The organism is Ancylobacter aquaticus, assembly GCF_004339465.1.
Classification (GTDB): Bacteria; Pseudomonadota; Alphaproteobacteria; order Rhizobiales; family Xanthobacteraceae; genus Ancylobacter; species Ancylobacter aquaticus.
Window position 1 is genome coordinate 1 of the sequence record NZ_SMFY01000001.1, and the last position, 220,109, is coordinate 220,109.

Sequence of the window (220,109 nt, forward strand, 5' to 3'; positions counted from 1 at the left end):
CACCTATTATGTCGACGCGCTGAACAACACCGACATGCCCGCTCCGGGCCGCACCTTCATGGCGACGCTCACGGGCACCTTCGGGAGCGAAGAGCAGATTGCCCCGCTCCCCTTCCACCTGCGCGCGAATGGCGAACGGTGGACCGGCCTCTATGCCGGCGGGTCGGTCGGCTATGGCTTTGGTTCGGTCGACGGCACTATGACGCTGGCGGATGGCAGCTACGCCCCGCGCGCCTTCGCAGAATCAGCTGATGAAACCTTCAGCGGCGGAATCTGGGGCGGGCAGGTCGGCTATAGCTACCAGTTCGCCAACGGCTTCGTGATCGGCGCCGAAGCGGACTATCTTCATGCCGGCATGGGAAGTTCGAGTGTCCTTGGCGCCACCGAGGGGTCAGCCCTGATCGCCAATCGCATGCAGGAAGCCCAGACCGACTATTCTTTCGACTGGATGACGACCATCCGCGCGAAGGCCGGCTACGCACTTACCGACCAGTGGCTTGTCTACGGCACCGCCGGCGTGGCCTTTCTGCGCGAAACCGAGGAGCGGACACAGTACATCTCCAACTTCGCGGACGCGAACAATCCCGGCGGAACCCGGACGGAGATCAGCTTCTCCGAAACGGCCAGACAGACTCGGACCGGCTTCACCTTCGGCGCCGGTGCGGAATACGCCATCGACGACCGGTGGTCGGTCAAGGCCGAGTATTCCTTCGCCGGCTTCGATGCCGAGAGCTTCATGTTCTGGAAGGCGCGCTCCGGCGTGACTAAGACCTATTCGAAGCAGGTGGGCACCGCCTGGGTGGTGCGCAACCAGACCGCATGCGGCCTCCTCGGGGGTCGGTGGTGCGATCTGGTCGAGCGGCCGGTTTATGAGGACGTGATCGGCACTTCCACCATCGCCGATGGCCGCGACGCCTCGAACTCGGCGGCGTTCCAAGCGGTCAAGATCGGCCTCAACTACCGCTTTTGAGAACGAGGCGCGTCACCCCGCGCGAGGGGTGACGCCGGGCCGGTGCCCTTCAGCGGCGGAGCCGGGTCGCGTGCCAGGCGATGTGGTCCGCCATGAAGGTGGAGATGAAGAAATAGGAATGGTCGTAGCCCTCGCGCAGGGTGAGCGTGAGGGGGATGCCGGCCGCCTTGCAGGCGTCCGCCAGAAGCTGCGGCCGCAGGCCAGTCTCCAGGAAAGAATCGGCCGACCCTTGGTCGACCAGGAATTCCGGGAAGCGGCGTCCGTCCTCGATCAGCGCCACGGCGTCATAGGCCCGCCACTCGCTCTCATCCGCGCCGAGATATTTTTCCAGCGCCGGCCGCGACCAGTCCGCCGTCGAAGGCTGGACGATGGGCGCGAAAGCCGAGCAGCTCCTGAAGCGGTCAGGATGCTTCAGCGCGATGGTGAGCGCGCCGTGCCCGCCCATCGAATGGCCGAAGATTCCTTGCCGGCTCATATCCGCGGGAAACTCCTGCGCGACCAGCGCGGTGAGTTCCTCGACAATGTAGGAATACATCCGGTAATGCGTGGCATAGGGCGCCTGCGTGGCGTCGAGATAGAAGCCGGCGCCGGAGCCGAACTGCCAGTTCTCCGGCTCGTCGGGAACCTCGGCGCCGCGCGGAGAGGTGTCCGGCGCCACGATGATGACGCCATGGGCGGCAGCGGCGGCGCGGTATTCGCCCTTGTCCATCACATTGGCATGGGTGCAGGTGAGTCCCGACAGATACCACAGCACCGGCACGGGGCCCTCGACCGCCTGCGGCGGCACGAAGACGGCGAAGGTCATCGGCGTGCCGGTCACCGTCGAATCATGCCGATAGACGCCCTGCACGCCGCCATGCGATTTCGCGGTGCTGATCGTTTCCATCGTCGCGCCCATCAGTAGATCACCACGGAACGGATCGACTTGCCCTCATGCATGAGGTCGAAGGCGGTGTTGATTTCGTCGAGCGGCATGGTGTGGGTGATCAGGTCGTCGATGTTGATCTTGCCCTCCATGTACCAGTCGACGATCTTCGGCACGTCGGTGCGCCCGCGCGCGCCGCCAAAAGCCGAGCCGCGCCAGTTGCGCCCGGTGACGAGCTGGAACGGGCGAGTGGCGATTTCCGCCCCGGCCGGCGCCACGCCGATGACGATGGACGTGCCCCAGCCGCGATGGCAGGCTTCCAGCGCCTGGCGCATCACATTCACATTGCCGGTGCAGTCGAAGGTGAAGTCGGCGCCGCCATCGGTCAGGTCCTGGATCGCCTGCACCACCTTGTCGTTGCCGACCTCCAGCGGGTTGATGAAATCGGTCATGCCGAATTTCTTGGCCATCTCGACCTTGGCCGGGTTGATGTCGACGCCGATGATCTTGTCGGCGCCGACCATGCGGGCGCCCTGGATCACGTTGAGGCCGATGCCGCCGAGGCCGAACACCACCACGTTAGCGCCCGGCCAGACCTTGCCGGTATAGACCACCGCGCCGATGCCGGTGGTGACGCCGCAGCCGATGTAGCAGATCTTGTCGAAGGGCGCGTCCTCGCGCACCTTGGCGAGCGCGATCTCCGGCAGCACGGTGAAGTTGGAGAAGGTCGAGCAGCCCATATAGTGGAAGATCTCACTGCCCCGGCCGCCCACCGCCTCGCAGGAAAAGCGAGAGGTGCGGTCGGGCATCAGGCCCTGCCCCTGCGTGGCGCGGATCGAGGTGCACAGGTTCGAGCGCTGCGACAGGCAGGTTTTGCAGCTGCGGCATTCCGGCGTGTAGAGCGGGATGACGTGATCACCGACCTTGAGCGACGAAACGCCGGCGCCGAGCTCGCGCACGATGCCCGCGCCCTCGTGGCCGAGAATGGCGGGGAACTTGCCCTCGGAATCCAGCCCGTCCAGCGTGTAGGCATCCGTGTGGCACACGCCGGTCGCCATGATCTCGACCAGCACCTCGCCGGGCCGGGGCCCGCCGATCTCGATGGTCTCGATGGTCAGCGGCTTCTTGGCTTCCCAGGCGACGGCGGCGCGCGATTTCATGGATTTTCCCTCTTGGATCTGGTGCAGCTATTTCAGATAGGTGCGTAGAATTTTCATGGTCGCGTCGAGACCGTCGGTCGCGGGCGGCGCGGCGGCGTCCACGCTCGCATGCTCGAAGGTTTCGCGCAGGTGGATGTCGAGCACCTCGGCCATCAGCCCGCCGGCGGCGCCGCGAAGCGCCGAGATCTGCTGGAGCAGCAGGTTGCAGTCCGACCCCGCCTCGATCGCGCGCTCCAGCGCTTCGGCCTGGCCCTTGATGCGCCGCAGCCGTGTCAGGGCACGCTTCTTGTCATCGGGCGAATGAGGCATCCGGGCACCACGCGTTCCGCGTGCGCACGCGGCTCGGAGTTTCAGTATACTGGAGGGAGTATCCACGCAAGGCCGGCCACTACGTTACCGCCCTCGCGCGACGGCCTGAAACGGCGACGGCAGGCGACGCCAAAAACGCCACCTGCCAGCCTTTCCACACGCCGCTTTCCGGCCGCCTCTTTCCGCTTGCCACGCGGCGCAGCCCGCGCGCCGCGCCTTGCCGGCACCTCACCGGGCGGCGGCGCTGGCACTCCTCGCGGCCTTGTCGATCACGTCGGCGACGGCCTTGGGCTGGGTCATGAATACGGCGTGGCTGGCCGGAACCTGCGTGACCTCGGCACCGATGCGCTTGGCCATGTGCTGAAGCATGCGCTGATCAAAGGCCTTGTCGTCGGTGGCGATCACCGCCCAGCTCGGCTTGCTGCGCCAGGCCGCCTGCGTCAGCCTAGTGCCGAACGACGCCATGGCAATCGGCACCTGCGAATCGCGCATGAAGGCGGCATCGGCGTCGCTGGTGTCGGCAGCGAAGCCCGCCTTGAAGTCCGACGGCTTCACATAGGCGAAGCCATCTTCATGGATGTCGAGAACAAATTCGGGCGGGGTGACGAAGCCCTCATATTGCTGGGCCGTGGTTTCGCCGGCGTCAGGGGAAAGGGCGGAGACATAGACGAGGCCCGCCACCTTGGGGTCGACGCCAGCTTCAGTGATGACCGTGCCGCCCCAGCTGTGGCCGACCAGAATCGTCGGGCCGTCCTGCCGGGCCAGCGCGCGCTTCGTGGCGGCGACATCATCCTCCAGCGAGGTGAGCGGGTTCTGCACGATGGTGACGCGGTAGCCGCGTTGCGTCAGCTGGTCATACACGCCGCGCCAGCCGGAACCGTCGGCGAAGGCGCCGTGCACAAGCACCACATTGCGGACCGGCTGCGACGCCGGAATCCCCTCGGCGGCGAGCGAAACGGCGGCGGAGGACAGGCTGGCGGCGGCGGCCACTGTGGCCAGGAGGCTGCGGGTCTTGGTGTTCATCGTCTTGCTCCGTGTCTGATACGCGATAACTGTTATCGCAATATCGGTTAGGTAGTTGATCCCCGCACGCCTGTCCAGCATATTCGTTATCGCGATATTCTTTTTTGCGCCCGTGCGGCTATATGAGGTGGCAAAGGAGCCCATGATGACCGTGAAAGCCAACCCGCCCGTGCCGCTGGACGACCAGCTCTGCTACACCATCTATTCCGCTGCTATGGCGATCCAGCGCGTCTACAAGCCCCTGCTCGACCAACTCGGCCTGACCTATCCGCAATATCTCGTGCTCAACGTGCTCTGGCGGGAGGACGGGCTGACGGTGGGCGGCATCGCCGAGAAGCTGGCGCTGGAATCGAGCACGCTGACGCCCTTGCTCAAGCGGCTCGAAGCGGCCGGGCACCTGCACCGGACGCGCAACCCCGACAATGAACGCCAGGTCGTCGTCGCCCTCACCGATAAGGGGCGCGCGCTGAAGGCGCAGGCGGGCTGCCTTGGCGATGCGCTGCTCGGCGCCTCCGGGCAGAGCCCGGCCCATCTCGGCGCCATGAACCGAGACATAAGAGAGCTGCGCGATGCGCTCTATACCCGGCTCGGCGGCTGGACCGCACCGAGCTGACGCGCTGCCGCAGAGAACACATTGGCTCTCCCTGTGGACGGGCGCCGGGCGAATAGGGCAAAGGCATTCTGGGAAAAATATTTCATCACGACATTTTTCTGGGATTTTTTGGCCTTACCAGTTGTTGCCTGTGAGATATTGACCCTGCCCCTCCGCCGGTCTAGGAACGGTCGCGTGAGATTTGTCTCGGCACGATCATCCGGCACGTGTTCTGCGCCTTGCTGCGAGATGCAGCGCAGGCAACGTTCCCGTCGCCGGAGGGGCGCGACCCCGCCGGCGCGCCGTGAGGGAAGAATCGTCATCCAAACACCGCACCGGGCAGCGGAAGTCTCAAGAGATAGGCGGGTTTGATGTCGTCAGAACGGATGACGCACCTGAGGCGTCTGGAAGCGGAATCCATCTTCATCATGCGGGAGGTGGCTGCGGAGTTCCGCAACCCGGTGATGCTGTATTCGATCGGCAAGGACTCCGCCGTCATGCTGCATCTCGCGGCCAAGGCGTTCTATCCCGCGCCCCCGCCCTTTCCGCTGATGCACATAGATACCACGTGGAAATTCCGCGAGATGATCGCCTTTCGCGACGCCATGGCGGCACGGCTCGGTTTCAAGCTTCTCGTTCATACGAACCAGGACGGCCTCGCAAAAGGCATCAACCCGTTCGACCACGGCTCGTCGCTCTACACTCATGTAATGAAAACCGAGGCCCTCAAGGAAGCGCTGACGCTGCACGGGTTCGATGCCGCCTTTGGCGGTGCGCGGCGCGATGAAGAGAAGAGCCGGGCCAAGGAGCGCGTGTTTTCCTTCCGCACCGCCAATCATGGCTGGGACCCGAAGAGCCAGCGGCCCGAGCTTTGGAACCTCTACAATGCCCGCGTCCGGCCGGGCGAATCGATCCGGGTGTTTCCGCTCTCCAACTGGACCGAGCTCGACATCTGGCAATATATCCTCGCCGAGAACATCCCGATCGTGCCGCTCTACCTCGCCGCCGATCGGCCGGTGGTGGAGCGCGACGGCCAGCTGATCATGGTGGACGATGCCCGCCTGCCGCTGGCGCCCGGCGAGGTCCCTCAGATGAAGCGGGTGCGCTTCCGCACGCTGGGCTGCTATCCGCTCACCGCCGCCATCGAGAGCGACGCCGACACGCTGGAAGCCATTGTCGGCGAAATGCTTCTGGCACGCACGTCGGAGCGCGCAGGCCGCCTCATCGACCATGACGAGGCCGCCTCGATGGAAAAGAAGAAGCGCGAGGGGTATTTCTGATGAACGAGGCGATCGCCCCCGTCAGCACCGCCGATTATCTCGCCCGCCACGAGGCCAAGGGCCTGCTGCGCTTCCTGACCTGCGGCAGCGTGGATGACGGAAAATCCACGCTTATCGGCCGGCTGCTCTACGACACCAAGCTACTGTTCGAGGACCAGCTGGCGACACTGGCCGCCGATTCGCGCAAGCACGGCACCGCCGGCGACGACCTCGACTTTGCGCTGCTGGTCGACGGGCTGGCCGCCGAGCGCGAACAGGGCATCACCATCGACGTCGCCTATCGCTTCTTCGCCACCGAGCGGCGCAAATTCATCGTGGCCGACACGCCCGGCCATGAGCAGTACACCCGCAACATGGCGACCGGCGCCTCCAATTCCGACGTGGCGGTGATCCTGGTCGATGCCCGCAAGGGCATTCTCACCCAGACCCGGCGCCATTCCTTCATCGTCTCGCTGCTGGGGCTGAAGGACGTGGTGCTGGCGGTGAACAAGATCGACCTGATGGACTATTCCCAGTCCGTGTTCGACCAGATCGTTGCCGACTATCGCGCCTTCGCCGCGGAGTTTGGTTTCCGGACCCTCGTGCCGATTCCAATCTCCGCCCGCCACGGCGACAATGTCATTGGCCGCAGCGCCAACACGCCCTGGTATGACGGCCCTTCCCTGCTGGACCATCTCGACACGCTGGAGGTGGAAAGCGGGGCAATGACGCGCCCGTTCCGCCTGCCGGTGCAATGGGTCAACCGTCCCAACCTGAATTTCCGTGGCTTCTCCGGCACGGTGGCCTCCGGCACGGTGCGGGTCGGCGAGACGGTGGTCATCGCGGGCTCGGGGGCGACCTCGCGGGTCGCCTCGATCGTCACCGCCGATGGCGAGCTGCCGCACGCCGGTGCGGGCCAGGCCGTGACCCTTACCCTGGAGGACGAGATCGACGCCTCCCGTGGCGACGTGATCGCGGCGGCGGACGCGCGGCCGGATGTTTCCGACCAGTTCGCCGCGCACCTCATCTGGATGCACGAGGATTCGCTCCTGCCCGGCCGCCCCTATCTGATGAAGATCGGAACGCGCACCGTCGTCATGTCGGTGACGGAGATCAAGCACCGCATCGACGTGAACAGCTTCCAGAAGCTCGCCGCCAAGACGCTGGCGCTGAACGATGTGGCGGTGGTCAACATCGCCACCCACGACCCCATCGCCCTGGATCGCTTTACCGAAATTCCCCAGACCGGCGCCTTCATCGTCATCGACCGCATGACCAACCAGACGGTGGGTGCCGGCATGGTCGATTTCGGCCTGCGGCGGGCGACCAATGTGCATTGGCAGGCGCTCGACGTCTCCAAGGCCAGCCGGTCCGGGCTGAAGCTGCAAAAGCCGGCCGTCCTGTGGTTCACGGGCCTGTCGGGCGCGGGCAAGTCCACCATTGCCAACCTCGTCGAGAAGCGCCTCAACGCGCTGGGCCGGCACACCTACCTGCTCGACGGCGACAATGTCCGCCACGGCCTGAACAAGGATCTCGGCTTCACCGATGCCGACCGCGTGGAGAACATCCGCCGTGTGGCCGAGGTGGCCGGGCTGATGGTGGATGCGGGGCTGATCGTTCTCGTGTCCTTCATCTCGCCGTTCCGGGCCGAGCGACAGATGGCGCGCGAACGGCTGGAAACGGGCGAGTTCGTCGAAATCTTCGTCGACACCCCGCTGGAGGTGGCCGAGGAGCGCGACGTGAAGGGGCTGTACAAGCGGGCCCGCGCCGGGCTGATCCAGAACTTCACCGGGATCGACAGCCCCTACGAGCCCCCGCTCGACCCGGAGATCACGATAGAAAGCGGCGCCCTCGCCGCAGAGGCGGCGGCCGAGCACATCTTCGCGTTTCTGCTGGACAAGGGTTATCTCAGCTGAGCGGCCCCGGCGCCCCGAAGGCGGGGCGTCATCGTCCGGAGGCTTCGTGTTCGGAGATCGGGGCTGGTGCGGGCGGTCGGACTCGAACCGACACTCTGTCACCAGAAACGGATTTTGAGTCCGTCGCGTCTACCATTCCGCCACGCCCGCACGGTGCGGTTCTCTATAACGAAATGAATCGCCCCGCCAAGTGAAAAGCCGGCGCATGAAGCCGGAAGTTTATCCTCGGAACGGACCCGTGGCGATCAACGTCACGGGTGCGCCCGATGGAATGCAGCCGCCCGGTTCACTCGGCCGGCTTGCAGGTGCCGAAGGCGGTCAGCACCTTGCCGCCGGCCAGCGTGGTCAGCGTCGCCTCGGGCTTGGACGGCGAGAGCTCGATCGCCCAGGCGGCCATGTTGTCATTGCCGTCGAGGATCAGCGTGTCGCCATCGCCGATCACGCTCTGGATCGAGCTGATATGCGGCACGTTGTCGTCCGACACGCTGGCGATGATCTGCTCGCCGAAATGGATGAGGAAACGCGCCGGCAGGTCGATCGTGCCAAGTTCCGTCGAGGGCGCGCAGCCAGAGGCTTCGCAGACGAACACCTTCTCGAAGGAACAGGTAATCGGAGCGGGCAGCGTGTCCACCGCCGGGGCGGGCGGCGGCACGGCGGCGGAAGGCCCGGAGGCCGCGCCGGAGGAATCCTGTGCCTGCGCGGCGGCGAGGCCGAGGATCAGGCAAAGCGCGGTAGCGGCCGTCTTCAGCATGGGAGTGCCCTGTGCGTGTCCGGAAGGAACGGAACGATGCGTCTCAATAGACCGGCGTGCGGCACGGCGGATAAGGCGGCGCGCCACAATAGCCCGGGCCGTAGGCAGGACGCGGCGGGGGCGGGTAATAGGCCGGCGGGGGCGGCGGAGGCGGCGCGTAATAATAGGTTTTCGGCTGGTTCGCGGCGGACGTCACCACCGAGCCGATGAGTGCTCCGGCCACCAGACCGCCGATCAGCGCCCCGGTCGAATTGCTTGCCTGGGCGGGCGGGCTCACCGCCAGCAGAGGCAGGGCGATGGCGATGGCCAGCGCCAGCCGCATCGTCCATCCCAGGACATTGGTGCCCAACACCTTCATGTTCAGCACCTGCGTGTCCAAGACTTTCATGCCGAAGACTTTCATGTCCGACCTCTGCGATTCGCTGGCGTGACTATCGCGCGCGCCATGGCGCGCGGCAAGGGAAACGGCAAGGGAAACGATACGGCAAAGCGGGAGGTTCGGGGCCCGTGTTCGCCGGCCTTGCCACCGCGAAGCCTCGATTGTGTCGCACCGTGAAAACGGTTGGCGAACCAATCCACCGTTACCGCGTTGAGTCGAGCCCAGAGCCCGTCTCGGCGTCCGGGTGGAGATAGTGGAGGACGAAATGCACAGACGAGGCTTCCTGCTCGGTCTCGCCAGCGTTTTGGCGGGCGCCAGCGCTGTGGGCGCGCTGCTCTCGCCGGCTCAGGCGACGGTACTGGGCCAGATCAAGGGTGTCGCCCCTGAAGGGCTCCCCGATATCGACGCTGCCGACGCCGAAACCGCCGGCCATACGCCGGACGGGACTGAGGTCGAGACCACCCAATGGGGACCTCCCGGTCCGCGACCGGGACGCCGCCACCGTCGGCGTCGGCGCAGACGGGTGTGCGCCGTGCGTCGTGACCGCTGGGGCCGGCCGGTGCGCCGTTGCTGGTATGTCTACCGCTAGGACCTGATCTAGCCAGATTTGCGCGAAAGGCGGCCGCGACCGGATGTGTTTCCGTCGCGGCCGTTCAGTTCGTGGGCCGATAGCGTCGCGACATCGGGGTCCGAATGTCGCGCTCGGCACACTAGATGATCTCGATGACCGTCGCTTGGTTGAGGCGCGCCAGCAGCCGGCGCAGATCAGCCGGGCGGAAGGCGACGCAGCCCGCCGTCGGCTCGAAGGCGCCCCGGGCGATGTGCATAAAAACGGCGGAACCGCGCCAGGCACGGCGGGGGCAGCTATTGTAGTCAAGCACCACGACCAGATCGTAAAGCCCGTCTTCTCGCCACATCTCCTCGTGCGAGGCACCCACCGGCAGCCTTACCAGGCAATTGTAACGGCCGTCGCGGGGATCGTCGCACCAGCCGTCCCCACGACGGGTACGCAGCGCGGGCAGGCCGGTAATGGGGCGCGGAACGCGATCGGCCCGGTAGCGAACCTCGCGCGCATGCCAGATTCCCCTCGGCGTGGCGCCGTCGCCCTCGCGTTTGTCCGCGCGGATGCCGGCCCGCCCCAGCGCGACGGGAACCGCGCGGCCATCGAGTATGAGCCATCCATGCTGGCGGGCCTGACCGGCCGGGCGCAGGACGACTCGAAGGCGGGAGGCAAAGCGTGATTTCCCGTGCGTTTCTGTACGAAGGGTCTTCTTCTTCACGCCATTTCCGTTCACGATCACGTCACGAAGCGGCAGCACCTTCGTCTCGCAAGGGCGCAACGCTTGCCGAATGCCCTTCGCCTGCCTACTCGGGACATACGGCATTTCACTCCAGCCTTGCGTGAGAGTGGACGCGCGAGGCGCCATGAACAAGGGCTTCGGCCAGCGGCCACTCGGGAACGCAGATATTCGGGAAAGCGATATGGCGAACGCTCTGCGAGTTTTGGTGGTCGACGACGACAAGGATCTGCGCGAGGCGCTGGTCGAGCAGCTCTCGCTCTATGACGAGTTCGAGGTGGTTTCCGTCGACAGCGCGACGGCCGCCATCAGCGAGGTGGAGACGACGCGGGTCGATCTCATGCTGATGGATGTCGGCCTTCCGGACAAGGACGGTCGCGAGGCGGTGCGCGTGATGCGGCAGAACGGCTTCAAGGCGCCGGTCATCATGCTTACCGGCCACGATACCGACAGCGACACGATCATGGGGCTGGAAGCCGGCGCCAATGACTATGTCGCCAAGCCCTTCCGCTTCGCCGTGCTGCTCGCCCGCATCCGGGCACAGATGCGCTCGCATGAGGCGAGCGAGGATGCGGTCTTCACCATCGGCCCCTATACGTTCCGGCCCGGTGCCAAGATGCTGGTGACAGAACGCAACTCCAAGATTCGCCTCACCGAGAAGGAAACGGCCATACTTCGCTACCTCTACCGGGCTGGAAAAAAGCCGGTGGCGCGCGAAATACTGCTGCAGGAAGTCTGGGGCTATAATTCGGGCGTGACGACTCATACCCTTGAGACGCATATATATCGCCTGCGCCAGAAGATTGAGAAGGACCCGTCCCACCCCAGCCTGCTTGCCACCGAGGCTGGGGGGTACAAATTGCTGCCCTGACAGGCCGATTGATTCGTCCTGCCTTGGAGTTTCGCCCGCCGAATGTCCATCGAGGACGACATCGCCTTTCTGGAACGTGTGCCGACGCTCGCATTGATGGGGCGTGAGGCTTTGCGCGTTATCGCCATCAGCGTCGAGCATTTCGCGCTGGCGCGTGGGCAGGTGCTTTTCCACGAGGGGGAGCCGGCCGATTGCGCCTATGTGGTGCAGGACGGCAGCCTGCGGGTCGCGCCGGACGACCCGCACCTGGCGGCGCGGCCGGGCCAGAGCGCCCGCGTCGGCGAAGGGGCGCTGATCGGCGAGATGGCGCTGCTGACCGAGACGCGGCGGCCCGCCACCGCCACCGCGCTGGAGCCGGCGGAGGTCCTGCGCATCCCCCGCAACGTGTTCCTGCGCACGCTGGAAAGCTACCCCGACGCCGCCCGCGAGCTGACGCAGCGGCTGAGCGAGCGGGTGTCGGCGACGCTGGCCGATCTCGACCGGGTGCGCGAGCGGCTGGAGGCGATCGAGGACGCGCGGCGGCCATGATTCCGGTCACGCCACGGATTTGGCTGGACGAGGACGAGATCGAGGAAACCTTCGTCCGGGCCTCCGGTCCCGGCGGCCAGAACGTCAATAAAGTGTCGAGCGCGGTGCAGCTGCGCTTCGACGTGCGCGGCTCCAAGACCCTGGCCGATCACGTCAAGGAGCGCCTGTCCCGGCTCGCGGGGCGGCGCCTTACCAAGGATGGCGTGCTCGTCCTAGTGGCCCAGCGCTACCGGACGCAGGAGCAGAATCGCGCCGATGCGCTGGCCCGGCTGGTGGAGCTGGTGCGCGAGGCGGCGATCGTGCCGATCACCCGGCGCCCGACCCGCCCGACATTGGGCTCGAAGATCCGCCGGCTGGAGGGCAAGGCCAAGCGCGCCGGCGTCAAATCGCTGCGCCGCGACCGGCCCGGCGGGCCTGACGAGTAGGCGCTACGAGATTGACCCCTCAGAAATCGGTCGCGATTCCCTTCACTTCCCAGTCGCCATAGCGCACCGGCTCAGGTCCGTTGCGGCCGTCGATCTCCTTCGGGGAGGCAAGCGGGGCGGCGGCGGCGCGACGGGCGGCGGCCTCGGCCAGCGCCCGCTCGGCGGCTGGAGAGAGCGGCCGGTGCGGGGCCGGTGCATCGCTGGGGCCGGACGGGCCCGCGAGGGAAACGGTCGGATCGGCGGGCACGCGGGGATCGCTCTGGCTCATGCGCCATTGGAACCACCCGCTGCGCGCCCGCGTCAAGCCTCCCGCGCAAGCCACCGCCCTCGCCGCCCCGCCAGCGCGCCGCGAGCGCAATCTTGCGCGGCCGGGCGGCGCTTCCCATTTCCATGCCGGACCTGCCGTAAGGTGCGGCGCGTGACGAGGGACAGATGAACTATTTCCGTACGGCGATCCTGCTCGCGGGCATGACGGCGCTGTTCATGGGCGTCGGCTTCATGATCGGCGGCCAGGGCGGCATGATGATCGCGCTGCTGGTCGCGGCCGGCATGAATGTGTTCAGCTACTGGAATTCCGACCGCATGGTGCTGTCCATGTACGGCGCCCGCGAGGTCGACCGTGCCAGCGCGCCGGATTATTACGGGATGGTGGAAGAGCTCGCCGCCCGGGCGCAGCTGCCCATGCCGCGCGTCTACATCATGGACAACCCGCAGCCCAATGCCTTCGCCACCGGCCGCAACCCGCAAAATGCGGCCGTGGCCGCCACCACGGGACTGCTCAATTCGCTGTCGCGCGAGGAAGTCGCCGGCGTCATGGCGCATGAACTGGCGCATGTGAAGAACTACGACACGCTGACCATGACAATCACCGCCACGCTGGCGGGCGCCATTTCGATGCTGGCGAACTTCGCCATGATCTTCGGCGGAAACCGCAACAACAACAGCGGCTTCGGCATCATCGGCACCATCGCCATGATGATCCTCGCCCCGCTCGCCGCCATGGTGGTGCAGATGGCGGTGTCGCGCTCGCGCGAATATGAGGCCGACAAGCTGGGCGCCCAGATCTGCGGCCAACCGATGTGGCTGGCCTCGGCGCTGGCGAAGATTTCCAATGCCGCGCACCAGGTGCCGAACATGCCGGCCGAGCACAACCCGGCCACCGCCCACATGTTCATCATCAACCCGCTGTCGGGCGAGCGGATGGACAGCCTGTTCTCCACTCACCCCGCCACCGAGAACCGCATCGCCGCGCTCCAGGCGCTGGCGCAGCAGATGGACGCGAGCGGTTATGCTCCGGCTTCGCCCGCCGCCGGCCGGCACGCCCCGGCAGCCGAAGCGCGCCCCTCCGGCAATGTGTGGGGGCGGGCCAAGGGGCCGCGCCGGGGACCCTGGGGCTGAGCGCGACCCGTCTCAGGGCATGAGCGCCCGTCGTGCGGGACGGGCTGACTCATTTTCGCCGGCCCTGCGCGCGCATCCGCTCGCCGCGCCGCTTGAAAAAGCCGCGCTTCGCAGCTATCAGAGCCGCGCGTGCCGCTTTAGCTCAGTTGGTAGAGCATCGCATTCGTAATGCGGAGGTCGTCAGTTCGAGTCTGACAAGCGGCACCATTTCTCCGCCCCGGCATCAACAGCCCGGCCGGCCCTCTCCGCAGAATCTTCATCTGGCCCACGCCCTCATCCCCGCGTTTGATCGGGGGACCCAGCCTCCCTACGTCCTCCTGGCCTGAAGGCTGGGGTGGCCGGGTCGAGCACGGCCCGCCGGGAAAGTCCCACCATCCAATTATATCGAACGATTTATGCGATATAATACGCTGGATCGAACGATCATCCCCTGCGATTACAAGATTTGTCGCGAGGGGAGACGCAACATGGTCGCGCATATCGACACCGCCGAGGCGCCCCGGCCGGCTTGGGTCCGCCATGGCGCGATCCTGCCGGGCCTCGCGCTGACGGCCGGCATTGCCGGGCTCGCCTTCGCCCTGCGCCAGCTGCCCATGGTCGGCGTGCTGAGCCCGATGATCCTCGCCATCATGATCGGCATCGGCTTCCACAACCTCATCGGCACGCCGGTGCGCGCCAAGCCCGGCGTCGCCTTCGCCATGCGGCGCATCCTGCGCGCGGCCATCGTGCTGCTGGGGCTGCAGCTCACCGCCGCGCAGATCGCCGAAGTGGGCGCCGCCGGCCTCGCGGTGATCGCCCTGGCACTGGTATCGACCTTCCTGTTCACCACCTGGCTCGGCCGGCTGATGGGGGTGGAGCGGGGGCTTGCCCAGCTCATCGCCGCCGGCACCTCGATCTGCGGCGCCTCGGCGGTGATAGCCACCAATACGGTAACGCGCGCGCCGGACGAAGATGTCGCCTACGCGGTGGCCTGCGTCACCGTCTTCGGCTCGGTGGCGATGTTCCTCTATCCGCTGCTCCCCGTGGTGCTCGGCCTCTCGCCGCATGCCTATGGGCTATGGGCCGGCGCCTCGATCCACGAAATCGCCCAAGTGGTGGCCGCCGCCTATCAGGGCGGGCCGGCAGCCGGCGAATTCGGCACCATCGCCAAGCTCTCGCGGGTGATGATGCTGGCGCCGATGGTGATCGGGCTTGGCCTGATGGCGGCCCGCCATGCCCGCCGGAACGGCCGCGATTCCGGCCGCGCCCGCCCACCCATGCCCTGGTTCGTGCTCGGCTTCCTCGCCATGGTGGGGTTGAACAGCCTCATCACCCTGCCCACCGAGGTGAAGGCGGCGCTGGTGCTGGCAACGACCTTCATGCTCTCCATGGCGCTGGCGGCGATGGGGCTAGAAACCGACATCGCCAAGCTGCGCGCCAAGGGGCTGCGACCGTTTCTTCTCGGCTTCGCCGCGTTCGTCTTCATCGCCCTGTTCAGCCTCGCTCTGGTAAAGATGTTCGCCTGAGCAAGGCCGAGGACGACGGTGGATGACCCTGGAGCAGCTGCGCATCTTCGTTGCGGTAGCCGAGCGCGAGCACATCACGCAGGCGGCGAGGGATATCCACCTCACCCCCTCGGCGACCAGTGCCGCAGTCGCGGCGCTGGAGGCGCGCCACGCGACACGCCTGTTCGACCGCGTCGGCCGGGGCATCGTGCTCACTGAGGCGGGGCGGCTGTTCCTGCCTGAGGCGCGCGCCGTGCTCGCCCGCGCCAGCGCCGCCGAGAAGGTGCTGGCCGATCTCGCCGGGCTGGTGCATGGAGCGCTGGCACTGGCCGGAAGCCAGACGGTGGCCAATTACTGGCTGCCGCCGCTGATCGAGCGCTATCGCGGACGCTACCCCGGCGTGGCGGTCAGCCTCGTCATCGGCAATACGGACTTCGTCGCCGCTCTTGTGCAGGAAGGCGCCGCTGATCTCGGCTTCATCGAGGGTGATGTCGAGGCGCCCGTTCTGGTGGCGGCGCCGGTCGCCGCCGACGAGATGGTGCTGGTGGCGCCCGTGACGCATCCCTGGCACTGGCGCCCTCCCACCTCCACGGCCGAGCTGGCGGAAGGCCCCTGGGTGCTTCGCGAGCCGGGCTCGGGCACGCGCGCCATTTTTGAATCCTATCTCCAGGCGGCGGGCATCGCGCACGGCGCGCTGCGTGTCGTGCTGGAATACCCTTCCAACGAGGCGGTCCGGGCGGCGGTGGAAGCGGGAAGCGGCGTCACGGTGATCTCCCGCCGGGTGGTCGAGGGCTCCATCAGGGCCGGCACGATGGCGCTGATCGACTACCCCCTGCCGTCGCGCCCTTTTCTGTCGCTGCGCCATCGCGAACGCTACGCCACCAAGGCGGCAGAGGCCTTTCTCGACCTGGCAGCGGCCCCGGCGGTGCGCGAAAACATCGGCTGAAGGCGCAAGGCCCGGGCCGGCAAAATGTCGCCACCCCGCACAGTTCGGCGTGGCGCCGCCTCGCGGGTCGAGGCACAATGAAGGCGCGGCGACCGTCGGTTCGGGAAGCGGATCGCGCGGGGCGGGGGCACGAGGAATTGAGCGCGCAGGAACGCAGTGAAACCGCCGACCGGCGCGAGGTCCGCATCGAAATCGTCGACGTGCTGCGCGGCATCGCGGCAACCGCCGTCGTCGTACAGCACGTGGCGGAATCCTCGGGCCTGCCGGGGCTGTGGTACCTGCTGGAACTGGCGCCCGGCGTGTTCGGCGTCGTGCTGTTCTTCCTGATCAGCGGCTTCGTCATTCCGCTCTCCGTCCGGGGAGCCTCCGACTGGCAGGCCTTCGCGCTGCGGCGGGTGTTCCGTATCTATCCGCTCACCCTGTTCGCCTTTGCCCTGCTGGCGACGCTGATGATGCTCGGCGTCATCCCGTCCGCCGCGTCGAGCTCCTTTTATGTTTGGCTGATGAACCTGCTTCTGTTGCAGGATTTCGCCAGGGTTCCCGCCCTGCTCGGCGTCACCTGGACGCTGCCCATCGAGTTCGCCTGGTATGGCCTGTTCGGGCTCAGCTTCTTCCTGCTGGGGCGCCGGGGCCTGCGGCTTCTGAGCCTTGCCTATCCCCTCGGCATGGTCGTGTTAATTGTGTTCTCGCTGCTGCTGGAGATCCGCCTGCCCTTCGGCAGGATCGGCATGCTCTACGCCGCCGTCATCGGCATGCAGTGCTACCGATTTGCCGGAGGGGAGATCGGGCGCCGCGAGATTCTCCTGTCGGGCGCCGTTTTCATGGCGCTCATGCTGGTGGCGAACTGGGTGGCCTTCGGGCATTTCTCCCACCCGGCCATCCAGCTTCACCACGCCGTCCTGCCCTGGGTGCTGGCCCCGCTTGTGTTCTTCGTCGCGCTGTTTCGCGTCCGTTTGTCGTCGCCGGGCTCCCGGTTCGAGCAGTTTCTGCTGCTGCTCGGCCGGATCAGCTTTTCGGTCTATCTGCTGCATCCCATCGTCATGGGGATCGTTCACCCCTATGTCGACGGCGTGGCCTTCATCCTCGCAGTGTGCGTGCTGACGGTGCCGCTGGCGTGGCTGAGCTTCATCGCGATCGAGAAGCCCGGCATCGAGATGGGACGGGCGCTGGTGCACCGGCGCCGGCGTCGGCTGGCCGCGAGCGGTGCCTAGAGCCCGTTCCGATCAGATCGAATCACCTGATCGAGGAGAAAGTGCTCTTTAATCAATAAGCTGGAGCATTCCTTGTCGCGAAGTCTGTCAACTTTCGCGGAAAATGCTCTAGCGGCCGCCGAAAATGGCGCTGCCGACCCGCACATGGGTCGCCCCCAGCGTGATGGCGGTCTCGAAATCGCCGCTCATGCCCATGGAGAGGGTTTTCAGCCCATGGCGGGCGGCGATCTTGGCCAGCAGGGCGAAATGCGGCGCGGCCGGCTCGTCGGCGGGGGGGATGCACATCAGCCCCTCGATCGCCAGCCCGTGGACCTCGCGGCACGTACCGAGGAAGGCGTCGATCTCGCCTGGCGCAACGCCCGCCTTCTGCGGCTCCTCCCCGGTATTGACCTGGACCAGCAGGCGCGGCGCCGGCGGGGCGCCCTCGCGCCGCAGCTCCTTCGCCAGCGCCGCGGCGAGCGAGGGGCGGTCCAGCGTCTGGATGACATCGAACAAGGCAAGCGCCTCACGCACCTTGTTGGTCTGCAGCGGGCCGATCAGATGGAGTTCAAGATCGGGATGGGAAGCGCGCAGCGCCGGCCATTTCGCCGCCGATTCCTGAACCCGGTTCTCGCCGAACAGCCTCTGGCCGGCGTCGATGACCGGGGCGATGTGCTCCGGCCCGAATGTTTTTGAGACCGCGATCAGCTGGACCGAGGCAGGATCGCGCTCGCTGTCGCGGCAGGCCTGCGCGATGCGTTCGCGCACCTGCGCGAGACGCGCGGTGACGTCGTGCGCAGTGACGTCATCGGTCCGGTCCGGCTCCATCGTTCCCTCCTCGTGATCCCGCCGCCCTCGATACGCCAATCGTGCCCGCGCGGGAATGTGAGCGTGGGGGAAAAGCGCCGCATTGCCGGTCCGGGGCCTGCGCTTCCCCGCAATGCAGCGAAAAGGTTGACCGGGAACCCGAGTTGGTGCCTAGTCCGGCGCCATCCGTGAACCTTTTTCCTGAGGGTTTGCGCCCTTTTTTCCGATGTTTGCCGATCCAAGAAGCCTGTCCATGAGCACCGAGCGCTACAATGCCCGCGAGGCCGAGCCCCGCTGGCAGAAGATCTGGGACGAACGCGGCATCTACCGCACCCGCAACGACGATCCGCGTCCCAAATACTACGTGCTCGAAATGTTTCCCTACCCGTCGGGGCGCATCCATATCGGCCATGGCCGCAACTATGTGATGGGCGACGTGGTGGCGCGCTTCAAGCGCATGAAGGGCTTCAATGTCCTCCACCCCATGGGGTGGGACGCGTTCGGCCTGCCGGCGGAAAACGCCGCGATCGAGCGCAAGACCCATCCGGGCAAGTGGACCTACGAGAACATCGCCACCATGCGCGAGCAGCTCAAGCTGCTCGGCCTCTCGCTCGACTGGTCGCGCGAGATCGCCACCTGCGATCCCTCCTATTATGGCGAGCAGCAGCGCATCTTCCTCGAATTCCTCAAGGGCGGCTTCGCCTATCGGCGCGAGAGCGAGGTCAACTGGGACCCGGTCGACAACACCGTGCTCGCCAATGAGCAGGTGATCGACGGGCGCGGCTGGCGTTCCGGCGCGTTGGTGGAACGGCGCAAGCTGGCGCAGTGGTTCTTCCGCATCTCCGATGCCTCCGAGGAGTTGCTGGCCGGGCTCGACACGCTGGAGCGCTGGCCGGACAAGGTGCGCCTGATGCAGCGCAACTGGATCGGCCGCTCCGAGGGCCTCCATGTGCGTTTCGTGGTCGATCACGCGCCGGAAAGTTTGCCGCAGGAGATCAAGGTCTACACGACCCGCCCGGACACGCTGTTCGGCGCCTCTTTCCTCGCACTCTCGCCCGGCCATCCGCTGACCGAGCAACTTGCGGCGGCACACCCGGCGCTCACCACCTTCGTCGAGGAATGCCGACGCGGCGGCACCTCCACCGCCGAGATCGAGACCCAGGAGAAGATGGGCTTCGACACCGGGCTGAAGGTGCGTCATCCGCTCGGCGGGCCGGACCTGCCGGTCTATGTCGCCAATTTCGTGCTGATGGACTACGGCACCGGCGCCATTTTCGGCTGCCCGGCGCATGACCAGCGCGACCACGATTTCGCCAGCAAATACGGCCTGCCGATCACCCCTGTCGTGCTGCCGGCCGATGTCGACCCGGCCAGTTTCTCGGTGGCCGAGGCGCCCTATGAGGGCGAGGGCACGCTGTTCAACTCCCGCTTCCTCGACGGGCTCACCGTGCCGGCGGCGAAGGAGAAGGTGGCGCTGACGCTGGAGAACCAGATTCTCGGCGACGCTACGGTGGGCGAGCGAGCCGTGAACTACCGGCTGCGCGACTGGGGCATTTCGCGCCAGCGCTATTGGGGCTGCCCGATCCCGATCATCCATTGCGACACGTGTGGCCCGGTCCCCGTCCCGGAGGACCAACTGCCCGTGCGGCTGCCCGAGGACGTGACCTTCGACCAGCCGGGCAACCCGCTGGACCGCCACCCCACATGGAAGCATGTGAACTGCCCGGCTTGCGGGACGCCCGCCCGGCGCGAAACCGACACCATGGACACGTTCGTCGATTCGTCCTGGTACTTCGCGCGCTTTGCCGCCGAACCCGGCACCGCGCCGCTGCAGAAGGGCGCCGCCGACAAATGGCTGCCGGTGGACCAGTATATTGGCGGAATCGAGCACGCGATCCTGCACCTGCTCTATTCGCGCTTCTTCATCCGCACGCTGAAAAAGCTTGGCCGGGTCTCGGTGGCAGAGCCCTTCGCCGGACTGTTCACCCAAGGCATGATCGTCCACGAAACCTATAAGGACGCGGAAGGACGCTGGCTCTTCCCCGAGGAGGTCGAGCGCGACGGCGAGGGCCGGCCGGTGAAAGTGGGCACGGGCGAGCCCGTCACCATCGGTGCGCCGGAGAAGATGTCGAAATCCAAGCGCAACGTGGTGCCGCCGGAAATCGTTGCCGACACCTATGGCGTCGACTGCGCCCGCTGGTTCATGCTCGCCGACACCCCGCCCGAACGCGACAGCGAATGGACCAGCGCCGGCATCGAAGGGGCCTGGCGCTTCGTCCAGCGGATCTGGCGATTGGTCGGCGAAGCGGTGGCACTGGCCCCCGACGCCGTGGCGCGCCCGGCTGATTTCGGAACCGAATCGATGGCGCTGCGCCGCGCCGCCCACAGGCTGGCGGCTCAGGTGGCGGACGATATCGAGCGGCTGCGCTTCAATGTCGCCGTGGCGCGGGTGCATGCCTTCGCCAATGTATTCGCCGACGTGCTCGCCGACGCCCGCAAGGGTGAGGTCGGGACCGACATGGCCTTCGCGCTGCGGGAAGCCGCGACCTTTCTGGCCGCCGTGGTAGCGCCCATGGTGCCGCATCTGGCCGAGGAATGCGGGCAGGTTCTGGCCGGTGACGGGCTGATGGCCGAGGCCGGCTGGCCGGAGGTCGAGGCCGATCTGCTGGTCGAGGACAGTGTTACGCTGCCGATTCAAATCAATGGCAAGCGGCGCGGCGAGATCGTGGTGGGCAGGAATGCCAGCCCCGCCGAGGTCGAGAAGGCGGTGCTCGCCCTCGACCTGATCGCGCAGGCACTCGACGGGCGCGCCCCGAAGCGTATCATCGTCGTGCCGCAAAGGATTGTGAATGTCGTCGCCTGACCGGAGGAACACGATGCCCGCACGCCGCCGTCTGCTCGGTCTCGCCGGGGCGGGACTGCTTGCCCTTTCTGCGGCCGGCTGCTTCCAGCCCATGTATGCCGAGACGACCCCCGGTCAGGGCTCGGTGCTCCAGGAGAGTTTCAGCCAGATCGAGGTGGTGTTCTCCGCCGGCCGGGTCGGCGACGAGGTGCGCAACGACCTGATCTTCGCGCTGACCGGCGGTGCGGGAAATCCGGCTGGCGCGCCCTATCGCCTGATCCTGGATGTCCGCAGCGAAACGGCTGAGGCCTCCGTCGTCAGCCCGCTCACCGGTTTGCCGGAAGTGGAAATCGTCTCGGTCGACGTCAAATGGCAGCTTTATGAGGCCGGCAATACCAAGACGCCGCTGCGCATAGGCCAAGCCAGCGGCAAGGCCTCGCTGGACAGCGGCTATCAGCGCTTCGCCCGCGCCCGCGCGATTCGCGACGCGGAGAACCGTTCCGCGTCGGTGGCCGCCGAGACGATCAAGAGCCAGCTCGCCTCCTATTTCCTGACCCGTGCTCCCAGGAGCTGAGGCCGTCCATGGTCGCTGTCCGGCCGGGCGATGTCGAGGCGACGCTGAGCCGCCTCGACCCGCTGCGCCCCGTCGTCCTGTTGTTCGGTCCTGATAGCGGGCTGGTGCGCGAGCGCGCCCGCGCCTATCTCGCGCGCGCCAGCGCCGGCTCGAACGACCCGTTCGGCATTGTCCGGCTCGACGGCGACGAGATTTCCGGCGACCCCGGCCGGCTGGTCGACGAGGCCGGAACGATGGCGCTGTTCGGCGGCCGGCGGGTAGTCTCGCTCCGGGTCGGCTCGCGCAACGTGATTCCGGCGGTCGAAGCGTTGCTGGCGTCGCCACCGGAACAGGCCATCATCGTCATCGAGGCCGGCGATCTCAAGCGCGGCATGGGCCTGCGGGCGCTGTGCGAGGCCTCGCCGCACGCCCTCGCCATCGCCTGCTACGCCGACACGGAGCGCGACCTCGCCCGTCTCGTCGACACCATGATGGCGGAGGCCGGCATGGCGCTGGACCGCGACGCGCGCGGCGAGCTGCTGGCGCTGCTCGGCGGCGACCGCATGGCCTCGCGCGGCGAAATCGCCAAGCTGCTGATCTACGCCACAGGCGAGCCCCGCATCACCAGCGCCCATGTGCGCGCCATTGTCGGCGACGCCTCCAGCCTGGCGCTGGACGAGATCGCCGACGCCACCTTCGCCGGCCAGCCGGCTGAGATGGCGAGCGCCTTCGCCAAGGCGACCGGCGAGGGCATGCGGGCCGATATCGTGCTGGGCGCGGTGTGTCGCACGGCGCAAGCGCTGCACCAGATGCGGCTCGTCATCGAGGCTGGCGGCAGTGTCGAGCGCACGGTGGAAGGCGCGCGGCCGGCGATCCATTTCCGGCGCAAGCCGTTCATCGAGAAGGCACTGCGCGGCTGGACCGTCGCCCGGCTGGAGACCGCACTGTTCGCGCTCGACGACGCGCTGCTCGCCGCCCGGCGCAACGCGGCGCTGGGCCCGGCGATCGCCGAGCGGGCCCTGCTGCAGGTGGCCGGTCAGGCGAAACGGGGCTGAGCCCTCAGATTCCCGCCAGCCGCCGGCAGACCTCGTCCAGTTGGTCCAGCGAGGAGTAGCGGATGCGGATTTCGCCCGCCTCGCCATCATGCTTCAGCGTCACGGCGAGGCCGAGTTCGTCGGAAAGCCGGCGCTGCAGCGCGGCCGTGTCCGCGTCGAGCGCGGGGTGAAGCTTGGCCTTCTTCGGCGGCTTGCCGGCAGCTTCCGCCTTGGCGACATTGAGCTCCTGCGCCAGCGCCTCGATGGCGCGCACGTTCATGCCCTGGGCGACGATGGCCTGCGCCAGCGCCTCGGGGTCGTCCTGGGTGAGCAGCGCCCGCGCATGGCCGGCCGAGAGGCGGCCATCGGCGAGGAACTGCTTCACCGTCTCCGGCAGGCGCAGCAGCCGCATCGTGTTGGCAACATGGCTGCGGCTCTTGCCGATCACCCGGGCCAGGTCGTTCTGCGAATAGTTGAACTGGTCGGCCAGCGACTGATATCCGGCCGCCTCTTCCAGCGGGTTGAGATCGGCCCGCTGCACGTTCTCGATGATGGCGATTTCGAGCGCCTCGCGGTCGTCGACTTCGACAACGACGATCGGCACCTCATGGATGCCGGCGCGCTGGGCGGCACGCCAGCGGCGCTCACCGGCGACGATCTCATAGGCCTCGCGCTCGCCGGCGACCTGGCGCACGACGATGGGCTGGATGATGCCGCGCTCGCGGATGGAGGCGGCGAGATCGTCGAGATCGCCCTCGGCAAAACTGCGACGCGGATTGCGCGGATTGGGCCGCAGGAAGGCGAGCGGCACTTTGCGGGCACCGCCACCGATACGACCACGGTCATTGGCCGCGCCGCTGTCCTCGCCCATGTCGCCGATCAGCGCCGCAAGGCCGCGCCCGAGCCGCGAGCGTCCGCCGTCTTCCGCCATGGCCATCGCCCCCTCCCTACGCCGCTGCGAGGCGCAAACTGCGCTCACGCTGAATTATTTCGGATGCGAGACGAAGATAGGCCTGCGACCCGACGCATTTGAGATCGTAGAGCAACACCGGCTTCCCATAAGACGGCGCCTCCGACACCCGCACATTGCGCGGGATGATGGTCTCGTAGACTTTGGCGCCCATGAACTGGCGCACATCGTCGACCACCTGGGTCGAGAGATTGTTGCGGGCATCGAACATGGTCAGCACGATGCCGTGGATGGTCAGCTGCGGATTGAGCGTGGTCCGCACCTGCTCCACCGTCTTCAGCAGCTGGGACAGGCCTTCCAGCGCGAAAAACTCGCATTGCAGCGGCACCAGAATGGCGTTCGACGCCGCCATGGCGTTGACGGTGATGAGATTCAGCGAGGGCGGGCAATCAATCAGAACGTAGGTGTAATCAATATCATTTCGGCTACGTTCATACTGCTCCGCCGTTCCGTTGAGACGACGGATCGCGTCGCGCAGGCGATAGGCGCGATCGCGCTGGGTGGCGAGTTCCAGCTCGATGCCGGAGAGGTCCATGGTGGAGGGCGCGATATGCAACCGCGGCACGGCCGTTTCCAGCACCGCCTCGCGAAGCTCGATCTCTCCGGTCAGCACGTCATAGGTCGAGACCCGGCGGCTGCGGCGGTCGATGCCCAAGCCGGTGGACGCGTTGCCTTGCGGGTCGAGATCGATGATCAGAACCGTCTCGCCGATCGCCGCTAGCGCGGTCCCGAGATTGATCGCGGTCGTGGTCTTGCCGACCCCGCCCTTCTGGTTGGCAAGGGCCAGGACGCGGGGAACCGGCCGGGGCGCGGCGGGAGCGAGCGAAGCCTCATCCATGGTGTCCACCCTGCGAAAAACCCTTGCCGCCCGAACTCTTGCCGCCGACCGCTTCGGGCCCCAGAGGAACCGCCTTGCGGACGATCAGGACATGCCCGCCACCATCGGTGAGGCTCGCCCTAATCTCAGCGTCGATTCTCCAAGATTTAGATGCCTGGGTCAATTCGTTATCAACATCTTGTCCCTTGAGGAACAGACCGGTCGCTCCTTGTGCAAGGAAGGGTAATGCCAATTCCAACAGTCTCGGCAATGGCGCAAGCGCGCGGGCCGAGACAACCTCGACGCCGGGGGCGACGACGGCGGCGACCTGCTCGATTCGCGACGGCAGCACGGTGACAGGCAGGTCGGCGAGCCGCGCCGCCTCGCGCAGAAAGGCGGCCTTCCGGCTGTCGCTCTCCACCAATGTCACATCGGCATCGCGCCGCTCCGCCAGAACCGCCGCCACCACGAGGCCGGGAAACCCGCCGCCCGAGCCGAGATCGACCCAACGTGTCGCCTCCCCCGCCAGCGGCATCAGCTGCAGCGAATCCGCGATATGACGGGTCCAGACGACAGGCAGCGTCGCCGGCGCTACGAGATTGATGGTGCGCTGCCACTTTGCCAGCAGAGCGACGATGATTTCGAGCCGCTGTTCTGTTTCACGTGAAACAGGCGTGAGGCTCAGGGCGCGGGAGCGGTCGGCCGAATCGATGTGGGACATGGCGCAATATACCGTATCGCGCCGCCACCATCACGCCGCGCCATCACGAGCGAGAGCCCGCAACGCGCGCCTCAGGAAACCCGGCGGGCATGCGCCGCCAGCAGCGCGAGCGCTGCGGGAGTCATGCCATCGATGCGGCCCGCCTGACCAATGGTACGGGGCCGAATCGATTCCAGCTTCGCCTTGATCTCGTTGGAGAGGCCGGCCAGGCCGCGATAGTCCATCTCCGCCAGCTCGGCCGCCTCGTCGCGGCGGAACGAAGCGATGTCGGCCTCCTGCCGGTGCAGATAGACCGCGTACTTTGCATCCACCTCCACCTGCTCGCCGATGCGCGGTTCCTCCTGCCCGGCCTCTGGCCAAATACGGCAGATATCGGCCCAGCCGACATGCGGGTAGGACAGCAGATCGAATGCTGAGCGCCGCTGGCCGTCGCGGTTCAGGGTGAGTCCATGCGCGTCGCCCTCCCCCGGAGTGATCGACACCGAGCGGGTCCACGCCGACACCCGCGCCAGCGCCTCGCGACGGGCGGTGAACTGCACGCGTCGCGCGGCGCCGACAAGACCGAGTTCGTCCCCCTTGGCCGTCAGGCGCTGATCGGCATTGTCGGCCCGCAGCGAGAGCCGGTATTCCGCCCGGGAGGTGAACATGCGGTAGGGCTCGGTGACGCCGCGCGTCACCAGATCGTCGATCATCACCCCGATATAGGCTTCCGCCCGATCGAAGGTGACGCCGTCCGCGCCTCCCGCCCGGCGGGCCGCGTTGAGCCCGGCGACAAGCCCCTGCGCGGCGGCTTCCTCATAGCCGGTGGTGCCGTTGATCTGACCTGCGAGGAACAGTCCGGGAGCTTTGCGCACTTCCAGCGTCGGCTCAAGCTCGCGCGGGTCGACATGGTCATATTCGATGGCATAGCCCGGGCGGACAAGGCGGACCCTTTCCAGCCCCGGAATGGTCGCCAACAATAGGCGCTGAACCTCCTCTGGCAACGAGGTGGAAATGCCGTTGGGATAGACGGTGGGGTCGTCGAGACCTTCAGGCTCCAGAAAAATCTGGTGGCCCTCACGCTCGCCGAAGCGGACGATCTTGTCCTCGATGGATGGGCAGTAGCGGGGACCTACGCTCTGGATATTGCCGGAGTACATGGCCGAGCGTGCAATGTTGGAACGGATCACCGCATGGGTTTCCGGCGTGGTGCGGGTGATGCCGCACTTCACCTGGGGATTGGTGATTGCCTCGGTCAGCGAGGAAAAAGGTTCCGGGGGCGAATCGCCATCCTGCATCTCCAGCCCGCGCCAGTCGATGGTGCGCCCGTCGAGACGCGGCGGCGTGCCGGTCTTGAGCCGACCGAGCCGCATGCCCAACGCCGCGAGCGAGTTGGACAGGCCGCGCGCCGGCGCCTCGCCCATCCGCCCCGCCGGGATCTGCTGGTCGCCGATATGGATCAACCCGTTGAGAAAAGTGCCCGTGGTGACGACGACGGCACCGGCGGACACCCGCCGTCCATCCGCCAGGACGAGGCCGGTGACGCGGCCCTCCCGGAGCGTGAGACTGTCGGCCTCGCCCTCAACCACGAACAGGTTCGGTTGGGACTCGATCTCACGCTGCATTGCCTGCGCGTAGAGCTTGCGGTCGGCCTGGGCGCGCGGGCCGCGCACGGCCGGGCCCTTGCGGCGGTTGAGCAGGCGGAATTGGATGCCGCCCTGGTCGGCGACGCGCCCCATCAGCCCGTCCAGCGCATCGATCTCGCGCACGAGGTGCCCCTTGCCGAGCCCGCCAATGGCCGGGTTGCACGACATGGTGCCGAGCGTGGCGTGGCTGTGCGTCACCAGCGCCGTGCGGGCACCGAGCCGCGCGGCAGCGGCGGCCGCCTCGGTGCCGGCATGGCCGCCGCCAATAATGACGACGTCGAAAGAAAGATCGGGAGCGATCATGGGACGGGCTCGCAGGCTTCTATCGCGCCACGAAACGGGCGCGCGCGTCTCGGCGGGCGGAGGGATGCGCTGTTCAGCCAGCGATTTGCCCCGCCGTCAAGCCGCCGCCCTCTCGCCGCCCCCTGTGGACAGCCGGGCGACCTGATTCACGTGAAACATTTCGTTTACGAATCGGCCCTAGTGGCCGCTCTGTTTCACGTGAATCCAGCCCGGCCGGGCAGCTACTTGCCGATGCAGAATTCGCGGAACACGACATCGAGAAGATCCTCGACGCCGATCGCCCCGGTCATGCGGCCGAGCGCGCGGGCGGCGAGACGAAGCTCCTCGGCCAGAAGTTCGTCGTCCAGAGTCTCCCACTGCGTGAGCGCGAGCGCGAGATGCGCGTCGGCTTCCGCCGCGCTGGCGCGATGCCGGGCCCGGATCAGCGCCGGGTGCTCGCCTTCCGCGCGGGCAGAGATGAAGCTGCCAATGGCACGGGTCAGTTCAGCCAGCCCCTCCCCACTGGTCGCCGACACAGCGCGAACCTGCGCCGCCCAGCTGGCTGCATAACTGGGTTCGCCCGCCGCCCTGTCGATCTTGTTGGCGACCAGCCAGAGCGGCGCTTGGGCCTCGATGGATGGGCACACCTTAAGCACGGGTCCGGCAGAGAGGTCATGCACCCACAGGATCAGGTCGGCCTGCGCCACCCGGGCGCGCGCCCGGCGGATGCCCTCCGCCTCCACCTTGCTCGTCGCCTCGCGCAGGCCCGCGGTGTCCACAAGCGTGACCTTGTGGCCGCCGAGATCCAGCGCGACTTCCAGCAGATCCCGCGTGGTGCCGGGCTCGTCCGAAACGATGGCGACGTCGCGTTGCGCCAGCGCGTTGATGAGTGACGACTTGCCCGCATTGGGGAGGCCGGCAATGGCGATAAGCGCGCCCTCGCGCACCATCGCGCCGCGCCGGTCGGCCAACGCCGTCTCCAGTTCCAGCGACAAGGCCTCCACCTCCGGCCGCGCCAGCGCCCTCGCCCCGGCCGGCACGTCGTCCTCATCGGCGAAGTCGATGCCGGCCTCGACCAGCGCCATGGCGCGGATGAGCCGGCGGCGCCAGTCCTCTACACGCTGGCCGAGATGGCCGAAAGCATGGGCGAAAGCGAGCCGGCGCTGAGCCTGCGTTTCCGCCCCGATCAGGTCGGCAAGGCCCTCGGCCTGGGTGAGGTCCATCCGGCCGTTGAGAAAGGCGCGGCGGGTGAACTCGCCCGCCTCCGCCGGGCGCAGGCCGGGTACGGCGAGCACCGCGCCGAGCACGGCGGCCACAACGGCACGCCCGCCATGGATCTGCAGTTCGGCCATGTCCTCGCCCGTCGCGCTGCGCGGTCCCGGAAACCAGAGCGCCAGCCCCTGGTCAAGCACTTCGCCGCTGGCGGGATGGCGCAGCCGCGCCAGATGCGCCCGGCGCGGCTCAGGACGCCGGCCCGCCAGCGCCTCCAGCGCTCTTCCCGCTTGTGGCCCCGACAGCCGGATGACCGCGACCGCGCCGCCGCTGCCGGAGGACACCGCCGCGATAGTGTCGCCGCCTGCGACTGAGGCGACGGCGCCCCTGTCGATCTCGCTCTTCGTGATTGCGCTTTTTTCCTGCAGGTCCACCCGCTACGCCCTATCTTTTGAGTCGGTCGCTCTCTTGAAACGAGCGCCTGCCGCCATGCCACGATACTGTGTCCCTAGCCGGAGCGACATCTTGCCCAACCAGCTCGCCGCCGCCGCCAGCCCCTATCTGCTCCAGCACAAGGACAACCCCGTCGACTGGTGGGAGTGGACGCCCGAAGCCTTCGAGGAAGCCCGGCGGACCAACCGGCCGATCCTGCTCTCCATCGGCTACGCCGCCTGCCACTGGTGCCATGTGATGGCGCATGAAAGCTTCGAGGACGACGCGACGGCGGCGGTGATGAACGAGCTGTTCGTCAACATCAAGGTCGATCGCGAGGAGCGGCCGGAGGTGGACCAGATCTATATGGCCGCGCTGCAGCAGCTCGGCGTGCAGGGCGGCTGGCCGATGACCATGTTCCTCGACCCCGAGGCCGCACCGTTCTGGGGCGGCACCTATTTCCCCAAGGAGGCGCGCTACGGCCAGCCCGCCTTCACCGAGGTGCTGAAGACCATGGCCGGCGCCTATGCCTCGGGCGATCCGCGCATCACCCAGAACCGCGCCGCCCTGCTGGAGCGGCTGCGCCAGAAAGCCCGCCCCGCCGGCGAGGTCGTGATCGGCACCAACGAGCTCGACGATATCGCCGGGCGCATCCTGGGCATCATGGACACCGAGCATGGCGGGCTGCAGGGCTCGCCGAAATTCCCCAACACGCCGTTCCTCGAACTGTTGTGGCGCGGCTGGGAGCGCACCGGCCGCACGAAGCTGCGCGACGCGGCGCTGCACGCGCTGGACGGCATGAGCGAGGGCGGCATCTACGACCATATCGGGGGCGGCTATTCCCGCTACTCCGTCGACGAGCGCTGGCTGGTGCCGCATTTCGAGAAGATGCTCTACGACAATGCGCAGATTCTCGACCTGCTCGGCCTCGCCTATAGCGAGACCCTGGCCGAGCTGTTCCGTGCCCGCGCCGATGAGACGGTGGGCTGGCTGCAGCGCGAGATGATGACGGATGGGGGCGCTTTCGCCGCCAGCCTCGACGCCGATTCCGAGGGCCATGAGGGGCGCTATTACGTCTGGACGCTCAAGCAGGTGCTGGACGCGCTGGGGGCGCAGGATGCCGAGTTCTTCGCCCGCCACTACGACATCGTACCCTTCGGCAATTGGGAAGGCGTTTCGATCCCGAATCGACTGAAGGAGATGGAGCGCTCGGGCGCCGACGAAATCCGGCTCGCCATGCTGCGCGACAAGCTGCTGCGCGTGCGCGAGACGCGGGTGCCGCCGGGCCGCGACGACAAGGTGCTGGCGGACTGGAACGGGCTGATGATCAGCGCGCTGGTCGGCGCCGCGCCGCGCCTCGGTCGGCCGGAATGGGTGGAGTTGGCGGAAGGCGCCTTCCGTTTCATTGCCGAATCGATGGTGAAGGATGGGCGGCTCGGCCATAGCTGGCGGGAAGGACGGCTGGTGTTCCCCGGACTCTCCTCCGACTACGCCGCGATGATCGGCGCCGCCCTTGCTCTCAATCAGGCGACCGGCGAGCGTTTCTATCTCAACCACGCGGTCGCCTGGCAGGGAAAACTAGAGACCCACCATGCGACGGAAGATGGCGGCTATTATCTCACTGCCGACGATGCCGAAGGACTGATCCTGCGGCCCGAGGCTACGGCGGACGATGCCGTCACCAACCCGCAGGCGCTGATCGCCCGCAATCTGGTGCGGCTCGCCGCGCTGACCGGCGAAGATGCCTACCGTACCCGCGCCGACCGACTGTTCGATGCCCTGCTGCCGCGCGCGGCCCCGAACCTCTACAGCCATGCCGGGCTGCTCAACGCGCTCGACAGCCGGCTGCGCGCGCCGGAGATCGTCGTCATCGGGGCGGGCGAAGGGGCCGAAGCGCTAGCTGACGCGGCGCGGCGCCTGCCCCGCGTCGACATCACGGTGCAGCGGGTGGAAGACCCGGCCGCCCTTTCGGCCGATCACCCCGCCCGTGCGAAGGCGGAAAGCCTGCGTGCCGACGGCATGCACGCGGCCGCTTTTGTCTGCGCCGGCGGGGTGTGTTCGCTTCCCGTTACGGAATCGAATCGATTGGCGGAAGTGGTGGCTGGCGGCTGAGAGCGAGGCGGAGATTTGCCCGAATCGGGCCGGCATCGCCGGACACAAGCTGCCGGGGACAGGCCTGTGGATAAGTTGGGGACAAAAGCCCCCACAGGCCCGTATTTCAACAGAAATGGCCGCTGGCGGGCGACAAGTTTTTTGCGATGGATGGATCGGACCCGCGGGCGTTTGCCCGCCACGAGTCATTTCTGGAGGCCATCATTTCAGAGGCGAAACGATCCGACATTGGCGATGATGCCGCATTAATGCCCGCAATCGGCACTTTGGATTGCGAATGCGCACATGTCGCCATGCCGACCTTTCGCGACGCTTTCGGCGTGCGCGGGCTCAGTCTTTCCGGCTGAACCGGATATTGGCCAGCATCAGCGGCACGACGAGCATGAGCGCCCCGGCAAGGTCCGCCTGCAGCACATAGGCGAGGCCGAGTTCCTCGCGCACCGCCGGCCCGATGACCGGGTCGGCGAAATCGGCGACGAGACTGGCGACGAACAGGGCGGTGGGCAGCCACACGGCGAGGGGAAGCCACCAGCGCCGGCAGGCCATGACCCAGCTGAGCGCCGCGATGCCGATGACGAAGATCCACAGCTCGGCCGGCGGCGGCTCGCGCTCGGCGACGCCGGCGTGAACCGGCAGCGCCAGAAACAGGGCGGCGGGAAACGACATCAACGAAAGCCGGTAGATCCGCCCTGCCTGCATGCCCCCGCCTCCCAGCGGCCTCACCCCGGCTTTTTGCCGTGGGTGTGCTTGCCTTATGTTTTGGCCTTACGTGTTCATCGAGTCGAAGAAGTCGCCATTGGTCTTGGTCTGGCGCAGCTTGTCGACCAGGAACTCGATGGCGTCGACCGTGCCCATCGGATTGAGAATGCGGCGCAGCACATACATCTTCTTCAAGACGTCCGCCGGCACAAGCAGCTCTTCCTTGCGGGTCCCCGAGCGCGTGATGTCGATGGCCGGGAACACCCGCTTGTCCGAGACCTTGCGGTCGAGAATGACCTCGGAATTGCCGGTGCCCTTGAACTCCTCGAAGATCACCTCGTCCATGCGCGAGCCGGTATCGACCAGCGCGGTGGCGATGATGGTCAGCGAGCCGCCTTCCTCGATGTTACGCGCCGCGCCGAAGAAGCGCTTGGGGCGCTGCAGGGCGTTGGCGTCGACACCGCCGGTCAGCACCTTGCCGGAGGACGGCACCACGGTGTTGTAGGCGCGGCCGAGCCGAGTGATTGAATCGAGCAGGATCACCACGTCACGCTTGTGCTCGACCAGGCGCTTAGCCTTCTCGATCACCATTTCCGCGACCTGCACATGGCGCTGGGCCGGTTCGTCGAAGGTGGACGAGACCACCTCGCCCTTCACCGAGCGCTGCATGTCGGTGACTTCCTCCGGCCGCTCGTCGATGAGCAGCACGATGAGGTAGCACTCGGGATGATTGGTCGTGATGGACTGGGCGATGTTCTGCAGCAGCACGGTCTTGCCGGTGCGCGGCGGGGCGACGATGAGGCCGCGCTGGCCCTTGCCGATCGGCGCCACGACATCGATGACGCGGGCAGAGAAATCCTTGCGCGTCGGGTCTTCGATTTCCAGCTTCAGCCGCTCGTCGGGATAGAGCGGGGTCAGGTTATCGAAATTGATCTTGTGCCGGATCTTGTCCGGGTCCTCAAAATTGATCGTGTTGACCTTGAGGAGGGCGAAATAGCGCTCGCCATCCTTGGGCGAACGGATCTGGCCCTCGACCGTGTCGCCGGTGCGCAGCCCGAAGCGGCGAATCTGGCTCGGCGAGACATAGATGTCATCAGGGCCGGGCAGATAATTGGCGTCCGGCGAGCGCAGGAAGCCGAAACCGTCAGAGAGGATCTCGACCACACCCTCGCCGATGATGTCGGTATCCTTGGCGGCAACCTGCTTGAGAATGGCGAACATCAGCTCCTGCTTGCGCAACGTGCTGGCGTTCTCGACCTCAAGCTCCTCCGCAACCACGAGAAGTTCGGCGGGGTTCTTGGACTTGAGGTCCTGGAGCTTCATTTCCCCCATGGGAAAGGGCCTCGATATTCTGATGTGGACGTACCCGGCCGGGAAAAACACCCGCCGAAACGACAAAAGGTGGGAAGCGCTGGTCTGCGGACCCAGGCCGAGGGGATCGGCTTCTTGTCCGGCACACCGTGCGGCATCGGGGAAGATGCCCGCCTGAACGGAGTGACAGCCAGCTTCGTGGAGTCCGCGCACCATAGGCAAAGCCGCGAACCGGCGCAAGCCTGCCGCATGACGCTTTGAACGGGTTAAAACGGCTTTACGATGACCATGATGACGATGCCGATCATCAGCAGCGTCGGCACCTCGTTCATCAGCCGGAAGAAGCGCGCCGGCCGGCTGTTCCGGTCAGCAGCGAAATCGGCGACCCACCGGGCCTGATATTCCTGCGCCACGCTGAGCCCGATGACCAGCGCCAGTTTCACGTGAAACCAGCCTGAGGCGAACCATCCGCCCTGCCAGGCGAGATACAACCCGGCCAGCCAGCTCACCCCCATCGCGGGACGGGCGATGGCCTTGAGCAGGCGCCGCTCCATCACCTTGAAGGTTTCCGACTGCGGCGATCCCACGGGCGCGTCGCAGTGATAGACCATCAGCCGGGGCATGTAGAGCAGCGCCGCCATCCACGAGATGATGGCCATGACGTGCAGCGCCTTGATCCATTCGTAGAGCATGGACAATCCACCCCCAGGCTGCCGCCCGTCCGCCGCCTACCCGCCACGGATGCGGGAAATCATCCGTTCCACATGGGCGATCGGCGTCTCCGGGCGAATGCCGTGGCCGAGATTGAACACATGCGAGGCACCGTTGAAATCCGCAAGGATGGCGTCGATGGAAGCGTCCAGCGCCCGGCCGCCGGCGATGAGGGTGAGCGGGTCGAGATTGCCCTGCAGCGCGCATTTGCCCCCCAGCGCATAGCGCGTCGCCGGGCGGTCCGCCGTCCAGTCCAGTCCCACTGCGTTGACGCCGGCGGCCTGCACCATCGTGGAGAGGCCGGATAGCGTCGCCCCCTTGGGAAAAGCGATGATCCGCGCCCCCGGCACTTCGGCACGCACCAAGGCAACGATGCGGCGGATCGGCTCGATCGACCAGCGACGGAAACTCTCGGGGTCCAGCACGCCGGCCCAGCTGTCAAAGATCTGCACCGCATCGGCGCCGGCCTTGAGCTGGCCGACGAGATAACGGGCGGAGGTTTCCACCAGCCGATCGATCAGCGCGGTGAAGAAATCCGGATCGGTCAGCGCCGCGAGGCGGGCCGGCGCCTGGTCCGACGTGCCGCGCCCGGCGATCATGTAGGTCGCCACCGTCCACGGCGCGCCGCAAAAGCCGAGCAGTGCCGTCTCGGTAGGAAGCTCGGCCCGGATGCGGCCAACCGCTTCCAGCACCCGGTCGATCTTCGTGGGATCGAGATCCTCGCGGAGAGCGGCAAGCTCGGCGCCGTTAGTGACGGGCACAAGGCGGGGGCCCTCGCCTGTCTCGAAAGTCAGCGGGCAGCCGAGCGCATGGGGCACGACAAGAATGTCGGAGAACAGGATTGCCGCATCGAAGCCGAAGCGACGAATCGGCTGAAGCGTGACCTCGACGGCAAGATCGGGCGTGTAGCAGAGGGTGAGGAAATCGCCGGCTTTCTCGCGCACTGCACGATATTCCGGGAGATAACGCCCCGCCTGGCGCATCATCCAGATCGGCGTGCGCGTTGGCACCTTTCCATCCAGTGCCTGCAGCATGATCGACTGTCCGCTCACGCTGCCACCCGCCCTTCCGTCCCTGCCATGCTGCTCACCGTCCCGTTATCCCCGCGCTCTTCATACTTCTTTAATCACTTAGAATCGAAAGTTGTCTGTGTTTAGAGCAGGGGATTAGACATGTTCCTCGCCGCTCACAATCGACCCCCAGCCTGACGCCGGCTCGGCCGGCCGGAAGCGATCAGAGACGGGTGTTGCTCCAACGGCTTAGGTGGGGCAGGCCGGTTTATCCACGCAGTTCGCATGCCCCACCGCGATGGGACGCACAGGCCGGTGGCTTGTGGAGGAAAACGGCCTCTGTCCCCAGGGCACTCTTGCGAACGTGCGGAGGGCGTGGCTTGTTCCCTCCTTATGCACAGGCCTGTGGATGACCGGGGTGACTGATTCCGCCCGCCCGTCGGAGAGCTACTACCACCTCCATCTCGTGTCGGATTCCACCGGCGAGACGCTGATCAGCGTCGGCCGGGCGGCGGCGGCGCAGTATGACGTGAAGCCGATCGAGCACATCTATCCCCTCGTGCGCTCGCACAAGCAGCTCGACAAGGTGGTGCAGGCGATCGAGGAGTTCCCCGGCATCGTGCTCTACACCCTGACCGATCCGGAACTGCGCAATCGCTTGAAGACCTATTGCCGCGAACATGGCGTGCCGGTGCTCTCCGTGCTGGCGCCTGTCGTGCAACTGTTCCAGGCCTATCTCGGCGGCGTGCCGGAGCCGCGCGTCGGCGGCCAGCACCAGCTCGACGGCGATTATTTCCGCCGCATCGACGCGATGAACTTTACGGTCATGCACGATGACGGCCAGCATGTGGACGGGCTGGAGGCGGCCGACGTGGTGCTGCTCGGCATTTCCCGCTCCTCCAAGACGCCGACCAGCATCTATCTCGCCAATCGCGGCATCAAGACAGCCAACATCCCGCTGGTGCCGAGCCTGCCGGTGCCGTCGGGCCTTGCCGAGCTGAAACGGCCGCTGATCGTCGGCCTGCTGGCCAGCGCCGACCGGGTGGTGGAGATTCGCCGCAATCGGCTGCTCGGGCTGAACGCCGCGCAGGCAGCCGACGCCTATACCGACCATCAGGCGGTGGCCGAGGAAATCGCCTTCTCCCGCCGGCTGTGCGCGCGCCATGGCTGGCCGATGATCGACGTGACCCGGCGCTCCATCGAGGAAACGGCGGCGGCGATCATCGCCCTGCTGCAGGAACGCCGCCGCAGGTTGACCGAGAATCCCAATGGCTGATTTCCTGCCCGACAACGGCCTCTGGCGCGGGGCGGATCCGCTTGTTCTTGCCTCCAAAAGCGCGGCGCGGCGCGCCTTGCTGGAGGCAGCTCGGCTGCCGTTCGAGGTGGCGAGCGTCGAGGTGGACGAGCGCGCCCTTGAGGCAGAGGCGGTGGAAGCGGGCGCAGGGCCGCAGGCCGTCGCGCTCGCCCTTGCCCGGGCCAAGGCGCTGGCGGGCAGCGCCGCGCAGGTCGGCCGTCTGGTCATCGGCGCCGACCAGACGCTGGCGCTGGGGGCGCAGGCCCTGCACAAGCCGGCGGACCGGGCGGCGGCGCAGTCGCAAATCGCCCTTCTGGCGGGGCGCACCCATGCGCTGCACTCGGCCGTGGCGGTGGCGCGCGACGGTGCGGTGCTGTTCACGACGGTGGAGAGCGCCCACCTCACCATGCGCGCGCTCGACGCGGCGGCAATGGACGCCTATCTCGACGCCGCCGGCGAGGCGGTGCTGTCCAGCGTCGGCGGCTACCAGTTGGAAGGGCTCGGCATCCACCTGTTCACCCGTGTCGAGGGCGACCATTCGGTGATACTGGGATTGCCGCTCCTGCCGCTGCTGGCCTTTCTGCGCTCTCAGGGACTTCTGCTGTGACCCGACATGTGGCGATTATCGGCCATCCCGTAAGCCATTCCCGCTCGCCGCTCATCCATGGCTACTGGCTGCGCCAGCATGGCATCGACGGCACCTATGGCGTGCGCGATGTCGCGCCGGAGACGATCGAGGCTTTCTTCAGCGATTTCGCCGCCTCCGGCCTGATCGGCGGCAATGTCACCGTGCCGCATAAGGAAGCGGCCTTCCGTGCCTGCGTGGCGCGCGATTCCGTCGCGCAGGCGCTCGGCGCGGTCAATACGCTGTGGCTGGAGAACGGTGATCTCCACGGCGCCAACACCGATGTGCATGGTTTCCTTGCCAATCTCGACGCCGCTGAGCCGGAATGGGCGCGGGCGCTTGGAGAGGCCGTGGTGCTCGGGGCGGGCGGCGCGGCGCGCGCCATCGTCTACGGGCTGCTGGAGCGGGGGGGGGACCGCGTGGTGGTGGCCAACCGCACGCGGGCACGGGGAGAGGCGCTGCGCGAGACGTTCGGCCCGCGCGTGCAGCCCATAGAGTGGCGCGATCTCGGTGGCCGGCTGATGGGCTGCCGGCTGCTGGTCAATACCACTTCGCTCGGCATGAAGGGCCAGCCGCCGCTCGACATCGACCTCTCAGCCCTGTCGCCGGATGCACTGGTGACGGATATTGTCTATGTGCCGCTGGAAACGCCGCTGCTCAAGGCCGCCAAGGCGCGCGGGCTCGCCACGGTGGACGGGCTCGGCATGCTGCTGCACCAGGCGGTGCCGGGCTTCGAGCGCTGGTTCGGCGTGCGCCCGCAGGTGACGCCGGAACTGCGGGCACTCGCGATCGCCGATCTTAAGACCAAGGGGCAACTCGCGTGAGCCCTCGCCGACCCTTCCGGCTGGGGCTCACGGGCTCCATCGGCATGGGCAAATCGACCACCGCGCAGATTTTTCGCGAGCTCGGCGTGCCGGTGCACGATGCGGACGCCGCCGTGCACGCGCTTTATGGCGCGGAGGGCGTCGGCCCGGTGGAGGCGGCCTTTCCCGGCGTGGCGGTCGACGGGCGGATCGACCGCAGCCGGCTCGGCGCACTTGTGCTGGGCGATGACGCGGCGATGAAGCGGCTGGAGGCCATTGTCCACCCGCTGGTCCGGGCGCGGGAAAAGGCCTTCCTCGAACGGGCGGCGGAAGCGGGCGAGCCTGTCGCCGTGCTCGACATCCCGCTGCTTTATGAGACTGGCGCTCAGGACCGGGTCGACGCCGTCCTGGTCGTCACGGCGCCGGAAGCGGTGCAACGCGCCCGGGTCCTCGCCCGGCCCGGAATGACGGAGCCGACCTTCGCCGCGATTCTCTCCCGGCAGATGCCCGATATAGAGAAGCGCCGGCGCGCCGATTTTGTGGTCGACACCAGTCAGGGGCTCGACCCGGCCCGGGCCGCCGTGGCAGAGCTGCTGGGCCAGCTGCGGGCGACGCGCGGCGCGGATGCGGAACAGGGAGACGGCGATGCGTGAGATCGTGCTCGACACCGAGACCACCGGCCTCAACCCGCTCACCGGCGACCGCCTGGTCGAGATCGGCTGCGTCGAAATCCTCAACCGCATTCCCACTGGGCAGGTCTACCACGTCTATCTCAACCCCCAGCGCGACATGCCCCTGGAGGCGTTCAACGTACATGGCCTGTCCAGCGATTTTCTCGCCGACAAGCCGCTCTTCCCCCATGTGGTGGACGATTTCCTCGCCTTCATCGGCGGCGACCCGCTGGTGATCCACAACGCGGCTTTCGACATCGGCTTCATCAATGCGGAACTGGCGAAAATCGGCCGGCCGGCGCTGACCTTCGACCGGGTGATCGACACGCTGTCCCTCGCCCGCCGCCGGCACCCCGGTGCGTCGAATCGTCTCGACGACCTGATGAACCGCTACGGCATCAACAGTTCCCGCCGCACCAAGCACGGGGCGCTGCTCGATTCAGAGTTGCTGGCGGAAGTCTATGCCGAGCTGTGCGGCGGCAAGCAGACGGCGATGAGCCTGACGGCGACCGAGACGACAACGACGATCGTGATCGAAGGTCAGGTGGCCACGCCCCTGCAGCGCCCGCGCCCGCTGGCACCGCGCCGGAGCGAAGCGGAAGATGCCGCCCATGCCGCCTTTATCGCCACGTTGGGCGAAAACGCTATCTGGAACGAATACACGGCCGGAAGCTGACGCCGCCGGCCGTGCCGTAGATCAGAAAGCCGTGCGCGTCAGGACGCGAGGACGTTGCTCGGCGCCTGCTGCGCCATGCGCTGGCGATAGAGCGTGACGAAATCGACCGGGTCGATCATCAGCGGCGGGAAACCGCCATTGCGCACCGTGTCGGCAACGATCTGCCGGGCGAAGGGGAACAGCATGCGCGGGCATTCGATCAGGATGAAGGGGTGGATGGTCTCCTGCGCCACGTTCTGGGCGCGGAAGATGCCGGCATAGACCAGCTCCAGCGCGAACAGCGTCTTGCCGTTCAGCTCGGCCTTGGCCTCGACCTTCAGCTCGACTTCATATTCCGAGCCTTCGCGCATCGGCTTGGCGTTGACGTTGATCTGGATGCCGATCTGCGGCTGGCCCTTCACGACCAGCGATTCCGGGGCGCCCGGATTCTCGAAGGACAGGTCTTTCGTGTACTGCGTCAGCACCTGCAGCGTCGGCATCTGGGCGTTGTCGGTCTCAGCCATAGGTTTCTCCGTAGGGTTCGCCGGGTTAGGCCGTTAAAGGCGCCGGCGATGGTGCCGCTGGGTCGGTGATCCCGCCTCAGCCGGTCTTTCAAGGGGCGGGTGTCGCTAACACGGTTGGATGCGGCTCACAAGCGCGCTTCGGTGCCCTTTCCGGCTTGCTCTGGCATGCCAGAGCAGTCACGGCACGGAGCACGCTACGAACCACCCGCTTGGCGGAAGCTGCCGGCTTGCTCTACTGTGCGAATGGATGTCCGGCCGCACCGTTTCGCTCGAAGTGATGACCCTGGGGCAGGGATGGGGTGGCGAAATCGGCCAGACGTCGTAAATAGGTCATGCGAAAGGGTCGGTTCTTCCTTGGAAGTCACCGCCTCGGCACCACATGATGTACAGTCCCGCGCCGGAACGGCTCCGGCGGCGGCTAACAGCGGCGAACTGCGACGTGTTCGATATTTATACGATCATCTTCCTGGCCCTCGCCGTATTCATCTTCATACGGCTGCGGAGCGTGCTGGGGCAGCGTACGGGGCGCGAGCGGCCGCCCTACGACCCCTATTCGCGTCGCGATGCCGCCAAGGCGCCGGCCGGCCCCGGCGACAAAGTGGTGAATTTCCCCGGGACGGCCAATGACACGGCTCCGTTGCCCACGCCGGTCGAGCCGGTGGAGGATGCGGAACCCTCGCCGGCACGTTGGGCGGGCGTGGCCGAGGTCGGCTCGGCCGTCGCCAATGGCCTCGACGCGATCGCCGCGCAGGAACGCGACTTCGACGCCAAGCACTTCCTTACCGGCGCCCGCGCTGCCTATGAGATGATCGTCGTCGCCTTCGCCCATGGCGACCGCGCCGCGCTCAAGGATCTGCTGGCGCGCGATGTGTTCGATGGCTTTTCCGCCGCCATCACCGAGCGCGAGCAGCGCGGCGAGACGATGGAGACTCAGTTCGTGGGCATCGAGAAGGCCGATATCGTCGAGGCCGATGCGCGTGGCAACTCCGCGCAGATCACGGTGCGCTTCCTGTCGCAGCTGATTTCCGTCACCCACGACAAGCAAGGCGGCGTCGTTGATGGCGATCCCGAGCAGGTCGCCGATGTGACCGATGTGTGGACCTTCGCCCGCGAACTGGGCGCCCGCGATCCCAACTGGAAGCTTGTCGCCACCGAAGCGGCTTCGTGAGAAGATGGCGCGGTGCGCGCTCTTCGTCTCATCCTCGCTTTATCCGGCATTCTGACCGGCGCCCTTCTGCCAGGGTCCGGTCCGGCGCGCGCCGCAATGGCGCCGCTGTTTCCGCAGGCGGTGATTGAGCCGACCGGGTTCGCGGACCTGCCCGGTTGGGCGCAGGACGACCACGCCAAAGCTTTCGCTGCCTTCCGCCGCAGCTGCGGCTCTATCGCCCGCAAGGGCGATCTCGTCACCCCGTCACGCCCGGTCTTCGCCGCCCTGCGCCCGATCTGTGCCCGGGCGGCGCGGCTGCCGAAAAACATCAGCGACCAGAAGGCGCAGGCCTTTTTCGAGAAAGAGTTTCGTCCCTACACCATCGCCGCGCTGGAGCAGGCGAACGGTTTCCTCACCGGCTATTATGAGTCGGAGGTGGAGGGATCACGGATCCGTTCGGGGGAGTTCGCCACCCCGCTCTATGCCCGCCCCGGCGATCTCGTCATCGAATCACCGCCCGGCGGCGGCCCCCCGACCAACAAGAGCGGCGCTTTCCGCAAGGTGGAAGGCAAGCTGGTGCCCTATCACGACCGCGCCGCCATCGAGGATGGAGCGCTGGGCGATCAGGGACGGGTCGTCGCCTGGATCCGCGACCCCGCCGATGCCTTCTTCGCCCATATACAGGGCTCGGTGCGGGTGCGGCTGCCCGACGGCGAGGTGCTGCGGCTGAACTATGACGGGCATAATGGCCAGCCCTACACGCCGATTGGCCGCCTGCTCATCGAGCGCGGGCTGGTGCCGCGCGAGAAGATGTCGATGGACGCCATCCGCGCCTACATCGCCGCCCACCCTCCGGAGGGGCGCGAACTGATGCGACAGAACCGTTCCTACATCTTCTTCCGTATCGCCCATGAACTGAAGCCGGACGACGGCGCGGTGGGCGCGCAGGGCCTGCCGCTGATGGCGGGGCGCTCCATTGCGGTGGACAAGGCGATCCATGTCTACGGCACGCCGTTCTATCTCGACGCCGCGCTGCCCACCGGGCTGGAGGGGGCGAGCGAACCGTTCGAGCGGCTGATGATCGCGCAGGATACCGGCTCGGCCATTATCGGCCCGGCGCGGGCCGACATCTTCTTCGGTGCGGGCACGCAGGCGGGCACCGTCGCCGGGCGCATCCAGCATCCCGGCCGCTTCACGCTCCTGCTGCCGCGCGCCCTCGATCCCGCCCGTGCCCGCGTGCCGCTGCCCAAGCCGAGACCCGCGCAGGCGCCCCGGGCGCTGCTCCCCGCCGCCGTGTCGGAAACGCCGTGATGGCCGGCCCGCCTGATCAGCGCCCGCGTCCGCGCCGGCGCCGCCCCCTTGATGCCGAAGAGGCGGCGCTGTGGGAGCATGTGACGCGCTCGGTCCGGCCGATCCGCCCCAAGAGGGTGGCGCCCCAGGTGGAGATTGTCCCGGTAGTGGCTGCTGAGACGGCCCCGCAGAAGCCCGCCCGCGCCAAGCGGGCGGTGCCGCTGCCGGTCGTCGCCGCTCCGAAGCCGCCCCCCGGTCCGCCGCCACTCGCCCCGCTGGAGCCGAAACTGCGGCGCCGCCTGTCGCGCGGGGCCGAAGTGGATGCGCGCCTCGATCTGCACGGCCTGACACAGGCCGCCGCCCATGGACGGCTGATCGCCTTTCTGCGCGGCGCTCAGGGGTCCGGCCACGGGCTGGTGCTGGTGATTACCGGCAAGGGCGAGGCGATGAGCGTGCTTGCCGGCGAGGGCGGGCGCGGCGTGTTGCGGCGACTGGTGCCGCAATGGCTCGGTGCGCCAGAACTGCGCACCGTGGTGCTCGGCTTCGAGACCGCCGGGCGCGGACATGGCGGGGAAGGCGCACTCTATGTCCGGGTGCGCCGGCTTCGGGGAGGCGGGACGTGACGCCCTTCGGCCGCCGCCTGCGCGAGCTGAGGGCCGCGCGCGGGGTGACGCTCAGCCAGATGGCGCAAACGATCGGCGTCTCCGCCGCCTATCTCTCGGCGCTGGAGCACGGCAAGCGCGGACAGCCGACCTGGCTGATGCTCCAGCGCATCATGGCCTATTTCAACGTGATCTGGGACGAGGCGGAGGCGCTGCGGGCGCTGGCCGAACTCTCCGACCCGCGCGTGGTGGTCGACACGTCGGGCCTCACGCCCGAGGCAACCGAGCTGGCCAATCTGCTGGCGCGCGAAATTGCCACCCTGCCCCCCGAGGCGGTGGCCGAACTGCTCGGCCGGCTGAAGATTCTGGGGCGGCCAGGGTAGTTGGACGTTTCGGTGAACATCCTTAAGGCTCGCCTCCGGCTCGCACCTCGGGACGGCGTTGGGGGATCGCACTGCGGATAGTCGCCGCCCGTCATGCTGAGGCGCCGGCCGTGCTCGAAGCACGCAGCCGACAGCTGCGCCCTTCCCGCCTGAACGTTTCACGTGAAACCTCCACCGGCTCGATTCTCTCGTTACGGCTCCGAATCAGAGGATATAGCGGCTCAGATCCGTGTTGCCGGCGAGGTCGGCGACGCGGGTGCGGACATACTCGCCATCGACCACCACCTTGTCGCCCGCGCGGTCCGGGGCGGTGAAGGACAGGTCGTCCAGCACCCGCTCGATCACCGTCTGCAGCCGCCGGGCTCCGATATTCTCGACGCTGGCATTCACCTGCACCGCGATGTCTGCGATGGCTGCTACCGCGTCCTCGGTGATGACGAGTTCCACGCCTTCCGTGCCCATCAGCGCCACCGACTGCTTGACCAGGCTGGCCTCGGTCTCGGTGAGAATGCGGGTGAAATCCTCGCGGGTCAGCGCTTCCAGCTCGACCCGGATCGGCAGCCGGCCTTGCAGCTCCGGCAGCAGGTCCGAGGGCTTGGACACGTGGAACGCGCCGGAGGCGATGAACAATATGTGGTCGGTCTTCACCGCGCCGTGCTTGGTCGAGACGGTCGTGCCTTCGATCAGCGGCAGCAGGTCGCGCTGCACGCCCTCGCGCGAGACATCGGCGCCGCCCCGCCGTTCCGAGCCGGCGATCTTGTCGATCTCGTCGAGGAAAACGATGCCGTTTTCCTCCACCGAGCGGATCGCCTCCTGCACGATGGCGTCCTGGTCGATCAGCTTGTCGGCTTCTTCGGAGAGCAACAGGGGGTGGGCGTCCTTCACGGTGACACGGCGCGGCTTGGACTTGCCGCCAAAGGCCTTACCGAGCATGTCGCCGAGCGAGACGGCGCCCATCTGCGCGCCCGGCATGCCGGGAATTTCGAACATCGGCATGCCCTGGCCGCCGGAGGTGAGTTCGATCTCGATCTCCTTGTCATCCATCGTCCCGTCGCGCAGCTTCTTTCGGAAGCTCTCGCGAGTGCCCGATGAGGCGGTGGCGCCGACGAGGGCGTCGAGGACTCGCTCCTCGGCCGCCAGATGCGCCTTGGCCTCGACGCCCTTGCGGCGCACCTCGCGCACCAGGCCGATGCCGATCTCCACAAGATCGCGGATGATCTGCTCGACATCGCGGCCGACATAGCCGACCTCGGTGAACTTGGTGGCCTCGACCTTCAGGAAGGGCGCACCGGCGAGGCGGGCGAGACGGCGGGAGATTTCCGTCTTTCCGACGCCGGTCGGGCCGATCATCAGGATGTTTTTCGGTAGCACCTCCTCGCGCAGCTGGCCCTCCAACTGCTGGCGGCGCCAGCGGTTGCGCAGGGCGATGGCCACCGCGCGCTTGGCCTTGTGCTGGCCGACGATGTAGCGGTCGAGCTCGGAGACGATTTCGCGAGGCGAGAAGCTGGTCATGATGAAGATGCGGTCCGCGTGGTGGGAAGGACATTCGGATTGGGCAGGCGTCGCGCCAATCCGGCCGGCAGCAGCGCGAGAACTGCTCGGCGCAGCGGGTGCCACAGGGCGCTGAGCAGCAGGATGAAGGCGCCGAGCACGAATATGGTCAGCGGCGTCGCGCTGCCGCTAAAGCCGCTGACCTTGATGAGCGAGGCAAAGGCGATGCCGGCATAGGCGAGCCCGGAAACCAGCAACGCGCGGCGGTCGATCAGCACCGCGATGACGCCGAGCCCGGCGAACACCGCAAGCATCGGCAGCGCGTTTCCCTCGCCGGGCGCGCCGTCCGGCCATATGAATCCGCGGATCAGCGGATGCACGATCAGCGGGGCCGCCAGCAGATGCAGCCAGAAGGCGATGTCGGTTCGCCGCGTGAGCCGCTGCGGATCGCTCATGTCGAAGCGCATGGCGAGGGCGAAGACGCTGAGGCCGCACAGCATGAGCACTGGATTGATTGCCGCCGCGAGGCCCCCGGGCACCATCGCCGCCACAAGGCCGACCACGATCGCGACCAGGGCGGCGGCAGCGGCGGCGATGGTGATCGGCACCCGAAAGCGCCAATAATGCGCCATCGCGGCGGCCAGCGTCGCCAGTCCGGCCAGCACCAGCACCAGCGGATCCTCGCTGAGCGACAGGAGGCTCGGGATAAGAGGCTCGATGACGCCGAACCATGCGGACGACGCCATGAACACCGAGGCGCAGAATACCACCAGCAGCACGATGCTGGGCAGGGCCATACGCTGCACGCGGGTGAAGAATTCCGCCAGCAGCCAGCTGGCCGCACCGACCGTCGCCCACATGGCGGCAGCGCCGACCGCCTCGGCGAAATAGCCCAGCGCGCCGAGGAACAATGCCAGCCCGATGGTGACGAAGATGTCGCCGAAGCCGGTAATGAAGCGCAGCCGCTCGTCATCGTCCGGCTGCGGAATGGCGGCGTCGGTGCCGGGCGCCAGCTCTACCTCAAGCGCGCGCAGGCGTTCGGCCTGATGCGGTGTGATGACGCCGCGTTCGGTGGCGATGAGGACGGTGCGTTCCGAGATTGTCACCCGATGGTCTCCACCACCACATTGTGGTTGGTGTAGATGCAGATGTCGGCGGCGATGGCGAGGCTCTTGCGCACGATGGCCTCGGCGTCCGTGCCGCTGTTGGCCAAAGCCCGCGCCGCCGCCAGCGCGAAGCCGCCGCCCGAGCCGATGGCGGCAATGCCGTTTTCCGGCTCAAGCACGTCGCCGGTGCCGGTGAGCACGAGGGTGACGTTGGCATCGGCCACGATCATCATCGCTTCCAGCCGGCGCAGATAGCGGTCGGTGCGCCAGTCCTTGGCGAGTTCGACGCAGGCGCGCTGCAGCTGACCGGGATACTGCTCCAGTTTGGCTTCCAGCCGCTCGAACAGGGTGAAGGCGTCCGCCGTGGCCCCGGCGAAACCTCCGATCACGTCCCCCTTGCCGAGCCGGCGCACCTTGCGGGCGTTGGATTTCATCACCGTGTTGCCGAGTGTCACCTGCCCGTCGCCGCCAATGGCGACGCGCCCGTCAGTGCGGACGGAGACAATGGTGGTGCCGTAGATCGTATCGGGGGAATGGGTCATGAAGGGCTCTGTATCGGGGTCTTGTTACGTCCGCACTTACTTAAGTCTTCGAAGCGTCAGCGCAACTCGGGGTCGGCGGCGGCGGCCGGCGCTTCCGGGAGCCGGAGGCCCGGAAGGAGAGCAATCAGGACGATGACTCCGCCGGCCGCCAGAAACGCATCGGCCGGCAGGACGACCAGCAGGCTGCTCAGCAGTCCGGCGATCAGAACAGAAAGCGCGACCCCCGCATTAGCGATGCCGAGTGCCCAGCCCCGCTCGCTCTCGTCCACCGCCGAGGAAATGGCGGCGAGCAGGGTTATGAAGGCGAGAATGTTGCTGGAGGTCGACAGGAAACCCAGCGCGACCTGCGCCCCGGCCGGCAACGGCAGCGAGCTGGCGATGAGAAAGAAACCGCACAGGGCGAGCCCGACGAGGGCGGTCGCCTTGTCGTTGCCGAGCCGTGCGCGAACCAGCGGAAATCCGATGGCCGACGAGAAAGCGCACCCGATGCCCATCACCATCGAGAACAGGCCGAGCCCGGCCGTCGTGAAGCCGTAGGAGCGCTGCATCTCGATGAGGATGAAGGTGTAGTAGATGAGGAACCCGAGCTGGAATAGGAAGAAGGAAGCCGCCGGCATGACGATCGCGGGCCGGTTCCCGATCCGCGCCAGCAGGCGGAACGGCTGCCTCCAGTCAAGCGCGAGGACGCGGCGGGACTCATCCCTGGCAAAATGTGCCGAGTTGAGGCTGACCAGCGTAACGACGCAAAGCACCAGAGCGACCATCAGCGGAAGGCGGAGCTCGAAGTGGCCGAGCAGTCCTCCGATGGCTGGGCCCGCCACCATGCCAATCGTATTGACCAGCACGACCTGCGCCATGGCGGCGCTGCGTTGGTCCTGCGGCACGGCGTCCACGACTGACGCCTGGGCGATCGGCGCGGTACCGGCCATCAGCCCGGAGAGCAGGCGGCCGATGAAGAAAAGCCAGAGATGCCCGACGGAGAGCGCCACCGCCATCAGCGCGTAACTCCCGGCCAGCCCACCCATGCAGATCATCAGCGTGCGCCGGCGGCCCAGCGCGTCCGACAGGTCGCCCAGCATCGACGAGCCGAAGAACATGCCGATCGGAAACAGGGAGAAGGCCAGCGACAGCAGCGTGTCGCGCGTCGCCGGGCTGTAGGCGCTCGTCAACGATGGGCTCTCGAAGAGCGCAACGATCAGCGGATACATCAGGCCGAAAGAGAAGATGTCGATGAACACGGCGAGGAACAGGGGCGCGCGCGTGCGCAGCGTGGCCAGGTCCATCGAAAGAACTCCCAGGCGCGGGCGATACCGCGATGATGACGGCCTTTCTCCCCGCGCGCCAGCCTTGCACGCAGGGAAAGGCTCGGCATATGGCATCGCAACACTTTAGCTGCTAAGACGCCCGCTCTTTCCGGGAGCTCTTTGCCATGCGCACGGCCAGCATCACCCGCGCCACCAAGGAAACGCAGATCCGCGTCGCCGTCGATCTTGATGGCACGGGGAAGGGCACGATCGCGACCGGCGTCGGCTTCTTCGATCATATGCTCGACCTGCTGGCGCGCCATTCCCGCATCGACATGGAGATCGAGGCCAAGGGCGACCTGCATATCGACTTCCACCACACGGTAGAGGATGTCGGCATTGCGCTCGGCCAGGCGGTGAAGGCCGCACTCGGCGACATGCGCGGCGTCACCCGCTATGCCAGCCTGCATCTGCCGATGGACGAAACGCTGACCCGCGTCGCGCTCGACATTTCCGGCCGGCCGTTCCTGGTGTTCCGCACCGAATTTGCGGTGCCGAAGATCGGCGAGTTCGATACCGAACTGGTGCGCGAATTCTTCCAGGCTTTCGCGATGAATGCCGGGCTGACGCTGCATGTCGAGACTCTCTATGGCGCCAACGCGCACCATATAGCGGAGAGCTGCTTCAAGGGGCTGGCCCGCGCGCTGCGTGTGGCGGTGGCGATCGACCCGGCGGCGACGGGCGAAATTCCTTCCACCAAGGGCAGCCTTGGCGGCTGAACAGCCGGGCGGAGAAAGCTTCATGGCGGTCTGGACAGTCTTCGAGCCCGAGGAGGGGGACGCGGCGCGCACGACCCTGCGCTGGGCTGACGGCTTCGTCTTCGTGCCCGAACGCGTGTCCTGGAGCGCGCTTCTCCTCGCGCCGCTGGTGCTGCTGCGCCACCGCCTCTGGCTGGCATTCATCGTCTATGTGCTGGCGCAGGGCGCGGTGATCGCGGCGATCCTCGTGCTGGACCTGGAGGATCGCGCCTTCGCCCTGCTGCTGGTCGCCAATGTCGCGGTGGCGGTCGGCCTGCCGGGACTGCGCCGCGCCAAGCTCGTCGGCAAGGGCTATGAGGAGGCCGGCTGCGTGGTGGCACAGAAGCTCGAAGCCGCCGAGCAGCGTTATTTCGACGCCCGTCTCGGCGAGGTCGCTGTCGCCCGGCTTCCTCTGCCGCCGGTCGGCGGCGCCCGCATCAACGCTGCGGCGCGGCCGGCGCAGGCCGTCGTGCTGGGCCTGTTCCCGGAGGCCGCCCGATGACCCCCCCCGCGCCCGTCGCTCTCATCGACTATGGCTCCGGTAACCTCCACTCCGCCGGCAAGGCGCTGGAGCGCGCCGCGCGTGAGGGCGGCGGCGGCAAGAGCGTGCTGGTGACGGCGGATCCCGACGTGGTGCGCCGGGCCGATCGCATCGTGCTGCCGGGCGTCGGCGCTTATGCCGACTGCCGGCGCGGGCTGGACGCCGTGCCGGGTATGGTGGAGGCGCTGACCGAGGTGGTGATGGAGCGCGGCCGGCCTTTCCTCGGCATTTGCGTCGGTCTCCAGCTGATGGCCACGCGCGGCCTTGAACATGGCGAGACCGCCGGGCTTGGCTGGATTGAGGGCGATGTGGTCAAGATCGAGCCGGCCGATGCCGCCCTCAAGATCCCGCATATGGGCTGGAATTCGCTGGATGTGGCCCGCCCGCACCCGCTGCTTGACGGTATCCCCACCGGCGAAGACGGGCTCGACGCCTATTTCGTCCATTCCTATAACCTCAACGCCGCACGTCCGGGCGACGTGATCGCGACCACTTCCTATGGCGGTGCCATCACCGCCATGGTGGGTCGCGACAATATCGCCGGAACGCAGTTCCATCCCGAGAAGAGTCAGCGCCTCGGCCTTGCCCTTCTCGCCAATTTCCTGAAGTGGGCGCCGTGATTCTCTTTCCCGCCATCGATCTCAAGGACGGCAAATGCGTGCGCCTGCAGCAGGGCGACATGGCGCGTGCCACCATCTTCAACCATGACCCCGCCCAGCAGGCGGCGCAGTTCGAGGCGCAGGGGTTCCGCTACCTGCACATCGTCGATCTCGACGGCGCCTTTGCCGGCCAGCCGGTGAACGCGGTGGCGGTGGAGCGCATTCTCGAAGCGGTGGGCATGCCGGTACAGCTCGGCGGCGGCATACGCGACATCGCCCGGGTCGAGGACTGGCTGGAAAAGGGCATCACCCGCGTCATCCTCGGCACGGCGGCGGTGCGCGACCCGGCCTTCGTGAAGGAGGCGGCGCGCCGCTTTCCCGGTCGCGTGGCGGTGGGGCTGGACGCCAAGGACGGGCGCGTGGCGGTGGAAGGCTGGGCCGAGACCTCGGACCTCACCGCGCTGGAGCTGGCGCAGCGCTTCGAGGATGCCGGCGTTTCCGCCATTATCTATACCGACATCGACCGCGACGGCCTGCTCAAGGGCCTCAATCTCGACGCCACCATCGCGCTGGCCGACGCCATCTCCATTCCGGTCATCGCCTCGGGCGGGCTTGCTTCGATGGACGATGTGACGGCCCTGCTGGAGCCGCGCGCGGCCAAGCTTGAAGGCGCCATCACCGGCCGCGCGCTCTATGACGGGCGGCTCGATCCCCGCGCGGCGCTGGCGCTGGTCGCCGGGCTGCCGGCATGAGCGGGAAAGACGAGGCGTCCATGCTCAAGGTCCGCGTCATCCCCTGCCTCGACGTGAAGGACGGGCGGGTCGTCAAGGGCGTGAAATTCGTCGATCTGCGCGATGCCGGCGATCCGGTGGAAGCGGCCAAGGCCTATGACGCCGCCGGCGCCGACGAATTGTGCTTCCTCGACATCACCGCCAGCGTAGAGGCGCGCAGCACGCTGATCGACGTGGTGAGCCGCACCGCCGAGCAGTGCTTCATGCCGCTCACCGTGGGCGGCGGGGTCCGCACGGTTGAGGACATCCGCGCCTTGCTCAACGCCGGCGCCGACAAGGTGTCGATCAACACGGCGGCGGTGAACCGGCGGGAGTTTGTGCGCGAGGCGGCGGAAAAATTTGGCGAGCAATGCATCGTCGTCGCCATCGACGCCAAGAAGGTCTCGGCCGAGGGCGAGCCCGACCGCTGGGAGATCTTCACCCATGGCGGGCGCAACCGCACCGGCATCGACGCGGTGGACTACGCGAAGGAGGTCGTCGCACTCGGCGCCGGCGAAATCCTCCTCACCTCGATGGACCGCGACGGCACCGGCGAGGGTTTCGACCTCAAGCTGACCCGCGCCATTTCCGACGCGGTGAAGGTGCCGGTCATCGCCTCGGGCGGCGTCGGCACGCTGGATCATCTGGTGGACGGCATTCGCGAGGGCGGGGCGTCGGCGGTGCTGGCGGCCTCGATCTTCCATTTTGGCACCTTCACCATCGGCGCGGCCAAGGAGGCCCTCGGCGCGGCCGGGCTTCCCGTTCGCCTTGGCGGCGGTGACATTGGCGGTAGCGCCATCAAGGAGGCCGGCCGATGAGCGACAGTCCCGCCCGCGTCACGCTTGAGGACCTTGCCGCCATCGTCGCCCGCCGGGCAGCGGCCGAGGGTGAGGCGTCCTACACACGCGCGCTCATCGCCAAGGGTGTCGCAAAATGCGCCCAGAAGCTGGGCGAGGAAGCGGTGGAGACCGCGCTCGCCGCTGTCGGCACCGATACCAAAGCGGTCATTTCCGAAACCGCCGATCTTCTCTACCATCTGGCCGTGCTGCTTCAGGCGCGCGGCGTGTCGCTGGATGATGTGTATGCGGAGCTCGGCCGCCGGACGAACCAGTCCGGCCTGGAGGAAAAGGCGTCCCGCCCCAAGGGCTGAGGCCGTCGCGACCATCCCGTTCGGCGCCGCCGGCAGGCGCGGGCTGGGCCGTATCACGTCCCCTCCTAAAGTGGTATACGGTCGACCAACGCCTGGCGCTTTGAATGTCCGGGCGAGCCGGGAAACGCTACCATGGACCTGAAGCTCGACGGGGCGGTGCTGTCGCCCTTCCGCAATTTCAGCCGCGCCGAATGGGCGGCTCTGCGTGCCGACACCCCCCAGCCGCTGAAGCCGGACGAGATCCAGCGGCTTCAGGGACTTAACGACCGGCTGTCGATCCCCGAGATCGAGGAGATCTACCTGCCGCTGTCGCGGCTGCTGTCGATCTATGTCGGGGCGACGCAGAAGCTGTTCCGCCAGATGCAGAAGTTTCTCGGCCCCGAGCAGAACGGCAAGATGCCCTATATCATCGGCGTCGCTGGCTCGGTGGCGGTGGGCAAGTCCACCACCGCCCGCGTGCTGCAGGCGCTGCTGGCGCGCTGGCCCAACACGCCGAAGGTTGCACTCGTCACCACCGACGGTTTTCTTCTGCCCAACGCCATTCTGGAACGGGAAGGGCTGATGGGGCGCAAGGGCTTTCCCGAGAGCTACGACCTTCCGGCGCTGCTGCATTTCCTCACCGACATCAAGGCCGGCCGCCGCCCGGTGCGGGCGCCGGTCTACAGCCATTTCGACTATGACGTGACGCCCAACCTCAGGGTGGAGGTCGACCAGCCGGACATCCTCATCGTCGAGGGACTGAACGTGCTGCAGACCAGCCGCCCGCCCAAGGACGGCAAGGGTATTCCTTTCGTCTCCGATTTCTTCGACTTCAAGGTCTATATCGACGCCGACGAGACGATCCTTGAGCGCTGGTATGTCGAGCGCTTCATGCGCCTGCGCGAGACGGCCTTCCGCGACCCCAAGGCCTATTTCCACCGCTATTCCAGCCTGACCGGCGCCGAGGCGGACGCCACCGCCCGCGCCATCTGGCGCTCGATCAATCTGCTGAACCTGCAGGAAAACATCCTGCCCACCCGCCAGCGCGCCGACCTCATCCTGCGCAAGGGCGGCGACCACGAGGTCGAGGTGGTCTCGCTGAGGAAGCTCTAGGATGGCGGCGGCCGTCGAGATCATGCCCGGCTGCCATTACTGGCCGGGCTGGCTGGATCGCGCGGGACAGGAAGCGCTGGCGGATGAACTGCGCGAGGTTCTTGCTGCCGCGCCGCTGTTCACCCCGCGCATGCCGCGCACCGGCACGCCCTTCTCGGTCCGCATCTCCAGCTGCGGGCCGCTCGGCTGGGTGTCGGATGTAACAGGTTACCGTTATCAGCCGACCCATCCCGAAACCGGCGAGGCGTGGCCGCCCATGCCAGCCGTGCTCACGCGGGCCTGGGCGGAGCTGGCCAGCACGCCGCTGGCCCCGGAGGCGTGCCTGATCAACTGGTACGCGCCCGGCGCCCGGATGGGGCTGCATCAGGACCGCGACGAGGAGGAGTTTTCCGCGCCAGTCCTTTCGCTCTCGCTCGGCGACACGGCGCTGTTCCGCATCGGCGGAACGGCGCGAAAGGACCCTACCCGCTCGCTGCGCCTCGCCTCGGGCGACGCGCTGCTGCTCTCCGGCCCGGCGCGGCTGGCCTTTCACGGCATCGACCGCATCTATCCTGGTACCTCGACCCTCTTGAAGCAGCCCGGGCGGATCAATCTGACGTTACGGCGGGTGCATCCGGCGGGGCCGAGCGAAATTCGGCCTTGATGCGCCCGCAGAAAGAGCGAAGTTACAGCTACCTTAAGCTCGAAGGATTGCGAATGCGCCTTGTTGCCCGCTTTGCCGCCGCCGCCTTTGCTCTGGCAGTGCTCGGCCTTCCCGCCTCCGCCCAGACGATTTTCGCCAATGACGGCACGATCGGCATGGTGCCGCCGGAAGGTATGGTGGCCGTGCCCGGCGTGCCAGGCTTCCAGGATCGCGCCGCCAGCGCCTCGATCCTCGTTCTTGAAATGCCCAAGCCCGCCTTTGCCGAGATCACCGCCAATTTCGCACCGGAGGAACTGCAGAAGCAGGGCGTCACGGTGGAGCAGCGGCGCGACGTTACGCTGGCCGACGGCGTGCCCGCCGTGCTGCTGAAGGGCTTTCAGACCGTCGGTACCGGGGCGCTGAAGAAATGGATCCTGATTGCCGGCGCCAAGGAGCAGACCGGCATGGTTACGGTGCAGTTCCCCGAGGCTTCCGCCACCCGCTACCCCGACGCCAAGGTCGAGGAGGCGCTGAAGACCGTGGTTTTCCGTGCCCCGCCGAGCACCGAGGAGATGCTCGCCAAGCTGCCCTTCACCGTCGACGAGACGGAGGGCTACAAGGTGATGAAGGTGATCGGCACCAGTGCCGTCCTGCTCACCAAGCCCGAAACCGGCGAGGCCGGCCAAGCGGGCAAGGGCGGGCCGCAGACCCAGTCCTTCTTCATCGTCGCCGTCGGCCCGGGCGAAATCCGCGAGGAGGAGCGCGAGGCCGCGGCCAAGCGGGCGATCACGAGCGTGCCGGGTATCAAGGAACTGCGCGTCGAACGCGGCGGCCCGCTGCGGATCGGTGGCCAGCCCGGCTTCGAGCTGATCGCCAATGCGGTGGACCAGCAGACCGGCAAGCCGGTGAAGGTGGCGCAATGGCTGAGCTTCGGCCGCACCGGCTATCTGCGTATGGTCGGCGTGGCTCCCACGGAAAATTTCGACGCCGATTACGGCGCCATGCGCGCCCTTCGCGACGGGGTCGCCCTGCGCTGACCTCTCCTGCAGAACAGACAATGAAAAGGGCCCTCGCAAGGGCCCTTTTTTAACGCGACTCCGACCGACAGAAAGGCGCGCCGGGTAAGTGTGCTCGTCTCAGCCCTCGGGCGGAGTTTCGGCCGGCGGCGCCTTGGGGCCGCCCTTGGACACGCCGACAAGGGCGGGGCGCAGCACGCGCTCGCCGAGCTTGTAGCCGGGCTGGATCACCTGAACCACGGTGCCCGACGGCACCTCGGTATTGGGCACCTCGAACATGGCCTGATGCATGTTCGGATCGAACTTGGCGCCTTCCGCCTCGATCCGCGCCACGCCATGCTTGGTCAGCGCCTGCACCAGGGCGCGCCCGGTGAGGTCGATACCCTCCAGCAGGGTCTTCAGCGTGCCCTCGGCCTTGGCCCGGGCGTCGGCGTCGATGGCGCCCAAGGCGCGCTCGAAATCGTCCGCCACGGTGAGAACGTCGCGGGCGAAGCCGGTGATTCCATAGACCTTGGCGTCCGCTACTTCGCGCTCGGCGCGGCGGCGCACATTGTCAGCCTCGGCGAAGGCACGCAGAAACTTGTCCTTGAGCGCGGCGATCTCGGCCTCAAGCCGCTCCTTTTCGGCGGCGAAGGCGGCAGCGAGATCGTCCGGCGCGGCGGCCGCGCCATTTTCGGCGTCGGCAGTCTGGTCTGCCACGTCGGGCTGATCGGCCGGAGTGCGGTTCTCGTCGCTCATGAATACCTCGTCGGGGAATGGTCGTGCCCGGCGGCCGGGCCACGCGGACGCCCGCCATATCGGGTCGGACGGCGCAAAAATCAAGCCGCGTCGGTGCCCGGCCCGCCGAGAACCCGGCTGACCACGCGGGCAGTGAAGTCGACCATTGGCACGATGCGGGCATAGTTCAGCCGTGTTGGACCGATCACCCCGAGCACGCCGACCACCCTTCCCTGCCCGTCGCGATAGGGCGCGACGATGGTGGAGGAGCCTGACAGCGAGAACAATTTGTTCTCCGAGCCGATGAAAATGCGCAGGCCCTGCGCGTCCTCGGCCCGGCCGAGGAGGTCGACCACTTCCTGCTTGGCGTCGAGATCGTCGAACAGCAGGCGCACCCGTTCCAGATCCTCGATGGCACGCAGGTCCTGCAGCAGCCGCGTCTGCCCGCGCACGATCAGCCGCCGGTCGGCCTTCTCGCCGCCCGACCAGCTTGCCATGCCGCTTTCCACCACCCGCGCCGTCACCTCGTCGAGCTCGGCACGGCGGGCGGCCAGCGTGCGCTCCACCTCGGCGCGCAGCTCGGTCAGCGTGCGCCCGCGCGTCAGCGAGGAGAGGAAATTGGTTGCCTCCACCAGCGCCGAGGGAGGCAGGCCCTTGGGCAGCGGAACGAGCCGGTTCTCGACCTCACCATCGTCGGAAACGAGGATCAGCAGCGCGCGGGTGGCGTCGAGCGGGACGAACTCGATATGTTTGAGCCGCACGTCGGTCTTGCCGGTGGTCACGACGCCAGCGCCGCGCGACAGGCCGGAGAGCAGGTTGGAGGCCTCCGCCAGCACCCCGTCCACGGTCTGGGCGCGGGCGGCGGCGCGCACCTGGGTCTCGATCGAATTGCGCTCATCCTCCGAGACGTCGCCGATTTCCAGCAGCGCATCGACGAAGAAGCGGAGACCGCGCTCCGTCGGCAGCCGTCCGGCGCTGGTGTGCGGGGCGAAGATGAGGCCGGCCGCCTCAAGGTCCGCCATCACGTTGCGCACCGAGGCCGGCGACAGCGTCATCGGAATGAGGCGGGAAATGTTGCGCGACCCGGCCGGTTCGCCGGTCGCCAGATAGGTTTCGACAATCTGCCGGAAAATCTCGCGCGAACGCTCGTCAAGCCGCGCCAGCGAGGGCGCGGTGGCCGACAGAAATGGATCGAGGGGCATCGCCGAGTTGGTTCCCTGTCTCGTCTACCCGTTCATGGGTGGCTATTATCTCGGTATTCGCCAGCCATGTACAAGCCGGCCCGGTTCACGCGCCGCCGGCGCGGGCCGTGTCTGGAGTCCGCGCGCGGCGATTGCGCCCGGCCCGCGCCGCCCTTACAAGGTCCGGCCACAGGGCGAGGCTACAGTCCACTGCCTCCCGCCGTTCAGGAGACCGTCCGCATGCGCCCTTCCCGCCGCCTTCCCGACGAGATGCGTGCCGTGAGCTTCGAGCGCGGCGTGCTCCGCCATGCCGAAGGTTCGTGCCTGGTCAAGTTCGGCGAGACCCATGTGCTTGTCGCCGCTACGCTGGAAGAGCGCCTGCCGCCCTGGCTGAAGGGACAGGGCCGCGGCTGGGTGACGGCCGAATACGGCATGCTGCCGCGCGCCACCCACGACCGTACGCGCCGCGAGGCCTCCACCGGCAAGCAGTCCGGCCGCACGCAGGAAATCCAGCGCCTCATCGGCCGCTCGCTGCGCGCCGTGGTCGATCTCGAAAAGCTCGGCGAGCGGCAGATCACCGTGGATTGCGACGTCATCCAGGCCGATGGCGGCACCCGCACCGCCGCCGTCACCGGCGCGTGGATCGCGCTGCATGACTGCCTGAGCTGGATGAAGTCGCGCGGCATGCTGCCCGCCATCCCGCTGCGCGATCATCTCGCCGCCGTTTCCTGCGGCATCGTCGATGGCGAGCCGCGTCTCGACCTCGACTATGCCGAGGATTCGGACGCCCATACCGACGTTAACTTTGTCATGACCGGCGCCGGCGGCTTCGTGGAAATCCAGGGCACCGCCGAGAAGACGCCGTTCTCCCAGGCCGAGTTCGACGCCATGCTCGGCCTTGCCCGCACGGGTGTCGCCAAGCTGGTCGACCTGCAGAAGCTGGCCGTCGCATGAGCACTGCCGCGCACCGTCGGCTCGAAGGCCGCGTCGTCATCGCCACCCATAACCCCGGCAAGCTGGAGGAGATGGCCGGCCTGCTGGCGCCGTATGGCATCGACGCCGTGTCCGCCGGCGAGCTCGACCTGCCGGAGCCGGAGGAAACCGGGCTCACCTTTACGGAGAATGCCCGCATCAAGGCGACCGCCGCCGCGACCGCCGCCGGTCTGCCCGCCTTCGCCGACGATTCCGGGCTGTGCGTCGACGCGCTCGGCGGCGCGCCGGGGCTCTACACTGCCCGCTGGGCGGGGCCGGAGAAGGACTTCATGGCGGCGATGACCCGCGTGGAGGAGGAACTTCGCGACGCGGGTGCAGAACTGCCCGATCTGCGCCGGGCGCATTTCATTTCCGCCCTGTGCCTTGCCTGGCCGGACGGGCATGTCGAGGATTTCGAGGGCGTGGTCAACGGCACGCTGGTATGGCCGCCGCGCGGGCCGGCAGGCTTCGGTTATGACCCGATGTTCCAGCCCGACGGCCAGCCGGAAGACAATCCGCGTACCTTCGGCGAGATGTCCGGGGCCGAAAAGCACGGCCTGCCGCCGCTCGGCCGTGGCCTCTCGCACCGCGCGCGCGCCTTCATGGCGCTGGCGCAGGCTTGTCTCGGGGCGAGCTTTGACTGAGCGCGCCCCGGCGCCGCCGCCGCTCGATCCCGGCTTCGGCGTCTATGTGCACTGGCCGTTCTGCAAGGCCAAGTGCCCCTATTGCGACTTCAACTCGCATGTCCGCCACGCCCCGCCCGATCAGGCGCGGTTCGTCGCGGCGTTCCGGGCCGAGATCGCGCACACACGCGCGCGCGTCGGTCAGCGGCGAACCCACAGCGTGTTCTTCGGCGGCGGCACCCCCTCGCTGATGGAGCCGGCCACGGTTGGGGCGATTCTCGACGCCATCCATGATGCCTGGCCGCTCGACGCGCGGGCCGAGGTGACGCTGGAGGCCAACCCGACCAGCGTCGAGGCGGAGCGTTTTCGCGGCTACCGGGCGGCGGGGGTCAACCGCGTCTCGCTGGGCGTGCAGGCGCTGGACGATGCCGCGCTGAAAGCGCTGGGGCGCATGCACACGGCGCAGGAAGCGCTGGGCGCGGTGGCGGTGGCGCGCGCGGCCTTCGAGCGCGTGTCGTTCGATCTCATCTATGCCCGCCCCGGTCAGAAGCCGGAGGACTGGGGGCGCGAGCTCGGCCGCGCGATCGACGAGGGCTGCGAGCATCTCTCGCTCTACCAGCTCACCATCGAGGAAGGCACGCCCTTTGCCGCGCTGCACCGCGCCGGACGGCTGATCGTGCCCGACAGCGAGGCCGCCCGCGCGCTGTGGGACGTGACGCAGGAGACAACACGCGCTGCCGGGCTGCCGGCCTATGAGGTTTCCAACCATGCCCGCCGGGGGGCGGAGAGCCGGCACAACCTGCTGTACTGGCGCTATGGCGAATATGCCGGGCTCGGCCCCGGTGCGCATGGGCGCCTCGACACGCCGGAGGGGCGGGTCGCCACCTCCACCGAGCGCGGGCCGGAGGAGTGGGTGGCCCGGGTCGAAGCGCAGGGCCATGGCGTCATCGTCGACGAGACGCTCACCCTCGCCGAGCAGGCCGACGAATATCTGCTGATGGGCCTGCGTCTTCTGGAGGGCATCGACGCTCGCCGCTTCGCCCGGCTGGCGGGGCGCGTCCTCGACCCGGCGCGGGTGGCGGCACTGCTGGAGGACGGCATGATCGAGGTGATGCCGGATGAGCGCCTGCGCGCCACCGCTCTCGGCCTGCCGGTGCTCGACGCCATCGTCGCCGACTTGGCGGCGTAGGCGGGTCGGTCCATCCCTTTTCGATGGCCGTCATCCTTCGAGGCCGCTGCGCTCGCACCTCAGGATGACGCCGCCATAGGTAGGAACCAGCAGAAATTCACATTCCCTGCGCGAAGCTGCGCGGGGCCGGGCTGACGATCTGGGTGGTGCCGCCGGAAATCTGCATCACCGCCAGCCCACGCTGGTTGGTGCCGTCGGCGCGGAACCGGAAAATGCCGTCGACACCGGAGAAGCCCGAGGGGTTCTGGATCGCCGCATCGGTGATGCCGGCTTCGCCATAGCTGTTCACCAGCGCCGCCATCAGCGACACCGCATCGTGCGAGAGCGTGGTGGTGCGGACCGGCTCGCGGCCGAAGCGCCCCCGGTAGCGCGTGGCAAAGGCGCGGAAGCCTGCCGTGTCGGGCGCGGCGAAGATGCCGCCATTCATCGCAGGATTGGCGAACAGCTTGGCATCGTCCCACAGGCCGGTACCGATGAGCTGCTTGCCGCCAAGGTTCGCGCCGGCCCCCGACAGCGCTTGAACAATCTGCGGCACGGTGTCGGCGGCGTCCGGCAGGAATACCGCATCGGCCTGCGCCACCGAGCCGGCAAGGCGGCGCGCGGCCTCTGCCGCCTGCCCGGCGCTATAGCGCTCCAGTCCGACGACGCGCCCACCGACAGTCGGTACGGTCTCGCGAAAGGCCGCCTCGACCACCGAGCCATAGGCGTTGTCCGGTACCAGCCCGGTATAGGAGCGCCGGCCCTGCGCGGCGGCGTAACGGATCGCCCGCTCGACATCGGTCTGCGGCAGGAAGCTGAGGAGATAGACCCCCTGCGTCGCGACATTCGTGTCGGTGGAGAAGCCGACGAGCGGCACGCCGCGCTGGCGCGCCACCTGGCCGGCGGCGGCGACGGAATGGGCGAAGAGCGGGCCGATGAGGGCGCGCGCGCCCTCATCCAGCGCCTGCTGGGCCGCCGCCTGGGCGCCCGGGCCGGTGCCGCCATCATCCTTGACGATCAGCCGGATGCGCGCGCCGGCGAACTCCGACAGCGCCATTTCGGCGGCATTGCGCAGCGAGAGAGCGACCGCGCCGGCATTGCCGCTGGCGCCGAGCGGCAGGATGAGTCCGATGGGGGTGCCGGTGCCAAGGCCCGCATTGGGGTCCGGCGGCAGTTCTGGCATCGGCAGCGCTGCCTGCGGCGAACTCATCTCCGGCCCCGAGGAGCAGGCGGCCAATCCTGCCGCGCCGGCCATGAGGAGAAAGCCGCGCCGGCTGGTCCGGGCGAGGCGTGGGCGGATCGCGGCCGTGTCCTTCGCGTTCATGCGGTGCGTTCGGCTCGGCTGTGCGCCCGCCACCCTGGCCGACGTCGCTGTCCCTTTTTAGGACGGCGGGACTCGCCCTGTCACCTTGCTGCCGGCCCGTTGAGCCTGAAACGTCGAAATATCCCCGCGATCGGCCACTTTTCGCGGCGCGCGTTCACCGCGCCGGAGCACGAACGGGCGCATGACGAGACGCATGACGGCGCCGCCGGGGCTCTCTACAATGCGCCGCCATGACGCTTTCCTCCGATACGCTTCCCCCTGAGACCGCCCCCGGCACGGCCGCCGCCCGCAGCTTTCGCATCGGCGCGCACAGTCTTCCCGCCGCGCGCCCGCAGCCCGGCCTCTACATCGTCGCGACGCCGATCGGCAATCTCGGCGACGTGACGCTGCGCGCGCTTGAAACGCTGGCGGGCGCCGACATCATCGCCTGCGAGGACACCCGCATCACACGGCGGCTGCTGGAGCGCTACGGAATCGAAACGAAGCTGGTCGCCTATCACGACCACAATGCCGAACAGGCGCGCCCCCGCCTGCTGGCCCGGCTGGCGCAAGGGGGCGTGGTGGCGCAGGTGTCGGATGCCGGCACGCCGCTGGTCTCCGATCCCGGCTACAAGCTGGTGGCGGCGGCGATCGAGGCCGGGCACCGGGTGGTCCCCCTGCCCGGCGCCTCGGCGAGCCTCGCTGCTCTCGTGGCAGCGGGCCTGCCGACCGACCGTTTCTTCTTCGAGGGCTTCCTGCCGGCCAAGAGCGGCGCCCGCCGCACCCGGATCAGCGAACTCAAGACGTTGCCGGCGACTCTCATCCTCTATGAATCGGGCCCGCGCCTGCCGGAAAGCCTCGCCGACCTCGCTGCCGGGCTTGGCCCACGCCCGGCGGCGGTGTGCCGTGAACTCACCAAGACCTTCGAGGAGGCGCGGCGCGGCACGCTGGACGTGCTCGCCGCCTTCTATGCCGAGGCCGGCCCGCCCCGAGGCGAGATCGTGCTGGTGATCGGCCCGCCGGGGGCGCAGGAATCAAGCGCCGCCGATCTCGACGCGGCCCTCAGGGCGGCGCTCGCCACGCTCTCGGTGAAGGATGCGGCGGCGGCGGTGGCGACCGCGACCGGCCTGCCCCGCCGGGCTGTCTATGCCCGGGCGCTGGCGCTGCAGGGCGGCGATGGCTGACAAGGCGCGGCCGGAGGAGGCCCCGCCCGAGGCGGCGCTGCGGCGGCGGCGGGCCGCCTTCGCCCGTGGCGTCGAGGCGGAGGCTGCCGCAGCGACGTTGTTCGAGGCCAAGGGCTTCGCCATTCTGGAGCGGCGCGCCCGCACCCCGCGTGGCGAGATCGACCTGGTGGCGCGGCGCGACGGGCTGGTGGTCTTCATTGAGGTCAAGGCGCGCGCTTCGCTTCGTTTCGCAGCCGAGTCGATCCTGCTGCGCCAGCGCCGGCGTATCGTTGGCGCGGCGGAAATCTATCTCTCCCGCCACCCCGAGTTGGCAGGGCTCGATATGCGGCTCGATGTGGTGCTGGTGGCCCCCGGGGCACCGCCGCTGCATCTGCCGGGGGCCTTCGAGGCGGAATGAGCGGGGGTAACGAGGCCGTGGCGCCACGCCGCGCGAGCGATTAAACAGGAAGGCGAATGCCGCCGGGCGACTCCGCCTCAGGCCGGCTCCCTCCTGTCGCAGACGGAACTCACATGAGCCTCAACGTCGCCGTCCAGATGGACCCGATCGACCGCATCAATATTGCCGGCGATTCCGCCTTCGCCCTGATGCTGGAAGCGCAGGCCCGCGGCCATTCGCTCTCCTACTACACCACCGACCGCCTCGCGATGCGCGACGGCGAGGTGTTCGCCACCGTGCAGCCGCTGGAAGTGCGCGATGTGAAGGGCGACCATTTCACGCTCGGCGCCGCCCAGCGCGTGCGGCTCGACACGTTCGACGTGATCCTGATGCGGCAGGACCCGCCCTTCGACCTGAACTACATCACCGCGACGCATCTGCTGGAGCGCATCCATCCGCGCACGCTGGTGGTGAACGACCCCGCCCATGTGCGCAACGCGCCGGAGAAGATCTTCGTCACCGACTTTCCCGATCTGATGCCGCCGACGCTGATCACCCGCGACCTCGATGAAATCAAGGCGTTCCGTGACGAGTTCGGCGACATCGTGATGAAGCCGCTCTACGGCCATGGCGGCGCTTCGGTGTTCCGCCTCACCCGTGACGATCTGAATTTTGGCTCGCTCTACGACCTGTTTGCCAGCACGTTTCGTGAGCCCTGGGTGGTGCAGCGCTTCCTTCCCGGGGTGAAGCATGGCGACAAGCGCATCATCTTGGTGGACGGCGTCTTTGCCGGCGCGGTCAATCGCGTGCCGAGCGAGGGCGACCTGCGCTCCAACATGGTGCGCGGCGGGGCGGCGGCCGAAACAGACCTGACGCCGCGCGAGCGCGAAATCTGCGAGCGGCTGGGCCCAGCACTGCGCGCGCGCGGGCTGCTGCTCACCGGCATCGACGTGATCGACGGCCACCTCACCGAGATCAACGTCACCGCGCCGACGGGCATCCGCGCCATCAAAAGGATCGGCGGCCCGGACATCGCGGTGACGGTGTGGGACATGATCGAGGCCAAGCGCGCCTGAACGCGGGGCCGGCGACGGGGGCCATCTACGGCCTTGCCCGTGAGAGATGAGAACGGCACCGCCTCGATCGAGACGGTGCCGTCTTTTCATGAGCCGCGTAGCGCTGGTTCAGTGGACGCTGAGCGTCACCAGCTCGTTCTGCATGGCGTTGGCGATCGCCGCTTCGCGGCTGTCGGTCAGCATGATCGGCGTGCCATCGGCGGCGTGCAGGGTGAACAGCGTCAGGCCCGGCGAGAGATGGGCCTGCGGAAAGAGCTCGGCCGCCTCTTCGGAACGGATGGTACGCAGATAGGCGATGTGCCCGCCGCCGAGATTGGCGAAATCTTCCGCGGTGAGGGCGCCGGCCAGCGCCGAACCGGCGGCGGCGGGGTCGATGTGGAATTCGTTGTTCATGATCGGCTACTCCTCTGCGCACAGTCGAGACCGGCTTGGGGCTGCGTCATTCATCCGTCGCTATGGTGATACGCCGGACGACGCGTTCCGGTTCCGGCCGAACCAATTCGACGCAGAGCAGGCCGTTCTTCAGCTCGGCACTGATCACCCGCATGCCCTCGGCCAGCACGAAGACGCGCTGAAACTGGCGTGCGGCGATGCCACGGTGAAGAAAGACCCGCCCGTGCTCTTCGCTCTGGCGGCCACGGATGACGAGTTCCTTCTCCTCCACCGTCACCTCCAGCTGCTCGCGGGTGAATCCCGCGACGGCAAGGGTGATGCGGAGCTTTTCCGGCTGTTCCGCCGTGGCGACCCGCTCGATATTATAGGGCGGGTACCCGTCGGAACCTTTCATGACCCGGTCGAGCGCCCGCTCGACCTCGTCAAAGCCGAGCAGGAAGGGGCTCGACAGCGAGGGAATACGCGACATGCTCCCAAAGTCCTCGTCTGAAGCGACTTTGTGTGATGGGACCCCGTTCAGGCATCCCGTTGGAAGCGATATGGGAGGGCGCCCGTCTTCACGCAAGACTGAGGCGCGCGCGATGGACGGCGCGAAGGGGATGTGGCGACGCCCCAAAGGGACGGACACGTGGGAGGGCGCGGGATCGACTTCCGGACCGGCTGACAGCCTCGCCGGAATCAGGCGGCGTGGCGCTCGCCATTGGCCCCGAAATGATCGACATAGCGCGGGCTGATCTTTTCCACTGGCAGCACGATCAGCACATCGGTGGTGCCGAACTGGCGATCAATGACGGCGCCGCGCCCGATCTGGGCGCCGATGCGCAGATAGCCCTTGATCAACGGCGGCAACGAGGCGAGCGCCGCCTTGGCATCCAGCGCTTCGACCGGGACGAGATCCATCGGCGCGGCATGGCGGGGCAGCGCCTGCGCCGCCCATTCGGGATCGGTGGGCGCGAAATGATGCAGGAAGGCGAGCGGCCGGGCCAGCGCCTGCGGATCGCAGCCCTCAAGGCTGGCGCAGCCGAACATCACATCGATTCCGTGGCGGCGCACATAGGCCCAGATGCCGTGCCAGAGTAGCTCCACCGTACGCTTGTTGCGATAGGGGGCGAGCACGCAGGAGCGGCCGAGCTCCAGGAAGCGCCGGTGCGGATGACGCGCCAATAGGGGGGCGATGTCGAACTCGCCGGCGGTGTAGAAACCGTCGTGACGTTCGGCGATCTCCTGGCGCAGCAGCCGGTAGGTGCCGACCACGCGCGGCACCCGCCGCCCGCGCACCATTCGGCAGGACTCATGGTCGAGCACAAGAAGGTGGTCGCAAATGCCGTCAAAGGCATCGACATCGCGCCGGGTGAGCCGCATGGCAGCGACCGGAGTCGCCGACATTTCCTCGTAGAACACCTCGTAGCGCAAGCGCTGGGCGCGGCGCACATCCGCCGCCGTCACCGCGAGGCGCACTTCCAGACCGCCGATCCGCCCCAGCGTCGCCGGGCCGGGCTCGCCCCGGCTGCCGCGATGGCGCACGCCGGAATAGGAACGCAGCGCCGGCAGCAGCCGCGAGGGAGTGAAGGCCGCAGGCACCAGCCGCAGCGGCGCGGCGGCCTTCGGCCCCGGCGTGGTGCTCCCGGGGGTGAACAAGCTGCGCCAGGCCGCCAGCCCGGGCATGGCAAGCGCGGCGGTCAGGGCGGAGAGCCGCGATGACGGCGGTGTCTCGACAGTCCCATCGGCGAACAACTGCGTCATGACCGACCCCCACGCTGCCTTCACTATAGCGGTTTGTGACAGGAATCACATTTCTCGGACGCCCATGTGACAGCCCGGCCGCGTCGGCCTCCCCCAGCGGCAGTACAGGCCGCCGGCACGCGCCGGGAACGCGTGTCGCCGGCGCTACTCGCCGGTGGGATGGCTGGCTGCGCGAGGGGAGTGTCCCGTCATCGACCACCTCGCGCCCCACGGGGGACGCAAGGATGACTGGTCGCACGAAGGCGAGTGTCGCGCCCAGGGGCAAACGGGCCAGTGCCGGGAAGGGCGATGCACAACTGGTCAACGTGATGCACAACTGGTCAACATCATGCGTCTGGTCCCGCCCGGGGGCACCCGCGCCAGCGCCGATGGGCGCTCGTCGGGATGGCGGCGCGGCGCGACCCGGCGGTCCCAACCGGCGCCGTGTACGGCGAAATGCGAATGTCCGCTTGGAGACTCTTCCACCCGCATCATCCCGCAACGATCCCGGGTGCCGTCCGGTATCGGCAAGGCATGCCGGCGCCGATCCCGGCCATCCGCCACCCGCTGCGGTCGGCCTGAGGGTGTGCCGAGTTGGTGTCCAAACGGTCTCTCTGGGTGATTGGAGTATCCATACGCCACGCCTCAACCACCGTGCGAAGCCCTCTGCAGGGGCGTTACTGCGCGAGCGAGGCAACGATGCTCCGGCGAGGAATTGGCCGCGCCTCTGCGGATGCGTGACCGCGTGGTGCAACGATGGCCGCCAGCCACCCCCTGCCCTCTGCGACGCGCCGGCGCGCACATGCCAGCGCCGCCACATGTCCGCGTGGCTGAATGCCTCCTCGCAAACCTCGGCACACAGGCCTCGCACGCACTGGTCTGGCCACATGCAAGCGTGTGCACTCACACGTCTTGCCACACGCAGCCCTCGTACACACAGGCCTCGGTACACACGAAAGTCTCGACACCCTCACGGCTCGGCACCCCCGAACGGACGGCGTCGGAGCGGCGGCGCGTGCGAATGGGCAGCCCCAGAACGGCAGCGTCCCCCACCGTGCGGCACCTACATCTTCGCGCCGCCTCCGCCCGGCGTGCCGGGCCTCCTTCACCGTCCCGCGCCTCGGCCGGCGCTCCCGATTTTGCCGGCGCCCTGCGCCAAGCCGGCCGCCTTACCCTGCCGCCTCCTCTTCAGGCGGCGGTGGCGTTGCGGTCGGCGGCGGCGCGGTAAGCGAGCGCCTCGGCGAGATGGGGCCGCCCGACAGCCTCGGCGCCGGCAAGATCGGCCAGGGTGCGCGCCACCCGCAGCACCCGGTGATAGCCGCGCGCCGAAAGGCGCATGAGCTTGGCTGCGTCTGCCAGCAATGCCGAGCCGGCGGCGTCGGGGGTCGCGATCTCTTCCAGTACCGGCCCGCTGGCCTCGGCATTGGTGAACAGGTCAGGCCGGCCGAGTGCGCAGAAGCGCTCGCGCTGCACGGCGCGCGCCTGAGCCACCCGCAGCGCGACGGCGGCGCTGGGCTCGGAAGGGCCGGGCCGCACGAGATCGACCGCCGCCACGGCCGGCACGTCGAGGTGCAGGTCCACCCGGTCGAGAAACGGGCCGGACAGGCGCGCCTGGTACTCTGCCGCGCAGCGGGGACCGCGCCGGCAGGTTTGGCCCGGCTCGCCCGCCCGGCCACAGCGGCAGGGGTTCATCGCGGCGATGAGCTGGAAGCGCGCGGGGTAGGAGATGCGGTGATTGGCACGGGCGATCACCGCCTCCCCGGTTTCCAGAGGCTGGCGCAGGGAATCGAGCACGGCCGGGGCGAATTCCGGAAGTTCGTCGAGGAACAGCACGCCATTATGCGCCAGCGATACCTCGCCGGGTCGGGCCCGCATGCCTCCGCCCACCATCGCCGCCATGCTGGCGGAGTGGTGCGGGGCGCGGAAGGGGCGCCGGCTGGTGAGCGCACCGCCCTGCAGCGTGCCGGCAACCGAGGCGACCATCGACACTTCGAGCAGTTCGGAGGGTGTGAGCGGCGGCAGGATCGAGGGCAGCCGCTGCGCCAGCATCGATTTGCCGGCCCCGGGTGGCCCGCTGAGCAGGAGATTGTGGCGCCCGGCGGCGGCAATTTCCAGCGCCCGCCGGGCGGTTTCCTGCCCCTTCACGTCAGTGAGATCAGGCAGGTGCGCCGTGCCGGCTTCCAGGCGTGGCTCGGGACGGGCGAGCAATTGGCGCCCGGCGAAGTGATTGACCAGCTGGATCAGCGAATGCGGAGCCAGCACGGCCATATCCGGGCTGGCCCAGGCGGCTTCCGGTCCGCAGGCCTCGGGGCAGATGAGGCCATGGCTGCGGGCATTGGCGCCGATCGCGGCCGGCAGCACCCCGGCGACCGCCGCGATGCGCCCGTCGAGCGCCAGTTCGCCGACGACGGTAAACCCGTCCAGCGCATCGGGCGCGATGGCGCCGATCGCCGCCATCAGCCCCAGCGCGATCGGCAGGTCGTAATGGCTGCCTTCCTTCGGCAGGTCGGCGGGCGCAAGATTGACGGTAATGCGCCGGGCGGGCAGGGCGAGGCCGGAAGCGGTGAGGGCGGCACGCACCCGCTCCTTCGCCTCGGTGACCGCCTTGTCGGCCAGGCCGACCAGATTGAACGCGGGCAGGCCCGGGCTCACCTGAACTTGAACGTCGACCGGGCGCGTCTCGACGCCCTCGAACGCCACTGTCGCCACCCGCTGGACCATTCGCCCCTCCGTCCGTACCGCGACGACCGTAAACATCGTCAGGCACGCTGGTGACAGGATAGGGGGTCACGACGCGACGTCAAGAACAATCCATGAACATCGGACAAAAGAGGCTGACGAAAGGTAAGGGCGGCCTCCGCCAGATTGTTGATAGAAAAATTCTATCAAGGCACGGAACACCTGAATTGATTTCGCTTCCGCCACGTACCATCTTCACCTTTGGAAAATTCTAAAAGAAGGCTACGGGAGAAATGCCGCATTACGAACCCTGGAGCGACGAGCGCGCCCGCGCGGTCATCGATGAGTTCGCTCATCTGGAAGGCCCGCTGATGCCGATGCTCCACGCGGTGCAGGAGACGTTTGGCCATGTGCCCGACGCCGTCGTGCCGATGCTGGCCGAGAAGCTCAACGTCTCCCGCGCCGAAGTCCACGGCGTCGTGACCTTTTATCATGATTTCCGCCACGAGCCGGCCGGTCGCCACGTACTGAAGATCTGCCGCGCCGAGGCCTGTCAGGCGGCGGGTGGCGACATTCTGGCCGACCATGCCGAGCACAAGCTGGGCTGCAAGCTGGGCGAGACCACGGCGGATGGGCGCGTCACCGTCGAGCCGATCTATTGCCTCGGCCTGTGTGCCACGGCGCCGGCGGCCATGCTCGACGGCCGGATTGTCGCGCGGCTCAATGAGCGCCGGCTCGACGCTCTGATCGCGGAGGCGCAGTCGTGAGCACCAGTTCCATGACCATTCGCATCTACGTTCCCAAGGACGCCTGCGCTATCGCCTGCGGCGCCGACGAGGTGGCCGAAGCCATCGCCGCCGCTGCGCTGGCGTCCGGCCAGCCGATCGAGATCGTGCGCAACGGCTCGCGCGGCATGCTCTGGCTGGAGCCGATGATCGAGGTCGTCACCGACCAGGGCCGCATCGCCTATGGTCCGGTCGATGCTGGCGACGTCGAAGGCCTGTTTGCGGCTGGCTTCCTGACCGGCGGCGACCATGCGCTGCGCATCGGCAAGCCGGAAGAGCACCCCTTCCTGGCGAAGCAGACCCGCCTCACCTTCGCCCGCTGCGGCATCATCGACCCGGCTTCCTTTGAGGATTACCGCGCCCATGGCGGCTATCGCGGGCTGGAGCGCGCGCTGACGCTGGGCCCGGCGGGCATTATCGAAGAAGTGAAGACGTCCGGCCTGCGCGGGCGCGGTGGCGCCGGCTTTCCCACCGCCATCAAGTGGAAGACGGTCGCGGACGCCAAGGGCGACCAGAAATACATCGTCTGCAACGCGGACGAAGGCGACAGTGGCACGTTTGCCGACCGCATGATCATGGAAGGCGACCCCTTCGAGCTGATCGAGGGCATGACCATCGCCGGCATCGCGGTGGGTGCCACCAAGGGCTATGTCTACACCCGCTCGGAATATCCGCACGCCATCTGGGCGATGGAGAAGGCGGTCGAGGTGGCGCGGGCCAATGGCATGCTTGGCGCCAATATCGCCGGCTCGCCCTACAGCTTCGATATGGAAGTACGCATGGGCGCCGGCGCCTATGTGTGCGGCGAGGAAACCGCCCTGCTCGACAGCCTGGAAGGCAAGCGCGGCACGGTGCGGGCCAAGCCGCCGCTGCCGGCGCATAAGGGCCTGTTCCAGAAGCCGACCGTCATCAACAACGTGCTCTCGCTCACCGCCGTGCCGCATATCCTGGCGGATGGCGGGCAGTTCTACGCCGATTTCGGCATGGGCCGCTCGCGCGGCACGATGCCGATCCAGATCGCCGGCAATGTGAAGTTCGGCGGCCTGTTCGAAACCGCCTTCGGTATCACGCTGGGCGAGTTGATCAACGACATCGGCGGCGGCACCGCCACCGGCAAGCCGGTCAAGGCTGCCCAGGTCGGCGGCCCGCTCGGCGCCTATGTCCCGACCTGGCAGTTCGACCTGCCCTTCGACTACGAGGCCTTCGCGGCCAAGGACGCGCTGATCGGCCATGGCGGCATCGTCGTGTTCGACGAGAGCTCCGACCTCGCCAAGATGGCCCGCTTCGCCATGGAGTTCTGCTCCGTGGAAAGCTGCGGCAAGTGCACGCCCTGCCGCATCGGCTCGACGCGTGGCGTCGAATTGATGGACAGGATCATTGCCGGCGAGCGGGTCGAGGCGAACCTCGTGACGCTCACCGACCTCTGCCAGACGATGAAGCTCGGATCCCTTTGCGCCCTTGGCGGGTTTACCCCGTATCCGGTGCTGAGTGCGCTGAACCATTTCCCCGAGGATTTCGGTGCGCCCCCGCGCGTCGTCCTCGAAGCCGCCGAATAGGAGGACGCCCATGTCACTCATCCATGAGATCGACTACGGAACGCCCGCTCCCAAGACCGACAAGATGGTGACGCTCACCATTGACGGTATGGAAGTGACGGTGCCGGAAGGCACCTCCATCATGCGCGCGGCGATGGAGATGGGGACGCAGATTCCCAAGCTCTGCGCCACCGATTCGCTGGAGGCCTTCGGCTCCTGCCGCCTGTGCCTGATCGAGATCGAGGGCCGCAATGGCACCCCGGCCTCCTGCACCACGCCGGTTGCGCCGGGCCTGAAGGTCCATACCCAGACCCCGCGTCTCGCCCAGCTTCGCAAGGGCGTGATGGAGCTCTACATTTCCGACCATCCGCTGGACTGCCTTACCTGCGCCGCCAATGGCGATTGCGAATTGCAGGACATGGCTGGCGCGGTCGGCCTGCGAGAGGTCCGCTACGGAATGGAGGGCGCCAATCACTTCGCTCCCTCCTCCGAGCTGGTCATCCCGAAGGACGAGTCGAATCCCTATTTCACCTACGACCCCTCCAAGTGCATCGTCTGCAACCGCTGCGTACGCGCCTGCGAGGAAGTGCAGGGCACGTTCGCGCTAACCATTTCCGGCCGTGGCTTCGACAGCCGCGTATCGGCCGGCCAGTCGGAAGCGTTCCTCACCTCGGAATGCGTCTCCTGCGGCGCCTGCGTGCAGGCCTGCCCGACCGCCACCCTCTCCGAAAAGCGCCTGATCGACATCGGCACGCCCGAGCATTCGGTGGTGACGACCTGCGCCTATTGCGGCGTCGGCTGCACCTTCAAGGCGGAAATGCGCGGCCAGGAAGTGGTCCGCATGGTGCCTTGGAAGGACGGCAAGGCCAATCGCGGCCATAGCTGCGTCAAGGGCCGGTTCGCGTGGGGCTATGCCACGCATCAGGATCGCATCCTCAAGCCGATGATCCGCTCCAAGGTCACGGAGCCGTGGCGCGAAGTGTCGTGGGAAGAGGCGATCGCCTACACCGCCTCCGAGCTGAAGCGCATCCAGGACACCTATGGCCGCAAGTCGGTCGGCGGAATTACCTCCTCGCGCTGCACCAATGAGGAAGCCTATCTCGTCCAGAAGATCATCCGCGCCGGCTTCGGCACCAACAATGTCGATACCTGCGCCCGCGTTTGCCATTCGCCGACGGGCTATGGCCTGAACCAGGCCTTCGGCACCTCGGCGGGCACGCAGGACTTCGATTCGGTCGAGGATTCCGACGTCATCCTCGTGATCGGCGCCAACCCGACCGATGGCCACCCGGTGTTCGGCTCGCGGATGAAGAAGCGGCTGCGCGAGGGCGCCAAGCTGATCGTCATCGATCCGCGCCGCATCGACCTCGTGCGCTCGCCCCACGTCACGGCCGACTACCACCTGCCGCTGCAGCCGGGCACCAATGTGGCCGTCGTCACCGCGCTGGCCCATGTCGTCGTCACCGAAGGTCTGGTGGACGAGGAATATGTGCGCCAGTTCTGCGACTGGGAGGAATTCCAGGACTGGGCCGAGTTCGTCGCCGATCCGCGCCACTCGCCTGAGGAAGTCGAGAAGATTTCCGGCGTTCCGGCCGAGCAGATCCGCGCCGCCGCCCGCCTCTTCGCCACCGGCGGCAATGGCGCGATCTACTACGGCCTCGGCGTCACCGAGCACAGCCAGGGCTCGACCACGGTTATGGCGATCGCCAACCTCGCCATGGCGACCGGCAATATCGGCCGCCGCGGCGTCGGCGTGAACCCGCTGCGCGGCCAGAACAACGTGCAGGGTTCGTGCGACATGGGCTCGTTCCCCCATGAACTGCCGGGCTATCGCCACATCTCCGACGATGCCACCCGCGCCACCTTCGAGGCCATGTGGGGCCGCCCGCTTGACCCCGAGCCGGGCCTGCGCATTCCCAACATGCTGGACGCCGCCGTCGACGGCACGTTCAAGGCGATCTACATCCAGGGCGAGGACATTCTCCAGTCCGATCCGGACACGCATCACGTCGCTTCCGGCCTCGCGGCCATGGAGCTGGTGATCGTGCAGGACCTGTTCCTGAACGAGACCGCCGCCTATGCCCATGTCTTCCTGCCGGGCTGCACCTTCCTGGAGAAGGACGGTACCTTCACCAATGCCGAGCGCCGCATCCAGCTCGTGCGCAAGGTGATGGCGCCGAAGAACGGCTATGGCGACTGGGAAGTTACCCAGATGCTGGCTCGTGCCATCGGCATGGACTGGAACTACACCCACCCCTCGCAGATCATGGACGAGATCGCCGCCCTCACCCCGAGCTTCGCCGGCGTGTCGTTCAAGAAGCTCGACGAGATGGGCTCAGTGCAGTGGCCCTGCAACGACGCCAATCCCGAGGGCATGCCGATCATGCACATTGGCGGCTTCGCGCGCGGCAAGGGCAAGTTCGTGCTCACCGAATATGTGGCCACCGACGAGCGTTCGGGCCCGCGCTTCCCGCTGCTGCTGACCACCGGCCGCATTCTCAGCCACTACAATGTCGGCGCGCAGACCCGCCGCACCGAGAACGTGGCCTGGCATCCCGAGGACGTGCTGGAAATTCACCCCCATGATGCCGAGCAGCGCGGCGTGCGCGACGGCGACTGGGTGCGGATCGACAGCCGCGCCGGCTCCACCACCCTGCGCGCGCAGATCACCGACCGCGTGGCGCCGGGCGTCGTCTACACCACCTTCCACCACCCGACGACGCAGGCCAATGTCGTCACCACCGACTTCTCGGACTGGGCCACCAATTGCCCCGAGTTCAAGGTGACGGCGGTGCAGATCGCCCGCTCGAACGGTCCGTCCGAGTGGCAGGAAGACTATGACGAGTTCACCCGCCAGAGCCGCCGTATCGCGGTTGCGGCGGAGTGAGCGGAGCCTCGCGCCGATGATCGCGCCGGTCGCCCGCGTCTCGCGCCTTGCCGTCACTCCTTCGGGAGCGACGGTGGGCGAGCGGGCGATCCCCGAGGAGACAGCGGTCGCCATCGTCCATAACGGCTCGACCTATGCCGTGATGATGGCGACTCCCGCCGATCTCGACGATTTCGGCTATGGCTTCAGCCTGACCGAGGGCGTGATCGACAGCCTCGCCGACGTGCTCTCCATCGAGACGCTGGAATTCGAGGACGAGGCTGGCGTGCTCGGGGTCGAGGTTCGGCTGTGGCTGGACGAGGCGCGCGCCGGCCAGATGGTGGCGCGCCGTCGGCAGATCGCCGGCCCGACTGGCTGCGGCCTGTGCGGGGTCGAAAGCCTCGAACTGGCGGTGAAGCCCGCCCGCACCGTGCCGGACGGGGCGCGGTTCAGCGCCGCCGAGATTTCCCGCGCCGTGGCCTCGCTGCCGCCGGCGCAGCTCTTGAACCACCAGACCCGCGCCGTGCATGCGGCCGCCTTCTGGGAACCCGAAGCCGGGCTGGTGGCGGTGCGCGAGGATGTCGGGCGCCATAACGCGCTCGACAAGCTCGTAGGCCATCTCGTCCGCGACGGCCACGCTGCGGGCGGCGGCGTGGTGCTGCTGACCAGCCGTGTGTCGATCGAGATGGTGCAGAAGACCGCCATGCTCGGAGCCTCGGTGCTGGTGGCGGTGTCCGCCCCTACGGCGCTTGCCCTGCGCACGGCGGAGAAAGCGGGCATCACGCTCGTTGCCATCGCCCGCGATGATGGATTCGAAGTCTTTACCCACCCCCATCGCATCGTGCTGGACGGGGCAGAGAAGGAACGTATCGCCCATGTCGGCTAACACGATGGAACGTCTGGTCTACATGGCGAACCAGATCGGCAAGTTCTTCCAGCCGCAGGGCCATGAGAAGACCGTGAAGGGCGTTGCCAAGCACATCCGGGACTTCTGGGACCCGCGCATGCGCGCCCGCATCGAGGACCATATCGCCGCCGGCGGCGAGGGACTGGCGCCGGACGTGCTGGAAGCGCTGCGCTCGCTGCCCAAGGTCAGCCGCGATACCATTCCCGCCCCGCGCCCGACGCTCGACGTCCCCGGCCCGACCGCGCACCACCACTGAGCCGGGGCGATCCGCCCGCAGGGCCGGCACGCCGAAGGGCGGTGCCGGCCTTTCCATGTCGGGTCCGCGTCGTTCTAGCTGCCGTAAGGTCATGTTCCCTCAAGAGTTTCCAGGACGCATGATTTTGCCCAATCGCCGCCTCCCGGGTGGATTCTTTGCGGTTCCATCATGCTTCCGCCATCGGCGCGCGTCATCCGATCCGCTACTGTGAGGCGAGGCAGCGGGCAAGGGATGGCGGGTCCATGCATGAAGACGGACACGGATTGCTGCTGGGGGCCCTGGTGTTTCTCGCCACTGCCGTCATCGCCGTTCCGGTGGCGCGCCGGCTCGGCCTGTCGCCGATCGTTGGCTACCTCCTGGCCGGGGTTGCGATAGGCCCTTCCGGCATCGGGGCGTTTGACGATCCCGAGCGGATCATCACCGTCGCAGAGATCGGCGTCGTGCTGCTGCTGTTCATCATCGGGCTGGAACTGCAATTCTCGCGGCTGCTGGCGCTGCGGCGGGCGATCTTCGGGCTGGGGACGGCGCAGCTCCTGTTCAGCGGCGCCGCAATTGCCGTGCTGACCCACTACGCAGCCACCGGCTTCGACTGGCGCGGCGCGCTGGTGGCGGGCATGGCCCTGGCGCTGTCGGCGACCTCGATCGCGCTGCAACTGCTGGAGGAAAAGAGCGGACTCGCCCAGCCCTATGGCCAGCGGGCCTTTGGCGTGCTGCTGTTCCAGGACATGGCGATCGTGCCGCTGCTGGCCCTGCTGCCGTTTCTCGGGCAGGGCGTGCATGAGGAGCGCAGCTTCCTCGATTCGGCCGAGCATGTGGCCATCATCCTCGGCGCGATGCTGCTCATCGTCGGCGCCGGGCGCTATCTGCTCACCCCGCTGTTCCGCATCCTCGCCCGTTCCGGGGCCCGCGAGGTGATGACGGCGGCGGCGCTGCTGGTGGTGCTCGGGGCCGGTGCGTTGATGGCCTCGGCCGGCATGTCGATGGCGCTGGGCGCATTCTTGGCCGGCGTCATGCTCTCCGAATCGAGTTTCCGCCACGAGCTGGAAGCCAATATCGACGCCTTCCGTGGCTTGCTGATCGCCCTGTTCTTCATGGGCGTGGGCATGTCGATGAACCTGCAGGTGGTGCTCGCCAACGCGCCGCTGCTTATCATCGGCACGCTGCTGGTGACGCTGGTGAAGGCGGTGTCGGTGTGGGCGGTGTTCCGCTTTTCCGACAGCACGCGGGCCGATGCGGTGCGCTCCGCCTCAGTGCTGACGCCGGCGGGCGAGTTCTCCTTCGTGCTGTTTCCACTCGCACTCGGCCTGGGCCTGATCGATTCGCGCCAGTCCGACATGCTCGTCGCCTGCGCCGCCATGACCATGCTGCTCGGCCCGCCGGTGGCGCTGGTCGGGGAGAAGCTGGCCCGGCGGCTTGAGCGCCGTACCACCGCCCTGCCGAGCGAGGATTTCAGCGACGCGCACGGCTCGGTGCTGGTCGTGGGCTTTGGCCGCTTCGGCCAGATCGTCTCGCAATGCCTGCTGGCGCGCGGGTTGGAGGTGACGATCATCGACAACGACGTCGAGATGATCCAGAACGCCGGCCGCTTCGGCTTCCGTATCTATTACGGCGACGGCACGAGGCTCGACGTGCTGCGCGCCGCCGGTGCCGATCGGGCGCGGGTCGTCGCCGTCTGCGTCGACCGGCGCGAGACCACCGACCGTATTGTCGAGATCATCCGCCAGAACATGCCCGATGTGCGCCTGCACGCGCGGGCCTTCGACCGGACCCATGCGGTGGCGCTGCGCGGGCGCGGGGTGGATTACGAGATCCGCGAGACTTTCGAATCGGCGCTTGCCTTCGGCGAGGCCGCCCTGCGGGCCAACGGCATTGACGCCGCGACCGCGCAGGCCACCGTGGCCGATGTGCGCCAGCGTGACATGGAGCGTCTGCGCCGGCAGCTCGCCGAGGGCGAAGATCGCGGACCGCTGCCGCTCGAACCCGAGCCGCTGGTCGCTCCCGAGCGTCCCGCGCGCCCGCTCAACCCCGAGGCCGAGGACGTGCTGAAGCACGAGACCGAGTTCTCTTCCTGAGTTGTGAACGCGCCGCCGCCGGCAGATGGGGGCGGTTTCACACCCGCGCCCGTTTCAATTGTCGCATGGTCGGCATAGGCTTGGCCTAGACATTCGGCTTGAATGCAACGGGCGCCGGCCCGGACCGCTGGGTTCGTGGGCGCGGGCGTCGTATCGGGGAGAAAAGCAGATGCAGCTCGGAATCGTTGGCCTCGGCCGCATGGGTGGAAATATCGCGCGTCGTCTCACCAAGGCGGGACATGACTGCGTGGTGTGGGACCGCAACGAGGCCGCCGTGACGGAGCTGGGCGGCGAAGGTAACCGGCCCGCTGGCGATCTCGCCGATCTCGTCGCCAAGCTCGACGCGCCGCGCGCCATCTGGGTGATGCTGCCGGCCGGCGCGCCGACAGAGAGCACCATTTCCACCCTGGCCGGCATGCTGGCGCCGGGCGATGTCATCATCGACGGCGGCAACACCTTCTACAAGGACGACATCCGCCGCGCCGCCGAGCTGGAGCCCAAGGGCCTGCACTATATCGACGTCGGCACCTCCGGCGGCGTGTGGGGCCTCGAGCGCGGCTATTGCATGATGATCGGCGGCACCAACGAGGCGGTGGATCGCCTCGACCCGATCTTTGCCGCCCTCGCCCCCGGCCTTGGCGACATTCCCCGCACGCCCGGCCGCGAAGGGCGCGATTCCCGTGTCGAGCACGGCTACATGCATTGCGGCCCGGCCGGCTCCGGCCATTTCGTCAAGATGGTGCATAACGGCATCGAATACGGCCTGATGCAGGCTTATGCCGAAGGCTTCGAGATTCTCCGGCACAAGGATTCCACGGCCCTTCCGGAAAATGAGCGCTTCACGCTCGATCTCGCGGACGTTTCCGAAGTCTGGCGGCGCGGCAGCGTGGTGTCCTCCTGGCTGCTCGATCTCTCGGCCATCGCCCTGACCAAGGACGAGCAGCTGAGCGATTTCCCCGGCGAAGTCGCTGATTCGGGCGAGGGTCGCTGGACCGTGATGGCCGCGATCGAGGAGGCGGTGTCCGCCGAGGTGCTTTCCGCCGCGCTCTACACCCGCTTCCGCTCGCGCCAGGACCATACGTTCGGCGAGAAGCTGCTGTCGGCGATGCGCTTCCAGTTCGGTGGCCACACCGAATTCAAGACCAAGTAAGCGGGCCAGCGATCCATGGGAAGCGAGTCCGTCGTCCTCGGCCAGAAGGTGCTGGCGCCCGATACGGCGCCGGCACCGGCCTCGACCTTTTTCATCTTCGGTGCCTCGGGCGATCTTACCAAGCGCCTGTTGCTGCCTTCGCTCTACAACCTCGCCCATGAGGGCGTGCTGGTCGACGACTTCGCCATTGTCGGCGTCGACCATGTCGCCCAGAGCGAGGAGGACTACCGCGCCTTCCTCACCGACGCGGTGAAGGAACTGCCGGGCTCGCTCGATACCGAGGGCGAGACCTGGTGTTGGCTGATCAGCCGGATCTTCTACGTCTCCGGCGATTTCGAGGACCCCGCCACCTATGGGCGCATCCGCGAGCGGCTGGACCAGCGCAATGCGCAGACCGGCAATGCGGTGTTCTATCTCGCCGTGGCGCCGCGCTTCTTCGCCACCATCTCCGAGCAGCTCGGCGCCGCCGGCCTGCTCAAGGAGACCGAGGATGCCTTCCGCCATATCGTCGTGGAAAAGCCCTTCGGATCGGACATGGCGTCGGCGAAGGCGCTCAACCGGCGCCTACTGGCGGTTGCCGACGAGCGGCAGATTTACCGGATCGACCATTTCCTCGGCAAGGAAACGGTCCAGAACATGATGGCGCTGCGCTTCGGCAACGGCATTTTCGAGCCGATCTGGAGCAAGGAATATATCGACCATGTCCAGATCACCGCCGCCGAGACGGTGACGGTGGAGCAGCGCGGCGGCTTCTACGACGCGACCGGCGCGCTGCGCGACATGGTGCCGAACCACATGTTCCAGCTGCTCGCCATGACCGCGATGGAGCCGCCGAACTCCTTCGATGCCGACGCGGTGCGCTCGGAAAAGACCAAGGTCATCGAAGCCATCCGCCATATGCGCCCGAGTGAGGCGATCGGCGCGGCGGTGCGCGGCCAGTACCGCGCCGGCTTCGTCAATGGCGAGGCGGTGAAGGACTATCGCGACGAGAAGGACGTCGATCCCGACAGCCGCACCGAGACCTATGTGGCGCTGAAGTGCTTCGTCGATTCCTGGCGCTGGAACGGCGTGCCGTTCTATGTCCGCACCGGCAAGGCGCTGGCGGTGCGGCGCACCGAAATCGCCATCCAGTTCAAGCGGGCGCCGGGTGTGCTGTTCCGCCATCTGCCCACGGCGCTGAAGCCGAACCTGATGGTCATCCATGTCCAGCCCGACGAGGGCGTCTCGCTGCGCTTTGCCGCCAAGGTGCCCGGCCGCAAGGTCAAGCTTTCGGATGTCGAGATGAGCTTCAAATATGCCGACTACTTCAAGGCGGCGCCTTCCACCGGCTATGAGACGCTGATCTATGACTGCCTGTGCGGCGACCCCACCCTGTTCCAGCGTGCCGACACCATCGAGGCCGGCTGGGAGGCGGTGGAGCCGATCCTGGAGGCGGTCGGGGGTGGCGAGAACGAGGTGCAGTACTATTCCGCCGGCTCCAGCGGCCCGGCCATGTCGGACGTGATGCTGGCGCAGGACGGCTTCCAATGGCTTCCGCTCGAAAGGGATCGCCCACGATGAGCGTATCGAACCTCGCTGACGCAACCGACGAGCGCGGGGGAGCGACAAGCGCCCCCGCCTCGCGGATCCGCCTCATGGTGTCGGATGTCGACGGCACGCTGGTGAACAAGGCGAAACAGGTGGCCCCGGCCACTGTCGAGGCTGTGCGCCGCCTTCATGAAGCCGGCATCGCCTTTGCCGCCGTCTCGGCCCGCCCGCCGCGCGGTATGAAGCTGATGGTGGAGGCGCTGAATGTCGACCTGTTCGGCGGCTTTAATGGCGGCTCCATCCTGCGCCGCGACTTCTCGGTGGTGGAGGAGCATTTCGTCGCCGCCGAAGCGGCCCGCGCCGGCATCGCGCTGATGACGTCGCGCGGGGCCTCCGTCTGGGTGTTCGCCGACAATGAGTGGTTCGTCACCGACCCGAACAGCACCTATGTCGCCGGCGAGACCCGCACCGTCGCCTTCCCGCCGACCGTGGTGGAGGATTTCGGCGACCACATCACCCGGGCCGGCAAGATCGTGTTTTCCTCGACCGATTTCGACATGCTGGCGGCGAGCGAGCCCGAGCTTCAGGCGCTGGTGGGCGAGGGCGCCACGGCGCGGCGCTCGCAGGCCAAATATCTCGACATGACGCCCCCCGGCACCGACAAGGGCTATGCCGTGCGCGCCTTCGCCCGGCATTACGGGGTGCCGCTCAACGAGGTGGCGGTGATCGGCGACATGTCGAACGACCTGCCGATGTTCGGGGTCGGCGGCCTCGCCATCGCCATGGGCAATGGCGCGCCGGAAGTGAAGGAGCAGGCGCATTTCGTCACCCTCAGCAACGAGGAGGACGGCGTCGCCCACGCCATCGAGCGCTTCGTGCTGCCCCGCGCGACGCGCGGCTAGAGCACGCGCCGATCAGCTTGCAACGCAAGTTGATCGGATAACGCGTTCTCTATCATAGAGTTAGAGGGCGCCCTCCCGCCGTATCGGGAGGCTCCCGCGAACCATCCGGCGCTCGGCACAGGCCGGGCGCCGGTTGTCACAAGCGGTTCAGACCGGGAACCTGCCGCCCGCGCACCCGTCATCCCCACAGGGCGCCCATCGGCGCGCCGGCTATGCCGCATGGAGATGACGATGAAACTGCAGAAATTCGCCCTTGCCGATGTCACGCTGGAGCGCTCGCCCGGGAGCGACGCGGAAATCTACGCCGGCAATCTGGTCGATGAGCGCCATGGCGGACCGGTCACGATCGGCTATGGCCGCTACGCCCCCGACCAGACACTCACCGAAACCATGGCTGTCGACGACATCATGATCCTTCTGGCCGGGCGGCTTTCGGTGTCGACCGGGGCCGAGACGGTGGAAGCCGGCCCCGGTGAAATCGTCTACATGCCCAAGGGCGAGGCCGTCACCATCCGCTCTCATGAAGAGGGCGCGGTGACGGCCTATGTCACCTATCCGCACTGGCGCAGTGCGCGAGGGTAGAGGCGGCGCGCAGAAAGGGGGCTAGATGCCGAGCCGCTGGCCGAGATTTTCGAGCCCGCCCGTGCCAAGCAGGCCCGAAACGCCGATGAAAATCAGATAGATGGCGACGATGTAGGCGAGCAGGCGCGGCATCACGAGGATGAGGATGCCGGCGATCAGCGCGACGATCGGCTGGATGGCGATGATGTTGATGTCCATGAGACGCTCCGCTGAATGGTAACGACATAAGCCGCCGCGCGCCGGATGGTTCCGCTTGTCCGCCGGGGCAAGTGGGGGCCATTGGCGGACGGGGGGCGCGATCCCGGATACGGCCTGGCGGCCGTTCCGGGATGACGATGTTCCGGCAGGGCCGCCCTACCCCTCGATGCGGTCGAAATCGGCGATGGTGCGGGTGGCGGCGCGGATGTCGGCAAGCAGGCGCAGGCGGTTGACCCGCAGCGCCGGGTCGTCCGCGTTCACCGTCACCTTCTCGAAGAAGGCGTCGACCGGGGCGCGAAGCCCGGCCAGCAGCGCCATGGCGGCCTCGAAATCCTCACGCGCCAGCGCCTGCTCGATCTGCGGGCCGAGCGCGGCGATGGATTCCGCCAGCGCGTGCTCCTCCGGCTCGTGCAGCAGCACTACATCGACGCCGCCCTCATAGGCGACGCCGTCCTTCTTCTCCTCGATGCGCAGGATATTCGCCGCGCGCTTGGTGCCGGCGAGCAGGTTCTTGCCGTCCTCGGTCGAGAGGAATCGCCCCAGCGCCTCGACCCGCTTCACCACGAGCAGGAGGTCGTCCTGATCGGGGAGGGCGAAGACGGCATCGACGAGGTCGTGGCGGGCGCCGGCCTCGCGCAGGTGGACCTTCAGGCGGTCGGCGAAGAAGGAGAGCAGGTCGATAACGTCGACATCCGTTGCCCCCCAACCTTCGACAATTCTAGTAGCTCTTCCGCCGCCGACCGACCCGCCCGATGCTTTGGCGACCTCAAGAGTGGCTCTCGAAGACTGCTCCACGGCAACCTTCAAGACTGGCGCCAGTTTAAGGGGAAGAGAATTATCCAAACTGATCCGCACCACTCCGAGCGCCGCACGGCGTAGGGCATACGGATCTTTCGATCCCGTCGGCTTCTCGTCGATGGCCCAAAATCCGGCAAGCGTGTCGAGCTTGTCGGCCAGCGCCACGGCGACGGACACCGGCGCAGTGGGCACGCGGTCGGTCGGGCCCTGCGGCTTGTAGTGTTCTTCCGCGGCGGCGGCGATTTCCTCGGGCAGGCCCTCCAGCCGGGCATAGTACCGGCCCATCAGCCCTTGCACCTCGGGGAACTCGCCCACCACTTCGGTGCGCAGGTCGCTCTTGGCGTAGAGCGCGGCCTGCTCGGCCAGCTCCGGGTCGGCGCCGACGATGGGCGCGAGCGCCTTCGCCAGCGCGGCGATGCGCTTGATGCGCTCCAGCTGCGAGCCGAGCTTTTCGTGGAAGGTGACGTTGCCGAATTTTTCCAGCCGGTCTTCCAGCGGCACGGTGGCGTTGGTCTTCTGGTCGGTCTCCCAGAAGAATTTGGCGTCCGACAGCCGGGCGCGGATGACGCGCTCGTTTCCGGCGATGATCTGCCGGCCGCCATCGCTGGCGGCAAGGTTCGACACCAGCACGAATTTGTTGGCGAGGCGCCCGGTGGCGGGGTCCCTCAAGACGAAGCATTTCTGGTTGATGCGGATGGTGGCGCGCACCACCTCGTCCGGCACGTCGAGAAAGGCCGGGTCGAACGACCCCATCAGCACCACGGGCCATTCCACCAGCCCGGCGATCTCCTCGAGAAGGCCGGCATCCTCCACCAGCTCAAGACCCTGCGCCAAAGCGAGGTCCTTTGCGTCGGCGAGGATGATGTCCTTGCGGCGCTCGCGGTCGACCACGACGAAGGCGGCTTCCAACTTGGCCATCCAGTCTTCCAGCCGGCGCACGCGGATCGTGCCCTCCGAAAGGAAGCGGTGGCCGCGCGTGGTGTCGCCCGAGCGGATGCCGTCGACCTCGAAGGCGACGATCTCCGGCTCCTCGGTCTCCGGGCCGAAGGTGCACAGGATCGACTGCAGCGGCCGCACCCAGCGCAGCGTGGTCGGGCTGGTGGAGCCCTTGCCCCAGCGCATCGACTTCGGCCAGGGGAAGGCGCGGATCACGGCGGGCAGGATCTCCGCGATCACCTCCGGCGTGGCGCGGCCATGCTTGTGCAGCCGCGCGATATAGAACTCGCCCTTCTTCGGGTCGCTCTCGATGCTGGCCTGCTCGATGGAGGTGAGGCCGGCGGCTTTCAGGAAGCCGTCGATTGCGGGCTGCGGCGCGCCGACGCGCGGGCCCTTGCGTTCCTCATGGGTATCCGGCTGCTGGGCGGGCAGGCCGTGCACGGCCAGCGCCAGCCGGCGCGGGGTGACGAATGCCTTTGCCCCCTCATAGACCAGGCCGCGCTCGACCAGCGCATCGGTGACGAGCTTGCGCAGACTCTCCGCCGCGCCGGCCTGCATGCGGGCAGGAATTTCTTCGCAGAACAGTTCGAGCAGAAGATCAGGCATGGCGCTGCGTCACGTCGGCTGGCGGGCGGTGCCTTGCGGCGTGCGCCCTTGCGGGAAGGTCGCTGCAGGCCCTAGCACGTCGGGCCGCAGGAGGGGAGGCGTCCGTTCAGGAAAGCCGCACGCGAGACTTCACTGCGTGCGGCCGGAGGCGCTCCCGGCCGGGAAGGCCGGGTCAGGGAGCAGGCGTGCCGCCCGCCGCGGTCGCCAGCCAGGCGGCGCCGCATGCCTTGGCAAGCTCGCGCACCCGCAGAATATAGCTCTGCCGCTCGGTGACAGAGATCACCCCGCGCGCGTCGAGCAGGTTGAAGACGTGGCTGGCCTTGATGCACTGGTCATAGGCCGGCTGCGCCATCAGATGGCGGGCCTTTGTGCCATCTTCCCAGCCCGCTTCGAGATATTTCGCTGCTGCGCTTTCGGCCATCTTGAACTGCTCGAACAGCATTCTGGTGTCGGCATGCTCGAAATTGTGCCGGGAATATTCCTCTTCCGCCTGCAGGAACACGTCGCCATAGGTGACCTTCTCGTCACCCTCGCGGCCGTTGAAATTGAGGTCGTAGACGTTCTCGACCCCCTGCACATACATGGCAAGGCGTTCCAGCCCATAGGTCAGCTCGCCCGCGACGGGCGCGCATTCAAAGCCGGCTACCTGCTGGAAATAGGTGAATTGCGAGACTTCCATCCCGTCGCACCAGCACTCCCAGCCCAGCCCCCAGGCGCCCAGCGTCGGGCTTTCCCAATCGTCCTCGACAAAGCGCACATCGTGCAGGTTCAGGTCGATGCCGATAGCCGACAGCGAGGCGAGATAGAGGTCCTGCAGATCGGCCGGGGAAGGCTTCAGGATCACCTGGTACTGGTAATAATGCTGCAGCCGATTGGGGTTCTTTCCGTAGCGCCCATCCTTGGGCCGGCGCGAGGGCTGCACATAGGCCGCCTTCCACGGCAACGGACCGAGCGCGCGCAGCGTGGTGGCGGGGTGGAAGGTCCCGGCGCCGACTTCCATGTCATAGGGCTGCAGCACCACGCAGCCCTTGTCCGCCCAGAAGGCGTGGAGCGCGAGAATGAGGCCCTGGAAGGAATTGTCCGGGCGCATGTGCGGGGGCAGGGCAGGATCAATCATCGGGAAAGGCCGGCGGTTGGCTTGAAAAGGCGGCGCAACCTAAGCCGGGCAAGGGCGGGGATCAAGGTGGGGCGCACTTCCCGCGCCGCCAGGGAACACCGTCATCCTGAGGTGTCCGGCCAATGGCCGGGCCCCGAAGGATGTCATGGGGGCGCCGAACGACCATCCTTCGAGGCTCGCTCGCTCGCACCTCAGGATGACGGCGCTCGCAGGGGTGACCGGCCCGCCCCCGTTCCCGCCCGTCCCGAATCCGACTATCACTCGGGCATGCCCGACGCACCGCCCGAATCGCCCGTCTCCAACGCCGCCGACTGGACCGTCTCGGAACTCTCCGGCGCGCTCAAGCGCACGGTGGAAGATTCCTTCGGCCACGTCCGGGTGCGCGGCGAGATCTCCGGCTATCGCGGGCCGCACTCGTCGGGCCACGCCTATTTCAGCCTGAAGGACCAGAACGCCCGGCTCGACGCCGTGGTGTGGAAGGGCGTGTTCGGCCGGCTGAAGCTGCGGCCGGAAGAGGGGCTGGAAGTGGTCGCCATCGGCCGCATCACCACCTTTCCCGGCAAATCCTCCTATCAGATCGTCATCGAGCAGCTGGAATTCGCCGGCGCCGGCGCCATCATGGCGATGCTGGAGGAGCGCAAGAACCGCCTCGCCGCCGAGGGGCTGTTCGCGGCCGAGCGCAAGCGCCGCCCCCCCTTCCTGCCGGCCGTCATCGGCGTCGTCACCTCGCCCACCGGGGCGGTGATCCGCGACATTCTCCACCGGCTGGCCGACCGTTTCCCGCGTCCCGTGCTGGTGTGGCCGGTGCGGGTGCAGGGCGACACGGCGGGGGCTGAGGTGAGCGCGGCCATTCGCGGCTTCAATTCCATCCCTGCTGGGGGCCTGACCCTTGCCACCGGCGGGTCGATCCCCCGCCCGGACGTGCTCATCGTCGCGCGCGGCGGCGGTTCCCTGGAAGACCTACTCGGCTTTTCCGAGGAGAGCGTAGTGCGCGCGGCGGCGGAAAGCGCCATCCCGCTGATCTCCGCCGTCGGCCATGAGACCGACGTGACGCTGATCGACTTCGCCGCCGATCTGCGCGCGCCCACCCCGACGGCGGCGGCCGAAATGGCGGTGCCGGTGCGCGCCGACCTCGTTGCGGAGGTGGCGCAACTGCACGCGCGGCTGCGCGCCTCGTTCGCGCGCGAACTGGACCGGAGGCGCAGCGATTTGCGCGGCCTAGCCCGCCTGCTGCCAAGTGCCGATGCCGTGCTCGCTTTACCGCGCCAGCGCCTCGATATCGCTGGCCAGCGCCTGCCGCGCGCGCTGAAGGCCAATGCGAGCGCGCACCGGCTCGCTCTCACGGGCGTGCGCAGCCGCCTGTCACCGCAGGTTTTGGTCGCCGCTCTCACCCGCCGGCGCGAGCGGGTCGGCGTCGTGGCCGCACGGCTGCCGCGCGAACTGACGGCCAATACCGCCCGCCACCGGCTGCTTCTCACGCGCGCCGAGTCGCGCCTTCGCCTCATCGCCCAGTCGCTGCGGGACCGGCGGGAGCGCGGCCGCGACCGGCTGGAGAACGCGCGGGAACGGCTGCGCCGCTGCCAGCGCCAGCAGGCGATCGAGCGGGCCGGGCGGCTCGACGGCGCCGCCAAGCTGCTCACCGCGCTGTCCTACAAGGGGGTGCTCGCGCGCGGCTACGCTCTTGTCCGCGACAGCGCCGGCGCGCCCGTGCATGCGGCGGCCGGCATCACGGCGGGCGACGCGCTGGAGATCGAATTCCGCGACGGCCGTGTGGCGGTGCAGGCGATGGCCAGCGGTCCGGACGTGCCCCCTTCCCCGTCGCGGCCAACGAAGGCACGTGCAGCCAAGGCACGTGCGGCACCCTTGCCGGACGAGCCTCGCCAACCCACCTTGTTCGACACATGACGGCAGCGTCGCGCGCCATGTCGTGGCAACAGGCTTGCCGGACCCCCTGCCGGGTCTTTATTGTTGCGCCAACCGAACCGACAGGAGGAGCGGGCCATGAACCGCTTCGAACGATTTTCCGCCTCGGGTGAAGCCGAAGTGCGCTACCTCGACGGCGACTTCCGCGTCGTGCGTCCCGGCACGTTCGTGCGCTGTGCCGTCACCGGCGAGGCGATCCCGCTCGACGAACTGCGTTATTGGAGCGTGGACCTGCAGGAAGCCTATGCCACCCCGCAGGCGGTGCTGGCGCGGCTCTATCCCGACAGGCTCAAGCCCGGCTGAGTTTCAATGGTCGCGTGGGCCGGCCTCCAGCCCGCCCAGCATGCGCTCCAGCGCCTTGGCGCTCTGCGGCTCCAGCGCCATTCGCACCGGCAGCACGTCCGACACCTCGATCAGCGGCTGGCCTGTTTCGCTGCCGGCAAGGCGCATGGCGTCCTTCTCGGTGGTGACGAGCAGCAGGTCCATCGCTTGCGCCTGCGCGCGCAGTTCCTCGACCTCGGCGGCGGTATAGACATGGTGGTCGGGAAAGGCCCGCGTCGCCACTGTCAGCACGCCGAGCGTGCGCAGTGTCTCGAAGAACTTGGCGGGCCGGCCGATGCCGGCATAGGCGAGAACGCGCTTGCCGAACAGCCGCGCCACCGCCTGCGCTTCCGGCGCCAGCCTTCCGCGCAGCACCACGATGCCGGCCGCATAGCCTTCGCGCGCGGCACGCTCGCCCGGCGCGCCCTCGCCGATGACGAGCAGTGCCTGCGCCCGTTCCAGCTGGGGGGCGAGCGGCGCGCGCAAGGGCCCCGCCGGCAGGCACAGCCCGTTGCCGATGCCGACCCCCGCATCGATGACGAGGATCGACAGCGACTTGGCCAGCGCCGGGTTCTGGAAGCCGTCATCCATGATGAGCACGTCGGCGCCCGCCTGTGCCGCCGCCTGGGCGCCGGCCAGCCGGTCGCGGGCGATGAAGGTCGGTGTGCTGCGGGCCAGTAGCAAGGGCTCGTCGCCCACCTCGTCGGCGCCGTGCAGCAGCGGGTCGACGCGCTGGGGGCCCTTCAGCCGGCCGCCATAGCCGCGTGTGAGAACCGCCGGCTTATGGCCGCGCAGGGTGAGACGGCGGGCGATTTCGATCACGGTCGGCGTCTTTCCGGCCCCGCCCACCGTGGGATTGCCGACGCAGATGACGGGCACGCCGACGCTCATGCCGGGCCGGCGCATGCGGGCGAGCGTCGCCCCGCCCACCAGCGCGCCGAGCGGTGCCAACAGCTGCGCCAGCCGCCCGCGTTCCCGACGCCACCAGAACTGCGGTGCCTGCATTCCGCTCAGTGCCTCTCCAGCCTGATCTGTACCAGATAGGGATCGATGGCGCCCAGCGTGCGCTCCAGCGCGCCGCCGAAGCTCTCCACCGTGACCTGCGCCGCTGCGATCATTGTCTGCCGCGAGGCCCCGTCCGCCAGCAGCATGTAGACGGCGGCCGCCAGCGAGCGCCCGTCGCTTGCCTGCCCGGCGCCACCGGCCTCGTCGAGCCGGGCATAGAGCGCGCTGAAATTGGTCACGTGCGGCCCGTGCAGGATCGCCGTGTCGAGCTTGATCGGCTCGATGGGGTTCTGCCCGCCCTTGCGCACCAGCGAGCCCCCGAGCAGCGCCACCGGGCCGAGGCGGTAGAACAGGCCGAGCTCGCCGATCGTGTCGGCGACGTAGATGGCGGTGCCCTTGTCGGGCTGGTAGCCGTCGCTGCGCAGCACCGCCGGGCAGCCCGCCGCCGTCGCCAGCTGCACCACCGCCGTGCCGCGCTCGGGATGGCGCGGGGCGATGACGGTGAGCAGGTTCGGCAGTTCCTTGGAGAGGCGCTGATGCGCCTCGATGACGATTTCCTCCTCGCCCGGATGGGTGGAGGCGGCGACGAACACCACGCGCCCGGCCGTCGCCAGCCGCAGCGCGTCGAAGGCGGCGATGTCGACCGGGGGCGGGGGGGCGTCGAATTTGAGGTTGCCGGTCACGGTGACACGCGGCGCGCCGAGCTGGCGCAGGCGCTCGCCATCTTCCGGCCCCTGCGCCAGGCACAGATCGACCCGCGCCAGCAGTGCCGACACGCTGCCGTGGACGCGCCGCCAGCTGGCGAAGGAGGATGGCGACATCCGCGCATTGACCAGAACCAGCGGCGTCGAACGGGCGTTCACCTCCATAATGAGGTTCGGCCACAATTCGGATTCCACCAGGAGCACGAGGTCCGGCCGCCAGTGCTTGAGAAAGCGGCGCAGGAACAGCGGCGAATCCAGCGGCACGAACTGGTGCGGCACATCGGGCGGCAGCCGCGCCTGGGCGAGCCGCGCCGAGGTCAGCGTGCCTGACGTGAACAGCACGCGAAAGCCCCGCCCGCGCAACCGCTCGATCAGCGGCAGCACGGCGATCATCTCGCCGACGCTGGCACCGTGCACCCACACCAGCGGCCCGCGCGGGCGCGGCGCGCTGGGCCGGCCATAGCGTTCCGTCAGCCGCGCGCCGTCTTCCTTGCCGCGCTTCAGCCGGCGCGCAAGCAGAAGGCCGATAAAGGGCGTCGCCAGCCAGGTCGCCGCCCGGTAGAGGCGCACGAGAAAGGGGGAGCGGGCGCGGGCCATGGCGCGTCAGCCGTTGCGGGAAGGAGCGGGCGCGGTATCTCCGGTCCGCGCGGCAGTGGCCGGGGCCTCGACGGCGCCCTTGCGGGCGAGCGCCCTCGCCTCCTCGGGACGGCCGACCAGTTCCTCGGCGCGGGCGGTGGCGACCTCCAGCTGGCGCTGCACTTCGCGCCGCGCGGCCTCAAGTTCTTCCGGGCCGGCATCGGCGGCGACCCGCACGCCATCGCCGGCGACGACCGCCGCACGGCCAAACGGCAGGTGGATGGCCGATTTGTCCCAGCTGCGGGCGATGATGCGCCGCGAGGTGGCGATGGCGACCGGGTAGATCGGCCGGCCCGAATGCTTGGCAATGGTGACGACGCCGAGGCCGGCGATGCGCGAGATCTTCGGCACGTCGGCGGTCATCGCCACATTGGTGCCCTCGCCCAAATGGCGGATCATCTCCAGCGTAGCGTTAAACCCGCCCTTGGTGCGGAAATCGCGCCCCTGCGCGCCCGAGCCGCGCACCGCCCCGATGCCGAGCGCCTCGGCGGCGATGGCGTTCACATCGGCATCCGCGCTGCGCGAGATCATCACCTTGGCGCGGTGGTAGGGGCGCACCAGGAAAGGGGTGAGGAAATGCTGGCCGTGCCAGAAGGTGAGGATCATCGGCAGCTGGGCGTCGGCCAGCTCATACAGATTGGCCGGCTCCATCACCACGCGCTGGGTGCGCCACACAAGGCGAAGATAGGACGCCATACCGCGCCCGAGAACGGTGCGGACCGTCGGTGAGGTGCGCAGTCGACGCCACATGCGAAATGCCGGCGGTCAGCTGGTCTTCGCGCTGGCTTCCGGGTCCAGCAGGCGATGGAGGTGCACGATGAAATAGCGCGTCTGCGCCTGGTCGACCGTCTGCTGCGCCTTCGCCTTCCACGCCACATGCGCGGTGGCGTAGTTCGGGTAGACGCCGACGATGTCGAGCGCGTCGAGATCCTTGAAGGTGAGGCCGTCGATCTTCTCCAGCTCGCCGCCGAAGACGAGGTGCAGAAGCTGGGGACTGGTGGTCTCGGGCATTCCGGTCGCGTCCTGTGCTCGTGGGTCGTCAGCGCGCCACAGCCACGAGGGCCGGATGCAGCAGGCTGCCGGCGGAAACCAGCGCCCCATGCCGCGGCACCGGCGCGTTATAGGCGAGCGGACGACTGTCGAGCGTGGTCAGCCGTCCGCCTGCTTCGTGCACCAAAAGGTCCGCGGCGGCAAGGTCCCAATCATTGCCGTTGGGAGAGGCCAGCGCCGCGTCGAGCTCGCCGGTGGCGACGCGGGCGAGCCGCAGCGCCAGCGAACGGATGCGATCGACCCGCCGCCAGCTGCCCGCCCGGTCGAGATGGGCGAGCCAAGGGGCCGGGCCGTCGATCACCGCGCCGTCCAGCGCACGGGTGGTGGAGACATGGATCGGCTGGCCGTTGCGCGTCGCGCCGCCGCCCAGCACGGCAATAAAAAGCTCGTCGGTGACGGGAGCGAAAAGGGCGCCGGCAATGGGGCGGCCATCCTCCACCAGCGCGGCCTCGACGCACCAGTCGGCGCGCCCGGCCATATAGGCGCGGGTGCCGTCGATGGGATCGACGATCCACACCCGGCGGCGCGACAGGCGCGAGGGCTCGTCCACCGTCTCCTCCGACAGCCAGCCATAGTCCGGCCCGACCAGGCTAAGCCGCTCGCGCAGCATCACATCGACGGCGAGGTCGGCTTCGGTGACGGGAGAATCGTTGTGCTTGGACCAGCTTTTCACGCCGGCACGGAACATCTCCACCGCCACCGCGCCCGCCGCGACCACCGCTTCGGCCAGATGCCGGGCCGCAACCGCAGGGTCGGCGAGAGGATCGGCGGGAGGCAGGTTGGCGGCAACGCTTGGCATGGGTTCCATCGGCGGGGAGTACGCGGGAGAGGCGAGGATTGCAAACGCGATATCGGCATTGCGAGCCATTCCGACAAGCTTTCATCAAGCATAGGAGCCATTCCCCGCTGAGAAGAAACGGTCAACCATGTCCCTTAAGCGGGCCGGCAACCGCCCGCAACTAGGGTGTCCCTACGACCGAGGCCACAGAGCCAGAAGATCGGCGGGGAGATGCGTGATGCGTCAACAGAAGATGGAAGCAGAGAAGCGCGCGGCCTGGCTTTCAGCCGCCTGCGACTACGTGGCGCTTGTGCGCCCCACGGTGCCGGAGGGCTGGCCGCTCCGGTTCGAAACGCCCGATCCGGGCGCCGATGACCGCGTGCGGCAGGTCGAGCTCGGTCGTCACCACGTGGTGCTGCGCCGCCGCGTTGCCGGCGTGCCGATGAGGGCGGCGCGCCCGCTCGCCGCCTATCAGGGCCTCGCCGTGGAACTGCTCGACCCGGACGGGGACAGCGACGGCGTCGCCATCGTGCTGGCGCATGAAGACCCGGCACTGTCGGTGACGCTCTACAGTGCGCCCCATATCAACGATGTGGTGGCGGAATGGCGTGGCTGGAGCGAGGCGCTCGGCCTGCCGATGCTGGTCAGCGAGGCGGACGGTAGCCGCCGGCCGGCCTATGCGATGATCGGCCGTCTCACCATCGGTGAGGTGCGCGGGCGGCGGGCACGCCGGGGCGCGCTCAAGCACCGCCGGCCGAGCGTGTATCGCCGGCGCGGCGCCGGGCGCCCGGGTGAACTCACCGTGCATCGCGGCGAGCGCGAGCTGAGCGCGCGGGACTGAAGCCGGCCGTCAGGAAAGGGGAGGTAGGGCACGAGGGATACGAAAAAGGGCGCAGGAAATGCGCCCTTCCTCGACATTAGGCAGATGCGTCAGAGGCGCGTCAGGGGCAGACATGCACCCAGCCACCACCCCAGCCGCGACGCCAGAAGCAGTTCGGACGCAGCGGCGGGCCCCAGCCGCGGGCATAGGGGGGCACGTACCAATTGTTCCAGTTCGGGCGCCAGCCGCAGCGCCAAGGGCCGCAGACCCACCGCACATTCTCGGTGAGCGACGTCGAGGGGGCGAGGATGTCGGCGGCAACGGCCGACGGCGTGGCAAGGCCGGGCGTGGCGACGCCGGCCTCGGCCGTGCCGGAGGCCAGGCCCACGCCGGTGAAGGCAGCGAAGGCCAGGGCAGCGGCGAACACCGCCCGGCGCAGCAGCGCGAGAACGGACGAGATGTAGGGATTACGCATGAAGCACTCCCAGGGGAAAGATGGCGAAAACGAGGCACGATAGCACGGGCCTTGCCCCGCACCAGCCGTAACCCCATGCAGCAAAGGAAAATTTGTTGCGTGAGCGGCGTGGCGGGCGACAGCGCGCCTCGTGCCGCTTAAACTCGGTGCCATGCCCCCCCGTTGACCGCGCCTCGCCGCGTGGCCGCGCCACCCGGAGACCTTCCATGCGCTCGAAGATCATCGGCACCACCCTGCCCGTTCTCGAACTCCAGCTCGATGCCGGCGACCGGATCGTCGGCGTGCCCGACCAGCTGTCCTGGATGTCCGGCGACATCGCACTGAACACCTCCACCGCCGGCGGCGGGGCGGGCGGCCTGCTCGGGCTGATGAGCCGGGCGGTCTCGGGTGGCGGGCTGTTCATGACCGAGTTTCACGCCCAGCGCGGGCCGGGCAATGTCGCCTTCGCCGCCAAGCTGCCGGGAAGCTTCGTGGAAATCGCGGTGGAGCCTGGGCGCGGCTATCTCGTGCATCGCCACGGCTTCGTGTGCGGCTCGCCGGGCATCGAGGTGACGACCGCCTTCCAGCAGACGCTGGGCGGGGCGGTGTTCGGCGGTGAGGGCTTCATCCTGCAGAAGCTCGCCGGCCACGCCAGCGCCTTTGTCGAGCTGAGCGGCGAGCTCGTCACCTATGAGCTTCAGCCGGGCCAGCAATTGCTCGTCCATCCCGGCCATGTCGGAATGTTCGAGGAGAGCGTGTCCTTCGAGATGACGACGATGCGCGGGGTGCGCAACGCGCTGTTCGGCGGGGACGGGCTGTTTCTCGTGCGGCTCTCCGGCCCCGGCAAGGTGTGGCTGCAGAGCCTGACCGCGCCGGGTCTTGCCCATGCGGTCAGCCCCTATCTGCCCGAACGCCGGGGGTAGGGGCGGGCGGCGACGGGCCGTCAGGGCGGGGGCATGCCCGCCCCCGTGCCGCTGAGCAAAGCGAGGCCCACCAGCCCGCCGCCGAGCACCAGGAGCGCCGGGTTCACCTTCTTCACGCAGTAGACCCCGGCGAACACGGCGAAGGCGATGATGATGGTCAGCGTGCCGTCGATCGCCGTGCGGGCGATGGAGATGGTGCCCGACGCCATCAGCCCGACAACCAGCGGCGCCAACCCTTGCTGCAGCGAGCGGCGCCAGGGCGAGCCCTCGAAATGGTCCCAGACCCGCGACGCCGCCCAGGAGATGGCCCCCGCCGGCAGGAAGAAGCCGACAAACGCCATCAGCGCGCCGAGAAAGCCGGTGACGTGGTAGCCGATGACGATGACCATCAGCATGTTCGGCCCGGGCACCACCTGGCCGAGGCCGTAAATGTCGCGGAACTGGTCGTCGGTCAGCCAGTGATGGGTTTCTACCACCAGCGCCTTGGTTTCCGGCAACACGGCGGCGCCGCCGCCAACCGCCAGGATCGACAGCAGCGAGAAGACGCCGAGGACCGATAGGTTCTCGTTCATGGGGCTTTCCCTTCGCCCTCGTCAGCATCGCCCTCGCCCGTACCGCCCCTGCGCGGGCGGAACAGGAACACCGCCACCGGCCCGACGGTCAGCAGCACCCAGACCAGCGAAATGTGCAGGAAGCTCACCATCAGCACCGTCGCGGCGATGATGGCGACGTTCAGCATCTGGCCGAGCTGCTTGTGGCCGATCTGCAGCGTCACCGCCGAGAGCATGCCGACGGCCGCCGCGCCCACCCCGACCAGCGCAGCGTTGACATAGGGGTTATGGGCGTTGGCGGCATAGGCGACGCCGAGCGCCAGCACCATGCTGCCGCCGGGCAGCGTCATGCCGGCAAAGGCGACGATGGCGCCGGCCACCCCGCGCAGACGGTCGCCGACGATGATGCTCAAATTGGTGGCGTTGAGGCCGGGCAGCGCCTGGGCGATCTCCAGCGCCGAGAGGAAATGCTCCTCGTCGAGCCAGCCTTTCTTCAGCACCAGGCTGGCCCGGAGATAGGCGACCACGCCGCCCCCGAAGCTGATGGCGCCGATATACAGGAAGGTGACGAAGATATCCCACAGCCGCACGCCGCGCGGCACCGCATAGGCGGCGGTCGCCCCGGCATGGAGCCCGGCGTCGGGCGCGGCGCCGGGAGCAGGCGGCACGGAAAAGCTCATGGCGGGGGCGGTTCCCGGATGTGAGGGGGCCGGCGTCAGCCCTCGTGGCTGGCCACGAGCTGCTTGCCGAAATTATAGACCAGCGCGGTCTTGGTGGCGCCCAGCTTCACCCATTCCGGCGCTTGGGTCTGTGCCGCCTTGAAGAAAGCTTCTGAACGCTCGCGGGCCTTGGCGTGAAGCGCGTCGTAGCGGTCGAATTTCGCCTGGAAGGCGAATTCGCCGATGATCGCGCTTTCCGTGGCGCGGTCGCGCCAGACCGAGATGGTCGCCTTGGCGGTGAGCCCGTGGCCGAAATCGAACGAGCCGACATTCACCTGCACTTCCTCGACCGGGAGGTTGTTGACCAGCGAGATTGTCGCCGCCTTGTCGGCCGGGCAGTGGTCGGCCAGTTCCGGAAACACAGTTGTGATGCGCTCCAGCCCCGCGTCCAGCACCAGGCCGGGGCTGAGCAGCACGCAATTATGCGAATAGAGCGAGCGCATGCCCCCTAGGCTGTCCTTCAGCGGCAGCAGTTCTTCCTTGAACTTGATGTCGGCGTGACCGCTGAGATGGGGCACGACATCAACCGCCGCCGCGACAGCCAGCTCCGGATGGCGGAACTTGAGGGTCAGCTCATGCTCCGGCTCGGGCCAGCCATCGGTGTAGAAGGTGCGTTTGCGCAGGATGAAGGCGTTTCGATAAAGATCGTAGTCCGGCGTGTCGTAGAACAGCACCTCGCGCACCTGGCGCTTGAAGCCGTCCTTGTTCGTCGTCGGCTCGACCTTGAACTCGGGCGCGATCAGGCACAGCTTGTGCCAGTAGACCTCGAACTGGTGCGGATCGAAGAAGCGCTCCGGGCGGAGCAGGATTTTGTATTCGCGGTAGTGAATGTCGTCCATGGAAGGTCCCGCTGGCCCAAGCCGCACACCAGATGGAGAATTACGCCTCTCGCGAAGCCGCGACAAGGCCAGTCTGAGAGCGATGTCACATGCGCGTCATCGCTTGCGCACCTTGAAGACAGCGCCCCAAATGTGGTCCAACGAAGCCGATCCGTCGCTCCGTGCCTGCGGACAGGACCACGGGGGTCCTTTCCCGCGAGAAGAGAGATAGCGCCATGCCCTCCAAGCTCGACCAACTGCGTACCATGACGGTCGTCGTTTCCGACACCGGCGACATCGAGACGGTGCGCCGCCTGAAGCCGCAGGACTGCACGACCAATCCCACGCTGCTGCTCAAGGCGGCGGAAATGCAGGCCTATTCCTTCCTCGTCGACGAGGCCCTCGACTGGGGCACCAAGCAGGGCGGCACCTCGGACGCGGTCGTCTCGGCGACCTGCGACCGGCTGGCGCTGAATTTCGGCACGGAGCTGTCGAAAATCGTCCCTGGCCGCGTCTCCACCGAAGTGGATGCCGACCTCTCCTTCGACACGCAGGCCTCGCTCGCCAAGGCGCGTTCCTTCATCAAGCACTATGAAGAGCGCGGCGTCGGGCGCGAGCGCATCCTCATCAAGCTGGCCTCCACCTGGGAAGGCATCCGCGCGGCGGAAATCCTCCAGAAGGAAGGCATCGACTGCAACCTGACCCTGCTGTTCTCGATCGCCCAGGCGGCGGCCGGGGCGGATGCGGGCGCGTTCCTCATCTCGCCCTTCGTCGGCCGCATTCTCGACTGGCATGTGAAGGCCGGCGAAGGCCCGTTCACCGCCGAGACCGACCCCGGCGTCGTCTCGGTGCGGCAGATCTACGCCTACTACAAGAAGCACGGCATCCCGACCGTGGTGATGGGCGCCTCGTTCCGCAACACCGGCGAGATCGAGGCACTGGCGGGCTGCGACCGCCTGACCATCGGCCCTTCGCTGCTCGACCAGCTCGCCGCCGACGAGGGCACGCTGGTGCGCAAGCTTGACCCGGCGAACACCGAGGGCGCGCCGGAGCGGATGCATCTTGACGAGCGCGGCTTCCGCTTTGCGCTCAACGAGGACCAGATGGCGACGGAAAAGCTCTCCGAGGGCATCCGCCAATTCGTCCGCGATCTCAATGCGCTGCGTGCTTTGGTGGCCAAGCGTCTGGACGGCGCCAAGGCGGCCTGATCGCTGTACCGCAGACGGCATGAACTGCTGCTTCGTCAAGCTGCAGGATCGCCGTTTTGTCGCAGTTGCAAGGAGGAGGGCACCGCCCTCCTCCGTCCCCTTCGCCGGTTCCCGCCTTCATGTTCGTGCCCGATCTCGGCTTTGTCCTCGCCGCCGGCGTTGCCGCCTTCTTTGTCGGCATGAGCAAGGGCGGCGTGCCGATGATCGGCTCCCTCGCCGTGCCGACCATGGCGCTGTTCATGTCGCCGGTGGTGGCGGCCGGCCTGCTGCTGCCGGTCTATGTCGTCAGCGACATGTTCGGCGTCTGGGCGTATCGCCGCGAGTTTTCCGGGCGAAATCTCGCCATTCTCATTCCAGCCGCCACGGTCGGCATCGGCATCGGCTGGGCCACCGCCACCATCGTCACCGATGCGATGGTGATGTTGATCGTCGGCGTGATAGGCCTCGCCTTCTGCCTCATCCGCTGGCTCGGCGGGGCGGGGCAGGTGGCGCGGCCGGCCGACCTGCCGCGCGGGCTGTTCTGGGGCGCGGTCTCCGGCTTCACCAGCTTCGTCAGCCATGGCGGGGCGCCGCCCTACCAGATGTATGTGGTGCCGCAGCGCCTGCCGAAGATGGTCTATGCCGGCACCACCACGCTGGCTTTTGCGGCCATCAACGCCATCAAGCTCATCCCCTATGCCGCGCTCGGCCAGCTCAACCCGGCCAATCTGACCGTCACGGCGGCGCTGATGCCGGTGGCGGTGGCGGCAACCTTTGTCGGCGTCTGGCTCACAAGGCGCCTGCCCGAGGCGCTGTTCTTCAAGCTGGTGATGGGCGCGCTGTTCCTCATCTCGCTGAAGCTCACCTATGACGGCGCGATGGGCCTTGCGGGCTAATCCCCCTCCGCGAGCGGCTGCGCCATCGCCGCTGCGCACCAGAAGCCCAGCGCCAGCAGGCCGGCAAGCGCGGCAACCGCCAGCAGCACGGCGTCATAGGAGCCGGTGGCGGTCCACAACATGGCCATGCCCGCCGGGGCCAGCGCGCGGGAGAGGGTGGCGGGCACCGCCAATGCGCCGTTGACCGCGCCATAGGCGCGCCGGGTCAGCAGTTCCGGCACCACCAGCCCACGCACGATGGTGATGATGCCGTTCACGGCGCCATAGGCAAGCGCAAACAGCGCCACGAAGGCGAAATCGGGTGGGATCAGTTCCAGCGCGAGAAAGGCGAGGGGGAACACCGCGACGATGATCGCGCCCACCACCCGCACCGGCGCGCGCGGCGCCAGCAGCGACACCAGAACCCGCCCCCCGACCTGTGCCGGGCCGATGAGGGCGAGGGCGCTGACCACCGTCGCCGTGTCGAAGCCGCGATCCAGCAGCAGCGGGTACATGTGGAAGGTGAAGCCGGAGAACATGGCGGCGTAGGCCGTGAAGGCCACGGCCAGTGCCCAGAACACCGGCTGGCGGATCACCTGCCCGACCACCGAGCGCGGTGCGCCCGGCAGGCGACGGGCTTCGGGGTAGGGCGTGGCCCGGTCGCGCCGGGCATCGACGGCGAGGAAATTCACGGTCGCGCAGACGAGGATATTCACCGCGCCGAGCACCAGCAGCGTGCCGCGCCAGCCGACCGCGCCGAGCAGCAGCTGGATCAGCGGGATGAAGGCGGTGGAGGAAAACCCGCCCCACAAAGTGAGCGCCGTGATGCCGGCGCGGGCGCGCAGCGGGCCGGCACGCCGGGCGACGACGGCAAAGGCCGGCTCGTAAAGCGTCGCCGCCTGCACCGCCCCGATGCCGGCCACCGCGACATAGAACAGCGCCAGGCTCTCCACCTGCGCCCACAGAACCAGAAGTGCGCCGGCCAGCAGCGAGGCCCCCGCCATGATCGCCCGTCCATGGCCACGGTCGATGGCCGCCCCGACGGGATAGGCAGCGAGGCCGGCCAGAGCGAGCCCCAGCGTGGCGGCGCCGTAAAGCTCGGCCTTGGACCATCCGAGATCCGCGCCCATGGCCTGCGCGATCTGCGGGAAGCTGTAATAGAGGCTGCCCCACGAGCAGAGCTGGGCGACGCCGAGCCCGATGATGAAGGGCGTGCGCCCATTGGGTGGGGCGGAGGAAGAACCGGAGGTCACGACACGCCCGCTCTCAAGCCGTCACCCGCGCGTCGCCGGGCCGAGCAGGGTCTGCACGAGATTCACCCAGTAGCTGGCGCCGACGGGCAGCAGCGCGTCGTTGAAATCATAGGCGGCGTTGTGCAGGTTCGGCCCCGGCCCGCTGGCGAGGCAGAGATAGGCGCCGGGCACTTCTTCCAGCATGTAGGCGAAATCCTCCGCCGCCATGATGCGCTCGAAATCGGCATCGACCGCCGCGCCCACGGTGGCATGCGCCGCCGCCAGCGCGTGGCCGAATTCGGCCGGGTGGTTCACCAGCGAAGGGTAGCGCCTGTCATAGTGGATCTCGGCCTTTGCTCCCTGCGCGGCGCAGACGCCCACGACAATGGCGCGGAAGCGCTCCTCCGCGAGATCGCGGATAGCGGGTGCGAAGGTCCGCACCGTGCCGCGCAGCACCACCTCGTCGGGGATGACGTTCCAGGTGTCGCCGCCATGGATCTGGGTGACGGTGACGACCGCCGCTTCCTGCGGGTTCACCGCGCGCGCGACGATGGACTGCAACTGGGCGACGATATGGGACGCCGTGAGCACCGGGTCGATGCCGCGCTGGGGCATGGCGGCGTGGGCGCCGCGCCCGATCACCTTCACCTCGAAAATGTCGAAGGCGGCGAACATGGCGCCGGGGCGCCCGAGAAAGGAGCCGAAGGGCGCGTTCGGCCAGTTGTGCAGGCCGTAGACCGCCTTCATGGGGAAGAGGTCGAACAGGCCCTGATCGACCATCACCTTTGCGCCGCCCTCATTCTCCTCCGCCGGCTGGAAGATGAAATGCACGGTGCCGGCGAAGTCGGGATGTTCGGCCAGATGCCGCGCGGCGGCGAGCAGCATGGTCATGTGGCCGTCATGGCCGCAGGCGTGCATCTTGCCCGGCGTGTCGGAACGGTACGGCAGGTTGGTGGCCTCATGGATGTCGAGCGCGTCCATGTCGGCGCGCAGGCCGATGGCGGGACCTTCGGGATTTCGTCCCTTCAGTGTCGCCACCAGCCCGGTGCCCGCGAGGCCGCGATGGACCGGCAAACCGAAGCTCTCCAGCTTCGCCGCCACATAGGCGCAGGTGCGATGTTCCTCGAAGGCGGTTTCCGGCATCGCATGCAGGGTGCGACGCCACCCGGAGAGTTCCTCCGCCTGCGCCGCGAGGGCCGGGAGGATGCCTTGGGTGGAGCCGTCGCCTGTCGCCTGATGCACCGTTCGTACCTCCTGCTGAGCCGCCGGCCGGTGCCGTCGGTTCGGCCAGTTAGGCCCGGCCCGGCGAACGCGACAAGCGCGATGGCGGCAGGGGGGCTACGAGCTGATTGCATGGGTGCAATGCAGCACGAGGGGGCGGGCGCTTTCGCTGTTGTGAAAAGCGCCGTGCCTGCCGCTACGTTATGCGGGCCGCGACAAAAAATCAGGCGAGGGCGGGATGAAAGACGGCGACGGCTCCGTATACGGAACATGAAGCGCGACGAGACCTCCTTCGACGTGCCGGCCCAGCTCGGCGTGATGCGGCGCTATGCGCGCACCCTGACGCGCGACGACATCGAAGCCGAAGACCTGGTTCATGACGCGCTGGTGCGCGCCTATGAGCGGCGCGGCAGCTTCGACGCCGACCGTGCGGCGCCCGGCAAGGGGGGGCAACAGCATCGAGGCTTGGGGCAGGAAGGCACGGGGCTGCGCGGCTGGCTGCTGTCGGTGCTGCACAATGTCTTCATCGACCGCCGCCGCTCGCGCATCGCCGAAGCCCGCCGCGAGGCCGACAGCCTCGATCTCGCGGACACCACCGCCCCGCCGGTGCAGGAGCATCGCCTGCGCCTCGCGCAGGTGCGCGACGCCTTCATGGCCTTGCCGGAGGAGCAGCGGGCGGTGCTGCATCTCGTCGCCATCGAGGGGCTCGGCTATGCCGAGGCTGCCGCCACGCTCGGCATACCCCAGGGTACGCTGATGTCCCGCCTGTCGCGCGCCCGCGCCACGCTGCGGGCCATGGAGGACGGCACGGCGGCGGGGGACTCCAACCATTTGCGAATCGTAGGAGGTACGGATGAACCGTCCCGTTGATCCCGTCTCCGGCGACGACCTGCAGGCCTATGTCGACGACCAGCTGAGCGTCGCCCGCCGCATCGATGTCGAGGCCTATCTGAGTGCCAACCCTGCGGCGGCCTCGCGGGTGATGGGCGATCTGCGCATCCGCGACGAGCTGCGCCTGGCGCTCGCCGAAACGCCGCGCGCCGCCTCCACGGCGGCGGCGCGGCTCGCCACGGTGGAAGCGGCGCGTCGGCTGCAGGGCGCTCTGTCGCGGGCGCGCTGGACCCGTCGCCTGCGCATTGCCGCCATGGTGGCGATGCTGGTGGGTGCCGGCTGGATGGCGAACGCGCAGTTCGGCCATTTCGGCGTGAGCCGCGTCGTCGCCTCGGGGCTGAGCCCGGCCTATCTGGACGACGCCGTGCGCTCGCACCGCACCGCCCTCGTGCGCGCCGGCATGCCCTCGCAGCCGGGCACGAGCCATTACGACCCGGCGGAAATTCTTTCCGCCACCGCCATCGTCATGCCGGCATTGCCGGAAGGCTGGAAGGTGGAGGATGTGCAGGTGTTTCCCTCCACCTTCGGCCCGAGCGTGGAAATGACCGTGCGGGCCGGAGACATCGGCACCGCCTCGCTCTTCGCGGTGCGGCCCGGCGGCTTCGACGTGGTGCCGGCCACCACCGTGCCGCAGGACGAGCTCACCGCCGCCTACTGGCAGATTGGCGAGGTGGCCTATGCCCTCGTCGCCCAGACGAATCCGGCTACCGATTCCGATGATCTCGACCGGGCGGCCGCGCGCCTTGCCCGGTCGCTCTACTGACCCCAGATGCTTCTCATCAGGAGACTGACATGAACACGCCGAATTCCGGCTTCCAGTGGTCCCGCACCGCGAGCGTCGACCAGGCCGTCTATGACGAAGGCCTGCGCCGCCACATGCTGCGGGTCTACAATTACATGGCGCTCGGCCTCGTGCTGACCGGCGTGGTGGCCTTCGTCGTCGGCACCACCCCGGCGCTCTATGTGCCGATCTTCTCCTCCCCGCTGAAATGGGTGGTGATGCTGGCCCCGCTGGCCTTCGTGCTGATCTTCTCGTTCCGCATGCAGTCGATGTCGGCGTCGAGCGCGCAGACCATGTTCTGGGCGTTCTGCGCGGTGATGGGCCTGTCCATGGCGTCCATCTTCCTGGTGTTCACCGGAACCTCGATCGCGCGCACCTTCTTCATCGCCGCGACCATGTTCGGCGCCACCAGCCTCTATGGCTACACCACCAAGCGCGACCTCTCGAAGTTCGGCTCGTTCCTGATCATGGGCCTGATCGGCGTGGTGATCGCCAGCGTGGTGAACATCTTCCTCGGCTCGACGATGCTTCAGTTCATCGTCTCCGTGGTCGGCATCCTCGTCTTCGTCGGCCTGACCGCCTGGGACACCCAGTCGATCAAGGAGCAGTACGCCGACAATTTCGACGCCGAATCGCAGCAGAAGCTCGCCGTGTTCGGTGCCTTCTCGCTCTACCTGAACTTCATCAACATCTTCCAGCTGCTGCTGAATCTGACCGGCGAGCGGGAGTGAGACGACCATTTAGCGAAGGAACACGTCCATGAATGACCAGGACCGACAGGCCATTGACGGCCTCTTCGCCAAGCTCGCCGAGGCCGAGCGCCAGTCCGGGCCGCGCGACGCGGACGCGGAAGGCTTCATCGCCCAGCGCGTCGGCCAGCAGCCGGCCGCGCCCTATCTGATGGCGCAGACCATCGTCATGCAGGACTACGCGCTGCAGCAGGCGCAGGCCCGCATCGAGGCGCTGGAACAGCAGGCGCAGCAGGCACAGGAAACCGCGCGACCGGCCGGTGGCGGCGGGCTGTTCGGTGGGCTGTTCGGCTCCAGCGAGCCGGCGCGCCGCGGCTCCGTTCCCTCCATGCCGCGCGCCGCTTCTCCGATGGGCGCGGGCAGTGCCATCCCGGCCGGCGCGTCGCCGGCCTGGCGCTCCGGCGCCGCGCAGGACGGCCAGCCCATGGGGGGCCCGATGGGCGCCGCCGGGGCCCAGCAGCCGGGCGGCTTCGGCCGTCCGGGCGGCGGCGGGTTCCTGGCCGGCGCGGCGCAGACCGCAATGGGTGTCGCGGGCGGCGTGCTGCTCGGCAGCGCCATTGGCAGCATGTTCGGCGGCGGCGAGGCCAAAGCGGCCGAAGCACCCGCCGAGGCCCCGGCTGAAGAGCCGGCGGCTGCCGACGAGCCGACGGATGCGGGCGCCGATGATGGCGGCTTCTTCGGTGGCGGCGGTGACGACTGGTTCGGCGGCGGCGGCGACGAGTTCTGACCTCGCCACTTCTGAACGAGCGACGTTTACCGCGTCTGTTTCCCCTGCCTTCGGGCAGGGGCACTTCCCAACTCAAGCAGGCCGGCCCCTCACCGGCCTGTTCTTTTTCGTCGGGCGCAGGCCCTGGAGAACGCGTTCTCACTCTTAGGATTAGAGGGCGATTTACCGATCAGATTGGTTCAACCTGATCGGATCGCACTCTAGACGGCGAGGCCGTTTTCTTCCGCATAGGCCTTCAGCGGCCGCTCCGGGCGGGCGCCGATATGGCTGATGATCTCGGCCGCGCAGAGCGCGCCGAGCGCCAGGCATTCCTCCGCACCGAAACCCCTGGCGAAACCGTGGAGATAGCCGGCGGCGAACAGGTCGCCCGCCCCTGTGGTGTCCACCAGCTTCGGCACCGGGAAGGCCGGCACCTCGACGCGTTCGCCCCCTGAAACGGCCAGCGCGCCCTTCTCGCTGCGGGTGACGACGGCGTGGCGCGCGTCCTGCCGCAGCTGGGCGAGCGCGGCGTCGAAATCGGTCTCGTAGAGCGACATCAGCTCCGCCTCATTGGCGAAGACGAGGTCGACCGTGCCCTCGCGCAGCAGTTTCAGGAACTCCGCCCGGTAGCGCCCGACGCAGAAGGCGTCCGACAGGGTGAGCGACACGGTGCGCCCGGCCGCATGGGCGATGCCGGCGGCCTTGAGGAAGGCTTCCTTGGCCGGCGGCGGGTCCCAGAGATAGCCTTCGAGATAGGTGACCTTTGCGCTCGCCACGAGGGCTTCGTCGACATCGGCGGGGGAAAGGTCCTGCGCCGCACCGAGATAGGTGTTCATGGTGCGCTCCCCATCGGGCGTCACCAGGATGAGGCAGCGGGCGGTGGCGGGGCCGTCGCTGGCGGCGGGCGTGGCGTAGGCGACGCCGGCGGCGCGGATGTCATGGGCGAAGATGCCGCCCAGCTCGTCATTGCGCACCTTGCCGATGAAGCCGGCGCGCCCGCCCAGCGAGGCGATGCCGACCATGGTGTTGGCGGCCGAGCCGCCCGATATCTCCACCCCCGGCCCCATGGCGCCATAGACCGCCTCGGCCCGCGCCTCGTCGATCAGCGTCATGCCGCCCTTGCGCATGCCGTGGCGGTCGAGGAAGGCCTCTTCGGAGCGGGAGATCACGTCGACGATGGCGTTGCCGAAGCCGATCACATCGAGCGGGGGGACGGTCATGGACGGCTTTTCTCCGCAGGGTTTCGCCGGGGACGACGGCGGGTCACGCGGTAGCAGACGGGCGCCCATCCCGCAACGCCGCCGCCGCGCGCTGTGCTCTCGCGGGGCCTGCCGGCACCATGATTCCCTCTCATCCCCGGGCTCGACCCGGAAGCCCGGTCGGCTTGCGGGGAGCGCGGGCTTCCCGTCTGGATGGCGCCCGACCATGAGGGGGCGAACGGTGCGCGGGCAACCGAAGCCCCGGCCCCAAGGCGCCGCTTTGCCTTCCCGCGCCGGCCGACTATTGCTAGCCCATGGCCCTGCTCCGACACGCCTCCACCGTCGCCGCGCTGACGCTCGCCTCGCGCGTGCTCGGCTTTGCGCGCGACGCCGGGGTGGCGGCGCTGTTCGGCACCGGCGTGGTGGCCGACGCTTCCGTTGCCGGCCTCGCCTTGCCGCAGATCGCCCGCCGCCTGCTCGGCGAGGGCGCGCTCAACGCCGCGCTGCTGCCGGGGCTGGCGCAGGCGGAGGAAGCGGCGACGCGCCGACGCCTGGCCGGGGCGACGGTGGTTCTCTTCGCGCTGGCCGGCCTTGCCCTGGCCGCGCTACTCTTTCTGTTCATGCCGGCCGTGGTGAGCGTGCTGGCGCCGGGTTTCGCCGGGGATGGCCCGCGTGCGGAAGGCGCGGTGCTGGCCGGGCGGCTGGCGGTGCTGTGCCTGCCGCTCGCCTTGCTCGCGGGGGTGTTCGCCGCCTTCGCCAATGCGAGCGGGCGCTTCGCCCGGCCCGCCTTTTCCCCGGCCGCCGCCAATGTTGCGGTCATCGCGCTGCTGGTGATGCTGTGGCTGGCGGGCGCCCACACGATGGGGATGGAGACCGCGCTCGCCTGGCTGGCGGCGGGGGCCGTGGCCGGGGCGCTGACGCAGTTCGTGCTGAATCTGGCCGCCGTGCCGCGCGGTTTCGTCCAGCTCTCGGTCGCGTCCGCCGATCTCCGGGCCGCGCTGCCGCTGCTGGCCGGGGCGGCGATGCCGCTGCTGGCCGCCGCCCTGCCGCAGCTGCGCTTTCTCATCGCGGCGGCGGCCGCCTCGGGGATTGGCGGCGGGGTGGCGGCGCTGTTCTATGCCACCCGCCTCGTCGAATTGCCGCTGGGGCTCGTCGGCGCCAGCGCCGGGGCGGTGCTGCTGCCGGCGCTGGCGGCGGCCGGGCGCGACAAGGGCGAAAGCGGGCTGGGCGCCGGAGGATTCGAGGCGGCGCTGGCGCTTTCGCTGCCGGCCGCGCTCGGCCTTGCCGTGCTGGCCCACCCCATCGTCGTGGTGCTGTTCGAGCGCGGCGCCTTCGACCCGCAAGCGAGCGAACTCACTGCGCGCGCGCTCGCTTTGCTGGCGCTCACCCTGCCGGCGCAGGCACTGGAAAAGGTGCTGATCACCATCGCCTTCGCGCGCGGCCTGTCCCGCCTCGTCACCGCCGCCAGCCTCGCGGCGCTGCCGGCGGGGGCGCTGGTCGGGTTCCTCGCGGTGCAGCCGCTCGGCATGGCGGGGCCGGCGCTGGGCGTGCTGGTCTCCAGCCTCGTCGGGCTCGCCGGGCTGTGCGTCGGCCTCGGTCGCCGACGGCTGATCGTGCTGCCGGCACCCGCGCGCCGCCGGCTGGCGCGGCTGGTCGTGGCGGCGCTCGCCATGGCGGGGACGGTGGCGCTGGCGCAGCCCTTCGCGGCGGGCGCCCTCGCTGATGGCGGGCTGACGGCCGCCGCCGCGCTGGCCGGCCTCGTCGCCCTGGGGGCGGCGGTCTATGCCGGGGCGGTGCTGGCGCTGGGCGGCGTCGAGATCGCCGCGCTGCGGGCGGGCTTTCGCAAATAGCGCCTCAACCGCTTGCCCCTGAAGGTCATGCGTGCCATAGCGCCCCCGCGCCGGGGGCTATTTCCACGGCACGGCAGGGCGCAGACCAAGGACGTCCCGACATGGAATTCAAGCCGCTCGTGTTCTCCGGCGTCCAGCCGACCGGAAACCTGCATCTCGGCAATTACCTCGGCGCCATACAGCGCTTCGTGGCGCTGCAGGAGAGCCATGACTGCCTGTATTGCGTCGTGGACATGCACGCCATCACGGTGTGGCAGGACCCGGCCGACCTGAAGCGGCAGATTCGCGAGGTCACGGCCGCCTTCATCGCTTCCGGCATCGACCCCACGCGCCACATCGTGTTCAACCAGAGCCAGGTCTCGGGCCATGCCGAGCTCGCCTGGGTGTTCAACTGCGTGGCGCGCCTCGGCTGGCTCAACCGCATGACCCAGTTCAAGGAGAAGGCCGGCAAGGACCGCGAGGCCGCGTCCGTGGGCCTCTACGCCTACCCGAACCTGATGGCCGCCGACATCCTGCTCTACCGCGCCACCCATGTGCCGGTGGGCGAGGACCAGAAGCAGCATCTGGAACTGACCCGCGACATCGCGCAGAAGTTCAACAACGATTTCGGCCCCTCCATCGCCGCCAACGGGCTGGGCGAGGCGTTCTTCCCGCTGCCCGAGCCGCTGATCGGCGGGCCGGCGGCGCGGGTGATGAGCCTGCGCGACGGGGCGAAGAAGATGTCGAAGTCGGACCCCTCCGACCTCTCGCGCATCAACCTCACCGACGATGCCGACCTCATCGCCTCGAAGATCCGCAAGGCCAAGACCGACCCCGAGCCGCTGCCCTCCGAGGCGGACGGGCTGAAGGGCCGGCCGGAGGCGGAGAATCTCGTGGGCATCTATGCCGCGCTGGGCGCGGTGGCGCGCGACGAGGTGCTGACGCAGTTCGGCGGCGGCCAGTTCTCCACCTTCAAGGCGGCGCTGGTCGACCTCGCGGTCGCCAAGCTCGGGCCGATCGGCGCCGAGATGCAGCGGCTTGTCGCCGAGCCGGAGCATATCGACGCGATCCTGCGCGACGGCGCGGCGCGGGCCCGGGTGCTGGCGGAGGCCACCATGGCCAATGTCCGCGACATTGTCGGCTTCGTGCGCTAGTTTTTCGCGGTCATACCGACCGTCGGGGGAGAGCCCATGCCGCGCCGGCGCCAAAGCCACGAACCCGGCCACCGCCGGAAGTTTCTCGTCCTCGCCGACGACACGCCGGAATGCGACCGCGCGCTCTATTACGCGGCGCGGCGCGCGGCGCGGACCGGCGGCGGCGTGGTGCTGCTCAGCGTGCTGCAGCTGGACGACGCCCCCAGCCAGTGGCTCGGCGTCGCCGACCTGATGCGGGCCGAGGCGACCGACAAGGCCGAGGCCCGGCTCGACCTGCTCTCCGCCCGGGCGCAGGGCGTTTCCGGCATCGACCCCGAACGGGTGCTGCGCGAAGGCGCCATCGCCGAGCAGATCCACAGAATCATCGAGGAAGACGAGGACATCGCCATCCTCGTGCTCGCCGCCGGCACCGGCCATGAGGGACCGGGCCCTCTCATCGCCTCGCTGGCCAAGGGGGGATGGGCGAGCCTGCCGGTGCCGATAACCCTCGTGCCGGGCACGCTCTCCGACACGGAGATCGACGCGCTGGCGTGAGCGGGAACGGCGTCGCCGGCGAGAGGAGGCGCCCGCCTCTTCCCCTCGTACCGGTCAGAGCTTATCTAAAGTGCAGATTCCCCCGTCGCCGCGGCCTTGAACCCCGGTTGGCAAGGAGACCGACATGTTCATCCAGACAGAAGCCACGCCAAATCCTGCCACGCTGAAATTCCTGCCCGGCCGGTCCGTGCTCGGGGACGGCACCTTCGAGGCGCGCGACGCCGACGAGGCCGCCCGCTCGCCGCTGGCGGTGCGGCTGTTCGAGGTGCCGGGCGTTGCCGGCGTGTTCTTCGGCTCCGATTTCGTCACCGTGACCAAGGCGCAGGGCGACTGGGCGCATCTCAAGCCCGCGATTCTCGGCGCCATCATGGAGCATTTCGTCTCCGGCCAGCCGATCCTGCCCGAAGACCATGAGCACACCGCCGACGACGCTTTCTTCGAGGCCAAGGATGCCGGGCTGGTCGATACCATCCGCGAGCTGATCGACACCCGCGTGCGCCCGGCCGTCGCCAATGACGGAGGCGACATCACCTTCCGCGGCTACAAGGACGGGGTGGTGTTCCTGGCCATGAAGGGTTCCTGCGCCGGCTGCCCCTCCTCTACCGCGACGCTGAAGAACGGCATCGAGAACCTGCTGCGCCATTTCGTGCCCGATGTCGTCGAGGTCCGCCCGGTCTGAGGACGGCGGCGCGCAGGCGCCGGCCGTTCCCTTCCCATACGGGCGCGCACATGTGCATGGTGGCGCATGCACCGCGTTCCACCCTGTTGATTCTGGCTCATGCTGATCCTCGCCATCGACACCGCGCTTGAGGCCTGTTCGGCGGCCCTGCACGACATGGGCACCGACCAGACCCGCGCGGTGGAACATGTTGTCATGGCGCGCGGCCATGCCGAATCGCTGATCCCGATGGTGGAGCGGGTGCTGGTGGCGGCGGGCGCGGACTTCACCGAGATCGACCTGTTCGCCGTCACTGTCGGCCCCGGCAGCTTCACCGGACTGCGGGTCGGCATCTCCGCCGCGCGCGGCTTCGGCCTTGCCACCGGCAAGCCGGTTCTCGGCCTGCCGACGCTGACGGTGCTGGCCGCGCCGCTGCTGGCGCGCGACGACGCGGTGCCGGTGGCCGCCGCCATCGACGCCCGCCACGGCAATGTCTATCTGCAGATGATCGGCCCGGCCGGCCGGGTGCTGGTGAGCCCCCGCGTCATGAGCGTGAAGGACGCCGCCCGCTCGGTCGCCAACGGGCCGGTGCGGCTGGTGGGCTCCGGTGCCGGCCTGCTTGCCGATGCCTGGCCGATGGGCGCGCAACCGCCTGTCGAGGTGCGGGCCACCGCGACGCCGGACCCTGTGTGGCTGGCACGCATCGCCAGCGTCGCCGATCCCGCCCGCTCCGAGCCCAAGCCGCTCTATCTGCGCGACGCCGACGCCAAGCCGCAGACCGGCGGGCGGATCGCCCGTCGATGACCGGCCTGCCGGCATGGCTCGGGTGGATGACGCGCCGGCGTGCCCGCGAGGTCTCGCTGCGCGCCCTGCGCGCCGGCGATGCCGAGGCGCTGGCGCGGATTCACGCACAGTCCTTCCGGCTTGGCTGGGACGCGGCCGAGTTCGAGCGCCTCATCGCCAACCGGCTGACCCGCGGCCTTGTGGCCACCGATGGCCCCGGCGGCGCGCCGGTCGGCTTCATCCTGCTGAGCGGGGTGACGCCGGAAATGGAGATTCTCTCGATTGCGGTGGACCGCCGGCGGCGCGGTTCCGGCATCGGATTGAAGCTGGTGCAGGCCGCCTTCGGCTCGCTGGCGGCGGAGGGCTATCGTGCCGTGTTCCTCGAAGTCGAGGACGGCAACGCGCCCGCCTTGCGGCTCTACGCCCGTACCGGCTTCCGCGAAATCGGCCGCCGTCCGGGCTATTATCGCGACAGCGCAGGGATGCCGGTGGCCGCGCTCACCATGCGGCGCGACATCGCCTGAGAGAAACCATTGCCCTTGCGGGCTTTGCTGCGCCATAAGGCGGACGGGCGCGGAAAGACCGGCCGATGCGGGCTGAAGGAAACAGGCCGAGGAATGAACGACAAGCCGACAGCGATCGAGGAAGCCTGCGTCACGCTGGGCCTGCGGATGACCGACCAGAGGCGGGTGATCGCCCGCATCATCGCCGATGCGCAGGACCATCCCGATGTCGAGGAACTACACCGGCGCGCCGTCGCGGTGGATGACCGCATCTCCATCTCCACCGTCTACCGCACGGTGAAGCTGTTCGAGGATGCCGGCATTATCGCCCGCCACGATTTTCGCGATGGCCGCTCGCGCTACGAGCCGGTGCCGGACGAGCACCACGACCACCTCATCGACGTGCGCAGCGGCCATGTGGTGGAGTTCCGCTCCGAGGAGATCGAGCATCTTCAGGAGGAGATCGCCCGCAAGCTCGGCTACCGGCTGATCGGCCACCGGCTGGAGCTCTACGGCGTGCCGCTCGACACGCCGCCGGCCGCCGAGCCCCCCAAGCCTTCCGATCCGTCGCGGAAGGACTGACATTTTGCGGGCCTGGCTGGTGATCGTTCTGGTCGTGCTCGTTACGCTGGTCGGCATCCCGTTGCAGTGGCTGTCGGTGGCGCTGAGGCTACCGACGCGGCGGACCTTGCCCGTGCTGTACCATCGCACCATTCTGGCGCTGGTGGGTGTGCGGGTGCGGGTGATCGGGAAGCCGGCACCGACGCGGCCGCTGCTGATCCTCGCCAATCACGCCTCCTGGCTGGATATTCCCGTGCTCGGCTCGCGCCTGCCGCTGTGTTTCGTCGCCAAGAGCGAGGTGGCGGCCTGGCCGGGCATAGGCCTGCTGGCGAAGCTCCAGCGGACCATTTTCGTCGACCGCTCCTCGCGCACCGCCACCGGCCGCGTGGCGGGGGAGATGGCGGCGCGGATGAATGACGGCGACCCGGTGGTGCTGTTCGCGGAAGGCACCTCCAGCGACGGCAACCGGGTGCTGCCCTTCCGCTCGGCACTGGTCGGCGCCGCCCGCCAGAGCCTGGGCGAGGAGGCCGGGGCGGCGGCGATCCAGCCGCTCGCCATCGCCTATGTCGGGCTTTCCGGCCTGCCGCTCGGCCGTGCCGGGCGCCCGCGCCTCGCCTGGTATGGCGACATGGACCTCGCCCCGCATTTGATGGAGGTGCTGCGGCGCGGCGGCATCGAGGTGGAACTGCGCTTCGGCGAGACGCTGGCGGCGGGCGGGCGCAAGGCGGCGACGCAGGAGGCCGAGCGCGCGGTTCGCACCCTGCTGGCGCAGGCTCTTACCGGGCGGCCCAGATGAGAGACAGCGTGCGGTATTCAAGGCTTTGCGGCGGCAGGAGCGGCGCGAGCGCATTTCCTTTTCGCGGGAATCCCGCTACACAGAAACTCTGGGCGTCACTTCTGGAGAGCTGGACGATCTCGACCTGCGCGATACCGAGTTGGGACCGGGCGGCGATGGATGAGGGCGCCTTGCGAGCGCGCGCCCGCCGCGTCCTCGGGTTGCCAACGCAGACTGCCGCCGCGTCGTCCGACGCCGCGCGGCACGGGTCGATCGACACGCAATGAGTGAAACGCGCAAGCTCTACGTCCGCTCCTTCGGCTGCCAGATGAACGTCTATGACGCCCAGCGCATGACGGACACGCTGGCAAAAGAGGGCTATGTCGAGACCGACAGCGCCGACGACGCCGATCTCGTCATCCTCAACACCTGCCATATTCGCGAGAAGGCCGCCGAGAAGGTCTATTCGGAGCTTGGCCGCCTGAAGAAGGCGCAGGAGGAGGCCGGCCGCCGGCAGATGGTGGCGGTCGCCGGCTGCGTGGCGCAGGCGGAAGGCGCCGAAATCCTCAAGCGCGCCCGCGGCGTCGACCTTGTGGTCGGCCCGCAGAGCTACCACAAGCTGCCCGAGCTGGTCGCCGATGCCCAGCGGCGCGGCGGCAACCGGCGCGCCGGCATCGTCGAAACCGAATTCCCGGTCGAGGACAAGTTCGATTTCCTGCCCCCGCCGACGCGGGCGGCGATCGCCAAGCGCGGCCCGGCGGCGTTCGTCACCGTGCAGGAAGGCTGCGACAAGTTCTGCACCTTCTGCGTGGTGCCCTATACGCGCGGGGCCGAAGTGTCGCGCCCGCTGCCGAAGATTCTCGACGAGGTGATCCGCCTCGCCGAGGCCGGGGTGCGCGAGGTCACGCTGATCGGCCAGAACGTCAACGCCTATCACGGGCTCGACGCCGGCGGCCGCAGCGCCAACCTGCCGGAACTGGTCCGCCGCATCGCCGAGGTGCCCGGCATTGCCCGCGTGCGCTACATGACCAGCCATCCGCGCGACATGGATGACGAGCTGATCGCCGCCCATCGCGAGATGCCGGCGCTGATGCCCTATCTGCACCTCCCCGTTCAATCCGGCTCCAACCGCATCCTCGCCGCGATGAACCGCAAGCATGACCGCGAGCTGTTCTTCGAGATCGTCGCCAAGGTGCGTGCCGCGCGCCCGGACATCGCCTTCTCCTCGGATTTCATCGTCGGCTTTCCCGGCGAGACCGACGCCGATTTCGCCGACACGATGGACCTTGTGGACAAGGTGGGCTTCGCCTCCGCCTATTCGTTCAAATATTCCTCGCGCCCCGGCACCCCGGCGGCGGGCATGGACGGGCAGGTGCCCGAAGAAGTGAAATCGGCCCGCATCCACGCGCTGCAGGCGCGGCTCGACGCGCAGAAAACCGCGTTCGATGTCGCCTGCCGGGGCCGGGTGCTCGACATACTTGTGGAGAAGCCGGGCCGTTTCCCCGGCCAGCTCATCGGGCGCTCCCCCTATCTGCAGTCCATCGTCGTCGACGGCCCGCTGGAGGCCATCGGCACGCTGGCGCAGGTGGAGGTGCGCGAGGTGAGCACACGAAATCTTACGGGCGAGATACGCGGCGGCGAATTCTTCGTCGAACGGCCGTCGCGCGAATCGCGTTTCATCGGGCAGAGCGAGAAGCTGGAGGCGTGAGCGTGCGTCGACCTGGTAGTGGATCTGGTAGCGAGACGGAACGTGCCTTGGCCTCACCGCGCGCGGCGCCGCGCCCCACGCCGGCGCCCCCGCGCTGGATGGAGCCGCCCGATGACGAGGCGCCCGGACAGATCGTCCTCGCCTTCGACGACAACCGGATCGCCAGCCAGCTTTTCGGCCATTACGGACAGAACCTCGCCTTGATCGAGCGGCGGCTGGAAATCGTCGCCGAGCAGCGCGGCAACCATGTCACGCTGGAAGGCCCGCGCGAGGCCTGCGAGCAAGCGCGCCACGTGCTGGAGACGCTGTATGCCCGGCTGAAGAAGGGCGGCGAGCTGCTGCCCGGGGATGTCGAGGGCGTGCTGCGCGAGGCCGCCGCGCAGGGGCAATTGTTTGAATTCGACGCTGCCACCAAGACGCAGAGCTTCGACGAGATCCAGCTCCGTCGCCGCCCGGTGCGCGCCCGCACCGCCGCGCAGGACGCCTATATCCGCGCGCTCAAGCGCCAGACGCTGGTATTCGGCGTCGGCCCGGCCGGCACCGGCAAGACCTGGCTGGCGGTGGCCTATGCCGTCCACCTGCTGGAGCGCCGCGTGGTCGACCGGCTCATCCTCTCCCGCCCGGCGGTGGAGGCGGGCGAGCGGCTCGGCTTCCTGCCCGGCGACATGAAGGAGAAGGTCGATCCCTATCTGCGCCCGATCTACGACGCGCTGCACGATTTGATGGACCGCGCCTTCGTCGAGCGGGCGATGATTTCGGGCGAGATCGAGATCGCCCCGCTGGCCTTCATGCGCGGACGCACGCTCGCCAATGCCTGCGTCATCCTCGACGAGGCGCAGAACACCACCTCGATGCAGATGAAGATGTTCCTCACCCGGCTGGGCGAGAACTCGCACATGATCATCACCGGCGATCCCAGTCAGATCGACCTGCCGCCGGGGCAGACCTCCGGCCTCGCGGAGGCGGTGGGGCTGCTGAAGGACGTCGAGGGCGTCGAGATGTGCCATTTCAGTGCCGCTGACGTGGTGCGCCACGAACTGGTCGGCCGTATCGTCGCCGCCTATGACACCAAGGACGCGGCGGCGCGGGCAGCCGCCCCCGCCGGAATGCCGCGCCGATGAGCGAGGCGCCGCGCATCGAGGTCGACGTGCTGGTCGAGGCCGAACCCTGGTCGTCCCTGGCCGGTGCCGAGGATCTTGTCACGCGCGCGGTGCTCGCGGCCTGCGCCGGGGCGCTGAGCGACTACGAGATCGACATGGACGGCGCCGAGATCGCGGTGAAGCTGACCGACGACGCCACCATCCGGGCGCTCAACCGCGACTGGCGCGGCAAGGACTACGCGACCAACGTGCTGTCCTTTCCCACCCCCGAGGTAGCGCGCGCCGGCGGCGATCCCCATCTGGGCGACATTGCCATCGCCTATGAGACGCTGGCGCGGGAGGCGCAGGCGGAGGGCAAGCCGCTCGCCGACCATCTCGCGCATCTGGCGATCCATGGTACGCTGCATCTGCTCGGCTACGACCACGAGGTCGCGGAAGAGGCCGAGGAGATGGAGGCGATGGAGCGCCGCGTGCTCGCAGAGCTTGCGATTGCCGACCCCTATGCCGACACTGAACCCGTTCTCACTCCCTGACCCGAGCAACTGACCCAAAGAGCGATGTCCGATCCTGTTTCAAGCTCGCCCTCCGCCCCCCGGGGCGGTGAGGGCCCAAGTAGCGGCGCCTCCGGTAACGGCGCTTCCAGTAGCGCCACGGCGAGCGCCGGGCAGCGAAGCAAGGCCGGCGGAGGCTCCAGCGAGCCCCGCGCCGGCTTTTTCGACCGGCTCCGCCACCTCATTGGCGGCAGGCGTTCCACCGGCTCGCTGCGTACCGATCTCGCCGCCATCCTCGCCGCGACCAGCGCCGAGCCCGGCGCCGACCTGACCGCCACCGAGCGGACGATGCTGAAGAGCATCCTCGATCTGCGCGAGCTACGCATTGGCGACCTGATGGTGCCGCGAGCGGACATCGTCGCCGTGCAGAAGGACATTTCGCTGGGCGAACTGCTCGCCGTCTTCGCCGATGCCGGGCATTCGCGCCTCGTCGTCTATGACGACACGCTCGATGACCCCGTCGGCATGGTCCATATCCGCGATCTCGTGACCTATCTGACACAGCGCGCGATGACACCCCGCGCCGGCACGTCGCGCGCCCCGACCCCGCGAAACGGCACGCGCGAGGCCGCCGTCGCCGAGGCGCCCGCCATGGGCGGCAAGGCCCCCCGGCCGGCCTTCAACCTCAAGGCCATCGATCTCAGCAATTCGCTCAGCGGCGCCAAGCTGATCCGCCGGCTGCTGTTCGTGCCGCCTTCCATGCCCTCGATCGAGCTGCTCGCCAGCATGCAGGCGAGCCGTATCCATCTCGCCCTCGTCATCGACGAATATGGCGGGACCGACGGCATCGTCTCGATGGAGGATCTGGTCGAGGAGATCGTCGGCGACATCGAGGACGAGCACGACGAGGACGAGACCCCGACCATCGCCCGCCAGCCCGATGGCAGCTTCATCGCCGACGCTCGCGCCAGCCTCGAGGATGTCGCTGACATGATCGACCCGGCGTTCGCGCTCGGCGAGGAGGCCGAGGAGGTCGATACGCTGGGCGGTCTGATCGTCACTTTGGCCGGCCGCGTGCCGGTGCGCGGCGAGATCGTGCCGGGGCCGGGCAATTTCGAGATCGAGGTGCTCGATGCCGATCCCCGGCGGGTCAAGCGCCTGCGCCTCTCGCCCAGCCGTGGCGAGGGGAGTGCCGACGCCCGGCTGGCCGTCGGCGAAAGCGCCCCGGCCGCGGCGCGGGCCCTGCCGCCGCCGGCCCAGCAGGCCGGCGAGGCTTTCCGCAGCGACCCGCGCCGCGACACCGATGCTGCGTGACATGAGGGTTGGTGCCCGGGCAGGCGCCCGGCTCGGGCTCTGCCGGTGCTGACCCCCGATCGCCTGCAGGCCGCGTCCGGCCGCTGGCGCGCGCTTGCCGCCCTTGCGGCCGGCGGGCTCTCGGCGCTGGCCATGCCGCCCTTCGGGCTGTGGCCGGTGCTGGCGCTGACGTTGCCTGTGCTGGTGTTTCTGATCGACGGTACCGCCGGCCTGCCGCTGCGGCGGGCGCTGCGGGCGAGCTTCTTCGCCGGCTGGCTGTTCGGCATGGGCTATTTCGTCGCCGGCCTGTGGTGGATCGGCCAGGCGTTTCTCGTGCAGGCGGAAATCTTCATGTGGCTGATGCCGTTCGCGGTGATCGGCCTGCCTGCCTGCCTCGCGCTTTATACCGGGCTCGGCTGCGTGCTGGCCCGGCTGCTGTGGACCGCCGGGCCATCGCGCATTCTCACCTTCGCCGCGGCGCTTACCCTGGCGGAGACAGCGCGGGGCACGCTGCTGACGGGCTTCCCCTGGAACGATTTCGGCTATGCGCTGGCCACCGACCTGCGGTTTGCCCAAAGCGCCTCGGTGATCGGGATCATCGGCCTGTGCCTGATCACGCTGGCGACGCTGGCGAGCCCGGCGGCGCTGTTCAGCCCGCTCGGTTCGCGCCGTGCCCGCCACGTGCCGCTCGTCCTTGCGGTCGGGCTGCTCGCGGCCCTGTGGACAGGCGGCCAGTGGCGCCTGGCCACCACCGACGTCGGAACGGTGCCTGACGTGCGGCTGCGGCTGATGCAGCCGGACCTGCCGCAGGACCAGAAATTCCGCTACGACGCCCGCCGCACCGTGATGGACCTCTATCTCGCCACCAGCGAGAGCGCGGGCGGACTTGCCGGCGTGACGCACCTGTTCTGGCCGGAATCGGCCTTCCCGTTCTTCCTCGAACGCGAGCCCGAAGCGCTGGCGCGGATCGTGGCGATGCTGCCGCGCGGCACGACACTCGTCACCGGCGCCGCGCGCTACCAGCCGGTGCCGGGCCGCGAGCGGCCGGACGTGTTCAATTCCGTGCGGGTGATCGATTCGCAGGGGACGATCCGGGGGAATGCCGACAAGGTCCACCTTGTTCCTTTCGGCGAATATCTACCGTTTCAGGAAACGCTGGAGGCGATCGGGCTGGAGGCGCTGACCCGCCTGCGCGGGGGCTTTGCCGCCGCGACCTCGCGCAGCCTGCTCGCCATTCCCGGCCTGCCCGACGCGGTGCCGCTGATTTGCTACGAGGCGATCTTTCCCGACGAGGTGATGCCCGCGTCCAGCGCGGGGCCCGGCGGCCCGGGGACGCGACCGGGTTTTCTGCTCAACCTGTCCAATGATGCCTGGTTCGGGCTCACCCCGGGTCCCTACCAGCATTTCGAGCAGTCCCGCCTGCGGGCGATCGAGCAAGGGTTGCCCCTGGTCAGGGTAACGAACAATGGCATCTCTGCCATTGTCGACCCACTGGGACGAATCAGGGCGATTCTACCCTTGGGTGTGCGAGGCGTACTGGACGACAGCCTGCCGCAAGCTCTGTCCTCCACCCCTTATGCCTCATTCGGCAGGGGGATACCCGGAATGTTGCTTATGGGCTGCCTCGGCGTTGCGCTCGTGCTGCGTCTGCGAGCTATGCACGTCTAGATTGATCGACGCCGGCACGCGCTGCGCCTAAAGTGCGAGCGGGCTCGGGCACTGCTTCTCTCCCTCTGAACCGGGGGGGAGGTATTTTTTGTTTGCAGTCGGGGAAGCCGATGACGAAGAAATCTCCCAATCCCGTCGACAAGTATGTCGGCAGCCGGGTCCGCATGCGCCGCATGATGGTCGGCATGAGCCAGGAAAAACTCGGCGAGAGCCTCGGCATCACCTTCCAGCAGATCCAGAAATACGAGAAGGGCACCAACCGTATCGGCGCCAGCCGCCTGCAGAATATCTCGCAGGTGCTCTCGGTGCCGGTGGCCTTCTTCTTCGACGGCGCGCCCACCATGTTGGGCGACGTCGCCGGCTTCTCCGAGGACGCCTCGCCGGCCTATGTCTCTGATTTCCTGGCATCGTCGGAAGGGCTCGCCCTCACGCGCGCCTTCCTCAAGATCGCCGACAGCAAGGTCCGCCGCCGTATCGTGGACCTGGTGGAGGCTCTGGCCGAGCCGACCCCGGCGGCGTGAGGCGTGACGCCGGAGCGTTCTTTTTTCCGAACGATTCCGCCTTTAAAACCTTGACCGTCCCGACCGCGCTTGCAAAAGATGCGCGGTCGGGCGCGGGCATATGCGCCGGCCGAGAATCGAGGAGCCGACGCGTGTCCCGCCAAGCCTATCTGTTCACCAGCGAATCCGTTTCCGAAGGCCACCCGGACAAGGTGTGCGACCGAATCTCCGACGAGATCGTCGACGCCTTCTTCAAGCATGGCCCGGAATTCGGCTGGGACCCGAGCCATCTGCGCGTGGCCGCCGAGACGCTGGCCACCACGAACCGGGTGGTGATTGCGGGCGAGACGCGCGGCCCGGCACAGTTGACCAAGGATTTCCTGAGCCATATCGCCCGGCTGGCGATCAAGGATATCGGCTACGAGCAGGACGGCTTCCACTGGGAGAAGGCGGCGATCGACGTGCATCTGCACGCGCAGTCCGTCGACATCGCCCAGGGCGTCGATTCCGCCGGCAACAAGGATGAGGGTGCCGGCGACCAGGGCATCATGTTCGGCTATGCCTGCCGCGAGACGCCCGAACTGATGCCGGCGCCGATCTATTACGCCCACAAGATCCTCAAGCTGCTCGCCGATGCCCGCCATTCCGGCGAGAGCACCGTGCTGGGCCCCGACGCCAAGAGCCAGGTGACGGTGCGCTATGAGGGCGGCAAGCCGGTCGAGGTGACGCAGATCGTGCTCTCGACCCAGCACCTCGACGCCGACCTCTCCTCGCATGACGTGCGGAGCATCGTGGAGCCCTATATCCGGCAGGCGTTGCCGGAGGGCTGGATCACGCCGGCCACCGTCTGGCACGTCAACCCGACCGGCAAGTTCGTCATTGGCGGGCCGGATGGCGATTGCGGGCTCACCGGCCGCAAGATCATCGTCGACACCTATGGCGGTGCGGCCCCGCATGGCGGCGGCGCCTTCTCCGGCAAGGACCCGACCAAGGTCGACCGCTCGGCGGCCTATGCGGCGCGCTACCTCGCCAAGAACGTGGTCGCCGCCGAACTCGCGGACCGCTGCACCATCCAGCTCGCCTACGCCATCGGCGTGTCCGATCCGCTGGCGGTTTATGTCGATCTCTACGGCACCGGCAAGGTTGAGGAAGCCAAGCTTGAGAGCGCGCTGCGCGAGGTGATGAACCTGCGCCCGCGCGGCATTCGCGAGCATCTCGGCCTCAACAAGCCGATCTATGCGCGCACCTCCGCCTATGGCCATTTCGGCCGCGCGCCGGAAGCCGATGGCGGCTTCTCCTGGGAGCGGACGGATCTCGTCGCGGCGCTGAAGTCGGCCGTCGGCTGACATCGGCTTCGCCCGCGCCCGATTGCGCGCGAAAAACACTGTGATTATGCGGGGCGGACAATCAATGTCCGCCCCGCCTTCATTTCGAGTGTCCGCATGACAGCCGACGACCCCAACAATGACGAGACGGCCGCCGGCCGCATCGGTGCCCCCCGCGACGCCGCCTTTTATGGCCGACGCAAGGGAAAGAAGCTGCGCACCGCACAGGCCGCCCACCTGGCGCAGGACCTGCCGCGCCTTTCCATCGCGCTGGACGACATCGGCACGGCGCCGCATGACGCGAACGCACTTGCCGCGCTTTTCCCCCACCCCGTGCGCGAGGTGCGGCTGGAAATCGGCTTTGGCGGCGGCGAGCATCTGGTGGCCGAGGCCGAGCGCCACCCCGATATCGGCTATATCGGCGCCGAGGCGTTTCTCAACGGCATCGCCAAGGCGACGACGCGCGTCAGCGAAAAGGGTCTGGCCAATGTCCGGCTCTATGGCGACGACGTGATTCCGCTGCTCGACCGCCTCCCCGCTGCCAGCCTCGCGCGCATCGACCTGCTGTACCCCGACCCGTGGCCGAAGCGCCGGCACTGGAAGCGGCGCTTCGTGCAGGCCGACAACATCGACCGCATCGCCCGCCTGCTGGTGCCCGGCGGGCATTTCCGCTTCGCCACCGATATCGAGCACTACGCGGCGTGGACGCTGCGCCAGCTTCTCGCGGATCCGCGCTTCGACTGGACGGCGGAACGTGCCGATGACTGGCGCCTCGCCTGGGCCGGCTGGCCAGGCACGCGCTACGAGGCGAAAGCGCTGCGGGAAGGCCGCCGGCCGGGATACTACGAGTTCCAGCGCCATTGAATACCGCCTAGAGTGGGAACCATGGCAGGCGCGCCCGCGTTGTCAGGCTGTCCGATTTCAATGTCCCACCTCCGGAGAGACCCATGGCCCAACCCAATGCGCAGGACGATTTCGCCAAGCTGTCCGCCGATCTGTCCACGCTGCGGAGCGATGTCGCGAAGCTGACCGAGACGCTCGCCGCCATCGCCAAGTCCGAGGGCGGGGCTGCGGCCGATGCCATCACCGGCCGGCTCCGCTACGGCGCCGCACGCGCCGAGGCGGCCGCCTCGGGCCTCGCCGAAGAGGGCTACGCTGCGCTGCAGGACGCCAAGGCGCGGGCGCAGGCTCTGGGCGGCGACCTCGGCGCGACCATTGAACGCAACCCCTATGGCTCGGTGCTCGCGGCGCTGGGTGTGGGCTTCTTGTTCGGCCTGCTGTCGCGGGGGCGGTGATGCTCCGCCTGCTGCTGTCCATCTTCGGTTCGGAAATCCGGCTGACGGCGCGCAGGGCCGGCATCACGGCGCTGCTCTTCGCCATTGGCGGCCTGCTGATCGGGCTGGCGGCGCTGTTCTCCATGGTGGCGAGCTTCATCGTGCTTGCCCATCGTTATGATGCGCTCACCGCGTCGCTGGTGCTGGCCGGCTTTACGCTGGTGGTCGGGCTGATTTTCCTGATCGCGGCGCTGCTGCGTACCCGCAGACGGCGGCGGCCGGCGTTTTATGGCGGGTATGGGGCCTATGGTGTCCCGCCCGTGGCGCCGGGCCTTGTGCCTGGCGCGGTGGCGGGTGCCGCCTCCGGCGCGCTGATGCCGGGCGGCGTCAAGACGGTGTTGGCCATTGCGGCCGGTGCGGCGGTGGTCGGCCTTATTCTTGGCCGACGCGTCTGAAAATGTGATGCCGGGCCCTCACGGGCCCGGTCCGCATTAGCCTCCCGTTATTGCAGGGGCCGCTAAAAAGGACCAATCTGCCACAAAGGCCGGAGCCCGGTGTCACCTTGCGTGGCGCGGGGCGCTTCGTTTGCCGCAGGAGGTTCCAACTTGACGTTTCGACGTTCGCTGCGGCCGGGAGCGGCCATTCTCGCCACGCTCACAGCGTTGGGCGTCGCCCTTCCCGCGCGTGCCGACGCCCCTCCTGCAGACTTCATCGCCCGCTCTTCGCCGGCCGGCAATTATCTCGCCGCGCGCCTCGCCATCACCGAACGCGACACGGCGGCGGCTGCCGCCTATTACCGCGAACTGGCCCGGCTGTTCCCCCGCCAGCGCGAATTACTGGAGCGCGCCTTCCTTACTCTTCTGGCGGAAGGCTCTATCGAGGAGGCGGTCGGGCTGGCCCAGCGGCTGGTGCGGATCGATCCCGAGCACACGCTGGCACGGCTGGTTCTCGGCGTGCGGGCGATCAAGGCCAAGCAGTTTGTCACCGCCCGCAGCAATCTGCGCCGCTCCGGCCAGGGTGCCATCGCCGAGCTGAACGCCACCCTGCTCAGCGCCTGGAGCCAGTTCGGCTCGGGCGATGCGCGCGCCGGCGTCAAGGCCATCGACGCGCTGCAGGGGCCGGAATGGTATGCCGGCTTCAAGGACTTCCACTCCGGGCTGCTGCTCGATGCGGCCGGCGTGAAGAAAGAGGCCGGCCAGCGGCTGGAGGCGGCGCTGAAGCTCGATCCGCGCACGCTGCGCGTGGTCGATGCCTATGCGCGCTGGGCCTCGCGCAATGCCGGCAAGGACGAGGCGATCACCACCTATGAGGCGTTCGACAAGCTGGTGCCCGGCGACCCGCTGGTGGCCCGCTCGCTCGAACAGCTGAACGCCGGCAAGACCCTTCCGCCGCTGGTGACGACGCCGACCGCCGGCGCGGCGGAGGTGCTGTACGGCCTTGGCGCGGCGCTCGGCCGGCAGGGCGGCGAGGACCTCGCCCTCGTCTATCTCCAGCTCGGCCGCTGGCTCGATCCCTCGCAGCCGCTGATGGCGATCACCCTTGCCGACCTGTTCGAGACCATGAAGCGGCACGAGGACGCCATCGCCCTCTACGCCGCCGTGCCCGACAGCTCGCCGTTCAAGATGAATGCCGAGGTGCAGCGCGCCCTCAACCTCGACGCCATTGACAAGCATGACGAGGCGCTGGCCGCGCTCAAGCAGGTGGTTGGCGCGAATGTGAAGGACCAGCGCTCGATCATGGCGCTGGGCGACGTGCTGCGCTCCAACGAAAAATTCGCGGAGGCGGCGGAGGTCTACACCAGCGCCATCGACCAGCTCGGCACGCCGCAGGCCAAGGACTGGGTGCTCTATTATTTCCGGGGCACCTGCTTCGAGCGCACCCAGCAGTGGGAAAAGTCCGAAGCCGACCTGAAGAAGGCGCTGGAGCTGAGCCCCAACCAGCCGCATGTGCTGAACTATCTCGGCTATAGCTGGATCGACCAGGGGGTGAACCTGGAGGCCGGCACCGAGATGATCCGCAAGGCGGTGGCGCTGCGTCCCGATGACGGCTTCTTCATCGACAGCCTCGGCTGGGCCTATTACCGCACCGGCCATTATGACGAGGCGGTGCGCGAGCTTGAGCGGGCCGTGGAGCTCAAGCCCAACGAGGCGGTGATCAACGACCATCTCGGCGATGCCTACTGGAAGGTCGATCGCAAGCTGGAAGCCCGCTTCAAGTGGAACCATGCCCGCGACCTGAAGCCCGAGCCGGACGAACTGGCGGATATCGAGCGCAAGATCGCGGTGGGCCTCGACGAGGCCGAGCGCATCAAGGCCGGCACGGCGACGATCCAGAAGACCGAGGCGGCGCCCTCCCCCGCCCCGCAGAAGGCGGCGGCGGACAAGACGCAGGAAGGCGCCAAGCCGGGCAATGGCGGCTGAGGCCGGCCTCGTTGGGTTCTACGGACGCAAAAAAGGGCGGGTCTCGCGGGACCCGCCCTTTTTCGTTGATCGGACGTCGCAATCAGCGGGCCGCGGCACCAAGGAAGAGCAGCGGGCGCGAGCGCAGGGCGAGGGCGCCGTCGCCGATCAGCCAGAGCGCGAAGGACGCGACGATGAGGAAGCCGGGATACTCCCAGCCGCCACCGGCGGCGGAGAACAGCCAGCCATTGGGAATGTGCACGCTCATCGCGCCGGCCATGACCGGGATCAGCAGCAGCGCGACATGGCGGGCATAGACGCCGGCAATGATCAGCAGGCCGCCGATCAGCTCGGCCAGGAACACCGGCCAGGCCAGAGCCTCCGGCAGGCCGAGGCTGCCGAGAAAGCCGGCAAAGCCCGGAATGGTGAAGACCGCGTATTTCAACAGGGCGTGGGTCACCCACATGAGGCCGAGGGCGACGCGAAGGAGAAGGGCGCCATAGGGCGCGGAGCGGGAATCGATCATGGCGGGTCTCACGGGAGCGTTGGAGGAGCGGGGCAGGCGGCGCCTGTCGTCGCTCGGAGGTAATCCAACGCCCGGCGCAACGCGATAGCCGCGTTTACCCGAGCATTCTTGCATTTCCGCAATATTGTAACGATTGACAGCCGCGTGCCGAAAAACACGTCGCCCCCGGCCACAGAAGGCGGCGCGTGGAACATCGCCCCGGGGGCCGTCGCATACCCGGCATGCGGGCGCGCCCGCCGAACACGCGGCGACGTTACTTCTCGGAGACGATCTCGGCGGTCATCTGCGCGGCCGCCGCTTCGGCGCGGGCTGCTGCCGTCTTGGACGACACGGCGCGCTCGGCCAGCCGGGTGCGGCCGCTGCCGCCGCGCTTGAACTCGCACCACAGCCGGTCCGCCCCGGCGAGGTTGCCGCGGAAGCTCACCTTGTCGGTCTTCTCCAGCTCGAAGCAGGGCTGGAACGCCATGCCCTTGAGCTTGGCGCACACCGACTCGCCGCGCACCATAATGGTGCCGGCCGGCAGGGTGACATGGCGCGCATTGCCCTTGCCGCGCATCTGGATGGTGCCGGCGACCGAGCCGTCGGGCATGATGCGGCCGGAACCGACCGTGCCCTCATAGCAGGTGTAGGAGAACGTCTGCCCGATGACGAAGCGCTGGGCAGCCTGCGCCGTCAGCGTTTCGGCCGAAGCCGAAGCCATCGGCACCACGGCGGTGGCGGCGAGAAGGGCGGCGGCCGGCAGGGCAGAACACAGGCGCATGAGGGTTTCCATCGCTTGGGAGTTTTTACGATGCGCTGCGAAGGACCTGCCTTGTCAAGGCCGCGCGGCGAATCAGCCCCTCCTGCAGGGGCATGCGACGCGCCTTGTGTGGCCCCGCCGCAACGCCATCGGTACCACGGTCCCTATGGTGAAGGATGAGGGTTAACACCCGGCAAACGCGCGTCGTTCTTCAGCCTGCCGCCGGCACCGGCGCCCGCACCACCGGCTTTTCGACGATTGGCAGGTTGATGATGGCGGAGGCGAAGCTGAGCGCTACCGACAGCCACCAGACGAAATCATAGGAGCCGAGGCTCTCATAAAGCAGCCCGCCGAGCCACACGCCGAGGAAGCCGCCCACCTGGTGGCTGAAGAAGGCGAAGCCGTAGAGCATGGCGAGATAGCGGGTGCCGAACATCAGCATCACCAGCCCCGAGGTCGGCGGCACGGTGGAGAGCCACAGCAGGCCGAGCACGATGCCGAAGCCGATCGCCGTCACCGGGCTCGCCGGCAGCAGCAGGAAGGCGATGATGGCGAGGCCCCGGGCGAAATAGATCCCCGCCAGCAAATAGCGGCGCGGCATGCGGCTCGACAGCCAGCCCGAGCCGAGCGAGCCGACGATGTTGGCCAGCCCGATCACCGCCAGCGTCCAGCCGCCCACCGTGATGGAGAGGCCCCGATCCATCAGATAGGCCGGCAGATGGGTGGTCACAAAAGCGAGCTGGAAGCCGCAGGTGAAGAAGCCGAGCACCAGCAGCACATAGCTGGGATGGCGGAAGGCCTCGCCCAGCGCGGCGCCGATCGACTGCTGGCGCTCGCCTGCCTTGCTGGCGGGAGGCGCGCCCGACAGCGCCATTGCCAGCGGCATGATGAGAAGCATGGCGAGGCCGAAGACGAGCAGCGTCTGGTGCCAGCCAATGGTGGTGTTGAGCCCCGCCGCCAGAGGCGGAAACAGGAACTGGCCGAAAGAGCCGGCCGCCGTGCCGGCGCCGAAGGAGAGCGGGCGCCATTTTTCCGGCAGCATCTTGCCGAAGGCGGCGAGCACGATGTTGAACGAACAGCCCGACAGCCCGAAGCCGACCAGCACGCCGGCGGACAGATGCAGCAGGCCCGGCGTCGCCGAATAGGCCATCAGCGCCAGGCCGGCGGCATAGAGCGCCGCCCCGATCCACAGCACCCGCGTCACCCCGAAGCGATCGGCGACGGCACCGGCAAAGGGCGTGCCGACGCCCCACAGCAGGTTCTGGATGGCGATGGCAAGGCCGAACGTGTCGCGGCCCCAGCCATATTCCCCGGTCATGGGCAGCATGAACAGGCCCGAGGAGGCGCGCGGGCCGAAGCTGAGCATGGCGATGAGGCAGCCGCACAGCACGATGAGCAGGGGCGCGCGGGTGGCGAGGCTGGGCCGGGGGGCGTCGACGGCGGCGGACATCGGGGGCCTCGAATCGGCGCGGCGCGGCGGACCGCCCAGGGGAACGCCAAGCTAGCGCCGGGCCCCCTCGCGTGGAAAACGAATAATTTTCAGGATGATCATCAGCAAAACTGATGGAAGTGCGCAATGGCTTGCGGGCCGAGGTGTCGCGTTACAGTTCAAGTGAGGCATCAGCGCAACACCCCCGCGCAATAGCGGCCAGTGACACGCCCGTGATCGGCCGTTTCACGAACTTTGCCATGCTTGGCCTGTAGGTGAGACTCATTGCTCTATTTCACCGTCCCCCGTCTCAATTCCCGCGTGCGCCCCCCATGCTCCTCGACCGCCGTCTGTTCCTGATCGCCTCGCCTTTCGCCCTCGCCGGCTGCGCCACCACGCGCGAGCCGCTGACGAGCCGCGTCCTGCCGCCGACGATGGACCCGCATTATCTGCGTATGTATGCGGCGATCACCGACGAGCCCCACCCGGTGCCGGCGGTTGACCTCAGCCAGATCGACCCGCGCTTCCTGCGCCAGGAAGTGGCCTATCCGACGCGCTACCAGCCGGGCACCATCGTGGTCGACCCCAATGAGCGCTTCGCCTATCTCGTCATGGCCAATGGCCGGGCGCTGCGCTACGGCGTCGGTGTCGGCCGCGAGGAAGGATTCAATTTCAGGGGCGAGGGCGTCGTCGCCCGCAAGGCGGCATGGCCGGGCTGGACGCCCACCCCGGCCATGATCGCCCGCGAGCCCGAGCGCTACGGCCCCTATGCCGGCGGCCTGCCCGGCGGGCCGACCAACCCGCTGGGGCCGCGCGCGCTCTATCTCTACAAGAACGGGCGCGACACCTATTACCGGCTGCACGGCACCACCGAGCCGTGGACCATCGGCACGCAGGTGTCGTCGGGCTGCGTGCGCTTCATCAACCAGGACATCATCGACCTGTACCGCCGCGCGCCCACCGGCACCCGCGTCGTCGTGCTGCCTGCCACCGGCGTGCCGGTGGGCTGAGCGGGCGTCCTCGCCTGCCAGACGCCACAAGGCACGTCATGCCCGGGCCAAGCCTTGGGGATGACGGCGGCCTTACCCCAGCCTGATCTCGAACGGTTCGTTCTCCATCGCCTCGCGGCCACGGCCAATGGCGGCGATGGCGGCGCTCATGCGGCCCTGCCGGCCGAGCGCGGCATCGGCGAGCCCCACCAGCATGGCGTTCGGCGTGGCGATGGGGGAGGCCGCGCGCAGCGCCTGCGCGATCTCGGCTTCGTCGCGTTCCGGCGCCAGCGCGCAGGCGGCGATATAGGCCGAGGCGGTGGAGCGGCTGACGCCGAGATAGCAGTGCACCACCAGCGGTGCCCGGCGCGGCCAGCGCCTGACGAAGCCGATAATCGCATCGACATGCTCGGCGGAGGGATGCACCAGCCCTTCCTGGGGGCTGAGAATATCGTTGAAGCCGACAAAGAGGTGGTTTTCGCGCAGCACCGTGGGCGGCAGCGTGACCGGCGTTGCGATGTTGATCACGCTCAACACATGCTCGGCGCCGGTGCGGGTGACGGTCTCCTCCAGACGGGAGAGCGGGCAGACGTGGATCATGGGGTCTCCGCGACCAGTTCCTGAAAACGGGCGAGGAAGCGCGCCTTGGCTTCGTCCGCGCTCCAGGGGCAGAGGTAGTCGCGCTCGTCCGCGCTGTCGAGCGGGCAGGGCGCGCCGAACAGGCGGCGGGCCTCAGCGATCTCGAAGCCGGCGAGCCGGGTCGCCTCCAGGAAGGCGCTGGCGCGGTCGGCGGCCTTGACCCGCGCCACGAGCGCGGCCGGCCAGTGCGGCGGCAGGCCGAAGCGCAGGCTAACCGCCGCGAGCAGCCGCGCTTCCACCGCCTTGTAGTCGCCGCCGATCACCGCCTTGAACGGGCTGATCATGTCGCCGACCACATATTCCGGCGCGTCGTGCAGCAGCATGGCGAGGCGCCAGCGCCGGTCGATGGCGGCCCCGCGCAGGGCGGCCTGCCGGCGGGCGATCAGCTCCACCAGCACGGAATGCTGGGCGACGGAGAAGATGTGCTCGCCGCGGGTCTGGCCGTTCCAGCGAGCGACGCGGGCGAGGCCATGGGCGATGTCCTCGATCTCGATGTCGAGCGGCGAGGGGTTGATCAAATCGAGCCGCCGCCCCGACAGCATGCGCTGCCAGGCGCGCGCCGGCTTGGCCGCAGCTGCGGGCTTTGCGGGCGTCGGCTCTGTTGGGGCAGCCTCGTGGACGTTGCTCATCGTCCCGCCCTAGGCCCGCGCGCCAAAATCCGCCACACCATGGCGGTGGCAGGTGACGGCGTGGTCGTTCACCATGCCGACCGCCTGCATGAAGGCGTAGACGATGGTCGGGCCGACGAAGTTGAAGCCGCGCTTCTTCAAATCCTTCGACATCGTGACCGCCACCGGCGAGGTGACGAGCGGCGGGTCGCCCGGTTCGCGGCGATTGTCCAGCACCGGGCCGTTCATGTCCCACAGCAGCTGCGAGAAGCCCGGCCCGCGCTCCTGTATGTCGAGCCAGACCTGCGCCGAGCGCACGGTCGATTCGATCTTGGAGCGGTTGCGCACGATGCCGGCGTCCTGCATCAGCGCCTCCACCTTGTCCGGCGTGTAGCGGGCGATGATCTCGGGCTGGAATCCGTCGAACGCCGCGCGAAAACCGTCGCGCTTGCGCAGAATGGTGATCCAGGCGAGGCCGGCCTGGAAGCCGTCGAGGATCAGCTTCTCGAACAGAGCGCGATCGTCATACTCCGGCACGCCCCATTCGGTGTCGTGATAGGTGACATAGAGCGGATCGGTGCCGCACCAGGCGCAGCGGGTGACGCCATCCTCATGGGTATGGACCTTCACGGCCGATTCTCCCTCATGATGCGTTCTCGGTGCCCGGAACGGCAAAGCGCGCCCAGCCGGGGCGCTCGGGCACCAGCGCCGCGCCCTCCGCCTCGACGAGGTGGCCGGCGGCGCGCGCCTCCTCCAGCCGGTCGAGCCGGATGAGCGCCAGCGCCCGCCCGTTCACGCCCGAGCCGATGCGGCCGATGCTCTTGCCGCCGGCGGTGATCGGCGTGCCCTCGGCGGGCGGCGGCCCGCACAAAGCGAGCGGGATGATGCGGGTGCGCGCCGTGCCGCGATGCTGCATGCGGCTGACGATTTCCTGGCCGACATAGCAGCCCTTGTCGAAGTCGATGCCGCCGAGCTGGTCCATGTCCGCCTCGTGCGGGAAGGCGTCGCCATAGAGGAAATCCTGCCCGCCTTCGGGAACGCCGAAGCCGATGCGGTGGGCGTGCCACTCGGCCTCCGGCACCATCGCGATCTGCGACGCCTCGGCCGCGGGCAGCAGGAAACGCCGGCCGAGCGCGGGCAGGCGCGGGTCGTCATAGGCAAGCGTGTCCACCAGAGGGCTCGCCCCGCCCCAGGCCACCGCAACGGCGAGGTCATCGAGCAGGCCGATCTCGACCTTCGCGCGCAGCCGGTAGAGCTGCAGCCGCTTGAGCAGATCGGCGGCGACCGAGCGGGGAATGTCGAGGCGGAAGCCGCCTTCGGTTCCCAGGACCATCATGTCGGCGACGATCTTGCCCTGCGGGGCGAGCAGCGCGGCATAACGCGCGGCGCCGGGAGCGGGGGTGCGGGCGGTGAGCAGATTGTCGAGGAAGTGGGTGGCGTCAGCCCCGGCGATGCGGGCGACGGCACGTTCCTTCAGGATCGCGATCGGCATGGAGGCGCGCTCCGGATTTGGGGGGCCCGGCGGTGCGGGCGGGTTGCCCGAGAGGTACGACGCGCCGGGCAACGGGGCAAGCGCAAAGAAACGAAACGGGAACAGGTCTCGTGGACGTGCGCGCTTTTAGCCGTGCATGTTCGAAAGGCGATTTCGCTGGTGCGGTTGCCCGGTGCGCAAGCCGCCCCATCTTAGGAAGGGGCGGCTCCGTTCCGACCGTCCATCATGTTCCAGGGAGATTTTCATGTCCGGCACCGTTCTCTTCACCGGCACCGCCACCGCCATTGGCGGCCGGGGCGGCCATTCCCAGACCAGCGACGGCTCGGTCTCGGTCGATCTCGGCATGCCCAAGAACGGCGTGCTCGATTCCGGCAAGACGACGCCCGAGCACCTGTTCGCCACCGGCTATGCTGCCTGTTTCGGCTCCGCCGTCGAGGCGGTCGGCCACCAGAAGAAGCTGGACGTGACCGGCGCCGCCGTCACCGTTGCGGTGTCGCTGGTGAAGGGCGATGACGGCTTCAGCCTCGCCGCGAAGCTCTCGCTGAAGGCGCCGGCACTGACCCCCGAGCAGACGGAGGAAGTGCTGGAGGCCGCGCACCAGATGTGCCCCTATTCCAAGGCGACGCGCGGCAACATCCCGGTCGAGCTCAGCGTCGGCTGAGGCCGGCCTCGCACGACGTCGCCACCGCGCTAGGTCATCCCCCGCGTAACGTCATCCCGGACGGCCAATGGCCGCTCCGGGATCGCTTTTTACGTGGAAACCGATCCCGGCTCTGCGGCTGCGCCTCGGCAGGGATGACGGCGCTTTGGCGACGCCAAGGCAGCCCCCGCCTCACGCCGAGCGGCGAAGCTCGCCGGTTCCGCCCTGCGCCACCAGATCGCCGAGGCTCGGCAGTTCCACCGGCGTGCCGGTCGGGCTGACCATGCCGCGCGCGCCCTTGAGCGCGCCGGCGGTCAGTTCCAGACCGAGGAAACGGCTGCGGTCGAAAGCGCCGGGCAGCCACAGGCCCTCCGTCAGCCCGACATCGAAGCCGAAGCGGGCGTAATAGGGCGCATCCCCCACCAGCAGGATGGCGCCATGGCCAAGACGCGTCGCCTCGCAGATGGCGGTATTCATCAGCGCGGCGCCCAGGCCCCGGTCGCGGAACCACGGATGCACCGCCAGCGGGCCGAGCAGCAGCGCCGGGCGGCCGGGACCGGCACTCACATGCCACAGGCGCAACGTCGCCGCCACGCGCCCGTCCGGGCCATGCGAGGCGAAGGCGAGGCCTTGCGCCGGCGTGCGGCCTTCGCGCAGGCGCTCGCTGGTCTTGGCGAGACGCGCGGCGCGGCCGAAGGCGAGATCGAGCAGCGCTTCGCGCTGGGCGATATCGGCGGGGGTCTCGAGCGAGATGGCGGGAGCGGAAGTGAGGGACATGATGGCCTCCAACACCCGGGATCGCCGGGCAAAGAGGGACAGGGAATTGTGAATTGGCCGTCGGTCCGGCGATCCCGGACTATCGCCTTGCGGCGTCCGGGAGGGCCGGGGGAGCGGGCGCCGCCCGCTCAGATCACATAGGATCGCAGCGGGTCGAAGCCGTTGAACGCCACCGCCGAATAGGTGGTTGTGTAGGCGCCGGTTGCCTCGATGAGCACCTTGTCGCCGATCGCCAGAGACACTGGCAGCATGACCGGGGTCTTCTCATAGAGCACGTCGGCGGAATCGCAGGTCGGGCCGGCGAGCACGCAGGGCTCCACCGCATCGCCGTCGCGTGCGGTGACGATCGGGTAGCGGATCGCCTCTTCCATCGTCTCGGCGAGACCGCCGAACTTGCCGATGTCGAGATAGACCCAGCGCACCGAATCGGTGGTCGACTTCTTCGAGATCAGCACCACTTCGGCCTCGATCAGGCCGGCGGCGCCGACCATGCCGCGACCCGGCTCGATGATGGTCTGCGGAATGGCGTTGCCGAAATGCCGGGACAAGGCGCGGAAGATCGCCTCGCCATAGGCTTCCGCCGCCGGCACGTCCTGCAGGTACTTAGCCGGGAAACCACCGCCGAGATTGACCAGCGAGAGCGAGATGCCGCGCTCGGCGCAGGCGCGGAAGATGGCGGACGCGGAGGCCAAAGCCGAATCCCACGCCTCGACATTCTTCTGCTGCGAGCCGACATGGAAGGAGACGCCATGCGCCTCCAGCCCGAGCCGGTGGGCGTGCTCCAGAACGTCGACGGCCATGTCGGGCTCGCAGCCGAACTTGCGCGAGAGCGGCCATTCGGCGCCGGCGCCGTCGCACAGGATGCGGCAGAACACCTTGGAGCCGGCGGCGACGCGGGCGATCTTTTCGACTTCCTCGACGCAGTCGACCGCGAACAGGCGCACACCGAGCTGATGGGCGCGCGAGATATCGCGCTCCTTCTTGATGGTGTTGCCGAAGGAGATGCGGTCGGCGGTGGCGCCGGTGGCGAGAACCATCTGGATCTCGGCCACGGAGGCGCAGTCGAAGCAGGAGCCCATCTGGGCTAGCGCGGAAAGCACCGCCGCGTCCGGGTTTGCCTTCACCGCATAGAAGACGCGGGTGTCCGGCAGCGCCCGGGCAAAGGCGGCATAATTGGTGCGGACGACGTCGAGATCGACAACGACGCAGGGACCGTCTTCACGGCGGGTGCGCAGAAATTCACGGATACGGTCAGTCATGGCAGATCCCCACAGACCCGAAGCTTCGAACCAGATGAAGCGAACATCTGGATGCGAACACCCGCCCGCGGCGCCAATGGGCCGCGTTGATGGCGAGAATGCGCATCCGTTCGCCAGCCGCACGGCTTTTGCCGATTGGCCGTATGGAATGGAGCCGTGGCACGAAACCGTCCGCCAGCGCGTGTGGAGAGCGCAGCGTCCGTTCGATGCCTTCGCTTGGTACGGGAGACCCGACCGCACGCCCGGCAAGATGTAGTGCCTCTTCAGTTTCCCGACCTTTGGAGGGCCGACAGAGACTAAAAAAGCCCGCTACGTCGTTGCTTCAAGTCACGTTCCCCGCTGAGAGCGAGGTGCGCCGGTTTCGCCTCCGGCTACCGATCTGACTGGCGACTTTCCGGCCTCTTGTCCGGACTTCCGCCGATCGGCACGCGACCACAGGCACGTGCGAATGTTGGGCAAGGGCGATGTATGGATTCGCACCGTCATATGCAAGCGGGTTGTGCGGGTTTTTTGTCGTTCACGGCCGATTCAGGCAGCGTGGTACCCGTGCGGGGGGCTTTAAAACGAAGAAAGCCGGCAAAGCTTGGCTCTGCCGGCGTTTTGATGGGGGCGCGCGATGCGTCTTTCGGCCGGTGGCGGCGAAGGGATCAGCCCTCGACGAAGGGCTCGATCGACTTCGCCTTCATCACGAAGCGATAAATGCCGTAAATGGCGAGCAGGCCGAAGATGCCCTCAAAGATCAGCTCCCACACCAGCCCGGCCTCGAACAGGGCGGCAAGCGCCCAGCCGGCGGCAAGGCCCGCGCCGATGAGTTCGGCGCCCAGCAGGATGGCGGCGCTGCCTACCGTGCTGACATTGTCCCAGCGAATGCGTCGGCCCGTGCTCATCTCGTCCCAATCCGTCTACTTCGGCGGGGCGCAAACTGCTATGCCCGGCCGCGCGGGTCAAGCTGCCGGTCGCCGGAGCCACCGCTGGAGAGTGCGAAATGGCTCACGATCTGGTTTTTGAGAGCGCGCGCTCCGGCGCCGGCATGGTCGCCACTCCCCATTTGCAGGCGACGGAAGCCGGCCGTGCCGTGCTGGAAGAAGGTGGCAATGCGGTGGAGGCGGCGCTGGCTGCCGCCGCCGCCCTGGCCGTGGTTTGCCCGCACACCAGCCAGCTCGGCGGGGACGGGGTCTGGCTGATCCGCGATCCGGCCGGGCGCGTCACCACGATTGATGCCGCCGGCCCGGCCGGCGAGGGGGCGAGCGCCCTTTTCTTCCGCGAGCGCGGCCATGACGAGATCCCGGCGTACGGCTCGCTCGCCGTGCTCACCGTGCCCGGGCAGGTGGGCGGCTGGCTTCTGGCGCAGGAAGCGGCCAGCGCCTATGGCGGCCGGATGCCGATGCGGCGGCTGCTGGAATCGGCGATCGAGCAGGCCCGCGCCGGCGTCACCGTTTCGCCCTCGCAGCACCGGGCGAGTGTGAACGCGCAGGTCGAGCGCGACGCGGTGCCCGGTTTCCGCGCCGCCTTCCTGGAGCCCGATGGCAAGGTGCCGGCGGTCGGCACGGTGCTGCCCTGCGAGCGGCTGGCCGACACGCTGGCGCAGCTGGCCCGGGCCGGGCTCGACGACTTCTACCGGGGCGAGGTCGCGCGCGAGATCGCCGCCGATCTGAAGCGGGCCGGCAGTCCTCTGACGCGCGCGGACTTGCGCACCTATCGCGCCCTCACCCGCCCGCCGCTCAAGCTGAAACTGCCGGACATGGCGCTGTGGGCCGCGCCCCCGCCCTCGCAAGGGTTGACGACGCTGCTGACCCTCGCCCTCTTCGGCCGGCTCGGCGTTACACGAATGGAGAGCGTCGCCCATCTTCACGGGCTGGTGGAGGCCGGCAAGCGCGCCGTGCGGATGGGCGAGGCGGCGATCACCCACCCAACCCTTCTGAGCCCCGACCCCGCCGACCTCCTCACCCCGGAGGCTCTGGCGCGCGAGGCGGCGGCCATCGACCCGAAGCGCGCTCTGCCCTGGCCACACCGGGACGGGATCGGCGCGGCGGCGGGCGGCGCAGCGTGGATCGGCGCGGCGGACAAGAACGGCGTCATGGTCTCCTATCTCCAGTCGCTGCATTCGTCCTTCGGTGCCGGCCTCGTGCTGCCCTCCACCGGCGTGCTGATGCACAACCGCGGCGCGGCTTTCTCGCTCGACCCGCGCGCCCTCAACCCGCTGCAGCCCGGACGCCGCCCGCCTGTGACGCTCAGTCCGGGCCTCGCCGCGCTGCCGGACGGGCGCGTTATCGCCTTCGGCGCCAGCGGCGGCGAAGGCTCGCCGCAGACCGAGGCGGCGGTGCTCACCCGCTATGCGTTCGGCATGCCGCTCGGCAGGGCGATCGCGGCGCCGCGCTGGCGGCTGGAGGGCGGGCTACGGCTGGAAGAGGGAATCGACGAAGCCCTCGCCGAGCAGCTCGCCTCCGTGGGTCACGATGTCGAGATCGATACCGCGCCGCGCCGCGACCTGATGGGCCATGCGGGGGCGGTGGTCCTGCATCCCGGCAAGGTCGGGCTGGAAGGCGCGCATGATCCGCGCGGCGACGGCGGGGCAGGCGGCATATGAGCGGGAGCATGAGTGGGGGTATCAACGGACCCCTCCGTCTTTCCGCCACTTCATCGAACGGTCACAACAACATGCGAGACGCGCCGCCATGGACGTGATTCTCACCAATGCCCGCCTTGTTCTCGAAGACCGCGTCGTCGACGGCACGCTGGTCCATTCGGACGGGCGCATCCGCGCGATCGACGAAGGCCGCTCGTATCTTCCCGCCGCCGTCGATTGCGAGGGCGCCTATCTCGCGCCAGGCCTGATCGACCTGCACACCGATGCGCTGGAAGGCCACTTTGTGCCGCGCCCACGGGTGATCTGGCCCGATGCCCGCGCCGCCGCGCTGGCGCATGACGCGCAAATGGCCGCCTCGGGCGTCACCACCGTCTATGACGCGATCTGCGCCGGCGGCTTCGATCAGGCCAAGGCCGACCGGCGCGCGCTCTATGAGGTGATGCTCGACGCGGTCGATTCGGGTGTCGAGCGCGGCCTGTTCCGCGTCGACCACCGCATCCATCTGCGCTGCGAATTGACCGACCGCACCCTGCCCGACCTCGTGGACGCGGCGCTGGGCCGCCCGACTCTGGCTTTGGCCTCGCTGATGGACCACACGCCTGGCACCCGCCAGTGGCGCAATGTCGAGCATCTGAAGGTCTATCTCACCGGCATCGGCAAGAGCGGCGGCGATATCGACGCCGAGGTCGCCGACCGGATCGAGCGCGCGCGCGGCGCCGTCGCCGACAATTACAGCCGGATGGTGGCGCTGTTCGCCTCCTCCGGCCTCGTGCTGTCGAGCCATGACGACACCACGCCCGCCCATGTCGACGAGGCGGTGGCGGCGGGGTGCACGATTTCCGAGTTCCCGACCACGATGGAGGCCGCCCGCGCCGCCCGCGACTGCGGCCTCGCCACCATTGGCGGCGCGCCGAACGTGGTGCGCGGCGGCTCGCATGCCGGCGGCGTGTCGATGCGCGACCTTGCGAGCGAGGGGCTGCTCGACGCCCTCGCCTCCGACTACGTGCCGGCGAGCCTGCTGCAGGCCGCGCTGGCGCTGACCCGCACCGCCGGGCTCACCCTCCCCGTCGCGCTGGCCCTCGTCACCGCCGCGCCCGCCCGGCTCGCCCGGCTGGAGGATCGCGGCCGGCTGGAGCCGGGCCTGCGGGCCGACCTGGTGCGCTTCCGCCTCGCCGACGACACGCCACGGATCGACGAGGTCTTTGTCGCCGGCCGGCGCGTCTTCTGAAGGGGCACGCCCATGTCTGCCTTGCCGAACGCTACCGCGCTCCCCGCCGAGGCCGCCGCCACCCGGCCGGCGACGCCGCGCTATGCGCTCTATTTCGCCCCGCCGGCGCAAAGCCCGCTCTGGCGCTTCGGGTCTGCCGCGCTCGGCTATGACGCGGAGGCCGGCACGGAGGCGGCGTCGCTGCCGCTGCGCCGTTTCGATGCCGCGCGCTGGCGCGAGATCACCGCCGAGCCCCGCCGCTACGGCTTCCACGGCACGCTGAAAGCGCCGTTCCGGTTGGCTCCGGGCCGCAGCGAGGCGGAGCTGCGTGCCGCCTGCGCCCGCTTCGCCCAGAACCGCGCCGGCTTCGCTTCCCCCGGGGTGAAGCTGGCGAGCATCGGCCGCTTCCTCGCCCTGCGCCTCGCCGCGCCGAGCGCCGCGCTGGACCGGCTCGCCGCCGGCACGGTGGCCGCGCTTGACGATTTCCGTGCCCCGATGAGCGAAGCCGAACGCGAGAAGCGCCTGCGCGCGCCGCTCACCGCGCGCCAGCAGGAATATCTCGCGCGCTGGGGCTATCCCTATGTGCTGGACGATTTCCGCTTCCACATGACGCTGACCGGCTCGCTGGACGAGGAGGAGCGGGCACTGGCCGAGGCGGAGCTTTCCGAGCATTTCGCCGCAAGCGGCGCCGACGGGCCGCTCATCGTGCGCGAAATCGCGCTCTATCGGCAGGAGGCCGGCCCCTTCCGGCTGGTTGCCCGCTTTCCCTTCGGCAGCTAAGGCGGAGGCGGGGCCATGGCTCTCAAGCTCGGCCCGGCGCCGACAATCGACCCTACCGCCGAGGTCACGCGCTCGACACTGGGGCGCTACACCGAAATCGGCCCGCGCACCCAGCTGCTCGAAGTGGAGCTGGGCGACTATTCTTACGTGGTCAACGATTCCGACATCGCCTATGCGCGCATCGGCAGGTTTACCTCCATCGCCGCCATGACCCGGATCAACCCGGGCAATCACCCGATGCAGCGGGCGAGCCAGTCGCATTTCACCTACCGCGCCTCCGCCTATTTCGACGATGCGCAGGACGAGCCGGAGTTCTTCGCCTGGCGGCGGGCGCAGGGCGTGACCATCGGCCATGATGTGTGGATCGGCCATGGCGCCATCGTGCTGCCGGGCCGCCGCATCGGCGACGGCGCCGTCATCGCGGCCGGCGCGGTGGTGACGAAGGACGTCGCCCCCTACACCATCGTCGCCGGCGTGCCGGCCAGGCCCGTGCGCGAGCGCTTCCCCGCCGCCATCGCCGCCCGCCTGCAGGCGCTGGCCTGGTGGGACTGGGAGCATTCCCGCCTGCGCGCCGCGCTGGAGGATTTCCGTGCGCTGCCGGTCGAGGCGTTTCTCGAAACGCATGGCGGGTAGCGGGCGCGCAACGTCGCGCGCCTCGTCCTGCCCGGGCTTGACCGCATCGGCCCCATCCCGGTGATCGGTCGTCCGGGATGACGCGGCTGCGACGCACCGTCCGCGCGCGCCGCCCGCCCTTGCGTCGCTCCCGCTCGCCCGCTACGCCTTTGCCTAGGAGTGGGAGGACGCGATGGCCGCAAGCGCACTGGACGTCGACGAGGTGCTCGCCCGCCGCCGGCTGCGGCGCAAGCTCGCCTTCTGGCGGGTACTTGCGCTGCTGGTGGTGCTGCTCGGCGGGCTCGGCGCCTTTGCCTGGTGGAGCGATGGCGCGATGCTGCCGCGTGCCTCGGCCCATGTGGCCCGCGTCACCATTGGCGGCATCATCCGCAATGAACGCGAGCGGATCGAGATGCTGGACGCCATCGGCAAATCCGGTGCGACGGCGGTGATTCTTTCGATCGACAGCCCTGGCGGCACGGTGGTCGGCTCGGCTGCGCTCTACGACGCGCTGCGCCGGCTGGCGGAGAAGAAGCCGATTGTCGCGGTGGTCAACGGCATCGCGGCATCGGGCGCCTATATCGCCGCCATGGGGGCCGACCATATCGTCGCGCCGCGCAACGCGCTGGTCGGCTCAATCGGCGTGCTGTTCCAGTTTCCGAACTTCGCCGAGCTGATGAAGACGGTCGGCATCTCCTATGAGGAGATCAAGTCGAGCCCGCTCAAGGCGGCGCCCAACATGTTCGATCCGCCCACCGAGGATGCCCGCGCGGCGGTGCGCTCGCTGGTCGAGGACAGCTATGACTGGTTCAAGGGTCTGGTGGCCGAACGCCGGCTACTGGACGGCGAGAAGCTGGCGCTCGCGGCCGATGGGCGAGTGTTCACCGGCCATCAGGCCCTGCCGCTGCGCCTGATCGACGAGATCGGCGACGAACGCACCGGTCGCGACTGGCTGGAGCGCGAGCGGGGGGTGGATAAGGATCTTCCCGTACGTGACTGGCACACGCGCCGTGCCGGCGATGAATTTGGCTGGTTGCACGGTATTTCCATAAGGCTGATGTCGTTGATCGGGCTTGAAGATCTCGCCCGGATCGTGGCAGATGCGGCCGGTGGGGCCGCAGCGCAGGCCCGCCTTGACGGTCTTCTGGCCCTCTGGCACCCTCGGGGAGGCTAGACGGGGCCAAGAGCTTCCAAAATATAAATTTTTTGGAGTACCGACGAGCCGAACAAAAAAGGGGCCGGGGCGTCGATGATCAAGTCCGAACTGGTGCAGCGGATCGCTGAGGCAAATCCGCATCTCTATCAACGCGATGTCGAAAACATCGTGAATGCGATTCTCGACGAGGTCGTGGCGGCGCTCGCGCGCGGCGACCGGGTCGAGCTGCGCGGCTTCGGCGCCTTCTCCGTGAAGGCGCGTCCCGCGCGTACCGGCCGCAACCCGCGCACCGGCGCGCATGTGGATGTCGACGGCAAGGCCGTGCCCTATTTCAAGACGGGCAAGGAAATGCGCGAGCGCCTGAATGATGGCGTCGATCTGGAATAAGCCGCCGAAGGAGAATTCGTGCTGCGTCGTCTTCTGCTGATCCTCATCGTCCTGCCGGTCTCGGTGGGGCTTGTCATGCTCGCCGTGGCCAACCGCCATCCGGTATCGCTGGTGGTCGACCCGCTGACGGGGGCCGGCGGCTGGTCGATCGAGGCACCGCTGTTCGTCATCGTCTTCGCGGCGATGATCCTCGGCGTCGTGCTGGGCGGGGTCGCGGCGTGGCTGAGCCAGGGCCGCCACCGCCGGGCCGCCCGCACGGCAGCGCGCGAGGCGCGTTCCGCCCATGCCGAGGTGGAGGCCCTGCGCACCGCCAGCCGTGAACCGGCGGCACGCCCGGTGCTCACCCATCGCCGCGACGCGGCCTGACGAGACCTTCCATGAGTGATCTTCGTTTCGTCTCGTCCGGCGAGATCGCCGGGCTGTTGTCCTTTCCCGCGCTGATCGACGCCATCGAGGCGGCCTTTCGCCGCTCCATCACCGTGCCGGTGCGCCATCACCACACCATGGCGCGCCCCGATGGCGACGCGACGGCGCTGCTGATGCCGGCCTGGACCAGCGGCGGCGGCGAGGACGACATGCTCGGCACCAAGCTGGTGACGGTGTTTCCCGGCAATGCCGCCCGCGGCATCGAGAGCATCACCGGGCTCTACATCCTCAATTCCGGCGCCACCGGCCAGCCGCTGGCGGTGATGGACGCCCGCGCCCTCACCGTGTGGCGCACGGCCGCCGCTTCCGCGCTCGCCGCCCGCTATCTCGCCCGCGAGGATGCGAGCACGCTCGCGGTGATCGGCGCCGGGGCGCTGGCGCCCTATCTCGCCCGCGCCCATGCCAGCGTGCGCCCGATCCGTACCATTGCGGTGTGGAACCGCACCCCCGCCAAGGCCGAGGCGCTGGCGGAAAGCCTGCGCGGCGAGGGCTTCGACGCCCGCGCCGAGGCCGACCGGGGTGTCGCCATTGCCGGCGCGGACATCGTCACCTCCGCCACGCTCTCGCCGCAGCCCCTTGTCGAGGGGCGCTACCTCCAGCTGGGGCAGCATGTGGATCTGGTGGGCGGCTTCACCCCGACCATGCGCGAGGCCGATGACGAGGCGATCCGCCGGTCGCGGGTCTACGTCGACACCCGCGCCGGTGCCGGCAAGGAAGCGGGCGACATCGTCATCCCGCTCGCCAGCGGCGTCCTGGCGGCGGACGCCATCCAGGGCGACCTGTTCGAGCTGACCGCCGGCACATCAAAAGGGCGCGGCAGCGCGGATGAGATCACCCTGTTCAAGTCGGTCGGCACCGCGATCGAGGACCTCGCCGCCGCCGAACTGGTGTGGAAGGCGCTGAAGGGCTGACGGCCAAGGATCGGCATGAGCCGCAGGCATCCTGAGGTGCCGCCCGCATGGGCGGCCTCGAAGCACGCAGGCGGCGCAAGCGTCAATGCCCCGGCTTGCCCTGCGCCTTCACCCGGGCGGCGTCGAGCCGCTCGATGATCGCCTTGGCCACCAGCGTGACCAGCGCCACCAGGGTCAGCAGCGTCGCCACCGCGAAGGCGGCCACCGCGTTGTTGTCCTGGTAGAGCAGCTCGATCTGCAGCGGCAGCGTGTTGGTCTGGCCGCGAATATTGCCCGAGACGATCGACACCGCGCCGAATTCGCCCATCACCCGCGCGTTGCACAGCGCCGCCCCATAAAGCAGGGCGAAGCGCACATTGGGGAGGGTGACGAGGCGCAAGATGCGCCAGCCCCCGGCGCCCAGCGTCACCGCCGCCTCTTCCTCCTCCGTGCCCTGCGCGATCATCAGCGGGATCAACTCGCGCGCGACGAAGGGCGCGGTGACGAACAGGCTGGCGAGGATGATCGCCGGCACGGCGAACATGATCTTGATGTCGTGCGCTTCCAGCCATGGCCCCAGCAGGCCCTGCGCGCCATACACGAAGAGATAGGCGACGCCGGCGATGATCGGCGAGATGGAGAAGGGCAGTTCGACCAGCGCCACCAGCAGATTGCGGCCGGGAAAGGTGAACTTGGCGATGCACCAGGCGGCGGCGATGCCGAAGCCGACATTGATCGGCACCGCGATCAGCGCGGTGAAGACGGTGAGGCCGATGGCGCATTGGGTATCGGGCGCGGCGAAGGAGGCGGCGTAGGCGGCCATGCCGTGCCGGAGGGCCTCGGCGAAGATCGCCAGCAGCGGCGCCACCAGCACCAGCACGGTGACGAGCAGCACGCTGCCGATCAGCAGGAAGCGCGCCAATGGCCCGTCGCCGACGCGGATGCGGCGGGGGGGATGTGCGGTCTCGGGAATGAGCGGTTCGCGCGCCATGGCCTCAGTCCCCCGTGCCGATACGGCGCTGCTGCCAGAGCTGGATCATGTTGACCAGGAACAGCAGGACGAAGGCGAAGCCGAGCAGCGTCGCGGCAATGGCCGCGGCCGCCGGGTAGTCATATTCCTCGATGCGGATGAAGGTGAGCAGCGACACCACCTCGGTTTTCAGCGGCAGATTGCCGGCGATGAAGATGATGGCGCCGAACTCGCCCAGCGAGCGGGCGAAGCCGAGCGAGGCGCCGGTGAGGAAGGCCGGCAGGATGGCGGGGAAGATGATGCGGGCGAAAACGCGCAGGTCCGAGGCGCCAAGCGTCGCGGCCGCTTCCTCGACATCGGCGGCGAGATCCTCCAGCACCGGCTGCACGGTTCGCACCACGAAGGGAATGGACGTGAACGCCATGGCCATGGCGATGCCGAGCGGGGTGTAGGCGACCTCGACGCCGATCGCCGCCAGCGGCCCGCCGAACCAGCCGTTCTTGGCGAACAGCGCCGAGAGGGCGAGGCCCGCCACGGCGGTGGGCAGGGCGAAGGGCACGTCGACCAGCGCGTCGAGAAAGCGCTTGCCGGGAAACTCGTAGCGCACCAGCACCCAGGCCAGCGCCAGCCCGTAAATGCAGTTGAACACCGTGGCGAGCGCGGCGGTGGAGAGCGTGATGCGGAAGGCGGCCATGGTGCGCGCCCCGCTCATGATGGCGAGGTAGCGCTCCCAGCCGACATCCAGCGCCTGCCAGACCAGCGCGCCGAGCGGCAGCAGCACGATCAGGCTGAGATAGAGCACGGTGATGCCGAGCGAGAGCGGGAGGCCCGGTATGACGCGGTTCAACGGGCGGCTCCTTCGGTCGGCGGCGCCTTCGGCACGGGCCTTATCGGAAACGGTGATGGCCGGGACAAGCCCGGCCATGCCGCAATTCAACGCGAATGTCCAGCGGGGACGGGGCTCCCGAGCGGGCCGTCATCCCCGGGCCGGGCCCCGGGATGACGGCTGCGGTGTGCTCCCCTCACTGGGCGACGAACAGCTCGTCGAGCTTGCCGCCGGAGGCGAAGTGGGTCTTCTGGGCATTGGCCCAGCCGCCGAACACGTCCTCGACCTTGACGAGGCGAACGGGGGCGAATTTCGCCTTGAACTCCTCGGATACCTTGGGGTCGACCACGCGGTTGTTCAACTCGGCGGCGATCTTCTGCCCCTCGGGCGAATAGAGGTAGGTCAGGTAGTCGGTGGCGACCTGGCGCGAGCCGCGCTTGTCGACCACCTTGTCGACCACCGCGACCGGGAATTCGGCGAGCAGGCTCACTTCCGGCACGACGACCTGGAAATTCCTGTCCTTGTAGGCATCCTTCACGCCGATCACCTCGGCCTCGAAGGTGATGAGCACGTCGCCCTGCTCGCGCTCCACGAAGGTGGTGGTGGAACCACGCCCGCCAGTGTCGAACACCACGACGTTGGAGAGCAGTTTCTTGGCGAAGGCGTCGGCCTGGGCGACGTCGCCGTTGAACTTCTCCAGAGCGAAGGCATAGGCGGCGAGATAGGTGTAGCGGGCGTTGCCCGAGGTCTTCGGGTTGGGGAAGACCAGCTTCACGTCGTCGCGGACGAGATCGTCCCAGTTCTTCACGTTCTTCGGGTTGCCCTCGCGCACGAGGAAAGCTGGGAACGAGTACCAGGGCGAGGAAGCGTTGGGCAGGCGGGTCTGCCAGTCCTTGGCCACATAGCCCTTGTCGACGAGGAAGGTGATGTCGGTGATCTGGTTGAAGGTCACGACGTCGGCTTCGAGGCCCTCGACGATCGAGCGGGCCTGCTTGGAGGTGCCGGCATGGCTCTGGTTGACCTTGATGTCCTTGCCGGTCTTGGCCTTGTAGGCCGGCTCGAACTGCTTGTTCTCGGCGTCGAACAGCTCGCGGGCAATGTCGTAGGAGGCGTTGAGGATCTGGTTCGGCTCGGCAGCGCGGGCCTGCGGGGCGAAGGCGCCAAGCGCGAACGGGCCGAGGGCGGCAGCCAGGGTCGAGGTCAGGATCAGGCGGCGCGAGAGGCGCATGGGCAGTCTCCACGGTCGGGACGGGATGCGACCGGGGTGATGGCCGCTATATCCACTATTTGTGCGTGAATTGAATAATTTCACAGTCAAATGTGAGTAGCATGCTGAATGTCGTCACGGAAGGGCTATTTTCAACCCCGGCGCCCAACATTTCACTGTTCGGGTCGGTGATAATCGCGCGTCCGGCGCCAGATGGGACGAGGCGCCCAATGTCGCGCGCCTTCAACGCAGCCTTCGGCGGCGCCCTCGCCTCACCGGGCGGTTCCGTGCTAGGTGGCTGTCTTCAGGGAGGCGGCCTTGTCGCTTGAGATCAAAATCTGCGGGCTCAGCACAGCCGAGACGCTGGAAGCGTCGCTCGGTGCGGGTGCGGACATGGTGGGCATGGTGTTCTTCGCCCCCTCGCCGCGCCATGTGGACCTCGCCACCGCCGCCGTCCTCGGCGCCCAGGCGCGGGGGCGGGCGCAGATCGTCGCGCTCACCGTCGATGCCGACGACGCGACGCTGGCCGCCATCCTCGACGCGCTGCGTCCCGACATGTTCCAGCTGCATGGCCACGAGACACCGGCGCGCGTCGCCGCGATAAAAGCGCGCTTCGGCCTGCCGGTCATGAAGGCGCTCGGCATCGCCGCGCGCGAGGACCTTGCCGCGCTGCCCGCCTATGAGGCGGCGGCCGATCGCCTGCTGCTCGACGCCAAGCCGCCCAAGGGCGCCACGCTGCCCGGCGGCAATGGCGTGACCTTCGACTGGAACCTTCTCGCCGGCCTTGACCTTGCCCGGCCCTTCATGCTGTCAGGCGGGCTCGATCCCGAAAACGTCGCGAGCGCGGTGCGGCTCATCCATCCGCCGGGTCTCGACGTATCCTCAGGTGTCGAACGTGGACCCGGCATCAAGGACCCGTCCCGCATCGAAGCCTTCCTGCGCGCCGCGCGGGCGGCCGAGGCGGAGGGCGAGCCCCGCCGGCCCACCGGGAACACATTCGCCGACGCCACATCCACCGGCACCCAGCCGACGCCGCCTTCACCTGCCAGAGAGACGAGCCCGTCGTGAACGCTCCCAATTCCTTCCGCACCGGCCCCGACGACAACGGGCATTTCGGCCTCTTCGGCGGCCGTTTCGTTGCCGAAACGCTCATGCCGCTGATCCTCGATCTGGAGACGGCCTATAACGAGGCCAAGGCCGATCCCGCCTACAAGGCGGAGATGGATGCCGGGCTGAAGCACTATGTCGGCCGCCCGAGCCCGCTCTATTACGCCGAGCGGCTGACCGAGCATCTGCGCGCCGGCGCCTCCCCCGGAATGGGTGCCAAGATCTATTTCAAGCGCGAGGAGCTGAACCACACCGGCTCGCACAAGGTGAACAACGTCCTCGGCCAGATCCTGCTCGCCCGCCGCATGGGCAAGAAGCGGATCATCGCCGAGACCGGCGCCGGCCAGCACGGCGTCGCCACCGCCACGCTCTGCGCGCGCTACGGCCTCGAATGCGTGGTCTATATGGGCGCCGTCGACGTCTCCCGGCAGGCGCCGAACGTGTTTCGCATGAAGATGCTGGGCGCCACCGTGGTGCCCGTGCAGTCCGGCTCGAAGACGCTCAAGGACGCGATGAACGAGGCGCTGCGCGACTGGGTGACGAATGTCAGCGACACGTTCTATTGCATTGGCACCGTCGCCGGCCCGCACCCCTACCCGGCCATGGTGCGCGACTTCCAGAGCATCATCGGCACCGAGACGCGCGAACAGATGCTGGAGATGGAAGGCCGCCTGCCGGACAGCCTGATCGCCTGCATCGGCGGGGGCTCCAACGCCATGGGCCTGTTCCATCCCTTCCTGGACGACCCCGGCGTGCAGATCTTCGGCGTCGAGGCTGCCGGCCACGGCATTCCTTCCGGCCAGCATGCCGCTTCGCTCACTGGCGGGCGCCCGGGCGTGCTGCACGGCAACCGCACCTATCTGCTGATGGACGGCGACGGCCAGATCGCCGAGGCGCATTCGATCTCCGCCGGCCTCGACTATCCCGGTATCGGGCCGGAGCATTCCTGGCTGCACGACACCGGCCGCGCCACCTACATCTCCGCCACCGATGACGAGGCGCTCGCCGCCTTCCAGCTGGTGGCCAAGCTCGAAGGCATCATTCCGGCGCTGGAGCCGGCGCACGCGCTGGCCAGGGTCGCTGATCTCGCCCCCACCCTGCCGGAAGATCACCTGATGGTGGTGAACCTCTCCGGCCGTGGCGACAAGGACATCCCGCAGGTGGCGGACATTCTGGGAACGAGCCTATGAGCACCCGCATCGAGACGCGCTTCAAGGCCTGCGCCGCCGAGGGGCGTGCCGCGCTCGTTACCTTCGTCACCGCCGGCGATCCTGATTTCGAGACCTCGCTCGCCCTGCTCAAGGCCCTGCCGGCGGCCGGCGCCGACATCATCGAGTTCGGCGTGCCCTTCACCGACCCGATGGCCGACGGCCCGGCGATCCAGGCGGCCGGGCTGCGCGCGCTGGCGGCCGGGCAGACGCTGGCCAAGACGCTCGCCATGGTGAAAACCTTCCGCGAAGGCGACGACACCACCCCCGTGGTGCTGATGGGCTATTACAACCCGGTCTATGTCTATGGCGTCGAGCGCTTCCTGAACGATGCCAAGGCGGCCGGCGTCGACGGTCTCGTGGTCGTCGACCTGCCGCCGGAAGAGGACAATGAGCTGTGCCTGCCGGCGCTGGCGGCGGGGCTCGACTTCATCCGCCTGGCCACCCCCACCACCGACGACAAGCGCCTGCCGGCCGTGCTCGCCCACACGGCGGGCTTCGTCTACTACGTCTCCATCACCGGCATCACCGGCGCGGCGCAGGCCGATCCCGCCGCCGTAGGCCAGGCGGTGACGCGGATCAAGCGCCACACGGCGCTGCCCGTCGCTGTCGGCTTCGGCGTGAAGACGCCCGAGAGCGCCGCTGCCATCGCCGCCAACGCCGATGGCGTGGTGGTCGGCTCGGCGCTGATCGACGCGCTGCGCGCCACGCTCGATGCCGAGGACCGCGCGACGCCGGCGACCCTGCCCGCCGTCACCGACCTTGTCGGCAGGCTCGCCGACGCGGTGCGCGGGGTGCGCCGCCAGGCGGCGGAATAGACGGCGCACCAGCGAGGCAAACGGCCGAATCGCTGTTGCGCCTTTTCATCGCCCTTCTGCGGCATTAGATGAGGGGCGGCCGGCGGCAGGGAAACCTTGTCGCGGGTCGCCGCGCCACCGTCCGGAGCCTGACCGTTGAACTGGATCTCGAACGTCGTCCCCAAGCTGAGCTCCTTCCTGAACCGCCGGGAAGTGCCGGAAAATCTCTGGGTGAAGTGCCCCGAGACCGGGCAGATGGTGTTCCACAAGGATCTGGAGGCGAACCTCCACGTCGTCCCCGGCTCCGGCTTCCACATGCGGATGGACCCCGCCTCGCGGCTGCGCTCCGTGTTCGACGGCGGCAAATGGTACGACATCGCTTTGCCGCAGGTGCCGGTCGATCCGCTGAAGTTCCGAGACGAGAAGCGCTATCTCGACCGCCTCAAGGACGCGCGCGCCAAGACCGGCGCGCAGGACGCGGTGAAGGTCGGTTATGGCAAGCTGGAAGGCCTGCCCGTCACCGTGGCGGTGCAGGATTTCGGCTTCATGGGCGGCTCGCTCGGCATGGCGGCCGGCGAGGCTATCGTCACCGGGCTGGAGACCGCCGCCTCGCGCGGCACGCCCTTCATCATGTTCGCCTCTTCTGGCGGCGCGCGCATGCAGGAGGGCATCCTTTCGCTGATGCAGATGCCGCGCACCACCTGCGCCATCCAGGAGCTTCGCGAGGCCAAGCGCCCCTATATCGTGGTGCTGACCAACCCGACCACGGGCGGCGTCACCGCCTCTTACGCCATGCTGGGCGACATCCAGATCGCCGAGCCGGGTGCGCTGATCGGCTTCGCCGGCCCGCGCGTCATCGAACAGACGATCCGGGAGAAACTGCCCGAAGGCTTCCAGCGCGCCGAATATCTGCGCGACCATGGCATGATCGACCTTGTCGTCCACCGCCACGAGATGCGCGCCACGCTGGCCCGGCTGTGCCGCCTGCTGATGCGCGCCCCGGCGCCCGCGGCGCTTGCCGACCAGCCCAAGCTACCGGCAGCCAACCCGCCGACTGCCGAGGATACGGCGAGCGAGGCTACGATTCTGCCTGCGACGACGCTGCCGGCCCCCGCCGCCACGAGCGTCGCGCCCAAAAGTGTAGCGCCCACCAGCGCCTGAGGCATCCATGACCGCGCTTCCCGCTGCCGGCCCCGTCCCTGCGCAGGGGCCGCAGCCGCCCGTGAACGACATTTTCGACCGCCTGCTGGCCCTGCACCCGAAGCTGATCGACCTGTCGCTGGACCGCATGTGGCGGCTGCTGGAGCGGCTCGGCCACCCCGAGCACCGCCTGCCGCCGGTCATCCATGTCGCCGGCACCAATGGCAAGGGCTCCACCGTCGCCTTCATGCGGGCGATACTGGAAGCCGCCGGCCAGCGCGTGCACGTGTACACCTCCCCGCATCTGGTGCGCTTCAACGAGCGCATCAGGCTGGCGGGCGCGCTGGTCGACGATGCCCGCCTCACCCAGGCGCTTGCGCGCGCCGAAGAAGCCAATGGCGGCGAGCCGATCACCTTCTTCGAGATCACCACCGCGGCGGCGCTGCTGCTGTTCGCGGAGGTTCCCGCCGACATATTGCTGCTGGAGGTGGGCCTCGGCGGCCGGCTCGACGCCACCAATGTGATTGACCGGCCGCTGGTGAGCGTCATCACCCCGGTCTCGATCGACCATGTCGATTTTCTCGGCGAGACGGTGGCGGAGATCGCCGGCGAGAAGGCCGGCATCCTCAAGCGCGGCGTGCCGGCCGTGCTCGGCCACCAGTCGCGCGAGGCACTGGCCGTCATCGAGCGGCAGGCGGCGCGGCTCGGCGTCCCGCTCTCGGTCATGGGCGAGCACTACCAGGCGCATGAGGAGGGCGGCCGGCTGGTCGTCGCCGACGAGGCTGGGCTGATGGACCTGCCGCGCCCGCGCCTTGTCGGGCCGCACCAGATCGGCAATGCCGGGCTGGCGGTGGAAGCGCTGCGGGTGGCCAATCTCGGCCTGCCGGCCCATGCCTTCGAGGAGGGGATGCGGGCGGCGCAATGGCCGGCGCGGCTGCAGCGCCTCGGTCCCGGTCCGCTGACGCAGCGGGCACCGGAAGGTGTCGATATCTGGCTCGACGGTGGCCACAACGCCGCCGGCGGGCAGGCACTCGCCGCCGCGCTGGCCGATCTGGAGGACCGGGTGTCGCGGCCCCTGGTGCTGATCGTCGGCATGCTCGGAAACAAGGACGCGGACGCCTTCCTCGCGCCCTTCGCCGGCCTCGCCCGTGAACTGGTGGCGGTGCCGGTGCCCGGCGAGCACAAGGGAGCGCCGCCGGAAGCCCTCGCGGCAGCCGCGCGGGCGCACGGAATGGATGCCTCCACCGCCGCCGGCGTCGCCGCCGCGCTGGAGGGGCTGGCGGCCTTTCCGGTCGGCGCGGCGCCACGGGTGCTGATCGCCGGTTCGCTCTATCTCGCCGGTGCGGTGCTGGGCGAGAACGGCGCGTTGCCGGATTAGGCGGCCAGGGTCGCGCGGCCTACGCGGCAAGGCAGCCTGATTGGCACGGGGGATATTGGCACGACATGACGAACCCCGCGTCATGGCCGGGGGGACCCCGGCCATCCGCGATTCGGTTCGTGAAGGACGTTAATCCCCGGGGCGAGGCCCGGGGACGACGCGCATGATCGAAGGGCCGGCGCGCGTCAGCGCGGCGCCAGAACCATGACCATCTGGCGGCCTTCGAGCGAGGGCTCGGCCTCGACCTTGGCGATCGGTGCCAGCTCTTCCTTGACCTTGTTCATCAGCTTGTAGCCCAGCTCCTGATGCGCCATCTCGCGACCGCGGAAGCGCAGGGTGACCTTCACCTTGTCGCCTTCGTCGAAGAAGCGGTGGATGGACTTCATCTTCACATCATAGTCATGGGTGTCGATGCCGGGCCGCAGCTTGATTTCCTTGATCTCGACGACGTGCTGCTTCTTGCGCGCCTCGTTGGCCTTTTTCTGGTTCTGGTATTTGAACCGGCCATAGTCGAGAATTTTGCAGACCGGCGGCGCCGAATTCGGCGCGATCTCGACAAGGTCGAGGCCAGCCTCCTGCGCCATCGCGATCGCGTCGCGCGTAAGTATGACGCCGAGGTTCTGCCCTTCCTGATCGATGAGCTGAACTTCGCGGATGCGGATGTCTTCGTTGACGCGCGGACCGTCCTTTTCCGGCGCGACGGGTCTCATGGGGCGACGAATGGCGTCTTCTCCTCTGCCATTTCAGATAGTCACGTTTTCACCGCGCCTCGAAGGTCGCCGGCCGGCTGATTTCCGCGCGCGTAAAACGGTCGCAGAAGATCGTGACAAACCCGGCAGAAGTCAACGGCGTGACGGCCGCGATCGCATGTAATTACGCATGCCACGGTTCCTGCCAGCAGCGCGTGTGCCCGCTGGAGGCCCCGGCATGCTGTTCGTCCGCGATCCCTGGCTGTAAGCCAAGATGGCGTTGCCGGCCCGAATCGCAAGATGCGGCCGGCCAGCTCCGCTTCGCGGCACCGTCCGACGGTGAGGAAGGACCCGCTATGAACCACCCCGCCGACACCAACGACGCTCCCCGCTTTATCACCGTCGGCGACGACGCAAGGGCGATCGCGGTCCGCGTCACTCCGGGGCTGTCGAGCGCCGACAGGCCGGGCGTCCTGTGGTGCGGCGGCTTCCTCTCGGACATGCGCGGCACCAAGGCGCAGGCGCTGGCCGAGTGGGGCGCGCGCACCGGGCGGCGCATCGTGCGCTTTGACTATTCCGGCCATGGCGAATCCGCCGGTGCCTTCGAGGACGGCACCATCTCCCGCTGGGCGCAGGACGCCCTCGCCGTGTTCGACGCCGAGACCTCCGGCCCGCAGGTCGTGGTCGGCTCCTCCATGGGCGGCTGGATCGCGCTGCTTCTCGCGAGGGCGCTGGCGGCGCGGGGCGAGGCCGGCCGGCTTGCCGCGCTGGTGCTGATCGCCCCGGCGCCCGATTTCACCGAGGAGCTGATGTGGAAGGCGATGCCGGAGGAGGCGCGCGCCGCCGTGATGCGGGACGGCCAATGGGTGCGCCCCTCGCAATACGGCCCCGGCCAGGTCATCACCCGGTCGCTGATCGAGGATGGGCGACGCAACCTCGTGCTCGGCGCGCCGTTCGCCGTCGGCTGCCCGGTGCGTATCCTGCAGGGCGTGGCCGACCCTGATGTGCCCTGGCAGCACGCGCTGCGCCTCGTCACCTGCCTCGCCGAGGACGACGTGGTGCTGAGCCTCATCAAGGACGGCGACCACCGCCTGTCCCGCCCGGAGGACCTTGAGCGCATTCTGGCGGCGGTGGAGGAAATCACTTCCTGAGGGCTTCCGAAGAGGCGCTCGCATAGGTTGCGTTCGGTGCGAATTGGCGCATAGTTTCCCCTGGGGGCGGGGGACGCGCTATGGATCACGTGCGTGAGTGTTTGTGGGTCTTTCTTTTGGCCCCACTGCTGGGTGGCTGCGCCTATGTGACGGCGATCCCGGTGCCGCCTGACTCAACCATAGAGGGTATTCGCTTCTACGAGGTGAAGCCGATCCTGATCGTCAACGATCAGGCCGTCGATATCCAGATGGTGCCCAATTACAACCGCGCCTATGCGCTTCGCTTCGGCTCCTTCCTCTCCAAACACACGATGGATGTCACCTTCGAGCGCGGCTTCATCAAGGCGATGAAGAGCGAGCAGGACGCCACCGCCTTCATCCAGTTGCTGACGACGCTCGCCGACAAGATTCCCCTGACGTCGTTCAGCGGAACGGCAACGACTGGCGGCGCCACCGGACGCTTCGGCGTGTACGAGTTCGTGTTCGACGAGGAGGGCAACCTCGTCCGGCTGCGCCCGCTGCTGCGCCGCGAGGACCTGATGATCCTTCCGGCCGTCGGCCAGCAGAAAGTCGCCAGCCAGACGCCGCAGGTCCCGGGCGGGAAGGAAGGGGGCGGGCCGGCAACCGGGGCCGGGGCAGCCTCTGGCGGCGGCAGCGCCGGCACCGTGAAGCCTCCGGGTGGAGGCAGATGATCCGCAGGGGACGGCCCCCGGGAAAGGTTCTCCCGCCACCGCGGCCGCTGCGCCATCTGGCCCCGCGCGTGCCGCGCCTGGGCGAAGGGGCGCTCCCCGGCCTGCTGCCCGAAGCGCGGGCGCTCATGGCGCTGCCCAATGTCATTGCCACCGGCTTCGGGCGGAAGTTCACCGGCGGAAAGGCGACCGGCGAGCGCTGCCTTGTGGTGCATGTCGAGGCGAAGACCGACGACCTGCCCGCGCAGGGCTGCGTTCCTTCCGAGATCGCCACGCGCGGGGGCGGGGCGCTGCGCACCGATGTGGTCGGCTGCGGCCATATGCGCGCACTCGCTTTGCGCAGTGGTGAGGGCCTGCTCAGCTTCGACAACCAGACGGGTGTCTGCGCCCTCACCTTCCACACCGAGCGCGGCGCCTTCGCGCTCACCTGCGCCCATGTCGTCACCGATCTTTCCGGCGCGCTCCCGCGTCCGGTGCGCTGGCGGCCCGCGTCGGGTGTGGCCGGGGCGGGCCATGCGGTGCTGGCCACCCGGCTTTCCGCACCCGTCATCGCCGCCGACGCGGCGGTGATCGAACTCCTGCCCGGCATTGCGGCCGGCGCCTGGGAGGTCGAGGGCGGCAACGCCTACATCAACGCCCTCGATATCTTTCGCGAAGGCGAGGGCACGGAGTATTTCTACGTGACGCCGCGCGGCACCGTCTATTGCGGCTTCCCCCAGCAGATGGCCGGCGGCAGTGTTGCGATCGACGGCGCGGTCCGCACTGTCGGGCGCTACTGGTCGCTCCGGGTGCCGGCCGGCGGAGGCGGGCTGCCGGCCAGAGAGGGCGATTCCGGCGCGCTGGTCCTTCGTCGTGGGATCGGCGGCTATGTGGCGATGGGGCTGGTCTTCGCCGGCACACCGGCGGGGGCCGAACAGCAGGTCGGGGTGTTTCCGTTCCGCGTCGTCTGGGACAGCCTAGCCCTTGGCGTCCTGCCCCTGTGAGGCGGGCGCGGCGCGCAGAAAAATGATCTCGCTCGTGTCGTAGCGGCGGCGCTCCAGTTCCTCGAAACCTTTGGGGGCGGCGAAGGCGGCTTCGACCGACTCCTCCACCACCAGCAGCGCATCCGGCGCCAGCCAGTGGCCGGCCAAGGCGCCGGCCAGCGCTTTTTCGGCGAGGCCGCTCCCATAGGGCGGATCGCAGAACACAAGGTCGAAGGCGTCGCTGGCGAAGGCATCGCCGAGCGCGGTGGCGTCGCGGCGGAAGATGCGGGTGATGCCGCCGACGCCGAGTGCCTCGACATTGGCACGGATCAACGCCCGGGGTTCCGGTGCATCGTCCACGAACACGGCTATCCGTGCCCCGCGCGACAGCGCCTCCAGCCCCAGCGCGCCGGTGCCGGCGAACAGGTCGAGCACGCGGGCGCCGTCAGCCGCGTCGCCATAGGCATGGGCGAGCACGTTGAACAGCGCCTCGCGCAGCCGGTCGGAGGTCGGGCGCGTGGCCATGGACGAGGGGCCGCGTAACGCCCGCCCCTTGAAGCGCCCGCCGACGATCCGCATGGCCGCGCCTGTCAGCTACGCGGCGAGCGGGGCGGACGGCCGGGCTTGCCGCTGGAGGGCCGTCCACCCGAAGGCTTGCCACCGGAAGGCTTACCGCCAGAAGGCTTACCGCCAGAAGGCTTGCCCCCGAACGGCTTGCCGCCACCCGGACGACCGGCCGGCTTGCCGCCTTCCGGACGGCCGCCCGAGGGCTTCCCGAACGGCTTGCCGCCGGACGGGCGCCCCCCCGGTTTGTCAGCGAAATTCTTGGCACCATAGCTCTTGCCACCGCCGCCCGAGGGCTTGTCGCCAAAGGAACGGCCGCCGGAGGGGCGATCGCCGCGCGGGGGACGATCGTCGCGCGCGCGGAAGGGACGCTCACCCTCGGGACGCCCACCTTCGGGACGCCCAGCTTCGGGACGTTCGCGACGGGCGGGACGCTCATCGCCCTCCGGCCGGGGGCGGAAGGAACGCGCGGGCCGCTCGCCTTCGGGGCGCGACGTGCGCTCGCGGAACGGGCGCTCCCCTTGCGGGCGATCCCCCTCGGGACGCTCGCGACGTGCGGGGCGCTCGTCGCCTTCCGGGCGCGGCCGGAAGCTGCGCGACTGTTCGGATTTCACCCGGCCGCTATAGGGCCGCGCGCTGCCGGCGCCACGGAAGGAGCGCCCGCTTTCGGGACGTTCCGGCCGGGCCGGGCGTTCGCCGCGCTCGGGGCGTTCGCTGTGCGAAGGTGCGGCACTGCGGGCGGGACGTTCGCCGCGCTCGCCCTGAGGGCGCGGGGCGCGCTCGCGGAAGGGGCGCTCGGGACGCTCCCCGCGCTCGGGACGCTCCCCGCGTTCCGGCCGATCCACGCGCGCCGGGCGTTCCGCGCGCGGCGCATCGGCGTCGCCGCGGGGGCGGAGCGGGCGCTCGCCGGCCTCGTCTTCACGCTCGAAGCGCGGGCGCGAGGGGCGCGGGCCGCCGACCTTGCGGTCGCGGCTGGAGGCGCCGGCACGGGCGGGGCGCTCGCTGAAGGGGCGATCCTCGCGGCCGGGGCGGGCGTCGCCGGCCGAGCCATCGGGGCGCTTGCGGAAGGTCCGCTCGCCGCCGCGCTCACCGCGCGCCGGGCCGGGGCGTTCGCCCGTCCGCACGGCGGCACGCTCTTCGTCGCGTCGGGCGCGGGCGGGGCGGGCGGGCGCGTCCTCGGGCGGGGCTTCGGTGGAGCGCACGCGCTGCACCAGCACCTTGCGACCCTTGCGATCGGCCACGATGCCGGCCTTCACGCTCTTGCCCTCGCCCGGCTCGGTGTCGATGGGCAGGCGGCGGTGGCGGTCCTCGGTGCCTTCCGGCTTGGTGTAGCGCGGCTTGGCGGCACCCTTGGCGGCCGCTTTGGACGCGCGGGGCGCATCGTCCTCGGCATGGTTGAACATCGGGCCGTCGAAATCGGCGCCGGCGGCCTTGGCCAGCGTCTCGCCGAGCTGGTCGGCGAGGATGCGGGTACGCACCTCCTCGGCCTCGCCCTGCGGCAGCTCGCCGAGCTGGAACGGGCCATAGGAGAGGCGGATCAGCCGGTTCACGTCGAGCCCGAGCGAGCCGAGCACATTGCGCACTTCGCGGTTCTTGCCCTCGCGCAGCGCCAGAGTGAGCCACACATTGGCGCCCTGCACGCGGTCCAGCACCGCCTCGATCGGCCCATAATGCACGCCGTCGACAGTGACGCCGGCGATCAGCGCGTCGAGCTTGTCCTGGGTGATGTCGCCCTTGGCGCGCACGCGATAGCGGCGCAGCCACCCGGTTTCCGGCAGTTCCAGAACCCGCGACAGCCCGCCATCATTGGTGAGCAGGATCAGCCCTTCGGTGCTGAGGTCGAGCCGCCCCACCGAGACCAGGCGCGGCAGGCCGGCCGGAAGGATCTCGAACAGGGTGGGGCGCCCCTCGGGGTCGAAATTGGTCGTCACCACGCCCTTGGGCTTGTGGTAGAGGAACAGGCGCGTGCGCTCCTTTTCCGGCAGCTTCACCCCATCGACGGTGATCTCGTCCTCGGCCGTGACCGTGCGGGCGGGGCTTTCCAGCACCTCGCCATTCACCGCGACGCGGCCGGCAAGAATCCACTCCTCGATCTCGCGGCGCGAGCCGAGGCCTGCGCGGGCCACCACCTTGGCGATGCGCTCCGCCTCACGCGGGCCCGCCTCCTCTGCCCCGGCCGGGCGGGCGGCGCGGGGAACGCGGTTGATTTCCTTGCGGGGCGGCGTGTTTTTGGGCATGGGGATTGATCCGGTCTCCGGGCCGCGGGTGCTAGCATGTCCTGCGGTATGAAGCGAGCTTTAGACGAGTAGAGCCTTGACGAGCAATGATTCCGACACGGCCAACGCCCGTAGCGGGGGAGCGCGCCGCGATTTCATGCGGCTCGCCCTCATGGAGGCAGCCAGCGCCGCCGCCCGTGGCGAGGTGCCGGTGGGCGCCGTGCTGGTGAAGGACGGCACGGTGCTCGCCACTGACGGCAACCGCACCCGCGAACTGTCCGACCCCACCGCCCATGCGGAAATGCTGGTCATCCGCAGGGCAGCCGTGCGTCTCGGCAATGATCGGCTCACCGACTGCGATCTCTACGTCACTCTGGAGCCGTGTACCATGTGCGCGGCCGCGATTTCCTTCGCCCGCCTGCGCCGAGTCTATTACGGCGCGGCCGACGCCAAGGGTGGGGCGGTGGAAAGCGGCGTGCGCTTCTTCGCGCAGCCGACCTGCCATCACCGGCCGGACCTCTATGGCGGGCTGGGGGAGAGCGAGGCGGCCGACCTGCTGCGGGAGTTTTTCGCGGGGCGGCGGGGGTAGGGCGACCTCACCCCAGAACCGCCTCCAGCCGGCGCTTCACCTCGTCCTTCACCGGCTCGGCTGCCTTGAGGATGGCGGCGGCGCGGAAGAAGTCGAGCACGCGGAAATCATTCACATTGGGCCGGATGAGTATGTCCGGCGCCCCGGATTTCAGCTTCTCGCCGACGATAGACGAGGCCATGATCTGCAGCGTGGCAAACATCGCCTCGAACGGGGCCGGCACGCCGCGCATCTCGGTGCCATGGCCGCCGGTTATGTCGACGGCGATCACTACATCGGCCTTGGCGCGCAGGAGATCGAACGGCAGCGGGTTCACCGCCCCGCCATCGACCAGCGTGTGGCCATCCAGCTGGACGGGGCGGATGAGGCCGGGGATGGCCAGCGAGGCCGCAAGCGCCGGGCGGATGGGGCCACGAGCGAACGTGCGCTCGCAGCGCTCCCAATAGTCGGTCGCCACCACCTGCAGGGGGATCGATAGTTCCTCGAAGGTCTCCGGCACCGCCTCGGGCAGGAACCCGCCGATGAAGCGCTCGGCGTCGATCAGTACCGGGTTGCCGAGCCCCGCGCCGAATAGATCGGCGATGCGCCCCACCCGCGCGGCGAGCAGGCGCTTCATCACGTCGCTGCGCTTGCGCAGCATGTGCGTCACCATGTGGCGGATGTCGCGCGCCGGCATGCCGGCCGCATAGACGCTGGCGAACAGCGCACCGATGGAGGCGCCGGCCATGGCGGTGGGACGCAGGCCGAGATCGTCCAGCGCCTCCAGCACGAGGATATGCGAGAGGCCGCGCGCCCCGCCCGAGCCCAGCGCCACGCCGAGCGTCGGCACGCGGTGCGTCGGGGCGCCCGGCACCGTGCCGCCGCCCGAGGAAATGACGGCGCTGGCCGCGCCCGGTTCCTCGCCCTTTGGCGGCACAAACAGCACGGGCGCCTGCGGCGGGTCGCCGACCGGGGCGTCGCCTGCCGGCGGACGCCGCCGCCCAGAGGTGGAATTATCCATGGTTTCGCCCATGCATTTCTTCTGCCACGGGCCCGCGGCATTTGTTTGAACATGGGCACGGTGACGCGGGGGCGCCAGTGCGAGCGGCCGCATTTGCCGGCAGGCCGGCCCGCATCCCTTTACGCGTCCAGCGCGCGCCAGGCGATGTCGCGGCGGCAGAAGCCTTCCGGCCAGTCGATGCGGGCGATGGCGTCATAGGCGCGTTCGCGCGCCTCGGCGACATTGCCGCCGAGCGCGGTGACGGTGAGCACACGCCCGCCATGGGCGAGGATGTCGTCGCCCTCCCGGCGGGTGCCGGCGTGGAACACCTTGACCCCGGGGATTGTCTCGGCCGCCTCCAGTCCCCCAATCTGCGAGCCCTTGCCATAGGGGCCGGGATAGCCCCTGGTCGCCATGACCACGGAAATCGCCGCGTCCGGCTTCAGCGGCACCGGCTGGTCCTCCAGCCGCCCGGTGGCGACGGCGGCGAGCAGTGGCAGCAGGTCGCCCTCCATCCGCATCATCAGCACCTGGCATTCGGGGTCGCCGAAGCGGACATTGTATTCGATCAGCTTGGGCCCCTCGCGCGTGATCATCAGCCCGGCGAACAGCACGCCGCGAAACGGACTTGCCGCGTCGGCCAGCGCGCGGGCGGTCGGCTTGACGATGTCGTGGAGGGTGCGCCGCTCCATTTCGGCGGTGAAGACCGGGGCGGGCGAATAGGCACCCATGCCGCCGGTGTTCGGCCCTTCGTCATTGTCGAAGGCGCGCTTGTGGTCCTGCGCCGAGCCGAAGGGCAGCACCGTCTCGCCATCGACGAGGCAGAAGAACGAGACTTCCTCGCCTTCGAGGAATTCCTCGATCAGGATCTCGGTGCCGATGCCACCCATGGCGAACACCTCGTCGATGCCCGCCAGCGCCTCCTCCAGCGTCATCGCCACGATCACGCCCTTGCCGGCCATCAGCCCGTCGGCCTTGAGCACGATCGGCGCGCCGTGGTGCTGGACGAAGGCCCGCGCCTCCTCCACCCCGGTGAAGCGGCCGAAGGCGGCGGTGGGAATGGCGTGCGCCTTGCACAATTCCTTGGTGAAGAGCTTGGAGCCCTCCAGCTGCGCCGCCACCCGGCGCGGACCGAACACCGCGATGCCCTCACTCATCAGTCGGTCGGCGATGCCGTCCACCAGCGGCGCCTCGGGGCCGACGACGACGAGGTCGATCTTTTCCGACAGGCACAGGGTGACGATGGCGTCGTGGTCCTCCAGCGGCACGCCAGTGAGGCAGGTGGCGAGCGAGGCGATGCCGGGATTGCCGGGCAAAGCGAAAAAGGCGCCCATCAGCGGGCTCTGCGCCAGCTTCCAGGCGAGCGCATGCTCGCGGCCCCCCGAGCCGAGCAGAAGAACGTTCATGCGGCAAACCTCCAGCGCCCCGACACAGCGTTTCGCCTAAACGGTTGGGCGGCGGGGGGCAAGGGGTGGGCCTGCCCGCACGCGTCATCCGGAACGGCGGCGCCGCCCATTCCGCCCTCATCCCGGCCGCAGGTACAGCCGGAGAGCCGGAAACGTGCCACGGCATGATCTACGATCCCGGCCCGGCCTTCGCCCGTCAGGGATGGCGGGGGTCGAGCCCCTACTCGTAGGCCAGCGCCACCACCGGGTCGAGCCCGGCCGCCTTGCGCGCCGGCAGGTAGCCGAAGACGAGGCCGGTGAGGAAGGCGCAGGCGAAGGCCAGCAGCGGCGGCAGCAGCGAGAGCACGATGGTCACGCCCATCCATTCCAGCCCAAGCGCGGCGGCAAGGCCGAGCCCGACGCCCACCGCCCCGCCGACCGAGCACACCACCAGCGCCTCGGTGTTGAACTGCAGCATGATGTTGCTCATGCGCGCGCCGGTTGCCATGCGGATGCCGATCTCGCGGGTACGCTCGGTCACGCTCACCAGCATGATGTTCATCACCCCGATGCCGGCCACCAGCAGCGAGATGGCGGCGACGCAGCCTAGCACCAGCGTGAGCGTGTTCTGCGTCTCCATCGCCGTTTCCAGGAACTGCGCGGTGTTGCGCACCTGGAAGTCCTCGGCCTGGTGGCGCTCGGTGAGGGTGCGTGTGATCGCCGCCTCCACCGCCGGAATATCGTCGGCATTGGTCACCTTCACCGTGACCGAGTTCAGGAACTGCCGGCCGAATACCCGCACGAAGCCGGTGGAGAGCGGGACCAGCGCCACGTCGTCCTGGTCCTGTCCGAAGGCGTTGGCGCCGCGCGGGGAAAGCACGCCGATCACCTCGTAAGGCACGTTCTTGACCATGACATAGCGCCCGATCGGGTCATCGGCGCCGAACAGGTTCTGCGCCACGGTCTGCCCCAGCACCGTCACCGGCGCATAGGCGCGCACATCGGCCGGCGTGAACATCACCCCGCGTGCCATCGCCCAATCGCGGGCGGCAAGATAGTCGGGCGTCGTGCCCGTCACCGTGGTGAAATAGTCGAGCGAGCCATAGCGCAGCGTGTAGCGGCCGGAACGGTCCGGGGCGATGGCGTCGATGCCCGGAATGACCTTCAGCGCCTCGGCGTCCTCCGCCAGCAGGGTGGCGTTGTCGCCGGCGGTGCGGATGCCCGGTGCGCCGGGCCGCACGATGAGGAGGTTGGTGCCGATCTGCGAGATGCGGTCGAGCACGCTCTGCTTGCCGCCATCGCCCACCGCCAGCATGGTAATGACGGAGGCGACGCCGATGACGATGCCGAGCAGGGTCAGCGCGGTGCGGAACAGGTTCGCCGTCATCGAGGCGAACGCCATCCGTACCGCTTCCGCGAGGTCCGGCACGAAGCGGGCCAGCCCGCCACGCCGCGCCGGGCCGGTGCCGGGCAGGGGCGCGCGGGCGGGCTCTTCCTCGCGCCGTTCGTCCGAGACGATGCGCCCGTCCTGGAAGCGCACCACGCGCCGGGCATGCGCCGCGACATCGGGGTCGTGGGTGATGAGGATGACGGTGTGACCCTCGGCATTCAGCTCGCCGAGCAGCGCCAGCACTTCCTCGCCGGAGCGCGAATCGAGCGCGCCGGTGGGCTCATCGGCGAGGATCACCGGCGCCGCGTTCATCAGCGCCCGGGCAATGGAGACGCGCTGCTGCTGGCCGCCGGAAAGCTGGTTCGGCCGGTGTTCGCTGCGCTCGCCGAGGCCGAGCCGGGCGAGCAGCTCATGCGCCCGCTCCTCGCGCGCCTCGCGGCCCGAGCCGGCATAGATGGCGGGAATGGCGACATTTTCCGCCGCCGTCAGGCTCGGCAGAAGATTGTAGCGCTGGAACACGAAGCCGAAAGCCGAGCAGCGCAGTTCCGCCAACTCGTCCGGGCCGAGGTCTTCGACGTCCACCCCGTCGACCCGGTAAAGGCCGGAGGACACGCGGTCGAGGCAGCCGATGATGTTCATCAGCGTCGACTTGCCCGAACCCGACTGGCCCATGATGGCGATGAACTCGCCGGGCATGATGGCGAGCGACACCCGGTCCAGCGCCCGCACAACGCTCTCGCCATTGGGGTAGATGCGGCTGACGTCGACCAGCTCGACGATCGGCCGCATTTCCTCGGATAGCGGCATTGCCGGCCGGTCTTCCGTGACATGGCGTGCGAGCTCGTTCATCGCCCTCAGCCCAGACGCGGCGGCATGGGGGGGCGCCCGCCCGGGCGCGGGCCGGCGGCGGCATTGGTGCCTGTTATCACCGTCTCGCCCGACCCGAGCCCCTCGGTGATCTGGGTTTGGCTGCGGTTGGACAGGCCGGTCTTCACGGCGCGCTCCTGCGGCCCCTGCGGGGTGAGCACGCGCACGCTCTGGGAGCCGTCGCGGGCGGTGCGGATCGCCGGTGTCGGCACCAGCGGCACGCCCTTGGCCTCGCCGAGGCGGAAGAACACCTGCGCCGTCATGTCGGTCATCAGCATCAGGTCTTCATTGGGCACGTCGATCAGCACATTGTAGAGCACCACGTCGTTGACGATGGTCGGCGTCGGCTCGATCTGGCGCACCGTGCCGCGCCAGCGCCGGTCCGGCAGGCCGAGCGTGGAGAAGGAGGCGGGCGTGCCGACGGTGATGCGCGGAATGTCGCCCTCCGCCACCTGCGCCGTCACGGTCATGGTCTGCAGGTCGGCGATGCGCAGCACGATCGGGGCGGACTGGTTGGCGTTCAGCGTGCCGCCTTCGCGGGCGGTGATGGAGACGATGGTGCCGTCCATCGGCGCGTAGATCTTCGTGTAGCCGAGATTGGCGAGGTCGCCGTCCAGCGTTGCCTGCATCTGGGCGATCTGCGCCTTCAGCGCGTCGATCTTGGCCTCGCTGATCTGCTCGGTCGCCATGGCGGCGTCGGCCGCGTCCTTGCTGCCGGACTGGTTCTTGAGCAATTGCTGCGCGCGCTCGTTGCGCAGCCGGTCCAGCGTCAGCTGCGCTTCCGCCTGCGCCAGCTGGGCGCGCAGATTGTCGAGGCTGGCACGGTCGCCGGCGACGCGGGTCTGGTAGACGGTGGGGTCGATCTCGGCGAGCAGGTCATCCTTCTTCACGACATCCCCGACTGCGGGGTGGATGGTGCGCAGCTGCCCGGAAACCTGCGTGCCGACATCGACATAGGTCTTGGGCTGCATCTTGGCGATGGCGTTGACGCTGGTCTCGATGTCGCCAATCTCGACGGTGGCGGTCTGGAAGGCGGGCGCCGCCTCGGGCGCGGCGCCGCCGGCATAGTGGTAATAGCCGGCCCCGGCGAGCAGCGCGGCGGCGAGGGCCCACGGCCAGCGGCGACGGCGCCGCCGGCGCGTCGTCTTCTCTCCCGTCCAGCTGCTTTCCGCCTTCTGCAACATCGCGCCGTCCCATCCTCGCTATCCCGCAAGGCGTAAGGGTTAAGTCACGGCATATAAAGTGAATTCGCGGTAATGATGGGACCGGGTTGCAACATTGGAGGCGTTCCAGCGCGCCGCCGGCGGCCCGCGCCGCGCCCTATGAATCGCCCGGCCGGTACTCGCCGGAGGCGGGATCGCGGCGCAGCGTGGCGCGGGCGTCGAGCGCGCCGGCTTTTTCGGCGCGCCGCTGGGCGTCCAGCTCGGTGTTCACGCGGCGCGATTCGCGCACCAGCACCTTGACGAGGGCGGCGGTGCCGAGGGCACCCAGAGCGACGAGGAAGACGGGCGGCATGAGGATGTTTCCGGAAGCGTGCGGCAGGGTTACGTCAAAGCCCGAAGCGGCTCCATAGTGCGCGCTCCTCTGCGGCGGAAATGAGGGCCTGTGCCGCGCCGGCGCCGATATCGGCCGCCAGGCCGCCGCCCCGTTCCCCGCCAATCCCCACGCCGGGCGAGCGACGGCCGAACAGGCCGGGCTTTACCTCGATCAGTGGGGTGCGGACCTTGTCGCCATAACGGGCGCGCAGGAAACCCCTGAGATCGCCGATGGAGTCGACGAGGCCGAGCTCCTGCGCCTGCGGCGCCGCCCAAAACTCGCCGGAGAACAGCGTCTCGTCATCGCCCGAAAGCACATCGCCGCGTCGCGACTTCACCAACGCCACGAAGGCGGCGTGGATTTCCTGCTGCAGCGCCTTGAGCCGCTCGATATCTTCCGCCTTCTCTGGCTGGAACGGGTCGAGCATCACTTTTCGGGTGCCGGCGGTGTAGACGCGGCGTTCGATGCCCAGCTTTTCCAGCGCGGCGGGAAAGCCGAAGCCGGCGCTCACCACGCCGATGGAGCCGAGGATGGAAAAATCATCGGCGACGATTTCGTCCGCCGCGCAGGCCAGCATGTAGCCGCCCGAAGCCGCGACATCCTCGACGAAGGCGATGACCGGCAGCTGCTTTTCCACCGCGAGGGAGCGGATGCGCTTGAAGACCAGGTGCGACTGGGTCGGCGCGCCGCCCGGCGAATTGATCACCAGCGCCACCGCCTTGGCGCCCTTCACCGCAAAGGCGCGCTCCAGCGCCCGCGACGTATTGGCGAAGGTGATGCCCGGACGGAACGGGCTGGCCATGCCGATCGCCCCGCTCAGCCGGACCACCGGCACGACGGGCGTGCCGCCGCGCAGCCGGGCGGGCAGGAAGGGATCGAGACGGCGGCGGAAATCGCTGAAGACGGATGAGTTTGCCATGCCCAAGAGATAGGGTGCGTTTGGCGTTCGCTCAATGCGTCGTCGCGCGAAGAGATGACGCTTCGTCACTCCGGCCCGATGGCGCCGCCCGCCCGCAGCACATGCTCGGCCAGCGTGCTCGGGCGCCCGGCGCCGTCCGCCAGCGTGATGGCGGGCAGGAAAGCGGGGGCCGTGCGGCGGCCCTTGAGCGCGCCGATCAGCAGCCGGTGCGCCGGCGCGCCGGGCGAGGGATGCACCGGGCGGATCGTCACGGCGCCGAAACGGCCTTTCAGCCCCGCCAGCAACGCCTCGATGGCTTGCGGCCGGTGGATCAAGGCGAGCCGCCCGCCCGGTGCCAGAAGCCGCTCCGCCGCGCGCAGCCAGATTTCGACATCGGCATCGGCAATCGCATGGGCGAGCGCCCTTCCGGCATGGGGCGAGGCGCGGTGGCGGGCGGGGTCGTTGAAGGGCGGGTTCATCAGCACGAGATCGGCCGCACCGGCCGCCGGCGCCTCAGGGCCGGAGGGGCGGCCGAGCCGGGCCACATCGGCGTTCACCACCTTCACCCGCGCGGCAAGGTTCGGCGCCTGCCGGGCCGCGTTGCGGGCGGCGAGTGCGGCCAGCGCGGGGTCGATCTCCACCAGCGTCAGCGCCGCAGTCGGCACCCGCACGGCGAAGGCGAGGCCGGCCGCACCGACCCCGGCGCCGAGATCGACCGCGCACCCGGCATACGGCGCACTCGCCGCCAGCAGTAGCGCGTCATGGCCGGCGCGGTGGCCGCGCAGCGGCTGCAGCAGGCGCAGGCGACCGCCGAGGAAAGCGTCGTCGCTCAACCCGTCATCGGTCGGGGTCTCGTCATCCCCCGGCGCGCTCACTGCGCCGCTCATGCGTCGCCGAGGGCGGCACCGAAGCCAGCCTCGTCGAGCAGGGCGCGCGCATCGTCGGCGCGCTCGCCCTCCACCAGCAGCCGGCGCGGCAGCAGGCCGATCGAGCCTTCCATCACGCTCATGTGCTGGTCGAGCACGAGATGGCCGATTCCCGCGCTGTCGAGCAGGGCGGTGATGGCGGAGAGGAGGACGACGTCATTGGTCCGGAGAAGTTCGTGCATCCGCCATATGAGGCAGCAAGCCGCCCGCATGGCAAGCCGCTCAGAAAACTCGCCGCCGCACACCCGGGGGCGCCGGGCCGGCCGTCTCAGAGCTGCATTTCGGCGCGCACGGCGGGCTCGAAATCCGCGTCGAGGCCGAGGCGCACGAGTTCGCGGTACTGGATCGACAGCTTGCGCTTCAATGCGGGGAAACCGAGGTCCAGCACGAATTCGGGGTGCATCATCGGAAACGAAGCGAACAGGCGCTTGCGGCGGATCGGGCCGGCGAGCGCGTCGCGGATGCGCAGCGGTGCCCAGCCCTGCTCCAGCATCGGCCGGATCGCTGCCGCGTCCTTGGGGTTGAGCCGGCACTGATAGGCGAGAAGGCGCGACAGCTTGTCCGCGTCGTCCAGCGCCATCAGCCGGTCGATCGCGGTGCGCCAGTGGACGAAGGCGCCCAGCGTGTAGCCGCGCCGCGCGAAATGGCGCGACAGGCCGCGCTCAAGCCGCCGGACCACCATATGCTTGTTGTCGATGAGTGGCATGTCGCGCCAGAAGGCTAGGAAAGCCTCGCTCGCCACCAGACGCTGCGAGAAGCGCAGGAAATAGGACTGCACATACTCGTGGTTCACGCCGAAGCGCGGGGCGCAATTAAGGTGGAAGCCGAAAATGTCTTCCTTCGCCTGCTGGCAGCGCGCCACCGCGTCGCAGTCGGGGCGCAGCGGGAACCACAGGCTGTCATTCATCAGGAAGAGCATGCGGGGCCTCACGCCCCGGTCGAACAGGGTGAGAATGCCCTCGCGAAAGCCGCCGAAATCATAGCCGAGATTTGGCCGCTCGATCACCAGATGCGTGCCTGCGCATAGCCGTTCGCGATCCCCCTCGCGCAGGGTAGCATTGGACACGACGACGCAGGCGATGCCGTTCCGGGCGAAATGGGCCAGCGTGGCAAAAGTGGAATCGGGTATGCCGTCGCGCGGAAAGATCACCAGAATGGCGACCTGCTCGGCAATGGGCTGGTTTCCCGGTGTGATCTTTACACTATGCGGGCGCCTGGAATCGTAGTCACGGCGCCGAACGGCACCCAGGAACATCCAGGGCGCACTGCGCAGCTTGGAGCGCCAGCGCCCCAACTCCTTGCCGATCTTCCTGAAAAAAGCCAATCCGTATCACCGCAACATCATAGTATCGCGATACTAGTCAAAGCACTGTGATCTCCGCAACAGCGGCTTTCGAGGTCTCGCCGCGGCCGATCCTGGTTGCGTCGCCCAAAGGCCTCGGCGCCCCTCCGCACCCCTCGGCGTTCCCGATCCGCAGGCGTCGAGGGCAGACGACAACTTTCGCCTTCCGGCGCGGTAAGCTATGAGAACCCCTCGGGTCACGAGCGCATCGCCGCTCGCCGTCGCCATTGCTGAGGGAGCCCCCTGTGTCCGTCGCCTACTCCTTCACTCCCGCCGTGACGGGGTCCGAAGCCTCGCTGACCGGCATCGTCACGCTGGTGCAGGCCGATATGGGGCGCGTGAACGCGCTGATCCTCTCGCGTACCGGCTCCGACGTGGCGATGATCCCAGAGGTTGCCCAGCACCTCATTTCCTCCGGCGGCAAGCGGCTGCGCCCGATGCTGACTCTCGCGACCGGCGCGCTGGCGGGCTATCAGGGCGATGGCACGGTCAAGCTCGCGGCTTCGGTCGAGTTCATGCACACGGCGACGCTGCTGCATGACGATGTGGTCGACGACAGCGAGATGCGCCGGGGCAAGCTCGCCGCCCGCATGCTGTGGGGCAACGAGGCGAGCGTGTTGGTCGGAGACTTCCTGCTCGGCCAGGCCTTCCGCATGATGATCGAGGTCGGCAACATGCGGGCGCTCGACATTCTGTCCACGGCCGCCGTCGTCATCGCCGAGGGCGAAGTCGCCCAGCTCGCCGCCGCCAAGAACATCGCCACTGACGAGGACGCCTATCTCGCCGTGATTCGCGGCAAGACCGCCGAGCTGTTCGCCGCCGCCTGCGAAGTCGGGCCGGTGCTGTCCGGGCGCACGCCGGCCGAGCAGGCCGCCTGCCGCGCCTATGGCATGAATCTCGGCATCGCCTTTCAGCTGGTCGACGACGCGCTGGACTATGGCGGCTCGCAGGCCGATCTCGGCAAGAATGTCGGCGACGATTTCCGCGAGGGCAAAATCACGCTTCCCGTGGTGCTGGCGGTGCGCAACAGCGACGAGACGGAACGGCAGTTCTGGCGCCGCTGCCTGGAACGGGGCGAGATCGGCGAGGGCGACCTCCAGCAGGCGCTGGCCCTGCTCGTGCGCCATGGCGCCATCGCCGCGACAGTGGAGCGCGCCCGCGCCTATGGCCTGGCGGCCAAGCAGGCGCTCGACGTCTTCCCCTCCAGCCCGGCCAGGGACGCGCTGCTCGACGTCGTCGATTTCTGCATTTCGCGGGTGCGCTAACCCCTCAGCCGCGCGGCGCGAACACGATGAGCGCCGCGCCGGCAAGGCACACCGCTCCGCCCGCGAGGTCCCAGCGGTCGGGCCGCAGGCCTTCCACCGCCCACAGCCACACCAGCGACGCCGCGACATAGACCCCGCCATAGGCGGCGAAGGCACGCCCGGCGGCCGCCGCCTCGACCTGCGTCAGCGCCGCCGCGAAAGCGATGAGGCTCAGCGCTCCCGGCGCCAGCCAGAGCGGGCTCGCCCCGCTGCGGATCACCGCCCAGAAGGCGAAGCAGCCGGCGATTTCCAGCAGGGCGGCGGCGGCGAAGAACAGGGCTGTGTGCATCTTGGACTCCTGCCCTATCCGAGTATGGTCGACTTCACCCACCATTCCGGATGGGCCCCGGCCACGCGCTTGGCCGCTGCCGCAGCGGCGCGGCAGTCGTCATACAGCGCGAACATGGTGGCGCCCGAACCGGACATCCGCACCAGCCGCGCGCCCGTCGTCGCGCCGAGTGCCTCTTCGACCGCGCCGAGCACCGGCGCGAGCGCCCGCGCCGGCGGCTCCAGATCGTTGGGCTCGGTGCGCAGCCAGGCGAGCAACCCCGAGCGCGACGCGCCGGCCGGCTCGGGCGAGGCTGCAGCGCGCTGTGTGCCCGGCGCCAGCGCCAGCATGCGGAAAACATCGGCGGTGGCCACCGCCACGCGCGGGTTCACCAGCACCGCGCCGAAGCGCGGCAGGGCGAGCGGGGTGATCGCCTCGCCGCGCCCGCCCATCAGGCAAGAGCATCCATAGAGGCAGGCCGGCACGTCCGATCCGGTGGCGAGCGCCGCCTCGACCAGCCGCTCATCCCCGAGATCGAGCCCGTTCGCCCGCGCCAGCAGCCGCAGCGCCGCCGCCGCATCCGCCGAGCCGCCGCCAAGGCCGGCCGCCACCGGCAGCCGCTTGGAGAGGGTGAAGTGCCCCGTCACCAGCCCGGGCACACCCGCCGCTAGCGCCCGCGCCGCCCGCAGCACCAGATTGTCGCCCTCGTCCGCAAGCGCCGTCGCGCCCGGACCTTCAAGGGCGAGCGCCAGTTCCGCCCCCGGCAGCAGCGTCAGCCGGTCGCCAACGCCGGCAAAAGCGACGATGCTCGACAAATCGTGATAGCCGTCGGCGCGCCGGCCGAGCACCCGCAAGGTGAGGTTCACCTTGGCGGGCGCGCGCTCGCGCAGTATGGCGTCGTGCGGAGTTCGGACAGACATGAGCCGCTTATGCGACGCGCCTTCGCCGGCCGCAACCGCCGCTGCGGGCCCTCGCAACGGCGCGGACGGAAATGGCGGCCCGGCCCGCGTGATCGCCCGGTTCCATCGCTCCCTTGCACGCGGGATCGGTTTGGCTGTATAAGCGGGTCATTCAACGATCTCACAAACGATCATCTGATCGGTTGAGAGTGGGTTCCGTCGCCGGGGCCCGCTCTTTTTGCATTGCGGATCGTTAGGCGATCCGATGAGGACGATGAGCGAAACCGAAGCCGACGACACGCAAGCCCGCGCCACCGACGTGGACACCCAGCCCGAGGGCCGTCTCGATGAGCCGCGCCTCGTCATCGAGGCCGGCCCCGCCGCCCGTGTGGCCGGCATCGTCGGCCCGGTGCTGCACGGCCTCGGCTTCCGTCTCGTGCGGGCCAAGATCTCCGGTGGCAGTCCGCCGACCCTGCAGATCATGGCCGAGCGCCCCGATGGCTCCTTCGGCATTGACGAGTGCGAGGCGGCAAGCCGCGCCATCTCGCCGGTGCTCGATGTCGAGGACCCGATCACCGGGGTCTATAATCTCGAAATGTCCTCGCCGGGCATCGACCGGCCGCTGGTGCGGATTTCCGATTTCCATCGCTGGGCCGGCCACGACGTCAAGATCGACATGGCCGTACCGGTGGAGGGGCGCAAGCGCTTCCGTGGCATCCTGGTCGGCGCCAAGGGTGAGGAGGCGCTGCTGCGCCTGCCCGACGCGCCCGCCGGCGCGCCCGACACCGTCGCCCTGCCGATTTCCGACATCGGCGACGCCCGCCTGGTGATGACCGACGCGCTGATCCGCGAAGCGCTGCGCCGCGACAAGGCGCTGCGCGAAGGCGCCGGCATCGACGAGGACGACATCGACTTCGCCGATATCGGCGAGGTGCCGCTCGACGGCGACGACGCCGACGACGGCGACGACGATACTGCGGATGAGGACATGTTCGTGGGCGGCGAAGGTGTCGCCCCGCGCGTCGTTCCGCCGAAGAAGATGCCGGTCAAGCAGAAGTCCAAGCCGATGCTGAAGCCCAAGGGCGCCGCGAAGCCCGGCAAGAAATCCAACGCCAAACGCAAATCCCATGCGAAGGAGACGCACTGATGGCCGTCGTCAGCGCCAACCGGCTCGAACTCCTGCAGATCGCCGACGCGGTCGCGCGGGAAAAAACGATTGACCGGGGCATCGTGATCGCCGCGATGGAGGATGCGATCGCCAAGGCGGCGCGCTCGCGCTACGGCGCCGAAACCGACATCCACGCCGAGATCAACCCGCGCACCGGCGAGCTGCGCCTCGCCCGCCACCTTCTGGTGGTCGAGCAGGTCGACAACCCGGCCGTCGAGATCGACCTTGTCGGCGCGCGCCGGCTGAACCCGGCGGCGCAGATCGGCGATTCCATTGCCGACACCCTGCCGCCCTTCGATTTCGGCCGCATTGCTGCGCAGAGCGCAAAACAGGTCATCGTGCAGAAGGTGCGCGAGGCCGAGCGCGACCGGCAGTATGAGGAATTCAAGGACCGCATCGGCGAGATCGTCAATGGCGCGGTCAAGCGCGTGGAATACGGCAACGTTGTCGTCGACCTCGGCCGCGGCGAAGCCTCGCTGCGCCGCGACGAACTGCTGCCACGCGAAGTGTTCAAGACCGGCGACCGCATCCGCGCCTATGTCTATGACGTGCGCCGCGAGCAGCGCGGGCCGCAGATCTTCCTCTCCCGCACCCATCCCCATTTCATGGCCAAGCTGTTCGCGCAGGAAGTGCCTGAGATCTATGACGGCATCGTCGAGATCAAGTCGGTGGCCCGCGATCCCGGCTCGCGCGCCAAGATCGCCGTCACCTCGCGCGATTCCTCGGTCGATCCGGTCGGCGCCTGCGTCGGCATGCGCGGCTCGCGCGTGCAGGCGGTGGTGAACGAACTGCAGGGCGAGAAGATCGACATCATTCCGTGGTCCGACGACGTCGCGACTTTCATCGTCAATGCGCTCGCCCCGGCCGAAGTGGTCAAGGTTGTGCTCGACGAGGACCGCGAGCGTATTGAAGTTGTGGTCCCGGATGCCCAGCTTTCGCTCGCGATCGGCCGCCGTGGTCAGAATGTGCGCCTTGCCTCCCAGCTCACCGGCTGGGACATCGACATCATGACCGAGGCGGAAGAGAGCGAGCGTCGGCAGAAGGACTTTGCCGAGCGGACCACCATGTTCGCCGAGGCGCTCGACCTCGATGAGATGATGGGCCAGCTCCTCGCCTCGGAAGGTTTTGCCTCGGTCGAGGAAATCGCCTATGTGCCGCTGAACGAGTTGGCGAGCATCGAGGGCTTCGACGAGGACACGGCGCAGGAACTGCAGAACCGCGCGCTTGCCCATCTGGCGCAGGTGGAAGCCACCTTCGACGAGCGCCGCAAGGCACTCGGGGTGGAAGACGCGCTGCGCGAGGTGCCGGGCGTCACCTCGCCGATGCTGGTGGCGTTCGGCGAGAACGACATCAAGACGGTCGAGGACCTTGCCGGCTGTGCCACCGATGATCTCGTCGGCTGGACCGAGCGCAAGGATGGCGAGGTGGTGCGTGTCGCCGGCGCGCTGGAAGGCTTCGAGCTTTCCCGCGAGGCCGCCGAAGCTCTCGTCATGCAGGCCCGCGTCATGGCCGGCTGGATTACCGCCGAAGAGCTCGCTGGTCCCGTCGATGACGAGGCCGGGGAGGTCGAGACGGCCGAGGCCGACGAAAGCCAGGCCTGACCGCCCGGACCGGCACGGCTTCGGGACCGAAGGGAATGGACGCGGTGACGGACGAGACGGCCCCCCACGGGGCGGAACCGGCAGACATCGACACCGATGCCGCCGGCGCCGACCAGGCGGATGTGGGGCTGACCGATGCCGGCCTGCCGGATGCGGGCCGCGCGCCGACCCGGCTGTGCATCGCCAGCCGGACTGTGCGGCCGGTTGATGAACTGCTGCGCTTCGTCGTGGCGCCGGATGGCACGGTGGTGCCGGACATCCATGCCCGGCTTCCCGGGCGCGGCGCCTGGGTGACGGCACGGCACGCCGTGCTCGCCGAAGCCCTGAAGCGGAAGGCGTTTTCGCGCGCCTTCAAGGGCAAGGGCCGAGCCGAGCCGGGACTGTCCGACATGGTCGGGCAGCTTCTGGAAAAGGATGCCCTCGCCTCCCTCGCCCTCGCCAAGAAGGCGGGGCAGGTGGTGACAGGCAACGCCAAGGTGATCGAGGCGCTGCAGAGCGGGAAGGTCGCGGTGCTGATGCATGCGAGCGAAGCCGCCCCGGACGGGGCCGGGAAGCTCGATGCTCTGGCGCGGCGGATCGGTGAAGCTGCCGGACGGGAAATCGCCCGAATCGACAGCCTGCCGGGAACACAATTGGACTTGGCGCTAGGGCGGGCAAATGTGGTACATGCTGCGCTGCTCGCGCATCCGACGAGCGCGGGGTTCCTCGCGCGAATGAAAAGGCTCGAAGGCTGGCGCGCGGAGTAAGCAGGCTGGCCGACGATAGTGGGGCCTTTCCGCATGAGGCGGAAAGGTACAGGAACGGATACCGAATGACCGATACGAAGAACCCCGGCGAGAAGACGATGGGCGTCGGACAGGGCGGCAAGACCACCCTCACGCTCAAGCGACCTGTCGAGCAGGGCGTCGTCCGCCAGAGCTTCAGCCATGGGCGGTCCAAGTCCGTCGTGGTGGAGAAGGTGAAGCGCCGCGTGCTCGGCCCGGGCGACAAGCCCGAGGCGCCGGCAGCGGCCGCACCGGCTTCGCCGCCGGCATCCGCCCCGCCCGCCACACAGGCTGCCCGCCCGGCACCGAGCGCTCCCGCGCGTCCGGCACCGGCGAGCGCGCCCGCGCGCCCCGCGCCAAGCCCCGCGAGCGCCCCGAGCGTCGCGGCCGCCCCGGCGGCACCGGTGAGCACGCCGGCCAGCCAGCCTTCGGGCCGGCCGCCGCTGCGCACCCAGCCCTCCCCGGGCGCCAATCTCTCCAGTCCCCGTCTGGCCCCGCAGGGCAGCCGTCCCGGCGGCGTGGTGCTGCGCACCCTGACGGAAGAGGAAGCCCGCGCCCGCACCGCCGCCCTCCAGGACGCCCGTGTCCGTGAGGTCGAGGATCGCAAGCGCGCCGAGATCGAAGCGGTTCGCCGCGCCGAGCGCGAAGCCCGCGAAAAGATCGAGCGCGAGGCCGCCGAGGCCCGCAAGCGCGAGGAAGACGCCCGCCGCGCCTTCGACGAGGAAGCCAAGCGCAAATCCGAGCAGGAAGCGCGCAAGCGTTTCGGCGAGGACCAGCCCGCCGCTGCCTCGGCACCGGCCGGCAATGCGCCGCGTTCGGCTACGCCGTCCGGCCTGTCGCAGGCGCCCGCCGCCCCCGGCGCGCCGCGCGTCGCCACGCCGCGCGGCCCGATGGATGCCGAGGAAGACGATCGTCGTCCGGTCCGCCGCGGTCCCGGTGGGGCCCCCGCGCGCCCCGCCGCCCCGGCCAAGCCGACCCGTCCCGCCGGCCCGGAGAAGAGCCGCGGCCGCCTGACCGTCGTCACCGCCCAGTCGTCCGACGACGAGCGCCAGCGCTCCGTCGCCTCGTTCCGCCGGCGCACCCAGCGCATGAGCGGTCATCGCCATGTCGAGGCGAAGGAAAAGATCGCCCGCGAAGTGATCATCCCGGAGACCATCTCCATCCAGGAGCTGGCCAACCGCATGTCCGAACGCGCGGTCGACGTCATCCGGATGCTGATGAAGCAGGGCCAGATGGTGAAGATCACCGACGTGATCGACGCCGACACCGCCCAGCTCATCGCCGAGGAACTCGGCCACAGCGTGCGCCGCGTCGCTGAATCCGACGTGGAAGAAGGCCTGTTCGACACCACGGACACCGAAGAGCACCTCGAGTCGCGCCCCCCCGTCGTGACCATCATGGGCCATGTCGACCACGGCAAGACCTCGCTGCTCGATGCCATCCGCAAGGCCAATGTCGTGTCCGGCGAGGCCGGCGGAATCACGCAGCATATCGGTGCCTACCAGGTGACCTCGCCGCTCGGCGGCAAGGTGACGTTCATCGACACGCCCGGCCACGCCGCCTTCACGGCGATGCGTGCGCGTGGCGCAAAGGTGACGGATATCGTGGTGCTGGTGGTGGCGGCGGATGACGGCGTGATGCCTCAGACGATCGAGGCCATCAACCACGCCCGCGCCGCTAAGGTGCCGCTCATCGTGGCGATCAACAAGATCGACAAGCCCGACGCCAAGCCCGAGCGCGTGCGTAGCGAATTGCTGCAGTACGAGGTCCAGGTGGAAAGCCTCGGCGGCGACACGCTGGAAGTCGAGGTGTCGGCCAAGGCGCAGACCAATCTCGACAAGCTGCTGGAGCTCATCACCCTGCAGTCGGAAGTGCTCGACCTCAAGGCGAACCCCAACCGCGACGCGGAAGGCACCGTCATCGAGGCCAAGCTCGACCGTGGCCGGGGCCCTGTCGCCACCGTCCTCGTCCAGCGCGGCACGCTGCGTGTCGGCGATATCGTCGTCGCCGGTGCCGAGATGGGCCGCGTGCGCGCCCTGATCGACGACAAGGGCGCCAATGTCGCCAGCGCCGGGCCGTCCTTCCCGGTCGAGGTGCTCGGTTTCAGCGGCACGCCGGAGGCGGGCGACCGTCTCGCCGTGGTCGAGAACGAAGCCCGTGCCCGCGAGATCACCGATTATCGCCAGCGCCAGAAGCGCGAGAAGGCGGCGGCCCGTTCCGCCACCGTCCGCGGTTCGCTGGAGCAGATGATGAGCCAGGCCAAGACGGCCGGCCGGAAGGAATTCCCTCTCATCATCAAGGGCGACGTGTCCGGTTCCATCGAGGCGATCACCTCCTCGCTGGAGAAGCTCGGCACTGACGAGGTGCAGGCCCGCATCATCCACTCCGGCGCCGGTGGCGTGAACGAGAGCGACGTCACGCTGGCGGAGACGGCCGGCGCGGCGATCATCGCCTTCAACGTACGTGCCAACAAGGAAGCCCGCGACGCGGCCGACCGTGCCGGCATCGAGATCCGCTACTACAACATCATCTACGACCTGGTGGATGACGTGAAGGCGGCGATGGGCGGCCTGCTGGCCCCGATCAACCGCGAGACCATGCTCGGCAATGCCCTCATCAAGGAGATCTTCGCGGTCTCCAAGGTGGGCAAGGTCGCCGGTTGCCTCGTCACCGACGGTGTCGTCGAGCGCGGCCAGCATGTTCGCCTTATCCGCGACAACGTGGTCATCCACGAAGGCAAGCTGGCGACGCTCAACCGCTTCAAGGATGCGGTCAACACGGTGCATTCCGGCCAGGAATGCGGCATGTCCTTCGAGAATTACCAGGACATGCGTGCCGGCGACGTCATCGAGTGCTACCGCGTCGAGGTCGTGCAGCGCACGCTCTGAGCGCACAAGGCGCACGCAAGCTTTGGCCGTTCCCGCACGCGGGAGCGGCCTTTTCACGGGAGCGCGCGGTCCAAGCCCGTTCGCTCCGGTCGCGGCCGGCCCCGATGCCCCCAGGTGTGGGCGGGGCCTTGAAGGTTTGATTGCATGAAGAACAAAGCGAGCTCGGGCGGCGGCCCGAGCCAGCGCCAGCTGCGCGTGGGCGAGCTGGTGCGTCATGCCCTCGCCGAGGTACTGGCGCGGGGCGACGTGCAGGATCCGGCGCTGACGCGGGTGGTCATCACTGTGCCGGAAGTGCGCATGAGCCCGGACCTGAAGATCGCCACCTGCTATGTCATGCCGCTCGGCGGCAAGGACCCGAAGGCGGCGATCGCGGCGCTGGCAACCAATGCCAAGCCGCTGCGCGGCGAGATCGGCCGCCGCCTCGCGCTGAAATCCATTCCCGAGCTGCGCTTCCGCATCGACACCTCGTTCGAGGAAGGCTCGCGCATCGACGCCCTGCTGCGCCTGCCGCAGGTGAAGCGCGACCTCGATGGCCCCGAAAACGACCCGAACGACCAAGAGGACGCGGTATGAACGCCCCGCTCGACCCCACCCGCCTTCATGACGATGCCCCCGTTGAAACCCCCGTCGACGCTCCCCCCGTGCCGCCCACCGACGAGGCCCGCGAGGCCCCGCGCAAGCGCCGGCCCAAGCGCGACGTCGATGGCTGGGTGCTGCTCGACAAGCCGGTCGGCATGACCTCGACCCAGGCGGTCGGGGCGGTGAAATGGCTGTTCCAGGCCAAGAAGGCCGGCCATGCCGGCACGCTCGACCCGCTCGCCTCCGGCTGCCTGCCGATCGCGCTCGGCGAGGCGACCAAGACCGTTCCTTTCGTCATGGATGGGCGCAAGGTCTATCGCTTCACCGTGCGCTGGGGCATCGAGACCGACACCGACGACAGCGAGGGCCAGCCGACGGAGACCTCCGAGCTGCGCCCGACGCGCGAGGCGATCCTCGACCTGCTGCCCGGCTTCCGTGGCGAGATCGAACAGGTGCCGCCGAACTATTCTGCCCTCAAGATCAATGGCGAGCGCGCCTATGACCTCGCCCGCGACGGCGTCGAGGTCCAGCTCGCCGCGCGCACCGTGGTCATCCATTCGCTCGACCTGGTCGACCAGCCGGACGCCGATCATGCGGTGTTCGAGGCGGAATGCGGCAAGGGCACCTATGTGCGCTCGCTGGCCCGCGATTTCGGCCGGGCGCTGGGCGCGCGCGGCCATATCTGCGCCCTGCGCCGCACCCGGGTCGGCACCTTCCCCGAGGAGGAACTGATCCCGCTGGCCAAGCTGCGCGAAGTGTCCGAGGCGATGGACGACGCGCCGCCGAGCTACGCCCTGCGCCCGGTGGAGATCGGGCTGGAGAGCCTGCCGTCGCTGCGCGTCTCGTCTTCCGACGCCGCCCGCCTCGCCCATGGCCAGCCGATCATCCTGCGCGGGCGCGACGCGCCGGTGCTGGAGGGCCCGGTCGCCATCACCGCCGGCGGCCGCCTCATCGCGCTGGGCGAGGCCGAGGCCGGCGAGATCCACCCCAAGCGGATCTTCCTTTCCGGCAAGTAAAGGACGGGGTGGGCGCGAGAATTCCCGCTCGGCTGTCGCTCCCAGCTTTCACTAGCGCCCCCAACGTTTTCGTGTATGGTGCGCGCGCGTCGCGGACCCCTCGTCCGCGCGAACCCATTGTTGCATCGACCGTGCTGGACGACATCCCGGCTTGGCCGGCCTCAATGGCCCGAAGCGGCGCGCAGGCGCTTCTTCACCCCCTCCCTTATGGAAAAGGAGATCCCGATGTCGATCACTGCCGAGCGCAAGCAGGCGCTCATCAAGGAATACGCCACCAAGCCGAACGACACCGGCTCGGCCGAAGTGCAGGTTGCGATCCTCACCGAGCGCATCAGCAACCTTACCGGCCACTTCAAAGGCCACGCGAAGGATAATCATTCCCGCCGCGGCCTGCTCAAGATGGTTTCGGCCCGCCGCGGTCTTCTCGATTATCTCAAGAAGACCGAGGAAGCCCGCTACAAGTCGCTGATCCAGCGCCTGGGCATCCGCCGCTGAGCTGACATGCGAGGCTCGCGCCGCTCTGGCGCGGGCCTCGCACGCTGAAAGACGGCGCGGGCGGATGACCCGCCGCGCTGAAGACGCAAGATGTGGCGGGCATGGGGCTCGCCGCGACCGATAGTGAAGCGGCGCGCCATGGCAGGATCGCCGGAGACTCGTGGTCCCCCACTGGGGACCCCGTGGCGGCGCCTTGCCAAAGGCCGCCCCATCGCCGGAGTCTCTCGCCGTCTTGCCCATGGCCCCGCTTCGGAAAGCCAGAGACAGACATGTTCGATATTCACCGCGAGGAACTCGACTGGGGCGGGCGCACGCTCACCCTCGAGACCGGCCGCATGGCGCGCCAGGCCGATGGCGCCGTGCTCGCGACCTATGGCGACACCACCGTGCTCGCCACCGCCGTTTCCGCCAAGAGCGCCAAGCCCGGCCAGGACTTCTTCCCCCTGACCGTGAACTACCAGGAAAAGACCTACGCCGCCGGCCGCATCCCGGGTGGCTACTTCAAGCGCGAAGGCCGCCCAAGCGAGAAGGAGACGCTTGTCTCCCGCCTGATCGATCGCCCGATCCGCCCGCTCTTCGCCGACGGCTACAAGAACGAGACGCAGGTCGTCATCACCGTCCTCTCGCACGACCTTGAGAACGATCCCGACATCGTGGCGCTGGTCGCCGCCTCCGCCGCGCTCACCCTGTCCGGCGTGCCGTTCATGGGCCCGATCGGCGGCGCCCGCGTCGGCTTCATCGACAATGAATACGTGCTGAACCCGACCACCGACGAGGTCAAGGAATCGGCGCTCGACCTCGTGGTTGCCGGCACCGGCGACGCCGTGCTGATGGTCGAGTCCGAGGCCAAGGAGCTCTCCGAGGAAGTGATGCTCGGCGCGGTCATGTTCGGCCACCGCCACTTCCAGCCGGTGATCGACGCCATCATCCGCCTCGCCGAGAAGGCCGCCAAGGAGCCGCGCGACTACACCGCGCCGGACCATTCGGCGCTGGAAGCGGACGTGCGTGGCCTGATCGACGGCGATCTGCGCGCCGCCTACAAGATCGTGCGCAAGCAGGACCGCTACGCGGCGGTCGGCGAGGCCAAGGCGAAGGCCAAGGCGCATTACGCCGCCCTCGCCGCCGAAGGCAAGCCAGTGCCGGACGCCCAGGTTCTGGGCGAGGTGCTCAAGGAGCTTGAGGCCAAGATCGTCCGCTGGAACATCCTCGACGAGGGGATCCGCATCGACGGCCGCGACACCAAGACCGTCCGCCAGATCGTCGCCGAGGCGAGCGTTCTGCCGCGCGCCCACGGCTCGGCGCTGTTCACCCGCGGCGAGACGCAGGCCCTCGTGGTCGCCACGCTCGGCACCGGCGAGGACGAGCAGTTTATCGACAGCCTGGAAGGCACCTATAAGGAGCGCTTCCTGCTGCACTACAACTTCCCTCCCTTCTCGGTCGGCGAGACCGGCCGCATGGGCTCGCCCGGCCGCCGCGAAATCGGCCATGGCAAGCTTGCCTGGCGCGCCATCCGCCCGCTGCTGCCGCCCGCGCACGAGTTCCCCTACACGCTGCGCGCGGTGTCGGAGATCCTCGAGTCGAACGGCTCCTCCTCCATGGCGACCGTCTGCGGCACCTCGCTCGCGTTGATGGACGCCGGCGTGCCGATGCGCCGCCCGGTGGCCGGCATTGCCATGGGCCTCATCCTTGAGGGCGAGAAGTTCGCCGTGCTCTCCGACATCCTCGGCGACGAGGATCACCTCGGCGACATGGACTTCAAGGTGGCCGGTACCGACAAGGGCGTCACCGCCCTGCAGATGGACATCAAGATCGCCGGCATCACCGAGGAGATCATGAAGGTCGCCCTCACCCAGGCGAAGGACGGCCGCATCCACATTCTCGGCGAGATGAACAAGGCGCTCACCGGCGCCCGTTCCGAGCTCGGCGAGCATGCGCCGCGCATCGAGGTGATCCAGATCCCGGTCGACAAGATCCGTGAAGTGATCGGCTCGGGCGGCAAAGTGATCCGCGAGATCGTCGAGAAGACCGGCGCCAAGATCAACATCGAGGACGACGGCACGGTCAAGGTCGCCTCCGCCTCGGGCGAATCGATCAAGGCGGCGCTGAACTGGATCAAGTCCATCGCCTCCGAGCCCGAGATCGGCCAGATCTACGAGGGCACGGTGGTCAAGGTCGTCGATTTCGGCGCCTTCGTGAACTTCTTCGGCGCCAAGGACGGCCTCGTGCACGTCTCGCAGCTCGCCAAGGAGCGCGTGGCCAAGCCTTCCGACGTCGTCAAGGAAGGCGAAAAGGTGAAGGTGAAGCTGCTCGGCTTCGACGAGCGCGGCAAGACCCGACTGTCGATGAAGGTCGTTGACCAGGAGACCGGCGAGGACCTCGAAGCCAAGGCGAAGCCCGCCGAGGATGGCGAGACCGGCACCGCCGAGTGATCGGCCTCTGATTTCCAGAGTTCGAGCGGGGCGCCTTCGGGCGCCCCGTTTGCGTTTGGGCGTTCGGTATCACGGCGCTTGCAGAACGCCGTCAGTCATAGGCTGAGAGCGCCCCCGCTACCGCGTCGCGGTTCCAGCCGGACGCCAGCGCCAGGGTGAGCAGCAGGCGGGCCTTTACCCCGGTCAGCAGCCCGGCGGAGAGCGCGCCGCGCGCGAGGAGGTCGATTTCCGAGCCGGGATAGGCATAGGTGCGCTCGAACACCGGCCCGGCCAGCGTCCGGCTGGCGATCACCACCGGCATCCCCGCGGCGACCTCGCCGACGATGTCGGCCATCGCCGCCGGTACATGGCCCGCCCCTGCCCCCTCGATGACGAGGCCAGCAAAGCCGAGGCCCGGCACCGCCCGCAGCAGCCTTCCATCGTCCCCCATCGCAATCTTGAGAAGCGCTACCGGCGGCAGTGCGCCCATGCCGGCCGCCAGAGCCGGAAGCGACGGGCGCGCCACGCGGGCGAAAATCCGCACCCGCCCTTCCGCCACCAGCCCGAGCGGGCCGGCCGTGTCCGACACGAAGGCGGAGGTGAGCGCGGTGTGCGCCTTGCGCACGAAGCGGGCCGCGTGAATCTCGTCGTTCATCACAACCAGCGTGCCGAGGCCCCGCGCGTCCGCATTGGTGGCGACGAGGGCGGCGGCGAGGAGGTTCGCCGGTCCGTCGGCCCCCGGCTGCTGCGCGCCGCGCATGGCGCCGACCACCACCACCGGGCGCGCGTCCCGCACCAGCAGGTCCAGTGCGAAGGCGGTTTCCTCGATGGTGTCGGTGCCCTGGACGACAACCGCGCCGTCAAAACCCTGCGCGAAGGCGGCGTTGATGTCGGCCGCGACCTCGGCGATGTTTTCCAGCGTCAGCGAGGCGCTGCCGACCTTCAGAGGCGAGCGCGCTTCGATCTCCGCCACCTCGACAAGGCCGGGCACGGCGGCGACCAGTTCAGCGGCGCCCAGCGTCGGCATGATGCCCCCGCCTGCGCTCGCCGTCATCGTGATGGTGCCGCCGAGGGAAAGGACGAGAAGCCGGGGACGGGGCATGGGCAACCTTGTTTCTTGCGACGGATTTTGCCGCCTCGAACGACGACCTCCCGAGGTGCCCGGCCCCCGCCCCCGCCTCGAAGGACGGCGCCAGCGACAGGGACACACTCCGAGGCGCACCGACGCGCACCTACGGGATGACGACCCGACAGCGCGGACCGGGGAAAGACACGAGGCGCCATCATAGCCGCGCGCCGCGTGCCCTGTCAGGCCCTCACGCTGCCGCGCGAATGTCCGCCAGTTCGGCCGGCATCGGCCCGCCGGTCGCCCAGTCGAGCAGTTCCACCGTGTGCACCACCGGCAGGCTTGAGCCGCCGCCGATCTGGGTCATGCAGCCAATATTGCCGGCGGCGACCAGCTGAGGCTCGGTGCGCTCGATATTGGCCACCTTGCGCGCGCGCAGGCGCTCGGCGATCTCCGGCTGGAGGATGTTGTAGGTGCCGGCCGAGCCGCAGCACAGATGCCCCTCGGCCGGCTCCAGCACGGTGAAGCCGACGCTGGCCAGCAGTGCCTTGGGCGGGGTGCGGACCCGCTGGCCATGCTGCAGCGAGCAGGCCGAGTGGTAGGCGACGCGGATGCCGGGGGCGATGACCGGGGCGGGCAGCTCATGCACCGCCAGGAACTCACTCACATCCTGCGCCAGCGCCGAGACCTTGGCCGCGCGTTCGGCATAAGCCGGCTCGGTGCGGAGCATATGGCCGTAATCCTTGATGGTGGTGCCGCAGCCCGACGTGGTCACAATGATCGCGTCGAGCCCCTCGCCCTCGATCTCGCGCCACCAGGCATCGACATTGGCGCGGGCATTGGCCAGCGCCAGATCTTCCTTGCCCATGTGATGGGTGAGCGAGCCGCAGCAGCCCCCGCCGACGGGGCGCACGATCTCCACTCCCATGCGGGTCATCAGCCGGATCGCCGCCGCGTCGATCTCCGGCCGCAACACCGGCTGGGCGCAGCCATCGAGCAGGGCAACGCGGGCGCGGCGTTCGCCCTGCGCCGGGAAGCGGCGCACGCCCTCATCGGCCGAGCGGGTCGCCGGACGGCCGGGGGCAAGGCGCAGCATCGCCGCAATCGGCCGCAGGGCCGGCACCGCCGCGAACAGGCCGGCGAAGGGCCGCGCCAGCATCGCCCCGCCAATGGCGAGGCGGAACAAGGTGCGGTTCGGCAGCACCCGCGCCAGCAGCGCGCGGGTCAGCCGATCCATCAGCGGGCGGTGATAGGTCTTCTCCACATGGTCGCGGGCATGGTCGACAAGGTGCATGTAGTGCACGCCCGAGGGACAGGTGGTCATGCAGGACAGGCAGGAGAGGCAGCGGTCGATATGCTTGGCGACCTCCTGCGTCGCCGGCCGGTCGTTCTCCAGCATGTCCTTGATCAGGTAGATGCGCCCGCGCGGGGAATCGAGTTCGTCGCCCAGCAGCACATAAGTCGGGCAGGTGGCGGTGCAGAAGCCGCAATGGACGCACGCGCGCAGCACCTGCTCGGAGCGGGCGGTCTGCGGATCGGCGAGCTGGGCGAGGGAGAAACTGGTCTGCATGGCTCACACTCCCGCATACATACGGCCCGGGCTCAGCACGCGCCCGGGATCGAAGCCGTCTTTCATCCGTGCGATCAACCCGCCGGTAAGGGCGTCGAGCGGCTGGAACACCTCCTCGCCCGCCCGTGCCGCCGCCGAGGCGCGGATCAGCGTCGCATGGCCGCCGCCAGCGTCCGTGACCGCCGCCCGCACGCGCGCGGTAAGCGGCTCGGTGCCCGGCATCTGCACCCAAACGAGGCCGCCCGCCCAATCGTAAAGGCTCATCGCCCCCATTTCGCGCAGGGCCGCGCCGATGGAAGGCCCGGCCATCGGCGCCACCGAGACGCGCCAGACGGCTTTGAGATTTTCCAGATACGCTCCCTCGTCCCCGGGCTTGCCCCGGGGACCCAGGTTTTCGGGCGCTGCGAACGGTTCCACATCGCGCACCGCTTGCCAGAAGGCGCGCGAGGCGTCGGCGTCGAGGAAGGACAGCGTGCCATGGGCGCGCAGCATTGCCTCCAGCTTGCCGCGCCGGTGGAGGATCGAGGGCTGCACCCCTTCCAGCCGCAGCGCGGTCACAGCCATTCCCGCCCTGGCGACGGCAGGAATATGCGCGGCGACCTCGGCCGGCAGATGCGCCGCGCCGGACACGTCGTAATAGGAGCCGACCGCCGAACTCATCACCCCGGCCGCCGCAGCGTCGTCGAGGCCGAGCACCAGCAGCGTCTCCACCGTTTCCGGGCGCGGCAGCACCTTGATGGTGAGCTCGGTGAAGGCGGCGAGCGTGCCATAGGAGCCCGACAACCCGCGCGGCAGGTCGTAGCCGGTGACGTTTTTCACCACCCGGCCCCCGGCCTTGAACGCCTCGGCCCGGCCGGAAACGGCGCGCAGGCCGAGCGCATGGTCGCGCGCCGCGCCGGCGCTCGGCCGGCGGGGGCCGGCGAGGTTGCAGGCGATGAGCCCGCCCAGCGTGCCGCCGCCCGACGCAACGCCCAGCAGCGGGCCGAAATCCATCGGCTCGAAGGCCAGCATCTGCCGGGAGGCCGCGACCAGCGCCTCGATTTCCGCCACCGATGTGCCGGCCCGGGCGCTCAGCACCAGCTCCTCCGGCTCATAGAGGGTGACGCCCGTCAGGCCCTTCAGCTCCAGTGTCGCATCGGTCTGGATATGCCGGCCGAGGCTCGACTTGGAGCCGCTGCCGGCGACATCGAGCGTGCGCTCATTGGCAACGGCCCAGCGTACGGCCTCCACCACATCGGCCTCGTCGCGCGGACACAGCCTCTCGCTCATCTCAGGCACCTCCGGAAAGCGCGGCGAGCCGCGCGGCATGCGTGTTGTGTTCCGCCACCACCGCTGGCAGGTCGATTGTCACCACTTCGCCATGGGAAACCACCGGGCGGCCATGGACATAGGTGAAGGCGGCGCGGCCGGGGCTGCAGAACAGGGCGGCGGCCACCGGGTCGGAGAGCCCGCCGGCAAAGGCGACATCGTCGAGCCGCAACGCGAAGAAATCCGCGCACATGCCGGGCGCCAGCGCACCGATATCGCTGCGCCCCAGCACGGAGGCGCCGCCGAGTGTGGCGAGCTCCAGCGCCTCGCGCGCGCTCATCCACTCATGATCGCGCGAGGGGTCGGCGGTGGACAGCGTGGTGTCTGGCCCCTCGGGCGGGCGCAGCGCGATCTGCAATCGCGCCAGCAGCATCGCCTGGCGCGCCTCGCCCAGCAGGTTGTTGCCGTCATTGGAGGCCGAGCCGTCGACCCCCAGCCCGACCTTCACGCCTGCGCGCCGATAGGCTTTCACCGGGGCGATGCCGGAGGCGAGGCGCATGTTGGAGGAGGGGCAGTGGCACACGCCGACCCCGGCACCGGCGAAGCAGGAAATCTCGTGCGCGTTCACATGCACGCCATGGGCGAACCACACGTCCTCGCCCAGCCAACCCAGCTCTTCCATATAGGCGACCGGCCGCTTGCCGAAGCGCTCCAGGGTGAAGCGCTCCTCGTCGATGGTCTCGGCAAGATGGGTGTGAAGCCGGACGCCCTTTTCCCGCGCCAGCGCCGCGCTGTCACGCATCAGCTCCGGCGTCACCGAAAAGGGCGAGCAGGGGGCGAGGGCGATCTGCAGCAGCGAACCGGGCGCGGCGTCGTGATAGCGGGCGATGACGCGGGCGCTGTCCTTGAGGATCTCGTCTTCGTCCTCGACGCAGTCGTCCGGCGGCAGGCCGCCCCGGGACTGGCCGAGCGACATCGAGCCGCGCGAGACCATGAAGCGCAGGCCGATCTCGCGGGCGGCGGCGATCTGGTCGTCCACCGCGCAGCCATTGCGGAACACATAGGCGTGGTCGAAGCAGGTGGTGCAGCCCGACAGGGCAAGTTCGGCCAGTCCCACCAGCGTCGCGGTGCGCGAGGCTTCCGGCGTGCGCGCCGCCCAGAGCCGGTAATGCGCCGTGAGCCAGCGGAACAGATTGACGTTCTGCGCCGCCGGAAGGTTGCGGGTCAGGGTCTGGTCGAGATGGTGGTGGGCGTTCACCAGCCCCGGCAGCACGACATGGCCCGAGAGGTCCAGCACTTTGTCGGCGGTGGCCGGCAGGGCCTCGCTGGGGCCGACCTGTTCGATGATGCCATCGCGCGCAAAAAGACCCCCGCCGGCGATCTCGCGGCGGGCACCGTCCATGGTGACGAGCACGGTGGCGTTGCGGACGAGGAGGGTGGTCATCAGAACCGCGGCAAATCGGGGAAGGGCAGCTTGCCGCCCGAGACATGCATGCGCCCCAGCTCGGCACAGCGGCGCAGCACGGGGAAGACCTTGCCGGGGTTGAGCAACGCCTCGGGATCGAAGGCGCATTTCAGCCGCTGCTGATGGTCGAGGTCGATCTCGTTGAACATGGAGGGCATGAGGTCGCGCTTCTCCACCCCCACCCCGTGCTCGCCGGTGAGCACGCCGCCCACCTCGACGCAGAGCAGCAGGATGTCTGCGCCGAAGGCTTCGGCTTTTTCCAGCTCGCCCGGCGTGTTGGCGTCGTAGCAGATCAGCGGGTGGAGGTTGCCGTCGCCGGCATGGAAGACATTGCCGCAGCGCAGCCCGTATTTTTCCGACATCTCCTCCATGCGCCGCAGCACCAGAGGCAGCGCCTTGCGCGGAATGGTGCCGTCCATGCAGAGATAATCCGGCGAGATGCGCCCCACGGCCGGGAAGGCAGCCTTGCGCCCGGCCCAGAAGGCGACGCGCTCCTCCTCGCTGGTGGAGGCGCGCAGCGTCATGCAGCCGAGCCCGTTGCCGATCTCGGCGACGCGGTCGATCAGGTGGTTCACCTCCGCCTCCGGGCCGTCGAGTTCCACGATCAGCAGCGCCTCGACATCGAGGGGATAGCCCGCGCCGAGGAAGGCTTCGGCGGCGTGCACCATCATCTTGTCCATCATCTCCATGCCGCCGGGAATGATGCCGGCGGCGATGATGGCGGCGACGCACGCCCCCGCCGCCTCCGAGGAGGGAAAACCGAGCAGCACGGCGCGCGCCGTCTCCGGCTTCTTCAGGATGCGGACAGTGACCTCCGTCACTACGCCGAGCAGGCCCTCCGAGCCGACGATGAGGCCGAGCAGGTCCAGCCCGCCGGAATCAAGGTGCTTGCCGCCGAGACGGACGATCTCGCCCGATATCAGCACCATCTCGACGCCAAGCACATTGTTGGTCGTCAGGCCGTATTTCAGGCAGTGCACGCCGCCGGAATTCTCGCCGACATTGCCGCCGATGGTGCAGGCGATCTGCGAGGAGGGGTCGGGGGCGTAGTAGAAGCCGTTATCCGCCACCGCATTGGTGATGCCGAGATTGGTCACGCCCGGCTGGGTGACGACCGTGCGGTTGGCGAAGTCGATGTCGAGGATGCGGTTGAACTTGCCCATACCGAGCAGGATGCCGTCTTCCAGCGGCAGCGCGCCGCCCGACAGCGAGGTGCCCGCCCCGCGCGGCACCACGGGGATGCCGTTGGCATTGGCATAGGCCAACACCTGGGAAACCTGCGCGGTGGTGGAGGGCAGCACCACGACGAGCGGCAGCTGGCGATAGGCCGTCACCCCGTCGCTCTCGAAGGGGCGCATCTCGGCCTCGGTGTCGATCACCCCCTCGCCAGGGACGAGGGCACGTAGATCGGCGATGATCTGGGCGCGGCGGGCCAGCACATCGGCCTTGGGCGCCGGCATGACGAGACCGGACATGGGCTTCCTCCCAACGAATGTTTTGGCAGCCACGTCTCTTGCGACGGACGCTTCCGATTTTCGAGCCATTCTAGGGAAAAGCGCGTCGCCTTCCTATGGTAAAAAAACTAGACCAAGGATGAATGTTACGTGTTCCCCCTTCCGCGCGCCGCAGCGAGGGCGATCACACAGGTTCAGGCGGGCTTGCGGACGTTTCAGGCCCCGGCTGGCCTTCCAGCCCTTGCGCGCGATCAAGGCAGCGCGCACGTCTAGCTCCTAAGGCCAATGCCAAAGGCCGCGCATCACCGCCCGGCCAGGATCAGGGAGACGCGCATGAACGAGGTCACAGAAGGCGCCGCCGAGGGGGCCACCACCGGAACACTCAGCCGCATCCGTCTGCATCTCGCCCGCTCCAAGGAATTCCCGGATGGCAGCGCCCGCCACGGCTACGAGTTCCTCGCCCCGCTGGACGGGGAAGGCCATATCGATTCGGACGCCTGGAAGGACCTGCGCGCGGCCTGCACCGTGACCCGCTTCTGGGCCAATGAGGCGCCCGAGCAGGGCAAGCTGGTGCATCGCGCCGGCGGCGTCGGCGGGTCGAGCTGGGTGTTCGACTACGAAGAGGACGCTGGCGACGACGACGAGACGGGCTACCGCTTCGGCGACCACGCCTTCGTGCCGGGCGAGTATGTCTCGCTGCGGGACGAAGACGGCGACATGCATACGTTCGTGGTGTTCTCGGTGCAGCCGGCCTGAGGGCGGGCCCTCAAAAGCCAACGGCGCAGACGCCCTTGCGGGTCTGCGCCGCTTTCTTCTGTAACGGGTCGATCAGTTCGACGTGCCGGTCCCGGCCGGCGCGGTCGGCACGGCGCTGGGGGCCGAGGCGGTTTCCGTACCGGCGGCCGGCGTCGCGGCGCCGCTCTGGGTCGTGGCGGCAGGCACGGGCACCGCCGGAACGCTCGCGGGGGTGGCAGCGGGCGTTGCCGGCGTTGCGGCGGGCGCTGCCACGGGCACCACGGCCGCAGCGGCGGGGGTCGCGACAGGTGCCTCGGCGGACGTCTCTGCGGGCTTGGGCTTGGGCTTGGCGGCCACCGCGCGCGGGCGCGGGGCGCGCTGGATCATGCCAATGACCCTGTTGTGCAGCTCGGCCGCCTTGTCGATGTTGAAATGGCTGAGCGCGCCGGAGCCCGTGAGGTCGATATTCTCGACCCGCGCGCCGGAAACCGCCTTGCCGGAGCCGCCGGCCTGGTAATAATTCACCACCTTGCCGATTTTGGATGAGGCCGTCATCGCCGTCACCGGGTCGAAGGTCACCACCAGGGGCACGGGAACGCCGGCGGCGGTCACGCGGTTCCCCATGGTGACGGCAGCGTCGGCGCCGAGCGAATGGCCGATGATGATCACGGGCGAGGCGCGGCGCTTGCCCGCCTTCGCCTGCTCCACGGCGGTGCGGGTGAGAATTTCCAGATCGACATAGGAATGCACGCTCGCCTCGACGCCGCGTGCACGCAGCTTGGCGGCGAGGTCGTCCATGCCCAGCGAGAAGATGTTGGCGAGGCCGCGCAGAAGGTAGACGCGGGGCTGGTTCTGCTTGGACTGGGCGTGGGCCGGGGCAGAGAGACCGACGACCATCAGGGCGGCAAAGGCGAGGCACACGGCCAAGACCCGCGAAAATCTCATGTCACAAATCCCGAAAAGACCGTCTGACTTCATGCTCTGGGCCCCCGACCCTTGCAAACAGATTCTAAATCGCCGCCGCTTTGCCGAAGGCATGATGCCGATGGGCAACAGTGACGAGGCGTCTCGACGCTCTTTTCGCGCCCGCCTGACGGCCTCGTGGCTGTGCGAGCGCGCAAAAGCGCCCTCTTGCCAGCGAACCGCGAGCATGCAACCCACTTGTCGGCGCGGAGTTCCCCCGCTGCGACGGTAGGTGGCGGGGGCAGGTGAGGAGCAGGCCCGGTGACAGCTAACGCGACGGCCCCGGCCGCCGGCAAGGCCTTCTACGATCACCCGCTGCGCGCCCCGGTGCTGGCGGAGCTGCACGCACGCCCCTTCGTGGCGGTGTCGACCCCCGCCCGCATCCTGCACGTCGCGTTTCTCGTCGACCGCGCCCAGGCGCTCGCCGATCGCGCCGCCTTCGCCAGCCTGTGCCTGGCGCGCGGCCAGCCGGCGCCGGGCCGTGACGCCAAGCAGCACCGCGTCGCCTTCGGCCGCTTCGTGCTGCGCTGGGAACGCCACGCCGAATTCACCACCTACACCTGGGAAGTGCCGGCCGAGGATGTCGTGGAGGGCAGCCTGCCCTTCCAGCCTTCAGGCGCCAGCCTTTCCGACGTGCTCACCCAGCTGCCGCAGCCGGGGCCCCTGCTCGTGGCGGTGGACCTGCATCTGGTGACCGACACCGCCGACGCGCTCCCGCTCGACCGGCTGTTCGACCGCACCAGCCTCGCGCGCTCGGATGTCGAGGACGGCTTCGCTGAGATCGCCACCGATTTCCAGCCCGACCCCTCCGGCTTCGTGCGGATATTGGTGCGCGATCGCGGCATGACGGACGATGCCGCCGGGGCGCTGGTGCAGCGGGTGCTGGAAATCGAGACCTACCGCACCCTCGCTCTGCTCGGCCTGCCGGAGGCGCAGCGTCTTGCCCCCACCGTGGCGCACAGCGAGCAGGAGCTTTCCGCGCTGACCGAGCAGATGCGCCAGAGCGAGGGGCTTGCCGCCAACAACAAGCTGCTCCATGCGCTGACCGGGCTCGCCGCCCAGCTGGAGGCGGACGCCGCCGCCTCGCTGTTCCGCTTCGGCGCCACCCGCGCCTATGAGGAGATCGTCTCCTCGCGCCTGCGCACCATCGGCGAGCGGCCGATCTCTGGCTATCCCACATGGCAGCAGTTCTTGCTGCGCCGGCTGCAGCCGGCGATGCGGACCTGCCAGGCCATCGAGCAGCGGCAGGCCAATCTGTCGGTCAAGCTGACCAGTGCCGCCAATCTCCTGCGCACCCGGGTCGATGTCGAGCTGGAGCAACAGAACCGCGACCTGCTGCGCAGCATGAATTCCCGCGCGCGCATGCAATTGCGCCTGCAGCAGACGGTCGAAGGCCTCTCCGTCGCTGCAATCTCCTATTACGTCATCAGCCTGCTGCATTATGCGCTGGAAGGGCTGCATGCCCGGGCCGAGGCCGCCGGGCTGCATTATGATGTCGGCGTCGCCATCGCCATCGCCGTGCCGCTGGTGGTGATTCTCATCTGGTCGGTAGTGCGCAGCATTCGCCGCGGCCACGCCGAGGAGGACGCCTGAGCGCTGCGGGCCTGCGGCTCGCGCTCTAACTTTCGCGCAACGTCGGCGCCAGCGCCGACAGGCCCTCCCGGAACGTCGGGTAGCGCAGCGCGCCGCCGAGAAGGGTATGCAGGCGGCCATTGCTCACCCGCCGGTTATCGGCCCAGAAGGACAGGGCCATGGCCGACATGCGGGGGGCGGCTTCCGCGAAGCTCTCTGGCACGGGCGGCGGCAGGCCGAGCAGTGCCGCCGCGAAGCGCACCGGCGCGCAGGAGGGCGAGGGCTCGTCATCCACCACATTCACCACCCCGTCGACGCGTTGCGCGATGGCGGCATGGATGGCGTCGGCGATGTCGTCGACATGGATGCGATTGAACACCTGCCCTTCGCGTTCGATGCAGCGGGCGGTGCCGTCCGCCATGTCGACCAGCGCGTTGCGGCCGGGGCCATAGATGCCGCCGAGCCGCAGGACCGCGACCGGCCGGCCAAGGTGGCGGCCCAGCGCCTGCCAGCCGCTTTCCGCCTCGATGCGGCGGCGCGCCCTTGGCACTGTGGCGGCGAGCGGCGCGCTCTCGTCGATCCATGCGCCGGCGGAATCGCCATAGACGCCGATGGTGGAGAGATAGACCAGCGGCCCCTTCCCTGCCGCCAGCGCCTCACCGAGCGGCCCGAGGAAGGGGTCGCCCGCCTCCCCCGGCGCGGCGGAGACGAGCACGGCGTCAGCCTCCGCGGCGGCGGCGATCACAAGCGGGGAGGGCACCCCGTCGAAGCGCAGCATCTCCATGCCGGCGCCGGGCTCACCCGAACGGCTGGTGCCGATGCGCCGGGCGAAGGCCTCGCCATGGAGGGCTATGAGGCGCCGCGCGCAATAGCCATGGCCGAGGCAGAGCAAGGTTCCGGTCATGGGGCCTCTCCCGCTGAATCAGTCGGTGCCTGCCGCCACTCCGCACTCACCTGCGCATCGGCCTCGCCGGCATGGGCGGCGCGCAGGGCCGCGAAGTCGGCTGGCGGCAGCAGGCGGGACAACGCCCACACCGCCGCGCCGCGCACCAGCGGGTGCCCGTCGCCCAGATGCCGCTCGGCCTCGACAGCGAGCCCGGCCTCGCCGGAATTGCCGATCGCCACCAGCACGTTGCGCAGGAAACGGGCGCGGCCGATGCGCTTGACCGGGCTTTTCGAGAAGCGCGCCCGGAACGCCGCATCGTCGAGCCTGGCGAGCTCGGCGAGCGTCGGGGCGCGGTTTTCGTCGCGCGCGGAAAGGCGCATTTCGCGGCCGAGCGCGGCGAACTTGTTCCACGGGCAGGCGGCGAGGCAGTCGTCGCAGCCATAGATGCGGTTGCCGACCAGCGGGCGCAACTCGCGGGGGATGGCGCCCTTCAGCTCGATAGTGAGATAGGAGATGCAGCGGCGCGCATCGATGCGGTAGGGCGCGGGAAAAGCCCCGGTCGGGCACGCGTCGAGGCAGGCGCGGCACGAGCCGCAATGGTCGACTTCCGCATCGTCCGGCGGCAAGGCGAGGTTGGTGGCGATGGCACCAAGAAACAGCCATGAGCCCTTGTCGCGCGAGACGAGGTTTGTGTGCTTGCCCTGCCAGCCGAGCCCGGCCGCCTCGGCGAGCGGCTTTTCCATCAGCGGCGCGGTGTCGACGAACACCTTGACCTCGACCGTCCCCGCCGCGCCCGCGCGCGGCACGAAGCGCGAGGCGATGCGCTTGAGCTTGCCCTTGATGAGCTCGTGATAATCGTCACCGCGGGCATAAACCGAGATCGTGCCCCGCGTGGGCTGGCCGAGCAAAGCGCGGGGGTCTTCGTCCGGCCCGTAATTCAGCCCGAGCATCAGGATGGAAGCGACGTCCGGCCACATATTGGCGGGCGCAGCACGGCGCGCGGCGGTATCGGGCATCCAGTCCATCTCGCCATGCGCGCCCTCGCTGATCCACTGAATGAGGCGCGGGCCGGCATGGGGGATGGCGTCGGCCCTCGCGATCCCCATCGCGTCGAAGCCCTCTTCGCGGGCCAGCGCGAACAGATAGTCCCTGGCCGCCTCCGGCGTCAGAAATCCAGATCCGCGTAGCACGGTGCCGGCGGCATGCCCGCCATCGTCAGCGCGAGCAGGGGCCGGAACGCGGGACGCGACTTGATGCGCGCGTACCAGATCTTCGCTCCCTCATCCTCTTCCCAGGGCACGTCGCCGAGATAGTCGACGCTGGAGATATGCGCGGCGGCGGCGAGATCGGCATAGGTCATCCGGTCGCCGGCGAGCCAGTTCCTCGCCTTCAGCAGCCAGCCGATATACTGCAGATGATAGCGGATATTGGCCCGCGCCGCGCGGATGATGGCCATGTCGGGAGGGCCGCCGCCGAGTTCGCGCGGGGTGTAGCGCTTGTACACCTTCTCGCGCACCAGCGGCTCGGACACTTCGGCGTAGAATTTGTGGTTGAACCAGGAACTGAGCCGGCGCACCTCGACCCGCTCGCCGATATGCACCGGCATCAGGCGGCGGGCACCGAGCGCGCTGCCACGGGTCTCGTCGAGATATTCGGTGATCGGGTCGATGCCCGGCACCACGAAGCCGTCATCCTCCACCAGCACGGGGGTGGCGCCTGCGGGGTCGAGCATCAGGAAATCGGCCCGGCGCTCCCAGACCCGCTCTTCGATCAGTTCCGGCTCGATGCCCATCTCGCTGAGGGCGAGACGCACCAGACGCGAATGGGCGCAGAAGGGATGGTGATAGAGCTGCATTTTCCGGGAGGGTTTTGCGGACCGTCGGCAGGCGGCGCCTGAAATCGGTCTAGAAGGGTTCGCGCCTCATCGCAAGCCATAGCGGCGTGAACATGGCGGGCCGGGCGGCCAGGGACGGTGAACCCGGCGGTGGTTTTCGGGTTATGGTGTCCACGGGGTTAACAAAGGAGGGCAACGCCGTGGAAGACGCAGGGCAAACCGAGCCGCCGCACGGCATCTTCGTCTGGAACGAGCTCAATAGCCGCGACATCCCGGCCGCCAAGGCGTTCTATGCCGCCGCGCTGGGCTGGACCTTCGATGCGATGCCTATGGAAGGCGGGCCGGAGTACTGGATCATCCGCCAGGGCGACAGGCAGGTGGGCGGCATCTTCCCCCTGCAGGGGCCGGAATTCGACGGCGTGCCGGAGCACTGGCTGTCCTATATCGCGGTCGACGACGTCGACGCCCGGTGCGAGAAGGCTCTGGCCGCCGGCGGTACCCTGCTGCGCGCGCCTTTCGATGTCCCCGACGTCGGTCGAGTGGCGATCGTGCGTGATTCGCAGGGCGCCGTCGCCGGCTGGATGACGCCGAAAATGTGACCCGACCGGCGCGTTCCTGGCGCGTTGGACAACTTCTAACCTACCGTTATTCCAGACGATTCGGTCGACCCGTAACGCCTGTGCCATATATACGGCGTAAACAGGCCGCGCGGTCGCCGCGTCTCTTTCACGCCTATCCCTGGGGAAGATCGACACGATGCAGTTCCACATCCCGGTTCCCGCCATTCGCGCCTGCGGCTTCTCCCTACGCGAGGGGAGTCCCGAGTTCGACGATGTGGGCGCCGGGCTCGACGAGGCCGAAGCGCTGGATGTCGATATGGTGGAGCTTCCGGTCTATGCGTGGCACCTCGTGGTCGAAGGGCGCATCCTCGACAACCGTCTGAAGGATCTCGTGCAGGCGCTCAAGGGGCGCCGGCTCGGCTACAGCGTGCATGGCGCGCTGGCCATCAACCTGATGGACCTGCCCGAGCGGCTGGCGCGGCACGAGCAGGTGCTCGCCGCCCATATCGACATCGCCGCCGCCGTCGGCGCCCAGCACCTCGTCGTCCATGCCGGCTTCGTGCGTGACCCCGACGACGACCTCGAAGTGGCCTATTCGCGCCAGCGCGACGCCCTCGCCCGTGCCGGCGACCGTGCGTCGGCCAAGGGGGTGACGCTGTGCGTGGAGAACATCTTCCGCTTTATCAACGTGCGCGAGACGGCGACCCCGGCCAAGCTCGCCGGCGAACTGGCGGCGATCGACCATCCGGCGGTGAAGGCGACGCTCGATGTGAGCCACGCCTATATACGCTGCACCGATGCGCGGCTCGACCCCATCGCCGAGATGGCGGCACTGGCGCCGCATGTCGCCCATTTCCACCTGCACGATTCCTTCGGCCGCCCCAATGAGCGCCGGCCGGGCGACCTGTGGTTCTACGACCCGGCCGAGGCGGTGGCCTTTGGCGAGGGCGACCTGCATCTTCCGATCGGCTGGGGCGGCATCGACTGGGACAGTGTGGTGCAGATGGTGCGCCCGCCGGCTGGCGCGGTCGCCATGCTGGAACTGAACCCGCGCCACTGGCGCGAACTGGGCGACCAGGTGGGGGTGCTGCGGGCGCTCGCCGGGCGTTTCCAGCCGGCTTTCGCGCCCGCCCCCTAGGGCGACAGGCCTCCATGGGGCCTCGCGCCGGGCGAGGCTTTTGCGCAGCGCATGTTTTCCGCGCACGCTGCTTCTTGCGGCGGAAACGGCCGCCCCCTATATCGGCCACGAACGGCGCGGATAGCGTCGTACCCAATTGTTTGGGGGCCGGTCCGGGGGCACGGCATTCAGTCCGTTCCTCTCCGGGTGCTTCAAGAAGGTCCGGCCGGCCTGCCGGAAGGAGAAACATATGTCTAAAGTCATCGGCATCGATCTCGGCACGACCAATAGCTGCGTCGCGGTCATGGAAGGCTCGACCCCGAAGGTGATCGAGAACGCGGAAGGCGCGCGTACCACGCCCTCCATCGTCGCCTTCACCGAGGATGGCGAGCGCCTCGTCGGCCAGCCGGCCAAGCGCCAGGCGGTCACGAACCCCGAGCGCACCTTCTTCGCGGTGAAGCGCCTTGTCGGGCGCCGCTATGAAGACCCCATGGTCGAGAAGGACAAGAAGCTTGTCCCCTACCAGATCGTGCGCGGCGACAATGGCGATGCGTGGCTGGAATCGGACGGCAAGAAGTATTCGCCCTCGCAGATTTCCGCCTTCACCCTGCAGAAGATGAAGGAAACGGCGGAGGCCTATCTCGGCGCCAAGGTCGACAAGGCGGTCATCACCGTCCCGGCCTATTTCAACGACGCCCAGCGCCAGGCCACCAAGGACGCCGGCCGCATCGCCGGCCTTGAAGTGCTGCGCATCATCAACGAGCCGACGGCGGCCGCCCTCGCCTATGGCCTCGACAAGAAGCAGGCCGGCACGATCGCGGTCTACGATCTCGGCGGCGGCACCTTCGACGTCTCGATTCTGGAAATCGGCGACGGCGTGTTCGAGGTGAAGTCCACCAATGGCGACACCTTCCTGGGTGGCGAAGACTTCGACATGCGGCTCGTCACCTATCTCGCCAACGAGTTCAAGAAGGAGCAGGGCATCGACCTGCGCAACGACAAGCTCGCCCTCCAGCGGCTGAAGGAAGCCGCCGAGAAGGCCAAGATCGAGCTGTCGAGCGCGGCCCAGACCGAGATCAACCTGCCGTTCATCACGGCGGATGCCTCCGGTCCCAAGCACCTGACCATGAAGCTCACCCGCGCGAAGTTCGAGGCGCTGGTGGACGACCTAATCCAGCGCACCATGGAGCCCTGCAAGAAGGCGCTCAAGGATGCCGGCCTCACCGCCGGGCAGATCGACGAGGTCGTTCTCGTCGGCGGCATGACCCGCATGCCCAAGGTGCAGGAAGTGGTGAAGCAGTTCTTCGGCAAGGAGCCCCACAAGGGCGTCAACCCGGATGAAGTGGTCGCCATTGGCGCCGCGATCCAGGCCGGCGTGCTCGCGGGCGACGTGAAGGACGTGCTGCTGCTCGACGTGACCCCGCTCTCGCTCGGCATCGAAACCCTGGGCGGCGTGTTCACCCGCCTGATCGACCGCAACACCACCATCCCGACCAAGAAGAGCCAGGTCTTCTCCACCGCCGAGGACGGCCAGACGGCGGTGACGATCCGGGTCTTCCAGGGCGAGCGCGAAATGGCGGCGGACAACAAGATCCTCGGCCAGTTCGATCTCGTCGGCATTCCGCCGGCGCCGCGTGGCGTGCCGCAGGTCGAGGTCGCCTTCGACATCGACGCCAACGGCCTGGTCAATGTCTCGGCCAAGGACAAGGGCACCGGCAAGGAACAGCAGATCCGCATCCAGGCTTCGGGCGGCCTGTCGGATTCCGACATCGACAAGATGGTGAAGGACGCCGAGGCGCACGCCGAGGAAGACAAGAAGCGGCGTGCCGCCGTCGAGGCCAAGAACCACGCCGAGGCGCTGATTCACTCGACCGAAAAGTCGCTCGCCGATTATGGCGACAAGGTCGGCGCGCCGGAGAAGGCCGCCATCGAGACCGCCCTCGCCGACCTCAAGGCGGCGATGGAAGGTGACGATGGCGAGGCGATCGTCACCAAGACCAACACGCTGGCGCAGGCGTCCCTCAAGCTCGGCGAGGCGATGTACGCTTCCCAGCAGGGCGATGCCGGCGGTGGTGACGAGGCGCCGAAGGACGACGTGGTGGACGCCGAGTTCACCGAGGTCGACGACGACAAGAAGAAGTCGGCCTGACCGACATCTGAGCGCCGCCCCCGGATTCCGTTCCGGGGGCGGATTTCTTTCCGTGGCCGCGCGGCGGGTGCCACAGCCGCCACGGGTCAGCGTAAGCCCGGCACGCAGGATCACGGCCGGGGCGTCCGGCAGGTTTCCTGCATGGCGGCCAGGACCGCCCGCTGCGGGATGCGCCGGCGGCGGCCAACGATGCGACGGCACAGCGACCCATGTCCAAGACCGACTATTACGAACTCCTCGAAGTCACCAAGACCTGCAGCGATGGCGAGCTGAAAAGCTCCTATCGCAAGCTCGCGATGAAGTGGCATCCGGACAAGAATCCGGGCAATGGCGATGCCGAGCTTCGCTTCAAGGAAATCAGCCAGGCCTATGAGGTCCTCAAGGACCCGCAGAAGCGCGCCGCCTATGACCGATTCGGCCACGCTGCCTTCGATGGCGGCATGGGCGCGCCGGGCGGGCCGGGCTTCGGCTCCGATTTTGCTTCCACCTTCTCCGATATTTTCGACGATCTGTTCGGCATGTCCGGCGGCCGGCGCGGCGGCGCCAGCGGCGGGGGGCGCGGCGGGCGCGAGCGCGGCGCGGACCTGCGCTACAACATGGAAATCACGCTGGAGGAGGCGTTCTCCGGCAAGGACGCCACCATCCGCCTGCCGACCTCGATCATCTGCGAAACCTGCACGGGCACCGGCGCCAAGCCCGGCACCCAGCCCACCACCTGCCGCACCTGCTCGGGTTCCGGGCGCATTCGCCAGGCGCAGGGCTTCTTCACCCTGGAGCGCACCTGCCCGACCTGCCAGGGGCGTGGCCAAGTGATCGAGGACCCGTGCCCGGCCTGCGACGGCGCCGGCCGCACCACCAAGGAGCGCACGCTCGAAGTGGGCATTCCCGCCGGTGTCGAGGACGGCACCCGCATCCGGCTCGGCAATGAGGGCGAGGCGGGGGTGCGCGGCGGCCCGCCGGGCGACCTCTACATCTTCCTGTCGCTCGCCCCGCACGATTTCTTCCAGCGCGACGGGGCGGACCTCTTCTGCCGGGCGCCGATTTCCATGGTCACGGCCGCGCTCGGGGGTACGTGCGAGGTGCCGACTATCGACGGCGAGACCACCAAGGTGAAGATTCCCGACGGCACGCAGTCCGGCAAGCGTTTCCGCCTTTCTGGAAAAGGCATGCCGGTACTGCGCAGCCGCACGCGCGGTGACATGTATGTGCAGGTTGTCGTCGAAACGCCGCAGAACCTGACGCGGCGTCAGCGCGAACTTCTGAGCGAGTTCGATGCAGAATGTTCAAAAGACACCCATCCCGAGTCGAGCGGCTTCTTCGCCCGGGTGAAGGATTTCTTTGCCGGCGACGCCGAATAAGCGGCAAAACGTAATCGGCGCGTCATCGCGAGGCCTTAACAGGAGGCCGTCCGGCCTCTACTGTTGACCCTGGTTTCCTACCGCGCCGCCCTTGCCTCGCTGCGTCGTCTCGCGGCTCTCGCCACTCTTGCGTTGCCGCGCCTTCCCGCCACGGCTTACCGGAATCGAAGTCGCATGCTCCATCGTTCTGCCTGCCCCTCGCCGAAAGAGCGGCCCGACGAAGTTCGCTTCCTCCAGTCTTGGCTGCAGAACCCGCTCCGCACCGGCGCCGTCTCGCCGTCGGGCCGGGCGCTGGCGCGCACCATGGCGAGCTATGTCGACCCCGAGCAGGACGGCCCGGTGATCGAGCTCGGCCCCGGCACCGGCCCGGTGACGGCGGCGCTCATCGCGCGCGGCGTCGCGCCGGAGCGGCTAGTGCTGATCGAGTACAACCCGGAATTCTGCAAGCTGCTGCGCCTGCGCTTCCCCGCCGCCACCGTTATCCAGGGCGACGCCTACAACATGGCGCTCACGGTAGAAAGCCACCTTGACCGCCCTTCGGCGGCCGTGGTGTCGAGCCTGCCGCTCTTCACCCGCCCCGCGCCCGAGCGCCATGGCCTGCTCGATCAGGCGTTCGGCCTGAGCACGCCGCGCGCGCCCTTCATCCAGTTCACCTATGCCGTCGTCTCGCCGGTGCCGCTGGCTCCGGAGCGCTTCGACGCCCATGTCAGCCAGCGCATCTGGGCCAACCTGCCGCCGGCGCGCGTCTGGGTGTATCGCTCCAACACGCATCACGCGGCGCCCGCGGAGTTGAACGCAGCCGAGGCGTGACGCCCGGCGCACGGTTCGCCCGGCACAAGGAGGCCCATATGCGCCTGCCCCGCATCCTCGTCTTTGCCGGCTCGATCCGTACCGGCTCGTTCTCCGCCAGCCTTGCCGGGCTGGCCGCCAAGGAACTGGCGCAGATGGCGTGCGAGCCGGTGCTGCTGTCGCTCGCCGACTACCCGATGCCGATCTATGACGGGGATCTTGAAGCGCATGAGGGTGTACCGGCCGCCGCCAGTCAGCTGCGCGACCAACTCGCGCGCGCCGACGGCGTGTTCATCGTCACCCCTGAATACAATGCCGGCCTGCCGCCTTTGCTGAAGAACGCGCTCGACTGGGCGAGCCGGGTACGCGGCGGGGAGGGTGACGCCTTCAAGGGGCCGGTTTTTGCCATCGGCTCCTCCTCGCCCGGCGGGCTGGGCGGCTATCGCGCCGCGATGATGCTGCGCCAGACGCTGGCGCTCGGCCTCGGCGCTCTCGTGCTGGCCGAGCAGGTGATGCTGGCGGGTGCGTCCAAAGCCTTCGACGAACGCGGCGACTTCCACGACGAGAAGGCGCGCGAAAGGTTGCGCGCCGTGATGACAACGCTTATCGAGCAGGCGGCGCTGCGGGCGGGTCTGCGCGCCTGAGCGCGGAGACGTCTTCATGCACGCCCCTGTTTCCGATCCGCGCGACCGGCTCATCGTCGCGCTCGACCTGCCCTCGGTCGGTGCGGCGGAAAGCGTTATTTCCCGGCTGGGCGACACGGTGAGCTTCTACAAGATCGGTTATGAACTCGGCTTCGCCGGCGGCCTCGGCCTTGCCCGCGAGCTGGTCGCCGATGGCCGCAAGGTGTTCATCGACTTCAAGCTGCACGACATCGGCAACACGGTGGCGCGCGGCGTCGCCAGCCTGGCCGGGCTCGGCGCCAGCTTCGCCACCGTGCATGCCTATCCCCAGACCATGCGCGCGGCGATGGAAGGCAAGGGGGCGAGCCCGCTGCGCATTCTCGCCGTCACCGTGCTCACCTCCTATGACGAGGGCGACCTCGCCGAGGCCGGCTATGGCGCCGGCGTCGCGCAGACCGTGGCGCGCCGGGTGGCGCAGGCGCGCGAGATCGGCATTGACGGCATTGTCTGCGCCCCGACCGACGCCGCCTCGGTGCGGGCCGCGCTGGGGCCGAAGGGCGCCATCGTCACCCCCGGCGTGCGCCCGGACGGCACGGCGGCCGGCGACCAGAAACGTATCGCCACGCCGTTTGCCGCCATTCGCGCCGGTGCCGACCATCTCGTGGTCGGCCGGCCCATCGTCGCCTCGCCCGATCCCGCCGCCGCCGCCCGCGCGGTGCAGGCCGAGATCGCCCGCGCGCTTTCCTGAACCGACGCAGAAGGACCGAGAACAATGGCCAAGGGCTACTGGATCAGCCGCCTCGATGTGCACGATGCCGACGGCTACAAGCCCTATCTGCAGGGCGCGGAACCGGCGATCGCCTCCTTTGGCGGGCGCTTCCTGGTGCGCGGCGGCACGCCGGGGGCGCTGGAGGGCACCGCCCGCGCGCGCAACGTCGTGGTCGAGTTCAAGGATTTCGAGACCGCGCGCGCCTGCTTCCAATCGCCGGAATATCAGGCCGCCTACACCCACCGCGTCGCTTCCTCGGAGGGCGAGCATCTCATTATCGAGGGCTATGAAGGCGACCAGCCGGCGGCGGCGACGCTTTCCGGCGCGGCGGACGGACCCGGCACCGGCTATTGGGTCATGCGGATCGACGTGCACGACATGGAAACCTACAAATCCTATGTCGCTGCTGACGCCATCGCCATTGCCAAATATGAGGGGTGGTTCGTGGTGCGCGGTGGACGTCACGAGGGCGTGCATGGGCAGGCCCGCTCGCGCAACGTGCTGGTCGCGTTCAAGGATCTGGCGACCGCGCTGGCCTGCTATCACTCGCCGGAGTATCAGGCTGCGCTTGCCTTCCGCAGCAAGGCGGCCGTGGCCGAGGTGATCGCCATCGCCGGCGTGTGACGGCGCTCGCTGTTCCGCGAAATGACTCGGCGCCTCGGCGAGAGAGGGCGCAGAAGGGACAAAGGCGCATGCTCGCAGGCCTTTGTGGGGTTCACTGGCGTGCGGGCGATGGACAAGCCGAAAGAGTCCTGCTATGTGCGCTCACCCTGATTGGCTGCCCGCCGTCCCGTAGGTTTCGGGAGACCCGCGCCAATCGCCAGACTTCAATGATACGCGATACGCGAAGCACGAAAGAGGAAGACACGTGCAGGTTCTCGTTCGGGACAACAACGTCGACCAGGCCCTCAAGGCTCTGAAGAAGAAGATGCAGCGCGAAGGCATCTTTCGCGAGATGAAGCTGCGCGGGCATTACGAGAAGCCTTCCGAGAAGCGCGCCCGCGAGGAGGCTGAGGCCGTCCGTCGCGCGCGCAAGCTGGCCCGCAAGCGCGCCCAGCGCGAGGGCCTGCTGCCCTCGAAGCCCAAGGTCGTTCCCGGCGCTCCCCGCTGAGACGACGCCGCGCGGCCCTGCCCCGGTCGGCAGGACGCGAGAGATTTCCACCCCTGCCGGATCGGCGGGGCTGAGCTATAGAAGCGCGGTGACGCAAGTCGCTGCGCTTTTTGCGTCTGGAGAATCGGCCGCATGACATCCCCTTGCCGCATGTCGGACCTGCGCGAGGTTCCCGCTTTCGCCGCCGTGGTGGCCGAGCGCGTCTGGCGGGCCTGGTGGGAGGCGAAGGGCGTGCCGCTCGCCGCCCTGCGCGCCCGGCTCGACGAGAGCTTCGGCCCGGGCGTGGTGCCATCGACCTTCGTCGCCCATGAACAGGACCGCTTCCTCGGCTGTGTCGCCCTCATTGCCGCAGATGTCGACCTGCGCCCGGCGCTGACGCCCTGGGTGGCGGCGCTCTGGGTGGAGCCGGACGCAAGGCGGCAGGGGATCGGCGCGGCGTTGGTGGTGCGCGCGACCGAGGCAGCCTTCGCCGCAGGTCATGAATGCGTGTATCTGGCGGCGGAAGAGCGACGGGCGTCCTATTACGCCGGACGCGGCTGGACGCTCCTGGAACCCGACGTCGAGGGGCTGGAAATCTTTGTCCGGCGGAACGGATAGAGCACGCGCCGATCAGCCTGGCGCCGCTACTGAGCGAACAAAGCGTTTTTTGTCATAGGGTTGGAAGGCGGATGCCCCGCAGCCGGAGCGCGCGCTACTGGCGATTATAGGGAATGGTGTACTCGCCGCCACGGATGCGCTCGGCCAGCCGCTCGGCGAAACCGGCGGCGGCTTCCTCGCCATAGGTGGCGACCATGGAGCGGATGGCGGTGAACAGCGCCGCCTGCGCGAGGCAGTCCTCGTCGAGCCCGTCATAGACGGCCTCGTTCCACGCCTCATCGAGATAGGCAAGCGCGGCATGGCGCTCGTCCTCGTGAGCCTGGTCGGCCTTGTCGTCGATATCGAGCGTTCCAGGAAGCTGAGACAAACCAAATCCTCCGCGTGCCGAGTTCCCGCCCCGCGGGGCACGCAACACCCGAACCTTAGCATGCCCCGCCGGTACGTCCGCCCAAGAATTGAAGGACGGTTAATTTGACGCGGCATAAATGCGACAGGTGTGACATAATCGTTCGACGAGCACCGGCTGCGGTGCGCCTCAGTTGCTGCCGTAGCGGGTCGCGACATCGCGGGCGAGCTTGGCGCCGGTCTCCAGATAACGCTGGCTGGCCAGTTCCGCCGAAGGCGTGCACACGCGGTAGACTTGCCGGTAGCTCTCATAGCCGGTGTTGAAGGCGCCGGTGAGCTGGCCGCGCCGGTCGCCCGAGGGCGCCTCGATGTCGAGCATTCCCTGCATCTCGTCGCGCCAGCGCGTCGCTTCGGCCGCGCCGCAGAGCGGACGCAGATAATGCAGCGCACCGAGAATTTCAGCCAGATGCAGCAGCTCGGCCTCATAGGGCGGCGCGCCGCCCTGCGTCGACTGCGCCGCCGCAGGGCGCGGGGCGAGAGCGAGGCTCGCCAGCAGCAGGGCGAGCAGGAGGGGGCCGGGCGCAGTGGGTCGCATGCGGCTGTGGTGCGCCGGCGCCGCGCGGGCGTCAAGGGCCCGCACGGGCCTACTGGGCCTGCGGCGCGTCATCGGCCTGCGCCAGCAGCCAAGCGGCCTCGACAATGCCGGCGAGCCCGGGCGTCGTCTCCTGCGGCAGGGCGGCGGGGTGGAACCAGCCGACTTCCGTCGCCTCCGGCCCCACGCTGGGCTCACCATCGACCCATCGCGCGGCATGGCTGACCACGACAAAATGCGCCGTCAGCGCACCGGAAGAATCGCGCTGGATGATGTCGAGCGCACCGGCGACGCCGAGAATCTCGCAGGCGACGCCCACCTCCTCCGCGACCTCGCGGATGGCCGCCTGCGCCAGCGTCTCCCCCGGCTCGACACGGCCGCCCGGCAGCGTCCACAGGCCAAGCGAGGGCGCACGGCCGCGCCGAGCCAGCAGCACCTGCCCGTCGCGGAACACGGCAGCGCTGGTGGCGAGCACAGGTCGGATGGGGTTCGGCATGCTGGGTCTCCGGTCGGGCGATTCGGCGCTATTTAGAGCACGCGCCGATCAGCATGCATCGCACGCTGATCGGAGACGCGTTCTCTCTCTTAGAGTTAGAGGGCGATTTACCGATCAGATTGGTTCAATCTGATCGGATCGCACTCTAGCCGGATATGGGCGGCGCTCCGGCGCGGCCAGCGCTTGACCGCGCCCGATTGGAGCCGCATTCGGATCGGAAGGTTCGATTTTTGAGGGCAGCGGGAGCGGATGATGGGCAGCACGGCGCAACGCGGAACGGTTTCGCGGCACCTCGGCGCCATCGCTGCGCTGGTTGCCGGCGTGACGGCCCTCGGCACCCTCCCAGCGTTGGCGCAGGCGTCCGGGCCCAGCGGCAAGGCCGACGCGGCGGGGGTCAAATCCGATCCCGCCTGCGCCAGTCATGGCGCCGGCTTCGCCCGCCTGCCCGGCTCATCGACCTGCGTGAAGATCAGCGGCAGCGTGCAGGTCGACCTCTATTCCAGCGACATGAACAGCACGAGCCGCGTCGACGCGCTGTCACCGGGGTTGAAGAGCAGATAGGCGCGCGCGTTCAGCGCCCAAAAACGGCGAAATAGCGAGCCAACACCCCGGCATAGACGCGGGCGAGGGCGCGGACCTCGTCGATGGGCGTGGATTCGTCCACCGCATGCATGGACGTACCGACCAGCCCGAACTCGATCACCGGGCAGCAATCCTTGATGAAGCGGGCATCGGAGGTGCCCCCCGTGGTGGAAAGTTCCGGCCGCCGGCCGGTGGCCTCACGGATCGCCTCGACCACGAGGTCGACAAACGCCCCTGGGGCGGTGAGGAAGCTGTCAGAGGAGCGCTCCTCGAAGGCGAGGGCGAAACGCACCTCGTTGCCGGCCGCCGTCGTCATGCGGCGCGCGATCTCGGCGGCGAGCGTGTCCGGCGTCCACAGATCGTTGAAACGGATGTTGAAGCGCGCCCGCGCCTCGGCGGGAATGACGTTGAAGGCCGGGTTGCCGACATCGACCGAGACAACTTCGAGATTTGACGCCTGGAAATGATCGTTGCCGCCGTCGAGCGGCTCGGCCTTGAGCGCGGCGAGCAGCTTCACCATGCCGGGAATCGGGTTCTCGGCGAGGTGTGGGTAGCCCACATGCCCCTGCCGTCCATGGACCGTGAGCGTGCCCGAGAGCGAGCCACGCCGGCCGATCTTCACCATGTCGCCCAGCACCGCCCGCGAGGTGGGCTCGCCCAGCACGCAATGGTCGGTTCGCTCGTCCCGGTCGGCGAGCCAGCGCAGCAGCTTCTCGGTGCCGTTGATGGCCGGGCCTTCCTCGTCGCCGGTGAGCAGGAAGGAGACCGAGCCCGGCAGGTCCGCGTGATCGGGGTCATGGCCATGGGCGGCGGCGAAATCCAGCCCGGCGGCGATGAAGGCGGCGACGCCGCCCTTCATGTCGACCGCGCCACGACCATAGATCATCCCGTCCTGGATCGCGCCCTCGAAAGGGGGGAAGCGCCAGTGCTCGGCATTGCCCGGCGGCACCACGTCGGTATGGCCGGCAAAGCACAGATTGGGGCCGCGCCTGCCGAAGCGGGCGTAGAGATTTTCCACATCCGGCGTGTCCGGGCCGGTGAGTGTCACCCGGTGGGTGGCGAAGCCGGCATTGGACAGCAGCGCGTCGAGATAGGCCAACGCGCCGCCCTCGTGCGGCGTCACCGAAGGGCAGCGGATGAGCGTGCGCAGGATCTCGACGGGGTCGGCGGCGATTTCAGGCGAATCTGTAATATCAGACAGTATCGGATCTAAGTACGCCGCAGCCTCACTGTGAATCGGCCTTACAGCGTCTCGAAGGCCTTTTAAATATTGTATTGCTCCCGGATCGGACGACGATACTTCTGGTGCCCGATTACGCTTCGCCATCTCTAATGCCTCCGGCTATCGAACTACATTGCCGCAACCGTCGGGAGCAGGAGTTATTGGTGTTATCGCAATGGCGAGAGAGACAGTCCACTCTGCAACGGACACACATGTAGCACGATGCTTCCCACTACGCTTTATCATCGGTTTGAGGTGGCTTCGAGCCCGAGGCGCGCCCTCAGTCCCGCAGCAGGTCGTTGATCGAGGTCTTGGACCGGGTCTGCTCATCCACCCGCTTGACGATGACCGCGCAGTAGAGCGAAGGGCCGGGCTGCCCGTTGGGCAGCGGCTTGCCGGGCAGGGCGCCGGGCACGACCACCGAATAGGCCGGCACTTCGCCGACGAAGACCTCGCCGGTGGCGCGATCGACGATCTTGGTGGTGGCGGAGATGAACACGCCCATGGAGAGCACCGCGCCGCGGCGCACGATGACGCCCTCCACCACTTCCGAGCGGGCGCCGATGAAGCAGTCGTCCTCGATGATAACCGGGCCGGCCTGCAGCGGCTCCAGCACGCCGCCAATGCCGACGCCGCCCGAAAGATGCACGTTCTTGCCGATCTGCGCGCAGGAGCCGACCGTCGCCCAGGTGTCGACCATCGAGCCGGCATCGACGCGTGCGCCGAGATTCACGAAGGACGGCATCAGCACCACATTAGGCGCGATGAAAGCGGAACGGCGGACGATGGCGCCCGGCACGGCGCGGAAGCCGGCCGCGCGGAACTCGGCCTCCCCCCAGCTCTCGAACTTGGAGGGCACCTTGTCCCACCAATGGGCGCCGCCGGGGGCGCCGGGAATGGCGGTCATGTCGTTGAGGCGGAAGGAGAGCAGCACCGCCTTCTTGAGCCACTGGTTCACCACCCAGTTGCCATCTGCGCCCGGCTCGGCAACGCGCGCGGTCCCGGCGTCGAGCAGGCTGAGCGCCTCGTTCACCGCGAGGCGGATCTCGCCGCCGGTCTCGAAATTGACCTCGGCCCGGTTCTCGAAGGCGGTCTCGATGATGCTCTGAAGCTGGCTCGACATGTCACTCTCCGCTGTTCGCGGTCTTGTCCGGTCGCGGGGCGCTTCTGTCAACGGTCGAGTGGCTACATCCCCGCCCGCAGGCTGACCAGCAATGCCGTCAGATCGTCCGTCACCACGTCTATATGGGCACCGTCGCGGCCCTCATGCTCCCACGCCTCGCGGTCGGCGGGGTTCACGGCGAGGCCCGGTGGCACCACCAGAACGGTGCGCATGCCGAGCTGATGCGGCACTTCGAGATTGCGGGCGAGGTCCTCGAACATCGCCGCGCGGGTCGGGTCGACGTCGAAGCGCTGCAGGAAGCCGCGATAGGCGATCTCGTGCGGCTTGGGGTGGAACTCGGAGGAGACGATGTCGTGCACATCGGCGAAGTGGTCGGAAATGCCGAGCTTGGCGAGAACCTGCTCGGCATGGCCGCGCGAGCCGTTGGTGTAGACCAGCTTGCGCCCCGGCAGCGCGCCCAGCGCTTCCCCGAGCGCCGGGGCGGCGTTGAGGCTGGCGAGGTCGATGGCGTGGACGTGGGCGAGAAAATCGTCCGGATCCATCGCGTGCTCGATCATCAGCCCGCGCAGCGAAGTGCCGTATTTCCGGTAATAGCCCTTCTGCAGCGCGAACGCCTCGTCGAGCGTCAGGCCGAGGAAGTTGGCGATATAGGCGCGCATCTTCATGTCGATCTGCCGCCACAGGTCGAGCCCGGGCGGATAGAGCGTGTTGTCGAGGTCGAACACCCACGTCTCGACGTGGGAGAAGTCGGTGCGCGAGACGTCGACGGGCGATGGGGCGGCAGCGGGGGATAGCGTCATGGCTTCCTCCATAGCGAATGCCGGCCGTCCGGGCGAGGCCTTCGTCATCCCGGCCCCGTCACGCCGTCATACCGAGTGACGTTTACATCGGCGGGACCAGGGATGACGTACTGCCGCTCACCGCGTGATGAGCGTTCCCGCGCCGTGGTCGGTCAGCAGTTCCAGCAGCACCGCATGCGGCACCTTGCCGTCGAGGATCACCACCCCCTCTACGCCCTGTTCCAGCGCGTAGATGCAGGTTTCCACCTTCGGGATCATGCCGCCGGAAATGGTGCCGTCGGCAATCAGCGCGCGGGCCTGCGCGATGGTCAGCTCCTTGATGAGCTGCTTGTCAGCGTCGAGCACGCCGGGCACGTCGGTCAGCAGCAGCAGCCGCTTGGCGTCGAGTGCCCCGGCGATGGCGCCGGCGAAGGTGTCGGCATTGACGTTGAAGGTGCCGCCCCCCTTGCCAGTGGCCAAGGGGGCGAGGACCGGAATCAACTCGCGGCCGAGGATCTGGTCGAGCACGGTGGTGTCCACCGTCTCCGGCTCGCCGACGAAGCCGAGGTCGATCACCTGCTCGATGTTCGAATCGGGGTCGCGCACCGAGCGCGTCACCTTGGAGGCAACGACCATGTTGCCGTCCTTGCCGGAAAGGCCCAGCGCCTTGCCACCGGCCTCATTAATGAAGCCGACGAGCGATTTGTTGATCGAACCGGCCAGCACCATCTCGACGATCTCGACGGTGGCTTTGTCGGTGATGCGCAGCCCGGCGGCGAATTCCGACTTGATGCCGAGCTTGGCCAGCATGGCGCCGATCTGCGGGCCGCCGCCATGCACCACGACCGGGTTCACGCCGGACTGTTCGAGCAGCACGATGTCCTGCGCAAAATCCCGCGCCACCTGCTCGTCGCCCATGGCGTGGCCGCCATATTTCACCACGATGACGGCGTCGTCATAGCGCTGCATGTGCGGCAGCGCCTGCACCAGCACGCGGGCCTTGGTGTGGTCGTCGATGGTCTCGGCGGTGGTCTCGGCGGTCATGGCGGGTCCGTGCACGGGGAGCGGGGTCAGGGACGGCGCGAAGGGCCGCGCGGGCGGCCGGATCGGGGAGTGCACTTCTAGCCGATTTCAATGACGCTTCTCAATCATCGCCTTGTGTCGCAGGCATGGCCGCGTGCCGGGCGGGCGTGCAAGCCATGGCTTGCAGCGGCGAACCTGTCCGACGGCTCGTGCGCATGCCATATCCAGCCCATGGACACGCCCTCCACCCGCAAGCCGCTCAAGGCCCGCTTCGTCGAAGGCTCGACCCTGCGCCATGTCGCGACCATGACGGCGGCCGGCTCGGTCGGCCTCATGGCGGTGTTCGTCGTCGACCTTTTGAACCTGTTCTACATCTCCATGCTCGGCGAGGAGGAACTCGCTGCGGCCATTGGCTATGCCGGCACGGTGATGTTCTTCACCACCTCGGTGGGCATCGGGGTGATGATCGCCGGTTCGGCACTGGTGTCACGGGCGATCGGCAGCGGACGGGTGGGCGACGGGCGGCGCCTCTCCACCTCGTCATTGATCTACATGGCGCTGGCCACCGGGCTGATGACGCTCGCCATGCTGCCCTTCCTCGGCCCGCTGCTGGCGCTGCTCGGCGCCACGGGGCGCACGCTGGAACTGGCGCGGAATTTTCTGCTCATCGTGCTGCCCTCGACGCCGCTGCTCGGCATCGGCATGGCGGCGTCGGGCACGCTGCGCGGCATTGGCGACGCGCGGCGCTCCATGTGGGTCACGCTGTCGGGCGGCCTCGCCACTGCGGTGCTCGACCCGCTACTGATTCTCTGGCTTGGCCTCGGCGTCGAAGGCGCGGCCATCGCCACGGTGCTGGCGCGCATCATCATGACCGCCTACGGGCTCAACGCCGTCATCCGGGTGCATCGGCTCGCGGCTCGCCCGAGGCTGGCCGACTTTGTCAGCGATCTGGCGCCGCTCTCGGCCATTGCGGTGCCGGCAATCCTCACCAACATCGCCACCCCGGTCGGCAATGCCTATGTTACCCACGCGCTCGCCCCGCACGGCGACGCGGCGGTGGCGGCGTGGGCGGTGATCGGCCGCCTGATCCCTGTCGCCTTCGGCCCGCTTTTCGCGCTCACCGGCGCCATCGGCCCGGTGATCGGCCAGAATGTGGGCGCGCAACGCTATGACCGGGTGCGGCAGACGGTGCGCGACAGCCTGAAGCTCACCGTGGCCTATGTGCTCGGCGTCTGGCTGTTGCTGGCGCTGGCCCACCAGCCCATCGCCGGGGTGTTCGGCCTGTCGGCGGAGGGCGTGGCGCTGGTCGAGTTTTTCTGCCTCTATGCGGCGGGCGCCTATGTGTTCTTCGGCGCGCTGTTCGTCGCCAATGCCGCGTTCAACAATCTCGGCGCGCCGCTGCTCTCCACCCTGTTCAACTGGGGGCGGGCGACGCTCGGCACCATTCCCTTCGTCTGGCTGGGCGGGCGCTGGTACGGCGTCGAGGGGGTCATCGCCGGGCAGGCGCTGGGCTCGGTCGCCTTCGGCGTGGCGGCGCTGATCTGTGCCTTCGCCGTGGTGCGCCGGCTGCACGACGGCACGCCTCCGCCGGCCCCGGCAACGGTGCTGGCCGGCGCCGAACTTCCGCCCTTCTCGCGCGGCGAAGACGCCCCCGCAATCGAGACGGCGGAAAGCCCCTTTCCGGCGGGAGAGCCGGCCCCCTTCCCACGCACGCAGGAGAACGGATAGAGTACGGGGATGAGCGATACCAGCTTTCCGGACCTTGTGCTGCCCGACCTCGTCATGCCCCCGGACGGGCGCCAGTCGGAGACCGCGCGCGGCATCCAGCGCGGGGCGCTGCGCTATCTTGGCGCGCGCGGGCTCATGGGCGTGCCGGAATTCTGCCTGGCCTCCGGCCGCCGGGCGGATATCGCCGCGCTCGACATGCGCGGGGAGGTATGGGTGATCGAGATCAAGTCCTCGGTCATCGACTTCCGCACTGACCGCAAATGGGCCGAGTACCGCCAGCATTGCGACCGGCTGTTCTTCGCCGTCGGGCCGGATTTCCCGCTGGACATCCTTCCCGAGGACACCGGCATCCTGGTCGCCGACCCGTTCGGCGCCGGGTTGATGCGCGAGGCGCCTCACCACCCCATGGCCGGCGCCACCCGCAGGGCGCTGACCCTGCGCTTCGCCCGCGCCGCCGCCGGCCGGCTGATGGGGCTGATGGACCCCGAGGCGCTGCGCGGCGTCGCGCTTTAGGGGGGATAACCGGCCATGGCGCTTGAAACGCGGCCCCTGCCTCTGCCAGCGTCCCTTTCATGGATCAGCCCGTGAACACCACCGCGCCCAAGGCCCCCGGCGAGGCCGAGCGCGTCACGCCGATGATGGCGCAGTATATCGAGATCAAGGCGGCCAATCCGGGGAGCCTGCTGTTCTACCGGATGGGGGATTTCTACGAGCTGTTCCTCGAAGACGCCGAGATCGCCGCGCGTGCGCTCGGCATCGTGCTCACCAAGCGCGGCAAGCACCAGGGCGAGGACATCGCCATGTGCGGGGTGCCGGTGGACCGGGCCGAGGAATATCTGCACAAGCTGATCGCCGCCGGCTACCGCGTCGCCGTGTGCGAGCAGATGGAGCCGCCCGCCGAGGCGAAGAAGCGTGGCCCCAAGAGCGTCGTCAAGCGCGACGTGATCCGCCTCGTCACCCCCGGCACCATCACCGAGGACGCGCTGCTCGACGCGCGGCGCGAGAACGTGCTGGCGAGCCTCGCCCGGGTGAAGGGCGGAAGCTGCGAGGAGGGCGACGGCTATGTCTATGCGCTTGCCTTCGCCGACATCTCCACCGGCTCCTTCCGTGTCGCCGAAACCGACAGCGGCCGCCTGGCCGCCGACCTTGCCCGCATCGAGCCGGCCGAATTGCTGGTCGCCGATGCGGTCTATGAGGAGGCCGATCTCCGCCCGCTATGGCGCACCCTGCCGGCCGTGACGCCGCTGCCAAGGGAGAGCTTCGACGGCGCGACCGCCGGGCGCCGCATTGCCGGCTTCTTCCAGGTGGCAACGCTCGATTCCTTCGGCGCCTTCTCGAGGGCCGAACTCGCCGCCGCCGGCGCCATCGTCGCCTATATCGAGCGTACCCAGCTCGGTGCGCGCCCCCCGCTCGGCCGGCCGCAGCGCGAGGCCTCCAGTGACGCGATGATCATCGACCCGGCGACGCGGGCTAACCTCGAAATCCTGCGCACCACCACCGGCGATCGCACGGGAAGCCTGTGGGCGGCGGTGGACCGCACCGTCACCTCGGCCGGCGCGCGCCTGCTCGCCCGCCGCCTCGCCGAACCGCTGACCGACCCCCGCCGGGTGGCCGATCGGCTCGATGCGGTGGAGTGTCTGGTCGACGAGACCGCCCTGCGCGCCCAGCTGCGCGAGCGCCTCGCTGGCGTGCCCGACCTTGCCCGCGCGCTCTCCCGGGTGGGGCTGGGACGTGCCGGTCCGCGCGACCTTTCCGCCATCGGCCGCGGGCTCCGCGAGGGCATGGCCATTGCCGCGCTGATCGACGCCGCACCGGCGCCGACGGAACTGGTGGCCGCCGCCACCGCGCTGAAGAGCGTGGACCCGGCGCTGGCGGCAACGCTCACCGCCGCGCTCGACGATGAACTGCCGCTCAACCGCCGCGACGGCGGCTTCATCCGCCTCGCTTATGCGGAAGAGCTCGACGCCACCCGCGCCTTGCGCGACGAGAGCCGGCGCGTGGTGGCGGCGCTGGAGCGGCGCTATGTCGAGGAGACCGGGGTCCGCGCCCTCAAGATCCGGCACAATGCGGTGCTCGGCTATTTCGTCGAGGTGAGCCAGCAGAACGCCGACAAGCTGCGCGAGCCGCCCTTCGACGTCGTCTTCATGCACCGCCAGACCATGGCGGGGGCCATGCGCTTCACCTCCACCGAGCTGGCCGAGCTGGAAGCGAAGATTTCCAGCGCCGGCGAGCGGGCGCTGGCGCTGGAGCAGATCATCTTCGACGAACTGGTCGGCGCCGTGATGGGCCAGACCGAGGCGATCCGCGCCTGCGCCGAGGCGCTGGCGGTCATTGATGTCACCGCCGGCCTCGCCAGGCTGGCGGTGGAGGAGCGCCACGTGCGCCCCGACGTGGACGACGGGCTCGATTTCGCTATCGAGGGCGGCCGCCACCCGGTGGTGGAGCAGGCGCTGCGCCGGGATGGCGGGCCGTTCGTCGCCAATGAGTGCGACCTCTCACCCCCGGAGGGCGCCCGCACCGGGCGCATCTGGCTCGTCACCGGCCCCAACATGGCGGGTAAGTCGACCTTTCTGCGCCAGAACGCGCTGATCGCCATTCTCGCCCAGGCCGGGGCCTTCGTGCCGGCGACGCTCGCCCGCATCGGCGTGGTGGACCGTTTGTTCTCGCGCGTCGGCGCGGCGGACGACCTTGCGCGCGGGCGCTCCACCTTCATGGTCGAGATGGTGGAGACCGCCGCCATCCTCAACCAGGCGACAGAGCGCTCGCTGGTGATCCTCGACGAGATCGGGCGCGGCACCGCGACGTTCGACGGCCTCTCCATCGCCTGGGCCAGCCTTGAACACCTGCACGAGACCAACCGCTGCCGTGGCCTGTTCGCCACCCATTTCCATGAGCTTACCGCGCTTTCCCAGCGCCTGCCCCGCCTCGTCAACGCGACAGTGAAGGTGAAGGAGTGGGAGGGCGAGGTGATCTTTTTGCACGAGGTGGTGCCGGGCGCGGCGGACCGCTCCTACGGCATCCAGGTGGCCAAGCTCGCCGGCCTGCCGCACGCGGTGGTGGAGCGTGCTCGCGCCGTGCTGACCGAACTGGAAAGCGCCGACCGTGCCGCGCCCACCCAGCGCATCCTGGACGACCTCCCCCTCTTCGCCGCGCTGAACCGCGCCCCCCCGCCCGCCGCCCCGGTGGCGAAGGCCGACCCGGCGGCGGCGGCGGTGAAGACGGCGCTAGACGGCTTCCAACCCGACGAGATGACCCCCCGCGAGGCGCTGGAGGCACTCTACCGACTGAAGGCGGCGGCGAAGGGCGGGTGAGACAATGGGGGGATTCGAAGAGAGCGCTTATTGCCGGTGGCTGATTAGAGCACAACGGCACTTTGAAGCTGTCGATGTGTTGATCAAATCTTCAAAATATGTGCGCGGGATCCTCTTCTTGCCTGCGCTTCAGCTTACCGCGCACGGCGTGGAGCTTTTACTCAAAGCCAACCTCATTAGTGCAGGTTGGACACCGGATAACGTGAAGAAGAAATTCAGCCACAATCTTGCTAAGCTCTGGCATGAGCCCAAGAACAAGGGAATACGAGACGAGGCAGTAAGAGTCACCGTCGAAGTTCACACCTTGGCAGCCCAAAATCCAAGGTGGTGTTTTGCTCCCGACTTTCACCCGGGATTTCTAGAGGAGCAAATAGAGCGACTGGCCCAACTTCACGGTGATACCACCCAGTTTGCCCTCAGATACCCGCAAGATGGCATACTGGAAGGGCCTCAAGTCCCCTTTCTCGTCGAGACCTTCGGCGGGGTGAACAAAATCGCCTACCTAAACGAGGCGCCATTTGCGCCCTAGAGGCGTAAGCGGCCGACTCACGCCCGGCGCTTACAGCACGTCAGCCCGGACGGCCGAAGGCCCGCTCTGGGATCATACCCTCCTCTTCCCGCGTCGAAGCGGAACGCTTGCGGCGGGGTTCCTTGATCCGCCCCGCGCTGCATGTGGTTGTCGCGGTCGGCAAGCGCGAGCGCGGCGAGGTGTATGAGGCAGCGAGGAAGCGATGGCGGGTTAAATCATCTCCGCCGCCCGCACCACGCACCGTTTGCTGCGAAGGCGGACCTAGTGGCGGAAGCTGTTAAGGCGCTAGCTGGGCGCGATCCACCTCGACGAAATGACCCGCGCGAGGCGCGGTATTTGGCTCAAGACCGCAGCTAAGTGAATGCACATAGAATTACCTATGCCGTTCAGCCAGCCATCGTTCTGCGTCCCGGGATAGCCGGTCGGCCATTACGTCTTCCTGGCCAAGGACAACCTCGGGCGTCCATTGATTGAATTTAATGGCGTATTCGGCCTGACGACAGAATGCCTTTGTGCATTTTAGCGGCTTTTGGTAGTCATTTCTAAAATCTAGACCTAAATTGTCGAGTATAGGAATTGCCAGATATTCATCTAATTCGGCCGTTTCACTCTCGTAGCTGTTCTCATGCTCCAGTATTAGGGTTTCGAGATAACTGAGACCGAATATGTCTTTGGAAAGTTCATCACGCTTGCAATCATCCAGCATTGCTCGGCCATGGCGAATGACGAGATCTTCAAACCCGCGGAAGCCGGGCAAATCAAGGACGCGATACAGTCGTTTTGGAGTGAAGTTGTCCATCCGAATCTCCTTCGGGCGGAATTATATCGCAGCTTATTTCTGGAACAAAACGGAAACCGACGGCGCGATGGCGTCGCGCCTGCGGTTATCCCATTGGTAGTCGACCCACTCCGCAGCCGCTGATCCAACCGTGATCCTAGTTCAACGTCATCCCGGACGGCCGCCGGACGATCCGGCATCGCGTGATGCTGGAAGGCGATCCCGGCTCTTCGCTTCGCTGCGGCCGGGATGACGACGCTCTCTGCGGCCGCGAAAGTGCGAGCAGCGCCCACCCCGTCCCCTCACGCTTGGCTTGCCGCCTTCACCTTCAGCGCGGCCTGGGCCGCCGCCAGGCGGGCGATGGGGACGCGGAAGGGCGAGCAGGAGACGTAGTCGAGCCCGACTTCCTCGCAGAAAGCGACCGAGGCCGGGTCGCCGCCATGCTCGCCGCAGATGCCGAGCTTTAGGTTGGGGCGCACGGCGCGGCCGCGCTCGGTGGCGATCCGCACCAGTTCGCCCACGCCCTCGGTGTCGATCGACACGAAGGGGTCCACCGCGAAGATGCCCTTGGCGATGTAGGTGCCGAGGAACGTGCCGGCATCGTCGCGCGAGATGCCATAGGTGGTCTGGGTGAGGTCGTTGGTGCCATAGGAGAAGAACTCCGCCGTTTCCGCGATCTCGCCGGCCTTGAGTGCCGCGCGCGGCAGCTCGATCATGGTGCCGACCTGATATTCCAGCGTTACCCCGGTCTCAGTCTCCACCTGCTTCGCCACCGTGTCGATGTCGTGCTTGACGAGGTCGAACTCGCGTTTGCCGGTGATGAGCGGCACCATGATTTCCGGCACCACTTTCTTGCCGGTGGTCTTCTGCGCCGCCACGGCGGCCTCGAAGATGGCGCGCGCCTGCATCTCGGCAATCTCCGGGAAGGCGATGGCGAGGCGGCAGCCACGGAAGCCGAGCATCGGGTTGAACTCGTCGAACTCGCGCTTGCGGGCGGCGAGCTTGGCGGCGCTGACCCCGAGGCCGCGCGCCACCTCGGCGATGTCCTCATCCGTGTGCGGCAGGAATTCGTGCAGCGGCGGGTCGAGCAGGCGGATGGTGACGGGGAGCCCGTCCATGATCTCGAACAACTGCTGGAAATCCGAGCGCTGGGCCGAGAGCAGCTTGGAAAGTGCGGCGCGGCGACCCTTCTCGTCGTCCGCGAGAATCATTTCGCGTACGGAACGAATGCGGTCGCCCTCGAAAAACATGTGCTCGGTGCGCGACAGGCCGATGCCCTCGGCGCCGAAATTCTTCGCCGTGCGCGCGTCGAGCGGGGTTTCCGCATTTGCTCGCACTTTCAGCCGGCGCACGCCGTCGGCCCAGCCCATGAGGGTGGCAAATTCGCCGGAGAGTTCGGGTTGCAGGGTCGGCACCGCGCCGGCGATCACCTGGCCGGTGGCGCCGTCAATGGTGAGGATGTCGCCCTTCTTCAGCGTCACGCCGCCGGAGGTGAGGGTGCCGGCGGCATAGTCGACGCGGATGGTGCCGGCGCCGCAGACGCAGGGCTTGCCCATGCCGCGCGCCACCACGGCGGCATGCGAGGTCATGCCGCCGCGCGTGGTGAGGATGCCCTGTGCCGCATGCATGCCGTGAATGTCTTCCGGCGAGGTCTCGATGCGAACGAGGATGACCTTGCGGCCTTGAGTCTTCAGCAGTTCCGCCTCGTCGGCGGAGAACACGATCTCGCCCGAGGCGGCCCCCGGGGAGGCCGGCAGGCCGGAGCCGATCACTTTCTTGTCGGCGGCGGGGTCGAGCATCGGGTGCAGCAACTGGTCCAGCGCGGCGGGATCGACCCGGCCGATCGCCTCCTCGCGAGTGATGACGCCGTCATTGGCGAGTTCCACCGCGATGCGCAGCGAGGCCTTGCCCGTGCGCTTGCCCGAACGGGTCTGAAGCATCCACAGCTTGCCGCGCTCGACGGTGAATTCGAGGTCCTGCATGTCCCGGTAATGGCCCTCCAGCACGCCGGCGATGCGGACGAACTCGGCATAGACCTCCGGCAGCGCCTTTTCCATTGAGGGCTTGTCGGAGCCGGCACCGATGCGGGCGACTTCGGTGATGTTCTGCGGCGTGCGGATGCCGGCCACCACATCCTCGCCCTGGGCGTTGATGAGGAACTCGCCATAGAGCGCGTTCTCGCCGGTGGAGGGGTTGCGGGTGAAGGCGACGCCGGTGGCGGAGGTCTCGCCCATATTGCCGAAAACCATGGCCTGAACGTTCACCGCCGTGCCCCAACTCTCCGGGATCTGGTTCAGCCGGCGATAGACGATGGCGCGCTGGTTCATCCACGAGCCGAACACGGCGCCGATAGCGCCCCAGAGCTGGTCGTGCGGGTCCTGCGGGAAGGGCTTGCCGAGTTCATGGGCCACCAGCGCCTTGTAGCGGGCGACGATTTCCTTCCAGTCATCGGCGGAAAGGTCGGTGTCGAGGCTGAAGCCCTGGTCGGCCTTGAAGCCGTCCAGCACGTCCTCGAAATGGTGATGGGGGAAATCCAGCACCACGTTGGAATACATCTGGATGAAGCGGCGGTAGCTGTCATAGGCGAAGCGGGCGTCACCCGAGGAAGCGGCCACCGCCTCGACCGTGATGTCGTTCAGCCCGAGATTGAGCACCGTGTCCATCATGCCGGGCATGGAGGCGCGGGCGCCCGAGCGCACGGAGACCAGAAGCGGGTTGGCGGGATCGCCGAAGCGTCGGCCGGCCAGGGCGCCGACATGGGCGAGCGCGGCGTCGACATCGGCCTTCAGGCTGTCGGGGTAGACGTTGCCATTGGCGTAATAAGAGGTGCACACCTCGGTCGAGAGGGTGAAGCCGGGAGGCACCGGCAGACCGAGATTCGACATTTCCGCGAGGTTCGCGCCCTTGCCGCCGAGCAGGTTGCGCATCTCCGCCGCACCTTCCGCAGTGCCGTCGCCGAAGGTGTAGACCCATTTCGTCATTGCAGATGCCCTGTTGGGTGGAGCGACTAAGCGCCCCGGTGCCGTGATGGAAATTCAGCCATGGCTGAAATGTACGCAACGCCAACGGGTTGGCTCGAGCCCCGCCAGAGACGCCGAGCCTTTTCCCACTCTTGGTCTAGCGTTTTGAGGTCTTACCTTCAATCCATCATTCGCAGTTGCGTCATGAACTTTGTGCCACGCACCCTCCGCGCCGATGCTACCCGATTGCCGTGGCGATGGCGTTAAGGCAGGTTCAGGCGCCGGCAACCCCAAGCCCCGAGAGGGACGACCCATGATTGGCAATTTGACGCGACTGGCCCCGCACGTCCTCAGTTTGCTCCGCATCGCCTCGGCGCTGCTGCTGATGCAGCACGGGACGACCAAGGTGCTCGGCTTTCCGGCCACGCAGATGAGCGGGGTCAGCCTCACCTCTATGCCCGGCATTGCCGGCATCATCGAACTGGTCGGCGGGGCGCTGCTGCTGATCGGGCTGTTCTCGCGCCCGACCGCCTTCATCCTCTCGGGTATGACGGCCGTGGCCTATTTCCTCGTCCATGCGCCGAAGGATTTCTACCCGCTGGTCAATGGCGGCGAACTCGCGGCGCTGTACTGCTTCGTGTTCTTCTACCTGACCTTCGCCGGTCCCGGCCCGTGGAGCGTCGACGCAATGCGCGGCACCGAGCCTCGCTGAACCCAGCTGAGGCCGAAGCTGAAAAGGGCCCTGCCCGGCATGCCCGGGCCGGGCTGGGCCGTCTGCTGTCCCGGAGCAAACGGACGGCGTGTCAACGCGGCCCCTGCTCCGGCGCGCGAGCACGCGCCGATCAGCTTGTTTCAATCTGATCGGTGAATTGCCCGCTGAGCCGGCGCGGGCACGCCCGACAAGGCGCCGGCAGGGAGTGGACTGTTTTCGTTGGGGAGAGAATTGGTGGAGCCAGGCTCCACCTAATTCGCGTCCTCCTGCGATTGCCGGCGTCCTAAGAAGCCCATAATCCATAGGATGTTGTGCCCCCTTCGCATTCTCAATGTTTGTTGACGTTTGCCGGAAGCACCGTAATTTGTTGGGGTAAATGTTGGGGTAAGTTGGGGTGCCGGATGGCTCGTGAGGTGAACAAGCTATCCGCTCGGGGGGTCGCCAGCCTTAGCAAGCCAGGCCGGCATTCCGACGGCGGCGGGCTCTACCTCGTGGTTGATCCCAGCGGAGCTAAGCGGTGGCTGTTTCTGTTCCGCTGGCAGGGCAAGTTGAAGGAAATGGGATTGGGCGGGGCTGCGTCGGTCCCCTTGGCTGTGGCTAGGGAAAAGGCCGCAGAGGCACGCAAGACCGTCGCTGCCGGCGAAAACCCGATTCTCGTCCGCCGCGCCGAAGAGGCAGAGAAGAGTGCCGCCGTCACATTCGGCGTGTTCGCGGACCAACTCGTTGACGACATCAAGTCGGGCTTCCGAAATGAGAAGCACCGCTGGCAATGGAAGCACACGCTAGAGGTCTACGCCGCCAAGCTCCGCCCCATTCCGATTGCCGAGGTGTCCACCGAAAACGTTCTGGAGGTGCTTCAACCGCTCTGGCAGACCAAGCAGGAAACCGCCTCCCGGCTTAGAGGCCGCATCGAGCGTGTGCTGGATGCCGCAAAGGCCAAAGGGCATCGTTTGGGCGAGAACCCTGCCCGGTGGCGCGGTCACCTCGACAACCTTCTGCCGCGTCGCCAGAAGCTCCAGAGGGGCCATCACCCTGCCATGCCTTATGCCGATGTGCCCGCGTTCATCATCGAGCTGCGCAAGCGCGAGGCCGTGGCAGCGCTTATGCTGGAGTTCACCATCCTCACCGCTGCCCGCTCCGGCGAAGTCGTTGGAGCCAAGTGGGAGGAAGTCGACCGCAACGCCAAGATATGGACGGTCCCCGCGTCCCGCATGAAGGCAGGCAAGGAACACCGCGTGCCGCTTAGCGACAGGGCGATTGAAATCCTCGACGCAGCTCAGGTGATCCGTCGAGAGGAGGGCTTCGTCTTCCCCGGCCCTCGCAAGGGCAAGCCTCATTCGAATATGGCGATGCTGGCGCTCCTTCAGAAGCGCATGGATCTATCAACAGTGACCGTCCACGGCTTTCGCTCTTCCTTCCGTGACTGGGCCGGCGAGCGCACCGCATTTCCACGCGAGATTGCGGAGGCCGCACTTGCTCACGTCGTGGGGGATGAGGTCGAGCGCGCCTACCGGCGCGGCGATGCGCTTGCGAAGCGGCGAAAGCTCATGGATGCCTGGTCCAAGTTCATTGGGTCAAGGCCGGCGGAGAACGTCGTTCCAATGATCAAAAATGCCTAGCAAGGCGCTTCGGCATATGCACGTGGCATCGTCCCCTTATCGGTCAATTGGTCCCTGCGGTTTGGCCGCCGGTTACCTCTGCGGCTGAATTGATGGCGTAATTCTCTTGTTTGCCGTAACGTTATCGAAACAAGAAGGCCCAAATACCTCCGGTGAAATACAACCAAACTTCGCCATACCAAGATAGCCACGCAGGCCTATAGATAAAACTCCTGCGGCTGCACTGGCCCGACCGGGCATGGAGCGTTGTGGCTTAGGTATCCGGCGACCAGTCGACCCCAATAATCTAAATGTCAGTCTTTTGTCGACGGAATTGAACGGGAGGTCCGCAATTGCAGGAAACCGGCGGCGAGGGTAGGGACGTCCGTCCTGACGTCGACCCAGGAGCCTCATGGCCAAGGGAATTCGGCATCCCATACGCCTCGGGCGCCTAAGACCACTTCCGTTTTGCCTTCTTCCCCCGCGCTCGGCGATTGGTGGTGGAGCAGGCCGGCGCCCAGATTGTATATGACACCGGCGAGTATACATTCTCGGGATTGTCTCGGCAGCAGCCAGCCGACGGCCGGTCCATCAGCTTCTCCAGCGACTTTGGTCCCGTAATGCTCGCCGACCTTCCCCGCGTCGACTTGGCAACGCTTGATACCGCCTTAAAGGACATGACCTCACGGAACGAGCCTCCCAGCGAGATCCCCTCGACGCCGGGCGGAGTCCCTGCGACGTCTCCCGAGGCTACTGCCCTTCTTAGCCTTCTCGCCACTGTTGACGCCATTCCAATCGTCAGGCCGGGAGAGAGCAACCCAGACGACATACTCGGCTTGATCGAGCGTCTAGCTGACCTTCTCGCGAAAGGGATTCTGTCAGAACAGGAATTCGCGGCTAAAAAAACTGAGCTGCTCACCCGGCTCTGATCTAGGCGGCCATACGCGCTCCACGGTGCCAGCGTTCCGCCACGGGGCCAGGGCCACTGCCGCAGCCTCCGTCTCAGGATCACGGCGTTAATGCTTCGGCTTGATGTCCGCCCCGATGTCAATCTCGCCGCTCGGGGCTTCTCGGAAGCTGGCAAGGCCGGCGACCTCCACCACGCTGCGGAATTCGTCAAGAGCGTCCTGATCGGTGGCGAATAGATCCTCCCAAACCGTGGAGGCATCATCGCTGTCGATAACCTCCAGGGCCCAGCCATCGGTGCTGCCGACGATGCGATAGATAGCGACCTCGACCGTTTCGCCAGTCTCGTCCGACACGCTACCGCTGAGCGGCGAATATTCGATTTCCGGGAGGTCTTCCTCGGTCACGCGCATTCCTCAATCTGACGCCGGGGTCCGTTTTCGTTTGCATCGCCATTATCAGACCGGCGGCGTTGATGCTGTTTTGGTTCCTGGTTATCGGCGTCGCTGCTGATTTGCAGCCGCTCGATTCGTCGCCATTGAGTGACAGACGGTGGAATTTGGCAACCTCCTGAGGGTGACTTCCGGTAGCGCTATCTGTCATGCCGTATGCACGACCCCAGAGCATCCATGCGCGTTGTGCTGTTGTGGGATGGGAGGGTCACATGGGCCACGCGCGGCACGCTCGCTGCCAAGGCTGGTATAAGTTGGCCGAATCGCCGAGGTCGGGTCCGGCGAAATAGGAGCACTCATGGCCGAACGATTTGAACGGCACCGTCAGCCCTGGACCTATGAGGAGTTGGAAAAGCTGAAGCTTCTAGCCAAGAAGGGTATGGCGCTCAGGGCGATTTCAAAAGCGATGACGCGTAGCGAAGAATCCATCAAAGACCGGGCGAAGCTCGACGGCATAGGGATCGCCAAGCTTCGGTGAATGCCACGACAGTAGCGTCAGCGAGCTTGGCTTCGCCGCCGGCCCTCTTCGCATGCGACCGCCACCGGTGGCTAGCTTCCGGACTTCCGAAGCGTCAATTGTGATTGAAAGCCCGACCGGTTCCCCAGTACATACAACCGTGGGACTGGGGGCATGCGATGAAGATGGTTTTGGTTGCGCTGCTGGCGGCAGCCACTGTGGGCGCGTGCGCCAAGTCGGCCGACCGAGTGACGGCGGCTTATGTTTCTCCCCTCGGCTATGAGCAATACAGCTGCGAGCAAATTGGCCAAGAGGCCGAGCGAATTTCGGTTCGGGTTCAGCATGCCGCTGGCGCTCAAAATAAGCAGGCCACAGGTGACGCGGTTGCGACCACCGTGGGCATCGTCATTTTCTGGCCCGCCCTATTCTTCATAGGTGGTGATGACGCCACCACCTATGAACTGGCGCGATTGAAGGGCGAGATGGACGCAATCGAGAAAATCTCAATCCAGAAGAACTGCGGAATTGTCTTTCAGCGACCGCCGCCGGAGCCAACGGCCGAGGAACTGCAGCAGCAGCGTGATGCGGCGCGCACCCGGTAGCCATCGAAGCGCGGTGCGGAGAACAGATGGCAACGATGCTTGCTCTGAGCGCCCTGTTAACGTGGCTTGAGCACAGCCGGTCGAGGCGCACGGCGGCGGATGCCGGAAAGACCCACCGCTTGGGCAGTGCTGCCATATGGTCCGATGCGGGCACCAGTCATTGCCACTGAAGGCCGACCAACAGGACTAGCGCCAAAAGGCCTACAAATACGACGATCGATCGCATGCCATTCCAGCCGGGCTCGGGACCGCCGTAATCGTCGGACTTTTCGTAACCGCTCGGCATGGCTCTAACGCTCTCCCCTCCGCCAATCCCAGGGCGGTACGAAGCGGCCCTTGCCAGATGCCGCCCGCCGCTGTTCTCGCCACGTCCTCGTCGGCCACATAGTCGAGACTGTAGCGCCGGAAGGCGAGCGCATGCCCCGACGTTACGAGCCAAGCGCCCATGTCCTCGCCGCGAACGGTGCAGACTGCAATTGCTCGCTTCCAACGGTCCACGTTGCTCTGCCGGCACGATACCGCCGCGCGCGCGATCCAATCTGCCAGGGCGAGAGCTGCCACCTGACCGCAGCGATATTCTATCCCATTGGCTCGCTCGCAAAGTTGGCGGCTCTCCGGCGCGTCGACACCGTGCAGGCGGATGCGCTGACCGTGGATATCCAGAGTGTCGCCGTCAATTACGGTCGCCTGCCCCACGAACGTCGCTGCAATCGCGGGCGCACCAAAGACATGCACGCCTGTAGTCGCTACAACCACGAAAGCTACGCGCGTCCCACGCCGGCAATCGCGCGACCACGCCCGCATTTTCGCTATCACTGATCTATTTCCGACTTCGATAATACGGCCGCACATAGGTACCATTTCGGCGGTAGTATCCCCGGACATAGGTTGTTCGCGGCCTCCCAGTCACACAGGACATGGCGCCATACGTGTTGGTGCTTTGGCAGCCCGATCCATAGGGTGAGGCGGGCGCAGTGGCTGCCGCAGCGAGACCGGCCAGCACTGGAGGACTTTCCGGCGGGGGCGGTTCGATTGCAGCCGCAGCGTCCTTTCCAAAGGCGACGGCTCCAACCGACCCGTCTGATAGGGAAATGGTGCCCTTGCCTGACAGGCGGTCGGGGCTGCGGGTGACCGTGACAGTTCCATAGCGACCATCCGAGCAAGTGAAGGGCGCGGATAGAACTGCCGAGGTATCATATGCGTCGTAGGTGCCGGCACACTTAAGGCTTCCGTCCGGTGCCGAAACTTCGAAGGTTCCCCCAGAGAGCGCGGCGGTCGTCGTACCAATGAGGACGGTTTCCGTCGAAAGCCGAACGGCCGCAGGCGTTGTGTACGAAGTGGCGCAGCCCGCCATAGCGAGCGCTGCAACAGCCGCGAGGATCCCCCTCAACATACACGCCTCCCGCCCCGGAGGCATGGTAGCTCAGCTACGCCTCAAAGTAAGGGCCATTCATGAAGGGGCGACCGCAGATTGCGTGGGCGGGAAAGTGGAGGCGTCCCCATG

At 68.2% G+C, this 220,109-nt stretch carries 222 protein-coding genes and 2 tRNA genes; 131 read left to right on the forward strand and 93 right to left on the reverse strand.

What is annotated here, in order from left to right; genetic code table 11:
• Positions 1-970 (forward strand): outer membrane protein (locus EV667_RS00005; RefSeq protein WP_131833303.1); only part of this gene is annotated, 970 nt, incomplete at its 5' end.
• A 49-nt stretch (positions 971-1,019) separates the two neighbouring features.
• On the opposite strand, the gene fghA is transcribed toward EV667_RS00005, so the two are convergent.
• From fghA to EV667_RS00025, 4 genes are all read right to left on the reverse strand, one after another.
• The gene (gene fghA / locus EV667_RS00010; RefSeq protein ID WP_207907649.1) at positions 1,020-1,856 is read right to left on the reverse strand and encodes an S-formylglutathione hydrolase; all 837 of its coding nucleotides are present in this window, start codon (positions 1,854-1,856) and stop codon (positions 1,020-1,022) included.
• A gap of 11 nt (positions 1,857-1,867) precedes the next feature.
• On the reverse strand, positions 1,868-2,995 hold the full coding sequence (locus EV667_RS00015) for an S-(hydroxymethyl)glutathione dehydrogenase/class III alcohol dehydrogenase (protein ID WP_131833305.1): 1,128 nt from the start codon (positions 2,993-2,995) through the stop codon (positions 1,868-1,870).
• Between the two features lie 27 nt (positions 2,996-3,022).
• Positions 3,023-3,304, reverse strand: coding sequence for a metal-sensing transcriptional repressor (locus EV667_RS00020; protein ID WP_131833306.1), 282 nt, complete (start codon positions 3,302-3,304; stop codon positions 3,023-3,025).
• A gap of 228 nt (positions 3,305-3,532) precedes the next feature.
• Positions 3,533-4,327, reverse strand: a complete 795-nt coding sequence (locus tag EV667_RS00025) for an alpha/beta fold hydrolase (protein WP_131833307.1) — start codon at positions 4,325-4,327, stop codon at positions 3,533-3,535.
• 145 nt (positions 4,328-4,472) lie between these two features.
• Between EV667_RS00025 and EV667_RS00030 the strand changes: the two genes are divergently transcribed.
• The 3 genes from EV667_RS00030 to cysN all read left to right on the forward strand — a co-directional run bounded on the left by EV667_RS00030 (position 4,473) and on the right by cysN (position 8,094).
• Positions 4,473-4,940 (forward strand): MarR family winged helix-turn-helix transcriptional regulator, encoded by a 468-nt coding sequence (locus tag EV667_RS00030; protein WP_131833308.1) that lies wholly within the window; start codon positions 4,473-4,475, stop codon positions 4,938-4,940.
• Between the two features lie 350 nt (positions 4,941-5,290).
• Positions 5,291-6,199 carry a sulfate adenylyltransferase subunit CysD gene (cysD, locus tag EV667_RS00035; protein WP_245515913.1) on the forward strand — a complete coding sequence of 303 codons (909 nt, stop codon included), beginning with the start codon at positions 5,291-5,293 and terminating at the stop codon, positions 6,197-6,199.
• Positions 6,199-8,094, forward strand: a complete 1,896-nt coding sequence (cysN, locus tag EV667_RS00040; RefSeq protein WP_131833309.1) for a sulfate adenylyltransferase subunit CysN — start codon at positions 6,199-6,201, stop codon at positions 8,092-8,094. Before cysD ends, cysN begins: the two co-directional genes overlap by 1 nt.
• Positions 8,095-8,158: 64 nt before the next feature.
• On the opposite strand, the gene EV667_RS00045 is transcribed toward cysN, so the two are convergent.
• The 3 genes from EV667_RS00045 to EV667_RS00055 form a co-directional block, all read right to left on the reverse strand.
• Positions 8,159-8,244: transfer RNA gene (locus EV667_RS00045), tRNA-Leu, on the reverse strand.
• A 136-nt stretch (positions 8,245-8,380) separates the two neighbouring features.
• Positions 8,381-8,845 carry a hypothetical protein gene (locus tag EV667_RS00050; protein ID WP_131833310.1) on the reverse strand — a complete coding sequence of 155 codons (465 nt, stop codon included), beginning with the start codon at positions 8,843-8,845 and terminating at the stop codon, positions 8,381-8,383.
• A 43-nt stretch (positions 8,846-8,888) separates the two neighbouring features.
• Positions 8,889-9,233: a hypothetical protein gene (locus EV667_RS00055; protein ID WP_245515914.1), complete on the reverse strand. Its 345-nt coding sequence runs from the start codon at positions 9,231-9,233 to the stop codon at positions 8,889-8,891.
• Positions 9,234-9,489: 256 nt separating this feature from the next.
• On the opposite strand from EV667_RS00055, the gene EV667_RS00060 reads away from it, so the two are divergent.
• Positions 9,490-9,813, forward strand: coding sequence for a hypothetical protein (locus EV667_RS00060; RefSeq protein ID WP_131833311.1), 324 nt, complete (start codon positions 9,490-9,492; stop codon positions 9,811-9,813).
• 121 nt (positions 9,814-9,934) lie between these two features.
• Here the strand turns inward: EV667_RS00060 and EV667_RS00065 are convergent, their stop codons facing one another.
• Complete coding sequence (locus tag EV667_RS00065; RefSeq protein WP_342636709.1) at positions 9,935-10,651, reverse strand: L,D-transpeptidase family protein; 717 nt, start codon at positions 10,649-10,651, stop codon at positions 9,935-9,937.
• Positions 10,652-10,706: 55 nt separating this feature from the next.
• Here EV667_RS00065 and EV667_RS00070 point away from each other — a divergent pair, with 55 nt between their 5' ends.
• The 3 genes from EV667_RS00070 to arfB are packed head-to-tail and all read left to right on the forward strand — an operon-like array spanning position 10,707 to position 12,346.
• Positions 10,707-11,393, forward strand: a complete 687-nt coding sequence (locus EV667_RS00070; RefSeq protein WP_131833312.1) for a response regulator transcription factor — start codon at positions 10,707-10,709, stop codon at positions 11,391-11,393.
• 42 nt (positions 11,394-11,435) lie between these two features.
• Positions 11,436-11,921 carry a cyclic nucleotide-binding domain-containing protein gene (locus EV667_RS00075; protein ID WP_131833313.1) on the forward strand — a complete coding sequence of 162 codons (486 nt, stop codon included), beginning with the start codon at positions 11,436-11,438 and terminating at the stop codon, positions 11,919-11,921.
• Entirely contained in the window at positions 11,918-12,346 is a 429-nt protein-coding gene (gene arfB, locus EV667_RS00080) for an alternative ribosome rescue aminoacyl-tRNA hydrolase ArfB (protein ID WP_131833314.1), read from the forward strand. Before EV667_RS00075 ends, arfB begins: the two co-directional genes overlap by 4 nt.
• Before the next feature lie 19 nt (positions 12,347-12,365).
• Here arfB and EV667_RS00085 read toward each other — a convergent pair whose 3' ends face one another.
• Positions 12,366-12,614 (reverse strand): DUF1674 domain-containing protein, encoded by a 249-nt coding sequence (locus EV667_RS00085; RefSeq protein ID WP_131833315.1) that lies wholly within the window; start codon positions 12,612-12,614, stop codon positions 12,366-12,368.
• Positions 12,615-12,778: 164 nt separating this feature from the next.
• On the opposite strand from EV667_RS00085, the gene htpX reads away from it, so the two are divergent.
• The 5 genes from htpX (at position 12,779) to EV667_RS00110 (ending at position 17,385) form a co-directional block, all read left to right on the forward strand.
• Positions 12,779-13,744 (forward strand): zinc metalloprotease HtpX, encoded by a 966-nt coding sequence (gene htpX / locus EV667_RS00090; RefSeq protein ID WP_131833316.1) that lies wholly within the window; start codon positions 12,779-12,781, stop codon positions 13,742-13,744.
• Between the two features lie 131 nt (positions 13,745-13,875).
• Positions 13,876-13,951 (forward strand) — tRNA-Thr (locus tag EV667_RS00095).
• A 260-nt stretch (positions 13,952-14,211) separates the two neighbouring features.
• Positions 14,212-15,249, forward strand: a complete 1,038-nt coding sequence (locus EV667_RS00100; RefSeq protein ID WP_131833317.1) for a YeiH family protein — start codon at positions 14,212-14,214, stop codon at positions 15,247-15,249.
• Positions 15,250-15,271: 22 nt separating this feature from the next.
• Positions 15,272-16,174: a LysR family transcriptional regulator gene (locus tag EV667_RS00105; protein WP_131833318.1), complete on the forward strand. Its 903-nt coding sequence runs from the start codon at positions 15,272-15,274 to the stop codon at positions 16,172-16,174.
• Between the two features lie 137 nt (positions 16,175-16,311).
• Positions 16,312-17,385 (forward strand): acyltransferase family protein, encoded by a 1,074-nt coding sequence (locus EV667_RS00110; protein ID WP_165901525.1) that lies wholly within the window; start codon positions 16,312-16,314, stop codon positions 17,383-17,385.
• A 108-nt stretch (positions 17,386-17,493) separates the two neighbouring features.
• On the opposite strand, the gene EV667_RS00115 is transcribed toward EV667_RS00110, so the two are convergent.
• On the reverse strand, positions 17,494-18,192 hold the full coding sequence (locus tag EV667_RS00115; protein ID WP_131833320.1) for a YggS family pyridoxal phosphate-dependent enzyme: 699 nt from the start codon (positions 18,190-18,192) through the stop codon (positions 17,494-17,496).
• Between the two features lie 232 nt (positions 18,193-18,424).
• Between EV667_RS00115 and leuS the strand changes: the two genes are divergently transcribed.
• The 3 genes from leuS to holA are packed head-to-tail and all read left to right on the forward strand — an operon-like array spanning position 18,425 to position 22,621.
• On the forward strand, positions 18,425-21,034 hold the full coding sequence (leuS, locus tag EV667_RS00120; RefSeq protein WP_131833321.1) for a leucine--tRNA ligase: 2,610 nt from the start codon (positions 18,425-18,427) through the stop codon (positions 21,032-21,034).
• A 13-nt stretch (positions 21,035-21,047) separates the two neighbouring features.
• Positions 21,048-21,587, forward strand: coding sequence for an LPS assembly lipoprotein LptE (locus tag EV667_RS00125; protein ID WP_131833322.1), 540 nt, complete (start codon positions 21,048-21,050; stop codon positions 21,585-21,587).
• An 8-nt stretch (positions 21,588-21,595) separates the two neighbouring features.
• Positions 21,596-22,621 (forward strand): DNA polymerase III subunit delta, encoded by a 1,026-nt coding sequence (gene holA / locus EV667_RS00130; protein WP_131833323.1) that lies wholly within the window; start codon positions 21,596-21,598, stop codon positions 22,619-22,621.
• A gap of 4 nt (positions 22,622-22,625) precedes the next feature.
• Here the strand turns inward: holA and EV667_RS00135 are convergent, their stop codons facing one another.
• From EV667_RS00135 to mnmE, 5 genes are all read right to left on the reverse strand, one after another.
• Entirely contained in the window at positions 22,626-23,537 is a 912-nt protein-coding gene (locus tag EV667_RS00135) for a ParB/RepB/Spo0J family partition protein (RefSeq protein ID WP_131833324.1), read from the reverse strand.
• A gap of 10 nt (positions 23,538-23,547) precedes the next feature.
• Positions 23,548-24,408: a ParA family protein gene (locus tag EV667_RS00140; protein WP_131833325.1), complete on the reverse strand. Its 861-nt coding sequence runs from the start codon at positions 24,406-24,408 to the stop codon at positions 23,548-23,550.
• On the reverse strand, positions 24,401-25,108 hold the full coding sequence (gene rsmG, locus EV667_RS00145; protein WP_131833326.1) for a 16S rRNA (guanine(527)-N(7))-methyltransferase RsmG: 708 nt from the start codon (positions 25,106-25,108) through the stop codon (positions 24,401-24,403). The genes EV667_RS00140 and rsmG overlap by 8 nt, the downstream gene beginning before the upstream one ends.
• A gap of 71 nt (positions 25,109-25,179) precedes the next feature.
• On the reverse strand, positions 25,180-27,036 hold the full coding sequence (mnmG, locus tag EV667_RS00150; RefSeq protein ID WP_131833327.1) for a tRNA uridine-5-carboxymethylaminomethyl(34) synthesis enzyme MnmG: 1,857 nt from the start codon (positions 27,034-27,036) through the stop codon (positions 25,180-25,182).
• A gap of 221 nt (positions 27,037-27,257) precedes the next feature.
• On the reverse strand, positions 27,258-28,661 hold the full coding sequence (gene mnmE, locus EV667_RS00155) for a tRNA uridine-5-carboxymethylaminomethyl(34) synthesis GTPase MnmE (RefSeq protein WP_131833328.1): 1,404 nt from the start codon (positions 28,659-28,661) through the stop codon (positions 27,258-27,260).
• A gap of 91 nt (positions 28,662-28,752) precedes the next feature.
• Here mnmE and EV667_RS00160 point away from each other — a divergent pair, with 91 nt between their 5' ends.
• Both EV667_RS00160 and EV667_RS00165 read left to right on the forward strand, forming a co-directional pair.
• Positions 28,753-30,771 carry a thioredoxin domain-containing protein gene (locus EV667_RS00160; protein WP_131833329.1) on the forward strand — a complete coding sequence of 673 codons (2,019 nt, stop codon included), beginning with the start codon at positions 28,753-28,755 and terminating at the stop codon, positions 30,769-30,771.
• A gap of 146 nt (positions 30,772-30,917) precedes the next feature.
• Positions 30,918-31,118 carry a hypothetical protein gene (locus EV667_RS00165; protein WP_131833330.1) on the forward strand — a complete coding sequence of 67 codons (201 nt, stop codon included), beginning with the start codon at positions 30,918-30,920 and terminating at the stop codon, positions 31,116-31,118.
• Here the strand turns inward: EV667_RS00165 and EV667_RS00170 are convergent.
• The 4 genes from EV667_RS00170 to hemE form a co-directional block, all read right to left on the reverse strand.
• Entirely contained in the window at positions 31,102-31,470 is a 369-nt protein-coding gene (locus EV667_RS00170; RefSeq protein ID WP_245515915.1) for a hypothetical protein, read from the reverse strand. The two genes, EV667_RS00165 and EV667_RS00170, sit on opposite strands and share 17 nt — an antisense overlap.
• 66 nt (positions 31,471-31,536) lie before the next feature.
• Entirely contained in the window at positions 31,537-32,802 is a 1,266-nt protein-coding gene (rho, locus tag EV667_RS00175) for a transcription termination factor Rho (protein ID WP_131833331.1), read from the reverse strand.
• Positions 32,803-33,047: 245 nt separating this feature from the next.
• Positions 33,048-33,473 (reverse strand): protoporphyrinogen oxidase HemJ, encoded by a 426-nt coding sequence (hemJ, locus tag EV667_RS00180; protein ID WP_131833332.1) that lies wholly within the window; start codon positions 33,471-33,473, stop codon positions 33,048-33,050.
• 36 nt (positions 33,474-33,509) lie between these two features.
• A complete protein-coding gene (gene hemE, locus EV667_RS00185; protein WP_131833333.1) occupies positions 33,510-34,526 on the reverse strand; it encodes a uroporphyrinogen decarboxylase in 1,017 nt (338 codons plus the stop codon).
• A 385-nt stretch (positions 34,527-34,911) separates the two neighbouring features.
• Here hemE and EV667_RS00190 point away from each other — a divergent pair, with 385 nt between their 5' ends.
• Genes EV667_RS00190 through dnaQ form a run of 5 tightly spaced genes read left to right on the forward strand, consistent with a single transcriptional unit; the run spans position 34,912 to position 38,571 of the window.
• A complete protein-coding gene (locus tag EV667_RS00190; protein ID WP_131833334.1) occupies positions 34,912-35,778 on the forward strand; it encodes a pyruvate, water dikinase regulatory protein in 867 nt (288 codons plus the stop codon).
• Positions 35,771-36,403: a Maf family protein gene (locus tag EV667_RS00195; protein WP_131833335.1), complete on the forward strand. Its 633-nt coding sequence runs from the start codon at positions 35,771-35,773 to the stop codon at positions 36,401-36,403. The genes EV667_RS00190 and EV667_RS00195 overlap by 8 nt, the downstream gene beginning before the upstream one ends.
• Positions 36,400-37,245, forward strand: coding sequence for a shikimate dehydrogenase (locus EV667_RS00200; protein ID WP_131833336.1), 846 nt, complete (start codon positions 36,400-36,402; stop codon positions 37,243-37,245). Before EV667_RS00195 ends, EV667_RS00200 begins: the two co-directional genes overlap by 4 nt.
• A complete protein-coding gene (coaE, locus tag EV667_RS00205) occupies positions 37,242-37,877 on the forward strand; it encodes a dephospho-CoA kinase (RefSeq protein ID WP_131833337.1) in 636 nt (211 codons plus the stop codon). The genes EV667_RS00200 and coaE overlap by 4 nt, the downstream gene beginning before the upstream one ends.
• Positions 37,870-38,571: a DNA polymerase III subunit epsilon gene (dnaQ, locus tag EV667_RS00210; protein WP_131833338.1), complete on the forward strand. Its 702-nt coding sequence runs from the start codon at positions 37,870-37,872 to the stop codon at positions 38,569-38,571. The genes coaE and dnaQ overlap by 8 nt, the downstream gene beginning before the upstream one ends.
• A 38-nt stretch (positions 38,572-38,609) precedes the next feature.
• Here the strand turns inward: dnaQ and secB are convergent, their stop codons facing one another.
• Entirely contained in the window at positions 38,610-39,074 is a 465-nt protein-coding gene (gene secB, locus EV667_RS00215) for a protein-export chaperone SecB (RefSeq protein ID WP_091440046.1), read from the reverse strand.
• A 439-nt stretch (positions 39,075-39,513) separates the two neighbouring features.
• On the opposite strand from secB, the gene EV667_RS00220 reads away from it, so the two are divergent.
• The 4 genes from EV667_RS00220 to EV667_RS00235 are packed head-to-tail and all read left to right on the forward strand — an operon-like array spanning position 39,514 to position 42,496.
• On the forward strand, positions 39,514-40,242 hold the full coding sequence (locus EV667_RS00220) for a Tim44/TimA family putative adaptor protein (RefSeq protein WP_131833339.1): 729 nt from the start codon (positions 39,514-39,516) through the stop codon (positions 40,240-40,242).
• 12 nt (positions 40,243-40,254) lie between these two features.
• A complete protein-coding gene (gene mltA, locus EV667_RS00225) occupies positions 40,255-41,532 on the forward strand; it encodes a murein transglycosylase A (RefSeq protein ID WP_131833340.1) in 1,278 nt (425 codons plus the stop codon).
• A complete protein-coding gene (locus tag EV667_RS00230) occupies positions 41,532-42,134 on the forward strand; it encodes a Smr/MutS family protein (RefSeq protein WP_131833341.1) in 603 nt (200 codons plus the stop codon). The genes mltA and EV667_RS00230 overlap by 1 nt, the downstream gene beginning before the upstream one ends.
• Positions 42,131-42,496, forward strand: coding sequence for a helix-turn-helix domain-containing protein (locus EV667_RS00235; RefSeq protein WP_131833342.1), 366 nt, complete (start codon positions 42,131-42,133; stop codon positions 42,494-42,496). The genes EV667_RS00230 and EV667_RS00235 overlap by 4 nt, the downstream gene beginning before the upstream one ends.
• Before the next feature lie 204 nt (positions 42,497-42,700).
• On the opposite strand, the gene hslU is transcribed toward EV667_RS00235, so the two are convergent.
• Genes hslU through EV667_RS00255 form a run of 4 tightly spaced genes read right to left on the reverse strand, consistent with a single transcriptional unit; the run spans position 42,701 to position 46,918 of the window.
• The gene (gene hslU / locus EV667_RS00240; RefSeq protein WP_131833343.1) at positions 42,701-44,008 is read right to left on the reverse strand and encodes an ATP-dependent protease ATPase subunit HslU; all 1,308 of its coding nucleotides are present in this window, start codon (positions 44,006-44,008) and stop codon (positions 42,701-42,703) included.
• Positions 44,005-45,093 (reverse strand): hypothetical protein, encoded by a 1,089-nt coding sequence (locus tag EV667_RS00245; protein ID WP_131833344.1) that lies wholly within the window; start codon positions 45,091-45,093, stop codon positions 44,005-44,007. Before EV667_RS00245 ends, hslU begins: the two co-directional genes overlap by 4 nt.
• The gene (gene hslV / locus EV667_RS00250) at positions 45,090-45,635 is read right to left on the reverse strand and encodes an ATP-dependent protease subunit HslV (protein WP_131833345.1); all 546 of its coding nucleotides are present in this window, start codon (positions 45,633-45,635) and stop codon (positions 45,090-45,092) included. Before hslV ends, EV667_RS00245 begins: the two co-directional genes overlap by 4 nt.
• Positions 45,636-45,691: 56 nt before the next feature.
• A complete protein-coding gene (locus tag EV667_RS00255; protein ID WP_131833346.1) occupies positions 45,692-46,918 on the reverse strand; it encodes an MFS transporter in 1,227 nt (408 codons plus the stop codon).
• A 146-nt stretch (positions 46,919-47,064) separates the two neighbouring features.
• Here EV667_RS00255 and hisB point away from each other — a divergent pair, with 146 nt between their 5' ends.
• From hisB to EV667_RS00300, 9 genes are all read left to right on the forward strand, one after another.
• Positions 47,065-47,658, forward strand: a complete 594-nt coding sequence (hisB, locus tag EV667_RS00260) for an imidazoleglycerol-phosphate dehydratase HisB (protein WP_131833347.1) — start codon at positions 47,065-47,067, stop codon at positions 47,656-47,658.
• A gap of 22 nt (positions 47,659-47,680) precedes the next feature.
• Entirely contained in the window at positions 47,681-48,178 is a 498-nt protein-coding gene (locus EV667_RS00265; protein WP_131833348.1) for a DUF2628 domain-containing protein, read from the forward strand.
• Positions 48,175-48,837, forward strand: a complete 663-nt coding sequence (gene hisH / locus EV667_RS00270) for an imidazole glycerol phosphate synthase subunit HisH (protein ID WP_131833349.1) — start codon at positions 48,175-48,177, stop codon at positions 48,835-48,837. The genes EV667_RS00265 and hisH overlap by 4 nt, the downstream gene beginning before the upstream one ends.
• Positions 48,834-49,568 (forward strand): 1-(5-phosphoribosyl)-5-[(5-phosphoribosylamino)methylideneamino]imidazole-4-carboxamide isomerase, encoded by a 735-nt coding sequence (gene hisA, locus EV667_RS00275; RefSeq protein ID WP_131833350.1) that lies wholly within the window; start codon positions 48,834-48,836, stop codon positions 49,566-49,568. Before hisH ends, hisA begins: the two co-directional genes overlap by 4 nt.
• 20 nt (positions 49,569-49,588) lie before the next feature.
• A complete protein-coding gene (hisF, locus tag EV667_RS00280; protein WP_131834943.1) occupies positions 49,589-50,404 on the forward strand; it encodes an imidazole glycerol phosphate synthase subunit HisF in 816 nt (271 codons plus the stop codon).
• Positions 50,401-50,736: a phosphoribosyl-ATP diphosphatase gene (locus tag EV667_RS00285; RefSeq protein WP_131833351.1), complete on the forward strand. Its 336-nt coding sequence runs from the start codon at positions 50,401-50,403 to the stop codon at positions 50,734-50,736. The genes hisF and EV667_RS00285 overlap by 4 nt, the downstream gene beginning before the upstream one ends.
• A gap of 132 nt (positions 50,737-50,868) precedes the next feature.
• Entirely contained in the window at positions 50,869-51,828 is a 960-nt protein-coding gene (coaA, locus tag EV667_RS00290) for a type I pantothenate kinase (RefSeq protein ID WP_131833352.1), read from the forward strand.
• Between the two features lies 1 nt (position 51,829).
• Complete coding sequence (locus tag EV667_RS00295) at positions 51,830-52,471, forward strand: alpha-ketoglutarate-dependent dioxygenase AlkB family protein (RefSeq protein ID WP_131833353.1); 642 nt, start codon at positions 51,830-51,832, stop codon at positions 52,469-52,471.
• Positions 52,472-52,524: 53 nt separating this feature from the next.
• The gene (locus tag EV667_RS00300) at positions 52,525-53,487 is read left to right on the forward strand and encodes a hypothetical protein (RefSeq protein WP_131833354.1); all 963 of its coding nucleotides are present in this window, start codon (positions 52,525-52,527) and stop codon (positions 53,485-53,487) included.
• 99 nt (positions 53,488-53,586) lie between these two features.
• On the opposite strand, the gene grpE is transcribed toward EV667_RS00300, so the two are convergent.
• Both grpE and hrcA read right to left on the reverse strand, forming a co-directional pair.
• Complete coding sequence (gene grpE / locus EV667_RS00305) at positions 53,587-54,204, reverse strand: nucleotide exchange factor GrpE (protein ID WP_131833355.1); 618 nt, start codon at positions 54,202-54,204, stop codon at positions 53,587-53,589.
• A gap of 80 nt (positions 54,205-54,284) precedes the next feature.
• A complete protein-coding gene (hrcA, locus tag EV667_RS00310; protein ID WP_131833356.1) occupies positions 54,285-55,385 on the reverse strand; it encodes a heat-inducible transcriptional repressor HrcA in 1,101 nt (366 codons plus the stop codon).
• Between the two features lie 219 nt (positions 55,386-55,604).
• Here hrcA and rph point away from each other — a divergent pair, with 219 nt between their 5' ends.
• The 3 genes from rph to hemW are packed head-to-tail and all read left to right on the forward strand — an operon-like array spanning position 55,605 to position 58,148.
• Positions 55,605-56,318, forward strand: a complete 714-nt coding sequence (gene rph / locus EV667_RS00315) for a ribonuclease PH (RefSeq protein WP_131833357.1) — start codon at positions 55,605-55,607, stop codon at positions 56,316-56,318.
• The gene (locus tag EV667_RS00320) at positions 56,315-56,980 is read left to right on the forward strand and encodes a non-canonical purine NTP pyrophosphatase (protein WP_131833358.1); all 666 of its coding nucleotides are present in this window, start codon (positions 56,315-56,317) and stop codon (positions 56,978-56,980) included. Before rph ends, EV667_RS00320 begins: the two co-directional genes overlap by 4 nt.
• Positions 56,973-58,148 (forward strand): radical SAM family heme chaperone HemW, encoded by a 1,176-nt coding sequence (gene hemW / locus EV667_RS00325; RefSeq protein ID WP_131833359.1) that lies wholly within the window; start codon positions 56,973-56,975, stop codon positions 58,146-58,148. The genes EV667_RS00320 and hemW overlap by 8 nt, the downstream gene beginning before the upstream one ends.
• Positions 58,149-58,245: 97 nt before the next feature.
• On the opposite strand, the gene EV667_RS00330 is transcribed toward hemW, so the two are convergent.
• Positions 58,246-59,451 (reverse strand): penicillin-binding protein activator, encoded by a 1,206-nt coding sequence (locus tag EV667_RS00330; RefSeq protein ID WP_131833360.1) that lies wholly within the window; start codon positions 59,449-59,451, stop codon positions 58,246-58,248.
• 230 nt (positions 59,452-59,681) lie between these two features.
• On the opposite strand from EV667_RS00330, the gene rsmI reads away from it, so the two are divergent.
• The 3 genes from rsmI to gshB all read left to right on the forward strand — a co-directional run bounded on the left by rsmI (position 59,682) and on the right by gshB (position 62,066).
• The gene (gene rsmI / locus EV667_RS00335) at positions 59,682-60,614 is read left to right on the forward strand and encodes a 16S rRNA (cytidine(1402)-2'-O)-methyltransferase (protein ID WP_131833361.1); all 933 of its coding nucleotides are present in this window, start codon (positions 59,682-59,684) and stop codon (positions 60,612-60,614) included.
• The gene (locus EV667_RS00340) at positions 60,607-61,011 is read left to right on the forward strand and encodes a YraN family protein (RefSeq protein ID WP_131833362.1); all 405 of its coding nucleotides are present in this window, start codon (positions 60,607-60,609) and stop codon (positions 61,009-61,011) included. Before rsmI ends, EV667_RS00340 begins: the two co-directional genes overlap by 8 nt.
• Before the next feature lie 113 nt (positions 61,012-61,124).
• Positions 61,125-62,066, forward strand: coding sequence for a glutathione synthase (gshB, locus tag EV667_RS00345; protein WP_131833363.1), 942 nt, complete (start codon positions 61,125-61,127; stop codon positions 62,064-62,066).
• A gap of 108 nt (positions 62,067-62,174) precedes the next feature.
• Here gshB and EV667_RS00350 read toward each other — a convergent pair whose 3' ends face one another.
• The 4 genes from EV667_RS00350 to EV667_RS00365 all read right to left on the reverse strand — a co-directional run bounded on the left by EV667_RS00350 (position 62,175) and on the right by EV667_RS00365 (position 66,902).
• Positions 62,175-62,459, reverse strand: coding sequence for a BQ00720 family protein (locus EV667_RS00350; RefSeq protein WP_131833364.1), 285 nt, complete (start codon positions 62,457-62,459; stop codon positions 62,175-62,177).
• Between the two features lie 46 nt (positions 62,460-62,505).
• Complete coding sequence (locus EV667_RS00355; protein WP_131833365.1) at positions 62,506-62,928, reverse strand: Hsp20 family protein; 423 nt, start codon at positions 62,926-62,928, stop codon at positions 62,506-62,508.
• 209 nt (positions 62,929-63,137) lie between these two features.
• Positions 63,138-64,202, reverse strand: coding sequence for a l-ornithine N(alpha)-acyltransferase (gene olsB, locus EV667_RS00360; RefSeq protein WP_131833366.1), 1,065 nt, complete (start codon positions 64,200-64,202; stop codon positions 63,138-63,140).
• 1,167 nt (positions 64,203-65,369) lie between these two features.
• Positions 65,370-66,902, reverse strand: coding sequence for a YifB family Mg chelatase-like AAA ATPase (locus EV667_RS00365; protein ID WP_131833367.1), 1,533 nt, complete (start codon positions 66,900-66,902; stop codon positions 65,370-65,372).
• A gap of 251 nt (positions 66,903-67,153) precedes the next feature.
• Here EV667_RS00365 and EV667_RS00370 point away from each other — a divergent pair, with 251 nt between their 5' ends.
• The 10 genes from EV667_RS00370 (at position 67,154) to EV667_RS00415 (ending at position 79,442) form a co-directional block, all read left to right on the forward strand.
• Positions 67,154-67,627, forward strand: a complete 474-nt coding sequence (locus EV667_RS00370) for a formate dehydrogenase subunit gamma (RefSeq protein ID WP_131833368.1) — start codon at positions 67,154-67,156, stop codon at positions 67,625-67,627.
• Positions 67,628-67,638: 11 nt separating this feature from the next.
• The gene (locus tag EV667_RS00375; protein ID WP_207907697.1) at positions 67,639-69,201 is read left to right on the forward strand and encodes a formate dehydrogenase beta subunit; all 1,563 of its coding nucleotides are present in this window, start codon (positions 67,639-67,641) and stop codon (positions 69,199-69,201) included.
• Between the two features lie 10 nt (positions 69,202-69,211).
• Positions 69,212-72,067 carry a formate dehydrogenase subunit alpha gene (fdhF, locus tag EV667_RS00380; protein WP_131833370.1) on the forward strand — a complete coding sequence of 952 codons (2,856 nt, stop codon included), beginning with the start codon at positions 69,212-69,214 and terminating at the stop codon, positions 72,065-72,067.
• A gap of 16 nt (positions 72,068-72,083) precedes the next feature.
• Entirely contained in the window at positions 72,084-72,932 is an 849-nt protein-coding gene (gene fdhD, locus EV667_RS00385) for a formate dehydrogenase accessory sulfurtransferase FdhD (protein ID WP_131833371.1), read from the forward strand.
• On the forward strand, positions 72,922-73,209 hold the full coding sequence (locus EV667_RS00390) for a formate dehydrogenase subunit delta (protein WP_207907650.1): 288 nt from the start codon (positions 72,922-72,924) through the stop codon (positions 73,207-73,209). Before fdhD ends, EV667_RS00390 begins: the two co-directional genes overlap by 11 nt.
• A 242-nt stretch (positions 73,210-73,451) precedes the next feature.
• Positions 73,452-75,281, forward strand: a complete 1,830-nt coding sequence (locus tag EV667_RS00395; protein ID WP_131833372.1) for a monovalent cation:proton antiporter-2 (CPA2) family protein — start codon at positions 73,452-73,454, stop codon at positions 75,279-75,281.
• Between the two features lie 25 nt (positions 75,282-75,306).
• Positions 75,307-76,431, forward strand: coding sequence for a phosphogluconate dehydrogenase (NAD(+)-dependent, decarboxylating) (gnd, locus tag EV667_RS00400; protein WP_131833373.1), 1,125 nt, complete (start codon positions 75,307-75,309; stop codon positions 76,429-76,431).
• 15 nt (positions 76,432-76,446) lie between these two features.
• Positions 76,447-77,991, forward strand: coding sequence for a glucose-6-phosphate dehydrogenase (zwf, locus tag EV667_RS00405; protein ID WP_131833374.1), 1,545 nt, complete (start codon positions 76,447-76,449; stop codon positions 77,989-77,991).
• Complete coding sequence (locus EV667_RS00410; RefSeq protein WP_131833375.1) at positions 77,988-78,860, forward strand: Cof-type HAD-IIB family hydrolase; 873 nt, start codon at positions 77,988-77,990, stop codon at positions 78,858-78,860. Before zwf ends, EV667_RS00410 begins: the two co-directional genes overlap by 4 nt.
• A 231-nt stretch (positions 78,861-79,091) precedes the next feature.
• Positions 79,092-79,442 carry an AraC family ligand binding domain-containing protein gene (locus tag EV667_RS00415; RefSeq protein WP_131833376.1) on the forward strand — a complete coding sequence of 117 codons (351 nt, stop codon included), beginning with the start codon at positions 79,092-79,094 and terminating at the stop codon, positions 79,440-79,442.
• Between the two features lie 21 nt (positions 79,443-79,463).
• Here the strand turns inward: EV667_RS00415 and EV667_RS00420 are convergent, their stop codons facing one another.
• From EV667_RS00420 to EV667_RS00430, 3 genes are all read right to left on the reverse strand, one after another.
• Positions 79,464-79,640: a DUF3096 domain-containing protein gene (locus EV667_RS00420; protein WP_131833377.1), complete on the reverse strand. Its 177-nt coding sequence runs from the start codon at positions 79,638-79,640 to the stop codon at positions 79,464-79,466.
• Between the two features lie 156 nt (positions 79,641-79,796).
• Complete coding sequence (gene glyS, locus EV667_RS00425) at positions 79,797-81,980, reverse strand: glycine--tRNA ligase subunit beta (RefSeq protein WP_131833378.1); 2,184 nt, start codon at positions 81,978-81,980, stop codon at positions 79,797-79,799.
• Between the two features lie 172 nt (positions 81,981-82,152).
• The gene (locus tag EV667_RS00430; RefSeq protein ID WP_131833379.1) at positions 82,153-83,097 is read right to left on the reverse strand and encodes a glycine--tRNA ligase subunit alpha; all 945 of its coding nucleotides are present in this window, start codon (positions 83,095-83,097) and stop codon (positions 82,153-82,155) included.
• Between the two features lie 267 nt (positions 83,098-83,364).
• Between EV667_RS00430 and xseA the strand changes: the two genes are divergently transcribed.
• Positions 83,365-85,002, forward strand: a complete 1,638-nt coding sequence (gene xseA, locus EV667_RS00435) for an exodeoxyribonuclease VII large subunit (RefSeq protein WP_131833380.1) — start codon at positions 83,365-83,367, stop codon at positions 85,000-85,002.
• A gap of 96 nt (positions 85,003-85,098) precedes the next feature.
• On the forward strand, positions 85,099-85,323 hold the full coding sequence (locus EV667_RS00440; RefSeq protein WP_131833381.1) for a DUF2093 domain-containing protein: 225 nt from the start codon (positions 85,099-85,101) through the stop codon (positions 85,321-85,323).
• Positions 85,324-85,326: 3 nt separating this feature from the next.
• Here the strand turns inward: EV667_RS00440 and lpxK are convergent, their stop codons facing one another.
• From lpxK to EV667_RS00465, 5 genes are all read right to left on the reverse strand, one after another.
• Complete coding sequence (gene lpxK, locus EV667_RS00445; protein WP_245515917.1) at positions 85,327-86,346, reverse strand: tetraacyldisaccharide 4'-kinase; 1,020 nt, start codon at positions 86,344-86,346, stop codon at positions 85,327-85,329.
• 5 nt (positions 86,347-86,351) lie between these two features.
• Positions 86,352-87,647, reverse strand: coding sequence for a 3-deoxy-D-manno-octulosonic acid transferase (locus EV667_RS00450; protein ID WP_131833382.1), 1,296 nt, complete (start codon positions 87,645-87,647; stop codon positions 86,352-86,354).
• A 6-nt stretch (positions 87,648-87,653) separates the two neighbouring features.
• Positions 87,654-88,382 carry a lysophospholipid acyltransferase family protein gene (locus EV667_RS00455; protein ID WP_245515918.1) on the reverse strand — a complete coding sequence of 243 codons (729 nt, stop codon included), beginning with the start codon at positions 88,380-88,382 and terminating at the stop codon, positions 87,654-87,656.
• A 69-nt stretch (positions 88,383-88,451) separates the two neighbouring features.
• The gene (locus EV667_RS00460; protein ID WP_131833384.1) at positions 88,452-88,697 is read right to left on the reverse strand and encodes a DUF4170 domain-containing protein; all 246 of its coding nucleotides are present in this window, start codon (positions 88,695-88,697) and stop codon (positions 88,452-88,454) included.
• Positions 88,698-88,725: 28 nt separating this feature from the next.
• Positions 88,726-89,535 (reverse strand): 3'(2'),5'-bisphosphate nucleotidase CysQ, encoded by an 810-nt coding sequence (locus EV667_RS00465; protein WP_131833385.1) that lies wholly within the window; start codon positions 89,533-89,535, stop codon positions 88,726-88,728.
• 217 nt (positions 89,536-89,752) lie between these two features.
• On the opposite strand from EV667_RS00465, the gene EV667_RS00470 reads away from it, so the two are divergent.
• Entirely contained in the window at positions 89,753-90,355 is a 603-nt protein-coding gene (locus EV667_RS00470; protein WP_207907651.1) for a DUF6101 family protein, read from the forward strand.
• Positions 90,356-90,455: 100 nt separating this feature from the next.
• Here the strand turns inward: EV667_RS00470 and EV667_RS00475 are convergent, their stop codons facing one another.
• Entirely contained in the window at positions 90,456-90,809 is a 354-nt protein-coding gene (locus EV667_RS00475) for a hypothetical protein (protein ID WP_131833386.1), read from the reverse strand.
• Between the two features lie 206 nt (positions 90,810-91,015).
• On the opposite strand from EV667_RS00475, the gene EV667_RS00480 reads away from it, so the two are divergent.
• Positions 91,016-91,711, forward strand: coding sequence for a TIGR00266 family protein (locus tag EV667_RS00480; RefSeq protein ID WP_131833387.1), 696 nt, complete (start codon positions 91,016-91,018; stop codon positions 91,709-91,711).
• A gap of 20 nt (positions 91,712-91,731) precedes the next feature.
• Here the strand turns inward: EV667_RS00480 and EV667_RS00485 are convergent, their stop codons facing one another.
• The 3 genes from EV667_RS00485 to EV667_RS00495 are packed head-to-tail and all read right to left on the reverse strand — an operon-like array spanning position 91,732 to position 93,820.
• Positions 91,732-92,283 (reverse strand): chromate transporter, encoded by a 552-nt coding sequence (locus EV667_RS00485; protein WP_131833388.1) that lies wholly within the window; start codon positions 92,281-92,283, stop codon positions 91,732-91,734.
• Positions 92,280-92,942, reverse strand: coding sequence for a chromate transporter (locus EV667_RS00490; RefSeq protein WP_131833389.1), 663 nt, complete (start codon positions 92,940-92,942; stop codon positions 92,280-92,282). Before EV667_RS00490 ends, EV667_RS00485 begins: the two co-directional genes overlap by 4 nt.
• 35 nt (positions 92,943-92,977) lie before the next feature.
• A complete protein-coding gene (locus EV667_RS00495; protein WP_131833390.1) occupies positions 92,978-93,820 on the reverse strand; it encodes a hypothetical protein in 843 nt (280 codons plus the stop codon).
• 215 nt (positions 93,821-94,035) lie between these two features.
• Between EV667_RS00495 and tal the strand changes: the two genes are divergently transcribed.
• Positions 94,036-95,007, forward strand: a complete 972-nt coding sequence (gene tal, locus EV667_RS00500) for a transaldolase (protein ID WP_131833391.1) — start codon at positions 94,036-94,038, stop codon at positions 95,005-95,007.
• 119 nt (positions 95,008-95,126) lie between these two features.
• Positions 95,127-95,882 carry a sulfite exporter TauE/SafE family protein gene (locus EV667_RS00505; RefSeq protein ID WP_131833392.1) on the forward strand — a complete coding sequence of 252 codons (756 nt, stop codon included), beginning with the start codon at positions 95,127-95,129 and terminating at the stop codon, positions 95,880-95,882.
• On the opposite strand, the gene EV667_RS00510 is transcribed toward EV667_RS00505, so the two are convergent.
• Complete coding sequence (locus EV667_RS00510) at positions 95,879-97,114, reverse strand: MFS transporter (protein WP_131833393.1); 1,236 nt, start codon at positions 97,112-97,114, stop codon at positions 95,879-95,881. The genes EV667_RS00505 and EV667_RS00510 overlap by 4 nt on opposite strands.
• Positions 97,115-97,135: 21 nt before the next feature.
• Complete coding sequence (locus EV667_RS00515) at positions 97,136-98,335, reverse strand: M20 aminoacylase family protein (RefSeq protein ID WP_131833394.1); 1,200 nt, start codon at positions 98,333-98,335, stop codon at positions 97,136-97,138.
• Positions 98,336-98,584: 249 nt separating this feature from the next.
• On the opposite strand from EV667_RS00515, the gene EV667_RS00520 reads away from it, so the two are divergent.
• The 4 genes from EV667_RS00520 to EV667_RS00535 are packed head-to-tail and all read left to right on the forward strand — an operon-like array spanning position 98,585 to position 101,462.
• Positions 98,585-99,184 carry a sigma-70 family RNA polymerase sigma factor gene (locus EV667_RS00520; RefSeq protein WP_131833395.1) on the forward strand — a complete coding sequence of 200 codons (600 nt, stop codon included), beginning with the start codon at positions 98,585-98,587 and terminating at the stop codon, positions 99,182-99,184.
• Positions 99,168-99,968, forward strand: a complete 801-nt coding sequence (locus EV667_RS00525; RefSeq protein WP_131833396.1) for an anti-sigma factor family protein — start codon at positions 99,168-99,170, stop codon at positions 99,966-99,968. The genes EV667_RS00520 and EV667_RS00525 overlap by 17 nt, the downstream gene beginning before the upstream one ends.
• 29 nt (positions 99,969-99,997) lie before the next feature.
• A complete protein-coding gene (locus EV667_RS00530) occupies positions 99,998-100,717 on the forward strand; it encodes a Bax inhibitor-1/YccA family protein (protein ID WP_131833397.1) in 720 nt (239 codons plus the stop codon).
• Positions 100,718-100,745: 28 nt separating this feature from the next.
• Positions 100,746-101,462 (forward strand): DUF2076 domain-containing protein, encoded by a 717-nt coding sequence (locus tag EV667_RS00535; RefSeq protein WP_131833398.1) that lies wholly within the window; start codon positions 100,746-100,748, stop codon positions 101,460-101,462.
• A gap of 200 nt (positions 101,463-101,662) precedes the next feature.
• Here the strand turns inward: EV667_RS00535 and EV667_RS00540 are convergent, their stop codons facing one another.
• Positions 101,663-102,661, reverse strand: a complete 999-nt coding sequence (locus tag EV667_RS00540; RefSeq protein WP_131833399.1) for an adenosine kinase — start codon at positions 102,659-102,661, stop codon at positions 101,663-101,665.
• 293 nt (positions 102,662-102,954) lie between these two features.
• Here EV667_RS00540 and EV667_RS00545 point away from each other — a divergent pair, with 293 nt between their 5' ends.
• From EV667_RS00545 to EV667_RS00635, 19 genes are all read left to right on the forward strand, one after another.
• Complete coding sequence (locus EV667_RS00545; RefSeq protein WP_131833400.1) at positions 102,955-104,490, forward strand: lipid II flippase MurJ; 1,536 nt, start codon at positions 102,955-102,957, stop codon at positions 104,488-104,490.
• A gap of 101 nt (positions 104,491-104,591) precedes the next feature.
• Complete coding sequence (trpS, locus tag EV667_RS00550; RefSeq protein WP_131833401.1) at positions 104,592-105,623, forward strand: tryptophan--tRNA ligase; 1,032 nt, start codon at positions 104,592-104,594, stop codon at positions 105,621-105,623.
• Between the two features lie 36 nt (positions 105,624-105,659).
• A complete protein-coding gene (locus tag EV667_RS00555; RefSeq protein WP_131833402.1) occupies positions 105,660-106,157 on the forward strand; it encodes a universal stress protein in 498 nt (165 codons plus the stop codon).
• 124 nt (positions 106,158-106,281) lie between these two features.
• Complete coding sequence (locus EV667_RS00560) at positions 106,282-106,836, forward strand: NifU family protein (protein WP_131833403.1); 555 nt, start codon at positions 106,282-106,284, stop codon at positions 106,834-106,836.
• Between the two features lie 99 nt (positions 106,837-106,935).
• Positions 106,936-107,619, forward strand: coding sequence for a tRNA (adenosine(37)-N6)-threonylcarbamoyltransferase complex dimerization subunit type 1 TsaB (tsaB, locus tag EV667_RS00565; protein ID WP_131833404.1), 684 nt, complete (start codon positions 106,936-106,938; stop codon positions 107,617-107,619).
• Positions 107,616-108,122, forward strand: a complete 507-nt coding sequence (locus EV667_RS00570) for a GNAT family N-acetyltransferase (RefSeq protein ID WP_131833405.1) — start codon at positions 107,616-107,618, stop codon at positions 108,120-108,122. The genes tsaB and EV667_RS00570 overlap by 4 nt, the downstream gene beginning before the upstream one ends.
• A 93-nt stretch (positions 108,123-108,215) precedes the next feature.
• Positions 108,216-108,683 carry a Fur family transcriptional regulator gene (locus EV667_RS00575; protein ID WP_131833406.1) on the forward strand — a complete coding sequence of 156 codons (468 nt, stop codon included), beginning with the start codon at positions 108,216-108,218 and terminating at the stop codon, positions 108,681-108,683.
• A 4-nt stretch (positions 108,684-108,687) separates the two neighbouring features.
• The gene (gene olsA, locus EV667_RS00580; protein WP_131833407.1) at positions 108,688-109,458 is read left to right on the forward strand and encodes a lyso-ornithine lipid O-acyltransferase; all 771 of its coding nucleotides are present in this window, start codon (positions 108,688-108,690) and stop codon (positions 109,456-109,458) included.
• A 262-nt stretch (positions 109,459-109,720) separates the two neighbouring features.
• The gene (gene miaB, locus EV667_RS00585) at positions 109,721-111,145 is read left to right on the forward strand and encodes a tRNA (N6-isopentenyl adenosine(37)-C2)-methylthiotransferase MiaB (protein WP_131833408.1); all 1,425 of its coding nucleotides are present in this window, start codon (positions 109,721-109,723) and stop codon (positions 111,143-111,145) included.
• Positions 111,146-111,243: 98 nt separating this feature from the next.
• Positions 111,244-112,266, forward strand: a complete 1,023-nt coding sequence (locus EV667_RS00590) for a PhoH family protein (protein WP_131834947.1) — start codon at positions 111,244-111,246, stop codon at positions 112,264-112,266.
• Complete coding sequence (ybeY, locus tag EV667_RS00595) at positions 112,263-112,778, forward strand: rRNA maturation RNase YbeY (protein WP_131833409.1); 516 nt, start codon at positions 112,263-112,265, stop codon at positions 112,776-112,778. Before EV667_RS00590 ends, ybeY begins: the two co-directional genes overlap by 4 nt.
• A gap of 24 nt (positions 112,779-112,802) precedes the next feature.
• Positions 112,803-114,050, forward strand: coding sequence for a hemolysin family protein (locus EV667_RS00600; protein WP_131833410.1), 1,248 nt, complete (start codon positions 112,803-112,805; stop codon positions 114,048-114,050).
• 45 nt (positions 114,051-114,095) lie between these two features.
• Positions 114,096-115,697, forward strand: coding sequence for an apolipoprotein N-acyltransferase (gene lnt, locus EV667_RS00605; protein WP_131833411.1), 1,602 nt, complete (start codon positions 114,096-114,098; stop codon positions 115,695-115,697).
• A 110-nt stretch (positions 115,698-115,807) separates the two neighbouring features.
• Positions 115,808-116,218, forward strand: coding sequence for a helix-turn-helix domain-containing protein (locus tag EV667_RS00610; RefSeq protein ID WP_131833412.1), 411 nt, complete (start codon positions 115,808-115,810; stop codon positions 116,216-116,218).
• Positions 116,219-116,349: 131 nt separating this feature from the next.
• Positions 116,350-117,543 carry a methionine adenosyltransferase gene (metK, locus tag EV667_RS00615; protein WP_131833413.1) on the forward strand — a complete coding sequence of 398 codons (1,194 nt, stop codon included), beginning with the start codon at positions 116,350-116,352 and terminating at the stop codon, positions 117,541-117,543.
• 96 nt (positions 117,544-117,639) lie between these two features.
• Positions 117,640-118,386 (forward strand): tRNA (guanosine(46)-N7)-methyltransferase TrmB, encoded by a 747-nt coding sequence (gene trmB / locus EV667_RS00620; RefSeq protein WP_131833414.1) that lies wholly within the window; start codon positions 117,640-117,642, stop codon positions 118,384-118,386.
• An 83-nt stretch (positions 118,387-118,469) separates the two neighbouring features.
• Entirely contained in the window at positions 118,470-118,817 is a 348-nt protein-coding gene (locus EV667_RS00625; protein ID WP_131833415.1) for a hypothetical protein, read from the forward strand.
• The gene (locus EV667_RS00630; RefSeq protein ID WP_131833416.1) at positions 118,817-119,251 is read left to right on the forward strand and encodes a phage holin family protein; all 435 of its coding nucleotides are present in this window, start codon (positions 118,817-118,819) and stop codon (positions 119,249-119,251) included. The genes EV667_RS00625 and EV667_RS00630 overlap by 1 nt, the downstream gene beginning before the upstream one ends.
• A gap of 207 nt (positions 119,252-119,458) precedes the next feature.
• On the forward strand, positions 119,459-121,216 hold the full coding sequence (locus EV667_RS00635) for a tetratricopeptide repeat protein (RefSeq protein ID WP_131834948.1): 1,758 nt from the start codon (positions 119,459-119,461) through the stop codon (positions 121,214-121,216).
• A gap of 82 nt (positions 121,217-121,298) precedes the next feature.
• On the opposite strand, the gene EV667_RS00640 is transcribed toward EV667_RS00635, so the two are convergent.
• From EV667_RS00640 to EV667_RS00650, 3 genes are all read right to left on the reverse strand, one after another.
• The gene (locus tag EV667_RS00640) at positions 121,299-121,721 is read right to left on the reverse strand and encodes a DoxX family protein (protein ID WP_131833417.1); all 423 of its coding nucleotides are present in this window, start codon (positions 121,719-121,721) and stop codon (positions 121,299-121,301) included.
• A 253-nt stretch (positions 121,722-121,974) separates the two neighbouring features.
• The gene (locus EV667_RS00645) at positions 121,975-122,481 is read right to left on the reverse strand and encodes a hypothetical protein (protein WP_245515920.1); all 507 of its coding nucleotides are present in this window, start codon (positions 122,479-122,481) and stop codon (positions 121,975-121,977) included.
• 190 nt (positions 122,482-122,671) lie between these two features.
• Positions 122,672-123,910, reverse strand: a complete 1,239-nt coding sequence (locus tag EV667_RS00650) for an MFS transporter (protein ID WP_131833418.1) — start codon at positions 123,908-123,910, stop codon at positions 122,672-122,674.
• Positions 123,911-124,221: 311 nt separating this feature from the next.
• Here EV667_RS00650 and EV667_RS00655 point away from each other — a divergent pair, with 311 nt between their 5' ends.
• Positions 124,222-124,899 (forward strand): L,D-transpeptidase, encoded by a 678-nt coding sequence (locus tag EV667_RS00655; RefSeq protein WP_131833419.1) that lies wholly within the window; start codon positions 124,222-124,224, stop codon positions 124,897-124,899.
• Positions 124,900-124,971: 72 nt separating this feature from the next.
• Here EV667_RS00655 and EV667_RS00660 read toward each other — a convergent pair whose 3' ends face one another.
• The 4 genes from EV667_RS00660 to ygfZ are packed head-to-tail and all read right to left on the reverse strand — an operon-like array spanning position 124,972 to position 127,617.
• Complete coding sequence (locus EV667_RS00660) at positions 124,972-125,478, reverse strand: tyrosine phosphatase family protein (RefSeq protein ID WP_131833420.1); 507 nt, start codon at positions 125,476-125,478, stop codon at positions 124,972-124,974.
• The gene (locus EV667_RS00665) at positions 125,475-126,146 is read right to left on the reverse strand and encodes a YfbR-like 5'-deoxynucleotidase (protein ID WP_131833421.1); all 672 of its coding nucleotides are present in this window, start codon (positions 126,144-126,146) and stop codon (positions 125,475-125,477) included. The genes EV667_RS00660 and EV667_RS00665 overlap by 4 nt, the downstream gene beginning before the upstream one ends.
• 9 nt (positions 126,147-126,155) lie before the next feature.
• Positions 126,156-126,755, reverse strand: coding sequence for a DNA-3-methyladenine glycosylase I (locus EV667_RS00670; protein ID WP_131833422.1), 600 nt, complete (start codon positions 126,753-126,755; stop codon positions 126,156-126,158).
• A gap of 13 nt (positions 126,756-126,768) precedes the next feature.
• A complete protein-coding gene (gene ygfZ, locus EV667_RS00675) occupies positions 126,769-127,617 on the reverse strand; it encodes a CAF17-like 4Fe-4S cluster assembly/insertion protein YgfZ (protein ID WP_131833423.1) in 849 nt (282 codons plus the stop codon).
• A gap of 244 nt (positions 127,618-127,861) precedes the next feature.
• Between ygfZ and EV667_RS00680 the strand changes: the two genes are divergently transcribed.
• Positions 127,862-128,278, forward strand: coding sequence for an Ohr family peroxiredoxin (locus tag EV667_RS00680; RefSeq protein ID WP_091439817.1), 417 nt, complete (start codon positions 127,862-127,864; stop codon positions 128,276-128,278).
• A gap of 171 nt (positions 128,279-128,449) precedes the next feature.
• Here the strand turns inward: EV667_RS00680 and EV667_RS00685 are convergent, their stop codons facing one another.
• The 3 genes from EV667_RS00685 to EV667_RS00695 form a co-directional block, all read right to left on the reverse strand.
• The gene (locus EV667_RS00685) at positions 128,450-129,034 is read right to left on the reverse strand and encodes a GNAT family N-acetyltransferase (RefSeq protein WP_131833424.1); all 585 of its coding nucleotides are present in this window, start codon (positions 129,032-129,034) and stop codon (positions 128,450-128,452) included.
• A 128-nt stretch (positions 129,035-129,162) separates the two neighbouring features.
• Positions 129,163-130,293: a type III PLP-dependent enzyme gene (locus EV667_RS00690; RefSeq protein ID WP_131833425.1), complete on the reverse strand. Its 1,131-nt coding sequence runs from the start codon at positions 130,291-130,293 to the stop codon at positions 129,163-129,165.
• 647 nt (positions 130,294-130,940) lie between these two features.
• Positions 130,941-131,180 carry a hypothetical protein gene (locus EV667_RS00695; protein WP_131833426.1) on the reverse strand — a complete coding sequence of 80 codons (240 nt, stop codon included), beginning with the start codon at positions 131,178-131,180 and terminating at the stop codon, positions 130,941-130,943.
• A gap of 98 nt (positions 131,181-131,278) precedes the next feature.
• Between EV667_RS00695 and EV667_RS00700 the strand changes: the two genes are divergently transcribed.
• From EV667_RS00700 to lhpI, 8 genes are all read left to right on the forward strand, one after another.
• Positions 131,279-132,880 (forward strand): gamma-glutamyltransferase family protein, encoded by a 1,602-nt coding sequence (locus EV667_RS00700; protein ID WP_131833427.1) that lies wholly within the window; start codon positions 131,279-131,281, stop codon positions 132,878-132,880.
• 88 nt (positions 132,881-132,968) lie between these two features.
• Positions 132,969-134,108 (forward strand): alpha-D-ribose 1-methylphosphonate 5-triphosphate diphosphatase, encoded by a 1,140-nt coding sequence (locus tag EV667_RS00705; RefSeq protein ID WP_131833428.1) that lies wholly within the window; start codon positions 132,969-132,971, stop codon positions 134,106-134,108.
• 12 nt (positions 134,109-134,120) lie between these two features.
• Positions 134,121-134,867, forward strand: a complete 747-nt coding sequence (locus EV667_RS00710; RefSeq protein ID WP_131833429.1) for a DUF1045 domain-containing protein — start codon at positions 134,121-134,123, stop codon at positions 134,865-134,867.
• Positions 134,868-134,882: 15 nt separating this feature from the next.
• Positions 134,883-135,500 carry a DapH/DapD/GlmU-related protein gene (locus EV667_RS00715; RefSeq protein ID WP_131833430.1) on the forward strand — a complete coding sequence of 206 codons (618 nt, stop codon included), beginning with the start codon at positions 134,883-134,885 and terminating at the stop codon, positions 135,498-135,500.
• Positions 135,501-135,672: 172 nt separating this feature from the next.
• The gene (gene sppA / locus EV667_RS00720; RefSeq protein WP_131833431.1) at positions 135,673-136,653 is read left to right on the forward strand and encodes a signal peptide peptidase SppA; all 981 of its coding nucleotides are present in this window, start codon (positions 135,673-135,675) and stop codon (positions 136,651-136,653) included.
• Positions 136,654-136,728: 75 nt separating this feature from the next.
• A complete protein-coding gene (gene ihfB, locus EV667_RS00725) occupies positions 136,729-137,022 on the forward strand; it encodes an integration host factor subunit beta (RefSeq protein ID WP_131833432.1) in 294 nt (97 codons plus the stop codon).
• A gap of 18 nt (positions 137,023-137,040) precedes the next feature.
• Complete coding sequence (locus EV667_RS00730) at positions 137,041-137,388, forward strand: LapA family protein (protein WP_131833433.1); 348 nt, start codon at positions 137,041-137,043, stop codon at positions 137,386-137,388.
• Between the two features lie 11 nt (positions 137,389-137,399).
• On the forward strand, positions 137,400-138,359 hold the full coding sequence (gene lhpI, locus EV667_RS00735; protein WP_131833434.1) for a bifunctional Delta(1)-pyrroline-2-carboxylate/Delta(1)-piperideine-2-carboxylate reductase: 960 nt from the start codon (positions 137,400-137,402) through the stop codon (positions 138,357-138,359).
• Between the two features lie 82 nt (positions 138,360-138,441).
• Here the strand turns inward: lhpI and cysW are convergent, their stop codons facing one another.
• The 3 genes from cysW to cysP form a co-directional block, all read right to left on the reverse strand.
• Positions 138,442-139,329, reverse strand: a complete 888-nt coding sequence (gene cysW, locus EV667_RS00740) for a sulfate ABC transporter permease subunit CysW (protein ID WP_131833435.1) — start codon at positions 139,327-139,329, stop codon at positions 138,442-138,444.
• A gap of 4 nt (positions 139,330-139,333) precedes the next feature.
• Entirely contained in the window at positions 139,334-140,155 is an 822-nt protein-coding gene (gene cysT / locus EV667_RS00745; RefSeq protein ID WP_131833436.1) for a sulfate ABC transporter permease subunit CysT, read from the reverse strand.
• A 175-nt stretch (positions 140,156-140,330) separates the two neighbouring features.
• The gene (gene cysP / locus EV667_RS00750) at positions 140,331-141,362 is read right to left on the reverse strand and encodes a thiosulfate ABC transporter substrate-binding protein CysP (protein ID WP_131833437.1); all 1,032 of its coding nucleotides are present in this window, start codon (positions 141,360-141,362) and stop codon (positions 140,331-140,333) included.
• Between the two features lie 297 nt (positions 141,363-141,659).
• Here cysP and EV667_RS00755 point away from each other — a divergent pair, with 297 nt between their 5' ends.
• From EV667_RS00755 to EV667_RS00775, 5 genes are all read left to right on the forward strand, one after another.
• Entirely contained in the window at positions 141,660-142,409 is a 750-nt protein-coding gene (locus EV667_RS00755) for a phosphoribosylanthranilate isomerase (RefSeq protein ID WP_131833438.1), read from the forward strand.
• On the forward strand, positions 142,406-143,638 hold the full coding sequence (gene trpB, locus EV667_RS00760; protein WP_131833439.1) for a tryptophan synthase subunit beta: 1,233 nt from the start codon (positions 142,406-142,408) through the stop codon (positions 143,636-143,638). Before EV667_RS00755 ends, trpB begins: the two co-directional genes overlap by 4 nt.
• Positions 143,635-144,474: a tryptophan synthase subunit alpha gene (gene trpA, locus EV667_RS00765; RefSeq protein WP_131833440.1), complete on the forward strand. Its 840-nt coding sequence runs from the start codon at positions 143,635-143,637 to the stop codon at positions 144,472-144,474. The genes trpB and trpA overlap by 4 nt, the downstream gene beginning before the upstream one ends.
• A gap of 135 nt (positions 144,475-144,609) precedes the next feature.
• Entirely contained in the window at positions 144,610-145,614 is a 1,005-nt protein-coding gene (gene accD / locus EV667_RS00770) for an acetyl-CoA carboxylase, carboxyltransferase subunit beta (protein WP_131833441.1), read from the forward strand.
• Positions 145,615-145,621: 7 nt separating this feature from the next.
• The gene (locus EV667_RS00775) at positions 145,622-146,971 is read left to right on the forward strand and encodes a bifunctional folylpolyglutamate synthase/dihydrofolate synthase (protein ID WP_131833442.1); all 1,350 of its coding nucleotides are present in this window, start codon (positions 145,622-145,624) and stop codon (positions 146,969-146,971) included.
• Positions 146,972-147,156: 185 nt separating this feature from the next.
• Here EV667_RS00775 and infC read toward each other — a convergent pair whose 3' ends face one another.
• Complete coding sequence (gene infC / locus EV667_RS00780) at positions 147,157-147,681, reverse strand: translation initiation factor IF-3 (RefSeq protein WP_131833443.1); 525 nt, start codon at positions 147,679-147,681, stop codon at positions 147,157-147,159.
• A 335-nt stretch (positions 147,682-148,016) separates the two neighbouring features.
• Here infC and EV667_RS00785 point away from each other — a divergent pair, with 335 nt between their 5' ends.
• The 3 genes from EV667_RS00785 (at position 148,017) to EV667_RS00795 (ending at position 150,483) form a co-directional block, all read left to right on the forward strand.
• On the forward strand, positions 148,017-148,811 hold the full coding sequence (locus EV667_RS00785) for an alpha/beta hydrolase (RefSeq protein ID WP_131833444.1): 795 nt from the start codon (positions 148,017-148,019) through the stop codon (positions 148,809-148,811).
• A gap of 116 nt (positions 148,812-148,927) precedes the next feature.
• On the forward strand, positions 148,928-149,503 hold the full coding sequence (locus tag EV667_RS00790; protein WP_131833445.1) for a hypothetical protein: 576 nt from the start codon (positions 148,928-148,930) through the stop codon (positions 149,501-149,503).
• Positions 149,504-149,571: 68 nt separating this feature from the next.
• Positions 149,572-150,483, forward strand: a complete 912-nt coding sequence (locus tag EV667_RS00795) for a hypothetical protein (protein WP_131833446.1) — start codon at positions 149,572-149,574, stop codon at positions 150,481-150,483.
• Here EV667_RS00795 and rsmD read toward each other — a convergent pair.
• Positions 150,457-151,041: a 16S rRNA (guanine(966)-N(2))-methyltransferase RsmD gene (rsmD, locus tag EV667_RS00800; protein WP_131833447.1), complete on the reverse strand. Its 585-nt coding sequence runs from the start codon at positions 151,039-151,041 to the stop codon at positions 150,457-150,459. The genes EV667_RS00795 and rsmD overlap by 27 nt on opposite strands.
• Positions 151,042-151,052: 11 nt before the next feature.
• Positions 151,053-153,263 carry a pseudouridine synthase gene (locus tag EV667_RS00805; protein ID WP_131833448.1) on the reverse strand — a complete coding sequence of 737 codons (2,211 nt, stop codon included), beginning with the start codon at positions 153,261-153,263 and terminating at the stop codon, positions 151,053-151,055.
• 136 nt (positions 153,264-153,399) lie between these two features.
• Here EV667_RS00805 and EV667_RS00810 point away from each other — a divergent pair, with 136 nt between their 5' ends.
• Positions 153,400-153,831, forward strand: coding sequence for a nucleoside deaminase (locus EV667_RS00810; RefSeq protein ID WP_207907699.1), 432 nt, complete (start codon positions 153,400-153,402; stop codon positions 153,829-153,831).
• Between the two features lie 7 nt (positions 153,832-153,838).
• Here the strand turns inward: EV667_RS00810 and EV667_RS00815 are convergent, their stop codons facing one another.
• The 9 genes from EV667_RS00815 to EV667_RS00855 all read right to left on the reverse strand — a co-directional run bounded on the left by EV667_RS00815 (position 153,839) and on the right by EV667_RS00855 (position 163,136).
• Positions 153,839-154,843: a patatin-like phospholipase family protein gene (locus tag EV667_RS00815; RefSeq protein ID WP_131833450.1), complete on the reverse strand. Its 1,005-nt coding sequence runs from the start codon at positions 154,841-154,843 to the stop codon at positions 153,839-153,841.
• A 107-nt stretch (positions 154,844-154,950) separates the two neighbouring features.
• On the reverse strand, positions 154,951-156,216 hold the full coding sequence (gene purD, locus EV667_RS00820) for a phosphoribosylamine--glycine ligase (RefSeq protein ID WP_131833451.1): 1,266 nt from the start codon (positions 156,214-156,216) through the stop codon (positions 154,951-154,953).
• Positions 156,217-156,436: 220 nt separating this feature from the next.
• Positions 156,437-158,374: a MacB family efflux pump subunit gene (locus EV667_RS00825; protein WP_280960223.1), complete on the reverse strand. Its 1,938-nt coding sequence runs from the start codon at positions 158,372-158,374 to the stop codon at positions 156,437-156,439.
• A gap of 65 nt (positions 158,375-158,439) precedes the next feature.
• The gene (locus tag EV667_RS00830) at positions 158,440-159,636 is read right to left on the reverse strand and encodes an efflux RND transporter periplasmic adaptor subunit (RefSeq protein WP_131833452.1); all 1,197 of its coding nucleotides are present in this window, start codon (positions 159,634-159,636) and stop codon (positions 158,440-158,442) included.
• 136 nt (positions 159,637-159,772) lie between these two features.
• Entirely contained in the window at positions 159,773-159,967 is a 195-nt protein-coding gene (locus EV667_RS00835) for a hypothetical protein (RefSeq protein WP_131833453.1), read from the reverse strand.
• 34 nt (positions 159,968-160,001) lie between these two features.
• Positions 160,002-160,907 carry a S49 family peptidase gene (locus tag EV667_RS00840; protein WP_131833454.1) on the reverse strand — a complete coding sequence of 302 codons (906 nt, stop codon included), beginning with the start codon at positions 160,905-160,907 and terminating at the stop codon, positions 160,002-160,004.
• 65 nt (positions 160,908-160,972) lie between these two features.
• A complete protein-coding gene (locus EV667_RS00845; protein WP_245515921.1) occupies positions 160,973-161,761 on the reverse strand; it encodes a tRNA1(Val) (adenine(37)-N6)-methyltransferase in 789 nt (262 codons plus the stop codon).
• A gap of 8 nt (positions 161,762-161,769) precedes the next feature.
• A complete protein-coding gene (locus EV667_RS00850; RefSeq protein WP_131833456.1) occupies positions 161,770-161,994 on the reverse strand; it encodes a putative signal transducing protein in 225 nt (74 codons plus the stop codon).
• An 86-nt stretch (positions 161,995-162,080) separates the two neighbouring features.
• The gene (locus EV667_RS00855; RefSeq protein WP_131833457.1) at positions 162,081-163,136 is read right to left on the reverse strand and encodes a rhamnan synthesis F family protein; all 1,056 of its coding nucleotides are present in this window, start codon (positions 163,134-163,136) and stop codon (positions 162,081-162,083) included.
• A gap of 293 nt (positions 163,137-163,429) precedes the next feature.
• Between EV667_RS00855 and EV667_RS00860 the strand changes: the two genes are divergently transcribed.
• Positions 163,430-164,419 carry a polyprenyl synthetase family protein gene (locus tag EV667_RS00860; protein ID WP_425359012.1) on the forward strand — a complete coding sequence of 330 codons (990 nt, stop codon included), beginning with the start codon at positions 163,430-163,432 and terminating at the stop codon, positions 164,417-164,419.
• A gap of 4 nt (positions 164,420-164,423) precedes the next feature.
• Here EV667_RS00860 and EV667_RS00865 read toward each other — a convergent pair whose 3' ends face one another.
• Positions 164,424-164,747, reverse strand: a complete 324-nt coding sequence (locus EV667_RS00865) for a YnfA family protein (protein WP_131833459.1) — start codon at positions 164,745-164,747, stop codon at positions 164,424-164,426.
• A gap of 14 nt (positions 164,748-164,761) precedes the next feature.
• Entirely contained in the window at positions 164,762-165,646 is an 885-nt protein-coding gene (locus EV667_RS00870) for a 4-(cytidine 5'-diphospho)-2-C-methyl-D-erythritol kinase (RefSeq protein ID WP_207907652.1), read from the reverse strand.
• 253 nt (positions 165,647-165,899) lie between these two features.
• On the opposite strand from EV667_RS00870, the gene rimP reads away from it, so the two are divergent.
• The 8 genes from rimP (at position 165,900) to pnp (ending at position 176,565) form a co-directional block, all read left to right on the forward strand.
• A complete protein-coding gene (rimP, locus tag EV667_RS00875) occupies positions 165,900-166,772 on the forward strand; it encodes a ribosome maturation factor RimP (RefSeq protein WP_131833460.1) in 873 nt (290 codons plus the stop codon).
• Positions 166,772-168,394: a transcription termination factor NusA gene (gene nusA / locus EV667_RS00880; protein ID WP_131833461.1), complete on the forward strand. Its 1,623-nt coding sequence runs from the start codon at positions 166,772-166,774 to the stop codon at positions 168,392-168,394. Before rimP ends, nusA begins: the two co-directional genes overlap by 1 nt.
• A gap of 35 nt (positions 168,395-168,429) precedes the next feature.
• Entirely contained in the window at positions 168,430-169,140 is a 711-nt protein-coding gene (locus EV667_RS00885; protein WP_131833462.1) for an RNA-binding protein, read from the forward strand.
• Positions 169,141-169,205: 65 nt separating this feature from the next.
• A complete protein-coding gene (infB, locus tag EV667_RS00890; RefSeq protein ID WP_131833463.1) occupies positions 169,206-172,046 on the forward strand; it encodes a translation initiation factor IF-2 in 2,841 nt (946 codons plus the stop codon).
• Positions 172,047-172,190: 144 nt separating this feature from the next.
• Positions 172,191-172,619: a 30S ribosome-binding factor RbfA gene (gene rbfA / locus EV667_RS00895; RefSeq protein ID WP_131833464.1), complete on the forward strand. Its 429-nt coding sequence runs from the start codon at positions 172,191-172,193 to the stop codon at positions 172,617-172,619.
• Positions 172,616-173,641 carry a tRNA pseudouridine(55) synthase TruB gene (gene truB, locus EV667_RS00900; RefSeq protein WP_131833465.1) on the forward strand — a complete coding sequence of 342 codons (1,026 nt, stop codon included), beginning with the start codon at positions 172,616-172,618 and terminating at the stop codon, positions 173,639-173,641. The genes rbfA and truB overlap by 4 nt, the downstream gene beginning before the upstream one ends.
• Before the next feature lie 225 nt (positions 173,642-173,866).
• Complete coding sequence (gene rpsO / locus EV667_RS00905) at positions 173,867-174,136, forward strand: 30S ribosomal protein S15 (protein ID WP_131833466.1); 270 nt, start codon at positions 173,867-173,869, stop codon at positions 174,134-174,136.
• Between the two features lie 269 nt (positions 174,137-174,405).
• A complete protein-coding gene (gene pnp, locus EV667_RS00910) occupies positions 174,406-176,565 on the forward strand; it encodes a polyribonucleotide nucleotidyltransferase (protein WP_131833467.1) in 2,160 nt (719 codons plus the stop codon).
• A gap of 91 nt (positions 176,566-176,656) precedes the next feature.
• Here pnp and EV667_RS00915 read toward each other — a convergent pair whose 3' ends face one another.
• The 5 genes from EV667_RS00915 to EV667_RS00935 all read right to left on the reverse strand — a co-directional run bounded on the left by EV667_RS00915 (position 176,657) and on the right by EV667_RS00935 (position 183,368).
• On the reverse strand, positions 176,657-177,646 hold the full coding sequence (locus tag EV667_RS00915; protein WP_131833468.1) for an asparaginase: 990 nt from the start codon (positions 177,644-177,646) through the stop codon (positions 176,657-176,659).
• A gap of 214 nt (positions 177,647-177,860) precedes the next feature.
• Positions 177,861-179,180 (reverse strand): glycolate oxidase subunit GlcF, encoded by a 1,320-nt coding sequence (gene glcF / locus EV667_RS00920; RefSeq protein WP_131833469.1) that lies wholly within the window; start codon positions 179,178-179,180, stop codon positions 177,861-177,863.
• 3 nt (positions 179,181-179,183) lie between these two features.
• On the reverse strand, positions 179,184-180,449 hold the full coding sequence (locus EV667_RS00925) for an FAD-binding protein (protein ID WP_207907653.1): 1,266 nt from the start codon (positions 180,447-180,449) through the stop codon (positions 179,184-179,186).
• A 1-nt stretch (position 180,450) separates the two neighbouring features.
• Positions 180,451-181,872, reverse strand: coding sequence for an 8-oxoguanine deaminase (locus tag EV667_RS00930; RefSeq protein WP_131833471.1), 1,422 nt, complete (start codon positions 181,870-181,872; stop codon positions 180,451-180,453).
• Positions 181,872-183,368, reverse strand: a complete 1,497-nt coding sequence (locus EV667_RS00935; protein ID WP_131833472.1) for an FAD-linked oxidase C-terminal domain-containing protein — start codon at positions 183,366-183,368, stop codon at positions 181,872-181,874. Before EV667_RS00935 ends, EV667_RS00930 begins: the two co-directional genes overlap by 1 nt.
• A 312-nt stretch (positions 183,369-183,680) precedes the next feature.
• Here EV667_RS00935 and EV667_RS00940 point away from each other — a divergent pair, with 312 nt between their 5' ends.
• Positions 183,681-184,103 (forward strand): hypothetical protein, encoded by a 423-nt coding sequence (locus tag EV667_RS00940; protein ID WP_131833473.1) that lies wholly within the window; start codon positions 183,681-183,683, stop codon positions 184,101-184,103.
• A 72-nt stretch (positions 184,104-184,175) separates the two neighbouring features.
• Here EV667_RS00940 and EV667_RS00945 read toward each other — a convergent pair whose 3' ends face one another.
• Positions 184,176-185,027: a hypothetical protein gene (locus EV667_RS00945; protein WP_131833474.1), complete on the reverse strand. Its 852-nt coding sequence runs from the start codon at positions 185,025-185,027 to the stop codon at positions 184,176-184,178.
• Between the two features lie 279 nt (positions 185,028-185,306).
• Between EV667_RS00945 and EV667_RS00950 the strand changes: the two genes are divergently transcribed.
• Positions 185,307-186,638, forward strand: coding sequence for a DUF3422 family protein (locus EV667_RS00950; RefSeq protein ID WP_131833475.1), 1,332 nt, complete (start codon positions 185,307-185,309; stop codon positions 186,636-186,638).
• A 25-nt stretch (positions 186,639-186,663) separates the two neighbouring features.
• Here EV667_RS00950 and EV667_RS00955 read toward each other — a convergent pair whose 3' ends face one another.
• From EV667_RS00955 to EV667_RS00965, 3 genes are read right to left on the reverse strand one after another with little or no spacing between them, the layout of a single operon-like run.
• On the reverse strand, positions 186,664-187,521 hold the full coding sequence (locus tag EV667_RS00955) for an NAD-dependent epimerase/dehydratase family protein (RefSeq protein ID WP_131833476.1): 858 nt from the start codon (positions 187,519-187,521) through the stop codon (positions 186,664-186,666).
• Complete coding sequence (queG, locus tag EV667_RS00960; protein WP_131833477.1) at positions 187,518-188,693, reverse strand: tRNA epoxyqueuosine(34) reductase QueG; 1,176 nt, start codon at positions 188,691-188,693, stop codon at positions 187,518-187,520. The genes EV667_RS00955 and queG overlap by 4 nt, the downstream gene beginning before the upstream one ends.
• On the reverse strand, positions 188,669-189,358 hold the full coding sequence (locus EV667_RS00965; protein ID WP_131833478.1) for a glutathione S-transferase family protein: 690 nt from the start codon (positions 189,356-189,358) through the stop codon (positions 188,669-188,671). Before EV667_RS00965 ends, queG begins: the two co-directional genes overlap by 25 nt.
• A gap of 92 nt (positions 189,359-189,450) precedes the next feature.
• Here EV667_RS00965 and EV667_RS00970 point away from each other — a divergent pair, with 92 nt between their 5' ends.
• The 10 genes from EV667_RS00970 (at position 189,451) to EV667_RS01015 (ending at position 198,410) form a co-directional block, all read left to right on the forward strand.
• On the forward strand, positions 189,451-189,936 hold the full coding sequence (locus EV667_RS00970) for a VOC family protein (protein WP_342636717.1): 486 nt from the start codon (positions 189,451-189,453) through the stop codon (positions 189,934-189,936).
• A gap of 157 nt (positions 189,937-190,093) precedes the next feature.
• Positions 190,094-191,035: a sugar phosphate isomerase/epimerase family protein gene (locus EV667_RS00975; protein ID WP_131833479.1), complete on the forward strand. Its 942-nt coding sequence runs from the start codon at positions 190,094-190,096 to the stop codon at positions 191,033-191,035.
• A 229-nt stretch (positions 191,036-191,264) separates the two neighbouring features.
• On the forward strand, positions 191,265-193,163 hold the full coding sequence (dnaK, locus tag EV667_RS00980; RefSeq protein ID WP_131833480.1) for a molecular chaperone DnaK: 1,899 nt from the start codon (positions 191,265-191,267) through the stop codon (positions 193,161-193,163).
• A 209-nt stretch (positions 193,164-193,372) separates the two neighbouring features.
• On the forward strand, positions 193,373-194,521 hold the full coding sequence (gene dnaJ / locus EV667_RS00985; protein WP_131833481.1) for a molecular chaperone DnaJ: 1,149 nt from the start codon (positions 193,373-193,375) through the stop codon (positions 194,519-194,521).
• Positions 194,522-194,695: 174 nt separating this feature from the next.
• Positions 194,696-195,331, forward strand: a complete 636-nt coding sequence (locus EV667_RS00990; RefSeq protein ID WP_131833482.1) for a class I SAM-dependent methyltransferase — start codon at positions 194,696-194,698, stop codon at positions 195,329-195,331.
• A 38-nt stretch (positions 195,332-195,369) separates the two neighbouring features.
• A complete protein-coding gene (locus EV667_RS00995; protein ID WP_131833483.1) occupies positions 195,370-195,954 on the forward strand; it encodes an NADPH-dependent FMN reductase in 585 nt (194 codons plus the stop codon).
• Positions 195,955-195,970: 16 nt separating this feature from the next.
• A complete protein-coding gene (gene pyrF, locus EV667_RS01000; RefSeq protein ID WP_131833484.1) occupies positions 195,971-196,681 on the forward strand; it encodes an orotidine-5'-phosphate decarboxylase in 711 nt (236 codons plus the stop codon).
• Positions 196,682-196,705: 24 nt separating this feature from the next.
• A complete protein-coding gene (locus EV667_RS23135; RefSeq protein WP_131833485.1) occupies positions 196,706-197,326 on the forward strand; it encodes a DUF1330 domain-containing protein in 621 nt (206 codons plus the stop codon).
• Between the two features lie 244 nt (positions 197,327-197,570).
• Positions 197,571-197,813 (forward strand): 30S ribosomal protein S21, encoded by a 243-nt coding sequence (gene rpsU, locus EV667_RS01010; protein ID WP_131833486.1) that lies wholly within the window; start codon positions 197,571-197,573, stop codon positions 197,811-197,813.
• Between the two features lie 132 nt (positions 197,814-197,945).
• The gene (locus EV667_RS01015) at positions 197,946-198,410 is read left to right on the forward strand and encodes a GNAT family N-acetyltransferase (RefSeq protein ID WP_131833487.1); all 465 of its coding nucleotides are present in this window, start codon (positions 197,946-197,948) and stop codon (positions 198,408-198,410) included.
• A gap of 94 nt (positions 198,411-198,504) precedes the next feature.
• Here the strand turns inward: EV667_RS01015 and EV667_RS01020 are convergent, their stop codons facing one another.
• From EV667_RS01020 to EV667_RS01030, 3 genes are all read right to left on the reverse strand, one after another.
• Entirely contained in the window at positions 198,505-198,777 is a 273-nt protein-coding gene (locus EV667_RS01020; RefSeq protein WP_131833488.1) for a hypothetical protein, read from the reverse strand.
• Between the two features lie 168 nt (positions 198,778-198,945).
• Positions 198,946-199,350, reverse strand: a complete 405-nt coding sequence (locus EV667_RS01025; RefSeq protein WP_131833489.1) for a TIGR02301 family protein — start codon at positions 199,348-199,350, stop codon at positions 198,946-198,948.
• 49 nt (positions 199,351-199,399) lie between these two features.
• Positions 199,400-199,843: an NUDIX hydrolase gene (locus tag EV667_RS01030; RefSeq protein ID WP_131833490.1), complete on the reverse strand. Its 444-nt coding sequence runs from the start codon at positions 199,841-199,843 to the stop codon at positions 199,400-199,402.
• Positions 199,844-200,095: 252 nt separating this feature from the next.
• Here EV667_RS01030 and EV667_RS01035 point away from each other — a divergent pair, with 252 nt between their 5' ends.
• Positions 200,096-200,404 carry a porin gene (locus EV667_RS01035; RefSeq protein WP_131833491.1) on the forward strand — a complete coding sequence of 103 codons (309 nt, stop codon included), beginning with the start codon at positions 200,096-200,098 and terminating at the stop codon, positions 200,402-200,404.
• Positions 200,405-200,414: 10 nt separating this feature from the next.
• Here EV667_RS01035 and dapE read toward each other — a convergent pair whose 3' ends face one another.
• From dapE to argB, 4 genes are all read right to left on the reverse strand, one after another.
• Positions 200,415-201,599, reverse strand: a complete 1,185-nt coding sequence (gene dapE, locus EV667_RS01040; RefSeq protein WP_207907700.1) for a succinyl-diaminopimelate desuccinylase — start codon at positions 201,597-201,599, stop codon at positions 200,415-200,417.
• Positions 201,600-201,927: 328 nt separating this feature from the next.
• Complete coding sequence (gene dapD, locus EV667_RS01045) at positions 201,928-202,770, reverse strand: 2,3,4,5-tetrahydropyridine-2,6-dicarboxylate N-succinyltransferase (protein ID WP_131833492.1); 843 nt, start codon at positions 202,768-202,770, stop codon at positions 201,928-201,930.
• Between the two features lie 62 nt (positions 202,771-202,832).
• Positions 202,833-203,570 (reverse strand): pyrimidine 5'-nucleotidase, encoded by a 738-nt coding sequence (locus EV667_RS01050; RefSeq protein ID WP_131833493.1) that lies wholly within the window; start codon positions 203,568-203,570, stop codon positions 202,833-202,835.
• 117 nt (positions 203,571-203,687) lie between these two features.
• Complete coding sequence (gene argB / locus EV667_RS01055) at positions 203,688-204,593, reverse strand: acetylglutamate kinase (protein ID WP_131833494.1); 906 nt, start codon at positions 204,591-204,593, stop codon at positions 203,688-203,690.
• A gap of 210 nt (positions 204,594-204,803) precedes the next feature.
• Between argB and EV667_RS01060 the strand changes: the two genes are divergently transcribed.
• From EV667_RS01060 to EV667_RS01075, 4 genes are read left to right on the forward strand one after another with little or no spacing between them, the layout of a single operon-like run.
• On the forward strand, positions 204,804-206,300 hold the full coding sequence (locus EV667_RS01060) for an MATE family efflux transporter (protein WP_245515922.1): 1,497 nt from the start codon (positions 204,804-204,806) through the stop codon (positions 206,298-206,300).
• Between the two features lie 9 nt (positions 206,301-206,309).
• Positions 206,310-206,813, forward strand: a complete 504-nt coding sequence (locus tag EV667_RS01065) for an MmcB family DNA repair protein (RefSeq protein ID WP_131833495.1) — start codon at positions 206,310-206,312, stop codon at positions 206,811-206,813.
• 59 nt (positions 206,814-206,872) lie between these two features.
• Positions 206,873-209,611 carry a DNA mismatch repair protein MutS gene (mutS, locus tag EV667_RS01070; RefSeq protein WP_131833496.1) on the forward strand — a complete coding sequence of 913 codons (2,739 nt, stop codon included), beginning with the start codon at positions 206,873-206,875 and terminating at the stop codon, positions 209,609-209,611.
• Positions 209,612-209,615: 4 nt separating this feature from the next.
• The gene (locus tag EV667_RS01075; RefSeq protein WP_131833497.1) at positions 209,616-210,140 is read left to right on the forward strand and encodes a hypothetical protein; all 525 of its coding nucleotides are present in this window, start codon (positions 209,616-209,618) and stop codon (positions 210,138-210,140) included.
• A 373-nt stretch (positions 210,141-210,513) separates the two neighbouring features.
• On the opposite strand, the gene EV667_RS01080 is transcribed toward EV667_RS01075, so the two are convergent.
• Both EV667_RS01080 and ppdK read right to left on the reverse strand, forming a co-directional pair.
• On the reverse strand, positions 210,514-210,939 hold the full coding sequence (locus EV667_RS01080) for a hypothetical protein (protein ID WP_131833498.1): 426 nt from the start codon (positions 210,937-210,939) through the stop codon (positions 210,514-210,516).
• Between the two features lie 281 nt (positions 210,940-211,220).
• Positions 211,221-213,899, reverse strand: a complete 2,679-nt coding sequence (gene ppdK, locus EV667_RS01085; RefSeq protein WP_131833499.1) for a pyruvate, phosphate dikinase — start codon at positions 213,897-213,899, stop codon at positions 211,221-211,223.
• A 292-nt stretch (positions 213,900-214,191) separates the two neighbouring features.
• Between ppdK and EV667_RS01090 the strand changes: the two genes are divergently transcribed.
• The 3 genes from EV667_RS01090 to EV667_RS01100 all read left to right on the forward strand — a co-directional run bounded on the left by EV667_RS01090 (position 214,192) and on the right by EV667_RS01100 (position 217,117).
• Positions 214,192-214,590: a DoxX family protein gene (locus EV667_RS01090; RefSeq protein ID WP_131833500.1), complete on the forward strand. Its 399-nt coding sequence runs from the start codon at positions 214,192-214,194 to the stop codon at positions 214,588-214,590.
• A 401-nt stretch (positions 214,591-214,991) separates the two neighbouring features.
• Entirely contained in the window at positions 214,992-216,209 is a 1,218-nt protein-coding gene (locus tag EV667_RS01095; RefSeq protein ID WP_131833501.1) for a tyrosine-type recombinase/integrase, read from the forward strand.
• 479 nt (positions 216,210-216,688) lie between these two features.
• Entirely contained in the window at positions 216,689-217,117 is a 429-nt protein-coding gene (locus EV667_RS01100) for an SHOCT domain-containing protein (RefSeq protein WP_131833502.1), read from the forward strand.
• An 87-nt stretch (positions 217,118-217,204) separates the two neighbouring features.
• On the opposite strand, the gene EV667_RS01105 is transcribed toward EV667_RS01100, so the two are convergent.
• The gene (locus EV667_RS01105) at positions 217,205-217,501 is read right to left on the reverse strand and encodes a hypothetical protein (protein WP_131833503.1); all 297 of its coding nucleotides are present in this window, start codon (positions 217,499-217,501) and stop codon (positions 217,205-217,207) included.
• A gap of 343 nt (positions 217,502-217,844) precedes the next feature.
• Here EV667_RS01105 and EV667_RS01110 point away from each other — a divergent pair, with 343 nt between their 5' ends.
• Both EV667_RS01110 and EV667_RS01115 read left to right on the forward strand, forming a co-directional pair.
• On the forward strand, positions 217,845-218,024 hold the full coding sequence (locus EV667_RS01110; protein WP_131833504.1) for a hypothetical protein: 180 nt from the start codon (positions 217,845-217,847) through the stop codon (positions 218,022-218,024).
• A 158-nt stretch (positions 218,025-218,182) separates the two neighbouring features.
• A complete protein-coding gene (locus EV667_RS01115; protein ID WP_131833505.1) occupies positions 218,183-218,605 on the forward strand; it encodes a hypothetical protein in 423 nt (140 codons plus the stop codon).
• Positions 218,606-218,806: 201 nt separating this feature from the next.
• Here EV667_RS01115 and EV667_RS23205 read toward each other — a convergent pair whose 3' ends face one another.
• The gene (locus EV667_RS23205; protein WP_131833506.1) at positions 218,807-219,490 is read right to left on the reverse strand and encodes a thermonuclease family protein; all 684 of its coding nucleotides are present in this window, start codon (positions 219,488-219,490) and stop codon (positions 218,807-218,809) included.
• Positions 219,491-220,109: the final 619 nt, after the last annotated feature.

What these genes read in the sequence shown, in the direction of transcription:
- EV667_RS00470 (WP_207907651.1), top strand. Translation starts at nt 89,753, where the DNA reads ATGCGTCAACAGAAGATGGAAGCAGAGAAGCGCGCGGCCTGGCTTTCA.
- EV667_RS00655 (WP_131833419.1), top strand. Translation starts at nt 124,222, where the DNA reads ATGCTCCTCGACCGCCGTCTGTTCCTGATCGCCTCGCCTTTCGCCCTC.
- EV667_RS00815 (WP_131833450.1), bottom strand. Translation starts at nt 154,843, where the DNA reads ATGGGCGAAACCATGGATAATTCCACCTCTGGGCGGCGGCGTCCGCCG.
- EV667_RS01090 (WP_131833500.1), top strand. Translation starts at nt 214,192, where the DNA reads ATGATTGGCAATTTGACGCGACTGGCCCCGCACGTCCTCAGTTTGCTC.
- EV667_RS00540 (WP_131833399.1), bottom strand. Translation starts at nt 102,661, where the DNA reads ATGACCGTCCCCCCGCTCGATGTGATCGGCTTCGGCAACGCCATCGTC.
- EV667_RS00320 (WP_131833358.1), top strand. Translation starts at nt 56,315, where the DNA reads ATGAGCACTGCCGCGCACCGTCGGCTCGAAGGCCGCGTCGTCATCGCC.
- hemE (WP_131833333.1), bottom strand. Translation starts at nt 34,526, where the DNA reads ATGCTGCAGGCACTGGATGGAAAGGTGCCAACGCGCACGCCGATCTGG.
- EV667_RS00690 (WP_131833425.1), bottom strand. Translation starts at nt 130,293, where the DNA reads ATGACTGACCGTATCCGTGAATTTCTGCGCACCCGCCGTGAAGACGGT.
- EV667_RS00165 (WP_131833330.1), top strand. Translation starts at nt 30,918, where the DNA reads ATGGATGGATCGGACCCGCGGGCGTTTGCCCGCCACGAGTCATTTCTG.
- EV667_RS00390 (WP_207907650.1), top strand. Translation starts at nt 72,922, where the DNA reads ATGTCGGCTAACACGATGGAACGTCTGGTCTACATGGCGAACCAGATC.
- EV667_RS00840 (WP_131833454.1), bottom strand. Translation starts at nt 160,907, where the DNA reads ATGGCAAACTCATCCGTCTTCAGCGATTTCCGCCGCCGTCTCGATCCC.
- gshB (WP_131833363.1), top strand. Translation starts at nt 61,125, where the DNA reads ATGAGCCTCAACGTCGCCGTCCAGATGGACCCGATCGACCGCATCAAT.
- rpsO (WP_131833466.1), top strand. Translation starts at nt 173,867, where the DNA reads ATGTCGATCACTGCCGAGCGCAAGCAGGCGCTCATCAAGGAATACGCC.
- miaB (WP_131833408.1), top strand. Translation starts at nt 109,721, where the DNA reads ATGAGTGAAACGCGCAAGCTCTACGTCCGCTCCTTCGGCTGCCAGATG.
- EV667_RS00975 (WP_131833479.1), top strand. Translation starts at nt 190,094, where the DNA reads ATGCAGTTCCACATCCCGGTTCCCGCCATTCGCGCCTGCGGCTTCTCC.
- EV667_RS00015 (WP_131833305.1), bottom strand. Translation starts at nt 2,995, where the DNA reads ATGAAATCGCGCGCCGCCGTCGCCTGGGAAGCCAAGAAGCCGCTGACC.
- EV667_RS00070 (WP_131833312.1), top strand. Translation starts at nt 10,707, where the DNA reads ATGGCGAACGCTCTGCGAGTTTTGGTGGTCGACGACGACAAGGATCTG.
- EV667_RS00680 (WP_091439817.1), top strand. Translation starts at nt 127,862, where the DNA reads ATGTCCGGCACCGTTCTCTTCACCGGCACCGCCACCGCCATTGGCGGC.
- arfB (WP_131833314.1), top strand. Translation starts at nt 11,918, where the DNA reads ATGATTCCGGTCACGCCACGGATTTGGCTGGACGAGGACGAGATCGAG.
- EV667_RS00625 (WP_131833415.1), top strand. Translation starts at nt 118,470, where the DNA reads ATGGCCCAACCCAATGCGCAGGACGATTTCGCCAAGCTGTCCGCCGAT.
- EV667_RS00560 (WP_131833403.1), top strand. Translation starts at nt 106,282, where the DNA reads ATGTTCATCCAGACAGAAGCCACGCCAAATCCTGCCACGCTGAAATTC.
- EV667_RS00460 (WP_131833384.1), bottom strand. Translation starts at nt 88,697, where the DNA reads ATGCCCGAGACCACCAGTCCCCAGCTTCTGCACCTCGTCTTCGGCGGC.
- EV667_RS00450 (WP_131833382.1), bottom strand. Translation starts at nt 87,647, where the DNA reads ATGGCCCGCGCCCGCTCCCCCTTTCTCGTGCGCCTCTACCGGGCGGCG.
- EV667_RS00475 (WP_131833386.1), bottom strand. Translation starts at nt 90,809, where the DNA reads ATGCGTAATCCCTACATCTCGTCCGTTCTCGCGCTGCTGCGCCGGGCG.
- EV667_RS00785 (WP_131833444.1), top strand. Translation starts at nt 148,017, where the DNA reads ATGAACCACCCCGCCGACACCAACGACGCTCCCCGCTTTATCACCGTC.
- argB (WP_131833494.1), bottom strand. Translation starts at nt 204,593, where the DNA reads ATGACCGCCGAGACCACCGCCGAGACCATCGACGACCACACCAAGGCC.
- EV667_RS00350 (WP_131833364.1), bottom strand. Translation starts at nt 62,459, where the DNA reads ATGAACAACGAATTCCACATCGACCCCGCCGCCGCCGGTTCGGCGCTG.
- EV667_RS00525 (WP_131833396.1), top strand. Translation starts at nt 99,168, where the DNA reads ATGAACCGTCCCGTTGATCCCGTCTCCGGCGACGACCTGCAGGCCTAT.
- dnaJ (WP_131833481.1), top strand. Translation starts at nt 193,373, where the DNA reads ATGTCCAAGACCGACTATTACGAACTCCTCGAAGTCACCAAGACCTGC.
- nusA (WP_131833461.1), top strand. Translation starts at nt 166,772, where the DNA reads ATGGCCGTCGTCAGCGCCAACCGGCTCGAACTCCTGCAGATCGCCGAC.
- infB (WP_131833463.1), top strand. Translation starts at nt 169,206, where the DNA reads ATGACCGATACGAAGAACCCCGGCGAGAAGACGATGGGCGTCGGACAG.
- EV667_RS01065 (WP_131833495.1), top strand. Translation starts at nt 206,310, where the DNA reads ATGAGCGATACCAGCTTTCCGGACCTTGTGCTGCCCGACCTCGTCATG.
- EV667_RS00050 (WP_131833310.1), bottom strand. Translation starts at nt 8,845, where the DNA reads ATGCTGAAGACGGCCGCTACCGCGCTTTGCCTGATCCTCGGCCTCGCC.
- infC (WP_131833443.1), bottom strand. Translation starts at nt 147,681, where the DNA reads ATGAGACCCGTCGCGCCGGAAAAGGACGGTCCGCGCGTCAACGAAGAC.
- htpX (WP_131833316.1), top strand. Translation starts at nt 12,779, where the DNA reads ATGAACTATTTCCGTACGGCGATCCTGCTCGCGGGCATGACGGCGCTG.
- EV667_RS00870 (WP_207907652.1), bottom strand. Translation starts at nt 165,646, where the DNA reads ATGTCTGTCCGAACTCCGCACGACGCCATACTGCGCGAGCGCGCGCCC.
- EV667_RS00955 (WP_131833476.1), bottom strand. Translation starts at nt 187,521, where the DNA reads ATGACCGGAACCTTGCTCTGCCTCGGCCATGGCTATTGCGCGCGGCGC.
- hemJ (WP_131833332.1), bottom strand. Translation starts at nt 33,473, where the DNA reads ATGCTCTACGAATGGATCAAGGCGCTGCACGTCATGGCCATCATCTCG.
- rimP (WP_131833460.1), top strand. Translation starts at nt 165,900, where the DNA reads ATGAGCGAAACCGAAGCCGACGACACGCAAGCCCGCGCCACCGACGTG.
- hisF (WP_131834943.1), top strand. Translation starts at nt 49,589, where the DNA reads ATGCTCAAGGTCCGCGTCATCCCCTGCCTCGACGTGAAGGACGGGCGG.
- hisH (WP_131833349.1), top strand. Translation starts at nt 48,175, where the DNA reads ATGACCCCCCCCGCGCCCGTCGCTCTCATCGACTATGGCTCCGGTAAC.
- EV667_RS00645 (WP_245515920.1), bottom strand. Translation starts at nt 122,481, where the DNA reads ATGCGCCTGTGTTCTGCCCTGCCGGCCGCCGCCCTTCTCGCCGCCACC.
- EV667_RS00355 (WP_131833365.1), bottom strand. Translation starts at nt 62,928, where the DNA reads ATGTCGCGTATTCCCTCGCTGTCGAGCCCCTTCCTGCTCGGCTTTGAC.
- EV667_RS00915 (WP_131833468.1), bottom strand. Translation starts at nt 177,646, where the DNA reads ATGCCCCGTCCCCGGCTTCTCGTCCTTTCCCTCGGCGGCACCATCACG.
- EV667_RS00830 (WP_131833452.1), bottom strand. Translation starts at nt 159,636, where the DNA reads ATGTTGCAGAAGGCGGAAAGCAGCTGGACGGGAGAGAAGACGACGCGC.
- EV667_RS00195 (WP_131833335.1), top strand. Translation starts at nt 35,771, where the DNA reads ATGGCTGATTTCCTGCCCGACAACGGCCTCTGGCGCGGGGCGGATCCG.
- EV667_RS00190 (WP_131833334.1), top strand. Translation starts at nt 34,912, where the DNA reads ATGACCGGGGTGACTGATTCCGCCCGCCCGTCGGAGAGCTACTACCAC.
- ybeY (WP_131833409.1), top strand. Translation starts at nt 112,263, where the DNA reads ATGAGCGAGGCGCCGCGCATCGAGGTCGACGTGCTGGTCGAGGCCGAA.
- hslV (WP_131833345.1), bottom strand. Translation starts at nt 45,635, where the DNA reads ATGACCCATTCCCCCGATACGATCTACGGCACCACCATTGTCTCCGTC.
- EV667_RS01080 (WP_131833498.1), bottom strand. Translation starts at nt 210,939, where the DNA reads ATGGACAACTTCACTCCAAAACGACTGTATCGCGTCCTTGATTTGCCC.
- dapD (WP_131833492.1), bottom strand. Translation starts at nt 202,770, where the DNA reads ATGTCGAGCCAGCTTCAGAGCATCATCGAGACCGCCTTCGAGAACCGG.
- EV667_RS00055 (WP_245515914.1), bottom strand. Translation starts at nt 9,233, where the DNA reads ATGAAAGTCTTGGACACGCAGGTGCTGAACATGAAGGTGTTGGGCACC.
- EV667_RS00135 (WP_131833324.1), bottom strand. Translation starts at nt 23,537, where the DNA reads ATGGCCATGGCGGAAGACGGCGGACGCTCGCGGCTCGGGCGCGGCCTT.
- dnaK (WP_131833480.1), top strand. Translation starts at nt 191,265, where the DNA reads ATGTCTAAAGTCATCGGCATCGATCTCGGCACGACCAATAGCTGCGTC.
- EV667_RS00025 (WP_131833307.1), bottom strand. Translation starts at nt 4,327, where the DNA reads ATGAACACCAAGACCCGCAGCCTCCTGGCCACAGTGGCCGCCGCCGCC.
- EV667_RS00415 (WP_131833376.1), top strand. Translation starts at nt 79,092, where the DNA reads ATGAAACTGCAGAAATTCGCCCTTGCCGATGTCACGCTGGAGCGCTCG.
- ihfB (WP_131833432.1), top strand. Translation starts at nt 136,729, where the DNA reads ATGATCAAGTCCGAACTGGTGCAGCGGATCGCTGAGGCAAATCCGCAT.
- holA (WP_131833323.1), top strand. Translation starts at nt 21,596, where the DNA reads ATGGTCGCTGTCCGGCCGGGCGATGTCGAGGCGACGCTGAGCCGCCTC.
- EV667_RS00590 (WP_131834947.1), top strand. Translation starts at nt 111,244, where the DNA reads ATGGAGCCGCCCGATGACGAGGCGCCCGGACAGATCGTCCTCGCCTTC.
- truB (WP_131833465.1), top strand. Translation starts at nt 172,616, where the DNA reads ATGAACGCCCCGCTCGACCCCACCCGCCTTCATGACGATGCCCCCGTT.
- EV667_RS00430 (WP_131833379.1), bottom strand. Translation starts at nt 83,097, where the DNA reads ATGATTGATCCTGCCCTGCCCCCGCACATGCGCCCGGACAATTCCTTC.
- EV667_RS00295 (WP_131833353.1), top strand. Translation starts at nt 51,830, where the DNA reads ATGGCGGCGGCCGTCGAGATCATGCCCGGCTGCCATTACTGGCCGGGC.
- EV667_RS00370 (WP_131833368.1), top strand. Translation starts at nt 67,154, where the DNA reads ATGCCGCATTACGAACCCTGGAGCGACGAGCGCGCCCGCGCGGTCATC.
- hisB (WP_131833347.1), top strand. Translation starts at nt 47,065, where the DNA reads ATGCGCACGGCCAGCATCACCCGCGCCACCAAGGAAACGCAGATCCGC.
- EV667_RS00990 (WP_131833482.1), top strand. Translation starts at nt 194,696, where the DNA reads ATGCTCCATCGTTCTGCCTGCCCCTCGCCGAAAGAGCGGCCCGACGAA.
- EV667_RS00535 (WP_131833398.1), top strand. Translation starts at nt 100,746, where the DNA reads ATGAATGACCAGGACCGACAGGCCATTGACGGCCTCTTCGCCAAGCTC.
- EV667_RS00685 (WP_131833424.1), bottom strand. Translation starts at nt 129,034, where the DNA reads ATGTCCCTCACTTCCGCTCCCGCCATCTCGCTCGAGACCCCCGCCGAT.
- grpE (WP_131833355.1), bottom strand. Translation starts at nt 54,204, where the DNA reads ATGAGCGACGAGAACCGCACTCCGGCCGATCAGCCCGACGTGGCAGAC.
- lhpI (WP_131833434.1), top strand. Translation starts at nt 137,400, where the DNA reads ATGAGTGATCTTCGTTTCGTCTCGTCCGGCGAGATCGCCGGGCTGTTG.
- xseA (WP_131833380.1), top strand. Translation starts at nt 83,365, where the DNA reads ATGCCCGACGCACCGCCCGAATCGCCCGTCTCCAACGCCGCCGACTGG.
- EV667_RS00520 (WP_131833395.1), top strand. Translation starts at nt 98,585, where the DNA reads ATGAAGCGCGACGAGACCTCCTTCGACGTGCCGGCCCAGCTCGGCGTG.
- lpxK (WP_245515917.1), bottom strand. Translation starts at nt 86,346, where the DNA reads ATGCAGGCACCGCAGTTCTGGTGGCGTCGGGAACGCGGGCGGCTGGCG.
- EV667_RS00455 (WP_245515918.1), bottom strand. Translation starts at nt 88,382, where the DNA reads ATGGCGTCCTATCTTCGCCTTGTGTGGCGCACCCAGCGCGTGGTGATG.
- EV667_RS00530 (WP_131833397.1), top strand. Translation starts at nt 99,998, where the DNA reads ATGAACACGCCGAATTCCGGCTTCCAGTGGTCCCGCACCGCGAGCGTC.
- trpS (WP_131833401.1), top strand. Translation starts at nt 104,592, where the DNA reads ATGGAATTCAAGCCGCTCGTGTTCTCCGGCGTCCAGCCGACCGGAAAC.
- EV667_RS00610 (WP_131833412.1), top strand. Translation starts at nt 115,808, where the DNA reads ATGACGAAGAAATCTCCCAATCCCGTCGACAAGTATGTCGGCAGCCGG.
- EV667_RS00705 (WP_131833428.1), top strand. Translation starts at nt 132,969, where the DNA reads ATGGACGTGATTCTCACCAATGCCCGCCTTGTTCTCGAAGACCGCGTC.
- EV667_RS01030 (WP_131833490.1), bottom strand. Translation starts at nt 199,843, where the DNA reads ATGCCGAACCCCATCCGACCTGTGCTCGCCACCAGCGCTGCCGTGTTC.
- EV667_RS00340 (WP_131833362.1), top strand. Translation starts at nt 60,607, where the DNA reads ATGGCTGACAAGGCGCGGCCGGAGGAGGCCCCGCCCGAGGCGGCGCTG.
- EV667_RS01015 (WP_131833487.1), top strand. Translation starts at nt 197,946, where the DNA reads ATGACATCCCCTTGCCGCATGTCGGACCTGCGCGAGGTTCCCGCTTTC.
- EV667_RS00170 (WP_245515915.1), bottom strand. Translation starts at nt 31,470, where the DNA reads ATGCAGGCAGGGCGGATCTACCGGCTTTCGTTGATGTCGTTTCCCGCC.
- fdhF (WP_131833370.1), top strand. Translation starts at nt 69,212, where the DNA reads ATGTCACTCATCCATGAGATCGACTACGGAACGCCCGCTCCCAAGACC.
- EV667_RS00710 (WP_131833429.1), top strand. Translation starts at nt 134,121, where the DNA reads ATGTCTGCCTTGCCGAACGCTACCGCGCTCCCCGCCGAGGCCGCCGCC.
- EV667_RS01075 (WP_131833497.1), top strand. Translation starts at nt 209,616, where the DNA reads ATGGGGGGATTCGAAGAGAGCGCTTATTGCCGGTGGCTGATTAGAGCA.
- EV667_RS23135 (WP_131833485.1), top strand. Translation starts at nt 196,706, where the DNA reads ATGGCCAAGGGCTACTGGATCAGCCGCCTCGATGTGCACGATGCCGAC.
- EV667_RS00885 (WP_131833462.1), top strand. Translation starts at nt 168,430, where the DNA reads ATGGACGCGGTGACGGACGAGACGGCCCCCCACGGGGCGGAACCGGCA.
- secB (WP_091440046.1), bottom strand. Translation starts at nt 39,074, where the DNA reads ATGGCTGAGACCGACAACGCCCAGATGCCGACGCTGCAGGTGCTGACG.
- EV667_RS00945 (WP_131833474.1), bottom strand. Translation starts at nt 185,027, where the DNA reads ATGAGATTTTCGCGGGTCTTGGCCGTGTGCCTCGCCTTTGCCGCCCTG.
- EV667_RS00265 (WP_131833348.1), top strand. Translation starts at nt 47,681, where the DNA reads ATGGCGGTCTGGACAGTCTTCGAGCCCGAGGAGGGGGACGCGGCGCGC.
- EV667_RS00085 (WP_131833315.1), bottom strand. Translation starts at nt 12,614, where the DNA reads ATGAGCCAGAGCGATCCCCGCGTGCCCGCCGATCCGACCGTTTCCCTC.
- glcF (WP_131833469.1), bottom strand. Translation starts at nt 179,180, where the DNA reads ATGCAGACCAGTTTCTCCCTCGCCCAGCTCGCCGATCCGCAGACCGCC.
- EV667_RS00230 (WP_131833341.1), top strand. Translation starts at nt 41,532, where the DNA reads ATGGCCGGCCCGCCTGATCAGCGCCCGCGTCCGCGCCGGCGCCGCCCC.
- EV667_RS00930 (WP_131833471.1), bottom strand. Translation starts at nt 181,872, where the DNA reads ATGACCACCCTCCTCGTCCGCAACGCCACCGTGCTCGTCACCATGGAC.
- EV667_RS00650 (WP_131833418.1), bottom strand. Translation starts at nt 123,910, where the DNA reads ATGTCCGCCGCCGTCGACGCCCCCCGGCCCAGCCTCGCCACCCGCGCG.
- cysD (WP_245515913.1), top strand. Translation starts at nt 5,291, where the DNA reads ATGTCGTCAGAACGGATGACGCACCTGAGGCGTCTGGAAGCGGAATCC.
- EV667_RS00575 (WP_131833406.1), top strand. Translation starts at nt 108,216, where the DNA reads ATGAACGACAAGCCGACAGCGATCGAGGAAGCCTGCGTCACGCTGGGC.
- EV667_RS00970 (WP_342636717.1), top strand. Translation starts at nt 189,451, where the DNA reads ATGGCGGGCCGGGCGGCCAGGGACGGTGAACCCGGCGGTGGTTTTCGG.
- mutS (WP_131833496.1), top strand. Translation starts at nt 206,873, where the DNA reads ATGGATCAGCCCGTGAACACCACCGCGCCCAAGGCCCCCGGCGAGGCC.
- EV667_RS01110 (WP_131833504.1), top strand. Translation starts at nt 217,845, where the DNA reads ATGGCCGAACGATTTGAACGGCACCGTCAGCCCTGGACCTATGAGGAG.
- sppA (WP_131833431.1), top strand. Translation starts at nt 135,673, where the DNA reads ATGGCCGCAAGCGCACTGGACGTCGACGAGGTGCTCGCCCGCCGCCGG.
- EV667_RS00330 (WP_131833360.1), bottom strand. Translation starts at nt 59,451, where the DNA reads ATGAACGCGAAGGACACGGCCGCGATCCGCCCACGCCTCGCCCGGACC.
- rph (WP_131833357.1), top strand. Translation starts at nt 55,605, where the DNA reads ATGCGCCCTTCCCGCCGCCTTCCCGACGAGATGCGTGCCGTGAGCTTC.
- EV667_RS00465 (WP_131833385.1), bottom strand. Translation starts at nt 89,535, where the DNA reads ATGCCAAGCGTTGCCGCCAACCTGCCTCCCGCCGATCCTCTCGCCGAC.
- coaA (WP_131833352.1), top strand. Translation starts at nt 50,869, where the DNA reads ATGGACCTGAAGCTCGACGGGGCGGTGCTGTCGCCCTTCCGCAATTTC.
- EV667_RS00060 (WP_131833311.1), top strand. Translation starts at nt 9,490, where the DNA reads ATGCACAGACGAGGCTTCCTGCTCGGTCTCGCCAGCGTTTTGGCGGGC.
- EV667_RS00935 (WP_131833472.1), bottom strand. Translation starts at nt 183,368, where the DNA reads ATGTCCGGTCTCGTCATGCCGGCGCCCAAGGCCGATGTGCTGGCCCGC.
- EV667_RS01115 (WP_131833505.1), top strand. Translation starts at nt 218,183, where the DNA reads ATGAAGATGGTTTTGGTTGCGCTGCTGGCGGCAGCCACTGTGGGCGCG.
- trmB (WP_131833414.1), top strand. Translation starts at nt 117,640, where the DNA reads ATGACAGCCGACGACCCCAACAATGACGAGACGGCCGCCGGCCGCATC.
- EV667_RS00490 (WP_131833389.1), bottom strand. Translation starts at nt 92,942, where the DNA reads ATGAGCTTTTCCGTGCCGCCTGCTCCCGGCGCCGCGCCCGACGCCGGG.
- EV667_RS00480 (WP_131833387.1), top strand. Translation starts at nt 91,016, where the DNA reads ATGCGCTCGAAGATCATCGGCACCACCCTGCCCGTTCTCGAACTCCAG.
- rsmD (WP_131833447.1), bottom strand. Translation starts at nt 151,041, where the DNA reads ATGCGGATCGTCGGCGGGCGCTTCAAGGGGCGGGCGTTACGCGGCCCC.
- trpA (WP_131833440.1), top strand. Translation starts at nt 143,635, where the DNA reads ATGAGCACCCGCATCGAGACGCGCTTCAAGGCCTGCGCCGCCGAGGGG.
- EV667_RS00810 (WP_207907699.1), top strand. Translation starts at nt 153,400, where the DNA reads ATGCGGCTCGCCCTCATGGAGGCAGCCAGCGCCGCCGCCCGTGGCGAG.
- tsaB (WP_131833404.1), top strand. Translation starts at nt 106,936, where the DNA reads ATGCTGATCCTCGCCATCGACACCGCGCTTGAGGCCTGTTCGGCGGCC.
- EV667_RS00030 (WP_131833308.1), top strand. Translation starts at nt 4,473, where the DNA reads ATGACCGTGAAAGCCAACCCGCCCGTGCCGCTGGACGACCAGCTCTGC.
- glyS (WP_131833378.1), bottom strand. Translation starts at nt 81,980, where the DNA reads ATGCCTGATCTTCTGCTCGAACTGTTCTGCGAAGAAATTCCTGCCCGC.
- EV667_RS01060 (WP_245515922.1), top strand. Translation starts at nt 204,804, where the DNA reads ATGGACACGCCCTCCACCCGCAAGCCGCTCAAGGCCCGCTTCGTCGAA.
- EV667_RS00700 (WP_131833427.1), top strand. Translation starts at nt 131,279, where the DNA reads ATGGCTCACGATCTGGTTTTTGAGAGCGCGCGCTCCGGCGCCGGCATG.
- EV667_RS00555 (WP_131833402.1), top strand. Translation starts at nt 105,660, where the DNA reads ATGCCGCGCCGGCGCCAAAGCCACGAACCCGGCCACCGCCGGAAGTTT.
- rbfA (WP_131833464.1), top strand. Translation starts at nt 172,191, where the DNA reads ATGAAGAACAAAGCGAGCTCGGGCGGCGGCCCGAGCCAGCGCCAGCTG.
- EV667_RS00545 (WP_131833400.1), top strand. Translation starts at nt 102,955, where the DNA reads ATGGCCCTGCTCCGACACGCCTCCACCGTCGCCGCGCTGACGCTCGCC.
- EV667_RS00020 (WP_131833306.1), bottom strand. Translation starts at nt 3,304, where the DNA reads ATGCCTCATTCGCCCGATGACAAGAAGCGTGCCCTGACACGGCTGCGG.
- EV667_RS00255 (WP_131833346.1), bottom strand. Translation starts at nt 46,918, where the DNA reads ATGGACCTGGCCACGCTGCGCACGCGCGCGCCCCTGTTCCTCGCCGTG.
- EV667_RS00495 (WP_131833390.1), bottom strand. Translation starts at nt 93,820, where the DNA reads ATGGACGACATTCACTACCGCGAATACAAAATCCTGCTCCGCCCGGAG.
- gnd (WP_131833373.1), top strand. Translation starts at nt 75,307, where the DNA reads ATGGGGGCGGTTTCACACCCGCGCCCGTTTCAATTGTCGCATGGTCGG.
- EV667_RS00115 (WP_131833320.1), bottom strand. Translation starts at nt 18,192, where the DNA reads ATGGAGCCGGACCGGACCGATGACGTCACTGCGCACGACGTCACCGCG.
- EV667_RS00505 (WP_131833392.1), top strand. Translation starts at nt 95,127, where the DNA reads ATGTTCGTGCCCGATCTCGGCTTTGTCCTCGCCGCCGGCGTTGCCGCC.
- EV667_RS00395 (WP_131833372.1), top strand. Translation starts at nt 73,452, where the DNA reads ATGCATGAAGACGGACACGGATTGCTGCTGGGGGCCCTGGTGTTTCTC.
- EV667_RS00065 (WP_342636709.1), bottom strand. Translation starts at nt 10,651, where the DNA reads ATGGCGCCTCGCGCGTCCACTCTCACGCAAGGCTGGAGTGAAATGCCG.
- EV667_RS01095 (WP_131833501.1), top strand. Translation starts at nt 214,992, where the DNA reads ATGGCTCGTGAGGTGAACAAGCTATCCGCTCGGGGGGTCGCCAGCCTT.
- EV667_RS00300 (WP_131833354.1), top strand. Translation starts at nt 52,525, where the DNA reads ATGCGCCTTGTTGCCCGCTTTGCCGCCGCCGCCTTTGCTCTGGCAGTG.
- EV667_RS00695 (WP_131833426.1), bottom strand. Translation starts at nt 131,180, where the DNA reads ATGAGCACGGGCCGACGCATTCGCTGGGACAATGTCAGCACGGTAGGC.
- EV667_RS00570 (WP_131833405.1), top strand. Translation starts at nt 107,616, where the DNA reads ATGACCGGCCTGCCGGCATGGCTCGGGTGGATGACGCGCCGGCGTGCC.
- mnmG (WP_131833327.1), bottom strand. Translation starts at nt 27,036, where the DNA reads ATGATCGCTCCCGATCTTTCTTTCGACGTCGTCATTATTGGCGGCGGC.
- EV667_RS00440 (WP_131833381.1), top strand. Translation starts at nt 85,099, where the DNA reads ATGAACCGCTTCGAACGATTTTCCGCCTCGGGTGAAGCCGAAGTGCGC.
- purD (WP_131833451.1), bottom strand. Translation starts at nt 156,216, where the DNA reads ATGAACGTTCTTCTGCTCGGCTCGGGGGGCCGCGAGCATGCGCTCGCC.
- pnp (WP_131833467.1), top strand. Translation starts at nt 174,406, where the DNA reads ATGTTCGATATTCACCGCGAGGAACTCGACTGGGGCGGGCGCACGCTC.
- EV667_RS00600 (WP_131833410.1), top strand. Translation starts at nt 112,803, where the DNA reads ATGTCCGATCCTGTTTCAAGCTCGCCCTCCGCCCCCCGGGGCGGTGAG.
- fdhD (WP_131833371.1), top strand. Translation starts at nt 72,084, where the DNA reads ATGATCGCGCCGGTCGCCCGCGTCTCGCGCCTTGCCGTCACTCCTTCG.
- EV667_RS00660 (WP_131833420.1), bottom strand. Translation starts at nt 125,478, where the DNA reads ATGATCCACGTCTGCCCGCTCTCCCGTCTGGAGGAGACCGTCACCCGC.
- EV667_RS00125 (WP_131833322.1), top strand. Translation starts at nt 21,048, where the DNA reads ATGCCCGCACGCCGCCGTCTGCTCGGTCTCGCCGGGGCGGGACTGCTT.
- EV667_RS00775 (WP_131833442.1), top strand. Translation starts at nt 145,622, where the DNA reads ATGACCGCGCTTCCCGCTGCCGGCCCCGTCCCTGCGCAGGGGCCGCAG.
- olsB (WP_131833366.1), bottom strand. Translation starts at nt 64,202, where the DNA reads ATGACGCAGTTGTTCGCCGATGGGACTGTCGAGACACCGCCGTCATCG.
- EV667_RS01035 (WP_131833491.1), top strand. Translation starts at nt 200,096, where the DNA reads ATGGGCAGCACGGCGCAACGCGGAACGGTTTCGCGGCACCTCGGCGCC.
- EV667_RS00715 (WP_131833430.1), top strand. Translation starts at nt 134,883, where the DNA reads ATGGCTCTCAAGCTCGGCCCGGCGCCGACAATCGACCCTACCGCCGAG.
- fghA (WP_207907649.1), bottom strand. Translation starts at nt 1,856, where the DNA reads ATGGAAACGATCAGCACCGCGAAATCGCATGGCGGCGTGCAGGGCGTC.
- ppdK (WP_131833499.1), bottom strand. Translation starts at nt 213,899, where the DNA reads ATGACGAAATGGGTCTACACCTTCGGCGACGGCACTGCGGAAGGTGCG.
- rsmG (WP_131833326.1), bottom strand. Translation starts at nt 25,108, where the DNA reads ATGTCCCACATCGATTCGGCCGACCGCTCCCGCGCCCTGAGCCTCACG.
- EV667_RS01025 (WP_131833489.1), bottom strand. Translation starts at nt 199,350, where the DNA reads ATGCGACCCACTGCGCCCGGCCCCCTCCTGCTCGCCCTGCTGCTGGCG.
- cysW (WP_131833435.1), bottom strand. Translation starts at nt 139,329, where the DNA reads ATGGCGCGCGAACCGCTCATTCCCGAGACCGCACATCCCCCCCGCCGC.
- EV667_RS00640 (WP_131833417.1), bottom strand. Translation starts at nt 121,721, where the DNA reads ATGATCGATTCCCGCTCCGCGCCCTATGGCGCCCTTCTCCTTCGCGTC.
- EV667_RS00835 (WP_131833453.1), bottom strand. Translation starts at nt 159,967, where the DNA reads ATGCCGCCCGTCTTCCTCGTCGCTCTGGGTGCCCTCGGCACCGCCGCC.
- EV667_RS00075 (WP_131833313.1), top strand. Translation starts at nt 11,436, where the DNA reads ATGTCCATCGAGGACGACATCGCCTTTCTGGAACGTGTGCCGACGCTC.
- EV667_RS00140 (WP_131833325.1), bottom strand. Translation starts at nt 24,408, where the DNA reads ATGGATGAGGCTTCGCTCGCTCCCGCCGCGCCCCGGCCGGTTCCCCGC.
- EV667_RS00850 (WP_131833456.1), bottom strand. Translation starts at nt 161,994, where the DNA reads ATGCACGAACTTCTCCGGACCAATGACGTCGTCCTCCTCTCCGCCATC.
- EV667_RS00410 (WP_131833375.1), top strand. Translation starts at nt 77,988, where the DNA reads ATGAGCGTATCGAACCTCGCTGACGCAACCGACGAGCGCGGGGGAGCG.
- pyrF (WP_131833484.1), top strand. Translation starts at nt 195,971, where the DNA reads ATGCACGCCCCTGTTTCCGATCCGCGCGACCGGCTCATCGTCGCGCTC.
- EV667_RS00485 (WP_131833388.1), bottom strand. Translation starts at nt 92,283, where the DNA reads ATGAACGAGAACCTATCGGTCCTCGGCGTCTTCTCGCTGCTGTCGATC.
- hslU (WP_131833343.1), bottom strand. Translation starts at nt 44,008, where the DNA reads ATGACCAGCTTCTCGCCTCGCGAAATCGTCTCCGAGCTCGACCGCTAC.
- EV667_RS00925 (WP_207907653.1), bottom strand. Translation starts at nt 180,449, where the DNA reads ATGAGCGAGAGGCTGTGTCCGCGCGACGAGGCCGATGTGGTGGAGGCC.
- EV667_RS01050 (WP_131833493.1), bottom strand. Translation starts at nt 203,570, where the DNA reads ATGACGCTATCCCCCGCTGCCGCCCCATCGCCCGTCGACGTCTCGCGC.
- hrcA (WP_131833356.1), bottom strand. Translation starts at nt 55,385, where the DNA reads ATGCCCCTCGATCCATTTCTGTCGGCCACCGCGCCCTCGCTGGCGCGG.
- ygfZ (WP_131833423.1), bottom strand. Translation starts at nt 127,617, where the DNA reads ATGCCGATCGCGATCCTGAAGGAACGTGCCGTCGCCCGCATCGCCGGG.
- rsmI (WP_131833361.1), top strand. Translation starts at nt 59,682, where the DNA reads ATGACGCTTTCCTCCGATACGCTTCCCCCTGAGACCGCCCCCGGCACG.
- leuS (WP_131833321.1), top strand. Translation starts at nt 18,425, where the DNA reads ATGAGCACCGAGCGCTACAATGCCCGCGAGGCCGAGCCCCGCTGGCAG.
- EV667_RS00825 (WP_280960223.1), bottom strand. Translation starts at nt 158,374, where the DNA reads ATGCGGCCGATCGTCGAGCTGGTCGACGTCAGCCGCATCTACCCCAAT.
- EV667_RS00665 (WP_131833421.1), bottom strand. Translation starts at nt 126,146, where the DNA reads ATGAGCAACGTCCACGAGGCTGCCCCAACAGAGCCGACGCCCGCAAAG.
- cysN (WP_131833309.1), top strand. Translation starts at nt 6,199, where the DNA reads ATGAACGAGGCGATCGCCCCCGTCAGCACCGCCGATTATCTCGCCCGC.
- EV667_RS00940 (WP_131833473.1), top strand. Translation starts at nt 183,681, where the DNA reads ATGAACGAGGTCACAGAAGGCGCCGCCGAGGGGGCCACCACCGGAACA.
- EV667_RS00965 (WP_131833478.1), bottom strand. Translation starts at nt 189,358, where the DNA reads ATGCAGCTCTATCACCATCCCTTCTGCGCCCATTCGCGTCTGGTGCGT.
- dnaQ (WP_131833338.1), top strand. Translation starts at nt 37,870, where the DNA reads ATGCGTGAGATCGTGCTCGACACCGAGACCACCGGCCTCAACCCGCTC.
- EV667_RS00630 (WP_131833416.1), top strand. Translation starts at nt 118,817, where the DNA reads ATGCTCCGCCTGCTGCTGTCCATCTTCGGTTCGGAAATCCGGCTGACG.
- EV667_RS00995 (WP_131833483.1), top strand. Translation starts at nt 195,370, where the DNA reads ATGCGCCTGCCCCGCATCCTCGTCTTTGCCGGCTCGATCCGTACCGGC.
- EV667_RS00100 (WP_131833317.1), top strand. Translation starts at nt 14,212, where the DNA reads ATGGTCGCGCATATCGACACCGCCGAGGCGCCCCGGCCGGCTTGGGTC.
- EV667_RS23205 (WP_131833506.1), bottom strand. Translation starts at nt 219,490, where the DNA reads ATGTCCGGGGATACTACCGCCGAAATGGTACCTATGTGCGGCCGTATT.
- cysP (WP_131833437.1), bottom strand. Translation starts at nt 141,362, where the DNA reads ATGCGCCTCTCGCGCCGCCTGATCCTGACCTCGACCCTGGCTGCCGCC.
- EV667_RS00865 (WP_131833459.1), bottom strand. Translation starts at nt 164,747, where the DNA reads ATGCACACAGCCCTGTTCTTCGCCGCCGCCGCCCTGCTGGAAATCGCC.
- EV667_RS00105 (WP_131833318.1), top strand. Translation starts at nt 15,272, where the DNA reads ATGACCCTGGAGCAGCTGCGCATCTTCGTTGCGGTAGCCGAGCGCGAG.
- EV667_RS00365 (WP_131833367.1), bottom strand. Translation starts at nt 66,902, where the DNA reads ATGGTCCAGCGGGTGGCGACAGTGGCGTTCGAGGGCGTCGAGACGCGC.
- rho (WP_131833331.1), bottom strand. Translation starts at nt 32,802, where the DNA reads ATGGGGGAAATGAAGCTCCAGGACCTCAAGTCCAAGAACCCCGCCGAA.
- EV667_RS00375 (WP_207907697.1), top strand. Translation starts at nt 67,639, where the DNA reads ATGACCATTCGCATCTACGTTCCCAAGGACGCCTGCGCTATCGCCTGC.
- tal (WP_131833391.1), top strand. Translation starts at nt 94,036, where the DNA reads ATGCCCTCCAAGCTCGACCAACTGCGTACCATGACGGTCGTCGTTTCC.
- EV667_RS00420 (WP_131833377.1), bottom strand. Translation starts at nt 79,640, where the DNA reads ATGGACATCAACATCATCGCCATCCAGCCGATCGTCGCGCTGATCGCC.
- zwf (WP_131833374.1), top strand. Translation starts at nt 76,447, where the DNA reads ATGGGAAGCGAGTCCGTCGTCCTCGGCCAGAAGGTGCTGGCGCCCGAT.
- EV667_RS00805 (WP_131833448.1), bottom strand. Translation starts at nt 153,263, where the DNA reads ATGCCCAAAAACACGCCGCCCCGCAAGGAAATCAACCGCGTTCCCCGC.
- EV667_RS00285 (WP_131833351.1), top strand. Translation starts at nt 50,401, where the DNA reads ATGAGCGACAGTCCCGCCCGCGTCACGCTTGAGGACCTTGCCGCCATC.